The 230686-nt window shown below is 60.9% G+C and carries 205 protein-coding genes and 2 pseudogenes (1 of these 207 cut by a window edge); 89 read left to right on the top strand and 118 right to left on the bottom strand.

Translation table 11 applies throughout. The features are described from left to right. The 5 genes from ACZYR5_RS05180 to ACZYR5_RS05160 all read left to right on the top strand — a co-directional run. On the top strand, window positions 1–974 hold the 3' portion of the coding sequence (locus tag ACZYR5_RS05180; protein ID WP_489088874.1) for an aspartate ammonia-lyase. Its footprint begins 451 nt before the window's first position; only the last 974 of its 1425 coding nucleotides appear in the window; the start codon falls outside the window, past its left edge; the stop codon is at window positions 972–974. 406 nt (window positions 975–1380) lie between these two features. Then, a complete protein-coding gene (locus tag ACZYR5_RS05175) occupies window positions 1381–2826 on the top strand; it encodes an alanine/glycine:cation symporter family protein (protein ID WP_240871442.1) in 1446 nt (481 codons plus the stop codon). Between the two features lie 99 nt (window positions 2827–2925). Further along, entirely contained in the window at window positions 2926–3930 is a 1005-nt protein-coding gene (locus tag ACZYR5_RS05170; RefSeq protein WP_489088875.1) for an asparaginase, read from the top strand. A 134-nt stretch (window positions 3931–4064) separates the two neighbouring features. Next, window positions 4065–8702, top strand: coding sequence for a hypothetical protein (locus ACZYR5_RS05165; RefSeq protein ID WP_489088876.1), 4638 nt, complete (start codon window positions 4065–4067; stop codon window positions 8700–8702). A gap of 98 nt (window positions 8703–8800) precedes the next feature. Continuing rightward, window positions 8801–9799 (top strand): AraC family transcriptional regulator, encoded by a 999-nt coding sequence (locus ACZYR5_RS05160; protein ID WP_489088877.1) that lies wholly within the window; start codon window positions 8801–8803, stop codon window positions 9797–9799. A gap of 68 nt (window positions 9800–9867) precedes the next feature. On the opposite strand, the gene ACZYR5_RS05155 is transcribed toward ACZYR5_RS05160, so the two are convergent. From ACZYR5_RS05155 to ACZYR5_RS05095, 13 genes are all read right to left on the bottom strand, one after another. Continuing rightward, entirely contained in the window at window positions 9868–10689 is an 822-nt protein-coding gene (locus ACZYR5_RS05155; protein ID WP_489088878.1) for a MinD/ParA family protein, read from the bottom strand. 422 nt (window positions 10690–11111) lie between these two features. Then, on the bottom strand, window positions 11112–12569 hold the full coding sequence (locus ACZYR5_RS05150; protein ID WP_489088879.1) for a mannose-1-phosphate guanylyltransferase/mannose-6-phosphate isomerase: 1458 nt from the start codon (window positions 12567–12569) through the stop codon (window positions 11112–11114). A 92-nt stretch (window positions 12570–12661) separates the two neighbouring features. Next, complete coding sequence (locus tag ACZYR5_RS05145; RefSeq protein ID WP_489088880.1) at window positions 12662–13768, bottom strand: mannuronate-specific alginate lyase; 1107 nt, start codon at window positions 13766–13768, stop codon at window positions 12662–12664. A gap of 9 nt (window positions 13769–13777) precedes the next feature. Further along, a complete protein-coding gene (locus tag ACZYR5_RS05140; RefSeq protein WP_489088881.1) occupies window positions 13778–14425 on the bottom strand; it encodes an alginate O-acetyltransferase AlgF in 648 nt (215 codons plus the stop codon). A 10-nt stretch (window positions 14426–14435) separates the two neighbouring features. Then, on the bottom strand, window positions 14436–15605 hold the full coding sequence (locus ACZYR5_RS05135; protein ID WP_489088882.1) for an alginate O-acetyltransferase: 1170 nt from the start codon (window positions 15603–15605) through the stop codon (window positions 14436–14438). Between the two features lie 12 nt (window positions 15606–15617). Further along, on the bottom strand, window positions 15618–17102 hold the full coding sequence (locus tag ACZYR5_RS05130; protein ID WP_489088883.1) for an MBOAT family O-acyltransferase: 1485 nt from the start codon (window positions 17100–17102) through the stop codon (window positions 15618–15620). Window positions 17103–17175: 73 nt separating this feature from the next. Beyond that, window positions 17176–18588 carry an alginate O-acetyltransferase AlgX-related protein gene (locus ACZYR5_RS05125; protein ID WP_489088884.1) on the bottom strand — a complete coding sequence of 471 codons (1413 nt, stop codon included), beginning with the start codon at window positions 18586–18588 and terminating at the stop codon, window positions 17176–17178. An 11-nt stretch (window positions 18589–18599) separates the two neighbouring features. Continuing rightward, window positions 18600–20174 (bottom strand): mannuronan 5-epimerase AlgG, encoded by a 1575-nt coding sequence (gene algG / locus ACZYR5_RS05120; protein ID WP_489088885.1) that lies wholly within the window; start codon window positions 20172–20174, stop codon window positions 18600–18602. A gap of 21 nt (window positions 20175–20195) precedes the next feature. Further along, window positions 20196–21629: an alginate export family protein gene (locus ACZYR5_RS05115; RefSeq protein ID WP_489088886.1), complete on the bottom strand. Its 1434-nt coding sequence runs from the start codon at window positions 21627–21629 to the stop codon at window positions 20196–20198. Continuing rightward, complete coding sequence (locus ACZYR5_RS05110) at window positions 21626–23011, bottom strand: SEL1-like repeat protein (protein WP_489088887.1); 1386 nt, start codon at window positions 23009–23011, stop codon at window positions 21626–21628. Before ACZYR5_RS05110 ends, ACZYR5_RS05115 begins: the two co-directional genes overlap by 4 nt. After that, window positions 23008–24174 (bottom strand): PilZ domain-containing protein, encoded by a 1167-nt coding sequence (locus ACZYR5_RS05105; RefSeq protein ID WP_489088888.1) that lies wholly within the window; start codon window positions 24172–24174, stop codon window positions 23008–23010. The genes ACZYR5_RS05110 and ACZYR5_RS05105 overlap by 4 nt, the downstream gene beginning before the upstream one ends. Window positions 24175–24238: 64 nt before the next feature. After that, complete coding sequence (locus ACZYR5_RS05100) at window positions 24239–25720, bottom strand: glycosyltransferase family 2 protein (protein WP_489088889.1); 1482 nt, start codon at window positions 25718–25720, stop codon at window positions 24239–24241. Window positions 25721–25809: 89 nt separating this feature from the next. Beyond that, complete coding sequence (locus ACZYR5_RS05095) at window positions 25810–27120, bottom strand: nucleotide sugar dehydrogenase (protein WP_489088890.1); 1311 nt, start codon at window positions 27118–27120, stop codon at window positions 25810–25812. A gap of 1022 nt (window positions 27121–28142) precedes the next feature. Here ACZYR5_RS05095 and ACZYR5_RS05090 point away from each other — a divergent pair. The 4 genes from ACZYR5_RS05090 to ACZYR5_RS05075 are packed head-to-tail and all read left to right on the top strand — an operon-like array spanning window position 28143 to window position 39589. Next, window positions 28143–29171, top strand: a complete 1029-nt coding sequence (locus ACZYR5_RS05090) for a histone deacetylase family protein (RefSeq protein ID WP_489088891.1) — start codon at window positions 28143–28145, stop codon at window positions 29169–29171. A gap of 15 nt (window positions 29172–29186) precedes the next feature. Then, window positions 29187–30287, top strand: coding sequence for a polyamine ABC transporter substrate-binding protein (locus tag ACZYR5_RS05085; RefSeq protein ID WP_489088892.1), 1101 nt, complete (start codon window positions 29187–29189; stop codon window positions 30285–30287). Between the two features lie 56 nt (window positions 30288–30343). Continuing rightward, window positions 30344–35020 carry a hypothetical protein gene (locus ACZYR5_RS05080; protein WP_489088893.1) on the top strand — a complete coding sequence of 1559 codons (4677 nt, stop codon included), beginning with the start codon at window positions 30344–30346 and terminating at the stop codon, window positions 35018–35020. A 27-nt stretch (window positions 35021–35047) separates the two neighbouring features. Then, window positions 35048–39589 carry a hypothetical protein gene (locus ACZYR5_RS05075; protein WP_489088894.1) on the top strand — a complete coding sequence of 1514 codons (4542 nt, stop codon included), beginning with the start codon at window positions 35048–35050 and terminating at the stop codon, window positions 39587–39589. Between the two features lie 17 nt (window positions 39590–39606). Here the strand turns inward: ACZYR5_RS05075 and pdxR are convergent, their stop codons facing one another. Further along, on the bottom strand, window positions 39607–41160 hold the full coding sequence (pdxR, locus tag ACZYR5_RS05070; RefSeq protein ID WP_489088895.1) for a MocR-like pyridoxine biosynthesis transcription factor PdxR: 1554 nt from the start codon (window positions 41158–41160) through the stop codon (window positions 39607–39609). Between the two features lie 90 nt (window positions 41161–41250). On the opposite strand from pdxR, the gene ACZYR5_RS05065 reads away from it, so the two are divergent. The 3 genes from ACZYR5_RS05065 to ACZYR5_RS05055 are packed head-to-tail and all read left to right on the top strand — an operon-like array spanning window position 41251 to window position 43018. Beyond that, window positions 41251–41880: an FMN-binding negative transcriptional regulator gene (locus ACZYR5_RS05065; protein WP_489088896.1), complete on the top strand. Its 630-nt coding sequence runs from the start codon at window positions 41251–41253 to the stop codon at window positions 41878–41880. A 2-nt stretch (window positions 41881–41882) separates the two neighbouring features. Beyond that, window positions 41883–42329 (top strand): GNAT family N-acetyltransferase, encoded by a 447-nt coding sequence (locus ACZYR5_RS05060; RefSeq protein ID WP_489088897.1) that lies wholly within the window; start codon window positions 41883–41885, stop codon window positions 42327–42329. A gap of 17 nt (window positions 42330–42346) precedes the next feature. After that, window positions 42347–43018, top strand: a complete 672-nt coding sequence (locus tag ACZYR5_RS05055; RefSeq protein ID WP_489088898.1) for a GNAT family N-acetyltransferase — start codon at window positions 42347–42349, stop codon at window positions 43016–43018. A 4-nt stretch (window positions 43019–43022) separates the two neighbouring features. On the opposite strand, the gene ACZYR5_RS05050 is transcribed toward ACZYR5_RS05055, so the two are convergent. From ACZYR5_RS05050 to ACZYR5_RS05035, 4 genes are all read right to left on the bottom strand, one after another. Then, complete coding sequence (locus tag ACZYR5_RS05050; RefSeq protein WP_489088899.1) at window positions 43023–43316, bottom strand: helix-turn-helix domain-containing protein; 294 nt, start codon at window positions 43314–43316, stop codon at window positions 43023–43025. Next, window positions 43313–44638: a type II toxin-antitoxin system HipA family toxin gene (locus ACZYR5_RS05045; protein WP_489088900.1), complete on the bottom strand. Its 1326-nt coding sequence runs from the start codon at window positions 44636–44638 to the stop codon at window positions 43313–43315. The genes ACZYR5_RS05050 and ACZYR5_RS05045 overlap by 4 nt, the downstream gene beginning before the upstream one ends. 238 nt (window positions 44639–44876) lie before the next feature. After that, on the bottom strand, window positions 44877–46682 hold the full coding sequence (oadA, locus tag ACZYR5_RS05040) for a sodium-extruding oxaloacetate decarboxylase subunit alpha (protein WP_489088901.1): 1806 nt from the start codon (window positions 46680–46682) through the stop codon (window positions 44877–44879). Window positions 46683–46693: 11 nt separating this feature from the next. Further along, complete coding sequence (locus ACZYR5_RS05035; RefSeq protein WP_489088902.1) at window positions 46694–48109, bottom strand: acetyl-CoA carboxylase biotin carboxylase subunit; 1416 nt, start codon at window positions 48107–48109, stop codon at window positions 46694–46696. Between the two features lie 192 nt (window positions 48110–48301). On the opposite strand from ACZYR5_RS05035, the gene ACZYR5_RS05030 reads away from it, so the two are divergent. Then, on the top strand, window positions 48302–49264 hold the full coding sequence (locus ACZYR5_RS05030) for a LysR family transcriptional regulator (protein ID WP_489088903.1): 963 nt from the start codon (window positions 48302–48304) through the stop codon (window positions 49262–49264). Here the strand turns inward: ACZYR5_RS05030 and ACZYR5_RS05025 are convergent. Continuing rightward, window positions 49206–49418 carry a PA3496 family putative envelope integrity protein gene (locus ACZYR5_RS05025; RefSeq protein ID WP_489088904.1) on the bottom strand — a complete coding sequence of 71 codons (213 nt, stop codon included), beginning with the start codon at window positions 49416–49418 and terminating at the stop codon, window positions 49206–49208. The genes ACZYR5_RS05030 and ACZYR5_RS05025 overlap by 59 nt on opposite strands. A 98-nt stretch (window positions 49419–49516) precedes the next feature. Further along, the gene (gene hexR, locus ACZYR5_RS05020) at window positions 49517–50383 is read right to left on the bottom strand and encodes a transcriptional regulator HexR (protein WP_007896526.1); all 867 of its coding nucleotides are present in this window, start codon (window positions 50381–50383) and stop codon (window positions 49517–49519) included. A 295-nt stretch (window positions 50384–50678) separates the two neighbouring features. Here hexR and ACZYR5_RS05015 point away from each other — a divergent pair, with 295 nt between their 5' ends. Both ACZYR5_RS05015 and ACZYR5_RS05010 read left to right on the top strand, forming a co-directional pair. After that, complete coding sequence (locus ACZYR5_RS05015) at window positions 50679–50993, top strand: hypothetical protein (protein WP_489088905.1); 315 nt, start codon at window positions 50679–50681, stop codon at window positions 50991–50993. A gap of 124 nt (window positions 50994–51117) precedes the next feature. Then, complete coding sequence (locus tag ACZYR5_RS05010) at window positions 51118–51432, top strand: hypothetical protein (RefSeq protein WP_489088906.1); 315 nt, start codon at window positions 51118–51120, stop codon at window positions 51430–51432. 54 nt (window positions 51433–51486) lie between these two features. Here the strand turns inward: ACZYR5_RS05010 and ACZYR5_RS05005 are convergent, their stop codons facing one another. Then, window positions 51487–54354: a putative bifunctional diguanylate cyclase/phosphodiesterase gene (locus tag ACZYR5_RS05005; protein ID WP_489088907.1), complete on the bottom strand. Its 2868-nt coding sequence runs from the start codon at window positions 54352–54354 to the stop codon at window positions 51487–51489. Between the two features lie 262 nt (window positions 54355–54616). On the opposite strand from ACZYR5_RS05005, the gene uvrD reads away from it, so the two are divergent. From uvrD to ACZYR5_RS04985, 4 genes are all read left to right on the top strand, one after another. Further along, a complete protein-coding gene (uvrD, locus tag ACZYR5_RS05000) occupies window positions 54617–56797 on the top strand; it encodes a DNA helicase II (RefSeq protein WP_489088908.1) in 2181 nt (726 codons plus the stop codon). 34 nt (window positions 56798–56831) lie between these two features. Continuing rightward, a complete protein-coding gene (locus ACZYR5_RS04995; protein WP_489088909.1) occupies window positions 56832–57272 on the top strand; it encodes an EamA family transporter in 441 nt (146 codons plus the stop codon). 178 nt (window positions 57273–57450) lie between these two features. Next, window positions 57451–58326, top strand: a complete 876-nt coding sequence (locus ACZYR5_RS04990; RefSeq protein ID WP_489088910.1) for a Tim44 domain-containing protein — start codon at window positions 57451–57453, stop codon at window positions 58324–58326. Window positions 58327–58461: 135 nt separating this feature from the next. Next, complete coding sequence (locus tag ACZYR5_RS04985; protein ID WP_014720555.1) at window positions 58462–58869, top strand: SMI1/KNR4 family protein; 408 nt, start codon at window positions 58462–58464, stop codon at window positions 58867–58869. 20 nt (window positions 58870–58889) lie between these two features. Here the strand turns inward: ACZYR5_RS04985 and ACZYR5_RS04980 are convergent, their stop codons facing one another. Next, window positions 58890–60653: a cation:proton antiporter gene (locus ACZYR5_RS04980; RefSeq protein ID WP_489088911.1), complete on the bottom strand. Its 1764-nt coding sequence runs from the start codon at window positions 60651–60653 to the stop codon at window positions 58890–58892. Between the two features lie 253 nt (window positions 60654–60906). On the opposite strand from ACZYR5_RS04980, the gene ACZYR5_RS04975 reads away from it, so the two are divergent. After that, window positions 60907–61389 carry an acyl-CoA thioesterase gene (locus ACZYR5_RS04975; protein ID WP_027616753.1) on the top strand — a complete coding sequence of 161 codons (483 nt, stop codon included), beginning with the start codon at window positions 60907–60909 and terminating at the stop codon, window positions 61387–61389. 10 nt (window positions 61390–61399) lie between these two features. Here the strand turns inward: ACZYR5_RS04975 and pdxY are convergent, their stop codons facing one another. After that, on the bottom strand, window positions 61400–62272 hold the full coding sequence (pdxY, locus tag ACZYR5_RS04970) for a pyridoxal kinase PdxY (protein WP_489088912.1): 873 nt from the start codon (window positions 62270–62272) through the stop codon (window positions 61400–61402). Between the two features lie 115 nt (window positions 62273–62387). Between pdxY and ACZYR5_RS04965 the strand changes: the two genes are divergently transcribed. Further along, window positions 62388–62786: a DUF3301 domain-containing protein gene (locus ACZYR5_RS04965; protein WP_489088913.1), complete on the top strand. Its 399-nt coding sequence runs from the start codon at window positions 62388–62390 to the stop codon at window positions 62784–62786. Here ACZYR5_RS04965 and ACZYR5_RS04960 read toward each other — a convergent pair. The 3 genes from ACZYR5_RS04960 to zigA all read right to left on the bottom strand — a co-directional run bounded on the left by ACZYR5_RS04960 (window position 62780) and on the right by zigA (window position 65650). Then, on the bottom strand, window positions 62780–63751 hold the full coding sequence (locus ACZYR5_RS04960; RefSeq protein WP_489088914.1) for a CobW family GTP-binding protein: 972 nt from the start codon (window positions 63749–63751) through the stop codon (window positions 62780–62782). The two genes, ACZYR5_RS04965 and ACZYR5_RS04960, sit on opposite strands and share 7 nt — an antisense overlap. A 73-nt stretch (window positions 63752–63824) precedes the next feature. Next, complete coding sequence (locus tag ACZYR5_RS04955) at window positions 63825–64442, bottom strand: DUF1826 domain-containing protein (protein WP_489088915.1); 618 nt, start codon at window positions 64440–64442, stop codon at window positions 63825–63827. Further along, window positions 64442–65650, bottom strand: a complete 1209-nt coding sequence (gene zigA, locus ACZYR5_RS04950; protein WP_489088916.1) for a zinc metallochaperone GTPase ZigA — start codon at window positions 65648–65650, stop codon at window positions 64442–64444. Before zigA ends, ACZYR5_RS04955 begins: the two co-directional genes overlap by 1 nt. Window positions 65651–65784: 134 nt before the next feature. On the opposite strand from zigA, the gene ACZYR5_RS04945 reads away from it, so the two are divergent. From ACZYR5_RS04945 to ACZYR5_RS04925, 5 genes and pseudogenes are all read left to right on the top strand, one after another. Then, window positions 65785–66162: a glutamine synthetase gene (locus ACZYR5_RS04945; RefSeq protein WP_489088917.1), complete on the top strand. Its 378-nt coding sequence runs from the start codon at window positions 65785–65787 to the stop codon at window positions 66160–66162. 88 nt (window positions 66163–66250) lie between these two features. After that, window positions 66251–67150 (top strand): GTP cyclohydrolase FolE2, encoded by a 900-nt coding sequence (gene folE2, locus ACZYR5_RS04940; protein WP_489088918.1) that lies wholly within the window; start codon window positions 66251–66253, stop codon window positions 67148–67150. Next, entirely contained in the window at window positions 67147–67707 is a 561-nt protein-coding gene (locus ACZYR5_RS04935; protein WP_489088919.1) for a gamma carbonic anhydrase family protein, read from the top strand. The genes folE2 and ACZYR5_RS04935 overlap by 4 nt, the downstream gene beginning before the upstream one ends. Before the next feature lie 2 nt (window positions 67708–67709). Next, a pseudogene (locus tag ACZYR5_RS04930) lies at window positions 67710–69045 on the top strand (dihydroorotase). Window positions 69046–69068: 23 nt separating this feature from the next. Next, window positions 69069–69956 carry a His/Gly/Thr/Pro-type tRNA ligase C-terminal domain-containing protein gene (locus tag ACZYR5_RS04925; protein WP_489088920.1) on the top strand — a complete coding sequence of 296 codons (888 nt, stop codon included), beginning with the start codon at window positions 69069–69071 and terminating at the stop codon, window positions 69954–69956. Window positions 69957–69965: 9 nt separating this feature from the next. Here the strand turns inward: ACZYR5_RS04925 and ACZYR5_RS04920 are convergent, their stop codons facing one another. Continuing rightward, on the bottom strand, window positions 69966–70487 hold the full coding sequence (locus ACZYR5_RS04920; protein WP_489088921.1) for a DUF3617 domain-containing protein: 522 nt from the start codon (window positions 70485–70487) through the stop codon (window positions 69966–69968). A 131-nt stretch (window positions 70488–70618) separates the two neighbouring features. Here ACZYR5_RS04920 and cls point away from each other — a divergent pair, with 131 nt between their 5' ends. Next, window positions 70619–72058 (top strand): cardiolipin synthase, encoded by a 1440-nt coding sequence (gene cls / locus ACZYR5_RS04915; RefSeq protein WP_489088922.1) that lies wholly within the window; start codon window positions 70619–70621, stop codon window positions 72056–72058. On the opposite strand, the gene cfaB is transcribed toward cls, so the two are convergent. After that, entirely contained in the window at window positions 72055–73242 is a 1188-nt protein-coding gene (cfaB, locus tag ACZYR5_RS04910; protein WP_489088923.1) for a C17 cyclopropane fatty acid synthase CfaB, read from the bottom strand. The genes cls and cfaB overlap by 4 nt on opposite strands. A 268-nt stretch (window positions 73243–73510) precedes the next feature. Here cfaB and lpdA point away from each other — a divergent pair, with 268 nt between their 5' ends. Beyond that, a complete protein-coding gene (gene lpdA, locus ACZYR5_RS04905; protein WP_489088924.1) occupies window positions 73511–74911 on the top strand; it encodes a dihydrolipoyl dehydrogenase in 1401 nt (466 codons plus the stop codon). A gap of 10 nt (window positions 74912–74921) precedes the next feature. Here lpdA and ACZYR5_RS04900 read toward each other — a convergent pair whose 3' ends face one another. From ACZYR5_RS04900 to ACZYR5_RS04870, 7 genes are all read right to left on the bottom strand, one after another. Further along, window positions 74922–77060 carry a hypothetical protein gene (locus tag ACZYR5_RS04900; RefSeq protein WP_489088925.1) on the bottom strand — a complete coding sequence of 713 codons (2139 nt, stop codon included), beginning with the start codon at window positions 77058–77060 and terminating at the stop codon, window positions 74922–74924. Then, entirely contained in the window at window positions 77047–78246 is a 1200-nt protein-coding gene (locus tag ACZYR5_RS04895; protein ID WP_489088926.1) for a DUF3142 domain-containing protein, read from the bottom strand. Before ACZYR5_RS04895 ends, ACZYR5_RS04900 begins: the two co-directional genes overlap by 14 nt. A 161-nt stretch (window positions 78247–78407) precedes the next feature. Then, window positions 78408–79256: a class I SAM-dependent methyltransferase gene (locus ACZYR5_RS04890; protein ID WP_489088927.1), complete on the bottom strand. Its 849-nt coding sequence runs from the start codon at window positions 79254–79256 to the stop codon at window positions 78408–78410. Continuing rightward, window positions 79250–80404: an acyltransferase family protein gene (locus ACZYR5_RS04885; RefSeq protein WP_489088928.1), complete on the bottom strand. Its 1155-nt coding sequence runs from the start codon at window positions 80402–80404 to the stop codon at window positions 79250–79252. The genes ACZYR5_RS04890 and ACZYR5_RS04885 overlap by 7 nt, the downstream gene beginning before the upstream one ends. Further along, window positions 80401–81267, bottom strand: coding sequence for a class I SAM-dependent methyltransferase (locus ACZYR5_RS04880; protein ID WP_489088929.1), 867 nt, complete (start codon window positions 81265–81267; stop codon window positions 80401–80403). Before ACZYR5_RS04880 ends, ACZYR5_RS04885 begins: the two co-directional genes overlap by 4 nt. Continuing rightward, a complete protein-coding gene (locus ACZYR5_RS04875; RefSeq protein ID WP_489088930.1) occupies window positions 81264–82547 on the bottom strand; it encodes a glycosyltransferase in 1284 nt (427 codons plus the stop codon). Before ACZYR5_RS04875 ends, ACZYR5_RS04880 begins: the two co-directional genes overlap by 4 nt. After that, on the bottom strand, window positions 82541–84151 hold the full coding sequence (locus ACZYR5_RS04870) for a glycosyltransferase (protein ID WP_489088931.1): 1611 nt from the start codon (window positions 84149–84151) through the stop codon (window positions 82541–82543). Before ACZYR5_RS04870 ends, ACZYR5_RS04875 begins: the two co-directional genes overlap by 7 nt. A 426-nt stretch (window positions 84152–84577) precedes the next feature. On the opposite strand from ACZYR5_RS04870, the gene ACZYR5_RS04865 reads away from it, so the two are divergent. The 8 genes from ACZYR5_RS04865 to ACZYR5_RS04830 are packed head-to-tail and all read left to right on the top strand — an operon-like array spanning window position 84578 to window position 93578. Further along, complete coding sequence (locus tag ACZYR5_RS04865; protein WP_489089058.1) at window positions 84578–85492, top strand: GDP-mannose 4,6-dehydratase; 915 nt, start codon at window positions 84578–84580, stop codon at window positions 85490–85492. After that, entirely contained in the window at window positions 85489–86460 is a 972-nt protein-coding gene (gene gmd / locus ACZYR5_RS04860) for a GDP-mannose 4,6-dehydratase (protein ID WP_027616730.1), read from the top strand. The genes ACZYR5_RS04865 and gmd overlap by 4 nt, the downstream gene beginning before the upstream one ends. A gap of 3 nt (window positions 86461–86463) precedes the next feature. Next, window positions 86464–87906 (top strand): mannose-1-phosphate guanylyltransferase/mannose-6-phosphate isomerase, encoded by a 1443-nt coding sequence (locus tag ACZYR5_RS04855; RefSeq protein WP_489088932.1) that lies wholly within the window; start codon window positions 86464–86466, stop codon window positions 87904–87906. Further along, a complete protein-coding gene (locus ACZYR5_RS04850; protein ID WP_489088933.1) occupies window positions 87907–88704 on the top strand; it encodes an ABC transporter permease in 798 nt (265 codons plus the stop codon). Then, on the top strand, window positions 88704–89960 hold the full coding sequence (locus ACZYR5_RS04845; RefSeq protein ID WP_489088934.1) for an ABC transporter ATP-binding protein: 1257 nt from the start codon (window positions 88704–88706) through the stop codon (window positions 89958–89960). Before ACZYR5_RS04850 ends, ACZYR5_RS04845 begins: the two co-directional genes overlap by 1 nt. Further along, complete coding sequence (locus tag ACZYR5_RS04840) at window positions 89957–91333, top strand: glycosyltransferase family 4 protein (protein ID WP_489088935.1); 1377 nt, start codon at window positions 89957–89959, stop codon at window positions 91331–91333. Before ACZYR5_RS04845 ends, ACZYR5_RS04840 begins: the two co-directional genes overlap by 4 nt. Then, complete coding sequence (locus ACZYR5_RS04835) at window positions 91317–92447, top strand: glycosyltransferase family 4 protein (protein ID WP_489088936.1); 1131 nt, start codon at window positions 91317–91319, stop codon at window positions 92445–92447. Before ACZYR5_RS04840 ends, ACZYR5_RS04835 begins: the two co-directional genes overlap by 17 nt. Further along, the gene (locus tag ACZYR5_RS04830) at window positions 92448–93578 is read left to right on the top strand and encodes a glycosyltransferase family 4 protein (protein WP_489088937.1); all 1131 of its coding nucleotides are present in this window, start codon (window positions 92448–92450) and stop codon (window positions 93576–93578) included. Between the two features lie 9 nt (window positions 93579–93587). Here ACZYR5_RS04830 and ACZYR5_RS04825 read toward each other — a convergent pair whose 3' ends face one another. From ACZYR5_RS04825 to ACZYR5_RS04810, 4 genes are all read right to left on the bottom strand, one after another. After that, on the bottom strand, window positions 93588–95618 hold the full coding sequence (locus tag ACZYR5_RS04825) for a 2Fe-2S iron-sulfur cluster-binding protein (protein WP_489088938.1): 2031 nt from the start codon (window positions 95616–95618) through the stop codon (window positions 93588–93590). 31 nt (window positions 95619–95649) lie between these two features. Next, window positions 95650–96273, bottom strand: a complete 624-nt coding sequence (locus ACZYR5_RS04820) for a glutathione S-transferase family protein (protein WP_489088939.1) — start codon at window positions 96271–96273, stop codon at window positions 95650–95652. A 132-nt stretch (window positions 96274–96405) separates the two neighbouring features. Continuing rightward, window positions 96406–97308 carry a LysR family transcriptional regulator gene (locus tag ACZYR5_RS04815; RefSeq protein WP_489088940.1) on the bottom strand — a complete coding sequence of 301 codons (903 nt, stop codon included), beginning with the start codon at window positions 97306–97308 and terminating at the stop codon, window positions 96406–96408. 28 nt (window positions 97309–97336) lie between these two features. Further along, entirely contained in the window at window positions 97337–98248 is a 912-nt protein-coding gene (locus tag ACZYR5_RS04810) for a LysR family transcriptional regulator (protein ID WP_489088941.1), read from the bottom strand. Window positions 98249–98438: 190 nt separating this feature from the next. Here ACZYR5_RS04810 and ACZYR5_RS04805 point away from each other — a divergent pair, with 190 nt between their 5' ends. From ACZYR5_RS04805 to ACZYR5_RS04790, 4 genes are all read left to right on the top strand, one after another. Next, window positions 98439–99767 carry a dicarboxylate/amino acid:cation symporter gene (locus tag ACZYR5_RS04805; protein WP_489088942.1) on the top strand — a complete coding sequence of 443 codons (1329 nt, stop codon included), beginning with the start codon at window positions 98439–98441 and terminating at the stop codon, window positions 99765–99767. 19 nt (window positions 99768–99786) lie between these two features. Further along, complete coding sequence (gene ttdA / locus ACZYR5_RS04800; protein WP_489088943.1) at window positions 99787–100686, top strand: L(+)-tartrate dehydratase subunit alpha; 900 nt, start codon at window positions 99787–99789, stop codon at window positions 100684–100686. Continuing rightward, on the top strand, window positions 100683–101291 hold the full coding sequence (gene ttdB / locus ACZYR5_RS04795; protein WP_489088944.1) for a L(+)-tartrate dehydratase subunit beta: 609 nt from the start codon (window positions 100683–100685) through the stop codon (window positions 101289–101291). Before ttdA ends, ttdB begins: the two co-directional genes overlap by 4 nt. A 138-nt stretch (window positions 101292–101429) precedes the next feature. Then, a complete protein-coding gene (locus tag ACZYR5_RS04790; RefSeq protein WP_489088945.1) occupies window positions 101430–102296 on the top strand; it encodes an isocitrate lyase/PEP mutase family protein in 867 nt (288 codons plus the stop codon). Between the two features lie 81 nt (window positions 102297–102377). Here ACZYR5_RS04790 and glmS read toward each other — a convergent pair whose 3' ends face one another. From glmS to rpmH, 21 genes are all read right to left on the bottom strand, one after another. Next, window positions 102378–104210: a glutamine--fructose-6-phosphate transaminase (isomerizing) gene (glmS, locus tag ACZYR5_RS04785; RefSeq protein ID WP_489088946.1), complete on the bottom strand. Its 1833-nt coding sequence runs from the start codon at window positions 104208–104210 to the stop codon at window positions 102378–102380. 1 nt (window position 104211) lies between these two features. Then, window positions 104212–104988, bottom strand: a complete 777-nt coding sequence (locus ACZYR5_RS04780) for a DeoR/GlpR family DNA-binding transcription regulator (protein ID WP_489088947.1) — start codon at window positions 104986–104988, stop codon at window positions 104212–104214. Between the two features lie 179 nt (window positions 104989–105167). Further along, the gene (gene glmU, locus ACZYR5_RS04775) at window positions 105168–106535 is read right to left on the bottom strand and encodes a bifunctional UDP-N-acetylglucosamine diphosphorylase/glucosamine-1-phosphate N-acetyltransferase GlmU (protein WP_489088948.1); all 1368 of its coding nucleotides are present in this window, start codon (window positions 106533–106535) and stop codon (window positions 105168–105170) included. Between the two features lie 125 nt (window positions 106536–106660). Next, on the bottom strand, window positions 106661–107071 hold the full coding sequence (locus tag ACZYR5_RS04770; protein ID WP_489089059.1) for a F0F1 ATP synthase subunit epsilon: 411 nt from the start codon (window positions 107069–107071) through the stop codon (window positions 106661–106663). A 53-nt stretch (window positions 107072–107124) separates the two neighbouring features. Continuing rightward, window positions 107125–108501 (bottom strand): F0F1 ATP synthase subunit beta, encoded by a 1377-nt coding sequence (atpD, locus tag ACZYR5_RS04765; protein WP_489088949.1) that lies wholly within the window; start codon window positions 108499–108501, stop codon window positions 107125–107127. Between the two features lie 27 nt (window positions 108502–108528). Then, the gene (atpG, locus tag ACZYR5_RS04760; RefSeq protein WP_489088950.1) at window positions 108529–109389 is read right to left on the bottom strand and encodes a F0F1 ATP synthase subunit gamma; all 861 of its coding nucleotides are present in this window, start codon (window positions 109387–109389) and stop codon (window positions 108529–108531) included. Window positions 109390–109439: 50 nt separating this feature from the next. After that, on the bottom strand, window positions 109440–110984 hold the full coding sequence (atpA, locus tag ACZYR5_RS04755) for a F0F1 ATP synthase subunit alpha (protein ID WP_489088951.1): 1545 nt from the start codon (window positions 110982–110984) through the stop codon (window positions 109440–109442). A gap of 21 nt (window positions 110985–111005) precedes the next feature. Further along, window positions 111006–111542: a F0F1 ATP synthase subunit delta gene (locus ACZYR5_RS04750; protein ID WP_027616705.1), complete on the bottom strand. Its 537-nt coding sequence runs from the start codon at window positions 111540–111542 to the stop codon at window positions 111006–111008. Window positions 111543–111554: 12 nt separating this feature from the next. Next, window positions 111555–112025 (bottom strand): F0F1 ATP synthase subunit B, encoded by a 471-nt coding sequence (locus tag ACZYR5_RS04745; protein WP_489088952.1) that lies wholly within the window; start codon window positions 112023–112025, stop codon window positions 111555–111557. A 58-nt stretch (window positions 112026–112083) separates the two neighbouring features. Then, entirely contained in the window at window positions 112084–112341 is a 258-nt protein-coding gene (gene atpE, locus ACZYR5_RS04740) for a F0F1 ATP synthase subunit C (RefSeq protein WP_003097235.1), read from the bottom strand. Window positions 112342–112475: 134 nt separating this feature from the next. Continuing rightward, the gene (gene atpB / locus ACZYR5_RS04735; RefSeq protein ID WP_489088953.1) at window positions 112476–113345 is read right to left on the bottom strand and encodes a F0F1 ATP synthase subunit A; all 870 of its coding nucleotides are present in this window, start codon (window positions 113343–113345) and stop codon (window positions 112476–112478) included. A gap of 16 nt (window positions 113346–113361) precedes the next feature. Beyond that, window positions 113362–113769 (bottom strand): F0F1 ATP synthase subunit I, encoded by a 408-nt coding sequence (locus tag ACZYR5_RS04730; RefSeq protein ID WP_347902911.1) that lies wholly within the window; start codon window positions 113767–113769, stop codon window positions 113362–113364. 148 nt (window positions 113770–113917) lie between these two features. Then, window positions 113918–114790: a ParB/RepB/Spo0J family partition protein gene (locus ACZYR5_RS04725; RefSeq protein ID WP_489088954.1), complete on the bottom strand. Its 873-nt coding sequence runs from the start codon at window positions 114788–114790 to the stop codon at window positions 113918–113920. A gap of 9 nt (window positions 114791–114799) precedes the next feature. Then, window positions 114800–115597: a ParA family protein gene (locus tag ACZYR5_RS04720; RefSeq protein WP_489088955.1), complete on the bottom strand. Its 798-nt coding sequence runs from the start codon at window positions 115595–115597 to the stop codon at window positions 114800–114802. An 18-nt stretch (window positions 115598–115615) separates the two neighbouring features. Then, on the bottom strand, window positions 115616–116260 hold the full coding sequence (gene rsmG / locus ACZYR5_RS04715) for a 16S rRNA (guanine(527)-N(7))-methyltransferase RsmG (RefSeq protein ID WP_489088956.1): 645 nt from the start codon (window positions 116258–116260) through the stop codon (window positions 115616–115618). Beyond that, a complete protein-coding gene (gene mnmG, locus ACZYR5_RS04710; RefSeq protein WP_489088957.1) occupies window positions 116257–118149 on the bottom strand; it encodes a tRNA uridine-5-carboxymethylaminomethyl(34) synthesis enzyme MnmG in 1893 nt (630 codons plus the stop codon). The genes rsmG and mnmG overlap by 4 nt, the downstream gene beginning before the upstream one ends. A gap of 594 nt (window positions 118150–118743) precedes the next feature. Next, window positions 118744–120114, bottom strand: coding sequence for a tRNA uridine-5-carboxymethylaminomethyl(34) synthesis GTPase MnmE (gene mnmE, locus ACZYR5_RS04705; RefSeq protein ID WP_489088958.1), 1371 nt, complete (start codon window positions 120112–120114; stop codon window positions 118744–118746). 79 nt (window positions 120115–120193) lie between these two features. After that, the gene (gene yidC / locus ACZYR5_RS04700; protein WP_489088959.1) at window positions 120194–121876 is read right to left on the bottom strand and encodes a membrane protein insertase YidC; all 1683 of its coding nucleotides are present in this window, start codon (window positions 121874–121876) and stop codon (window positions 120194–120196) included. Between the two features lie 2 nt (window positions 121877–121878). Then, window positions 121879–122124, bottom strand: a complete 246-nt coding sequence (gene yidD, locus ACZYR5_RS04695; RefSeq protein WP_010465488.1) for a membrane protein insertion efficiency factor YidD — start codon at window positions 122122–122124, stop codon at window positions 121879–121881. Then, entirely contained in the window at window positions 122117–122518 is a 402-nt protein-coding gene (gene rnpA / locus ACZYR5_RS04690; protein ID WP_489089060.1) for a ribonuclease P protein component, read from the bottom strand. Before rnpA ends, yidD begins: the two co-directional genes overlap by 8 nt. A 16-nt stretch (window positions 122519–122534) precedes the next feature. Next, a complete protein-coding gene (gene rpmH / locus ACZYR5_RS04685) occupies window positions 122535–122669 on the bottom strand; it encodes a 50S ribosomal protein L34 (protein ID WP_003213577.1) in 135 nt (44 codons plus the stop codon). Window positions 122670–123234: 565 nt separating this feature from the next. On the opposite strand from rpmH, the gene dnaA reads away from it, so the two are divergent. From dnaA to gyrB, 4 genes are read left to right on the top strand one after another with little or no spacing between them, the layout of a single operon-like run. Next, window positions 123235–124755, top strand: coding sequence for a chromosomal replication initiator protein DnaA (gene dnaA, locus ACZYR5_RS04680; protein WP_489088960.1), 1521 nt, complete (start codon window positions 123235–123237; stop codon window positions 124753–124755). Between the two features lie 39 nt (window positions 124756–124794). Beyond that, window positions 124795–125898: a DNA polymerase III subunit beta gene (dnaN, locus tag ACZYR5_RS04675; protein WP_044460382.1), complete on the top strand. Its 1104-nt coding sequence runs from the start codon at window positions 124795–124797 to the stop codon at window positions 125896–125898. Between the two features lie 20 nt (window positions 125899–125918). Beyond that, a complete protein-coding gene (gene recF / locus ACZYR5_RS04670; protein ID WP_489088961.1) occupies window positions 125919–127022 on the top strand; it encodes a DNA replication/repair protein RecF in 1104 nt (367 codons plus the stop codon). A gap of 4 nt (window positions 127023–127026) precedes the next feature. Then, window positions 127027–129444 (top strand): DNA topoisomerase (ATP-hydrolyzing) subunit B, encoded by a 2418-nt coding sequence (gene gyrB / locus ACZYR5_RS04665; RefSeq protein ID WP_489088962.1) that lies wholly within the window; start codon window positions 127027–127029, stop codon window positions 129442–129444. A 242-nt stretch (window positions 129445–129686) separates the two neighbouring features. On the opposite strand, the gene ACZYR5_RS04660 is transcribed toward gyrB, so the two are convergent. The 4 genes from ACZYR5_RS04660 to glyQ all read right to left on the bottom strand — a co-directional run bounded on the left by ACZYR5_RS04660 (window position 129687) and on the right by glyQ (window position 134084). Beyond that, complete coding sequence (locus ACZYR5_RS04660) at window positions 129687–130457, bottom strand: lysophospholipid acyltransferase family protein (protein WP_489088963.1); 771 nt, start codon at window positions 130455–130457, stop codon at window positions 129687–129689. An 82-nt stretch (window positions 130458–130539) separates the two neighbouring features. After that, the gene (gmhB, locus tag ACZYR5_RS04655; RefSeq protein WP_489088964.1) at window positions 130540–131073 is read right to left on the bottom strand and encodes a D-glycero-beta-D-manno-heptose 1,7-bisphosphate 7-phosphatase; all 534 of its coding nucleotides are present in this window, start codon (window positions 131071–131073) and stop codon (window positions 130540–130542) included. Between the two features lie 6 nt (window positions 131074–131079). After that, window positions 131080–133134, bottom strand: a complete 2055-nt coding sequence (gene glyS / locus ACZYR5_RS04650) for a glycine--tRNA ligase subunit beta (protein WP_489088965.1) — start codon at window positions 133132–133134, stop codon at window positions 131080–131082. After that, window positions 133131–134084 (bottom strand): glycine--tRNA ligase subunit alpha, encoded by a 954-nt coding sequence (gene glyQ, locus ACZYR5_RS04645; protein WP_008155694.1) that lies wholly within the window; start codon window positions 134082–134084, stop codon window positions 133131–133133. The genes glyS and glyQ overlap by 4 nt, the downstream gene beginning before the upstream one ends. Window positions 134085–134165: 81 nt before the next feature. On the opposite strand from glyQ, the gene tag reads away from it, so the two are divergent. Then, entirely contained in the window at window positions 134166–134723 is a 558-nt protein-coding gene (gene tag / locus ACZYR5_RS04640; RefSeq protein WP_489088966.1) for a DNA-3-methyladenine glycosylase I, read from the top strand. A 42-nt stretch (window positions 134724–134765) separates the two neighbouring features. Next, window positions 134766–135653 (top strand): lysophospholipid acyltransferase, encoded by an 888-nt coding sequence (locus ACZYR5_RS04635; RefSeq protein WP_027616661.1) that lies wholly within the window; start codon window positions 134766–134768, stop codon window positions 135651–135653. Window positions 135654–135662: 9 nt separating this feature from the next. Here the strand turns inward: ACZYR5_RS04635 and ACZYR5_RS04630 are convergent, their stop codons facing one another. The 5 genes from ACZYR5_RS04630 to def are packed head-to-tail and all read right to left on the bottom strand — an operon-like array spanning window position 135663 to window position 140209. Further along, window positions 135663–135974: a hypothetical protein gene (locus ACZYR5_RS04630; RefSeq protein ID WP_489088967.1), complete on the bottom strand. Its 312-nt coding sequence runs from the start codon at window positions 135972–135974 to the stop codon at window positions 135663–135665. A gap of 21 nt (window positions 135975–135995) precedes the next feature. Then, window positions 135996–137369 (bottom strand): Trk system potassium transporter TrkA, encoded by a 1374-nt coding sequence (trkA, locus tag ACZYR5_RS04625; RefSeq protein ID WP_027616659.1) that lies wholly within the window; start codon window positions 137367–137369, stop codon window positions 135996–135998. 22 nt (window positions 137370–137391) lie between these two features. Then, window positions 137392–138702: a 16S rRNA (cytosine(967)-C(5))-methyltransferase RsmB gene (gene rsmB / locus ACZYR5_RS04620; protein WP_489088968.1), complete on the bottom strand. Its 1311-nt coding sequence runs from the start codon at window positions 138700–138702 to the stop codon at window positions 137392–137394. Beyond that, entirely contained in the window at window positions 138699–139646 is a 948-nt protein-coding gene (gene fmt / locus ACZYR5_RS04615; RefSeq protein ID WP_489088969.1) for a methionyl-tRNA formyltransferase, read from the bottom strand. Before fmt ends, rsmB begins: the two co-directional genes overlap by 4 nt. 56 nt (window positions 139647–139702) lie before the next feature. Continuing rightward, window positions 139703–140209, bottom strand: coding sequence for a peptide deformylase (gene def / locus ACZYR5_RS04610; RefSeq protein WP_489088970.1), 507 nt, complete (start codon window positions 140207–140209; stop codon window positions 139703–139705). A gap of 265 nt (window positions 140210–140474) precedes the next feature. Between def and dprA the strand changes: the two genes are divergently transcribed. Both dprA and tsaC read left to right on the top strand, forming a co-directional pair. After that, on the top strand, window positions 140475–141578 hold the full coding sequence (gene dprA, locus ACZYR5_RS04605) for a DNA-processing protein DprA (RefSeq protein ID WP_489088971.1): 1104 nt from the start codon (window positions 140475–140477) through the stop codon (window positions 141576–141578). Window positions 141579–141645: 67 nt separating this feature from the next. Continuing rightward, entirely contained in the window at window positions 141646–142203 is a 558-nt protein-coding gene (gene tsaC / locus ACZYR5_RS04600) for an L-threonylcarbamoyladenylate synthase type 1 TsaC (protein ID WP_027616654.1), read from the top strand. A 52-nt stretch (window positions 142204–142255) separates the two neighbouring features. On the opposite strand, the gene ACZYR5_RS04595 is transcribed toward tsaC, so the two are convergent. After that, entirely contained in the window at window positions 142256–143233 is a 978-nt protein-coding gene (locus tag ACZYR5_RS04595; RefSeq protein ID WP_489088972.1) for an NADPH:quinone reductase, read from the bottom strand. A gap of 165 nt (window positions 143234–143398) precedes the next feature. Here ACZYR5_RS04595 and hemF point away from each other — a divergent pair, with 165 nt between their 5' ends. Together hemF and aroE are read left to right on the top strand one after the other, a co-directional pair. Continuing rightward, on the top strand, window positions 143399–144316 hold the full coding sequence (gene hemF, locus ACZYR5_RS04590; RefSeq protein WP_489088973.1) for an oxygen-dependent coproporphyrinogen oxidase: 918 nt from the start codon (window positions 143399–143401) through the stop codon (window positions 144314–144316). A gap of 36 nt (window positions 144317–144352) precedes the next feature. Further along, window positions 144353–145168 carry a shikimate dehydrogenase gene (aroE, locus tag ACZYR5_RS04585; protein WP_489088974.1) on the top strand — a complete coding sequence of 272 codons (816 nt, stop codon included), beginning with the start codon at window positions 144353–144355 and terminating at the stop codon, window positions 145166–145168. Here the strand turns inward: aroE and ACZYR5_RS04580 are convergent. The 3 genes from ACZYR5_RS04580 to betC all read right to left on the bottom strand — a co-directional run bounded on the left by ACZYR5_RS04580 (window position 145165) and on the right by betC (window position 149280). Then, window positions 145165–146733, bottom strand: coding sequence for a SulP family inorganic anion transporter (locus ACZYR5_RS04580; RefSeq protein WP_489088975.1), 1569 nt, complete (start codon window positions 146731–146733; stop codon window positions 145165–145167). The genes aroE and ACZYR5_RS04580 overlap by 4 nt on opposite strands. Window positions 146734–146826: 93 nt before the next feature. Beyond that, window positions 146827–147747, bottom strand: a complete 921-nt coding sequence (gene choX / locus ACZYR5_RS04575) for a choline ABC transporter substrate-binding protein (protein ID WP_489088976.1) — start codon at window positions 147745–147747, stop codon at window positions 146827–146829. An 18-nt stretch (window positions 147748–147765) separates the two neighbouring features. Continuing rightward, window positions 147766–149280 (bottom strand): choline-sulfatase, encoded by a 1515-nt coding sequence (gene betC, locus ACZYR5_RS04570; protein ID WP_489088977.1) that lies wholly within the window; start codon window positions 149278–149280, stop codon window positions 147766–147768. 114 nt (window positions 149281–149394) lie between these two features. On the opposite strand from betC, the gene ACZYR5_RS04565 reads away from it, so the two are divergent. After that, complete coding sequence (locus ACZYR5_RS04565; protein WP_489088978.1) at window positions 149395–150345, top strand: choline sulfate utilization transcriptional regulator; 951 nt, start codon at window positions 149395–149397, stop codon at window positions 150343–150345. Between the two features lie 27 nt (window positions 150346–150372). Then, a complete protein-coding gene (locus ACZYR5_RS04560; RefSeq protein ID WP_489088979.1) occupies window positions 150373–150699 on the top strand; it encodes a DOPA 4,5-dioxygenase family protein in 327 nt (108 codons plus the stop codon). Between the two features lie 61 nt (window positions 150700–150760). Here ACZYR5_RS04560 and trpA read toward each other — a convergent pair whose 3' ends face one another. Next, window positions 150761–151573: a tryptophan synthase subunit alpha gene (trpA, locus tag ACZYR5_RS04555; protein ID WP_489088980.1), complete on the bottom strand. Its 813-nt coding sequence runs from the start codon at window positions 151571–151573 to the stop codon at window positions 150761–150763. Beyond that, the gene (gene trpB, locus ACZYR5_RS04550; protein ID WP_489088981.1) at window positions 151573–152793 is read right to left on the bottom strand and encodes a tryptophan synthase subunit beta; all 1221 of its coding nucleotides are present in this window, start codon (window positions 152791–152793) and stop codon (window positions 151573–151575) included. The genes trpA and trpB overlap by 1 nt, the downstream gene beginning before the upstream one ends. A gap of 111 nt (window positions 152794–152904) precedes the next feature. Here trpB and ACZYR5_RS04545 point away from each other — a divergent pair, with 111 nt between their 5' ends. Next, complete coding sequence (locus tag ACZYR5_RS04545; RefSeq protein WP_489088982.1) at window positions 152905–153798, top strand: LysR family transcriptional regulator; 894 nt, start codon at window positions 152905–152907, stop codon at window positions 153796–153798. On the opposite strand, the gene ACZYR5_RS04540 is transcribed toward ACZYR5_RS04545, so the two are convergent. Continuing rightward, window positions 153795–154121, bottom strand: a complete 327-nt coding sequence (locus ACZYR5_RS04540; protein ID WP_489088983.1) for an ElaB/YgaM/YqjD family protein — start codon at window positions 154119–154121, stop codon at window positions 153795–153797. The genes ACZYR5_RS04545 and ACZYR5_RS04540 overlap by 4 nt on opposite strands. 154 nt (window positions 154122–154275) lie before the next feature. Between ACZYR5_RS04540 and ACZYR5_RS04535 the strand changes: the two genes are divergently transcribed. Both ACZYR5_RS04535 and ACZYR5_RS04530 read left to right on the top strand, forming a co-directional pair. Next, window positions 154276–154491, top strand: a complete 216-nt coding sequence (locus ACZYR5_RS04535; RefSeq protein WP_027616641.1) for a dodecin — start codon at window positions 154276–154278, stop codon at window positions 154489–154491. Window positions 154492–154605: 114 nt separating this feature from the next. Further along, the gene (locus tag ACZYR5_RS04530; RefSeq protein WP_489088984.1) at window positions 154606–154827 is read left to right on the top strand and encodes a DUF1161 domain-containing protein; all 222 of its coding nucleotides are present in this window, start codon (window positions 154606–154608) and stop codon (window positions 154825–154827) included. Window positions 154828–154890: 63 nt separating this feature from the next. On the opposite strand, the gene ACZYR5_RS04525 is transcribed toward ACZYR5_RS04530, so the two are convergent. Further along, window positions 154891–155892 carry an LLM class flavin-dependent oxidoreductase gene (locus tag ACZYR5_RS04525; RefSeq protein WP_489088985.1) on the bottom strand — a complete coding sequence of 334 codons (1002 nt, stop codon included), beginning with the start codon at window positions 155890–155892 and terminating at the stop codon, window positions 154891–154893. A gap of 244 nt (window positions 155893–156136) precedes the next feature. Here ACZYR5_RS04525 and ACZYR5_RS04520 point away from each other — a divergent pair, with 244 nt between their 5' ends. Next, window positions 156137–156568 carry an OsmC family protein gene (locus ACZYR5_RS04520; RefSeq protein ID WP_489089061.1) on the top strand — a complete coding sequence of 144 codons (432 nt, stop codon included), beginning with the start codon at window positions 156137–156139 and terminating at the stop codon, window positions 156566–156568. 122 nt (window positions 156569–156690) lie between these two features. Beyond that, window positions 156691–156924, top strand: a complete 234-nt coding sequence (locus tag ACZYR5_RS04515) for a DUF1161 domain-containing protein (RefSeq protein WP_027616637.1) — start codon at window positions 156691–156693, stop codon at window positions 156922–156924. Window positions 156925–156930: 6 nt separating this feature from the next. On the opposite strand, the gene ACZYR5_RS04510 is transcribed toward ACZYR5_RS04515, so the two are convergent. After that, window positions 156931–157356: a PA0061/PA0062 family lipoprotein gene (locus tag ACZYR5_RS04510; RefSeq protein WP_489088986.1), complete on the bottom strand. Its 426-nt coding sequence runs from the start codon at window positions 157354–157356 to the stop codon at window positions 156931–156933. 40 nt (window positions 157357–157396) lie between these two features. After that, window positions 157397–157813, bottom strand: a complete 417-nt coding sequence (locus tag ACZYR5_RS04505; protein ID WP_489088987.1) for a PA0061/PA0062 family lipoprotein — start codon at window positions 157811–157813, stop codon at window positions 157397–157399. Window positions 157814–157872: 59 nt separating this feature from the next. On the opposite strand from ACZYR5_RS04505, the gene ACZYR5_RS04500 reads away from it, so the two are divergent. Then, the gene (locus tag ACZYR5_RS04500) at window positions 157873–158946 is read left to right on the top strand and encodes an aminopeptidase (protein WP_489088988.1); all 1074 of its coding nucleotides are present in this window, start codon (window positions 157873–157875) and stop codon (window positions 158944–158946) included. A 6-nt stretch (window positions 158947–158952) separates the two neighbouring features. Here the strand turns inward: ACZYR5_RS04500 and ACZYR5_RS04495 are convergent, their stop codons facing one another. Next, entirely contained in the window at window positions 158953–159603 is a 651-nt protein-coding gene (locus tag ACZYR5_RS04495; protein WP_489088989.1) for an HAD family hydrolase, read from the bottom strand. Between the two features lie 19 nt (window positions 159604–159622). Further along, window positions 159623–160168 carry a gamma carbonic anhydrase family protein gene (locus ACZYR5_RS04490; RefSeq protein WP_489088990.1) on the bottom strand — a complete coding sequence of 182 codons (546 nt, stop codon included), beginning with the start codon at window positions 160166–160168 and terminating at the stop codon, window positions 159623–159625. 89 nt (window positions 160169–160257) lie between these two features. Here ACZYR5_RS04490 and prlC point away from each other — a divergent pair, with 89 nt between their 5' ends. Both prlC and ACZYR5_RS04480 read left to right on the top strand, forming a co-directional pair. After that, a complete protein-coding gene (gene prlC, locus ACZYR5_RS04485) occupies window positions 160258–162309 on the top strand; it encodes an oligopeptidase A (RefSeq protein WP_489095156.1) in 2052 nt (683 codons plus the stop codon). Further along, on the top strand, window positions 162306–162593 hold the full coding sequence (locus ACZYR5_RS04480; protein ID WP_027616630.1) for a YheV family putative zinc ribbon protein: 288 nt from the start codon (window positions 162306–162308) through the stop codon (window positions 162591–162593). The genes prlC and ACZYR5_RS04480 overlap by 4 nt, the downstream gene beginning before the upstream one ends. Before the next feature lie 43 nt (window positions 162594–162636). On the opposite strand, the gene ACZYR5_RS04475 is transcribed toward ACZYR5_RS04480, so the two are convergent. The 3 genes from ACZYR5_RS04475 to ACZYR5_RS04465 all read right to left on the bottom strand — a co-directional run bounded on the left by ACZYR5_RS04475 (window position 162637) and on the right by ACZYR5_RS04465 (window position 164257). Continuing rightward, a complete protein-coding gene (locus ACZYR5_RS04475) occupies window positions 162637–163293 on the bottom strand; it encodes a phosphatase domain-containing protein (RefSeq protein WP_489088992.1) in 657 nt (218 codons plus the stop codon). A 120-nt stretch (window positions 163294–163413) separates the two neighbouring features. Further along, the gene (locus ACZYR5_RS04470) at window positions 163414–163938 is read right to left on the bottom strand and encodes a hypothetical protein (RefSeq protein ID WP_489088993.1); all 525 of its coding nucleotides are present in this window, start codon (window positions 163936–163938) and stop codon (window positions 163414–163416) included. A 16-nt stretch (window positions 163939–163954) separates the two neighbouring features. Continuing rightward, window positions 163955–164257: a hypothetical protein gene (locus ACZYR5_RS04465; protein ID WP_489088994.1), complete on the bottom strand. Its 303-nt coding sequence runs from the start codon at window positions 164255–164257 to the stop codon at window positions 163955–163957. A 237-nt stretch (window positions 164258–164494) separates the two neighbouring features. On the opposite strand from ACZYR5_RS04465, the gene ACZYR5_RS04460 reads away from it, so the two are divergent. The 3 genes from ACZYR5_RS04460 to ACZYR5_RS04450 all read left to right on the top strand — a co-directional run bounded on the left by ACZYR5_RS04460 (window position 164495) and on the right by ACZYR5_RS04450 (window position 168125). After that, window positions 164495–165553, top strand: coding sequence for a PA0069 family radical SAM protein (locus tag ACZYR5_RS04460; protein ID WP_489088995.1), 1059 nt, complete (start codon window positions 164495–164497; stop codon window positions 165551–165553). Window positions 165554–165784: 231 nt separating this feature from the next. Then, on the top strand, window positions 165785–166516 hold the full coding sequence (locus tag ACZYR5_RS04455; protein ID WP_489088996.1) for a carbonic anhydrase: 732 nt from the start codon (window positions 165785–165787) through the stop codon (window positions 166514–166516). Window positions 166517–166604: 88 nt separating this feature from the next. Further along, window positions 166605–168125, top strand: coding sequence for a SulP family inorganic anion transporter (locus tag ACZYR5_RS04450; RefSeq protein ID WP_489088997.1), 1521 nt, complete (start codon window positions 166605–166607; stop codon window positions 168123–168125). A 49-nt stretch (window positions 168126–168174) separates the two neighbouring features. Here the strand turns inward: ACZYR5_RS04450 and ACZYR5_RS04445 are convergent, their stop codons facing one another. Further along, window positions 168175–168825, bottom strand: coding sequence for a hypothetical protein (locus ACZYR5_RS04445; protein WP_489088998.1), 651 nt, complete (start codon window positions 168823–168825; stop codon window positions 168175–168177). Between the two features lie 373 nt (window positions 168826–169198). Here ACZYR5_RS04445 and coxB point away from each other — a divergent pair, with 373 nt between their 5' ends. The 4 genes from coxB (at window position 169199) to ACZYR5_RS04425 (ending at window position 173501) form a co-directional block, all read left to right on the top strand. Then, complete coding sequence (gene coxB, locus ACZYR5_RS04440; protein ID WP_489088999.1) at window positions 169199–170326, top strand: cytochrome c oxidase subunit II; 1128 nt, start codon at window positions 169199–169201, stop codon at window positions 170324–170326. An 82-nt stretch (window positions 170327–170408) separates the two neighbouring features. Next, window positions 170409–172001, top strand: coding sequence for a cytochrome c oxidase subunit I (gene ctaD / locus ACZYR5_RS04435; RefSeq protein WP_489089000.1), 1593 nt, complete (start codon window positions 170409–170411; stop codon window positions 171999–172001). A gap of 21 nt (window positions 172002–172022) precedes the next feature. Continuing rightward, window positions 172023–172580, top strand: a complete 558-nt coding sequence (locus tag ACZYR5_RS04430; RefSeq protein WP_027616621.1) for a cytochrome c oxidase assembly protein — start codon at window positions 172023–172025, stop codon at window positions 172578–172580. 33 nt (window positions 172581–172613) lie between these two features. After that, the gene (locus tag ACZYR5_RS04425) at window positions 172614–173501 is read left to right on the top strand and encodes a cytochrome c oxidase subunit 3 (protein ID WP_489089001.1); all 888 of its coding nucleotides are present in this window, start codon (window positions 172614–172616) and stop codon (window positions 173499–173501) included. 6 nt (window positions 173502–173507) lie between these two features. Here ACZYR5_RS04425 and ACZYR5_RS04420 read toward each other — a convergent pair whose 3' ends face one another. Next, window positions 173508–173711 (bottom strand): twin transmembrane helix small protein, encoded by a 204-nt coding sequence (locus ACZYR5_RS04420; RefSeq protein WP_027616619.1) that lies wholly within the window; start codon window positions 173709–173711, stop codon window positions 173508–173510. A gap of 72 nt (window positions 173712–173783) precedes the next feature. Here ACZYR5_RS04420 and ACZYR5_RS04415 point away from each other — a divergent pair, with 72 nt between their 5' ends. The 5 genes from ACZYR5_RS04415 to ACZYR5_RS04395 are packed head-to-tail and all read left to right on the top strand — an operon-like array spanning window position 173784 to window position 177689. Beyond that, window positions 173784–174524 (top strand): SURF1 family protein, encoded by a 741-nt coding sequence (locus tag ACZYR5_RS04415; protein WP_489089002.1) that lies wholly within the window; start codon window positions 173784–173786, stop codon window positions 174522–174524. Beyond that, window positions 174490–175080 carry a hypothetical protein gene (locus ACZYR5_RS04410; protein WP_489089003.1) on the top strand — a complete coding sequence of 197 codons (591 nt, stop codon included), beginning with the start codon at window positions 174490–174492 and terminating at the stop codon, window positions 175078–175080. The genes ACZYR5_RS04415 and ACZYR5_RS04410 overlap by 35 nt, the downstream gene beginning before the upstream one ends. A gap of 10 nt (window positions 175081–175090) precedes the next feature. Beyond that, window positions 175091–176170, top strand: a complete 1080-nt coding sequence (locus tag ACZYR5_RS04405) for a COX15/CtaA family protein (protein WP_489089004.1) — start codon at window positions 175091–175093, stop codon at window positions 176168–176170. Beyond that, entirely contained in the window at window positions 176158–177057 is a 900-nt protein-coding gene (gene cyoE / locus ACZYR5_RS04400) for a heme o synthase (protein WP_489089005.1), read from the top strand. The genes ACZYR5_RS04405 and cyoE overlap by 13 nt, the downstream gene beginning before the upstream one ends. Then, on the top strand, window positions 177054–177689 hold the full coding sequence (locus ACZYR5_RS04395) for an SCO family protein (RefSeq protein WP_489089006.1): 636 nt from the start codon (window positions 177054–177056) through the stop codon (window positions 177687–177689). Before cyoE ends, ACZYR5_RS04395 begins: the two co-directional genes overlap by 4 nt. Window positions 177690–177758: 69 nt before the next feature. On the opposite strand, the gene ACZYR5_RS04390 is transcribed toward ACZYR5_RS04395, so the two are convergent. The 3 genes from ACZYR5_RS04390 to ACZYR5_RS04380 all read right to left on the bottom strand — a co-directional run bounded on the left by ACZYR5_RS04390 (window position 177759) and on the right by ACZYR5_RS04380 (window position 180276). Beyond that, window positions 177759–178532, bottom strand: a complete 774-nt coding sequence (locus ACZYR5_RS04390) for a MetQ/NlpA family ABC transporter substrate-binding protein (protein WP_489089007.1) — start codon at window positions 178530–178532, stop codon at window positions 177759–177761. 62 nt (window positions 178533–178594) lie between these two features. Continuing rightward, window positions 178595–179269 (bottom strand): methionine ABC transporter permease, encoded by a 675-nt coding sequence (locus ACZYR5_RS04385; RefSeq protein WP_027616612.1) that lies wholly within the window; start codon window positions 179267–179269, stop codon window positions 178595–178597. Continuing rightward, the gene (locus ACZYR5_RS04380; RefSeq protein ID WP_489089008.1) at window positions 179269–180276 is read right to left on the bottom strand and encodes a methionine ABC transporter ATP-binding protein; all 1008 of its coding nucleotides are present in this window, start codon (window positions 180274–180276) and stop codon (window positions 179269–179271) included. The genes ACZYR5_RS04385 and ACZYR5_RS04380 overlap by 1 nt, the downstream gene beginning before the upstream one ends. 171 nt (window positions 180277–180447) lie before the next feature. Here ACZYR5_RS04380 and katE point away from each other — a divergent pair. Continuing rightward, window positions 180448–182646: pseudogene (katE, locus tag ACZYR5_RS04375) on the top strand (catalase HPII); the annotation flags it as partial. A 27-nt stretch (window positions 182647–182673) separates the two neighbouring features. Here katE and ACZYR5_RS04370 read toward each other — a convergent pair. The 4 genes from ACZYR5_RS04370 to zur are packed head-to-tail and all read right to left on the bottom strand — an operon-like array spanning window position 182674 to window position 185470. Continuing rightward, window positions 182674–183384: a PA5502 family lipoprotein gene (locus ACZYR5_RS04370; protein WP_489089009.1), complete on the bottom strand. Its 711-nt coding sequence runs from the start codon at window positions 183382–183384 to the stop codon at window positions 182674–182676. A 37-nt stretch (window positions 183385–183421) separates the two neighbouring features. Further along, complete coding sequence (znuB, locus tag ACZYR5_RS04365; protein WP_489089010.1) at window positions 183422–184210, bottom strand: zinc ABC transporter permease subunit ZnuB; 789 nt, start codon at window positions 184208–184210, stop codon at window positions 183422–183424. Then, complete coding sequence (gene znuC / locus ACZYR5_RS04360; RefSeq protein ID WP_489089011.1) at window positions 184203–184988, bottom strand: zinc ABC transporter ATP-binding protein ZnuC; 786 nt, start codon at window positions 184986–184988, stop codon at window positions 184203–184205. Before znuC ends, znuB begins: the two co-directional genes overlap by 8 nt. Further along, on the bottom strand, window positions 184988–185470 hold the full coding sequence (gene zur / locus ACZYR5_RS04355; RefSeq protein ID WP_489089012.1) for a zinc uptake transcriptional repressor Zur: 483 nt from the start codon (window positions 185468–185470) through the stop codon (window positions 184988–184990). Before zur ends, znuC begins: the two co-directional genes overlap by 1 nt. A gap of 57 nt (window positions 185471–185527) precedes the next feature. Between zur and znuA the strand changes: the two genes are divergently transcribed. Next, window positions 185528–186457, top strand: coding sequence for a zinc ABC transporter substrate-binding protein ZnuA (gene znuA / locus ACZYR5_RS04350; protein WP_489089013.1), 930 nt, complete (start codon window positions 185528–185530; stop codon window positions 186455–186457). Between the two features lie 194 nt (window positions 186458–186651). Here znuA and ACZYR5_RS04345 read toward each other — a convergent pair whose 3' ends face one another. Beyond that, entirely contained in the window at window positions 186652–187602 is a 951-nt protein-coding gene (locus ACZYR5_RS04345) for a homoserine kinase (RefSeq protein WP_489089014.1), read from the bottom strand. A 60-nt stretch (window positions 187603–187662) separates the two neighbouring features. Further along, complete coding sequence (locus ACZYR5_RS04340; RefSeq protein WP_489089015.1) at window positions 187663–187953, bottom strand: DUF2782 domain-containing protein; 291 nt, start codon at window positions 187951–187953, stop codon at window positions 187663–187665. 74 nt (window positions 187954–188027) lie between these two features. On the opposite strand from ACZYR5_RS04340, the gene polA reads away from it, so the two are divergent. Continuing rightward, window positions 188028–190829, top strand: a complete 2802-nt coding sequence (gene polA / locus ACZYR5_RS04335; protein WP_489089016.1) for a DNA polymerase I — start codon at window positions 188028–188030, stop codon at window positions 190827–190829. A 347-nt stretch (window positions 190830–191176) separates the two neighbouring features. Here polA and yihA read toward each other — a convergent pair whose 3' ends face one another. After that, complete coding sequence (gene yihA, locus ACZYR5_RS04330; protein ID WP_489089017.1) at window positions 191177–191809, bottom strand: ribosome biogenesis GTP-binding protein YihA/YsxC; 633 nt, start codon at window positions 191807–191809, stop codon at window positions 191177–191179. Between the two features lie 191 nt (window positions 191810–192000). Here yihA and ACZYR5_RS04325 point away from each other — a divergent pair, with 191 nt between their 5' ends. The 7 genes from ACZYR5_RS04325 (at window position 192001) to ACZYR5_RS04295 (ending at window position 199132) form a co-directional block, all read left to right on the top strand. Then, on the top strand, window positions 192001–192291 hold the full coding sequence (locus tag ACZYR5_RS04325) for a c-type cytochrome (protein WP_027616600.1): 291 nt from the start codon (window positions 192001–192003) through the stop codon (window positions 192289–192291). Window positions 192292–192337: 46 nt separating this feature from the next. Further along, window positions 192338–192943: a c-type cytochrome gene (locus ACZYR5_RS04320; protein WP_489089018.1), complete on the top strand. Its 606-nt coding sequence runs from the start codon at window positions 192338–192340 to the stop codon at window positions 192941–192943. Between the two features lie 199 nt (window positions 192944–193142). Next, window positions 193143–193796, top strand: a complete 654-nt coding sequence (locus ACZYR5_RS04315; RefSeq protein WP_489089019.1) for a thiol:disulfide interchange protein DsbA/DsbL — start codon at window positions 193143–193145, stop codon at window positions 193794–193796. A 12-nt stretch (window positions 193797–193808) separates the two neighbouring features. Next, window positions 193809–194687 carry an endonuclease/exonuclease/phosphatase family protein gene (locus tag ACZYR5_RS04310; RefSeq protein ID WP_489089020.1) on the top strand — a complete coding sequence of 293 codons (879 nt, stop codon included), beginning with the start codon at window positions 193809–193811 and terminating at the stop codon, window positions 194685–194687. Continuing rightward, on the top strand, window positions 194684–196561 hold the full coding sequence (locus tag ACZYR5_RS04305; protein ID WP_489089021.1) for a diguanylate cyclase: 1878 nt from the start codon (window positions 194684–194686) through the stop codon (window positions 196559–196561). The genes ACZYR5_RS04310 and ACZYR5_RS04305 overlap by 4 nt, the downstream gene beginning before the upstream one ends. 101 nt (window positions 196562–196662) lie before the next feature. Beyond that, a complete protein-coding gene (locus ACZYR5_RS04300; protein ID WP_489089022.1) occupies window positions 196663–197442 on the top strand; it encodes an N-acetylmuramoyl-L-alanine amidase in 780 nt (259 codons plus the stop codon). A gap of 76 nt (window positions 197443–197518) precedes the next feature. Continuing rightward, a complete protein-coding gene (locus tag ACZYR5_RS04295; protein ID WP_489089023.1) occupies window positions 197519–199132 on the top strand; it encodes an EAL domain-containing protein in 1614 nt (537 codons plus the stop codon). A 7-nt stretch (window positions 199133–199139) separates the two neighbouring features. Here ACZYR5_RS04295 and ACZYR5_RS04290 read toward each other — a convergent pair whose 3' ends face one another. After that, complete coding sequence (locus tag ACZYR5_RS04290) at window positions 199140–200930, bottom strand: ATP-binding protein (protein WP_489089024.1); 1791 nt, start codon at window positions 200928–200930, stop codon at window positions 199140–199142. 10 nt (window positions 200931–200940) lie between these two features. Then, window positions 200941–202287 (bottom strand): sigma-54-dependent response regulator transcription factor AlgB, encoded by a 1347-nt coding sequence (algB, locus tag ACZYR5_RS04285; protein WP_489089025.1) that lies wholly within the window; start codon window positions 202285–202287, stop codon window positions 200941–200943. 441 nt (window positions 202288–202728) lie between these two features. Between algB and ACZYR5_RS04280 the strand changes: the two genes are divergently transcribed. From ACZYR5_RS04280 to ACZYR5_RS04265, 4 genes are all read left to right on the top strand, one after another. Further along, the gene (locus tag ACZYR5_RS04280; RefSeq protein WP_489089026.1) at window positions 202729–203016 is read left to right on the top strand and encodes a hypothetical protein; all 288 of its coding nucleotides are present in this window, start codon (window positions 202729–202731) and stop codon (window positions 203014–203016) included. Between the two features lie 82 nt (window positions 203017–203098). Continuing rightward, the gene (locus ACZYR5_RS04275; RefSeq protein WP_002555679.1) at window positions 203099–203263 is read left to right on the top strand and encodes a DUF1328 domain-containing protein; all 165 of its coding nucleotides are present in this window, start codon (window positions 203099–203101) and stop codon (window positions 203261–203263) included. A 786-nt stretch (window positions 203264–204049) separates the two neighbouring features. Continuing rightward, window positions 204050–205381 (top strand): glutamate/aspartate:proton symporter GltP, encoded by a 1332-nt coding sequence (gltP, locus tag ACZYR5_RS04270; RefSeq protein ID WP_489089027.1) that lies wholly within the window; start codon window positions 204050–204052, stop codon window positions 205379–205381. 98 nt (window positions 205382–205479) lie between these two features. Continuing rightward, a complete protein-coding gene (locus tag ACZYR5_RS04265) occupies window positions 205480–206709 on the top strand; it encodes a nucleoside recognition domain-containing protein (RefSeq protein WP_027616589.1) in 1230 nt (409 codons plus the stop codon). A 35-nt stretch (window positions 206710–206744) separates the two neighbouring features. Here the strand turns inward: ACZYR5_RS04265 and ACZYR5_RS04260 are convergent, their stop codons facing one another. From ACZYR5_RS04260 to ACZYR5_RS04220, 9 genes are all read right to left on the bottom strand, one after another. Beyond that, window positions 206745–207383, bottom strand: coding sequence for an ABC-type transport auxiliary lipoprotein family protein (locus ACZYR5_RS04260; RefSeq protein ID WP_489089028.1), 639 nt, complete (start codon window positions 207381–207383; stop codon window positions 206745–206747). Next, window positions 207380–208318 carry an MlaD family protein gene (locus tag ACZYR5_RS04255; RefSeq protein WP_489089029.1) on the bottom strand — a complete coding sequence of 313 codons (939 nt, stop codon included), beginning with the start codon at window positions 208316–208318 and terminating at the stop codon, window positions 207380–207382. Before ACZYR5_RS04255 ends, ACZYR5_RS04260 begins: the two co-directional genes overlap by 4 nt. 1 nt (window position 208319) lies before the next feature. Beyond that, the gene (locus ACZYR5_RS04250; RefSeq protein ID WP_489089030.1) at window positions 208320–209123 is read right to left on the bottom strand and encodes an ABC transporter ATP-binding protein; all 804 of its coding nucleotides are present in this window, start codon (window positions 209121–209123) and stop codon (window positions 208320–208322) included. Then, window positions 209120–210265 carry an ABC transporter permease gene (locus tag ACZYR5_RS04245; protein WP_489089031.1) on the bottom strand — a complete coding sequence of 382 codons (1146 nt, stop codon included), beginning with the start codon at window positions 210263–210265 and terminating at the stop codon, window positions 209120–209122. The genes ACZYR5_RS04250 and ACZYR5_RS04245 overlap by 4 nt, the downstream gene beginning before the upstream one ends. Window positions 210266–210319: 54 nt before the next feature. Continuing rightward, window positions 210320–211363, bottom strand: a complete 1044-nt coding sequence (locus ACZYR5_RS04240; RefSeq protein ID WP_489089032.1) for a DUF5924 family protein — start codon at window positions 211361–211363, stop codon at window positions 210320–210322. Between the two features lie 76 nt (window positions 211364–211439). Further along, window positions 211440–212819 (bottom strand): M16 family metallopeptidase, encoded by a 1380-nt coding sequence (locus ACZYR5_RS04235; protein WP_489089033.1) that lies wholly within the window; start codon window positions 212817–212819, stop codon window positions 211440–211442. 76 nt (window positions 212820–212895) lie between these two features. Next, window positions 212896–214554 (bottom strand): Na/Pi cotransporter family protein, encoded by a 1659-nt coding sequence (locus ACZYR5_RS04230; RefSeq protein ID WP_489089034.1) that lies wholly within the window; start codon window positions 214552–214554, stop codon window positions 212896–212898. A 214-nt stretch (window positions 214555–214768) separates the two neighbouring features. Continuing rightward, window positions 214769–215536, bottom strand: coding sequence for a TerC family protein (locus ACZYR5_RS04225; protein ID WP_489089035.1), 768 nt, complete (start codon window positions 215534–215536; stop codon window positions 214769–214771). Window positions 215537–215622: 86 nt separating this feature from the next. Continuing rightward, on the bottom strand, window positions 215623–216930 hold the full coding sequence (locus tag ACZYR5_RS04220) for a CitMHS family transporter (protein WP_489089036.1): 1308 nt from the start codon (window positions 216928–216930) through the stop codon (window positions 215623–215625). A gap of 322 nt (window positions 216931–217252) precedes the next feature. Between ACZYR5_RS04220 and ACZYR5_RS04215 the strand changes: the two genes are divergently transcribed. Further along, entirely contained in the window at window positions 217253–217654 is a 402-nt protein-coding gene (locus ACZYR5_RS04215; protein WP_489089037.1) for a GFA family protein, read from the top strand. A gap of 9 nt (window positions 217655–217663) precedes the next feature. On the opposite strand, the gene ACZYR5_RS04210 is transcribed toward ACZYR5_RS04215, so the two are convergent. From ACZYR5_RS04210 to ACZYR5_RS04160, 11 genes are all read right to left on the bottom strand, one after another. Further along, window positions 217664–219625, bottom strand: coding sequence for a DUF7844 domain-containing protein (locus ACZYR5_RS04210; RefSeq protein ID WP_489089038.1), 1962 nt, complete (start codon window positions 219623–219625; stop codon window positions 217664–217666). Then, window positions 219622–219942, bottom strand: a complete 321-nt coding sequence (locus tag ACZYR5_RS04205) for a DUF2388 domain-containing protein (RefSeq protein WP_027616577.1) — start codon at window positions 219940–219942, stop codon at window positions 219622–219624. Before ACZYR5_RS04205 ends, ACZYR5_RS04210 begins: the two co-directional genes overlap by 4 nt. Window positions 219943–219970: 28 nt before the next feature. Next, window positions 219971–220279, bottom strand: a complete 309-nt coding sequence (locus ACZYR5_RS04200; RefSeq protein WP_489089039.1) for a DUF2388 domain-containing protein — start codon at window positions 220277–220279, stop codon at window positions 219971–219973. 77 nt (window positions 220280–220356) lie between these two features. After that, on the bottom strand, window positions 220357–220674 hold the full coding sequence (locus ACZYR5_RS04195) for a DUF2388 domain-containing protein (RefSeq protein ID WP_489089040.1): 318 nt from the start codon (window positions 220672–220674) through the stop codon (window positions 220357–220359). Between the two features lie 175 nt (window positions 220675–220849). Beyond that, entirely contained in the window at window positions 220850–221059 is a 210-nt protein-coding gene (locus tag ACZYR5_RS04190) for a DUF1127 domain-containing protein (RefSeq protein ID WP_489089041.1), read from the bottom strand. 270 nt (window positions 221060–221329) lie between these two features. After that, window positions 221330–221545: a DUF1127 domain-containing protein gene (locus ACZYR5_RS04185; protein ID WP_489089042.1), complete on the bottom strand. Its 216-nt coding sequence runs from the start codon at window positions 221543–221545 to the stop codon at window positions 221330–221332. A 319-nt stretch (window positions 221546–221864) separates the two neighbouring features. Further along, entirely contained in the window at window positions 221865–223358 is a 1494-nt protein-coding gene (gene scpC, locus ACZYR5_RS04180; protein ID WP_027616572.1) for a succinyl-CoA:acetate CoA-transferase ScpC, read from the bottom strand. A 179-nt stretch (window positions 223359–223537) separates the two neighbouring features. Further along, on the bottom strand, window positions 223538–224974 hold the full coding sequence (locus tag ACZYR5_RS04175; protein ID WP_489089043.1) for an NAD(P)(+) transhydrogenase (Re/Si-specific) subunit beta: 1437 nt from the start codon (window positions 224972–224974) through the stop codon (window positions 223538–223540). Further along, window positions 224974–225297 (bottom strand): NAD(P) transhydrogenase subunit alpha part 2, encoded by a 324-nt coding sequence (locus ACZYR5_RS04170; RefSeq protein ID WP_003187010.1) that lies wholly within the window; start codon window positions 225295–225297, stop codon window positions 224974–224976. The genes ACZYR5_RS04175 and ACZYR5_RS04170 overlap by 1 nt, the downstream gene beginning before the upstream one ends. Window positions 225298–225312: 15 nt before the next feature. Continuing rightward, window positions 225313–226434 (bottom strand): Re/Si-specific NAD(P)(+) transhydrogenase subunit alpha, encoded by a 1122-nt coding sequence (locus ACZYR5_RS04165; protein WP_489089044.1) that lies wholly within the window; start codon window positions 226432–226434, stop codon window positions 225313–225315. A gap of 392 nt (window positions 226435–226826) precedes the next feature. Continuing rightward, window positions 226827–227783, bottom strand: coding sequence for a LysR family transcriptional regulator (locus ACZYR5_RS04160; protein ID WP_489089045.1), 957 nt, complete (start codon window positions 227781–227783; stop codon window positions 226827–226829). A 157-nt stretch (window positions 227784–227940) separates the two neighbouring features. On the opposite strand from ACZYR5_RS04160, the gene ACZYR5_RS04155 reads away from it, so the two are divergent. Together ACZYR5_RS04155 and ACZYR5_RS04150 are read left to right on the top strand one after the other, a co-directional pair. Then, window positions 227941–229122, top strand: coding sequence for an acyl-CoA dehydrogenase (locus tag ACZYR5_RS04155; RefSeq protein ID WP_105753487.1), 1182 nt, complete (start codon window positions 227941–227943; stop codon window positions 229120–229122). 14 nt (window positions 229123–229136) lie between these two features. Beyond that, window positions 229137–230357: a CaiB/BaiF CoA transferase family protein gene (locus tag ACZYR5_RS04150; RefSeq protein ID WP_489089046.1), complete on the top strand. Its 1221-nt coding sequence runs from the start codon at window positions 229137–229139 to the stop codon at window positions 230355–230357. The last annotated feature ends 329 nt before the right edge of the window (window positions 230358–230686 follow it).

Raw genomic sequence — 230686 nt, 5'->3', positions numbered from 1 at the left:
CGGCCATCCGCCTGGGTCTGCTGTTGGGTCACGACGCCCTGCTCGCCAGCCTCGACAGCCTGATTCAGGCATTCGCGGCCAAGGGTGAAGAATTCAACCACGTCCTGAAGATGGGTCGTACCCAGCTGCAAGACGCCGTACCGATGACCCTCGGTCAGGAATTCCGTGCGTTCGCCACCACCATGGGCGAAGACCTGGCCCGTCTGAAGACGCTGGCCCCGGAAGTCTTGACTGAAGTGAACCTGGGCGGCACCGCGATCGGCACCGGCATCAACGCCGACCCACGCTACCAGGCCCTGGCCGTAGAGCGTCTGGCGCTGATCAGTGGTCAACCGCTGGTTCCGGCTGCCGACCTGATCGAAGCCACTTCCGACATGGGCGCCTTCGTGCTGTTCTCCGGCATGCTCAAGCGCACCGCGGTCAAGCTGTCGAAGATCTGCAACGACCTGCGCCTGCTGTCCAGCGGCCCGCGTACCGGCATCAACGAAATCAACCTGCCAGCCCGTCAGCCAGGCAGCTCGATCATGCCCGGCAAGGTCAACCCGGTAATCCCGGAAGCCGTGAACCAGGTGGCATTCCAGGTCATCGGTAACGACCTGGCCCTGACCATGGCGGCCGAAGGTGGCCAGCTGCAACTGAACGTGATGGAGCCGCTGATCGCCTTCAAGATCCTCGACTCGATCCGCCTGCTGCAACGCGCCATGGACATGCTGCGCGAGCACTGCATCGTCGGCATCACCGCCAACGAAGCCCGCTGCCGCGAACTGGTCGAGCACTCGATCGGCCTGGTCACCGCGCTGAACCCGTACATCGGCTACAAAAACGCCACCCGCATCGCCGCCATGGCCCTTGAAACTGGCCGCGGCGTGCTGGAACTGGTACGCGAAGAAGGCCTGCTCGACGATGCCATGCTCGCCGACATCCTGCGTCCGGAAAACATGATTGCCCCGCGTCTGGTGCCTCTGAAGGCCTGATGCTGTAACACCGCTCACCAGGTCGAGGGACTAGACACCTCTCACCTTTTGAGGGCCTGGAGATGATTCTCCAGGCCCTTTTTTTAACCGCAGCAAATGTAGAACCTGTGGGAGCGAGCCTGCTCGCGAAAGCGTCCGGTCAGTCGCCACCTGCATTGAAAGTTCTACCGTAATCGAGAGCAGACTCGCTCCCACAGCAAAGCATGGGTATAGTGCCGCCCCTCTTCGCATGAGCGGTCGTCGGTAGCGAGGCCTCAACCCATGCGAAACCCGAACTAATAACAAACCCGCGATAAGAACCCGGGACGAACATCGAACCGCCTGTTGCGCCGTGCGCCGACAGACGTAACAAGATGTGTCCGAGAGGTCTGCATCTGCCTACACAAAAAACAGCGAGGATAAATCCATGCTCGAAGTCATCAACGACTTCCTCTCAGGGAAAGTACTGATCGTGCTCATTGTCGGGCTCGGTAGCTACTTCACGATTCGCTCGCGTTTCGTTCAATTGCGCCACTTTTTCCACATGTTCGCGGTGTTCCGCGACAGCCTCAAAGGCAGCGCCGGGCAACTCAGCTCGTTCCAGGCCCTGATGCTCAGCCTCGCCGGCCGCGTCGGTGCCGGCAACATCGCCGGGGTCGGCATCGCCGTGACCCTGGGTGGCCCGGGTGCGGTGTTCTGGATGTGGGTGACCGCACTGGTCGGCATGTCCAGCAGTTTCTTCGAATGTACGCTGGCCCAGGTCTACAAGCGCGCCGATGGCGACGGCCTGTACCGTGGCGGCCCGGCCTACTACATCCAGCACGGCCTGAAGCTCAAAGGCATGGCGGTGGTGTTCTCGATCCTGCTGCTGGTCACCTACGGCTTCGCGTTCATCGGCCTGCAGTCATACACCGTGACCCACTCGCTGCAGAACGCCTTTGCCTTCGACCCGCAACACACCGGTATCGTCCTGGCGGTGCTGCTGGCCATCACTTTCATCGGTGGCATCAAGCGTATTGCTTCGGTGTCCGACCTGCTGGTACCGATCAAGACCCTGGCCTACATCGGCGTGACCCTGTACGTGATCGGCACCCAGATCGAACACGTGCCAGCCATGCTGGAAACCATCTTCAAGAGCGCCTTCGGTCTCGACCCGGCTTTCGGCGGCCTGCTCGGCAGCGCGATCGTGATGGGCGTGAAGCGTGGCGTGTTCGCCAACGAAGCGGGCCTGGGCAGTGCGCCGAACGTGGCAGCCGTGGCCGCCGTCAAGCACCCGGGCGCTCAAGGCGTGGTTCAGGCGTTCAGCGTGTTCCTCGACACCTTCGTGATCTGCACCTGCACCGCGCTGCTGATTCTGCTGTCGGGCTTCTACACTCCGGGCTTCGAAGGTGACGGCATCGTCCTGACCCAGAACTCGCTGGCCGCCGTGGTGGGTGACTGGGGCCGCATGTTCGTCAGCGTCGCGCTGTCGCTGTTCGTCTTCACTTGCATCCTCTACAACTACTACCTGGGCGAAAACAGCCTGCAGTTCCTCACCCGCAACCGTGCTGCGCTGATGACGTTCCGCGGCCTGGTGCTGGCGCTGGTGGTCTGGGGTTCGATGCAGGACCTGTCGACCGTATTCGCCTTCGCCGACATCACCATGACCTGCCTGGCCTTCGTCAACCTGGTGGCCCTGGCCATGCTGTTCAAGGTCGGCATGCGCGTGATGCGCGACTACGATGCGCAGCGCCGCGCCGGCGTCGACCAGCCGGTGTTCGACTCCAGCAAATTCAGCGACCTGGATCTGGACCTGAAAGCCTGGCCTGCCAATCCATCGGCCGACACCCAGGCCAACGCTCAGCCGCAAGGCATCCCCGCAGCGCAACGCTGATCGGGTAAAAACCGGGCGCAGTTCCAGCGCCCGGCGTGACACAAGCAGCGGTCGGCGTCATGCTCGACCGCCTGCTGTCCTCGTTCAGGAGAACTCCCCATGAATTCCTCGACCTACCCTGCCGCCCAGCACATCATGGTGCTCTACACCGGCGGCACCATCGGCATGCAAGCCAGCGCCAATGGCCTGGCACCGGCCTCCGGTTTCGAAGCGCGGATGCGCGACTACCTGCACAGCCAGCCTGAAATGATCGTGCCGCAGTGGCGCTTTCGCGAGATGACCCCGCTGATCGACAGCGCCAACATGACGCCCGACTACTGGCAGCGTCTGCGTGAGGCGGTGGTCGAGGCGGTCGACGTGGATGGCTGCGACAGCGTGTTGATCCTGCATGGCACCGACACCCTGGCCTACAGCGCCGCAGCAATGAGCTTTCAGCTGCTGGGCCTGCATGCCCGCGTGGTGTTTACCGGTTCGATGCTGCCCGCCGGCGTCACCGACAGCGATGCCTGGGAGAACCTCGGCGGTGCGCTGGTTGCCCTCGGCCAGGGGCTGGCCCCCGGGGTTCAGCTGTACTTCCACGGCGAGCTGCTGGACCCGACCCGATGCGCGAAAATCCGCAGCTTCGGTCGTCATCCCTTTGCCCGCCTGCAACGCCAGGGTGGCGGCGTGAAAGCGGCATCGATCCCGCACGCCTTGCAGTATCAGCAGCCCAGGCAACTGGCCCGGGTCGGCGTGCTGCCGCTGTTCCCCGGCATCGGCGCCGAACAACTGGACGGCATGCTCGCCAGCGGTATCCAGGGCCTGGTGCTGGAGTGTTTCGGCAGCGGCACCGGACCGAGTGACAACCCTGGTTTCCTGGCCAGCCTTGCCCGCGCGCAGGCCATGGGCATCGTGGTGGTAGCGATCACCCAGTGCCACGAAGGCGGGGTCGAGCTGGATGTCTACGAGGCCGGCAGCCGCCTGCGTGGCGTTGGCGTGCTGTCCGGTGGCGGCATGACCCGTGAGGCGGCCTTCGGCAAGTTGCACGCCTTGCTCGGTGCCGGATTGGCAATCGATGAGGTTCGGCGCCTGGTTGAGCTGGACCTGTGTGGCGAACTGAGCTGAGTCCGCCCATCCCATGAGCGCCTCACTACTGGCAAATACATAGCTACTACCCCCCCTGGCGGGTCAATTCCTAGCATGGACGCTGCTGCCTGAACCCCGGCAGCTTCCATTTCTTTGAATTGCAGGGACGCATGATGAATTCACCCGCCTTGGCTGCAACTCAGCCCTCTCTCCTCCAACCCAACCTCCTCGATGCGCTGATCACCCAGATGATCGTCGGACCCGACCTGCGCGAGGTGGCGGCAGTCCTGTTGCGTCAGAATCTGCAGGCGCTGTACCCGACACTGGACCTGGACCCGAGCATCACCATGGTCGGCTCGCCGTCCTGGGAGCTCGTCGATGAGCAGCTTATTAATACCGGTTTCACCTACCACGCATTGACCGACATCCTCGCCAACCAAGTGGTGCATGGCGTTCCCGCGATGTACATCGAGGGCGAGCACTTTCTCGCCCAGCAACCGATTACCGAACCCGAAGTGCACCTGCCGGTGCGCATCGACGAGATCGCCAGGCTGCTGAACCAACTGGCACCGGTCATGCTCACCGCTTACCAGGAGCAACAGCTGGCCTATTGGAATGCCAGCGAGCGCGATGCGGGCCCGCGCTGGCACGCGCTGTCGAAAACCCTGCGAGATTTCTGGAACGTCGAGCAGGCTGAAGGCTGGAGCAGCGAGGATTGCGCGATGGCCCGCACCTTGTACCTTGCCCCGGATCTTGCCAGCCGCAAGAACAACGACCCCTACGACAGCCATGCCTACCTGATTGCAATCGACCTGGTCGAGGGTCAGGAGGTGCAGCACATCAATGAAGTGTCGATGATCGTCATGGTCGGTAAGCAGCAGGGCCGCACGGTCATCCTCGCCCAATCAGTGGTCAACGGCTATCAACGCTTCGACACGCTGGAGCAATTGGGTGCCAGTCTGCCCAAACACTTGAAAGCCGGTTTCAACTACCAGAACCTGCAGTGGCGACTGCTCGAGCCCCTCGGCAACCTATTCGATTACCAGGCCTGCATTCTGGTGGATGCTCAAATCGAGTTGATTGGTGCATTCGACTTCTCCACGCCAGCACCGACCACCGCGAACACGGCGTCCTCCACGGTGCCGATCAAGATAGACACACCGCCAGACAACAAGGCACCCGACCTGAAATGGCTCGAGAACGCCCTGCCCGATTGGCTGGCCGACGCAACCGACTCAGACCTGAACAACTACTCGCGGCACCTCAAGGACCTCGCGGTGCTGCACAGTCAGAACGCCGGCAAGTCCTACCTGGATGGAATCGCGCCCATCCAGGAGTACACCCTGAGCCAATTGAACGCGTTGCACGGCGCCAAACTGCTGGAGCATGCCGGTGCATTGCGCGATCAGCCAACACTGGAGACGGCGCTCAACTTCATCGAGCTGAGGGTCAGGAGCACAGTGGTCTGGGGAACGTTCGTGGTTCCGGGCAAAGTCGAACGATTGAGTTTCAGCATCGTCGAACTTGCACTGCAGAACCTGATCGCGCTGCCCCTCGGCGACAAGACCCTGCACTCCACCCGCGGCAAGACCCTGCCCGACTGGCTGACCGTCGACTACATCGAGGGACTGGTGCGCCAGGCTGATATTGGCAAAAGCTACCCGGCGCTGATCAAAAGCAAGCTGCTCGGTGCTTCGCCGCAGGTCAGGACTCGACAGCAACAGTTCAGCCAGCACCTGCGGATCCAGCTACCGCTGCTGGCGTTGCAAGGCAAGATTCGCCAACAGGCCGGACTCGATGCCCGAGGCTATCGCTACGTGACCGCCGTGATGGCGCCTGAGCCCAGGGACCGGGTCGTCGAGGGGCAAACGATTGTCATGCGTCCCCTGGCTTTCGTTCCCCAGCGCCGTGACAGCGGGGCCGCAGACGAAGTGGTCAATATGTTCGTGATCGGCCCCGAAGACCCGACAGCCGGCCCCTGCCTGCTGTATCGCCCCATGCTCGACAACCCATTGAGCCAGTACCCTTCGACCAGCAACCTGCTGTATGCCATCCAGCAATCGAGCAGTCTGCGCGAGTCGGTACTGGCCTGGTTGCCGGATGAGGTACGCAGCGACTACGCCAACTTCGTGTTCCCGGGAACCCTGCCGTCGCCGTGGGCGGTGACCACATTCCTGGTGGAAACCGACACCCTCACCACAATGACCGGGCCGATGAGCCTTGGGCAAAAAACGCTGGAGGGTGACCTGCTGGTCAGCCTGTTCAAGGCCAACGCCGAGGCGCTGATACAACTGGCTGACCGCCAATCGGTGTCGAACGCCGAAAGTCGCTGGGCGAGTTTCAAGCACATCGGCTGGAGCCTGTTCAATGCAGTCCTGCCGTTTCTCGGACGCACGGTTGGCATTGCCGCCTGGATCTGGCAAATCCTCGATCAACTCGAAGAGCTGCAGCAAGCCGAGGAGCACGCCGACAAGCCCGAGCAATGGGCGGCCTTTGCCGATCTGCTGCTCAACCTGGGCATGGCAATCACTCTGCACATTGCTGCCCGCAGCAGGCCCGGCCGACGCACTGCGGCAGAAACACCGGCCATCGAGGTTGTGCCCAAGCCAGAACAACCGGCGGCGAATATCGTGATCAAGCAACTCACCAGTGAAGCCGCTCATGAAGCAACCAATGCACAGCAAACACTCAACTTCAGCGCCGCGGTGAATCAGACCCGGGAAAGCCTCGCTACCGTACTGGAGCGGTTCAGGATTGCTCGGCCAGCCGGGCTCGGCGCCGCCACTGCCGAGGAAGGCATCCACCAGCATCTTTATGCCCACCAGCAGAGGTGGTATGCACCGGTAGGCGAGCACTGGTACGAAGTGGCGGTCGATGACAATGGCGGCGTCATGATCATCGACCCTGTGCAACCTGCCCGGACCGGTCCGGCCCTGGTCCATACCGTACGCAATGAGTGGGTTGTCGATGTGCGCCTGCGCTTGCGCGGGGGTGGATCGAAGAGCCTGACCAGCAAGGCCGAGGCCAAGGCCGAGCGCAAAGCCACTGAACTGCGTGGCGAGCTGGCCGCATTCGAGAACCGCAAGGCCGCCGCACAGCGCGAGCTGCAACAGGCCCGACAGGCCATGAGCAGCGCTACCCCCGACACCGCACAGGCCAAACGCAAGGCCTACCTGCAACAACTGGAATCACAGCGAGCCGACTATGCAGCGGCGCTGGACAAGCTCCAGTCCCTGCATGTCTTTTCACCCACGGCAGACTACAAGCAGAAGTCCCTCGGCTACCTCAAGGCCCAATTGGAACTGATCCACGCCGGCATCCAGGAAACACTCATTACCTACACGCCAAAACTGCGCTCGACGCTCAATCAAATCGAGCAACAGGCCGAGGTCCGGCAGGATCGCCATATCCCCCAGGCGCGGGCCATGGTCGAGATGAACAACGACATGATTGGCCGCCTGGAACAGGTCGAGGCGCGTTTTCGCGAACTCAAGCTCCTCGAAAAAGATGGCCTGCGCCTGATCCAGAACACTCGAAAAACACTCCCCGCCTATTCAGTGGATAACCTCAAGGCCTTGCAAGTGACGCTCTCGCGCAACCTGTGCCTGCCTGAACATTCCGTCGCCACGGCGGCCGAGGCCTGGTCGAACATCGACCAGATCGTCGACTCTGCCGACATGCTGGTGCAAACCCTGCAGGACACCCTCCAGGAGCGCAGTTCGAACCGGCTCGACGAACGCATCGACAGCCTCAATGACCTGACTGAGCAATTCAGTGTGGTGGATGAGCGTCTTCTGGATTTCAAGACTCGGTTTTCCGAGCAGGTGATTGAAACCTCCGTTGCAGACCTGCGCCAACAGCTCAAGGCATTGCGCCTGCAAGCGGAGCACAATCTGGTGCAGTTGCTCGATCTGCGCGACATCGCCAGAGCGCGGCCTGCGCTACCAGTGCCATCGCCGCGGGCAAAGAAGCAGTTCATCAGGACCCGCTACAACGGTGTGCTGATCGGTGAACCGCGCCTGACGGCACAGGGCCTGGAAACCGACCTGGTCGATATCAAGTCACCGCTCACCGACAAGATCATCGCGACCTTCCACCAGAAGGCCGAAGGACTGTGGGTCAGGCGCCTCAGTACGCCGACCGCGCCAGGTGCACCGCCGAACCTGGAAACCAGCCTCAACGCCGGCCAGGACCTGGTCGATGCACTGGCCGCCTTCAACCGCCGCATGGACGAGTACATCAAGCAGCCAGGCCGGTCACCAGGCGGCATTGAATACCTGTTTCACCAGCATGTCCTGCAATTGGAGAACGCCAGCAACGCGATCGAACAAGCCTTGACCGATAGCAATGCCACCGAAAGCACAACCCGCTCGGCCGCTGTCGTCAACAAAGCGCTGACCGATGCGATAGCGCAACTCAACCAGAAAGCCAGCGACAATCGGCTAGCGATGAGCCTGCAACTGCCGCCCACCACGTCGAACCTCGAATGGCTCGAACGCAACAAGGCCATCACTGTCATCAAAACCGTCAACCGGCGTCGCCTCAAGGCCGCCAAGCATCAGTACCTGGACGAGTTCACCGTAACCCGGCGCACCACCGGGCAAGTGCTGTGGTATGCGCACTTTCTGTACAGCACCTCGTGGGTGTCGGAAAAGTCGTTCGTTTATGGGCGCCTGAAAACTCCGGCCGAGCAGCGTCTGGGCATAGCCGCAGACTCCGCCCAAGGCTTGAATGACACGGAGCGGCTCGCGTACTACCGCAGCATGATTGGCCTTGAGCAAGCCAAGCGGCTATTTTTCAAGACGGGTTGAAGCATCGCGTTGCCTCTCGATCCCCTCGCCCTGGCGAGGGGGTTGGTTGACGGCACGCTCCTTGCTCCTTCCCGCCCACACCTCGACGGGAATCGCCCATGCTCCACTCCCACCTGACCACGCTCAATGCCGTCTCACTGGTACTCGACGCCTTCCGGGCCGAAGGTCTTTCCAGCGACGCCCTGTTGGCCGGCAGCGGCATCAGCCCAGCGGATCTGCAGCGTGCCGACACGCGCATCACCACCAACCAGGAAATGCAGGTCTGCGCCAATGCCGTCGCGCTCAAGCATGACATCGGCCTGGAGTTGGGGCGGCGCATGCACGTTTCCTGCTACGGCATGCTCGGTTACGCCCTGCTCACCTGTGCCACCTTCGGTGACGCCTTGCGCCTGGCCATACGCTACCCGGCGCTGTTGGGAACCCTGTTCGAGCTGAGCCTGGAAGATGACGGTGAGCGTGTCTGGCTAGTGGCCGCCGATTACCGCGAGAGCCCGGCGATGGCGGTGTTCAACGCCGAGTTCTGCCTGGTGTCGTTGCGTGTGACCTGCGACGACCTGCTCGGGCATCCACTGCCCTTGCTCGGCGCCCGCTTCGAACATGCCGCGCCCGACTACCAGGCCACCTACGCCCAACATTTCGATTGCCCACTGCACTTCGCGGCGCGCAACAATGCCTTCGCCTTCGACAGGCGCTGGCTCGATCAATCCTTGCCGCTGGCCGACGTGATTACCCACCAGGCCATGGCCGAACGCTGTCGCAAGCAGAACGTCGAGTTCACCGGACGCCAGGCATGGCTGGGACGCATCCGCCAGTTGCTCAGCGCCCAGCTGAACGCGGCACCCGGACTCGAAGGCCTGGCCGAACAAATGAACTGTTCGGCGCGCACCCTGCGCCGGCACCTCAAGGACCTGGGCTGCAGCTATCAGGAACTGCTCGACGAGTTGCGCTTCGAACAAGCCAAGCAAATGCTCTGCGAGGATCAACTGCCGATCTATCAGATTGCCGAAGCCCTGGGCTTCAGCGAAACCGCGAGCTTTCGCCATGCGTTTGTGCGCTGGAGCGGCGTCGCACCCAGTCAGTTTCGACCGCTGGGTTGAACAATGTGCGAGGACCATCAGGAAGGCTCAAGAGAACGTCCGATTGATCACACGCCTGAGCAGGAAAGTTACCTTTTTGAGGTCCTGACCAGACGCTCGACAAAAAACTCTACATGCCCTCTTGGTCCGCCCAGCAATGGCCAAGCGTCAGCCATGCGCGCAACTTCCCGAAAGGCGCTGCTGCACTTGCTTCGCGGATGTCTCTCATAAACTGCCCGCCGTGTTTGCGCGGCATGCCGAATATATTCATCGAAGGGAATAGCGCCCGCATACTGCAGGGAAACATCCAGGAAGTGGTCAGTCAGTTTGGCAAGTTTGGAAAACAAACTCTGACCTTCGGAAACCTTACTCTCCATGTTGACCAACACCCTGAAGCACTTTATCCCGTGCTCATGATTAAGTAGCTTGATCAACGCATAAGCACCGGAGATGGAAGTCGGCTCATCGCATACAACAATCAGGACTTCATGGGCGGCTCGAATGAAACTGACGACCGGTTCGCCAATACCCGTGGCGGTGTCGATCACCAGCACGTCCAAACTGTCTGCTATCTCGCTGAAAGCCTGTATCAGGCCTGAATGCTGGGCCGGCGACAGGCGCACCATACTCGGAACACCCGGACCCGATGCGACGATGCGCACGCCTCCCGGTCCGTTCATCAGGGTATCGGCCATTTCACAGCGACCCTCGATCAGGTCGACCAGCGTATACCGAGGCACAAGCCCCAATTGGACGTCGACATTCGGGAACTCGAGATTTGAATCCAGTAAAACGACTCGGCGCCCAAGGTCTGCCAGCGCCAATGCCAGATTTACAGCCACGGTCGTTTTGCCGACACCGCCCTTACCGCTGGCGATGGCGATAACTTGTACAGCATGCACGGTGTCCATACTGAATTTTCAACTCCATATATAACGCTGACCAGCAATTCAAACCCATGAGGCATCAAGCTCCAAGTCTTCCAGGACACACTTCAACGACTGCTCGGCGACAACCACCGTACATAAGTTCGCGCTCGCCAATCAGACTTCCTGATCGGCGAATGCGCGGCTAATATCCAGAAATAAACAGGCTGAAAAAGTTGAACACTGTAAAGATTGACGCACCGGCCAGAATCAAGGCGGAGATTAATTTCTTTTTCATCAACGGCAAACTTCCTTGTCATCGATATAAAAACTGAAACGGGGTCGGTACACCCGACCATGCCCTGATTATGCGCAGGGTGATGGCACTGTGCCAAGAGGCGCCAAATGGCGTTCAGACGCTGCATTGAGCAGCGCCTGACGTGCATCGGCTGTTCGGGTGTCCTGACTCAACCGCCGGCGACCAGCTTGGGTGCCGGCAGCGCCTCGGCGGTCCGCCCGTAGACATCCTCCAGGCGTTCGATGTCATCCTCACCCAGGTAGCTGCCGGACTGCACCTCAATGATCTCCAGCGGGATCTTGCCCGGGTTGGCCAGGCGGTGCACCGAGGCGATCGGGATGTAGGTCGACTGGTTTTCGGAAAGCAGGAACACCTTGTCGTCACACGTCACCTGGGCGATGCCGGATACCACGATCCAGTGCTCGGCACGGTGATGGTGCATCTGCAGCGACAACTGCGCGCCGGGCTTCACCGTGATGCGCTTGACCTGATGGCGAATACCGTTGTCCACCGAGTCGTAGCTGCCCCAGGGACGATAGACCGCACAATGGCTCTGGGTTTCCGAGCGACCTTCCAGATTCAGGTTGTTGACCAGTGCCTTGACGTCCTGAACCGAATTCTTGTGGGCGATCATCACCGCATCCTTGGTTTCCACGACCACCAGATCGTCCACACCGACCAGGGCCACCAGCTTGCTGCTGCTGTGGACGAAGCTGTTGCGGCTGTTGTGGGTCATCACATCGCCCTTGAGCACGTTGCCAGCCGGGTCCTTCTCATGCACGTCCCAGAGCGAGGACCAGTTGCCCACGTCGTTCCAGCCGGCGGCGAGCGGCACCACGCAGGCGCGGGTGGTCTTCTCCATCACCGCGTAGTCGATGGAGTCGTCCGGGCAGCTCTCGAAGGTGCCGGTATCGATGGTCGTGACATTGCCGAAGCGGTGGCTGCGCTCCATGGCCAGCGCACAGGCGTCATAGATGCCCGGCGCATGCTTGAGCAACTCGTCCAGGTAACGGCTGGCACGGAACAGGAACATGCCGCTGTTCCAGTAATAGCCGCCCGTGCGGACGAGCTCGCGGGCCAGTTCTGCATTGGGCTTCTCGACGAAGTGGCTGACCCGGTAGACGCCGGGATGCATGCTGGCGGCGTCACCTGCGCGGGTCGCCTTGATGTAGCCAAAGCCAGTCTCGGGACGCTCGACCGGGACGCCGAACAACACCATCTCGCCTTCCTCGGCCACCACGCGCGCCACCTCCAGTGCCTCGCGCAGCGCCTGCTCGTCCTCGATCACGTGGTCAGCCGGCAGTACCAGCATCAGTTCGTCGCGACCGTCGGCCAGCAGTTGCAGGGCGGCCATGGCTACCGCCGGCGCGGTATTGCGGCCAAAGGGTTCGAGCAGTGTCGAGTGCCCCTGGACGCCGATCCGCTCCAGTTGCTCATTGACGATAAAGCGGTGCTCGAGGTTGCACACGATCAGCGGGCTCTGCATACCTTCGAAGGCCAGGCGTTGCAGGGTCTGCTGGAACAGCGAAAGCTCGCCGGTCAGGGCGAGGAACTGCTTGGGGTATTGCTTGCGCGAAAGGGGCCACAAGCGCGATCCATTACCACCAGAAAGGATTACCGGAATCATGGGAGAAGCCTCATTAAAGTTCCATTTCATTAATACTTGTCCCCGCCGAGGCCCTGCCTCGGACTACCGGGAGAGTGAATGCGTCGATGCGATCAAGGATTGAACAACTGAGTGAGATCCCCTCCTAGCCGATAGGTCTCCAGGGGCTCCAGGGAGCGCCGCCAGGCGTCGGTCTCGGCCGAGCAGCGGTAAAGCGCACAGTAGGGCTCCAGCCAGGCGAACTTGCCGTCCTCCTGCATATCCTCAAGCTCCTGCGGGTAGCCGGTCCGGGCCTCGAACAGGCGCGGGTTGTGCACGCCTTTTTCGACCCGCTGGGCAAGCCGCTGCAGGGCGCCGCCGTTGTCGCCACGCAGATCCAGCCCATTGGCCTCGGCGAATGCCGCGATCATCATCAGCGGCCCCAGGCTGTAGTTGTGGTAGGCCAGCGCCCGGGTGTGACGAGACAGCTCCCGCGGCAGGTAGCCCTCGGCGTCGACCTGCCCCACACCCTGGCGGTACTGCTCGACCGCCCAGTCGAACAGGTCCTGGCGGTCGAGCACCACGGCACTTGCCATCACCGCCCAGGCCGCCCAGTACTGGTGGTTGTTGCGGCGCTCAAGCGGTTGCTCGTTCCAGTCATGCACCACCTGGTCGGCGAGCCGGGCGAACCACTGCTCGATGGCGCGAGCCTCGGCCTCATGCCCACGCAAGGGTTCGGAGCCGGCGAACTGCAGCCGCAGATAGGCACCCGCCAGGCTGCCCAGCGCCCATTTGCGCACCGACTTGCCGGTGTGGTTGTAGGTCTGGCTGAGCAGTGCGTCGGCTTCGGCCCAGGTGTTCAACCAGTTCAGGGCGCAGTCGGCGTATTCCTGACGACCGTCCTCGAGGTACTTGCCGACCAGTTTGCTCACGCCGCTTTCCAGCGTGCGCACATCGCCGGTCAACCGCTTGTAGCGCGCGGCGGCCTGCGGGTTGAGCTTGTCCCTGGCCGAGTCCGAACCTTCGTACTTGCTCGGAAACAGCAAGTCACCCGAATAAGGCGCGGGGGCCTCGGGACACGCCGGCACATTGTCCTTGGGGGACGGGGCGGCCAGGTAGAAGCCGCTGGGCGGCACCAGGCTGGCGCCGGCGCTGCGTTCCAGGGGCTTGCTGCAGCCGGCGGCCAGCACCAGGGCCAGGCCGGTTAGCGCCATCCGCGAACAGATCAGCCAGGGTTTCATAGCCATTCCTCAGTTGACCGCGACCGGACGCTTGACCCAGGCCGGCGACAGGTTGTCGGCGGAACCGGTGACGAACAGGCTGACCACTTCCCCGCGCTCCAGCACCAGTGGGTCGAGGTCACGGATCTTGCGGTCACCGGCGAACAGCGTCAGGCGCACCTTGACCGGGTTGATCTCGCGGTCGCCACGGGCGTTCGCCGACACCGCACTGATGACCTCGGTACGACCGTCGGCGGTTTTGATCGACAAGGCGGTGTTGGACAGATTCTGCAGGCGCAGCAGGGACTTCTGGCGATTCTTGAACGGCGGTTCCTCCACCAGTTCCAGCGCCCCATCCGGCATCTGCACCAGTGTGTAGTAGCGCTCGGCATCGAGCTTCACCGGCAGGTTCTTGCCCTCTGCGCTGGCGGTGTATTGGCCGGCCGGCAGGAAGGCAAAATCGCTGCTGCCCTTGGCGCCCAGATCATTGATACGGACAGGGCCGAGGTTGGCGTCGAAACTGCTGTTTGCGGCGTTGTAGCCGCGCACGAAGGCCGAGCCGTACGGTGCCGCCGGGCCATAGAGCGCTGCTTCATCAGCCATTGCGTACGGGGCGAAAAGGCCAATCAGCAGGCTACCCAGGCCCAGGGTGCGGGACATCGCGGAAAAAAGTGACATACAGGTGCTCCTAGAATTGCAGGATGGGCTCAATGGAGGTGGCGGTGTGCAGCGCGCGGATTGCCGGTTCCTTGCCGTTGTGCAGCCGGGCGAGCCAGGCCGCGTCGAATCCGGAAAGATCGCTGGGTAGCATCAGATAGCGCTCGGGGAACTCCCAGATCACCAGGCGCACTCCGGCGAGCTCTTTATCCCCCTGCTGCAGCAGGTTCAGCATGGGCACCAGTGGGCCTTTGCCCTCTTGCGCGTAATTGAGCAGGTCGCTGCCCAGCGCCTGTTTCAGGGCACCGGCGAAGTTCCAGTTCGGGTTGGCGCTGTAGCTGGTCCCGACCAGCGCGATCGTCGGCTGGGCGTCGGCGAACAGCGCATCCTCGGCGTTCTGCGCCTGTGCCTCGGCGGCCCGGGTCAGACGCGGGTGCAGGGGCTCGGCCGGTGGTTGCAGGTCGGCGAAGTACGGTTCCAGGGGCAGGAAGCTCTGCAGGTCGCCTTTGTGCTCGCGGCTGGCGACAGCCTCGGTGACGAAGGTCTGCTCGCCACGCTGCCAGATACCCTGCCGCGCCAGATGCTCCGCCAGACTCCTGGCCACGACCTCTGCACCGAAGGGGGTCCAGTGGCTATCGGTACGCAGGAACACCGGCTCCTGCGCCTTCGCCTGTTGCAGGGCAGGCAACAGATCCGGCCCGTTCAACCCGGCCTGGCGCATCATGTCGAGGGCCTTCGGGTACAGGCTCTGCTGAGCCAGCGCGGGTCGCTCGTCATCCAGATACTCCGGATAGAGTCGAGCCTTGGCTGGCAGGAGCGCCAGCACCAGCGTCACCCCACGACGCTCGAATTCCGCCCGTACCGCGTTCACCAACCGCCAGTTGTCCTGCAACTGATCGGGCTTGCTCGCCGGCTTGAACTCCTCGTCCGAGAAGAGCCAGTCGTCCTGGCCGATGACCACGCCCTGGCGGCCTTCACCAAAAAGCGTGTAGCCCGCCATTGCCCACAGGTTGGTGCCCAGTTGCTTGACCGGGAACTCGGCGTCGTAGTGCTTCTCGAAGGCCAGCGCCAGTTTGCCGTCCAGCACGCTGGTTTCACTGGCTGCGGAGAAGCCGAATACCGCGCGCAGGGACCACAGGCAGAGCACCAGCAGCAGGCCGCAGAAGAGCAGGCTGTAGAGCAGGTTCAACGTTCTGTTCATAGTCGGTTCCCCTCAGAACTGGAAGTACAGGAAGGGCGAGAAGCTCTGCGCCGAGAGCTTGAGCACCGAGACGGTGAACAGCAGGAGTACGCCTGCGTGAAAGGCCACGGCGCCGATTCGCAGGCGCGCCACGGCGGCGCTGCCGCTGGCGTCGAGCATGATCCCGTCGTCCTCGGAGGCGCGGGCCTTGGGAGCGCCGGCCAGCGGCTGGGTGTAGAACTGGCGGAGGCCGAAGAGGGCCAGCACGACATAGGCCAGCACCAGGGCAGCGATCTGCAGGCTGGTGAGCTGAGCGCGGTTGAGTTCGGAGAGCTGCCAGTCGGCGAAGCTGAACATGGCCGCGTACATGCGCCAGGCCACGTCGAGGTTTTCGGCGCGGAAGATCACCCAGCCGATCACCACCAGCAGGAAGGTGAAGGCCCACTTCAGCGGGTTGAGCACCCGAGGCGCAGCGTTCACCCCCATGGCGCGCTCAATGGCCAGCCAGGCGCCATGCCAGGCGCCCCAGAGGATGTAGGTGAAGTTGGCGCCATGCCACAGACCGCCCAACAGCATGGTCAGGAACAGGTTGCGGTAAGTCTGGAAGGTGCTGCCGCGGTTGCCGCCCAGGCTGATGTACAGGTAGTCGCGCAGCCAGGTGGAGAGGCTGATGTGCCAGCGCCGCCAGAACTCGGTAATGGACTGGCTGATGTACGGCTGCTTGAAGTTTTCCATGAAGCGAAAGCCCATCATCAGGCCCAGGCCGATGGCCATGTCGCTGTAGCCGGAAAAGTCGAAGTACAGTTGTGCGGTATAGGCCAGTGCGCCAAGCCAGGCGTCGCCCGTGGTGGGGTCGGAAAGCGCGAAGCAATGGTCGGCAATGGGCGCGATGCTGTCGGCGATGAAGACTTTCTTGATGAAGCCTTGCATGAAGCGCGTGCAGCCCTCGGCGAACTTGTCCACAGTGTGGGTACGGTGGTTGAACTGGTCCACCAGGTCGCGAAAACGCAGGACCGGGCCGGCAATCAGGTGCGGAAAGATCGCCACAAAGGCGGCGAAGTCCACCAGGTTGTGGGTGGCCGGGGTGTCGCCGCGGTAGACGTCGATGATGTAGCTGATGGACTCGAAAATGTAGAAAGAGATCCCGATCGGCAGCAGGATGTGCGTGAGCACGAAGGGCTCCATGCCGAACGAGGTAATGATGGCGTTGAGGCTGTCGACGCCGAAATTGGCGTACTTGAAGTAGCCGAGGACACCGAGGTCCACCGCCACGCCAAGGAGCAGCCATTTCTGCGCCGTTTTCGTGCGCACGCCGGCCGTCCCGATGCGCAGGCCGATCCAGTAGTTGAACACGGTTACCACAGCGAACAGCGCCAGGAAGTCGATGCGCCACCAGGCATAAAAGATGTAGCTGGCGACCAGCAACAGCAGGTTTCGATGGCGCGTTCCGACCAGGTAATACAAGCCGAGGAAAATCGGCAGGAACAGGAACAGGAACACGTTGGAAGAAAAAACCACGCCCTCAATCTCCTTTTGAATGATCATCGTTGCCCTGAGGAGCCCACGCGCCAGGCGCATGGGCCCCATCAGGTCAATCGGCCTTGGCTTGCATCGCGCTCGCCGGTTTGTCCGCCCGGCGACAGATCTTCGCCTCGACCTGCAGCCCCGGGGGCATGTCTGCCGGCATCTCGATATCCAGGGAGAGCAGCGTCTGTCCCGCCCACTCGGCGTCCTCGCGCAAGCGGAAAACAAAGCGGCCATTCGACTCGACTTCCCGCGACCGGCTGATCAACAGGTTTTCCCTGGAGCCGCTCATGTACCAGACGGTACTGCGCAAATCGCTGATCTCGGGCTTGCTGAACTGGAGCTCGACGACGGAGTCCTCACTGCGGATCGGCTTGACCCCGATGTTGACCAGCACCTCGTTCTTGCCTGGCCGCAGGGTCACTTTCTGGTCCAGATCCGCCGTGACTTCCTGGCAACCGTTATCCAGCAGAGGCATGGCCTGGCGATAGAAAGTCGCCATGGCCAGGTCGTAATAGCTGTTGACCTCCCAGACCAGCATCTTCGGTGGTCTGTCCTGGAAGTCCTGGGTGCCGAGGTACTGCAGCATGGCACTGTGGAAGCCACCGCCGGTCACCGAGCGGTTATCCACGTCGATGTTGGCGTACTGCTTGAGGAAGCCATCGAAGTTGTACTGTGCGGAACTGAAACTGGTGCCGACCAGCACCACGTCGGGCCGCTCGGTATCGCCAAACAGCTCGTTGCTCTCTTCTTTGGGCTCGGTCACTGCGCGGGTGAAATACTCATTGGCGTAACCGCTGCCACAGATTTTGCCGAATGCCTGGTTGAGCGAGCCGACCTTGTACAGGTTGCCCTCCGTGCGCGTGGCAAATTCCTTGCGTGCAATCCCCTTGAAGACCTTCGCCTTGCTGAGTTCGGCGGCCAGCAATTGCGCAGTCAGCTCAGCGCCTTGCGGCGTCCAGTGGTTATCGCGCTTGAAGAAGAATTTGCGCCGCACGTCGGCCGGCAGGTCCAGCAGTGCGGTGAGATCCGGCACGCGTATGCCCAGGCTGCGCAGGCGCTCGATGGTCGCCAGGTAATTGCGGCGCGACAGTTCGGCATTGAAGCTGCTGCGCTCCTGCGGGTTGAGCATTTCAGTGACGAGCAGGCCACGCGGTGGCAGGTAGACCATCACCAGTTCCACGCCCCTGGCTTTGAGCCCATCACGCAGGTCCTGCAGCAGCTTGAAACCTTCGGGCGTGGTGCCGATGTTGGTCATGAGGTCGATCTTGCTGCGGAACAGCCAATCCTCCTGCCCCTGCACCAATCGGCTGAAATCACCCAGATCACCGGTGTAGCTGCTGTCCTGCAGCGCCTGCGGGCAGATCTGGCAGCAGCGCTCGATCACGTATTCAGGCGCCTCGGCGGCCAGGCTCGGGGAACTGGTGAAAAGCGTCGCAACCGAGGCGCACGCCAGCCACCCTTGGACAAGGCGGCCCATTGAACTCCGTTTCATTGTTTGTCACTCACTTGAAGTTGCGCCAACTTGTCGAGCGGCAGGACCAGCACGGCCTGCTTCTGTCGCACCAGCAGGTCGATGATTCGGCTCTGCTCCTTGGCCAGCGCACCGAATATGCCGATGCCGCTGGGCTGGGTCGGCATCAGCATTTCCACCCCGTAGAGCTTCACGCTTTGCGGCGACACGACGGAGATGGCGCCCGACTCGTTGCCGATCAGGCGACCGCCCACCACGGTCAGGGAGAGGTTCATGTCGAAGGGGTCGAGTGCCAGGTCGCGGGGCGTGCCGTTGAGGTCCTTGACGTGCCCGTAGATACCGAGCAGTCCGTTGGCCACCGCGAGGTTTTCATGGAGCCCGACATTGGCGCTGTTGCGCACACGAATGCCGTGCCGCGCGTTGTTGAACGCCCGGTTGCCCCACAACAGGTTGTCGCCGCTCTCGTAGATGGTGATGCCATCGGAGCCGTTGCGATAAACCTCATTGTTGGCCAGCACGTTATTGACGCTGGTACGGTCGACCACAATCCCGGAGAGGGTGTTCTCGTAGGAGCGGTTGTTGAAGATCCAGCTGTCGTTGACCTCTCGGGAAACGATGATGCCGTGCTTCTGGCGGGTGCCATAGGCGGTGTTCTCGGCGATGATCAGGCGCCGCGAGCGGTCATGCGGGTCGATACCGTAGACCAGGTTGTTGCGGTAGGTATTGCCCTTGAGCACCACGTCATAGGCTTCGTAGCAGTAGAAGCCGTACCACATGTCGTCGAACATCGAGCCAATCAGCCAGCCGCTGGGATGGTCGCGTTGCATGGTCGGATGCATCGCCGGGCTGTACTGGGAAATGGAGACGCCATAGGACTTGCTCGCGGTGTAGCCAAGGCTCGAGACCACCGAGTTGACGATGTAGGTCTCGGTACCGCCCCACGCGTTGAGGAAGGGACGGAACTTGCCCTTCTTCTTGAACCAGTCCTGCTGGTTTTCCGTCTCGCTCCAGGCGGTAAGGCGGGTGTACATGATGAACAGCTTGCCGTCGTTGATCAGGAACGCGCCGCGCTCACTGGACAGGCGGAAGTCGCGGGTTTCGGCGCCGACGTGCAGGGTCGCGCCCTGGCTGACGACGATCGGCAGGCGAGCGATGTAGATGCCCGGCTCGGTCTCCTCGAAATACTTCTTCGGCAGGCTGCGGGCGAGATCCTTGAGCGTGACATAGCCACCCTCGATGAAAATCGCCTGGGGCATTTCACCCTGGCGCTTCACCCACTCACGCAAGCGCTCGTCGCCACCGGTGAACTCCACCAATTGATTCGGGCCGATCATGCGCTTGAGCACCACGTTACCGGTGGGCTTGCGCACGATCCGGGCACTCACCGCCTCGGCGGTATAGGGCGACAGATCGGGCAACTTCGGCGGCTCGATCAGTACCGACTCGGCGGGAATGCTCGACACCTGATAAGCAGGTGCGGGGGTTTCCCCGGCCGGTGCCACGACCGCCCACGCGAGGCTAGCCGCGAGGACCGCGGCGGCGGCCCAGCGATGCCTGTTTGTTGTGTGTGAATACATAGCGTCCAACTCCATGGTCAGCTCGGCAGGCGGCCTTCAGTAACGCCAGACAAAATCAACGAATGCGCGGTGCATGCTCGAGTCCGTGCCTTTGCCGAAGGCATCGCCCGGCAAGAACAGCCCGCCTCGAAAGCGGATCAGCGCGGAGGATGCTTTCAGCCACTCCATCCCGGCCGGGATCTGCCCGCGGTTCAGGTAGCGCGTCACCACCAGGTCGACTTCCTGCCCGATATCCTTCTCGCCCGGCACCAACTGGGCCTTCAGGCCGCTGCTGCTGTCGGCCTGGTCATCCACCCGCCAGAAGCGGTGGTAGACCAGGCTGGCGTCGTAGTCCTCGTCCAACCGCCAGCCGCTGAACACGCTGGCCGCCTGCAGGTTGTTCATCTCCCCGCGATAGGCTTCGCCGAAGCGGTTGATGGCACTGCCGGTGCCGGTGAATTTTGCGCGGTTGCTCTCCAGCCCGGTCTGTTGGAACTGCTCGGAGTCGTCGCCGTCGGAGCCGCCGCTGGCACGCATGTAGGTGGTACCGACGCGCCAGTTCTGGTCGATGTTCCAGCGCAGGCCGAGGTCGAGCGCCCAGGCATCGACATCCTGGCTGACCTTGCCGTTGGCCTGGCGCCGGCCGTTGACGGTGTTGGTGCGCAAGGTGTCGACATTACCGGTCAGCCACGTGGCGGCGGCCCAGTAGTTGAGCGGCAGGTTGCTGCGCTCGTTGTAGAAATCGCCATTGAGTTCAGCCCCCAGCCAGGTGAGGTCGCCGGTCGTGGTCTTGCTCATCTGGTCCACAGAATCACCTACCCCCGGCAGGTTGCCGCCATCATCGCTGTGATGGAGCTTCACCCCGGCCCAGTGACCCGGCTGCCACTGCCAGGACAGGTCGGCGAGCAGGTGCAGGCGATCCTTGTCGTCGGGTGCCAGTTCATCCAGGTCAGTGCGGTAGTCACTGAAACGTTCGGCGATGCCAACGTGGGCGCTGAGCAGGGTGGTCTCGAAGTTCCAGCGCAAGGCTTCGATATTGCTGTCCCACCACAGGCCGTCGGCACTGCGGATCTTCTGTCGACCGAAGCGCAGGGACTCTCCCGGATACGCGCTCAGGCCGCCATAGTCGACCCAGAACTCGTGCATGGCGAGGAACTGGTCCTCGCGATCACGGGCGTCATTGGGGTCGAAGGTGTCGGATTCGCTGGTGTCCGACTCGATGGTGTCGGTGGCCAGGAACGCCTCGCCGAGCGCGAAGGCGCTCCAGTCGCCCTGACGGTTGTAGACCCAGGGTCGCACGCTGAGGCCGAGGCCATTGAAGTCGCCACCGTCGCGAGTACCCAGATCGAGGTCATCGATCGACTGCGCGGTTAACTTGAGATTGGCGCCATAAGACAACCCGGGTTGCGGCTGTGCCCCCAGTGCGACGGAGCTGGCCAGCAATCCGGCCATGCAGGCCAGCGTGGTGACTGGACGGTATTTCGAAGTCATAGCACTTCCTGCGCTTGATCAGCTTGATTCCTGGCGGTGACCTGCTGGCCACCGCGAGCTTCGATTTCACGAGCCAGCAGGCTCTCCACCTGCTGGTAGTCCTGCGCCTTCAGCCTGGGCGCCATGCGCTCCATCAGGACCTGCCCCTGGGCCATGCCCTGACGCGAGGCGAGCTTGGCGAAGGTGTAGCTGTAGACGGCGTTGATCCGCACCCCCTTGCCCTCGCCAAACAGCTGGGCCAGCGCGATGTTGGCGCTCGGATCGCCGGCACGTGCCGCAATCAGCAGATGCTCCAGGGCCTTTTGCGGCTCGATGTCGCCCAGCGCACCCTCGCGGTACAGCCGGCCCAGAAGCAGGTGCGCCTTGAGGTGGCCGGGCGCGGCCTGGAGCAGGTACTGTTCTGCCGCCCGAGGATCGGCCGGTACGACCTGGCCCTTGAGGTACAGTTGCCCGAGCATCAGCGCGGCGCGGCTGGAGCCGGCCTCGACCCCCTTGTTCAGGTAGCCGGTAAGTACCGCCGCATCCCCCAGGTCAGGGAAACGCAGGACCAGCTCGGCCAACCCGCACCAGGCATCCGGATAGGCCGGCGCAATACGCGTGTAGAGCGCCTGGGCAGCCTTTGGATCCGCTTCGCCCAGGCTGCTGTCGGCCAATACCTTGGCAACGCCCATCACACGATCAGGCGACACCCGACCGGCCTGGTAGGCGGAATCCAGACGCGCCAGCAACCGCTGCTGGCTGTCTTGGTCGCCACGCCGCTGGTAGACCTCGGCCAGTTCGAGATAGCACTCGCTGGCCTGGTCCAGCCAGCCCTCACAGATGGCTGCGATTTCATCCAGCTTCTGTTCGTAGTTACCGCGCGCACGGTAGAGCAGCACCTTGCCGAGCCGGGCTTCGGCGATGCCTTGCGCCTGCCATTGCTCCAGCTCGCGCTCAAGCTCGCCGCTGGCAAGCCTTTGCGGATCCTGCAGCTGCAGTTGCACCAGTGGCAGCAGTGCGCTGTTGTCGCCGGCCGCCAGGCTCTGGCGCAGCAGCCGCTCGGCTTCCAGGCGCTCGGCAGGACTCGCCTGCGGCTTGCTCGCCAGCCATTTACCCAGCCGTGCGGGCGCCGCCGGAGAGCGATCGAGGGCCTGGCGATACAGCGTCTCGCCCTGCATCCGCTGCTCGATCGTAGGGCTGCGCACCAGCAGGTCGCCGAGGCCGACCTGAGCCTCGACGTAACCCTGGCTGGCGAGGACGCGGTAGTTCTGCTCCGCGGTCGCGAGGTCACCCGTGCCCTTGGCCTCCTTGGCCAGTTGCAGGTCGGGCAACGCCACGCAACCAGCCAGCAGACCGAGGCTGAGCGAGCCCAGCAGCCCGCATGCTAGTCCGGTGCTGTTCATTTTTCGGACGCCAGGCCGTTGATGGCGAAGAAGCCGTTCAATGGGCGAATGCGCACGTCAACCGGGCGCTTGGCCAGATCGCTGGCAAGTGGCTCGTCAGGCTGGATGTTCACGCGGATGTCCGAAGCCAGGCCGCCGTCCTGCAGGGCAATGCTGGTGATCCGGCCGCTGCGTTCGGCGGTTTCGCCACCCACCAGGAAGGTCAACGGGGTGCCGGGTTGCAGCTTGTTGAACGCGCGGTACGGGAAACGGGCTTCGACGGTGGCGACGCTGTCCACTGGCGCCAGCATGAATACCGCAGTGCCCTTGGCTGCCACCTGGCCGTCACCCACCAGTTGGCTGACCACTTTGCAGTCGCAAGGGCTGGTCAGGGTGCCCTGGAAGCGTTTGTTGAACAGGCGCTCCAGATTGTCCGGGGTCATCTCCGACTCCGGCAGCGCGCCCTTCAGGGCATCCAGCATGTTCGCCGAAAAGGTCGCCACCGGCGCACCCTTGCTGACCGTGCTGCCCACGGCGACCAGGCTTTGCACCGTGCCTTCGCGCGGCATCGCGACCTGCGCGCCGGCCACGCTGACCTGCGCCGAGTCAGCGTGGGTGACAAAGTAGATGTCGTAGAACTGATACAGCACGTAGGCGAAGGCGGCCAGGCCGGCGACCAGGATCACCAACGTCAGACCCATGGCGCGCAGGCGGCCGAGCACGCTGAGCTTTTCATTGCCCTTGCCGCCACGGGCCTTGGTGAAGTTCTCGCGCTGGAGGATGCTGATCAGGCCACCTACATTTACCAGTTCGCCACTGATGAGCGAGCTGATGATGTAGCGCAGCGCCGACATCTCGCGCGGACGCAGGTTGTGAAATTCACAGCCAGCGCGCTTGCCGTCGATGATCGAGCGCACCTGGAACTGGACATCCATGGCAAAGCCGATGCCTTCCACTTCGAACATCAGCTTGCCGCGATAGAGCTTGCCCTCGACCACCGACTGGCTGCCCTGCTCGAAGCTGAAACCGCCTGCGGACAGGTCTATCAGCTGGACTTCCTGGACGCCCCCCTCCTGGCCCTTGAACCGGACCTTTGCCGGCAGCTTCAGGCGCGCATGCTGACGCTGCGCCTCGGACTCATGCACCACATTGGCGTTGCCCGCCGGGCTGATCACTGCACTCATAATTTTTCCCTTTCAAATTAGTAAGTTGAACCTGGCTTCAAGGTTTCTGGGTCCTTTTCGCCGATCACACCACGAACATCAGCAAGGCAAGAAAGACGCTGCCCGCGGAGAAGGTCATGGCGCGTGAAGACCAGGTGTTGAACCAGCGCGAAAAGCTGGCCAGGTCGCGATTAAGCTTGGTGTTCTGGCGGGTCCAGGACTGCCGGTCGAGGCGGAAGAAGACATACACCTTCACCAGCGCGCCCATGATCTGGTTGTAATAGAGGATCAGCGGATAAGCCGGCCCCACCTTGTGCCCGGAGGCCAGCAGCAGCAACGTCAACGCCAGTCGGGTGAGACCGATCCACAGCAGGTACACCATCAGGAAGGCGAAGCCGTACTTGAGGCTGGCAATGATCGCCACGGTGGGCCCCAGCAAGCTGGTCCACATCGATACGCGCTGGTCGGCCAGTACCAGGCAGGTGAACCAGCCCAGACGATTCGGGCCTAGGCCCAGGGCGCGGGAGTTCTGCCGCAGGTTGTTGCCGTACCAGCGGAACATCAGCTTGCGGCTGGCCTTGATGAAGCTCTTTTCCGGCGGGTGCTCAACGGTGTTGATGGAGGCGTCCGGCACATAGAAAGTGTCGTAGCCCAGGCGCATCAGGCTGTACCAACTGGACTTGTCGTCGCCCGTGAGGAAGCGGAAGCGTCCGAGGCGCCAGTGTTCCAGATGGTCGCTCTCGACGTCGGCGATGAAGCCGGGATTGGTCACCACGCTAGCGCGGAATACCGACATGCGCCCGGTCATGGTCAGCACACGCTTGGAGAGCGCCATGGAGCACATGTTGAGGTGGCGCTGGGCGAAGCGCAGCTTGTGCCACTCGCTCATGATGTAGCTGCCGCGCACCTCGCAGAATTCGTTGGTGGTCAGGCCACCGACATTGGGGAACAGCTTGAACCAGGGCACGGTCTTCTTGATGACGCCCTGCTCCAGTACAGTATCGCCATCGATCACCGCCACCACCGAATCGTCGTCGGGCAGGTGCCGGGAAACGGCGCGGAAGCCGTGAGCCAGGCCATCGCGCTTGCCGGTTCCGGCGATGCGCACGAAGTCCAGCCGAACCCGCGCCGGTGGGTTCATCTGCCGCCACAGGCTCTCGATCAGCAGCTCGTCCGAACGTTCGACGATGGAGCACACCACCGTAGTCGGGTAGCCGCAGGCGATGGCCTCGCGGATCACCGATTGGTAGACCTGGGCGGTCGTCAGTGCCTCGATGCGGAAGCTGGTGACCAGCAGGAACACGTGGGACGGGTCCGCTGCCGCACCCAGTTGGCGCATTTTGCGCCGATACCAGGGGAACACCAGATAGAGGAAGATCATCCCTCGTACAAAATGCACGGCGCCCATGGAATAGCGCCAGATGCCAATGACACCCAGCAGCAGAATGAAATCGACAGACTCAGGGTCGAAAGTGCTGCGCGGCAGCAGCAATGCCATCCCCATGAGCGTGGTTACCAGCAGTAACCACCCTGCGGCTGAGCGCAGGCGACTCTGAAAAACATCCATGTTTCGGACCTGTATGACTGATCGACAATACGGCAACTGGGGCGCCGCGCCTGTTGCCAGGGCGCCCCACGAACATCACTGCACCGGCTCTACCAGCAGATACCCTCTAGACCGGGACCGCTGGACTTGCGCATGAACCCCACCAGGTCGAACACCTGTTTGTCGGCGGGAGCCCGCTCTACCAGGTGCGCGAAGGCTTCATCGCCGTTGCCCAGGATGATCACGTCGGCATTGGCGACGACTTGGTCGAAGTCGGAGCGCAGCAACGACGAAACATGGGGGATTTTCGACTCGATATAGTCACGGTTGGCGCCGTGGACACGGGCATATTCGACGTTGCTGTCGTAGATGCTGAGGTCGAAGCCCTTGCCGATGAGCATCTCGGCCAGCTCCACCAGCGGGCTTTCACGCAGGTCGTCGGTACCGGCCTTGAAGGACAGTCCCATCAACGCAACCTTGCGCTTGTCGTAACTGGCGATGATGTCGAACGCTTTGCGCACCTGCGCGGCGTTGCTGCGCATCAGCGACTCGATCAGCGGCGACTCGACGTCCAGCTGGCCGGCGCGGTAGCTCAGCGCGCGTACATCCTTGGGCAGGCAGGAGCCGCCGAAGGCGAAGCCCGGACGCATGTAGTAGCTGGACAGGTTGAGCTTGCGATCCTCGCAGATCACCTCCATCACCTCGCGACCGTCGACGCCGACCGCCTTGGCGATGTTGCCGATCTCGTTGGCGAAGGTGACCTTGGCCGCGTGCCAGACGTTGCAGGTGTACTTGATCATCTCCGCGACTTCGATGGTCTTGCGGATGACTGGCGCATCCAGCTCGCTGTAGATCTCTTCCAGCAGGTCGCCAGAAGTGCTGTCCAGCTCGCCGATCACCGTCATCGCCGGGAAGTCGTAGTCCTTGATCGCGGTGCTCTCGCGCAGGAACTCGGGGTTCACCGCCACGCCGAAGTCCACGCCGGCCTTGAGCCCGGAATACTGTTCCAAGGTCGGAATCACCACCTCGCGCAGAGTGCCCGGCAGCACCGTGCTGCGTACCACGACCGTGTGACGGGTGGTCTTTTGCGGTAGAACCTGGCCGATCTGCCGGCACACTTCTTCGATGTAGGACACATCGAGATCACCATTGCGCTTGCTTGGCGTCGGCGGTGCGAGGAAGGAAATATCGGTTTCGAGGACAGCCTCGCGGACATCCAGAGTGCCGCGCAGCTTGCCGCTGGCAACCCCTTGCTGCAGCAACTCGCCCAGACCCGGCTCGACAATGGGCGATTTGCCACTGTTGATCATGTCGATCTTGAGAGCCTGGACATCGACCCCGATGATCTGATGCCCACGTGCCGACAAGCATCCGGCACATACCGCACCGACGTAACCCAGACCAAATATGCTGATTCGCATGCTACGAACGCTCCTTGCAACTTGAGGCCATGGAATGTCCCTATAACATTCCCCTATCCATTTACAGGCGACTTGAATTCATAACCAGTAAACAGCAGGACTGCGCTACATACGCCGCCCGGTATAAATAAACTTGAGTAACTTGAACATATTTTGCGAGCACCCACACGGGCGCCACTACCGCATAACAAACAACGTTACCGGCAAGCACATGACAAACAAAAGATCGAGTTAGCGCACCACTACCCAAGCTACGAATTCTTCGTCAGCAGCGCCAGGTCGGGGCACATGGTGAGCACTTAAACAACGCAAAGCAATAGAGCCATTCAAAATAAACAACAAATAACCAAATTAAGCCAATGACGCCAAAACACTGGCAGCGCAGGTGTTTAACAGTCAGATAAAACTAGTTGTCAGCTTTATGACGACAATATATTTACGGCCGACGCGCCATATTTCCACGTTATCGCGCTCGCCATATTAATGACGACTGATATATGACAGACGATGCTGTTTTAATGGCGCTGTATTTTTGTCGACGCTCCGACACCCTGTTCTTGGGACGCACAGTTTCGTTCTTTCTCTGGAAAGGCGCTTTGTGCTGGAGGGAAACGCACTCATATCCCACGTGAAAACTTCTGTGTCAGCGCCTTACTACTTTAGTACTAGCGATGTATTCATCAGAAGCCACCTGACGACTTGCAGCCATTCAGGTGAATAGCCGAATGGGTAACGTGCTCAATGACTTGCACGCCAGTATATTGATTAAGTACTTTTATCAGAATAGCGATAACGGCTGGAGTCTTTCGCACGCAACGAGACCGTTTCAATCGATCAATTGAGGTTCTTGCCGTTTAATCTCACCCGGGTTGCGCTGAACGCCATGCCCCGGCAAAAAGGGGCGAATTTCGGACAGTTTTTTTGGCCGTATTTATCCCCTTTTGGCCTTTCCTGCCGTTCACTCAAACAGCGCACGCCGCAAGACTGTGTTCAACCGAACCAGCCCTGCGGAGAACAACAATATGCTGACCATCTACTCGGACGATCACCACCTGCACCACGGTCGCTGTGAATTGATCGACGGACAGCTCAAGCCCTGTTTCGAAATGCCATCGCGTGCCGACCATGTGCTGGAGCGCGTGCAACAGCAGAACCTAGGCCCGGTCGAGGCGCCAAAGGATTTCGGCCTGGAGCCGATCGCGCGCATCCACAGCCACGACTACCTGGAATTCTTCAAGGGCGCCTGGGCACGCTGGACCGAGTTCAATACCGACGGCGACCTGCTGCCCTACACCTGGCCGGCGCGCACCTTGCGTCAGGTCAAGCCGACCAGCCTGCACGGCCAACTCGGCTACTACAGCTTCGACGGCGGCGCGCCCATTACTGCCGGCACCTGGCAAGCCGCCTACAGCGCCGCACAAGTGGCCCTCACCGCGCAGGCCGAGATCCAGCGCGGCGCCCGCAGTGCCTTCGCCCTGTGCCGACCACCGGGACACCACGCGGCCGGCGACTTGATGGGCGGCTACTGCTACCTCAACAACGCCGCCATCGCCGCCCAGGCGTTCCTCGACCAGGGTCACAAAAAGGTCGCGATCCTCGACGTCGACTATCACCACGGCAACGGCACCCAATCGATTTTCTACGCGCGCAACGATGTGCTGTTCACCTCGATCCATGGCCACCCGGAAGCCGAATTTCCGTTCTTCCTCGGTTACGATGACGAACTCGGCGAAGGCGCCGGCGAAGGCTTCAACTTCAACTATCCACTGCCGGCCGGCAGTGGCTGGGATGCCTGGAGCGCAGCGCTGGAACAGGCCTGCCAGGAAATCGAGCGCTATGGCGCCGACGTCATAGTCGTGTCCCTGGGTGTCGACACCTTCAAGGACGACCCGATCTCGCAATTCAAACTCGACAGCCCGGATTACCTGGCCATGGGCAAGCGCATCGCCGGCCTCGGCAAGCCGACCCTGTTCGTCATGGAAGGCGGTTATGCGGTGGAAGAAATCGGCATCAACGCCGTCAACGTACTCCAGGGCTTTGAAAGCGCTTAACGAGGATTGACCTGCATGAACAGTCTCAAGCGTTTCATCGTCCCGGCCCTGTGCGCATCGCTGCTGAGCGTCGCCGCCCACGCCGAAGAGCGCACCTTGCGCGTCTACAACTGGTTCGACTACATCACCCCCAAGGCCCTGGACGACTTCAAGGCGCAGAACAGCCAGACCAAGCTGATCTATGACATCTTCGACACCAACGAAGCCCTGGAAGCCAAATTGCTGACCGGTAACTCCGGCTACGACGTGGTGGTGCCATCCAACGTGTTCCTGGCCAAGCAGATCGACGCCGGGGTTTTCCAGCCACTGGATCGCAGCAAACTGCCGAACTGGAACCACCTCGATCCCAAGCTGATGAAGCTGATCGAGGCCAACGACCCGGGTAATCAGTTCGCCGTGCCGTACATGTACGGCACTATCCTGATCGGCTTCAACCCGGCCAAGATCAAGGCCGCCCTGGGCGACAACGCCCCCGTCGACAGCTGGGACCTGATCTTCAAGGAAGAGAACATCAGCAAGCTCAAGCAATGCGGCGTGGCGCTGCTCGACTCGCCGTCGGAGATTCTGCCGCTGGCCCTGCAGCACCTGGGCCTGGACCCCAACAGCAAGAAGCCTGCGGACTACGCCCAGGCCGAAGCGCTGCTGATGAAGATCCGCCCGTACGTCACCTACTTCCACTCCTCCAAGTACATGGCCGATATCGCCAACGGTGACATCTGCGTTGCGGTCGGTTATTCCGGCAGCTTTTCCCAGGCGGCCAATCGCGCCAAGGAAGCGAAGAACGGCGTGGTCGTCGACATGCGCCTGCCCAAGGAAGGCGCGCCGATCTGGTTCGACATGCTGGCGATCCCGAAGGGCGCGAAGAACCCCGAGGACGCCTACACCTTCATCAACTACCTGCTGCAACCCCAGGTGATTGCGCCGGTCAGTGACTTCGTCGGTTACCCGAACCCGAACAAGGACGCCACGCAGTTGGTCGACCCGGCGATCCGCAACAACCCCAACCTGTACCCCACCGAAGCCGCCATGGGCACGCTGTACACCCTGCAGCCCTTGCCGCGTGACGCCGAACGGGCGCGCACCCGGGCCTGGACCAAGATCAAGTCGGGCACCTGAAGCCCCGCCCCTCCCGCCTGTGATCAAGACCTGCCGCCGTGCAGGTCTTTTTTTCCGTGAATTATTTGTTTACCGCCTGCGCAATGCTGGCCATCACTACCTTGCAACGGGTCCGCGCGCTCAACGGCGCCGGCTCCACAGAGGATGTGACCATGCCAGACGCTACCCACCCTGCCCCACCGACCCTTGCCGCCGATCAGGAGGCCTTGCTCACCCAACTGGTGGCTGGCCCCTCCATCAGAGAAGTCGCCACCCGTGCCCTGCGACCCGCCCTGGACGCGCTGTACCCGCAGCTTGCCATCGACCCACGCCTGGCCATGGTGGTGACACCGACCTGGACCGTTCATGCCCAGCAACTCATCCCCGGTCCTCGTCATTTCGAATCCCTGACCGATGCCCTGGTGCGCCATGGCGTAGCAGGCACCTCGGTGGTCTATCTGGATGGCGAGCACTACCTCACGCTCCATCCCGGACTGCCGACGCCGATGCAATTGCCTGTGCGCCTCGCTGCCATCGCGCGGGCGATCAACGCCTTGGCCCCCCTGCTGTTTGTTGCCTTCAAGGATCAACAGCTCGACTACTGGAATCAGTTCGGCCGATCCTCCACTGCGCGTTGGCAAGAATTGTCCCGATCGCTGCGCGGCTTCTGGAATGTGCAGGCCCACCCGGACTGGAGCGACGAACAGCTGGCCATGGCCCGCAGCCTGTTCCAGCACCCGGACAAAAGCACCCGCGCCGCGCTCGACACCTACGGCTCACGCGCCTGCCTGATTGACCTGGACAGGGTGAGCGCCGGCGTCTCGACCCACCTCAATATGCTCGACCTGGCCGTGCTGATCGGCACCCATGGCAACCGCACCTTGGTCATGACCCATTCCATTACCCAGGGTTTCCAGACCTACGATTCGCTGCAGGCGCTGGGTGAGTCCTTGCGCTCGTACAAGGGTGAAGAATCTTCCGCAGATGCGTTGCACTGGCGGCTCATCGAGCCGGAAGGCAATTACTTCGATCACCTGGCGTGCAATCTGATTGCCCTGCAAGCCGATGCGATCGGTGCCCTGGGTGACGACCCCGCCACCCCGAAGCCCGACCTGGCGCCACACATCAGCCGCGCGCAGAACGCACTCGACCCGACGGACAAACAGACGCCTTCGCGATTCAATCGGATCGAGCACGCACTGCCGGACTGGATGACCAACGCCTCGCCCATCGATCTCACCGCTTACAGCCGGCATCTGATCGACCTGGCAACCGTGCAGCAACAGAATGCCGGCCAATCCTTTCAGGACGGAATCAAACCGATTCGCGAGTTCGCCGTCGACGCGCTGCGTGCGGCGATGCTGCAACAACATGCCGATGCCGCCACGCTGGAGCTTGCCGACCTCGAAATCGTCGTCGACAGCGTTGTGGTCTGGGGCAGTTTTACTCCGCTGGTGGAGCCCGAACGCACCCGCCTGAGCCTCGTCGACCTGGCCCTGCAAAACCTCATCGCCCTGCCCCTTGGCAACACAACCGTGCGCAGTAAAAGCGCCGCAACGCTCCCACAATGGCTAACGGTCAGCTATCTGCAAGCCTTGATCGTCAGCGTCGACATCGGCCAGAGCTACCCGGCGCTGATCCGGCGCACCCTGCAGGACGATCCTCTGCAGAGCCTGCAGCGGCAGAACCTGTTCACCAGCCACTTGCGCATCGAATTGCCGCTGCTGGCCTTGCAGCACAAGATTCGCCACCAGGCCGGTATCGATGAGTTGGGCTACCGCTACGTCGCGGCCGTGGTCCAGCCACTTGAAAGCAAGCGCTGGGTGGATGGCCAGGAGATAGTCATTCGCCCCCTGGCCTTCAAGCCCGGCTGGCGCGTGGGCAGTTCAACCGACGAGGTCGCCAACATGTTCGTGATCGGCCCCCGGCAGATGGACCAGGGGCCGTGCCTGCTGTACCGGCCCCTGCTCGACCATGCCTTGAGCCAGTTCCCCTCGCCGGCCAACCTGATCTACGCCATCCAGCATTCCCCGGCGTTGCGTCAATCAGTGCTCGCCTGGTTGCCGGATGGGGTCCGCGCCGATTACACCAATTACGCGCTCACCGGCGACCGGCCCACCGTGTGGTCGCTTTCGCAACTGCTGGCCGATCCCCTGACCTCATTGCAAATGAGCGGCCCACTGACCCTCGGCTCCCAGGTCGTCAATGGCGACTACCTGACCCATTTGTTCAAGTCCAACGTCAATGCCCTGGTGGAACTGGCGCAGCGACAATCGGTGTCCAACGCGCAGAGCCGCTGGGAAAGCTTCAAGCATGGCGCCTGGATGATCCTCAACGCCGCGCTGCCGTTTCTCGGTCAAACCGTCGGCACCGCCGCGTGGATCTGGCAGGTGCTCGATGACCTGCAACAAACCTTCGACGCCGTTGAGACGAGCGACACCGAGCGGCAGAAAACCGCGATGACCGACCTGTTGCTGACCCTGGCCATGGTCCTCGCCCATCGCGCCAGCAGTCGCAAGCCGACAGCGCGTGTCCAGCAGGAAAAGGCCCCGGTAACCGAAGCGATAAAAGCCCCGGAAAAACCGCCCGCGTCGTCCGTGGTCGTGGTGCGCAAACCCGATATCATCGGCGAACAGCCAGCCCAACACCGCACCTCCGTGGCGACCGACGTTGTGCTGGACCTGCGCAGAACCCTGGATCGCTTTGCGATCAGCCCACCCGAGCCACTCACCCGGCCCACCCGCACAACCGGGGCCTATCGCTACCTGCAGCAACACGCACAGCGCTATTACACCGCCGTCGGTGAACGCTGGTTCGAGGTGGAAGTCGAGGAGGCAAGTGACGTCAGGATCATCGACTCGCGCCAGCAACCCGCGCTGCGTGGACCGGCGCTGATCCACGACAGGAACGGTGCGTGGTTTGTCGACACGCGCCTGCGCCTGCGCGGCGGCGGGCTGCCCAGCCGACTCAAGGCAATGCAGCTGGAAAACCAGAAGCGCATCGCCACGCTCAAACAACAATTGGCTGAATTCGACCAGCAACGCGCACTGGCCCGCACGGAACTGACAGCCGCGCACAATGCCCTGAAAAACGCCGTCGGCGACGAAGCATTGCAGGCGGCGCGAACCCGGTTTCTTGAGAAGCTCGAGCAGCGTACCCAGGAGTACGCCGCCCCCCTTGAACAGCTGAAGTCGCTGAACTCGCTCGAAACGGTCGCCAACTACCGCACCGCCATGGTCGAAATGCTCGGCACCCAGTTGTTTTTCAATCAGACCTGGCTCGACCAGCGCAATGCCACCTTCAAGCAGACCCTGCGCACAACCCTGACCCTGCTTGAGGCCCCGCAAAGGGTCGATAACGCCAGCACCCGGGCGACGTACCGGGCAATGGTCGACCTGTGCGAAGAGATGATCGGCAAGATCGAGTTTGCTCACTCACGCCTCCAGGAGCTCAGCCGACTCGGCAGAAGTGCGGCCGAGATGGCCAGCACCTATCGCGACAAATTACCCACGTTCAAGCCAGATGATCTCAGGGCCCTGCAAGTCTCCCTCGCGGTTGAAGTGTGCCTGAGCGAAGCCGAGGGCAGCGTAGCGGACGAAACCCGTCTCACCTTCGAGCGGCTGCTGGAGTCCACCGACCTGGCAATCCAGACCTCGCGGGAACTCAGGGAAGAAGAAGGCGCCTGGGTGCTGGACGAACGTATCGAGGGCCTCAGCGGACTGCTGGAGCAATTCAGCGCCATTGACCAATCGTTCGACGACTTTGCCTCCAGCCATGCGGGTGCGCTGCTGGAGCAGCCATTCAAAGCGTTACGCAAACGGGTCAGTGGATTCCAGCAGGACGCAGAGAGCCATCTGGGTCACCTGTTGCGCGAGCAACTTCCGCAAGCGCCCCGGCCTGGCCCCTCGAAGCCGGCAGCGTCGGCCCACAAGCGGGTGATCAAGACACGCTTCAGGGGCACGGTCGTGGGTGAAATTCGCCCGGCGGCGCCCGGCCAGCCTATTTTACTCGACGTGAAAGCGCCGATGACCGGCAACGTGATTGCCACGTTCCACGAAAAGACCCCGGGCGTCTGGCTGGAACGTGTGACGTCGAGGCGCCGCCCAGCCAGCGCACAAATAGCCAGTTTCGAGACTCAACTCACCCAGGGGCGAACGCTGCTGGAGGGTGTGGATCACTTCATTCGGCAAACCGAAGCCAATGCCAAAAAGCCGGGGCGGATCCCGGTGGAGATCGACGAACAGTTCCAGTACAAGGCCGATCAGCTCGACAGCGCCGCCAAGGCCCTGGAGCAGGCGCAAACCCGCAGCAACGCCACCGACCAGCCCGAGCCGTTGATCGCGGCGCTCAACCAGGCGCGCAATCGGCTGAATCAGGAGGGTTACCGGATACGGGTCGAGATGCTCAAACGCCAGCCACCCACCGCCGCGCGGGTGGAATGGTTGCTGGGCAAGAATGAAATCGACATTGTCTCGGCAGGTGATCGACGTCGGCTCAAAGGCTCGCGCAAGGACTACTTGAAGGAGTACGAGGTCCGCGAACGGCGCACCGGCAACGTCCTGTGGTATGCCCACTTCCACTACGCCAGCGCTGACGCTGCGAACGACGCCTTCACCGCGGCTCACCTCAAGCTGCCGGAGCAGCGGTTGCTGGCTGGAGCATTTGACGCACACGCGGCCAGCAGCACCCAGATGATCGCCATTTACCGCAGCGCGATCAGTCCGCAACTGGCGCGCTCGCTGTTCTTTGCGTAAGCCCCACCGTCAACAAGGAAAATGACGATGACCGCACAAACGATCAATATCGACACCCCGGCCTTGCTGAAAAAAAGCCAGGTCGTGCAGCAAATCAGCCTGGGGCCCACGCTCAATGAAGTCGCCACCGAGCTGCTGCGCCAAGCCTTGGATACGCAATACCCCGGGCGCGATATCGACCCGGACCAGACCCTGATCGGCACGCCGCAATGGCGCTGGCTCGACGGCACGCTGGTCGCCATGCCTGCACGCTTCGAGTCGCTGACCCGGGCGCTGATACGCCAGTTCGCCACCTCGGCCACTGCCAATTACCTGGAAGGCGAACACTTCCTCACGGTGAATCCGTCGACCACACCTGTGGTGCACCTGGACATTGCCGTCGAAGCCATTGCGCGGTTGCTCAACGACTACGCACCGCTGCTTTTCGTCGCCTTTGGCGAGCAGCAACTGGCCTACTGGAACCGCAAGGGCCAGCATGCGCCGCACTGGCAGGAGCTGTCCGCATCCTTGCGCAAGACCCTGGATGTGCAAAACGTCAACGGCTGGGACGAAACACAGTGTCGAGTGGCGAGGGCCGTCGCCCTGAATCCGGACAAGCAGCTACGGCAAAGCCACGACCCGACCCTGGCCGGCATCCGGGTCAGCCTGATCGACATCGACAGCGTCGACAGCCAGGGCAACAGCCGACATCGGGTGCTGGGCGGGGCCGCGGTGATTACCGGGCGTCATGAGCAGCGCGAGCTGGTGATGATGTACTCCACGGAGAACGGTTATGAAACCTTCGATTCCCTGGATCAGTTGGGTGCTTCGCTGCCCGAGCGCATCGACCCGCTCCCCCCGGGACACAACCTGAAGTGGCAGCTGTTCGAGCCTGAAGGCAATTTTTTTGATCACATGGCCTGGGCCCTGATCACCACGCAGCTCGATGCGATTCGGTCCGTCACCGATGACGGTTTCGCCGCGCAAGCCCCAGACACCATCAGTACCGTGGCCGTGCAAGAGAGCACCAGCGCCCGGGACAAACTTGCCCTGCTTGGGCTGGTCGATGCGATACCCGACTGGCTATTTGGCGCGTCGGCCAGCGATCTGGATCACTACAGCCAATCCATCAACGCACTGGGCAAGCTGTACAAACAGACGGACAAAAAACTGCTGCGCATTCCCGCCATCGACACCTTTGCCCAGCAGCGCATGCGCGAGGAAATCATTGCCGACAAACCCGCCGCCGCTGCATTGGCCCTGGATAACCTGGCGATCACCATCATCAACAGTTTCGAGGCCGACGGCCTGACGCTGCCCAACCCGCTGGACACCCAGACCGAAACCCTGGGCGAGTATGCCTTGCAGAACAGCGCGCCCTATCAAGCCACCGTTCGCTTCGACCCGCCACAGCCTGTTCCTGCCTGGTTGGATGAAGCCTATCTGACGACGATGGCCAGCCACGTCGATATCGGCCAGGCGTATCCCGGGCTGATCCGCGAAAACCTGATCGACAGCCCGGCACAGGCCGCGTTGCAACAGGACTTCTACATCAGTCAGTTGCGCGCGCAACTGCCGATGATTGCGCTGGAGTGCAAGCTGCGCGGCATCGGTGGGATCGACGAGCTGGGTTGCCGCTACATTCGCGAGTGGCTCAAGCCGACACCCGATCCCCTGCACCCGATACTCATCCGCCCGCTGGCTTTCGTCCACGGCGCGAACGTCGATGGCGACACCGTTACCGATATGTACATCATCGCCCCGCGCGAGCCGGCTGCCGGTCCTTGCCTGCTCTATCGGCCGTTGCTCGAGCTACCACTGCTGCAATTCCCCTCGGCGCAAAACCTGCTGTACGCCTTGCACCAGCCGGGCGAACTGCGGGACTCGGTGCTGGCGTGGTTGCCCGACTCGGACAGCAGTTTCAAATACGCCCAGTACACCTTCCCGATTGGCCTGCCCAGCCCATGGCTGAGCGCGCAGTTGCTGGCCGAACCCTGGACATCCACCGACTGGGCCGGCCCCGTCGAACTTGCCTCGAAAGCGCTCGAGGGTGATGTCTTTGGCGCCCTGTTCAAGACCCATGCCCAGGCCATGGCCGAGCTCGCCGATCGTCAATCGCTGTCCAATGCACAGCGGCGCTGGGATCTGCTTCGAGACAGTGGCTGGGCGCTGTTCAGCATCGCCGCGAACTTTCTCAGCGGTCCGGCCGGGGCGGCGGTGTGGGTCTGGCAAAGCCTCAGTGAAATCGAACAAGTCGCGCAGGCCCACCAACGCGGTGACGCCGCCGCCCAGTGGAGTGCGGTCGGTGAAATGCTGCTGAACCTGGGGATGATCCTCGCCCATCACGCCGCCTCACGCCGCAAGACCGGCCTGCCCAGGGCGCCCAAGGGCGACCATGACCGGCCGCTCAGCACCCGTATTGCAGCGCCCGTCGTTGCTGGCAAACCCACGGTGACCCTGGTCGCCACGCCGCTCACCGGCGAGCTTCCACCCAGCCATCTTTCCTCCCTGGAACCCGGTGGCTCGGTACCCACGCGCACGCCCGGCGCATTGGCCCTTTATCTGGATCGCATGACCGTGCCAGCCCTTGATCTCGCGGCGCCTGGGCTGGAAACCCTGCCACGCGCATCGGCCACCCTGTATCGCAAGCAGGAAAAATCCTATGCAAAGGTTGGCGAGCGCTGGTTCTGCGTGGTGGAAGACGAGGATCACCAGGTGCAAATCGTTGACCCGTTGTCACCGTCGAAAACCGGCCCCTTGTTGATCCACAATCAACAAGGACAGTGGTTCATCGATACCCGCTTGCGCTTGCGTGGTGGGGGCCGCAACAGCCTGAAAAGTCAGCTCAGGGCACAACGCAAGGTCAAGGAACAGCAGAAGCAGGAACTGGGCGCGAAGCTGGATGCCTTCAAACGCCAGGAAGCGAGCAGCAACGCGGAACTGAAAGTAGCTCAGCTGGAACTGATGGGCACCAGCGGTCAAGTACGCGAACAGGCGACGCAGCGTTACCTCGGCCTCGTGGACAAGCTGATCAAGGACTACGACCAGGCACTGAAGCATCTCGAGCAATGGCGCCTGAAAGGGGGAACCGACGGTTATTTCAATGATTTGCAGCGCCTGACCATCGAGCTGCAAAAGAACCTCGCCCTCTGGTTCGCCCTCAAGCGCACCGCCTATACCGCACTCACCGAAAAACTCGCGCAGGATCAGTACATCGATACAGAAACCTCCGCGCAGGCCCATATCCAGGGCGTGCGCAAGGCGCTGGCATTGAGTCACGAACTGGTCGCTCGGCTGCACACTTCCCAGGCCGCCCTCGAGGCACTGGATGCAACAGGCAGCGCCGGTATGAGGACCACGCAAGGCCTGCGCGAGTTGCTGCCCCAGTTCAACCAGTGGGATCTGAAGGCCAACGAGATTGGCATGTCCCACGAGGTGTGCCTGCGCGACGGCGCCAGCCACGGCGATGACTCGGCACGCACTGCGACAGGCCTGGTGATAATCGAGGCGGCGACGGCCACTCATAAACATGCCGCCCTGATCAGGAAGCCACCGGGTACGCCGCCTGATGCCGGGCGCATCGAGAGCTTGAGCCGGCTGATCGATGTCTACGCCGATACCACGCAACGCCTGGCTGACCTTCCCGGCGAACATCCCGACAAGTTGCAGGTGCCTGAACTGCAACGCTTGAGCGCCTTGATCGGTGAGTTCAAGCAACTGGCTCAGGAGCAACTGAACACCCTGTTGCCCACCAGCGGCGAAAGCACGCCCCCTGCTCTGCCGCCCTCTGCCGTTGCTGGCCCCTCGCGTCCGGTCGGCAAGGTCAGTAAAACCCGTCCCCGTAATCCAGCGCCCGCCAGGACCCCACCCGTCGCCGAACTGTCTCTGGAGCAAGTACTTCCACCCAAGCCGAAATCCACGCCGCTCCCGGACCTGGATGACACCGACATCGTCGACAATGCCCTGACCCTGAATGAGGGCGTCGAGGCTTTCATTGACCGCACGCGCAAGGATGCCAAGCGGCCCAATCGCATTCCGGCGGATATGCAGGATCTTTTCGATCTGCAGGCGCAACGCCTTGAGCAGTCGGCGAGCGATGTCGCCAAGGCGCTGGAGCGCTTGCGCGTGTCGAGTGGCACGCGACTGCCGGTCGGCGACCTGAGCGGCAACCTCACTGCTGCTGCCCTGCGGTTACGTGCACAAGGCATCAGCGTGCGCGCCAACCTGCTGAAAAATCGCCAGCCGCGACAAGCCTATCTGCAGTGGCTGCTGGACAACCAGCAGGTGCGCATCGTCAGAAATGCCCAGGGGCGAATCAGGACCCAACAGCGCCGCGACTACTTTCAGGAGTACCGGATTCTCGACACCACCCACAACGACCAACCGCTGTGGGTGGCGCACTTCCACTACGACGGGCTCGAGACTCCCGCCGATCAGTTCAGCGCTGCCCACCTGAAAATCGCCGAGCCTTATCTGCAGCAGTTCACCCCGGAGCAGCGCCAGGCGCTCACCACGCTGGCACCGATCGACTATGTGCTGCGGCGCATCAGCCATCCGTCACTGTTCCTCACCCTCGAACCGAACAGCTGAGGTCTGATCCGCACTCCTCACACCACCCGCCACACCTTGCGCAACTTCTCGAGTGCCGCCGCTATCGCTTTTTCCGGTACGGCGGCAAACCCCAGCACCAGGCCGGCGCGTTGATCCCCGGGGGTCAGCGAGTCGGCCAGCCAGTAACTGCTCAGGGCATTGATCTCGACATCGACGCTGCGCGCCAACTCGATCAACTCGGCCTCACGTGCCAGGCTGTCGACCGCGACCGTCAGGTGCAACCCGGCGGCCACGCCCGGCAGTTTGCCAACGCCAGCAACCTGCTCAGGCCAACCGCTCAACAGCGCATTGCGCCGGCTCAGCGCGGCCCGCCGCATGCGCCGGATATGCCGCTGAAAATGCCCGGCGGCCATGAACTCGGCCATCACCGCTTGAGTGCTGACTTCGGAATGGCGCACATCCACCGCCCGGCGCTGGGCGAACGCGTCCACCAGCCCCTGGGGCAGCACCAGATACCCCAGGCGCAACGCCGGGAACGCGACCTTGCCGAACGTACCGACGTAGAGCACGCGGCCCTGTCGATCCAGAGCCGCCAGCGGCGCCAGCGGGGCGCCGCTGTAGCGGTACTCGCCGTCGTAGTCGTCCTCGATGATCCAGCCGTTGCTGCGCTCGGCCCAGGCCAGCAGTTCCAGGCGCCGGGCCAGGCTCATGATGACCCCGGTGGGGTATTGGTGAGAGGGCGTGACATAGGCCAGACGGCAATCGGGCAAGCGGTTCAGCTCGGCGCAACTGATGCCCTCGTGGTCCACCGATACGCCGTGCAACCGCGCGCCGGCCACCGCAAAGGCATGACCTGCCGCGCGATAGCCGGGGTTTTCCACAGCCACCCCGTCCCCCGGCGCCACCAACAGCTGTGCACAAAGGCTGATTCCCTGCTGCGCGCCACTGGTGATCACAATTTGTTCAGCACTGCACTGCATACCCCGCGAGCTGCGCAGATAGGCGGCAATCATCCCCCGCAGGCGCGCATCGCCTTCCGGGGCGCCGTAGCACAACTGCTGCAAATCCGGTTTGCGCCAGAAAGCCGCGTTGAGCTTGGCCCAGACCTCGAATGGGAACAGATCGAAAGCCGGTACGCCGACCCGAAATGCCCGTGGCGGACCACTGGGCGGGCGGGGCAAATGGTGCTTTTCGACCCGCGCCAAGGCGTCGCTGTGGATAACTTTGCTGGATAAATTCACAGGTAAATCCAGCCAATTTGTGGATAAGGCTGTGGGTAAGCCTGTCGATAACCCTGTGGATACTTTTGTGGATAGTTTTCCGGGCGTGAGTGCATTCGCTGGCAATTGCGCCACATAGGTGCCATCGCCTACTCGCCCCTCAATGAACCCTTCGGCATACAGCTGATCGTAGGCACGCACCACGCTGTTGCGTGATATCGCCAGGGCCGCGGCCAGATCCCGACTTGCTGGCAGCCGGGTACCGCTGGCCAGGCGTCCATCAAGTACACGCATCCGCAACGCCTGGTACAGCTGACGGCTCAGCCCCTGACGGCGGTCTAGGGTGATACCCGCCGGATTGAAGGACAGGGAAAGCGGCGCATCGGTCATGGCAATGGACCTATGAAATTGGTCGTTAATGGCTCTTACAACAGACCATTAGCCTGCCTAGGATGCAGGCATTCGCCAAGGACATTCTCCATGTACACGCCTAGAAACTTCGCCATCGACGATTTAACGGAACTGCAGCAGCACATGCTCGACACGCGCCTGGCGATTCTCGTCACCCAGGACGAACAGGGCCTGCAAGCCAGTCACCTGCCGCTGCTGCTGGATACCGCACAAGGCCCGAATGGCACCCTCTACGGGCATTTCGCCAAGGCCAATGCGCAATGGAAGGCCCTGCAGAACGGCGCCGAGGCACTGGTGATTTTTGCCGGTGCCGACGCCTACGTCAGCCCCGGGTTTTATCCGTCCAAGGCCGAGCACGGCAAAGTCGTACCGACCTGGAACTACGTCGCCGTGCACGCCTATGGCAGCGCCGAGGTGTTTACCGACGCCGAGCGCCTGCTCACGCTGGTCAGCGCGCTGACCGACCGCCATGAAGCCGGCCGCGTCCAGCCCTGGAAAGTCGCCGATGCCCCGGCCGACTACATCGACGGCATGCTCAAGGCCATCGTCGGCTTTGCCCTGCCGATCCAGCGTCTGGAAGGCAAGCGCAAGCTCAGTCAAAACCGCAATAGCGCAGACATTGCCGGCGTACGCGCAGGGCTGGCCGCCAGCCCCGACCTGCACGACCAGGCCCTCGCCCACTTGATGCCCAAGGAATGAACATGAGTCAGATCGAGATTCGCCGCGTCACCGCCGCCGACCACGCCGCCTGGCTGCCGCTGTGGCAAGCCTACCTGCGCTTCTACAACAGCGAACTGCCGGACGCGGTCAGCGACAGCACCTGGCAACGCCTGCTCGACCCCAGCGAACCGACCCACGCGGCGCTCGCCTGGGCCAACGACAAAGCCGTCGGCATGGTGCATTTCATCTACCATCGCTCGAACTGGAGCATCGAAAACTCCTGCTACCTGCAAGACCTGCTGGTCGTGCCCGAAACGCGCGGCACCGGCGTCGGCCGCCAATTGATCGAGTTCGTCTACAGTACCGCCAAGGCCGACGGTTGCTGCAAAGTGCACTGGCTGACCCACGAAACCAACGCGACCGCGATCCAGCTCTACGAGCGCATTGCAGAACGCCCCGGTTTCATCCAATTTCGCAAAACCCTTTGAGAGGCCAGGAGAAACACATGACGATTTCACTCGCAGACTGGAAAGGCGTCCCGCCGCCGTCGGTGCAATTGATCGAAGGACGCTTCATTCGCCTCGAAAAACTCGACCCGGCGCGCCATGCCGAAGGCCTTTTCAACGCATTTCAGGGCCCCGGCGCCGACCCGAAACTCTGGGATTACCTGCCCTACGGCCCCTTCACCGAGCGCAGCGTTTTCAATGACTGGCTGAACAACCACGCCGCCCACAGCGACCCGTATTTCTTCACCGTGATCGACCGTGCCAGTGGCGATATACAGGGCATCCTCAGCCTGATGTCGATCGTCCCGGCCCAGGGCCGCATCGAAATCGGCCACGTCACCTTCGGCGCGCCGATGCAGCGTTCGCCGAAAAGCACCGAGGCGGTTTACTTGCTGGCCAAACACTCCTTCGAGCTCGGCTACCGTCGCCTGGAATGGAAGTGCAACAACGGCAACGCCCGCTCCAAATACGCGGCCGAGCGCCTGGGCTTCAGCTTCGAAGGCGTGTTCCGCCAGCACATGGTGGTCAAGGGGCAGAACCGCGATACCGCCTGGTATTCGATCCTCGATGGAGAATGGCCAACGATCGGCGCGGGATTCGAGCGGTGGTTGGCAGATGACAATCAGACCGCGACCGGCCAGGTGAAGACACTGGCAGAGTGCCGCGGCTGATGGATCAGACGGGTGACGCCTGATTGATCGTCCGGCGAATCTTCACCACGCCCATTTGCATGCCAAATGGGCGCAACACCGCGTTAAGCGACTTCAGCGTCTGATTGCCTTCCCCGTGCTCGATGTGGACCAGGGTGCGCACCGAAATTTTGCACATCCTGGCGAACTGACTCTGGTGCAGCCCGGTAACCTCGACCCGCAGGCGGCGCACGGCATCACCGAGGGTCAAGCTGTCCTCGGCCAGGCCTTGCTGAATACTTTCAATCAGCAGCGTCCGCTCTGCCACGCTCATGCTCATTGCAAACCCCACTCGTTTAAACGTTGCTCAAGATGCCGAAGCGCAATGCGCGGATGATTCATCGTCACTTCCGGCAAACCGCTATCGACCAATAGGTCCGGGAGCGCCCGCAAACGTCCTGCCTCCTCGCGCAACCGCTCAAAGATCACTGACGAATCGACGATCCCCGCCAGTGCATCGCACACGCCACGCCAATCCACATCCCCTGCTATCTCCAGCTCCCGTGACCACTTGGTGGTGCGGGTGATGCCTTCATCGTCCATCACCATGGGTGCCAGATCGTAGATGGGTGCCAGTTCAAATGAATCGGTATGGCGAATGATTGCAGTGTTGCGGCCGTGGTTATCGGAATTGCCGAGTATCTTGTTGAGCAGGTCACGACGCAGGTAATCCAGCACCAGATCCTCGACTTGCGCCGTTTGGCCGGCGGACTGCCAAAGACCGGCCAGCAGCCGGATCACGTCGAGGTGATTCATCGCACTCCCGGGCGTCGTGACACCGGCCAGCGAATAGATCGACTCAACCGCCAGGCGCTCGATCCCCTGCGGCGTCACTCGTCGATCAAAGCGCTGCATCCAGAGACTGGGTTTCGTCGCTTCCTCCAACGCCAACCCTGCCGTCGCCACGCTATCGATACCCAGCGCTTGCAGGGCCTTGTAGTAGTGAAACTCGCTTCTGAGGATGTCTTTATCGGATTGGTTACCCTGGTTGCGGGCGAACTTGACGAACCAGTGCTGCGTCACTGCGCAGTCATCCAGTACCGCATCCGGATACAGCAGGCCTTCGCGGTTTTCGGTCAACAGCAACTTCGGCGCTTCACCGCCCGCGCCCGTCGCGCCACCAATGGCGGCGCCTTGTTCGTAGGCGTACTCGAGAAAGCGATTGTCCCGCGCAATGACTTCGGCTCGCTGAAAGCCTATAGCCGGACGGTTGCCCAGCGTCTCCAGTGATTCCCTGATGCGCAGGTTACCCACCGGGGCCGGTGTGCTTCGCGCCAACAGAAAAAGATCGGCACTGATCCCTTCCGGCTTGTCGCGCCCCATGCGGCTCATGAGAAATCGTTTGGCCGCCCCCGCGGGCGCAATGTCGTGCAAAAAAGCTGGAGCCGCCGCGGTGCGCTGTCCCTCCCAGGCAATCGGAGCGGTGGCGCTCACGGCACCTGCGAAGGGGCTGGAGATGTCTTCAATGCGCTCGACCAGATAACCGGTTTCGTAACCGAAGCTGCAATGGCTATCGAAGCCTCGTTCTGGTTCATCGAACGTCACGGTCATGGCGTCCTGCCATTTTCCGGCGTTATAAATCTGCAGCGTCAATGTCAGCATCGTTTGCTCCTGCACTTTAATGCACTTCTAACCATCAAAAAGCCGCTAATGATGCAATATAGTGCATCTAACAGGGATAAGCAGTACTGCAACCCGCATTAAAATGCAGATAACAGGCCATCCTGACTGGCGGAATGCATCAAAATGCATTTGGCTAAACGAGTCCTGACAAACCGCAGACAAAAAAAGGGGAGCATGTGCTCCCCCGAGGTAAAACGTTGCAGATGAAGGCGTTTGATCAGCCTTCGATCTCGATCAGGATTTCGCCCGGATTGACGCGGTCGCCCTTGGCCACGTGAATCGCGGCGACCTTGCCGGCGATGGCCGATTGCACTTCGGTTTCCATCTTCATCGCTTCGGTGATCAGTACGGCCTGGCCGGCTTTGACCGTGTCGCCTTCCTTGACCAGCACGTCGACGATGTTGCCCGGCATGGTGGTGCTGACGTGACCCGGTGCAGTGGCCTGCTTGCGCTTGCTGCTGCCGCCGCCGACGAATTCGTTGAGCGGTTCGAACACCACTTCTTCCGGCATGCCGTCGATGGACAGGTAGAAGTGACGCTTGCCTTCGGCCTTGACGCCCACACCGGTGATGTCGACGCGGTAGGTTTCGCCGTGCACGTCGATGACGAACTCGGTCGGCACGCCTTCGCCGCCGGCCGAAGCCACGCGACCTGCTTCAGGAATCGGCAGCAGCACTTCCGGAACCAGGGTGCCGGCTTCGCGCTCTTCGAGGAACTTGCGCCCGATGTCCGGGAACATCGCGTAGGTCAGCACGTCTTCTTCGGACTTGGCCAGCGCGCCGATGTCGTTACGCAGCTTGGTCATCTCCGGCTTCAGCAGGTCGGCTGGACGCACGTCGATCACTTCTTCGTTGCCGATGGCCTGGCGACGCAGGTTTTCGTCGACCTGGCCCGGCGCCTTGCCGTAACCGCCTTGCAGGTACAGCTTCACTTCGTTGGTGATGGTCTTGTAGCGCTCGCCTGCCAGCACGTTGAAGAACGCCTGGGTGCCGACGATCTGCGAAGTCGGGGTCACCAGCGGTGGGTAGCCGAGGTCGTGACGCACCCGCGGAATCTCCGCCAGCACTTCGCTCATGCGGTTCAAGGCGCCCTGCTCTTTCAACTGGTTGGCCAGGTTGGAAATCATCCCGCCCGGTACCTGGTTGACTTGCACGCGGGTGTCGACGGCGGTGAATTCGCTTTCGAACTGGTGGTACTTCTTGCGCACGGCGTAGAAGTACAAACCGATCTCTTGCAGCAATTCCAGGTCGAGGCCGGTGTCGAACTCACTGCCTTTAAGGGCGGCGACCATCGATTCGGTGCCCGGGTGGCTCGTGCCCGAGGCGAAGCTGGAGATCGCGGTGTCGATGTGATCGGCACCGTTTTCGATTGCCTTGAGTTGGCACATCGCGGCCAGGCCGGCGGTGTCGTGGGAGTGGATGAACACCGGCAGCGATTGCTCGCTCTTCAGTGCCTTGACCAGCTCGCCCGTGGCGTACGGGGTCAGCAGGCCGGCCATGTCCTTGATCGCCACCGAGTCGCAACCCATGGCTTCCATCTGCTTGGCCTGGTTCACGAACGCCTCGATGGTGTGCACCGGGCTGGTGGTGTAGGCAATGGTGCCCTGGGCATGCTTGCCAGCGGCTTTCACGGCTTCGATGGCCACACGCAGGTTACGCACGTCGTTCATCGCGTCGAAGATGCGGAACACGTCGATACCGTTGACCGCCGCCTTGGCCACGAACGCCTTGACCACGTCGTCGCTGTAGTGACGGTAGCCCAGCAGGTTCTGGCCACGCAGGAGCATTTGCAGGCGGGTGTTGGGCAGTGCCGCGCGCAGTTTGCGCAGACGCTCCCACGGGTCTTCCTTGAGGAAGCGCACGCAGGCGTCGAAGGTCGCGCCGCCCCAGCATTCCAGCGACCAGTAGCCGACTTTGTCGAGCTTGTCGCAGATCGGCAGCATGTCTTCGGTGCGCATGCGGGTGGCGAGCAGCGACTGGTGGGCGTCGCGCAGGATGGTGTCGGTAACGTGGATCTTGGACATTGTTATATTCCTCACAGGCCTGCGTGGGCGGCGATGGCGGCGGCGATGGCCAGGGCCAGCTCTTCGGGTTTGCGCTTGATCGAGTAGTTGGTCAGTTCAGGGTGGCTTTCGACGAAGCTGGTATTGAACTGGCCGCTACGGAATTCCGGGTTACGCAGGATTTCCTGGTAGTACGCGGCGGTGGTCTTGACCCCTTGCAGGCGCATGTCATCCAGCGCGCGCAGGCCACGGTCCATCGCTTCTTCCCAGGTCAACGCCCAGACCACCAGTTTCAGACACATCGAGTCGTAGAACGGTGGAATGGTGTAGCCGGTGTAGATCGCTGTGTCGGTACGTACGCCGGGACCGCCGGGTGCGTAGTAACGGGTGATCTTGCCGAAGCTGGGCAGGAAGTTGTTTTTCGGGTCTTCGGCGTTGATCCGGAACTGCAGGGCGAAACCGCGGTGCTGGATGTCTTCCTGTTTCACCGACAGTGGCAGGCCGGACGCAATGCGAATCTGCTCACGGACGATGTCGATCCCGGTGATTTCCTCGGTGATGGTGTGTTCCACCTGCACCCGAGTGTTCATCTCCATGAAGTACACCTCGCCCTCGGCGAGCAGGAACTCCACGGTACCGGCGTTCTCGTATCCCACGGCCTTGGCCGCACGTACCGACAGGTCGCCGATGTAGGCGCGCTGCTCAGGCGTCAGTTGCGGGCTCGGAGCGATCTCGATGAGCTTCTGGTTGCGGCGCTGGATCGAGCAGTCACGCTCGAACAGGTGCACCACGTTGCCAAAGCTGTCGCCGAGGATCTGCGCTTCGATGTGCTTGGGATTGACGATGCACTTTTCCAGGAACACTTCCGCCGAACCGAAGGCCTTGGTGGCCTCGGAAATGACCCGCGGGAAGTTCTGTTCGAGTTCTTCACGGCTGTTGCAGCGACGGATACCGCGGCCGCCACCACCGGAAGTGGCCTTGAGCATCACCGGGTAACCGATGCGATCGCCCTCGGCCAACGCTTCCTCGATGCCCGAGACGTTGCCTTCGGTGCCCGGGGTCACTGGCACGCCGGCCTTGATCATGCTGCGGCGCGCTTCGGTCTTGTCGCCCATGCGGCGAATGACTTCCGCCGCCGGGCCGATGAATTTGATGCCACGCTCGGCGCAGATATCCGCCAGTTCGGCGTTCTCCGACAGGAAGCCGTAGCCAGGGTGCAGCGCATCACAACCGGTTTCCACCGCCAGGTTCACCAGCTTGCGCGGGTTCAGGTAACCGGCCAGGGGCTCGGCACCAATGCTGTGGGCCTCGTCGGCACGCTTGACGTGCAAGGCATGGCGATCGGCATCGGAATAGATCGCGACCGAGCGAATGCCCATCTCGGCGCAGGCACGTACGATTCGTACGGCAATCTCACCACGGTTGGCGATCAGGATCTTTGTTATCACTTGGAGTTTCCCTTGAGCCGGTTGCTACCCACGACCCGCTAGACTGGGGTCGGCGCGTGACTAAATGTTTCAAATCAGTCGCAGGGCCACACTATCTCGCTCAAGGAATTAACAAAAATCAATAATAATTGGGTTAGCCATAAGTAAAGACTTATAGTTAAACCATCGACTACCGGCCGGAGCCTCTATCAGATGCGTAAGTCATTGATGCGTATGACATTACGTCAGCTTCAGATCTTTAACGAGGTCTGCGATTTGCGTTCCTACAGTCGCGCAGCTGAAGAAATGTCTCTCACTCAGCCGGCCGTCAGCCTACAAATTCGTCAGCTTGAAGAGCTGATTGGTCAACCTTTGTTCGATTATGTCGGCAAAAAGCTCTACATGACCGAGGCCGCTGAAGCGTTACAGCGAGCCAGTCGAGACATTTTCGGCCGCCTGGAAAACCTCGATATGCAGCTGTCCGACATGCAAGGATCGCTGCAGGGACAACTGAAACTGGCGGTGGAATCCAGCGCCAAATACTTCGTCCCCCACCTGTTCGCCGCCTTCAAGCGCCAGCACCCGGAAGTCAATCTGCAACTGACGGTGGTCAACCGTGGACAGGTGATCCGCCGCCTTTCCGATAACCGCGATGACCTGGTGATCATGTCCATGGTGCCCCAGGACATGGGCCTGGAGTTCCTGCCCTTCCTCAATAACCCGATTGTCGCCGTAGCCCCACCGGATCACCCGCTGTGCCACATGGGGCCATTGCGTCTGCAGGATCTGGAGCCTTATACCTTGCTGCTGCGCGAGCCCGGTTCGGGCACGCGGCTGGCCTGCGAAGAGTATTTCAAGGAAAAGCGCGTGCACTTCAACCAGACCCAGGAGGTCTCGTCGGCCGAAGCGCAGCGTGAATGCGTGGCGGCGGGTCTGGGCGTGGCGCTGTTGACGCGGCACGCCCTGAACCTGGAGTTGGCGACTGGCGGACTCAAAGAGCTGCCCGTCGAAGAGCTGCCATTGTTTCGCAGTTGGTGCCTGGTGCAGGCCAAGGCCAAACGGCTGTCACCGGTAGCGCATGCGTTTCTGGGCTTTATCCGCAGCGAACGGGTGCAGATCAGCGCGCTGGTTGAGCGCTTCGCCGGGAAGTTGCCGATGCCGCCTGCCAGTAGTTGAGTTCAAGACTGTCGGGAAAATCACCGATTTCAGCGAGAAGTTGCCGCTGTTCGCAACGATCTTCAATCGCCCGGCGAAAGGCCATGCGGCGCTGGTCTTCCTGCTGACGGCGGGTTTTGACAGCGCTGTTGCGTTCTTCGTAGGGCTGAACCATTTCGAGTCTCCCAAGGCGAGTACGGGAGTTTCACGATAGGGCTCGAGGATGACGGTTTGGCGGCGCGGTGGTTACAGACAGATGAATGTTAACCGGGCTCAATCATCCAGTGCTTTCACCGATTTGGGCGACAAGCGCAGGCTGCGAAGGCTGCGTTTGACGCTCTTGAGGTGGTTGACCAGGCTCGGGCCGCGGGCCATGGCTACGCCCATTGCCAGCACATCGATCACCACCAGGTGGGCGATCCGCGAGGTCAAGGGGGTGTAGATTTCAGTGTCTTCATGCACATCGATTGCCAGATTGACCGTCGACAGCTCAGCCAAGGGTGTTTGGCTCGGACACAGAGTGATCAGGGACGCGCCGCTTTCACGCACCAGGTTGGCGGTGATCAGCAAGTCCTTGGAGCGACCCGACTGGGAGATACAGATCGCCACGTCGCTGGGCTTGAGCGTCACCGCCGACATCGCCTGCATATGCGGGTCGGAATAGGCTGCGGCCGTCAGCAGCAAACGGAAGAATTTATGCTGGGCATCCGCCGCCACGGCGCCAGAGGCACCAAAACCGTAGAACTCGACACGCTGGGCCTGGGACATCAGGGATACAGCCCGCTGCAGCTCCACCGGATCGAGCTTCTCGCGAACCTCCATCAGCGTGTGCAGGGTGGTGTCGAAAATTTTCAGGCTGTAATCGGCGACCGAGTCGTCTTCATGAATGGCGAACTGCCCGAAGCTCGCGCCGGCGGCCAGGCTCTGGGCCAGCTTCAACTTCAAGTCCTGGAAACCGGAACAACCGATGGCGCGACAGAAGCGCACGATAGTCGGTTCGCTGATGCCAACGCTGTGGGCAAGATCGGCCATGGAACTGTGCATCACGGCCGCGGGGTCAAGCAGCACGTGATCGGCAACCTTGAGCTCCGATTTGCGTAACAGGTGGCGAGACTGGGCGATATGTTGCAACAGGTTCAAAGGGCAGGACTCGTCGGTAGGGGCTGGCGCCGGGGAGGTAGTACGCTTGTAGTTATACTACAAGAATCGGCTTTTTGCCTGCTCAATGCGTAACTGGATCCCTCGATTTCAGGTGCGATCAACCCATGTAGCACGGTTGGCCGGGTCACCGCGCCGTCAGCGGGCGGCTCACTGCCCCCGACGTTGGAAACCCGGCGTCCTGCATCAGCGATAAGTAAATACCGCAAACACCCGGCCATCCCGGATAACTTCAGGAAGCAGGAAGCAATTACACCTACTTCAAGGAGTTCTACCCATGACGATTCAAAGCAAAAACTGGACCGCACAAATTGACCGCATGCCCGGTACGGGTCCGACATTTCGCGTGTACGGCACGGTCACCGTTGCCCATCCCGGCATCACCCCCAAGCTGGTGCCGAGCCAGGTCCAAGACACCCCTTTTCTGCCGCTGGAACTGGTGCTGGAAGACAACAACGGGATTAACGTGCAAGTTTTAACCGATAAGTTCGTTGAGTATAAAGTGACGGGGGACTACCCCGTCAGTAACGTTGGCATTTTCTACAACGGCCAATTATTGCAATATATCGATGAAGTTTTAATTACCCAATAACCATCTGAATATATCCCAGCGCCCCTATTTCGGGCGTTGGCGCTTTAGCAACATCACAACCCAACGGTCCAGATGATATTCATCAAGCAGGACGCAATAACTAATACCCAAGGAGTATCACAAGATGAATTTTACAACCAAAGACTGGGTAGCCAGTATTGAAGGCATGCCCGTCGCCCCCTCAACGTTCAGCGTCAGCGGCGTTATCGTCTTTCCGGACTCTGGCTACATCCCAAGACTGATTCTAAGCGTTCATCAAGATCGCTCCCCCAACATTAGGCTCGATCTTACTGTAGAGCTCAGTGCGGGAGGCGCATTGACAGTTGTCACTGAAAAGCCCGTCCAATATAACGCCCAAGGCATCAATGCCTCCAGTGTAGATATCTACTATGAAGGCAAACTTCTGCACCGCGTCGAAAATATAATTAAAGTCTGCTGAGTTCGCGGACACTTGGCGGCTATCGGCAATAGCAGTCAAGTGTCCTTCACATGATCAATCATTAGCCTGAGCTCGCAGTAAAGCCGCCAAGTGCTGAGCATTTACTGGTCGACTGATCAGATAACCCTGCACCTCGTCGCAACGGCAACCTTCCAGGAACTCAAGTTGTTCCTGACGTTCAACACCTTCGGCCACCACTTTCAGCGACAATCCATGGGCCATTGCGATGATAGCCCGGGTAATTGCCGCATCTTCGCTGCTTTCCCCCAGGCCGCGAATAAACGCCTGGTCAATCTTCACGTAGTCCACCGGGATGCGCTTGAGGTAGCTCAGCGACGAGTAACCGGTACCAAAATCGTCGATAGCCAACTTCACCCCCAGATCTCGCAATTGGCGGAAAGTGGTGATGATGTGTTCAACGCTGTCGAGCAACTGACTCTCGGTCAGCTCCAACTCCAGATAGTGTGGGGCCAGGCCGGTTTCCTCGAGGACCTGACGCACCAGACTGACCAACTTGCCCTGTCGCAGTTGATGCACCGACAGATTGACCGACACCCGGATCGGCTCCAGCCCCTGGCGCTGCCACTCACAGGCTTGTCGGCAAGCCTGGCGCAGCACGAATTCGCCAATCGCGCCGATCAGCCCGGTTTCCTCCGCCAGGCCAATGAACTCCCCCGGCGGCACTCGTCCCATCGTTGGGTGATCCCAGCGCACCAGCGCCTCCGCGGCATTCAAGCGACCTGTCGCCAGGCACAGCTTGGGCTGGTAGTAGACGTTGAGTTGCTGTTCCTCGATCGCCTTGCGCAGTTGGTTCTCCAACTGCAACCGCTCTAGGGTACTGGCCTGGAGGCTGTCGGTGTAAAACTGGAAGTTGTTGCCGCCCAGATGTTTGGCGTGCTGCATGGCCATGTTCGACTGGCTGACCAGCGTCGAAATCTGCCGCGCGTTATCCGGCAGCATGCTGATGCCCATCGACGCGCTCACCACCAGCTCATGGCCTTCAATGGTCAAGGGTACACGCAGCTTGTTCGCCAACCGCGTCGCCACCCGCGCCAGACTCGACAAACTGCCGTAGGCATCGAACAGCACCGCGAATTCATCGCTGGACAGGCGAGCAATGGTGTCGGCTTCCGGCAGCGCATTGACCAGGCGCCGGGCGATTTTTTGCAGCAGTTGGTCGGCGACGTCATGGCCGAGGCTGTCGTTGAGTAATTTGAAGCGGTCGAGATTGATATGCAGCAATGCCAGGCTACGTCCCCCCGACTGCACGCGCTGATGGGCCTCGTGCAGACGCTCGCGGAACAAGGAGCGATTGGCCAGGCCCGTCAGGTCGTCATAGTGCGTCAGGTAGCGCATGCGCTCTTCGGCTGCGCGACGGGCGGAAAGATCGGCGAAGAAGCCCACGATATGACTGACATTTCCCCGAGTATCGCGCACCACACTCAGCTGCAGCCATTGCGGATACAGCTCGCCGTTCTTGCGCGCCTCAACCAGTTCACCCTGCCAGTGGCCGGAGTGCTCGAGGGCCTTCTGGATCGACGGGTAGTGCCGACGTGCGTCACGACTGCAAGGTAGCTCGACCACATCACGCCCCAGCAACTCCTGCGCCTGATAACCGGTGACCCGGCTGAACGCCTGGTTGACGGCAATCAGCCGGTAATCCGGGTCGAGAATCACGATGCCTTCGCTGGCCGCTTCAAACACCGTCGCCGCCAGCTGGCGCTGTTCTTCAAGATCCTTGCTGGCGCTGATGTCGCGACGTGTGCCGACCATGCGCAGCACCCGCCCTGCCGGGCTGCGTTGCACCGCGCGCCCGCGGTCCTCGATCCACACCCAATGCCCATCGCCATGGCGCACCCGGTATTCGATCTGGTAATCCTCGCTGCGCCCTTTCAAATGCTCCACCAACGCCCGGCGCAGTGGCGGCAAGTCTTCGGGGTGCAGGCGCGGGCGCAGATGGCTGGGCATCCCGGTGACCAGCGCCGGCTCGATGCCCAGCAGCTCCTTTAACTGGGTGTGATGCACTTCGTCGGTTTGCAGGTTCCAGTCCCACAGGCCCAGCTCACTGGCCTTGAGCGCCAGGGCCAGGCGCGCTTCACTTTTGCTCAAGGCCTGGTTGGCCGCGTCCAGTTCGAGGCTGCGCTGGGCCACGCGATGTTGCAGCTCCACCTGTGCCGCACGCAGTTGCTCTTCGGCCTGCCGGCGTTGCTCGACTTCCCGTGCCAGTGCCTGATTGAGCTGGTCGCTGTCACTTTGCGCCTGCTGCAAATGCTCGATCAGTGCCTGATTCTGAAAGCGCCGCAGCAAGCGCCCATGGATCAGGCGATTGACCTGCCAGGCCACCACACTCAAGGATCCCAACAGGATCAGCCCGAGCCAGCCCCAACCCTGCTGGTGCCCGTCACCCCCCCAGAACAGGTAGCCGATGGCCGGCAGCAGACAGGGCAAGGTGAACGACAGGAAGGCTGGCAAACTCACCGCATAGGCGACGCTGGCCGAAAGCGTGGCGGCGCCGATCAACCCGAACACCCAGGCCTGCTGCAGGAAACTGTCGGTGGGCGCAAGGGCAATGCCGGCCGCCGCCAGGGTCAAGCCACTGATGGCCGAGCCCAGCAGAAACATGCGCCGCCAGATCGGTTGGGCCTGACGGCTGGGAATCGCCGAATCGAAGGCTGCGACCTGGATCACGCGCAATGCCACCAGCAACAGCAGCCATACCAGCCAGGCGCTGACCAACCAATAACGTGGCGGGCTCCAGAGCAGGCCGGCGCAGACCAGGCCGTTGAGCAACATGAACAGGGTCGGCAGCAGCGACCCCTGGTAAAGCAGACGCGTGCGCTCGACGGCCATCTCCATGGCGTATTGCTTGCGGATAACCTGCGGTTCCACAAAGGAGCCCGACAGGCCGGAGCTGAGGGTCATAGGCAAGGTTCTTGTTCTTATAAGAGGTGGGCTCGCTGGCCCGAAATATCATCGGAGCATACACAAGCAATTGCCCTGACCAAACTGTTGTAGCGCATAAAAATCCCGCTACCCGATGGGCTGCAGAACCCACTGAAAACCGCAGGGGCACAGCCTGTCAGGGCTGGCGACAAATGACTGGCCGGTCGCCCAGGGCAATTCTTTCATCGGTTTATGCAAAGCTCGGTTTGCCCGGTTTGACGCGGCACCCTAGAATGCCCCGATGCGCGATGATCTCTCCCTTTTGCTGAACTCCCTCAACGATGCTCAACGGCAGGCCGTAGCGGCCTCCGTCGGTCGTCAGTTGGTCCTGGCCGGTGCTGGCTCCGGTAAAACCCGAGTGCTGGTGCACCGTATCGCCTGGTTGATCCAGGTCGAAAACGCCTCGCCCCACTCCATCCTGTCGGTGACCTTCACCAACAAGGCCGCTGCCGAGATGCGTCATCGCATCGAGCAGTTGATGGGTATCAACCCGGCCGGCATGTGGGTGGGCACCTTCCACGGCCTGGCGCACCGCCTGTTGCGGGCACACTGGCAGGAAGCCGGCCTGAGCCAGACCTTCCAGATTCTCGACAGCGACGACCAGCAACGCCTGGTCAAGCGGGTGATCCGCGAGCTGGGCCTGGACGAACAGCGCTGGCCCGCTCGCCAGGCCCAGTGGTTCATCAATGGCCAGAAAGACGAAGGCCTGCGTCCGCAGCACATCCAGGCCAGCGGCGACCTGTTCCTGGGCACCATGCGCAGCATCTACGAAGCCTATGAGGCCGCGTGCCTGCGCGCCGGCGTCATCGACTTCTCCGAACTGCTGTTGCGCGCACTCGATCTGTGGCGCGACCACCCGGGCCTGCTGGCGCACTACCAGAAACGCTTCCGCCATGTGCTGGTGGACGAGTTCCAGGACACCAACGCCGTGCAGTACGCCTGGTTGCGCCTGTTGGCCAAGGGCGGCGACAGCCTGATGGTGGTGGGTGATGACGACCAGTCGATCTACGGCTGGCGCGGCGCAAAAATCGAAAACATCCATCAGTATTCCGCCGACTTCCCCGACGCCGAAGTGATTCGCCTGGAACAGAACTACCGTTCCACCGCCGGGATCCTCAAGGCGGCGAACGCCTTGATCGCCAACAACACCGGGCGCCTGGGCAAAGAGCTGTGGACCGACGGTGGTGACGGCGAAGCCATCAACCTTTACGCGGCGTTCAACGAACACGATGAAGCGCGTTATGTGGTTGAAACCATCGAAAGTGCGCTGAAAACCGGCATGGCTCGCAGCGATATCGCGATTCTGTACCGCTCCAACGCCCAATCGCGGGTATTGGAAGAAGCCCTGCTGCGCGAGCGCATTCCGTATCGCATCTATGGCGGTCAGCGCTTCTTCGAACGTGCTGAAATCAAGAACGCCATGGCCTACCTGCGCTTGCTTGAAGGTCGCGGCAATGACGCGGCACTCGAGCGGGTGATCAACGTGCCAGCTCGCGGCATTGGCGAAAAAACCGTCGAGGCAATTCGCGACCACGCCCGCCACAGTGATGTGTCGATGTGGGAAGCCATGCGCCAACTGGTCGCCAATAAAGGCCTGACAGGTCGTGCCGCCGGTGCCCTGGGCGCGTTCATCGAGTTGATCGAGAACCTGGCGGCAAAAACCGCCGAGATGCCCCTTCACCTGATGACCCAGACGGTCATCGAGCAGTCCGGCCTGATCGCCTACCACGAGGCGGAAAAAGGCGAAAAAGGCCAGGCACGGGTAGAAAACCTTGAAGAGCTGGTCAGCGCCGCGCGCAACTTCGAAAACAGCGAAGAAGACGAGGACCTGACGCCGCTGGCCGCATTTCTCGGCCATGCCTCCCTGGAAGCCGGTGACACCCAGGCCGACGAGCACGAAGACAGCATCCAACTGATGACCTTGCACAGCGCCAAGGGCCTGGAATTCCCCTACGTGTTCCTGGTGGGCATGGAAGAAGGCCTGTTTCCGCACAAGATGAGCCTGGAAGAGCCCGGCCGCCTTGAAGAGGAACGTCGCCTGGCGTATGTCGGCATCACCCGCGCCATGCAGAACCTGGTGATGACCTATGCTGAAACTCGACGCCTGTACGGCAGCGAAACCTACAACAAGGTGTCGCGTTTCGTTCGCGAGGTGCCGAAGGGCCTGATCCAGGAAGTGCGTCTGTCCAACAGTGTCAGTCGACCTTTCGGCGGCCAGAAGCAGAGCACCAGCAGCATGTTCGCCGGCGCGGAAATCCCGGAAACCGCTTTCAGCCTGGGCCAGCAAGTGCAACATGCCGTCTTCGGCGAAGGGGTGATCCTCAACTTCGAAGGCTCCGGTGCACAGGCGCGCGTACAAGTGAACTTCAGCGAAGGCAGCAAGTGGCTGATGCTCGGCTACGCCAAGCTTGAGGCCATCTAAACCAGCACTTGAACGGACCACGGACATCATCGACATGGGCTCGGGTTTCTTTTCCTCCTGGACATTCTGGGCCCTGATGTCAGCGGTGTTCGCCGCCCTGACGGCGATTTTCGCCAAGGTCGGCATCGAAAACGTCAACTCCGACTTCGCGACGCTGCTGCGCACGGTCGTGGTCCTGGTGAGCCTGGCCTTGATTTTGTACGCAACAGGCCAATATCAATCCCTGGGGTCGATCTCCGGCAAAAGCTACCTGTTCCTGCTGCTGTCGGGGCTGGCGACCGGCGCCTCGTGGATATGCTACTTCCGCGCACTCAAACTCGGCCCGGCTTCACTGGTCGCACCGGTGGACAAGCTCAGCGTGGTGCTGGTGGCAGTGCTCGGCGTAATCCTGCTGGGGGAGAAACTCGACCTGCGGCAATGGGGCGGAATCGGCCTGATCACGGCAGGCGTGGTGGTGTTGGCACTGCGACGCTAGGCGACTTTCCCACTGAACCAATCGGCGCGTCCTACAGACAAAAGTACATAGCCTTACACGAACCAACTGAGCTGAACGCAGCCTGTCAGGCAAAAGCCCGAAACACTCTGTTGCTAGCCAGTAACACTTCACCTGTGCAACATGGCGCGCGTGCCATCCACAAATGGGAATTCCCTTTATGAAACGTTTTCTTAGCATCGCCATGGCGTTGTGCATCGGCCTGACGATGAGCCTGGACGCCAACGCCAAGCGCTTTGGTGGCGGCAAAAGCTCCGGCGCTGCGCCGTCGCACCAGACCAGCCAAATGGCTCCTTCCTCTCCAGGCATGGGCGGCGCCGCTGCGACCGCCGGTGCTGCCGGTGCCGCTGGCGCTGCCGCCAAGGCCGGCGGTGCTTCGCGCTGGCTCGGCCCTCTGGCCGGTATTGCTGCCGGTGGCCTGCTGGCCTCCATGTTCATGGGCGACGGCTTCCAGGGCATGCAGATCTTCGACATGCTGATCATGGCGGTCATCGCCTTCGTGATCTTCCGCTTCATCGCTTCGCGTCGCCGCAAGCAACAGGAGCAACTGGCACCGGCCGGTCACGCACCCATGCAGCGTGAGGCCTTCGAGCCGAAGCCTGCCATGGGCTCGATCTTCGGTGGCTCGGCTGCACCGGCTGCCGCTCGTCCGGTAATCAACGCGCCGGCCTGGTTCAATGAGCAACGTTTCATCGAAGCCGCGCGCAACCACTTCCAGTCCCTGCAACAGCACTGGGACGCCAACGAAATGGACAAGATCGCCGAGTTCGTGACCCCACAACTGCTGGAGTTCCTCAAGCGCGAACGTGCCGACCTGGGTGACGGCTTCCAGTCGACCTACATCGACAACCTGACCGTGCAACTGGACGGCGTGGACGATCGCGCAGACAAGACCATCGCCACCCTGACCTTCAGCGGCGTGTCGAAGACCTCGCGTTTCGACCAGGGCGAAGTGTTCAGCGAAAGCTGGAACATGGAACGTCCGCAAGGCGAGAACCAGCCTTGGCTGGTCGCCGGTATCCGCCAGAACGGCTGATACCTCGCGGTTTCGCATGCAGTAAAAAAAACCCCAGCCTCGGCTGGGGTTTTCTATTTCGCGGTTGCATCTATAGCAAGCTACTGTATAAACCGCCCCAACCAAACCGCGCCATTGAGCAAGAGGATCCCGGACGTGGAAGAAATCATCGAACAACTGCGAGAAGCCAACGAACCGGTACCGGTGCCCTTGGAGCTGCCTGACGAAGACCTGCTGGTGGAAATCGAAGAACAACTGTTCATCGACATCCCGTTTGTCTTCAGGGAATTCCTGCTGACCGTCAGCGATGTGGTCTACGGCAGCCTGGAGCCGGTGACCGTCACCGACCCACAATCCCACACCTACCTGCCGGACGTGGCCGCCAACGCCTGGGATGCCGGCGTGGACCGCAGCCTGATCCCGATCTGCCAGGACGGTGACGATTACTACTGCGTCGAGGAAGACGGCACCGTGGTGCTGTGGTCGGCCGAAGAAGAGCTGGTCACCGAGGAAACCTGGGAATCGGTCTGGCACTGGGCGCGGGACGTCTGGCTGGAAAGCTGACGGACGCGCCCTCGGCTGGATCAGTGCCCGGATGGCTCCTTGTGGTTATCCAGGGTTTCCAGCAGGGCCACCTGCATCCGCGTATGTACGCGGATGAACCAGCGCCAGAGCAGTGCCGCCACGCCGGCAGTGACCACGGCAATCAGCAGCAGCAACTTGTTGGTCGGCAGAATACTGGCCGACAAGGCTGCCAGCAGCAGGAAAATCACCAGCAGCGAGAGGATCGGGATCACTTCGGCGATCACCCGGCGCACGCGCTGCGTGTGACGACCAGCCATCTCCGGCTTGACGCCCATCTCTGCCAGCAGCATCGACAGCGCCTTGAGCTTGCGATAAGCGGCAATCAGGAACGGCAGCGACACCAGCAACGCCCCACCCCAGATCAACGCTTTCTGCCAGCTCGGATCACTGATCCAGTCTTGCAGGTAGGCAGACATACGCTCGGCAAAGAACGCTCCCGAGAAGAAGATCGCCACCACCAGCGCCAGGTTGACCCCGACCTGCAGCAGAATCCGTCGAATCATCGAGGCCAGCATCGCGCCTTCACCCTGCGGCTGAATACTGCGCAGCCATTCGCCGTACATGCCCAAGACACGGCCCAGTCGGGTCGGAATTACCTTGGCGAGCTTGAGTGACAGCGGGTCGGCGGCGCGGATCAGGTACGGGGTCAGCAACGTGGTGATCACCGAGACCGCCACGGCCACCGGGTAGAGGAAGTTGCTGGTGACCTGCAGGGTCATGCCCAGTGCCGCGATGATGAAGGAGAATTCGCCAATCTGTGACAGCCCCATGCCGACTCGCAGCGAGGTGCGCCCATCGTTGCCGGCAATGAATGCCCCCAGGCCGCACGAGAGCATTTTCCCCAGCACCACTGCCACAGTGATCACGGCAATCGGCCAGGCGTACTGCAACAGAATCATCGGGTCGAGCATCAGGCCGATGGCAACGAAGAAGATCGCACTGAACAGGTCGCGAACCGGTTCGATCAAGCGCTCGATTTTCAGCAATTGCCGGGATTCGGCCATGATTGCGCCAATCAGGAATGCCCCCAACACCATGCTGTACTCCAGCTTGACCACCAGCAGGCAGAAACCGAAACACAGGCCCAGCACGGTGATCAGCAGCATTTCATTGCTTTCGAATTTGGCCACGTAGGCCAACAGGCGGGGCACCAGCAGGATACCCACCACCAGGGCGACGATCATGAACAGCGACAGCTTGCCGACGGTGGAGAACACTTCGCCGGAACTCACGGTGCCACTGACGGCGATGCTCGACAGCAAGGCAATGATGCCGATCCCCAGAATGTCTTCGACGATCAGCACGCCAAAAATCAGCTGGGCGAAGCGCTCGTTCTTCATTTTCAGGTCATTCAGGGCCTTGACGATGATGGTGGTCGAGGAGATCGCCAGGATCGCCCCGAGGAACAGCGAGTCCATGGTGTTCCAATCGAACCAGCGGCCGATTTCGTAGCCGATCCAGATCATCAGCACGATTTCCAGGAACGCCGCGATAAAGGCCGTGGCGCCGACCTTGAACAGCTTGCGCAGGCTGAACTCCAGGCCGAGGCAGAACATCAGGAAAATCACCCCCAGTTCGGCCAGGGTCTTGATCGTCTCTTCGTCGTGAATCAGCCCGAACGGAGGAGTGTGCGGGCCGATGATGAAGCCGGCGACGATATAGCCGAGGACCACCGGTTGCTTGAAACGATGAAACAACACCGTCACCACCCCGGCCACCAACATGATCACTGCCAAATCCTGAATGAAACTGATGGCATGCATGGCGAAGGCTCCTTGAGGTGGGGGGTACGGGTGGCGGCATCCGATCAACGGGCACCAGAAAGGGCCGGGCGAAGGGGCTTTTGCAGGGTAACACCGCGACTTCCGGCAGAAACGCGGTGCAATATATGGAAACAGATGGATACAAGCGTGACGACCGCGCCGGGCGCGGCGTCCCGTAAAGGATGGTTTGAAAAACTGATCAAGTGCCCGCAGAGGCGCTCCCTGAATTGCTGCCTACCACCGTGAGTGAGCTATGGAACCCGGAAACGCCCAGCTGTCGATGACCGTCCTGATGACCCCCGACATGGCCAACTTCTCTGGCAATGTTCACGGCGGCACCCTGCTCAAATACCTCGACGAAGTGGCCTATGCCTGCGCCAGCCGTTATGCCGGCCGCTACGTGGTGACCCTGTCGGTGGATCAGGTGATTTTCCGTGAGCCGATTCATGTCGGCGAACTGGTGACGTTCCTGGCGTCGGTCAACTACACCGGCAACACGTCGATGGAAGTCGGCATCAAGGTGGTCACCGAAAACATCCGCGAGCGCTCGGTGCGTCACACCAACAGCTGCTTCTTCACCATGGTCTCGCTCGACGATGAGCGCAAACCGGCCCCCGTCCCGCCACTGCAGCCGCAGAACAGCGAGGACCGCCGCCGCTTCATCCAGGGCAAGCAGCGCCGGCAGATCCGCCAGGAAATGGAAAAACGCTACCAGGAACTCAAGGCCGACGTCTGAGGCGCGAGCGTCAGAGGCTGATTGCCGTCGCCTCGAATTTCACCCGCGGGTGAGCGATGCGATCCTGGGCCCGCACCAGTTGCAGTTCGTAACTGGCGCAGGCCTGGGTTTCCAGCAGCACTTCGTGCACTGCCGCGGCGGCGAATTCGAAGGCCGCCACCAGACTGTCGCCCAACAGTACGCGGGCGAGGAACAGGCCTGACGTCAGGTCACCAACGCCCACCGGCTGCCGCGGGAAGGCCAGCAACGGCCGACGCAGGTGCCAGCTGCCTTCGGCGGTCACCAGCAGCATCTCGAAACCATCCGGCAACTTGCCGGGATAGTCCAGGTGTTTGACCAGCACCGCCTTCGGGCCACGGGCCAGCAGCGCCCGGGCCATGGCCAGGCAATCGAACAACGACTGCGGCTTGCGCCCGGAAAAACTGTCCAGCTCCAATTGATTCGGGCACATGAAATCGGCCACCGACGCTGCTTCGTTGAGCAGGAAGTCGCTGACTTCAGGCGGCACGATGCAGCCTTTTTCCGCATGCCCCATCACCGGATCGCAAAGGTACAGGGCATGCGGATTGACCGCCTTGATCCGTGCCACGCCACTGAGGATCGCCCGCCCCTGGGCGGCACTGCCCAGGTAACCCGACAGCACCGCGTCGCAGTTGCCCAGTTCGCCAATCGCCGCAATGCCCTCGACCAACGCGGGAATCTGCTGCGGCGCCAGCACTTCGCCTGCCCATTGGCCGTACTGGGTGTGGTTGGAAAACTGCACCGTGTTCAACGGCCAGACGTTCACCCCGACCCGCTGCATCGGGAAAACCGCGGCGCTGTTGCCGGCATGACCGAAAACCACGTGGGACTGGATGGCGAGCAGATGAGGTGTACGTTTCATGCGGGATTTCCGTAAAACGATTGAAATTCGAGCCGCGCAGTATGCGACTAAACGTAGCCTGTACGACAGGCCAATGTCGCAGTTAAGCTGCGGCTAATTAGTTGGAGTGTCGTTGATGCTGACCCTGGGAAACATCTTTGTCCTGATGCTGCTGGCCACCGGCGCGGCGTGGCTGTGGCACAACCACGGCTTGCGTGAGCGGGCGCTGGAGCGGGTCAAGCGGCACTGCGCGAAACTCGATATCGAATTGCTCGACGGTAACGTCGCGCTGAAGAAAATCGGGATTGTCCGGGATGCCAGCGGGCGCCGGCGCCTGGCGCGGATCTACAACTTCGAGTTCACTGTGACCGGCGAAACTCGGCATGCGGGGACCATCACCCAATTCGGCGCCCACAGCGCGCAGATCGAATTGGCACCCTACCCGATTCCCCATGAAGAGAAACCCGAGGTGCACAGCGCCGAGGTCATCGAGTTGAGCCAATGGCGCCAGGATCACAGCAAGTGGCGTCAGTGACGGCAGCGCGCAAACTGCTCCTGTAGTCGATCGATCGGCTGTGGCGCCGCGAAAATCAATTCCAGGCGTGAATCCTGACGCCATTCACTGGGCTGCCACTGCACGTCGGCGTTATCCAGCGCATTGACCGAAACCCAACCTTCCGGGCTGTGGATAACTGCTTTGGCCCGGCGCCAGTCCAGCGATTGCAGCCAGGCCTGCAGCCGCTGCCGATCAAACACCTGGCTCGGATGCCAGCGCCAACCGATGCTCCAGCTACCTTCCTGCGCCTGACTCAGGCAGATCGGCAACCGCGGATCGGTCCAGACCCTGGGCATCTGCGCAGCGGCCGTCGGCAGGTTATCCACAGGCGCGGCAAGTTGCTGCTCAATCCCCGGCAGCTCGCTCAATGACAACTGTCCATGCTCGGTCCATACCAGCGGTTTAGCTGGCAACCGGGCGATGATCCGTTGTCGATCCTGCTCATCGAGGCCCGGCGCCTTGTTCAATAGCAACAACCCCGCATCCAGCAGTGCCTCTTGCTGAGCGCTCGGCAAAGGTCTATCGGCAGCCAGGGCCTGCGCATCGAGCACCAGCACACTCGGCTGGATCGCCAGCACCCCTTGCCAGGGCGCCGCGTTCAGTTGCTTGAGTAATTGCGCGGGATGGCCAAGACCCGAGGGTTCGATGAACAGGCGATCGGGCCGGGACTTGCGCAGCAGCCGACCGAGGCCGATCTGAAAGGGCGCACCGTTGACGCAACACAGGCAGCCGCCGGCGACTTCCCCCAGGGCAATGCCATCGGCGGCGCAGGTCAGCAGTGCGGCGTCGATGCCAATCTGCCCAAACTCGTTGATCAATACGGCCCAGCGCTCATGGGCGGGTCGTTGCGCAAGCAGATGTTTGATCAAGCTGGTCTTGCCAGCCCCGAGGGGGCCAGCGATCAGATGGGTGGGAATGTTGTGCAGCGGACTGGGCGATTTCACGGCGGATCAACGGGTCATGGACAGAGGCGATCAATATGCCTGAGCCACGGCGCATGCACTATCACCACCGGGCTCAGGCCAGCCAGTCGAGGGTCAGGATCAAACGGCGTGCACCGGGTGCCAGTTGCGGGGAACGATGGATCAAGCCCGATCCTTCGTTACCCCGCCACTTCTCACCCTTGAGCATCGCCACCTCGCCACCGAGCATTTGTTGATAGCCCTCGGGCTCGACGTGCGCCTGACCCAGTTGCTCACGCCCCATGGCGTCCTCGTGCAGCCACTGGCTGCCGACCCCGGCGTAGGTAGTAATCAGCCGGACGGGGACGTGGTCGACGTGAAAGCGTGGACACATGGCCTTGTCCAGCGTGCGCACCCGCACCCCAATGCGCCGCGCCCCCAGCAGACAAGCAAAGGCGCTGATCAGCCAGGACACATCGGCAATGAAGCCTTCATACCCCTCAAGATCACTGAAGTTGGCCGCCAACCCACCAAGATTCACCGGCGCTTCATCGTTCGCCAACTCCACCACCAGCGATTCCGCCAACGGCTGCTGCAACGACAGCAACAGCGCCGCGAAATCAGCGATATGCAGCGGTAACTGGCGCTGCCAGAGGGTCAGGTTGATGTCGTCTTCGAGTATCCGGGCGAACACCTCGGGAGTTGAGCCGAGTACTTGCCGGGGCGCTCGCATCAGGCGGCCTCCTCGTCGAACCAGGGGCCAAAAGGATCGGCCAGCAAGCGCCAACCCTCGATGCCCAGCGCCATCTCGTCGTCGCTCAGCAGGCAGGCCTCTAGCTCGCAGGTGAGCAAGGCAAAGTCGATGTTCTGGCCGATAAACACCAGTTCCTGGCGGCAATCTCCGGTGTCTGCCGTCCAGTGCTGCATGATCGCCGCAGTACTTTCCTGATCATCAGGCCACTGATTCTTCGGCACAAACCGCCACCAGCGCCCGGCAAAGCCATGACGCATCAAGCCGCCGGCCTGCGACCAGCTACCGGCATCCTGGTGCTTGCTGGCCAGCCAGAAAAACCCTTTGGAGCGCAGCAGCTTGCCGTTGACCCAGGGACGATTGATGAAGTCGAAGAAGCGCTGCGGATGAAACGGCCGACGGGCTCGGTACGCACTCGACGCAATGCCGTACTCAGTGGTTTCCGGTACATGCTCGCCGCGCAGTTCCTGCAGCCAGCCCGGCGCCTGTGCGGCTTTTTCGAAATCGAAGCGACCGGTGTTGAGGATCTGCTTGAGCGGCACAGCGCCCATGACTATGGGAAGGATCTGCGCCTCGGCGTTCAAGACCCGGAGGATCGCCATCAACTCCTCGCGTTCGGCGCTGCTGATCAAATCGATCTTGCTGATCAGCAGTACATCGGCGAATTCGATCTGCTCGATCAGCAAATCCGTGATCGAACGCTCGTCATCCTCACCCAGGGTTTCACCGCGAGACGCGAGGCTTTGCGCCGCCTGGTAATCGAGCAGGAAATTCAAGCCGTCGACCACCGTGACCATGGTGTCGAGCCGTGCGATGTCCGCCAGGCTCTGGCCCGTTTCGTCGCGAAAGGTGAACGTCTCCGCCACCGGCAGTGGCTCGGAAATGCCGGTGGACTCGATCAGCAGATAATCGAAGCGGCCGTCACGGGCCAGTGCGCTGACCTCCTCCAGCAAATCCTCGCGCAGGGTGCAGCAAATGCAGCCGTTGCTCATTTCCACGAGCTTTTCCTGGGCGCGGTTGAGGGTGACATCGCGCTGCACCTCGCCGCCGTCGATGTTGATTTCACTCATGTCGTTGACGATCACCGCCACTCGCAGGTTCTCGCGGTTACGCAGGACATGGTTGAGCAGCGTGCTTTTGCCAGCGCCGAGAAAACCGGACAGCACAGTAACGGGGAGACGATTGGGCATCAGGTGTTCCTCAACGGGGTGACAATCGGCGGAATCGTAAATGTTATAGTATAACAATACAAATAAACCAGCCCCCCTCTTGCCGCCCACGACGAAGAACGTAATCCTGCGTGAGTCCCTACTGTGAGAATTCCATGCGCATCGCCTTGAAATGCACGCTTCTCGGACTGTCGTTGATGGTCATGACTGACGCCTGGGCTCAACTGCCAAGCCTGGCGACCTGCACCCGCAGCGCCACGCTGCTGGCCTGTGTCGACCCCGAAGGCAATGCCTATAGCGTGGCCACGGCCGGCAGCACCACCTACATGCGCGGCTACGAACAGCTCGGCAAACGCTACTGGGCGCAGACCAGCAGTCGCTACGGCCAACTGACCTTCTTCACCGGCCTGGCCTCCGACGGCGAAGCCTGGGTCGGCTACAGCCGGCGCGTTGGCTGGACCACCCTCAATCGTTTCTCCAGCTCGGGAGGCTCGAGCGCCAAATTCACCTGCAATCGCTTGACCGGCTGCTGAGGCAAATTTCATAAGTGTCGGAAAAAGCTGTCGCTGAAACAATTGTTATTATATAACATCTCATCAAATTCAAATAACGGACCTGTTCATGAATGCGCTGACTCTGCCGGACATCGCAGCCCAGGCTTCACGCCAATCCTTGCCTCTCGAATGGGTGGGTATGTGTGGGATTGCGGTCCCGGTGCTATTTGACGGCCAGCGCCTGAGTGCCACCGCTGACGCGGGTGTCAGCCTGGATAATGGCGAAGCCCGTGGCATCCACATGTCGCGGCTGTACCTGGCGCTGGAAATGTTCGAGTACGAACCGCTGAGTCCCGCGCTGCTACGCCGGGTACTGCAGCGATTCCTGGATAGTCATGAAGACTTATCCACCACCGCACATTTGCGAATTCACAGCGCCTTGTTGCTCAAACGTCCGGCCTTGGTCAGTCCGTTGGCGGGATGGAAAAGTTATCCACTGACCCTGGAAGCGCGTCTGCAAGGTTCAGTGTTCCACGTGGAACTGAAATTCGACGTCACTTACTCGTCCACCTGCCCATGCTCAGCCGCACTGGCCCGGCAATTGATTCAAGAGCAATTTGTCGATGACTTCGGCAACCAGTCCTCCCTGCACCCCGCAGACGTACTCGCATGGTTGGGTTCGGCCAATGGCATCAGCGCCACACCTCATAGTCAGCGCAGCACTGCCCACCTGAGCTTGCGTCTGGACGACACCCTGGATGAGCTGCCGTTGATTGCCGCCATCAATGCCGCAGAAGCCGCGCTGGGTACCGCTGTGCAAACCGCCGTCAAACGCGCAGATGAACAGGCCTTTGCCTTGGCCAATGGGCAGAACCTGATGTTCTGCGAAGATGCGGCTCGACGCCTGCACCTGGCGCTAAAACGCTTTCCCGGACTCTGCGGGTTTGACCTGCGGGTAGTCCACGCTGAAAGCCTGCACGCCCATGACGCCGTGGCCGAAAGTCGTTGGACGAGGGATGCCGCATGATCCGCAAGAATCCTTCCGGCGATTTGCCAGTCATTGCCGAATCCGCCTACGTCGATAAAACCGCCATCATTTGCGGCAAGGTGGTGATCGGCGAAAACGTATTTGTCGGCCCCTATGCGGTGATCCGCGCCGATGAAGTCGATACGTCGGGCAGCATGCAGCCGATCATCATTGGCGCCAACTCGAACATTCAGGACGGCGTGGTCATCCACTCCAAATCCGGTGCTGCGGTGACCATTGGCGAGTTCAGTTCGATCGCGCATCGCTCCATCGTTCACGGCCCCTGCACGGTCGGCAATCGGGTGTTCATCGGCTTCAACAGCGTGCTGTTCAACTGCGTCGTGAGCGACGGCTGTGTGGTCCGGCATAACTCGGTAGTCGACGGCCGGGATCTGCCGCCGGCCTTTTACGTGCCCTCCACCACGCGGATCGGGCCGGCTACCGATTTATCCCAATTCCCGCCGGTCAGCGTCAGTGCCTCGGAGTTCTCCGAAGATGTGGCACGGACCAACGTCGATCTGGTTCGCGGCTATAAAGCCCTGCAGAACGAGTTCTGAGCATGAACAGTGTGCTGATTCGCAACGCGCGGCTGGTCAACGAGGGACAGCAATTCGACGCGGATCTGCTGGTGGATCATGGCCGGATCGTAAAGATCGCCAGCAGCATCCACGGCGAAAATGCGGCGGTGGAAATCGACGCGAATGGACAATGGCTGCTGCCAGGGATGATCGATGACCAGGTGCACTTTCGTGAGCCGGGCGCGCCAGAAAAAGGCAGTTTCTACACGGAATCGCGGGCGGCCGTGGTGGGTGGCATCACCAGTTTCATGGACATGCCCAACACCCTGCCCGCAACCTTGACGCTGGCCGCATTGGCCGACAAAAAACACCGCGCGGCACTCAATTCGGTAGCCAACTATGGCTTCCACTTCGGGGTCAGCAACGACAACCTGGATACCGTCGCGGCGCTCAACCCGAGTGCCGTGGCCGGTGTCAAAGTGTTCATGGGCGCCTCCACCGGGAACATGCTGGTGGATGATCCGAGGGTACTGGAGCGTCTATTTGCCGAAGTGCCAACCCTGCTCCTGGCGCATTGCGAGCACACACCGAGCATTCAGGCTAACCAGCGGCGTTTCGCCGAACGCTATGGCGACAACATTCCAGCCAGCGCGCACCCCCTGATTCGCGATGCGAAGGCATGCTTTCGCTCCTCATCGCTGGCAGTGGAATTGGCCAAGCGCTTTGGCACCCGCTTGCACGTCCTGCACCTGACCACCGCGCAGGAGCTGAGCCTGTTCGAAGACAAACCCCTGGCCCAGAAACACATTACGGCCGAGGTGCCTCCATCATCTGTTGTTCGATGATCGTGACTATCAGCACCTGGGCAACCTGATCAAATGCAATCCGGCGATCAAGACCCAGGTCGATCGTGATGCCCTGCGACGGGCACTGCTGAGCAATCGCCTGGACGTTATCGGCACTGATCATGCCCCGCATACCTGGGTCGAGAAGCAGCGCCCCTACCCGCAGGCTCCCGCTGGTCTACCCTTGGTACAACATGCCCTGCCCGCGTTACTGGAACTGGTGGCCGACGACTTGCTGCCATTGACCACGCTGGTCGCCAAGACCAGCCATCGCGTCGCCGACCTGTTCGCCATTCCCGATCGCGGATATCTGCGCGAAGGCTACTGGGCCGACCTGGTGTTGATTCGCCCAGAGCCCGACGGCCGGGCGGTATCCCGCCAGCCGATTCTGGCGCAATGTGGCTGGACGCCCTTTGCCGAGCGGCGGTTTCGCCATAGCGTAGTGACCACTTTAGTATCGGGTCAGATCGCCTGGCACGCCGAAAGTCTTAATGACAGTTGCAAGGGTTTGCCTTTACGGTTCAACCGTTGAGTCCGGTTCACCGGGGGATCGCTATGCTCCAGATCACACTGCCAGACGGCACGCTGCGTGAGTTCGACCAACCCCTCTCGGTTTCCGAGCTGGCGTCGAGTATTGGCCTGGGCCTGGCCAGGGCCGCGGTGGCAGGGCGGGTCAATGGCAGCCTGGTGGATTGCGCCTTCGTCATCCGCCACAACGCCCGCGTCGGGATTGTCACCGCGCGCGAACCCGAAGGCCTGGAGATCCTGCGACGCTCCTGCGCCCTCCTGCTGGCCATGGCGATCAAGCAACTGCACGCGCGCGCCAGCATCCTCGCCGGCTCAGTGGTCGGCGACGGTTTTTACTGCGAGTTCTCCCACACCCGCGCCTTGCACCCTGATGATCTGCGCCTGATCGAAGCGCGGATGTATGCCCTGGCGTTGGCCAATCACTCCATCCGCCACGTCCTGGCGTTGTATCAGCTGGCGCAATGCGCCACGGTCGGCCTCGGTCCCCATGCCCCCTCCACCAGTGTGCTGCGCGCCTTCAGCCTGGCGCATGTGAATGGCAGTGCACGGCAAAGGATCTACGGGGTGTGCTGGACCGATCAGCAAGAGCTCGACGCATGGCGAGCACCGCAGCAGGCGATGGTGGTCAGCGTCGATGAACGCCAGATCGAATACACCCAGTCAGTCACCGACGCCCTGCGCCGAGCCGGGGTGCGGGCCAATTCCGATGTACGCAACGAGAAAATTGCCGACAAGATCCGTCAGCACCGCTCACAGGCGGTGCCGTATCTATTGGTGGTGGGCGAACGGGAAGCGGCCGGCGACTTCGTCAGTCTGCGCAGCGGCGAGGGTGAGGATTTGGGCCAGATGAACATCGCCGCAGCCTGCGAGCGATTGCGTGAAAACACGCTCGCTCGCGAGGGCGCAGCCCCCTGAGTGCGGACGTCAGGCGCGCGGCTTGACCGTGCCGCAATCCTGCCCCAGCCATACGGCACGGGTGTCCATACTGCCCGCTTGCTGGATACCGGTGGCATTGAAGGTGCCATTGACCGAGGCATTGAATTCTCGGTCGCTGAGGAAGGTGGCGACGCCCGTGCCCTGGGCTTTCGGGCAACTGAAGCGGAACTTCCACTGGTTGCCGGTGCGGTCGGTGATCTCTTGCTTGCAGCCCGATTGCGGGTCTTGCAGCGGGATGTCGTCAGTCTTCACCTGCTCGGGGGTCAGGCACACCCGAATGCCCTTGCCGCCCATGTTGATGCCCTGCTTCTCCAGCGCGGCTTTCTGCGCCGGCGTGATCTGATTGCCCAATTGGCTGAGGATCAATTGCAGGTCAGGCAGGTTCTGGTTGTCGACCTTCATGTTGCTTGAGGTCAATTCCCACAACCCCGGTTGCAGCATCTGCGCCTGCGCCGCCACAGGAACCGACAAGCCAACAGCCATGAGCCAACCCAGCAGACGTACGTTCATCAAAAAACTCCCAGTCAGTAATGGCCGTTAGACGTCGCCAATCTACTTCGGTTGCATGGCGAATTAAATAGCGACATTGCGCCTGGAACATGGTCTGTTAAGCATTGAATTCTCCGGAGCAAGGTTGCCCCATGGATTTTTTCGGACCCCACCTTTTCGCCTACCTGATCGCGCTCATTCATTCCCTGGGCTCGATTGCGGCCATCCATGCCGTCCTGACCGTGCGAACCGCCCAAGGCTCGATCGCCTGGGCATTGTCGCTGGTGTTTATTCCCTACCTGACCCTGATCCCGTACCTGGTGTTTGGCCGCAGCACCTTCGATGCTTACATCAAGGCGCGGCGCCAGGCCAACGAGCAAATGCGCAAGGCCATCGCCGACCTGAACTGGCGGCCCTGGGTCGAAGAAGCCCTGACCGCCCGCGCCTCCGCCGCCTACGCCTCGCTACGGGCCATGCCCAGGTTGGGACGCATGCCTTGCCTGGCGAACAATCAGGTGCGGCTGTTGATCAACGGCCACGCCACCTTTGACGCCATCTTCAAGGCCATCGAGCAGGCGCGCGAAGCCGTACTGATTCAGTTCTTCATTGTCCATGACGACCAACTCGGCCGCCGCCTGCAAAGCCTGCTGCTGGAAAAAGCTGCGCAAGGCGTTGCGGTGTATCTGCTCTACGACCGTATTGGCAGCCACTCCCTGCCCCACAGCTACGTGCAGACCCTGCGCGACGCCGGGGTGCAGGTCAAAGCCTTCGCCACTCGCAGTGGCTGGCTCAACCGTTTCCAGGTCAACTTTCGCAACCATCGCAAGATAGTGGTGGTCGACGGCCTGCAGGGTTTTGTCGGCGGGCATAACGTCGGCGACGAGTACATGGGCGCCAAGGCCCCGTTGTCGCCATGGCGCGATACCCACGTGGCGGTCAGCGGGCCGGTGGTGGCGTGCATGCAGGAGTCGTTCGCCGAAGACTGGTTCTGGGCCGCACGGGCGTTGCCTCCACTGATCCTGCCGCAGAGCTATCCCGATGACGGCGTGCTCTGCCAACTGCTGGCCAGCGGCCCGGCCGATCCCTATGAAACCTGCTCGCTGTTTTTCGTCGAGGCCATCCACGCGGCGACCGACCGCGTCTGGATTACCAGCCCCTACTTCGTCCCCGACGAAGCGGTGTTCGCCGCCCTGCGCCTGGCCGTGCTGCGCGGCGTCGATGTGCGCCTGTTGCTGCCGTCGCGCCCGGATCACCGCATCGTCTACGCGGCCTCCAGCCTCTACGCCTTCGAAGCGGTGCGCGCCGGCGTGCGGGTATTCCGTTATCAGCCGGGCTTCCTGCACCAGAAGGTGGTGTTGATCGACAACGAGATCAGCGCCATTGGCAGCGCCAACCTCGACAACCGTTCCTTCCGGCTCAACTTCGAAGTGATGCTGCTGACCGTGGACAGCGACTTCGCCGGCGAAGTGGCACAGATGCTGGAACAGGACTTTGCCCTGTCGCAGGAATTGAACAAAGACGCGGGCCGGGAAACCCACCGCCTGCAACAACTCGGCATGCGGGTGGCCCGGCTGATCTCGCCGATTCTCTAAGGGTGATAGATGTCGTCGCGGGTCCAGGGCAGCTCATGGCTACCATCGGCATGAGCCTTGACCGCAAGGATCTGGTGCAGATTGATCCAGCCCCGCGCAAAGGCGTAGGCGCAGCCCGCCAGGTACAAGCGCCAGATGCGCAGCGCTTGCTGCGGCACCTCTTTGGCCGCGGCGTCGAGGTTGTCCTCGAGGCGCTCGCTCCAATGATCCAGGGTGCGCGCGTAGTGCAGGCGCAGGCTTTCGACATCGACGATTTCCAGGCCCGCTTCACTGATCTCGGCGCAGATCATCGACAGATGAGGTAATTCGCCGTTGGGGAATACATAGCGCTCGATAAAATCACCGGCGCCGCGCCCCACCGGACGTCCGTCGATCGATTTGGCGGTAATCCCATGATTCATTACCAGCCCGCCTTCGCGTACCGCGCCGAACAGCGTCCGGCAGTATTCGGCGAGGTTGGCGTGGCCGACGTGCTCGAACATGCCGACACTCACCACCTTGTCGAAGCGGCCATCCTGCGGCAGGTCGCGATAATCGAGCAGCTGCAACTCGACCAGATCCTGCAACCCCTCCTCGTTCACCCGCTCCCGCGCCAGAGCCAGCTGTTCCTTGCTCAAGGTAATGCCGAACACCTTGACCCCAAACTCGCGCGCGGCATAGCGCGACAGCCCGCCCCAACCGCAGCCGACGTCCAGCAGGTACTCGCCCGGTTGCAGACGCAACTTGCGGCACAGGTGACGGAATTTGGCCTGCTGCGCCTGCTCGAGGGTTTCGCTGCCGGTCTCGAAATAGGCACAGGAATAGGCCATGTCGCTGTCGAGCCATAGCTGATAGAAGGCATTGGACAGGTCGTAGTGATAGGAGATCGCCGCCGCGTCGGTGGCTTTGTCGTGGGCGATGCGTACCGGCTGCTGGTCATCGTCTTCATTGAGCAGCGCCTGGCTCCACTCGTCACACACCCGGATCACATCACTGATCGAACCTTCCAGCTCCAGCTTGCCTTCGACAAAGGCAGCGCCGAGCAGGTCGAGGCTGGGGTGGGTGAACTGCGAGACCATCTGCGGATCCTTGACCACGATGGTGACGCTGGGCGAAGGGCCCAGGTTGAACTCGTGGCCATCCCAGAGCCGCAAGCGCAGCGGTAGATGCAGGTTCTGCAAAGCCGGTGGAAGTTGAGCGAGCATGAAAACCCCCTGTTCCAGACGTCTGTCATGAGGGTAGACCATAGTAGAAAATTAGCAGGCTATCGAAATAATCGCCTTTTCCCATCGGTCATAGCGCCCACAACGCCTGCTCAGGCACGCCCTCACTGCGGTTGACTGTCAATTTTCGGCGCAGTTCGAATTATCACGACGGCTTGACTTTGAATCGGCGCAGTGCACATATTACGAGCATAATATTATCTGATCGCTACGTTTAATCTCCATCGCACACCGACACAGGAGTAATGCCATGAGCACCTACGACATCGTGATTCTGGGAGGCGGCCCCGGCGGCTACAACGCGGCGATCCGCGCCGGCCAATTGGGGCTCAAGGCTGCCTGTGTCGAAGGGCGCGCAACACTGGGGGGCACCTGCCTGAATGTGGGTTGCATGCCATCCAAGGCATTGCTGCACGCTTCCGAACTCTACGAAGCGGCCGCGGGGACCGAGTTCGCTCACCTGGGGATCGAGGTCAAGCCGACGCTCAATCTCGCGCAGATGATGAAGCAGAAAGCCGAAAGCGTTGCCGGCCTGACCAAGGGCATCGAATTCCTGTTTCGCAAGAACAAGGTCGAGTGGATCAAGGGCTGGGGGCATATCGACGGGCCGGGCAAGGTCAGCGTGACTGACGCCCAAGGCAACAAGAGCGAACTGCTGGCCAGGGACATCATCATCGCCACCGGCTCCGAACCGACGCCGCTGCCTGGCGTGACCATCGACAACCAGCGCATTCTCGACTCCACCGGCGCCCTCTCGCTCAGCGAAGTGCCCAAGCATCTGGTGGTGATCGGTGCCGGGGTCATCGGCCTGGAGCTCGGTTCGGTCTGGCGGCGCCTGGGGGCGCAGGTCACGGTGGTTGAATACCTCGACCGCATCTGCCCGGGCACTGACCTTGAGGCGGGCAAAACCCTGCAACGCGCCCTCGGCAAACAGGGCATCAATTTCAAGCTGGGCACCAAAGTGACGGCTGCCACCCCCTCCCCCACAGGCGTGCAACTGAACCTGGAAGCGGCAGCAGGTGGCAGCGCCGAATCCCTTGAAGCGGATTACGTGTTGGTGGCCATCGGGCGCCGACCGTTCACCCAAGGCCTGGGTCTGGAGAATGTCGGGCTGACGACTGATTCACGGGGCATGCTCGCCAATCGCGGACACCGCACTGAGGCCGCCGGGGTCTGGGTGATTGGCGATGTCACCTCGGGGCCGATGCTCGCCCACAAGGCCGAAGACGAAGCCATGGCCTGCGTCGAGCAGATCGTCGGCAAGGCGGGTGAGGTCAATTACGCACTGATCCCCAGCGTGATCTATACCCGGCCGGAGCTGGCCAGTGTCGGCAAGACCGAAGAGCAACTCAAGGCTGAGGGACGCGCCTACAAGGTCGGCAAGTTTCCGTTCAGCGCCAACAGCCGCGCCAAGATCAATCACGAAACCGAAGGCTTCGCCAAGGTCCTCGCCGATGAGCGCACCGACGAGGTATTGGGCGTGCATCTGGTAGGGCCGAGTGTCAGCGAGATGATCGGCGAGTACTGCGTGGCCATGGAGTTCTCGGCCTCGGCCGAAGACATCGCGCTGACGTGCCATCCCCATCCGACACGCTCCGAGGCCTTGCGTCAGGCCGCGATGAATGTCGAGGGGATGGCGACCCAGATGTGACCGGACTGGCCTAGCGTGCCCGACGCCGGCGCAGCATCAGCAAGCCGGCGCCGACCACCAGGATGATCGCACTGACCTGCAGCGTGCGTTTGTAGGGACGCAGGGTCGAGCGCAGACTGTCCAGCGCCTGGGTCACGTAGCGCTTGTTGGCTGCATTGAAGTCGGGCTGCTGGCACTGCTGGCCAAAGTTCTCCGCCCACGGCACGTACGGCCCTTGTTCGACATAGCGCCGGTACAGCGCACTCTGCTCGGCCAGGCTGGTGCCCCAACCGGAGGCCTGGCAGAGCACAGCGGCAAATGCCTGGCTGGTCTGGGGCAACAGGTCGGCGGCCTGGCTCGCCAACGCAGTGGCGACGTAACGGTAATGGAAGCGCAGATCCGGCTGAGCGGCACTGGCCTGCTGGCGCTCGACCTCGCCACTGGAGATCAGCGGTCCGGGCTTGATCGGCGGGATGTCCAGGCTGAAGTTGCCGTCAAGGGTGGCGTAATCCGGCGCCATCTCGTAGCCGAGCAATTCCAGGCCGTGTTCACGGGCCAGACGACCGGCGTCGTAGAACGCCTGGGCACGCTTGGTCGGCCACCAGCTGGACTGCGCCTGCTTGCGCAAGTCGGCGTATTCCTTGGCCAGCGCCTGCAGCCCCGGGTTGTCGAAATAAGCCGGCGCTTGCTCGAAGCGCTCTTCACGCAACAAGCGGCGCCCGAGCAGATCGCGCAAACGCGCGGCCACCGGGATCGGCTCGTAGTGATCGCGTTGCTCCTGGGTCAAGGGGGCGGGAGCCGGCACCTGTTGATCGACGAACTGCTTGAGTTCATCCACCGTCAGCACCCGCTCGGCCACCTGCGCCGCATCCTGCCAATAAATATCCTGGCTGCGATAAAGCTGCTCGAACGCTTGCAGGTAGTCGCCGCGGTCCAACGCCAGCAAGGCGCTTTCACCCTCGACCCGGCAACCCGGCTTGAGGGTTTCGAAATCGCCACTGGCCGTGTCGCGATAGCCCCAGTCCTCGTCCTGCGGGAAGGCTTTCGCTGCTTTCGCGTAGGCGCTCACGGCCTGGGCCTTGTCGCCGTCACGCAGGGCGATTTTCGCCCGCAGCCACCAGGCCAGGCCGCCGTCGCCGGCATGCTCCAGCAGGGTTTTGCTGGTGGCGTAGTCACCCACTTGATAATTCAGCGCCGCCAGGCGGTCGGCATTGTCGAGGCTGCCGGCGGTGTTGTGCAGCAGCGCCTTGATCATTTTTTGCTCAGTTGGCGGTTGTTCACCAAACGACCAGCCGACATGGCTGATCAGCGCTGCGGTGACCAACTGCTGCACCGCCTTGCCCTCAAGCAAGCGGTTGAGCTGCGGCTCAGGCAGTGCGTTGAGCTCCTGCACCAACTGCTTGAGCGAGCTGTAGCCCACCGGCGAGCCCAGCGAACTCTGGCTGGCATACAGCTCGACCGCACGGTTCCAGTCCCCGGTCTGACGCACCACTCGTGCTTCTTCGCCGAGGCTGGCAATACCCAGGTCCAGTGGGTCGCTGAAGCCATCGATGCTCAGTTGCCGCGCCTGGGCAAAGGCCTCGCGCGCCTGTTGCAAAAGGTCGTGGCGCCCGGCGTCATCCAGCTCGCTGGCCTGCTGACTCAGTGCAACCAGCGCCCGGCCCAGCGAGTACGCCGCCCAGGTGCTGCGCAATCCGCGCTGATCGGCTGGCAGCGCCAGGACCTGGCGGAAATACTCCGCCGCCAGCGCTGCATCGCCGGAACTGAAAGCGACTGCTCCAGCCGTATAGAGGCTCAGCTCGGCGGCCAGGCCGGCGCTCTCGGCTTGCACCCGCTGTGCATTGCCCAGGGTTCGCAGCTGCGCCACCAACGTGCGTTGAGCCTCGGTCAAGCCCACTTGCTCCGCCGCGGTCCGCGCCTTCAGGTAGGGATCTTCGTCACTGCCGTAGTCATAACGGGGGACCGTCGCCGAGGCGGGCTTGAGTCCGGCAATTGCCTTGCCCAGTCGATTGACCTCGAACTGGAAGCTGCCTTCCGGCAACTCGCCGAGAGTCTGCGCCCGATCGCCCAGCAGGCGCAGTGGAAAATCCGGTCCGCAGGCCAGCGCCGTGCCCAGCGGCACGCTCAGGCTGATGGCCAACAACAGCCGCGAGCCGTTACGGGAAAACATGTGAACCTCCTTGATCAATGGTTGTGCAGCGTGCCCAGCCCACCGTGCGCTGGGCACCGGCAGGCAGGCGGCCGTCCTTGAGACGGTTGAATTCGAGTTGTCCGGGCGTCTGGCGCACGACGTAGCCGTTGAGTCCGTCGGCCGCCTCACACTGGGTCGCTGCCAGCGTCAGCCGTGCCGGCAAGGCGCTGTCGAGATTGCCGGTGTTGCTCAGGACGATGTCGTAGAGACCGTCCTGACGGGAAAGGTTCAGTGCCAGACCGCTACGCAGCGGATCGCCCTGGGCCACGGCGCGCAAAGTGGCCAGGCTCCAGGCTCGTCGATCACCCGCCAGCGGCAGGCGAAACCAGATCAAGCCGGCGAGATGGGCTGGCGGCTCACGGCGCAATTGAGCAGCCAGGGTCGATAGTTGTTGTGGGTCGGCCATCAACTCACGGCGCTGGCCGCCTCGCTCGATCGGCACCTCGCTTTCCACCAGCGGCGCCCCACCCTCACCCGGTAGCACGGCGATGCCGTAGGCCGGCAGCGCCAGGTAGAACGGTTTGTCGGTCGCTCGACTCCAGCGCTCGGCCCACTGTCTGGCCTGCACCGGATCGAACAGGCCACGCTGCGGATCGCTGACGGCATGGACTTGCAGCACGCTGCTGTCGACTTGCGCCAGCAGCCCGGGCAACTGCGGGCTGTCGAGCCACGCTGGCAATGCAGTGATGCTCAGTTTCAAAGAGCTCGGCAGCGCAGCACGCAGCGCCTGGAGAAACTGGCGATAGGCGGGCAGCTTCGCGGTGCCGGCATCGTGGTCGATTTCCACGCCCGCCAGCACCAGGCCTTGAGCTTGCCAATCAGCGGCTACCTGAAGGATTTGCTGGATGGAATCGCTCGGGTCCAGCTGCTTGAGCTGGCCGTCGAGTCGCACCACCGCAATCAATGGCCGCGCGTCGGTTTTCAACAGCTCGGCATCGATCTGTGCCCGACGCCAGCCAGCCTGTGGATGATTTTGCAGGGCCAGTACCCGCAAGGTGGAAAAGCCGCCTCGCGATTGCGCCAGAGCCTCGGCATGGGCTGGAGTCCATTGCCGTTGCCAGATGTAGAGTTGTTGATCGAGAGGCGGTGCACTTGATTGCCCGCAACCGCCGAGCAGCGCGAGGCTGATCAGCAGTGCGCAACGCAGGAAATGAATCGTCGACATAACTGGCCTGTGGCGGCGACGGCCCTGCCTTTGTAGGCGCGAGCTTGCTCGCGAAGAACCTGAGACCGCCGTGGGGTGTCAGGATATCAACGTCATCGTTGAAGACCTTCGCGAGCAAGCTCGCTCCTACAGGGGATTTTGGCCGCACAAATCGTCGCAGCCTACGCAGCCTCCGGCTTGCGGGCAATGATCACCTGACTTTTCGCCACCACGCCATCCAGCGCTTGCTTGATCTGCGCACCACGCGGCGATTCCAGCACCGCATTCCAGGTCTCGGCCCAGTGATTGAGCATCGGGTGATCGGGGTTGCTGAACTCGACCTTGGCTTCCCAGAACAGCATCATCCACAGCGACCAGTAAAAGCCGTACTGGCTATGACTGATCACTTCCAGCCCGGCATCGCCGACCATCTGCTTGAACTGCGCTTCGCTGATGATGCGGATGTGGTTGGGCTTCTGGAAATACTCCGGCGCCGCGATGTCTTTTTGCAGGTCTTCGGAGCTGGGGTGCGGCACGCTCAGCAGGTACAACGCACCGGGCTTGCCGACGCGCACCAGCTCGGCGAGAAACTGCGCCGGGTCATCGACGTGTTCGATGACTTCGGTGGACACCACCCGCGTCGCCGTTGCGTCGGCAATCGGTAGCGGCGCGCAATCGGTGACATGACATTCGACGCTGCGCGCAATGGTGTCGCCCAGGCGCTGGCGGGTCGCCTCGACCTTGGCCGCGTCGATATCAGCAATGATGATGCGCGCGCCACGGTTGGCGCAGAAATGCACATTGCCGCCGTCGCCGCAGCCGACATCCAGTAACGTGTCGTCAGCGGTCACCGGGAAACCGGTAAACAGCTCGCCGGTCTGCTGGTTGAACCAGCCACTGAGCGCCGCATCGCGCAAGCCCAGCATGTAGGGGTCGACCCTGCTCACAGGTGGGGCCACCGACGCCGGCTCTGATGGCACAGGTGCAGGGGCAGCAGCGCCCGCGGTCAGCTTCTTCAGCAGGCTCAGCATGAGGTGACTCCAGAGGATGGCAAGGGTTTGCGTGACGCACTCAAGCGCTTCACCAGCGCCGCGCCGCGATGACGCATGGGCATTTCGATCAAGCGATAGTTCAGCTCGCTCAGCAGCACGATCAGCCCGAACGCCAGCACCAGTGTGATGACCGGATGCCCGGCCGGGCTCGGCAGCGAGGCCGCCTGCAAACGAAACGTCAGCTCCCGCACCAGCGAGTAGGCCGGGATATGGATCAGGTAGATGCCGTAGGAACGGCTGCCGATCCAGGTCATGAGATTCTTGAACATGCCCGCCGGCATCAGGTAGTCGCGGTTGTAGGACGCCAGCCAGACCAACACCGCACTGAGCACGGCGATGGCGCCGATGCGGTAATTGGTGAAGGTGAAACGGTCGGTCGCCAGGAAGCTCATGAGCAACGCGATCGCCAGCAACAGCGATACGCCCGCCCAAGGGCGACGCAGAAAAGTCGGCTGCCAACGCCGGTAACTCGGCTGCGCACTCCATATCGCCAGCAACACACCGAGCGCCAGGGCATCGGTGCGAATCACCATCAGGATCGGCGTGCGCAAGGTCAATAGTTGCACCGCCACCAGCGCCAGCAATGCCCACACCAGGTACTTGCGGCACAGCAGGATCAGCAGCGGGAAAAGCAGATAGAACTGCTCCTCCAGCGACAGGCTCCAGTACACGAAACTGGTGCCGTACTCGTAGTGGAAGAAACTGTCGGCGAAACGGAAGTTGGCGTATTGCAACAGCCCGGCCAGCGTCGCCTGCAGGTTGGCGCTCACGCTGCCAAAGGCGCCGGACCGGTTGAGAAACAGGCAGGCCAGGAGCATCAGCGCCAGCCACAGCCAGGCTGACGGCAACAGGCGAAAGGCGCGGCGCAGCCAGAAATTGCGGGTCTGCTGCCAATACTCCTGACGCGTGGTGCAGCTTTGCAACGCCGGTATCAAGCTGCGGGCAATGACAAAACCGGAGATCGCGAAGAACAGATCGACGCCCCACCAGGGTTGCCCCAACGCGTTGATCGCGTGCAACAACGGCACCGGCGCGGCGAACAGGCTGTCTTGCAGGTGATGAAACAGCACCCCGAGCACGGCGATCCCGCGCAGCAGTTCGATGTCCATGATCCGCGCGTTGCTCATGCCTGGCCCTCGGTGCTCGGTTTGCGGGCGATGATCACCTGGCTCTTGGGCATGAATTGATCCAGCACCTGCTTGATCGCCAATCCGTCGGGTTGCATCAGCAGGTCACGCCAGGTGCGCGCCCAGCCTTCCATCAGCGGCGGGTACGGCGCCTGGATCCGGTCGCGTACCGCGCCGCCCATGTCCTTGCCGGCCGCGCGTTCGCTGGCCCAGAAGAAAATCATGCCCATGACCCAGAAAAACCCGGTGGCCTGGCGATGTTCGATGATCAGCCCAGCGTCTTCGACCAAGGCGCCGAAACGCTCATGGGAGAAAATCTGCACATGGTTCGGCGCCTGGAAATAACCGGCCGGGGCGATGCCCTGCTGCAGGTGCTCGCCCACCGGCGCCGGCACGCTGAGCAGATACTGGGCGCCAGGGCGACCCATGCGCACCAGCTCGGCGATGAATTGCTCGGGCGCGTCGACGTGCTCGAGCACCTCCATGCACACCACTTTGCTCGCACAACCATCCGCCAGCGGCAGCGGCAGGCTGTTGCTGACCAGCCCGAGGGACGGCGCCTGGCTCTGCGCCTCGACCAAGCGGGCGAGGTCGCGAACCTTATCCTGTTCGCTGTCGGTAAAAATCACCGACGCGCCCTGGCGCACGGCAAACAGGGTCGCCGCCCCTTCGCCGCAGCCGACATCCAGCAACGTATCGTCGGCGCTGATGGCAAAACCCTTGAGCAACTCGCCGCTGGCGCCGAGAAACCAGCCGTCGAGCACCGCATCAGTGAAGCCGCAATCGCGCGGCGACACTGCCGCTTCAGGTTCCACCACCGGTGCAGGCGCAGGGCGCAGCCAATCGAGCAGGCGCCCCATCATGCCGGTTTCGCCTGCGCCACCACGTCCGCAAGGAACGTGCGCAGCCGCTGTTCGGCGACCGCCTGGCTGCAGAACCCCTGCAGTCGGCTGACCGCATGGGCGGCCATGCGCGCATAACGCGCCGGGTCGTGCCTGGCCACGGTGTAGCTGGCCTGAAAGGCCGAGCACAACGAGTCCCAGTTGGTCACGTAACGCAGGGTGCGGTAAGCCGCGCGTGGGTCGTGGGGCCAGGCGGTGAGTTCGTCGGTGGAGTCGACAATGAAGGCGTTGTCAGCGTCGATGTAGTCCGCCATCGCCGTGTTGCACGGAGCAACGGCCGGCTTGCCGCAGGACATGAATTCCATCAGCGGCAGGCACTGGCCCTCGCCGAACGAACTGTTGACCACAAAGCAGGTGGCCTGCACCAGGCGCTCATAATCCAGGTCGGCCAGAAAGCCGTGGATCAGTACCACGCGGCAGCGGAACGATTGATTTTTGTACAGGTGATGGAGCATGTCGTTCAGCGCATCGGCGATGTCATGGTGGGTCAGCTTCAACACCAGCGTGGCGTCGCTCACATCGCGGAAGGTAGTACAGAAGGCACTGAGCATGTCCTGCCAGTTCTTGCGGCCATCGTAGGGATTGAACACCGAGGTGTAGATCACCCCGTCCAGTGCCACCTGGCAATCAGCCACCGGCCGGTCGAACGACACCGGCTCGCCTTCGCGCAGTGCCGGCGGACCATAGGGGCGCAAGTCGAGGGTACGGCTGTCGAGCAGCAGGCCGCGCAGGTTGAGCGTCACCTGTTGCGTCAGCGCCGATGCCCCCTGGATTTGCCCGCTCTGGGCAAAGCGGTCCCAGACCGGCGCCGCAATGGCGCTGACGGGATAGTCCACACCCATGGCATCGCGCACCGCCTGCACGGTAAAACTTGAGTGAGTGATGGCAGCACCGGCGGCCTCCAGCACCACGCGCCAGTCGTGGCGGGGTTCGCCGTGCCAGGTATCCGTGGGAATGGTGCTGAACTCCCAGGCGAACACCGGAATGGTCGGGCAGGCGTAATGGATCGGCGTGCGATGGGGCGGCGAGAACGACAGGAACACACAGTCCTCGCCGCGGCTCTGGCAGTCGAAATACAGGCGATCGACCAACTCGTCCGGGTTGCTCACCTCGATCACCTGGCCGATGCGCTCCAGCACCGGGCGGAACTCCTTGAGCACAAAGTAGTAGCTGTATTCGGGCCGGCCGAGGTTCTGCTCGATGTTACTTTTGTTGGTTTCCGAATGAATGATGATCAGCATGAGGCGGCCCCCGTGACAGCAACCTGCGCCTGCGGCACATCGTCGAGAAAGTCGCCGAGGCGCTGCTGTACCCCGGCGAAATTGCAGTACTCACGCATGCGTTCGTTGGCTGCCGACGCCATTGCCAGGTAGCACTCGGGTTGCTCCTTGGCCATCTGGTAGCTGGCCAGGTAGGCATTTTTCAATGAGCCCCAATCCGGGCGATGGGAAACCGTGCGGTACAGGATCCGCGAGTCTTGCGGCCATATCGCAGGCTGCTGACTGGAGTCGACGATAAAGGCCACGCTGTCATCGATGTAATCGCGCATCGCCGTGTGCCGGGGGGCGATCACCGGTTTGGCGCACGCCATGAACTCCATCAACGGCAGGCACAGGCCTTCGCAGCGCGAGGCGTTGACGTAGAAACTGGCGGCGCCATACAGCCGGGCAAACTGTTGATCGTCCAGGTAGCCATGCATGACCACCACGCGACAGCTGAAGGGAGAGAGTTGCGACAGCAGCGTAAGCATGTGCACGTAGTAGGTGGAAAGGTCCTTCTGGGTCATTTTCAACACCAGGGTCGCGTCCTCGACATCGCGCATCGCCCAGCAGAACGCGGTGATCAGCTGATGCCAGTTCTTGCGCCCGTCATCGGGGTTGAACACGCTGACGTAGACCACGCCATCGACCTGGGTTTCGACCAGGCCATCGGTGGCGGGGAACTGCGCTTGCGGGTGCCCATTCTCGGCGGGCGCCACGACAATCACTTCATCCACCAACGGCTCCGCTACTGCTTCGGGTGGGCGATTGCCGCGAAGGCGTGCCCGCAGGCTGTCTGGCAGCAGGTCGCGAAAGCCTTCGCCGTAGGTCTGGTGCAGGTAATGGCGGATCACAAACAACTGGCGGCGCAGCGGCTGGCCGGCGGCCTCGCGCAGGCACTGGCGCAGGTAATGCTTGGCGATGAACAGCCGGCGACGCCAGGTCAGTGGCGGCGCCTCGACGACAACAGGTGGTTCGGGTTCGGCAATCGGCTCAGCTTCTGGCTCCGGGATAATCGGCGCGATCAGACCATCAGCTGACAACCCCAGGCCCCGGCTGTCGATGATGCAACCCTGGATCTGCAGGGTGGCGCCCGGGTTGACCGGGGTACTCGGGAACTGCTCGCGGATCTCGGCAAATCGCTCCCACAGCGGCGTCGGCAGCACCAGCACCGGAAAGTCCTCGCCCAACGCCCGGCGCACGGCTTGCGCAGTATGCGTCGATAGGGTGATCACGCGGCCATGGCGCGCCAGGGTGCGGCTCCAGTCTTGCCGGGGGTCGTTGTCCCAGTGTTCGGTGGGGATCGAGTCGAACTCCCAGGCCACCACGCAGAGCGTCGGGCAACTCAGATCACTGGGGGTCTTGTGGGGCGGCGCGAATGACACGAACAGGCTGTCTTCACCCTCGGCGGCGAGGCGGTGAAACAGCGGGTCGACCTCGCTGAGCGAGTCCACCACATGCACCCGGCCAAGGCTCTCAAGCACCGGACGATAGGCCTTGAGCACGAAGTAATAGCTGTATTCGGGACGGCCGAGGCTCTGGCTGATGGAGCGGTCGTTCACATCCGAGTAAAGAATGAAATTCATGGCATCCCACGATGAAGCGGCCCTTCAGGCAACCTCATGCTGATGACGGCACAGCCACGGTTCGACCCGCCCTTGCGGAGTTCGCCAGCGCCTGCATGCCCGTCTACGTTCTTGTTTTTTTGCTCAGTTCCAGGTGTCGAAAGACCCCCGCTCTGATCGCTGGGCTATCGTGCTAAGGGGCATTCTAAACACATCCGCGGGGGGTTCGTGAACACCGCAGGCGAATTAATACGATCGTCCCAACGAGAACTCATCAGTCACGATGAGACCTGTTGAAATTACCGCGCAATTGGCACAGATTGACGGGCAAACAACTACAACAACAACTTTGCTTACCAGAAATTTCCAATGGATTTGTAAGGCTATTCGCAATAGCAACCAGGAATTCTGACGATGACAAAGTTGACCGACCAAGGGGACCGCTGCGTGAAAAAGCGTCTGTTCGTTACGGGCCTGAATGGATTTGTCGGCCGACATCTCCGGGCACGCCTGAACGCTGCCGACTCGCCATGGGAGTTGCTGCCGCCTGCCGCGAGCTACGACCTGCGCCAACCCGAAAGTCTCGAAGGCCTGTGGCCGCAACTACCCGACGCGGTGATTCATCTTGCCGGCCAGACCTTTGTACCCGAAGCTTTCCGCGATCCGGCCAACACCTTCCAGGTCAATCTGCTGGGCACCCTGAATCTGCTGCAGGCGCTCAAGGCGCGCGGCTTCCAGGGCCAATTCCTGTATGTCAGTTCCGGCGACGTCTATGGCCAGGTCGGCGAAAACGCCCTGCCTATCCATGAGCAACAAGCGCCCTGCCCGCGCAATCCCTACGCCGTGAGCAAACTCTCCGCCGAACTGCTGAGCCTGCAATGGGGCATGACCGAAGGTTGGCCGGTGCTGGTCGCTCGCCCGTTCAACCACATCGGCACCGGTCAGGCCGACAGCTTCGTCGTCGCCAGCGCCGCCCGGCAGATCTGCCGTATCCGCCTGGGCCTGCAAGCGCCCGAGTTGCAGGTGGGCGATATCGACGTGACCCGGGATTTTCTCGATGTCGGTGATGTGGTCTCGGCCTACCTGGCCCTGCTCGCCAAGGGTGAACCGGGGCAGGTCTACAACATTTGCTCCGGCGTCGAGCAGAGCGTGCGCGGACTGATCGAGCAACTGGCCGACCTCGCCCAAGTCGAGGTTCAACTGATTCAGGACCCTGCACGCATGCGCCGTGCAGAGCAGCGTCGCGTCTGCGGCAGCCATGCCAGGCTGCACCAGGCCACAGGATGGACGCCAGAACGGACAACACAACAATCCCTGCGGGCGATCCTGTCCGACTGGGAGTCACGGGTAAGACAAGAATGACTAAAAGTGCACTGATCACGGGGATCACCGGCCAGGACGGCGCGTATTTGGCAAAACTGCTGCTCGACAAGGGTTACGAGGTCTACGGCCTGGTTGCGCGTCGCAGCAGCGATTCGCGCTGGCGCCTGCGGGAGATGGGCGTCGAAAGTGCCATTCACTACCTTGACGGCGACATGGCCGACGCCTGTTCGGTGCAGCGCGCGGTGATCAAGGCCGCGCCCGACGAGGTCTATAACCTGGCGGCGCAAAGCTTTGTCGCGGCGTCCTGGGATCAACCGGTGACCACCGGCATCGTCGACGGCCTGGGCGTGACTCATCTGCTCGAAGCGATTCGCCAGTTCAGCCCGCACACCCGTTTCTACCAGGCCTCGACCAGCGAAATGTTCGGCCTGATCCAGGCCGCGCAACAGGACGAGAACACCCCGTTCTACCCGCGCAGTCCGTACGGCGTGGCCAAGCTTTATGGTCACTGGATCACCGTCAACTACCGCGAAAGTTTCAACCTGCACGCCAGCAGCGGCATCCTCTTCAACCACGAATCACCGCTGCGCGGCATCGAGTTCGTGACCCGCAAGGTCACCGACGCCGCCGCCCGGATCAAACAGGGCAAACAGCAGGAGCTGCGCCTGGGCAACATCGACGCCAAGCGCGACTGGGGCTTTGCCGGTGACTACGTCGAAGCCATGTGGCTGATGCTGCAACAGGACAAGGCCGACGATTTCGTGGTCGCCACCGGCGTCACCACCACGGTGCGCGAGATGTGCCAGATCGCCTTCGACCATGTCGGCCTCGACTACCGTGATTACGTGAAGATCGACCCGGCGTTCTTCCGCCCCGCCGAAGTCGACGTACTGCTGGGCAATCCGGCCAAGGCCCAGCGGCTGCTGGGCTGGAAACCGAAAACCGATCTGCAGACCCTGATCCGCATGATGATGGATGCGGACATGAAACGTGTCGCCAAGGAGTAGGCCATGCTGATTCCTGTGATTCTTTCCGGCGGTGCCGGTACACGGCTGTGGCCGGTGTCGCGTGAAGGTCATCCCAAGCCGTTCATGATGCTGCCCGATGGCGAGACGTTGCTGGGCAAGACCTACCGGCGGGCTGCCTCGCTGCTGGGCAGTCACGGCGATATCGTCACCGTGACCAACCGCGACTACTACTTCCAGAGCAAGGATCACTACCAGCAGGCTCACCTTGGACATCATCGCGGGCACTTCATCCTCGAGCCGAACGGCCGCAACACCGCGCCAGCGATCGCCGCTGCCGCCCTGTCGCTGCAGGCGCTGCACGGCGACGAAGCGATAATGGTGGTGATGCCCGCCGATCATCTGATCCGCAACGAAGAGGCGTTCCGCGCAGCGGTCAAACATGCAGTGAAACTGGCCGAGGCCGGACACCTGGTGACCTTCGGCATCATCCCCACCGCACCGGAGACCGGCTTCGGCTACATCGAGCGTGGCGAGCAACTGGATGAGCAAGGTGCCTCCCGGGTTGCACGCTTTGTCGAGAAACCCGACCTGCAAACCGCAACCCACTACGTCGAAAGCCAGGCCTTCCTGTGGAACTCGGGGATGTTCTGCTTCGCCGTCGGCACCCTGCTGGCTGAGCTGAAAATTCACGCCCCGGAGCTGCTGGAGCAGGCCGATGGCTGCCTGGGCGCCAGCGCCGTGGTGGAAACCGGGGGCTGCCTGCAACAGGAACTGTCAGCCGCGCACTTCGCGCAAATGACCGACATTTCCATCGACTACGCCTTGATGGAGCGCTCGGAAAAAGTCGTGGTGATTCCGGCCGGATTCGACTGGAGCGACATCGGTTCCTGGGGTGCGGTCAGCGCCCTGCTGCCAGCCGACGCACAGAACAACCGCGCCAGCGGCGAAGCCCTGTTTATCGACAGTCGCGACAACTACGTGCAAAGCGACGGGCGCATGGTGGCGACCGTGGGTGTGGATAACCTGATCGTCATCGACACCGCCGACGCCGTACTGGTCGCCCACGCCGATCGCGCGCAAGACGTGCGCAAAGTGGTCAAGCAGCTCAAGGAAAGCGACCACGAAAGCTATCGCCTGCACCGCACCGTCAGCCGCCCGTGGGGCACCTACACCGTGCTCGAGGAAGGCCCACGCTTCAAGATCAAACGCATCGTGGTCAAGCCCGGCGCCAAGCTGTCCCTGCAAATGCATCACCATCGCAACGAACACTGGGTGGTGGTCGAGGGCATGGCCAAGGTCACCAATAACGGCGCCGGCTCGCATCTGGTGGCCAAGAACGAATCAACCTTCATTGCCGCCGGGCACAAGCATCGTCTGGAAAACCCGGGGGTGATCGACCTGGTCATCATTGAAGTGCAAAGCGGTGAGTATCTGGGAGAGGACGATATTGTCCGCTTCGAAGATCAGTACGGCAGGATGGTCTGAATGCTGCTTAACCTGTATCGCTCGTTACGCAGTTACCGTGGTTTCATCCTCGGCAGCGTCAAGCGAGAGTTTCAAGCGCGGTATCGCAATTCGTTGTTCGGCGCGCTGTGGACCGTGCTCAACCCGCTGTCGATGATCGTGGTCTACACGGTGATTTTCTCGCAGATCATGCGCGCCCGCCTGCCGGGCGTGGATGACGGGCTGGCCTATAGCGTGTACCTGTGCGCGGGGCTGCTGACCTGGGGCCTGTTCTCGGAGATCACTCTGCGCAGCCAGAACATGTTCCTGGAAAACGCCAACCTGCTGAAGAAGATCAGCTTCCCGCGCATCTGCCTGCCGGTGATCGTGCTCCTCAACGCCGGGATCAACTTCGCAATCATTCTCGCGCTGTTCATCGGCTTCCTGCTGATCAGTGGCCGCCTGCCGGGCATGGCGTTGCTGGCGCTGGTGCCGCTGCTGGCGTTGCAGGTGATGTTCGCGGCGGGGCTGGGGATGATTCTCGGCGTGCTCAATGTGTTTTTCCGCGACGTCGGGCAGTTTTTCGGGATCCTCCTGCAGTTCTGGTTCTGGCTGACGCCGATTGTGTATCCGATGTCGATCCTGCCCGAAGGCATCCAGCGCGTGCTTGCACTCAATCCGCTGACCGCCTTGATGCACAGCTACCAGAACGTGTTTCTCTACAACCAGTGGCCGGACTGGAGTTCGCTGACTCCGCTGCTGGTGATCGGCCTGTTGTTCTGCTTGATGGGGCTGCGGCTTTTCCGCCAGCGCGTCGGTGAAATGGTGGATGAGCTCTGATGGGACACATACGCGTCAGTGGCCTGGGCAAGGCCTACAAGCAATACCCCAATCGCTGGAGCCGCCTGCTGGAATGGCTGGTGCCGTTCTCCCGGGTTCGTCACCAACAGCACTGGGTGCTGCAGGGCGTCGACTTTGAAATCCCCGCCGGAGAAGCGGTGGGGATTGTCGGGGTCAACGGCGCCGGCAAAAGCACCTTGCTGAAAATGATCACCGGCACCACCCAACCCACCTGCGGGCAAATTCACCTGCAAGGGCGAGTCGCTGCGCTGCTGGAACTGGGCATGGGCTTTCACCCGGATTTCACCGGTCGCCAGAACGTGTTCATGGCCGGCCAGTTGCTGGGCATGCAGGTCGAGGAAATCGACGCGCTGATGCCCGAGATCGAAGGCTTTGCCGAGATCGGCGCAGCCATCGATCATCCGGTGCGCACCTACTCCAGCGGCATGCAGATGCGCCTGGCATTCAGTGTCGCCACCGCGCGCCGGCCAGACATCCTGATCGTCGACGAAGCGCTGTCGGTGGGCGATGCCTACTTCCAGCACAAGAGTTTCGAGCGCATCCGCAGCTTCCGCCGTGACGGCACCACCCTGCTGATCGTGTCCCATGATCGCTCGGCCATTCAGTCGATCTGCGACACCGCGATTCTCCTGGAAAAAGGCCGCATGGCCATGCACGGCAAGCCCGAAGAAGTGATGGATTACTACAACGCCATGCTCGCCGAACGCGAAGGCCAGATCGTGCGCCAGGAAATGCTCGCCAACGGCCAGGTGCAAACCATTTCCGGCACCGGCGAGGCGACCATCCACAGCGTGCGTCTGCTGGATCAGCGCCAGCGCTCGGTGGAAGTGGCCGAAGTCGGCCAGCCGATGGTGCTGGAGGTGCAGGTCGATGTGCGCCAGGACATCGAACGCCTGGTCCTCGGTTTCATGATCAAGGACCGCCTCGGCCAGGCCATGTACGGAATCAACACCCATCGCCTGGACCAGGCCTTGACCGACCTGCACGCGGGCGAACGGGTGACCTACCGCTTCGCCTTCCCCATGCGCCTGGGCAAGGGCAACTACTCGGTGGCCTTGAGCCTGTCACGCCTGGATTCGCACCTGGACCGCAATTTCGAATGGCGCGACTACGGCCTGGTGTTCCACGTCATCAACAACCGCCAGGAAGACTTCGTCGGCTGTTCCTGGCTGGAAGCCCAGACCAGCATCAGCCGCTCATCCGTTGCACCGGTCAATCCGGAGACCACCTCATGACGCGCCTGCTGGTTGAATGCACCTATGTGTTCGAGCACCCGGAGGCCAATTCGGGCATCCAGCGCGTGGTGCGCAATGTCATCAGCGAGCTGCCGAACAACGACCCGGCGCTGCAGTGCATACCCGTGGTGATGCTCAACGGCGCGCTGTATGAAGTCACCCGCCTCGCCCCGATATCGGTGCCCAAGCTAGACCTGATGGGTCTACGCATACGTTTGGAGCAAGTCGCCAACACGTTCTGGCTGATGCACCGCACCCTGGAGCGACGCCGCCCGTTTGCTCAATCACTGCTCGCCCGACGGGTGCTGTACGTGGGCTGTCGGCTCGCCGCGTTTGCGGCCTTGAGTCTGCCAATTCGCCTGCTGAATTTTTGCCTCAAACGCCAGGAAATCCCCACTCGCTGCAAACCCTTGCAGCATCAGGCGGGCGATCAACTGGTGTTGCTGGACTCGTCCTGGCACGCTGATTTTTTTCCGCTGGCCGAACAACTCAAGCGCGATGGCGTAGGCATCGTCTCGGTCATCTATGACTTGATCCCGCTGACCCACCCACAGTTTTGCGATGCCGGACTGGTGCGCGTGTTCAATGACTGGTTCGACTGGATAGCGAAAACCGCCGACGGTTATGTCGCAATCTCCGCGACCATTCGTGACCAGGTCCGCGACGAAATGCTGCGCAGGGTCGGCCCGGCGCAGGTGGCGCAACGCTGGTTCGACTACTTTCACCTGGGCAGCGAACTGGACCTGTGCGACGACTCAACACCGGTGGAGCCGGCGCTCACGCAGATGTTCAAAAGCAAGGACCCGGTGTTCCTGATGGTCAGCACCATCGAGCCGCGCAAGAACCACAGCTACCTGCTCGATGCCTTCGAGATCGCCTGGGCCAATGGCTCGCGGGCCCGGCTGTGCATTGCCGGAAGGATCGGCTGGAAATGCGAGGCGTTGATCGAGCGCATCCGCAAACACCCCGAACTCAACAAACGCCTGTTCATGTTCAACGACCTCAGCGACCGCAGCCTGGAGCACGCCTACTCCAACGCCACGTCGCTGGTGTTTCCTTCCTACGTCGAAGGTTTCGGCCTGCCGCTGGTAGAGGCCATGCAACGCGGACTGCCGGCGATGGGTAGCGATATTCCGGTGTTCCGCGAGATCGGCGGGCCGTTCATGGCGTATTTCGATCTGGACGATCCGCAAAACCTGGTGGAGTTGATCAAGCAGATCGAGACCACTGGCCACTTCCCGGCAGAGCGCACCGTCAGCGAATGGCGCTGGCTCGGTTGGCGCGAGGCCAGTGCGCAGTTGATCGAGCGGGTCATGCGCCATGTGCACAAGCCGGCGGCGAGCATCGAGAAGCAGCATGCAGATTGCCCTTAACGCACGCGTTCTCCAGGCCCCGCGTACGGGTATCGGCCATTACCTGGCGGAGTTGGTCGGCGCCCTGGGCCGGGAACCGGATGTCGAGCTGTCGCTGTTCCACGGCTGGGGCTGGAGCCCGGTGCTGCCGGCGGCCGCGTTGCCCGGCTATTCGCGGCTCACCCCGGTGCTGCGGCAGATTCCCGGCGCCTATCAGGCCCGGCGCTGGTTGGAACAACGACGCTTCGACAAGGGCCGGCCACCGACGGTCGACCTGTACCACGAACCGAGCCTGTGGCCTCTGGCGTTCAAGGGCCCGACGATCGTCACCCTGCACGACCTGACCCACGTGCACTACCCCTCGACCCAACCGGCGGCGCGCCTGAAGGAAATCGAGCGGCGCCTGGAACAGGGCGTGCAGCAGGCCAGCCTGATTCTCACCGACTCACAGTTCATTGCCGACGAAGCGCAGGCCTATTTCGGTCTGGGCCCGGAGCGCTTCGTGGTCGCGCCGCTGGGCGCTGCGCCACGCTTCCAGCCGCGTACCGACGATGAGTTGCACAGCGTACTGCTCGGCCATGGCGTCGAACCCCGCGGATATTTCCTCTGTGTCGGCACCCTGGAGCCGCGCAAGAATCTGCTGCAAGCCCTGCGCGCCCACGCCCTCCTGCCAGAGTCGATGCGCCAACAGTTTCCCCTGCTGATTGTCGGCATGGCCGGCTGGAAGAGCGGGCAACTGAATGAAGAACTGCGCAAGGGCATGCTCGAGGGCACGGTGTGCTTGCTCGGCTATCTATCCGACGAGCATGTCGCCCAATTGATCGCCGGTGCCAAGGCGCTGGTGTTTCCCTCACTGTACGAGGGCTTTGGCCTGCCGGTGCTGGAAGCCATGGCCAGCGGCACGCCGGTGATTGTCACTCGGCGTTCGGCGATGCCGGAAGTCGCGGGTGCTGCCGGCAACTATATTGAACCCCATGACCTGCACGGCTTGCGCGATGCCCTGAGCCAGCTGGTCGACGATCAAACGCATTGGCAGGCATGCCGAGAAGCCGGTCTGCAACAGTCACGGCTTTTTTCCTGGGATCGTTGTGCGACGCTCACCGCGCGCGCTTATCGCCAGGCTTTGGGAGGTTGAATGCGCGTCCTACACTTTTACAAAACCTATCTGTCCGAAACCGTCGGCGGCACCGAGCACGTGATGTTCGAATTGTGCGAAAGCGGCGTTGCGCACGGTATTGAAAGCCAGGTCCTGACCCTGAGTGCCAACCCTGTGCCGGCGGTAATTCCGTTCGGCCAACATCAGGTGCATCGCGCCAAACTGGATGTGCAGATCGCCTCCACCGGCTTTTCCTACAGCGTGCTCAAACAATTCCGTGAGTTGGCGGCCGAGGCAGATGTAGTCAACTACCACTTTCCATGGCCGTTCATGGACCTGGTACATTTTCTCAGCGGCATGAACAAACCCAGCGTGGTCACCTACCACTCGGACATCATCCGCCAGAAACATCTGCTGACCCTCTATCGGCCGCTGATGACGCGCTTCCTCGCCAGCGCTGACCGGATCGTCGCGGCATCACCGAACTACCTGCAAACCAGTGAAGTCCTCAAGCAGTTCCCGGAGAAAACCCGGGTCATTCCCTACGGCCTGAACAAGGCGGCGTATCCCAAATCCGACCCAGAGCGCATGGCACGCTGGCGTGAGTGCCTGGGCGAGCGGTTCTTCCTGTTCGTTGGTGTGATGCGCTACTACAAGGGCCTGCACATCCTCATCGAGGCGCTCAAGGGCGTCGACTACCCGGTGGTGATCGTCGGCGCCGGCCCGCTGGAAAACGAATTGCAGGCCCAGGCTGCGGCCCTGGGTCTGCGCAACATCAAGTTCGTCGGGCGCCTGGACGATGCCGATAAAGCCGCCGTGCTGGAGTTGAGCTACGCCATGGTCTTTCCCTCGCACCTGCGTTCGGAAGCTTTTGGCATCTCGCTGCTGGAAGGCGCGATGTACGGCAAACCGATGATCTCCAGTGAAATCGGCACCGGCACCAGCTTCATCAACAACCACGGCGAAACCGGCCTGGTGGTGCCCCCGAGCAATCCGCAGGCTTTTCGCGAAGCCATGCGCACGCTCTGGGACAACCCAGTGCAGGCTGCCGCCATGGGCATCAAGGCCGAAGCCCGCTACCGGCAGCTGTTCACCGCCGAGGAAATGGGCCGCCAGTGGGCCCGGTTGTATGAGGAACTGCTGGCGGAAAAAACCCTGTCGTTTGCCTGAGGCGCCGTCCTACAAATCCAGCACCAGCGGCTGCTCGCCCTTGGCCGGAATCGCACAGCAGATCAGCACTTCCCCGGCCCCCGGCATCTCCGCCGGGGGCTGTGGATAATTCACCTGGCCGCTGAGCAGACGGGTCCGGCAAGTGCCACAAGAGCCTCCGCGACAACTGAACTCCGGACGCAATCCCTGGCTCTCCGCCAACTCCAGTAAAGTGCCGGCCGCGGGCTGCCACTGTGCGTTGATCTGCGCACTGCGGAAGATCACCGTCACCGCTTCGGTGGCGGCGGCCGGTTGCTCGATGACTGGCGCCAGCGGATCCGCTCTGCGGCGCAGCGTCGAGGGACCGAAGGTCTCGGCGTGAATCCGTTGATCCGCCACATCCAGGTCGCGCAGTTCGTCGTACAGCGCCTGGGTAAAACTGCCGGGACCACAAAGGACAAAATCCGCTTGATCGTAGTCCTCGATCTGCAGCACCTCTTGCACCAGGGCGAGGTCGATCCGTCCACGCAGGTCGAAGTCCACGCCCTCCAGGGCTTCGGGCTCCGGCTGACTGAGCACGCGCACCACTCGCACCGCGTCGTCGCTATTCTCCAGCAGGCGATCCAGTTCAGCGCGAAACGGCTGGTCGCCAAGGCTGCGCGAACTCTGCAGCAACCAGCTCGGCCGGGTGTAGCGGGTGCGCTGTCCCTGATAAACCACTTCACGCAACATCGACAACAACGGCGTAATGCCCACCCCCGCAGCCAGCAGCACCAAGGGCCGACGTTCATCAGCGGCGACAGTGAAATGCCCTTGGGGCGCGCGCGCCTCGATCAGGTCACCGACCTTGATCCGTTCATGCAAGTGCGATGACACCCGCCCCTCACGCTTGACGCTGATGCGCAAAAAATCATCGGACGGCGCGCTCGACAGGCTGTAGGTGCGGATGTGCACCTGCTCATCAAGGGTAAAACGCACCGGCAAATGCTGCCCCGCCTGGAACAGCGGCAAGCCCGCTCCGTCCGCCGCTTCGAGGTAGATCGAACGAATATTCTGACTCTCGCGCTCTATCCGGCTGACCCGCAATGGCCGCCAACGATCGCCCAATGCCCGCGCCTGCAAGCGCGCCGCCGCCTGTTCCCAGGTCCCGGTCAACAGACTGTTGGGTGACACTCCATCAAAGCGCCAGCGCAATGCCAACGCGGCAGGCCGCCGGACTACCTGCTCGACATGCAGTTTCCACAGCCGCTCGGCGCCCTGAAAAGCCTCCACCATTGGCCCCTCGAGGATGATCTCGGTGCGGCCGCTGAGTTGCAGCAGGTCGCCAGTCGTGAAATCGATGAACAGCAGGCCGGCACGCGGGTTCAGCAACAGATTGCCCAGGGTATTGAAGTGCAGGTTGCCGGCAAAATCAGGGATCGTCAGGCAATTACCATCGATCTTGACGAACCCTGCCTGGCCACCGCGATGGGACACATCCACCGAACGAGAGTTATCCACATCCACGTAGCTAGCGACAAAAAACGTGTCGGCCACCTGAATCATCGCCCGGGCAGCGTCATCCAGCGCATCCAGGTGCTGTGCCGGGCGCGTCGCCGGATCGGCCAACGGCACCCTCTCGAACTGGCGCAGCTGGATGTACTGCGGGCAATTGCCGAAAGCCTGATCGACCGCGACGCTCAAGCCCTGGCCATCGAGTGCGCTAACACGACCATTGAGGCGGTTGCGGCGCCGGGTGTGCAGTTCGATGCCGAGCATGCCGATCGCCACCCCGGCTTGCAGTTGCGCCGGGTCATCCGCTGCCGGCAGGCTGTCGAGCCGCAACAGCGCCGGCTCAGGGGAATGAGCAAAGCCGACCTCACCTTCGAGGACGCCGGCCCACGGATTACCCTGGGCATCGACCGCGCCGAACAGCATAAACGGCAGCTGGCTGTAGAACTGCCGGTGTTGATCCGGCATTTCCTTGCGGATGACCTTGCGCCCAAACGCCTCCATGCGCTCGGCGACTCCAACGCGAGCCTGCAACTGTTGCTCGCCGGCATGCCACGGTGAAAGCTCCATCACCTCACTCCCCTGCGCACACGGCGCAATCTCAGGCGGTTTGCAGGCCAGCCACGGTGCGCGGCATGGGCACGAAGCCGGGCAAGGCTTCGATCCGCGCCAACCAGGCACGCACATTGGCGTAGTCTGCCAACGAGACGTTGCCTTCCGGGGCGTGGGCGATATAGCTGTAGGCCGCGATATCGGCGATGGTCGGCGTGTTATCGACGAGGAATGTCGAGCTGGCTAATTCCTGATCCATCACCTTGAGCAAGGCATGGGCTCGGGCGATCACTTCCTCAGCATTGAACGATGCGCCAAACACCGTGATGAGCCGTGCCGCGGCCGGACCGAAGGCAATCGGCCCTGCGGCCACCGACAACCAGCGCTGCACCCGCGCCGCGCCGATGGGGTCAGTGGGCAACCAACGGCCATCGCCATACTTTTGCGCCAGGTACACCAGGATCGCGTTGGAATCGGCCAGCACCACGCCCTGATCGTCGATGGCCGGGACCTGGCCAAAGGCGTTTATTTTCAGGAAATCAGGCTGTTTGTGCTCGCCCTTCGCCAGATCGACGAAGATCAGCTCCGTCGGCAGTTCAAGTAACGACAGCATCAGCTCCACGCGGTGGGCGTGGCCGGAACGGGGGAAGTTGTAGAGTTTGATGGCCTGCATGATCGGCTCCGCGGCTTTTATTGGCGCAGATCCGGGCTGGATCGCGCTGTCGAAAGCCATCTTGCGCCGCACTTGAAAACAACAGAATCACCAGAAAAAGCAATCTATTATTTCATCAGCTGCAATAACCCATCAGCGACGCAAAGAAGGATGTTCGCGCAGGGCCTGCACCGCATAGTCGACAAAACCACGAACCCGCGCCGGCGCCTTGCGCCCGCCCTGATAAACCACATGAATCGGCATGGGCGGGAGTTCGAAGTCCTCAAGGACGACTTCCAGCTCACCCGCCGCCACCTGATCCGCGACCTGGTACGACAGGACCCGTGTCAGTCCCAGCCCAAGCGCCGCGGCACTGATCGCTGCCTGGTTGGCGGTCGTCACCAAACGCGGCTCGAGGCGCACATTCAGGGTTTCGCCGGCGACCATGAACGGCCAACTGCGTTGCTGGCCAATGGCAGAGGTCGCGACGATCCGCGCCCGTTGCAGATCCTCGGGATGGGTCGGCCGGCCATACCGCTGCAGGTAATCCGCCGATCCGCAGACCACCCGCCGCACCTGCCCCACCAGCACCGCATGTTGGCTGCTGTCCGGCAGATCACCAATGCGCACCGCGACATCAACGCCCTCCTCGACCATGCTCACCACCCGGTCGACCAGCAAGGCATTGATGCTGACCTCCGGGTATTGCTCGAGGAACCCCACCATGACCGGGGTCACGTACAGGTTGCCGAACAGCACCGGCGCGGTGACCGTCAGTTGCCCACGCGGCTGCGCGTGACTGCCCGCCGCCGACGCTTCAGCTTCCTGAATGTCCGCCAGAATCCGCCGACAGTCTTCCAGGTATCGCTGCCCGGCCTCGGTCAGGTGCACATTGCGCGTGGTACGAATCAGCAACTGCGTGCCAATACGCACCTCCAGCGCCGCCACCGCCCGGGTCACGCTGGCCGCCGATAATCCCAGCCGCCGCGCCGCCGCCGAGAAGCCTTGCTCCTGGGCAACGGTGGTGAAGACTTGCATTTCTTGCAGGCGGTCCATGGGGGCTTCCTCGGGAGAGCGGATGAGTTCACGCCCACGACGGCCCGTCGGCGTTGCGTCGAAAGAAGTCGCGCAGGTGCTCGATAAAGAATGACACCTTCGCGGACAGATTGAGGCGCTCAAGGTAAACCGCATAGATATCCGCCGCAGGTGTCTCGTAATCGCCCAGCACCTCCACCAGCCGACCGGAACGCAAGTGTGCTGCGAGATTCCATTCGGCACGCATCAGAATACCGTGACCATCAAGCGCCCAATTCAATGCCACTTCACCATCGTTGGTGGTCAGGCTTCCATGGACTTTGACTGACTCGGTCTGCTTGCCACGACTGAATCGCCAACTGCCGAACGCCGCGTCGTTCTGGCGCAGGACGATGCAACTGTGCTGCGACAGATCCTTGGGAACCTGCGGATGGCCGAAAGCTTCGAGGTACGCCGGTGCGGCGCACAGTCGGCGACGGTTCGAGGCAATTTTGCGCGCAATCAGCCGAGAATCAGGCAGATCGCCAAAACGGATCGCAACATCGATGGCGTCATCCGGCAAGTTGATCGGCCGGTCGGTCAGGTGCAATTGCACCTCGACTTCAGGGTATCGCCTGGCAAACGAAGAGATCGCCGGCCCGACATGAGTGCGTCCAAACCCCAGGGGGGCATTCACCCTCAGCAGGCCCTTCGGTTCCGCCCGGCTACTGGACACCTGGCGCTCCATTTCCTCGATCTCCCCGAGGATCCGCTGGGCGTTGATCAGATAGAGCTCACCTTCGGCAGTCAGGCTGATGCTGCGCGTCGTCCGGTTGAGCAAACGTACGCCGAGACGGCGCTCCAGAAGCGCCAGGCGTTTCGAGACCGCCGGTGGCGTCAGATTCATCTCGCGGGCTGCCGCCGCCAGGCTTCCGACTCTGATCAACAGGGTGAAAAAGGCCAGCTCGGAGATCGGACTCATCATTAACCTCAAAGACACAATGAAGTGAATTTCATTGTATTACTGATTTTTATGAAAACCATTAATTTAACAGGGTGATTACCCAAGACCCACCTGCGCTCTCATGTGCGCTTTGGCCGCTACCGGCCAGGCGTACGGAGTCCGCGACCGCCAACAAAAAATCCGACTCACAAAAATAATGCGGAGATAAATGGCTATGCGATACCTAGGCAAGCTCTACGTCCAGGTTTTGATCGGCGTCACCGCCGGCATCCTGCTCGGTGTTTTCTGGCCTCAGATCGGCATCGACCTCAAGCCTTTGGGCGACGCCTTCATCAAACTGATCAAGATGGTCTTCGCACCGATCATCTTCGCCACAGTGGTGCTGGGCATCGCCAAGATGGAGAACATGAAGGAATTGGGGCGAGTCGGCGTGCGAGCGCTGATCTATTTCGAGGTCCTCTCGACCTTTGCGCTGGTGCTGGGGCTGATCGTGGTCAACCTCGTGGAACCCGGCAAGGGCATGAACGTCGATGCTGCGACGCTCGATATCGCGAGCATTTCTACCTACACCTCGGCCGCAACCAACTCCGGCGGCTTCATCGACTTCCTGATGAATGTGATCCCGGCGAGCATCGTCGACGCCTTTGCCAAAAATCAGATTCTGCCGATCCTGCTGTTCTCGACACTGTTCGGTATCGCCCTATCGCATCTGGGCCCTCGGGGCAAACCCGTGGTCGATGTGCTCGAAGCCTTCTCACATGGCATGTTTCACATCGTCGGTATGGTCATGCGCGTTGCTCCGCTGGCGGCCTGTGGTGCGATGGCCTTCACCGTCGGCAAGTACGGGCTGGGTTCGATCGTTTCACTCGGCAAGCTGATGGCAACCATGTACATCACCTGCTTCCTGTTCGTGGTGCTCATTCTTGGCTTCATCTCGCGCCTGTCGGGCTTCAGCCTGTGGAAGTTCCTCAAGTACATCAAGGAAGAACTGTTCACCGTGCTGGGCACCAGTTCTTCCGAGTCCGTGGTGCCACAGCTGATGACCAAGCTGGAGAAGGTCGGTGTGTCCAAGCCCGTAGTAGGCCTGGTGATCCCGTCCGGCTTGACCTTCAACCCGGATGGCCAGTGCATCTACTACACCATGGCGGCCATTTTCATTGCCCAGGCCACCAATACCCCGCTGACCCTGATGGATCAGTTGATCGTTCTGGGGGTGTTGTTGCTGACCTCCAAGGGCTCGGCAGGCGTAACGGGTTCAGGCTTCATCACCCTCGCCGCGACGCTGGCGACGATGGACAACATTCCGGTGGCCGGCATGGTCTTGCTGCTCGGTGTCGACCGCTTCATGTCCGAAGCACGGGCCATTACCAACACCATCGGCAACGCAGTCGGGACCATGGCAATCGCCAACTGGGTCGGCGCCCTCGACAAGAAAACCATGGATCAAGTGCTGGACGGCGAACCTGAGCGGGCACACAACCAGCACCAGGAAACAACGCCGCGCCACAGCCCGAGTCCAGTCAAATCAGCCTTGTGATGCAGTAAGGAGAACAACCGTGGATAAAGAAATAGCCGTTGATTCGCTAACCGACGTAATGGCCAAGTTCACCGCTTACATCGGCAAGCGCCTGCCTAAGGATGTCAAAGAGAAGACCGCGAAATTGCGTGCTGCGGAGACCAATCCGCTGGCCATCGCTGTCTACGACTCAATGGCCGACAACCAGGAGTACGCCGACAAGCTGAACCGCCCGAGCTGCCAGGACACCGGGGTCATTCAGTACTTCATTTCTGCCGGTGCGCGTTTCCCGCTCCTCGGCGAGCTGGAAGGCATCCTGGAAAACGCGACAAAAGAGGCAACGATCAAGGGCCCGCTGCGCCACAACGCCGTGGAGACCTTTATCGAAAAAAACACCGGGACCAATACCGGCTCGAAAATTCCATGGCTGGACTGGGAAATCATCCCTGACGCCGACCACGCGATCATCGACGTCTACATGGCAGGCGGCGGCTGCACCTTGCCAGGCTCGGCCAAGGTGTTGATGCCCGGCCAAGGCTACGAAGGGGTGACCGAATTCGTCTTCGACGTAATCACCTCGCGCGGTATCAATGCCTGTCCGCCGCTGCTGGTCGGCGTGGGTGTCTCCACGTCGGTGGAAACCGCGGCACGTCTGTCCAAGCGAGCGATTCTGCGAGAGGTCGACTCCAGCCATCCGAACGAAAGCGCCGCGATGATGGAAAAACTCCTGGAAGACGGTCTCAACGAGATCGGTATCGGTCCACAGGGCTTGACCGGCAACAGCAGCGTGATGGGCGTGAACATCGAGTCATCGGCGCGGCACCCGTCGACCATCGGCGTGGCGGTATCTACCGGCTGCTGGGCTCACCGGCGAGGCAAGATCCGCATCAATGCCGACCTCTCCTACGACATCCTCTCCCATGAAGGAGTAGTACTGTGAAAAAGATCCTCAGCACCCCGATCAAGGACGAGGACCTCGCCAGCCTTAACGTCGGCGACGTGGTCTACCTGACCGGCCAGTTGGTGACGTGCCGCGATGTGGCGCACCGCCGCCTGATCGAGCTCAAACGCGAGCTGCCCGTGGACCTGCGTGGCGGAGCAATCTTCCACGCCGGCCCGATCGTCCGGAAAAAGGACGACGGCAGTTTCGAGATGGTCTCCATCGGCCCGACGACCAGCATGCGCATGGAAAAGTTCGAGAAGGAGTTCATCGAGCAAACCGGCGTCAAACTGATCGTCGGCAAGGGCGGCATGGGACCCGAGACCACCACCGGCTGTCTTGAAAACAAAGCCGTGCATGCGGTGTTCCCTGGCGGCTGCGCGGTGCTCGCGGCGACCCAGGTCGAGGAAATCGAGCGTGCCGAATGGCAGGATCTGGGCATGCCGGAAACCCTCTGGGTGAACCGGGTGCGAGAATTTGGCCCACTGATCATCTCCATCGATACCAAGGGCAACAACTTGTTCGAACAGAACAAACTGCGCTTCAACGAACGCAAAGGCGCGGTGATCGAGAAGATCAACAGCCAGGTGCGCTTCATCAAGTAAAACCTGTACCCGGCCATGACACTCACGCCATGGCCGGGTACTCGTCGTGCAGTCGGCAGCGCCGTCAACCAGCGGCGAACGCATCGCCCCTCTCAGTCTCTGCACGGCGCCATCCAATGCAAACGCTCAGAGATCGCCATGCACAAAGCCAGTCACCACGAACTGCGCAAGACCTTCCGGGCCCTGTTGGCCGGCCAGCAGTCATTTGGCACTGCGTCCGTATTCGATCCATTGTCCGCCAGAATCGCCGCCGATCTGGGTTTCGAGGTCGGTATCCTGGGTGGCTCAGTCGCCTCCCTGCACATTCTGGGTGCCCCCGATATCGCCCTGATCACACTCAGCGAATTTGTCGAGCAGGCCACACGCATAGGGCGAGTTGCTCAACTCCCGATAATCGCCGACGCCGACCATGGCTATGGCAACGCCCTGAATGTCATGCGCACGGTGACTGAACTGGAGCGAGCTGGCGTGGCGGCATTGACCTTGGAGGACACGCAACTGCCGAGCGCTTATGGCGGTCCAGCGTTCTCCCTGATCAGCATCGAGGAAGGCGTCGGCAAGCTGCGCGCAGCGCAACGAGCGCGCGAAGACGCAGAGCTGGTGTTGTTCGCCCGCACCCATGCCAGCGCTCAAACGCTCGACGAAGTCATCCAGCGCACACGTGCCTATCAGGATGCGGGAGCCGATGGCATCTGTCTGGTCGGTGTACAGGACTTCACCCATCTCGAAGCCATCGCCGATAGCCTGCAAGTACCCTTGATGCTGGTGACCTACGGCAACACGGCACTGCGTGATCCGCAACGCTTGAGCCAGTTGGGCGTACGTATTGTGGTAGATGGTCATGCCGCCTGTTTCGCCGCGATCAAAGCGACATACGACAGCTTGCGCGAACAGCGGGGCATGGCCGCGGACAGCAGAACCACTGCCTCACAGCTGACTCACCGCTATACCGCGCCAGACGACTACGAAACCTGGGCAAAAGCGTTCATGAGTCTGACGGACTAAACATCAGTTGTGATAATCGCCGGGGTTAAAAAAATCGCAGCCAAGGCTGCGATTTTTTCAAAACTCGACACTGTGGATAACTTATTCCACCGTCACCGACTTCGCCAGGTTGCGCGGCTGGTCGACGTCGGTGCCCTTGAGCACGGCGACGTAGTACGAGAGCAGTTGCAGCGGAATGGTGTAGAGAATCGGCGACAGGATGTCGTGGATATGCGGCATGTTCACCACGTGGGTGCCTTCACCGTTGCTCATGCCGGCTTTTTCGTCAGCGAAGACGATCAGCTGGCCGCCACGGGCACGGACTTCCTGCAGGTTGGATTTGAGCTTTTCCAGCAGTTCGTTGTTCGGGGCAACGGTGACGACCGGCATGTCGTTGTCGACCAGCGCCAGTGGGCCGTGTTTCAGCTCGCCCGCCGGGTAGGCTTCAGCGTGGATGTAGGAGATTTCCTTGAGCTTGAGCGCCCCTTCCATCGCTACCGGGAATTGCGCGCCACGGCCGAGGAACAGGGTGTGGTGTTTCTCGGCAAACAGCTCGGCGACTTTCTCTACGGTGCTGTCCATCGCCAGGGCTTCGCCCAGGCGCGCTGGCAAGCGACGCAGTTCTTCGACCAATTTGGCTTCCACACCTTCCCCCAGGGTGCCGCGCACCTGGCCCAGGGACAGGGTCAGCAGGAGCAGGCCGACCAATTGGGTGGTGAAGGCTTTGGTCGAGGCCACGCCGATTTCACGACCGGCCTGGGTCAGCAGGGTCAGGTCGGATTCGCGCACCAGCGAGCTGATGCCGACGTTGCAGATCGCCAGGCTGGCGAGGAAGCCCAGCTCCTTGGCATTGCGCAGCGCGGCCAGGGTGTCGGCGGTTTCGCCGGACTGGGAAATGGTCACAAACAGCGAGTCCGGTTGCACCACCACCTTGCGGTAGCGGAACTCACTGGCCACTTCGACCTGGCACGGAATACCGGCCAGCTCTTCGAGCCAGTAACGAGCAACCATCCCGGCGTGATAGCTGGTACCGCAGGCGACGATCTGCACATTGCGGACCTTGGCGAACAGCTCGGCCGCTTGTGGGCCAAAGGCCTGCACCAGTACCTGGCCCTGGCTCAGGCGACCTTCCAGGGTGCGTTGCACCACAGCCGGTTGTTCGTGGATTTCCTTGAGCATGAAGTGGCGGTACTCGCCCTTCTCGGCCGATTCGGCGCTGTCGCGGTACTGCACGGTTTCACGCTCGACGGCCTTGCCGTCGATGTCCCAGATTTGCACGCTGTCGCGGCGAATCTCGGCGATATCGCCTTCTTCCAGGTACATGAAACGGTCGGTCACCTGACGCAGGGCCAACTGGTCGGAGGCGAGGAAGTTCTCGCCCAGGCCCAGGCCGATCACCAACGGGCTGCCACTGCGAGCGGCCACCAGGCGGTCCGGCTGCTTGGCGTTGATCACCGCCAGACCGTAGGCGCCGTGCAGTTCCTTGACGGTGGCCTTGAGGGCTATGGTCAGGTCCGGCTGGTCCTTGAGTTTGTGGTTGAGCAGGTGGGCGATGACTTCGGTGTCGGTGTCCGAAGTGAACTCATACCCCAGCGCCTTGAGCTGTGCGCGCAGGACTTCATGGTTTTCGATGATGCCGTTGTGCACCACCGCCAGATCGCCGGAGAAATGCGGGTGGGCGTTACGCTCGCACGGGGCACCGTGGGTGGCCCAGCGGGTGTGGGCGATGCCGAGGCGGCCAACCAGTGGTGCAGCTTCCAGGGCCAGTTCCAGTTCGCTGACCTTGCCCGGCCGACGCATGCGCTGCAGCGAATTGTCGTTGGTGTACACCGCCACACCGGCGCTGTCATAGCCACGGTATTCAAGGCGCTTGAGGCCTTCGAGCAAAATCGCGGTGATGTTACGTTCGGCGACTGCGCCAACAATTCCACACATGTTATTTCTCCTGGCTGACGCCCGCGCAAATCAAATGAATGCCACGGGCCCGAATCTGATCGCGCGCGTCATCAGGCAGGCGATCGTCGGTAATGAGGGTATGGACGCTGCTCCAGGGCAGTTCCAGGTTGGGGATTTTGCGGCCGATCTTGTCGGATTCGACCATCACGATCACTTCACGGGCCACTTCGGCCATGACCCGGCTGAGGCCGAGCAATTCATTGAAAGTCGTGGTGCCACGGACCAGGTCGATGCCATCGGCACCAATGAACAACTGGTCGAAATCGTAAGAGCGTAGTACCTGCTCGGCCACTTGCCCCTGGAAGGATTCCGAATGCGGGTCCCAGGTGCCGCCGGTCATCAACAGCACGGGCTCATGCTCAAGCTCGCTCAAGGCGTTGGCGACGTGCAGGGAATTGGTCATGACCACCAGCCCTGGCTGCAGGCCAAGCTGGGGAATCATCGCGGCGGTGGTGCTGCCACTGTCGATGATGATTCGAGCGTGCTCGCGAATCCGCGTGACGGCGGCGCGGGCGATGGCTTGTTTGTACTGGGAGACGGGTTGACCTGGCTCACTGACCAGTTCCTGCGGCATGGTGATCGCGCCACCATAACGACGCAGCAACAAACCATGGCTTTCCAGCGCGGCCAGGTCCTTGCGAATCGTCACTTCCGAGGTCTCGAAGCGCTTGGCCAATTCGTCCACACTGACTTCACCCTGCTCGGTGAGCAAGGCAAGGATGTTATGGCGACGTTGAGGGGTATTACGCTTCGACATGCTGACAAGTTTCGTTTCGAAAGATAACGAAAGCAATCAAAACCGATCAGCGGAAATTCGTCAAGCAGGCAAGAGAAAAAATCCTTGTGGATAGAAAGCACTGTGGGCAAGTCCGTCGAGTCCAGACTTGCCCACAATCAAGTGCATTCAGCATGTGCATAACTGCACATGTGGATAACTCAAGACTTTTTGACTTTCTCCGGACGCTTCCAGCCATCGATGTTCTTCTGCCGAGCACGGCCCACCGCCAGCTGAGACTTATCCACATCGGAAGTGATGGTCGAGCCGGCGGCAGTGGTCGCACCACTGGCGATATCCACAGGTGCGACCAAGGAGTTGTTCGACCCGATGAACACGTCCTCACCCAAGGTGGTCTTCCACTTGTTCACCCCATCGTAGTTGCAGGTGATGGTGCCGGCGCCGATATTGGTCCGCGCGCCAATTTCGGCGTCGCCCAGGTACGTCAGGTGACCGGCCTTGGCGCCTTCGCCCAGATGCGCATTCTTCAGTTCGACAAAGTTACCCACATGAGCCCGGGCTTCCAGCACTGTGCCTGGGCGCAAACGGGCGAATGGGCCGGCGTCGCTGCCCTCACCCATCACGGCGCCTTCGATGTGGCTGTTGGCCTTGATCACCACACCTTTGCGCAGGGTGCTGTCCTTGATCACGCAGTTCGGGCCGATCACCACGTCGTCCTCGATCACCACCCGGCCTTCAAGAATGACGTTGATATCGATGAGCACATCGCGACCTACGGTCACTTCACCACGCACATCAAAACGGGCAGGATCGCGCAGGGTCACCCCTTGGGCCATCAAACGTCGGCTGGCACGCAGTTGGTAATGACGCTCCAGTTCGGCGAGTTGCTTGCGGTCGTTGGCGCCCTGCACTTCCATGGCGTCATGGGGTTGCTCGGTGGCCACCACGAGGCCATCGCTGACCGCCATGGCGATCACGTCGGTGAGGTAGTACTCGCCCTGGGCATTGTTGTTCGACAGCCGGCCCATCCACTCGCCCAACCGCGCGGAAGGCAGCGCGAGGATACCGGTGTTGCCCTCGGTGATTGCCCGCTGGGCTTCGTTGGCGTCTTTCTGCTCGACAATGGCCGCGACCTTGCCCGCGGCATCGCGCACGATCCGACCATAACCGGTCGGGTCGTCCAGTTCGACGGTCAGCAAGCCCAGTTGTTGCGGCGCGACGTGAGTGAGCAGGCGTTGCAGGGTCTCGACTTCGATCAGCGGCACGTCGCCGTAGAGAATCAGCACGGTATCGGCGGTGATGAAGGGTACCGCCTGGGCCACTGCATGGCCGGTGCCCAGTTGTTTGTCCTGCAGGACGAAATTCAGGTCATCGGCCGCCAGGCGCTCGCGAACGGCATCAGCACCGTGCCCGATCACCACGTGAATGCGCTGTGGCTGAAGCTGACGGGCGCTGTGGATAACATGGCCCAGCATCGAATTGCCCGCGACCGGGTGGAGTACTTTCGGCAGGGCCGAACGCATGCGGGTGCCCTGACCTGCGGCGAGGATAACGATTTCTAGCGACATGACTGGCTACCAATCCTGGGTGGTCAGCGGCTGCGACCAAGAGATGAATATCTGAAAAAGAAAAAGGGTAGCCGAGGCTACCCTTTTTAATCAATCACGCAGTCGTTGCAACGGCTGATGCCGTCTTACTTCCTGCGGATCTGCTGGAGAGTACGCAGCTGAGCTGCGGCCTCGGCCAGGCGTGCTGCAGCGGCACCGTAATCGAACTCGGCGCCTTGTTCATGCAGGGCCTTCTCGGCAGCCTTGACGGCTTCCTGAGCGGAGGCTTCATCCAGGTCGGCAGCACGTTGCACGGTGTCGGCAAGAACCTTGACCATGTTCGGCTGAACCTCGAGGAAACCACCCGAGACGTAGAACACCTCGGTTTCCCCACCCTGCTTGATCAGGCGGATCGGACCCGGTTTCAGATTAGTGATCAGCGGCGCGTGACCCAGGGCGATACCAAGATCACCCAGTGCACCGTGCGCAATCACCATCTCGACCAGACCGGAAAAGATTTCCCCTTCCGCGCTGACGATGTCGCAATGGACTGTCATATTAGCCATCTGATTGCCTCAACCTGATTAGCGCCCGTTTCCGGGCGCCGGAATTACAGTTTCTTGGCTTTCTCGATCGCTTCTTCGATGCCGCCAACCATGTAGAACGCTTGTTCTGGCAGATGGTCGTAGTCACCGTTGAGGATGCCTTTGAAGCCAGCAATAGTGTCTTTCAGGGAAACGTATTTACCCGAAGCACCGGTGAAGACTTCAGCCACGAAGAACGGCTGCGACAAGAAACGCTGGATCTTACGAGCACGGTTTACCAACTGCTTGTCGGCTTCCGACAGCTCGTCCATACCCAGGATCGCAATGATGTCCTTCAGTTCTTTGTAACGCTGCAGCACGTACTGAACACCGCGAGCGGTATCGTAGTGGTCGTTGCCGATCACGTTCGGATCCAGCTGACGCGAAGTCGAGTCCAGTGGGTCTACCGCTGGGTAGATACCCAGGGAAGCGATGTCACGGGACAGAACGACGGTGGCGTCCAAGTGGGCGAAGGTGGTCGCTGGCGACGGGTCGGTCAAGTCGTCCGCTGGTACGTATACCGCCTGGATCGAAGTAATCGAACCTTGCTTGGTCGAAGTGATACGCTCTTGCAGAACGCCCATCTCTTCAGCCAGGGTCGGCTGGTAACCTACTGCCGAAGGCATACGGCCCAGCAGTGCGGATACTTCAGTACCGGCCAGGGTGTAACGATAGATGTTGTCGACGAACAGCAGAACGTCGTTACCTTCGTCACGGAACTTCTCAGCCATGGTCAGGCCAGTCAGCGCTACGCGCAGACGGTTTCCTGGTGGCTCGTTCATTTGGCCGTATACCAGAGCAACCTTGTCCAGTACGTTGGAATCCTTCATCTCGTGGTAGAAGTCGTTACCCTCACGAGTACGCTCACCCACACCGGCGAACACGGAATAACCGCTGTGCTCGATGGCGATGTTACGGATCAGTTCCATCATGTTTACGGTTTTGCCTACACCGGCACCACCGAACAGACCAACCTTACCACCCTTGGCGAACGGGCAAACCAGGTCGATTACCTTGATGCCGGTTTCCAGCAGGTCGTTGCCGCCTGCCTGCTCTGCGAACGTAGGCGCAGCGCGGTGGATACCCCAACGCTCGTCGGTGTCGATCGGACCCGCTTCGTCGATCGGGTTGCCCAGAACGTCCATGATCCGGCCCAGGGTCGCTTTACCGACTGGTACGGAGATGGCTGCGCCAGTGTTGTTGACGTCCAGACCGCGCTTCAAGCCTTCGGTGGAGCCCATCGCAATGGTACGCACCACGCCGTCGCCCAGCTGCTGCTGAACTTCCAGAGTGGTTTCGGCGCCTTGAACTTTCAAGGCGTCGTAGATGCTCGGTACGCTGTCGCGTGGGAATTCCACGTCGATAACGGCGCCGATGATTTGAACGATACGTCCGCTACTCATAGCTGGATCCTCTGAATATTTGAACCGTTAAACCGCGGCAGCGCCGCCGACGATTTCCGAGATCTCTTGGGTGATCGCAGCCTGACGCGCCTTGTTGTAGACCAGCTGCAATTCGCTGATCAAATCACCGGCGTTGTCGGTAGCGTTCTTCATCGCGATCATCCGCGCCGCTTGTTCAGCTGCGTTGTTCTCGACCACCGCCTGGTAGACCTGCGACTCGACGTAACGGACCATCAAGCCGTCGAGCAGCTCCTTGGCATCCGGTTCGTAGAGATAGTCCCAGTGGTGCTTGAGTTCCTGATCCGGGGTTGCCACCAGTGGAATCAACTGCTCCACGGTAGGCGTTTGCGTCATGGTGTTGATGAACTTGTTGGAGACTACGGACAGGCGGTCAATACGGCCGTCCAGGTAGGCATCCAGCATCACCTTGACGCTGCCGATCAGATCATTGATCGACGGCTCTTCACCCAGGTGGCTGATAGCTGCGACGACGTTACCGCCGAAGTTGCGGAAGAAAGCCGCACCCTTGCTACCAACAACACACAGATCGATCTCGACGCCGTTTTCACGGTTTACCGCCATGTCCTTGACCAGGGCCTTGAACAGGTTGGTGTTCAAGCCACCACACAGACCACGGTCACTGCTCACCACGACATAACCAACGCGCTTTACTTCACGGTCGATCATGAATGGGTGGCGATATTCCGGGTTGGCGTTGGCCAGATGACCAATAACCTGGCGGATGCGCTCCGCATAAGGACGGCTAGCAGCCATGCGCAGTTGTGCCTTGCGCATTTTGCTGACCGCCACTTTTTCCATGGCGCTGGTAATTTTTTGCGTGCTTTTGATGCTCGCAATCTTACTGCGAATCTCTTTTGCGCCTGCCATGTAACACCTATCAGGTTAGCAAGCGGGAGCCTCGCGGCCCCCGCTGCGGCTTACCAGGTTTGGGTGGCCTTGAACTTCTCGATACCGGCTTTCAGGCCAGCGTCGATTTCGTCATTGAAGTCACCCTTCACGTTGATCTTCGCCATCAAGGCGGCGTGATCGCGGTTGAAGTAAGCAATCAGCGCTTGTTCGAAGCTGCCGACTTTGGCGTTTTCAATGTCAGTCAGGAACCCACGCTCAGCGGCATACAGCGACAGCGACATGTCGGCGATCGACATTGGCGCGTATTGCTTCTGCTTCATCAGCTCGGTTACGCGCTGACCATGCTCAAGTTGCTTACGGGTCGCTTCGTCCAGGTCAGAAGCGAACTGGGCGAATGCCGCCAGTTCACGGTACTGAGCCAGAGCGGTACGGATACCACCGGACAGCTTCTTGATGATCTTGGTCTGAGCGGCACCACCCACACGGGATACCGAAACACCGGCGTTCACTGCAGGGCGGATGCCCGAGTTGAACATGGCCGATTCCAGGAAGATCTGACCGTCGGTGATGGAAATCACGTTGGTCGGAACGAACGCGGAAACGTCGCCAGCCTGGGTTTCGATGATCGGCAGTGCGGTCAGGGAACCGGTTTTGCCGGTCACTGCGCCGTTGGTGAACTTCTCTACGTACTCTTCCGAAACGCGGGATGCGCGCTCCAGCAGACGGGAGTGGAGATAGAACACGTCGCCTGGGTAAGCTTCACGGCCTGGTGGACGGCGCAGCAGCAGGGAAATCTGGCGGTAAGCCACTGCTTGCTTGGACAGATCGTCATAAACGATCAGCGCGTCTTCACCGCGGTCGCGGAAGTATTCGCCCATGGTGCAACCGGAGTACGGTGCCAGGTATTGCAGTGCAGGAGATTCCGAAGCACTGGCAGCCACGATGATCGTGTTGGCCAGAGCGCCGTTTTCTTCCAGCTTGCGCACAACGTTGGCGATGGTCGATTGTTTCTGACCGATTGCTACGTATACGCAGAAAATGCCGCTGTCTTTCTGGTTGATGATCGCGTCGATCGCCAGAGCGGTTTTACCGATCTGACGGTCACCGATGATCAGCTCACGCTGGCCACGGCCGACAGGGATCATGGCATCGACAGCCTTGTAGCCAGTCTGTACAGGCTGGTCTACCGACTTACGCCAGATCACGCCTGGAGCAACTTTCTCGACCGCGTCGGTCTCGGTGTTGTTCAGCGGACCTTTGCCGTCAACTGGGTTACCCAGTGCGTCGACTACGCGACCCAGCAGTTCCTTACCAACTGGAACTTCGAGGATGCGGCCAGTGCACTTGGCGCTCATGCCTTCGGCAAGAGACTGGTAAGCGCCCAATACAACGGCACCTACGGAGTCTTGCTCCAGGTTGAGGGCCATACCGTAGACGCCGCCCGGAAACTCGATCATCTCGCCGTACATTACGTCGGCCAGACCGTGAATCCGCACGATGCCGTCAGATACGCTGACGACAGTGCCTTCGTTACGGGCTTGGGAGGTCACATCGAGCTTGTCGATGCGGCCCTTGATAATTTCACTTATTTCGGAAGGATTGAGTTGCTGCATTGCTCTGCTGCCCCTTCAAACTCAAGATTTCAATGCTTCGGCAAGTTTCGCGATTTTGCCGCGAATCGAGCCATCGATAACCAGGTCGCCGGCGCGGATGACAACACCACCAATAAGGGAGCTGTCTTCCTCGACTTGCAGGCGCACTTCCCGGTTGAGTCGTGCACTGAGAACCTTGGCGAGTTTGTCTTGCTGTTCTTGGTTCAATGCAAAAGCACTGGTCACTTCCACGTCTACCGACTTCTCTTGTTCGGCCTTGTACAGGTCGAACAGAGCGGCGATCTCCGGCAACAGCGGGAGACGGTCGTTTTCGGCAACGACGTGGATGAAGTTCTGTACCTTCACATCAAACTTGTCGCCGCACACGTCAATGAACGTGGCGGCCTTTTCTGCGCTCGTCAGTCGCGGGGCCTTGAGCACGCGCAGCATGGTGTCGTCTTGCGACACCGCTGCTGCCAGGCCGAGCATGGCTGACCAATTGGCCAGTTGCTGGTGGGCCTGAGCGTGCTCGAAGGCCGCCTTAGCGTAAGGTCGGGCCAACGTGGTCAGTTCTGCCATGATCGCCCTCGCTTAGATTTCAGCAGCCAGTTGGTTAACCAGCTCTGCGTGCGCGTTTTGATCGATTGTGGCACCCAGGATCTTCGCAGCACCACCAACGGCCAGGCTACCCACTTGGGCGCGCAGCGCGTCTTTGACACTGTTGATTTCCTGTTCGATCTCGGCCTGAGCCTGAGCCTTCACACGGTCAGCTTCGACGCGAGCCTGTTCACGGGCTTCGTCGACAATCTGAGAACCGCGCTTCTTGGCTTGCTCGATGATTTCAGCTGCCTGAGCTTTCGCTTCGCGCAGTTGCTGACCCACTTTCTCGTGGGCCAACTCCAGGTCGCGAGCTGCTCGGCTGGCAGCGTCCAGTCCATCCGCGATCTTCTTTTGACGTTCACGCAGCGCCGTAATGACCGGAGGCCATACGAACTTCATGCAGAACAGTACAAAAATCAGGAACGCAACGGACTGGCCAATCAGGGTCGCATTAATGTTCACGCCAACACCTCGCAGTTACGTTGTCCATCACATCAAATTACTCGGAAGATCCGAGTAATTAGCCAGCGATCTGACCAACGAACGGGTTCGCAAAGGTGAAGAACAGAGCGATACCAACACCGATCATGGTTACGGCGTCGAGCAGACCGGCAACGATGAACATTTTAACTTGCAGCATTGGAACCATTTCTGGTTGACGCGCAGCGCCTTCCAGGAACTTGCCGCCCAACAGGCCGAAACCAATTGCGGTACCCAGTGCGCCCAGGCCGATCAACAGTGCAACAGCGATAGCGGTTAGACCAACTACAGTTTCCATCTTTCCTCCCGACTTTTACGTCGTATGGTTTAGGTTTTTTTAATTTAAAGCGGTAAAACAAATCGTTTCATCAAGCCCGTGATGGGCCCCCTCCCGCCGAGACGAGAGGGACATCAGACTAGCCGAAGCCAGCCTTAATGGTTCTCTTCGTGTGCCATCGACAGGTAGACGATGGTCAGCATCATGAAGATAAACGCCTGCAGGGTGATGATCAGGATGTGGAACACAGCCCACGCCCACTGCAGAACAATGCCCAGGCCGCTAAGCCAGAGCAGACCACTGCCGAACATCACAGCGATCAGAATAAACACCAGTTCGCCGGCATACATGTTGCCGAACAGACGCAGTGCCAGCGAGATTGGCTTGGCGATCAGCGTCACGAACTCCAGCAGGAAGTTCACCGGGATCAGCAGGGCTTGAACGAAAATGTTCTTGCTGCCGAACGGGTGCAGGGTCAGTTCGCCGATGAAGCCGCCGATGCCCTTGACCTTGATGCTGTAGAAAATGATCAGCGCGAATACCGAGAACGCCATGCCCAGAGTTGCGTTCGGGTCAGTGGTCGATACAGCGCGGAATGGGATGTGCGGATCGCCGCTGATGGCCATGGCCAGTTGCGGAATCCAGTCGACCGGAACCAGGTCGACGGCGTTCATCAGGAACACCCAGACGAAGATGGTCAGTGCCAGCGGTGCAATCACCGGGCTACGGCCATGGAAGCTGTCTTTCACGCTGCCATCGACGAATTCGACCAATACTTCAACGAAGTTCTGCAAGGCACCCGGTTGACCGGAAGTTGCTTTCTTCGCCGCCATGCGGAAAAGAAGAACGAAGATCAGACCCAATGCGACCGACCAGCCGAGGGTATCGACGTGGAAAGCCCAGAAGCCCATTTCCTTGGCTTCTGCTGCGGTGTGGGCAAAGCCCCAGCCGCCGGTAGGATGCTGACCGAAAGTCAGGTTCTGCAAGTGGTGCTGGATATAGCCCGAAGCGGTTGTCTCTGCCATGGTTGCCTCAAACGCCCTAAGGTCTCGAAAGTCTTGTTCTCATCAGCAGGGGAGCGAACCAGCTGACCAGTTGGGTCAACACAAAGACACCGAAGACTGCTAACGGCGCCAATGGCTTCACACCTGCGAACGTCAGTGCAAACAGCACTGCCGTTAAAATCAGTTTGCCCGCCTCGCCGGCATAAAATGACCGGACGATGGCTTGAGCTGCTCGGGCGCCGGAAAACCGAAATGCCCTGTGAGCGAAATAAACATTGGGAAGCAAAGCTATCAGGCCTCCGCAGAGTCCCGAGTATCCGGCTACGACTCCATGCCATTGCCAGAGCGCCAAAGCGGCTACCAGCACAACGACAAACTGAGCCAGCAACACCGGAAAAACCGCCAAGCGATGGAACGGCAAGCGGTTTGGCGTGCGTGTTTCCATCACTCTTGCTCCTCAAAGGTCGGCTGCCAGAACGCAATGACTTGGCATAATTTGTGCCGACAAAATGCGCGCAGAGTATAGGGGCGGTTCAGCCCCTATTCAACTGTCAGGTAGTGATTTCCGACTGCACGCTACATGAGGAAATGTTTCAGCGGATGTGTGCAAGGACACCTTGAAGCTCATCCAGTGAATTATAGCCAATCACCAACTGGCCTTTTCCCTTCTTCCCGTGGCGGATCTGCACCGCAGAGCCTAGGCGCTCGGCCAGACGCTGTTCCAGACGGGCGATATCCGGATCCGGTTTGACCGGTTCCACCGCCTCCGGTTTGCCACTCAACCACTGGCGAACCAGGGCTTCAGTCTGGCGCACGGTAAGGCCCCGTGCGACAACGTGTCGCGCCCCTTCAACCTGTTGATTTTCCGGCAAACCCAGCAAAGCACGGGCATGACCCATTTCCAGATCGCCATGGGACAACATGGTCTTGATGACTTCCGGCAAGGCGATCAGGCGCAACAGGTTGGCCACAGTCACCCGGGATTTGCCCACGGCATCGGCGACTTGCTGCTGCGTCAGCTGGAATTCCTGCTGCAGGCGCTGCAACGCAACGGCTTCCTCGATTGGATTGAGGTCTTCGCGCTGGATGTTCTCGATCAGCGCCATGGCGACGGCAGTTTCATCCGAGACTTCACGGACCATCGCCGGGATAGTTTCCTGGCCGGCCTGTTGGCTCGCACGCCAGCGACGCTCACCGGCGATGATTTCAAAGCGACCGCCACCAATGGGGCGCACCACGATGGGTTGCATCACGCCCTGGGCCTTGATCGATTGCGCCAGCTCTTCCAGTGCCTGCGGATCCATGTCGCGACGCGGCTGGTATTTACCACGCTGCAGCAGGTCCAGGGGCAGGTGTTGCAGCTCACGCTGTTCCGCCTGCACCGCCTGTTCTTCCAGCGCGCTGACAGTCGGACCACTCAGCAGTGCATCCAGTCCACGTCCGAGACCTCGTTTCTTGACGGCCATGGGGATTCCTTAAGTTGCCTGAGCAGCGGTGGCACGTGAGTGTTTGCGTTGGCGGCGAACCATCTCGCCAGCCAATGCCAGGTAGGCAATGGCGCCACGCGATGATTTGTCATAGGCCAACGCCGGCATGCCATAGCTCGGCGCTTCGGCCAGGCGGATGTTGCGCGGGATAACCGTGTCGTACAACTGTTCGCCGAAGTGCTCCTTGAGCTGGGCCGACACATCGTTCATCAGGCTCAGGCGCGGGTCGTACATGGTCCGCAGCAGGCCTTCGACCTTCAGGTTCGGGTTCAACAGTTCAGCGATACGCTTGATGTTATCCACAAGGTCGCTCAAACCCTCGAGGGCAAAGTATTCGCACTGCATGGGGATAATTACCCCATCGGCGGCAACCAGCGCATTCAGCGTGAGCATCGACAGCGACGGCGGGCAGTCGATCAGAATGTAGTCGTAACTCTCGCGAATCGGCGCCAGGGCGCTGCGCAGACGACTTTCCTTCATCTGCATTTCCAGCAGCACCACTTCGGCTGCCGTCAGGTCGCGGTTGGCTGGAAGCAACTGGTAGCCACCGTGTTCGGAGTAATGCATGGCCTGGGCCAGGTCGCATTCGCCGATCAACAGGTCGTAGACCGAGTTTTCCAGGCCGTGTTTATCCACACCGCTACCCATGGTGGCGTTGCCCTGTGGATCAAGATCGATCAGCAGCACCCGGCGCTTGGTGGCGACCAGGGATGCTGCGAGGTTGATGCAGGTGGTGGTCTTGCCCACACCACCTTTCTGGTTCGCAATCGCGAATACCTTAGCCATTCTTGCTTGTGTTCCCAATCATGCCGTGCGGCGCAGTATCAGCAGATGGCGTTGGCCTTGGCAACCAGGTACGGCCAAGGCGTGTTCGCTATCGAGGTGGAAGTCTGCCGGCAATGCTACCAGCTCATCCGCGGGATGAACGCCCTTCATTGCCAGCCAACGTGTGTCGCGGTCGCCGAGGTGGCGTGTCCAGTTGCTGAAGTTCTCCATGCTGCTGAACGCCCGGGAGATGATCCCGTTGAAAGGCAGTGGCGGCTGGAAAGCTTCGACGCGACTGTGGATAACTTGCAGGTTATCCAGCTTGAGTTCGAGTTTGACCTGGGTCAGGAAGCGGGTTTTCTTGCCATTGCTGTCCAGGCAGGTGACCTGCGACTCCGGAAACAGGATGGCCAGCGGAATACCCGGCATGCCGCCGCCGCTGCCAACATCCAGCCAGCGACCGTTTTCGATAAACGACATGACGCTGAGGCTGTCGAGCAAATGCCGCGAAACCATTTCGTCCGGATCACGCACGGCCGTCAGGTTGTAGGCCTTGTTCCATTTGATCAACAGGGCCAGGTAACCCAGCAGTTGCTCGTGCTGGCTGGCGCTCAGGTTGACGCCCAACTGGCGGGCGCCTGTGGATAATTCTTCGGCGTGTTGCGCGGTGACCAACGAACTCAAGCGCTTTGCTCCAACTGACGGCCTGCGCCGCGTTTTTTCAAATGAATCATCAACAGCGAAATCGCCGCCGGGGTCACACCCGGGATTCGCGAAGCCTGGCCCAGGGTCTCCGGGCGCGTCGCACCGAGCTTGCTCTGGATCTCTTTGGAAAGACCGGAAATGCCCGTGTAATCGATATCCACAGGCAGTTTGGTGTCTTCGCTGGCACGCAGGCGGGCGATTTCGTCCTGTTGACGGTCGATGTAGCCAGCGTACTTGGTCTTGATTTCTACCTGTTCGGCGACCTGTGGGTCCTCGGCGCCTTCACCGGTGACCGAGATCAGCCCAGCGTAGTCGATTTCCGGACGGGTCAGCAGGCTCAGCAGGTTGTACTCGTGAGTTAGCGGCGTGCCGAATTTTTCCGCGATGGCATCGCCTTGCGCAGTGCCGGGACGAACCCAGGTGCTTTTCAGGCGCTGTTCTTCAAGCTCGATGGCTTCACGCTTGTTGCAGAATGCGGCCCAACGCACGTCATCGACCAGGCCCAACTCACGGCCTTTTTCGGTCAAACGCAGGTCGGCGTTGTCTTCACGCAGGATCAATCGGTATTCCGCCCGGGAAGTAAACATCCGGTACGGTTCCTGAGTCCCGAGGGTGATCAGGTCGTCGACCAGTACCCCGATGTACGCTTCATCGCGACGCGGGCACCAACTGTCCCTGCCCTGCGCACGCAGTGCGGCGTTGGTCCCGGCCAGCAAACCCTGGGCGCCGGCCTCTTCGTAACCGGTGGTGCCGTTGATCTGGCCGGCAAAGAACAGGCCGCCAATGACTTTGGTTTCCAGGCTGTACTTCAGGTCGCGCGGATCGAAGTAGTCGTACTCAATGGCATAGCCTGGGCGAACGATGTGGGCGTTTTCCATGCCGCGAATCGATTGCACGATCTGCAACTGGACGTCGAACGGCAGGGATGTGGATATCCCGTTCGGGTACAGCTCGTGAGTGGTCAAACCTTCTGGCTCGATGAAGACCTGGTGGCTTTCCTTATCGGCAAAGCGATGGATCTTGTCTTCGATCGACGGGCAGTAGCGTGGGCCAATACCTTCGATCACGCCTGAGTACATCGGCGAACGGTCGAGGTTCGAGGCGATGATCTCGTGAGTGCGGGCGTTGGTGTGGGTAATCCAGCAGCTGACCTGCTGTGGATGTTGCTCCTTGGAACCGAGGAACGACATCACCGGGATCGGGGTATCCCCCGGTTGCTCGGTCATCACCGAGAAATCCACAGAACGGCCATCGATACGCGGCGGCGTACCGGTTTTCAGGCGGCCGACGCGCAAGGGCAGTTCACGCAGACGGTTGGCCAGGGCGATCGACGGTGGATCGCCGGCACGGCCGCCGGAAAAATTCTGCATGCCGATGTGGATAAGTCCACCGAGGAAGGTACCGGTGGTCAACACCACCGAATCCGCGAAGAAACGCAGACCCATTTGAGTAACAACACCGCGTACCTGGTCCTGCTCGACGATCAGGTCATCGGCCGCCTGTTGAAATATCCACAGGTTGGGCTGGTTTTCGAGAATCTCGCGCACCGCGGCCTTGTACAGAACGCGGTCGGCCTGGGCGCGGGTGGCGCGCACGGCTGGGCCTTTGCGGCTGTTCAAGACGCGAAACTGAATACCACCTTTGTCAGTGGCCATGGCCATCGCGCCGCCAAGGGCGTCGATTTCCTTGACCAGGTGGCTTTTGCCGATCCCGCCAATCGCGGGATTGCAGCTCATTGCTCCGAGGGTTTCCACGTTATGCGTCAGCAACAGGGTCTTTACCCCCATACGTGCTGATGCAAGTGCTGCCTCGGTACCGGCATGACCGCCGCCGATGACGATCACTTCAAAACGGGAAGGGAAATCCACCACGCACCTCGTGCCTGCTGCAGTTAGGTAATCAGAAAGAGTTTGGGCTCAGGTTTTCGGACCTGGTCGACAAGTATAGGGACTTCGCCCTTCCTAAAGAACCCTTTGCACAAAAATTAACCAGCTGTGGGTAAGTCGCGAACAATAGAAATTAAAAAGAAAGAAATTTATAAAAGCTTTCTTTTTATGTTTATTTCTATGCGCCTACATTTCTGTGGATAACGTGCTGTACCCCTTTATATTCAATGTGTACAGCGATTCAAAAGTCTGTGGTCATCTAGGCCGGAGGCCATGGGATAAGCGGAATAAGCCTGTGGATGAATGAGGTGATTATCCACAGGGGCGGTTTTCCTCAGTTTTGGTGGCCTGTTATCAACTGAGCTTAAAGGCAGTTATTCACAGGGCTTAATCCACAGAGGAAGACACTTTGGGCTGGATGTCGGGCACGGGAAAACGACCCGACGCGACGAAAAGCCGCTCGGGATCTGAAAAAGGTTGGGAATGTTGGAAGCGTGACAGGTAATGAGGGGTCAGCGATGGAGCGAAACTGCTGCCTGGCTCGGCGTTTCGCCCTTCATTCGAGCGTGCAGAAGGCTATTTGCCGATGCAGAAACTGGAAAAAATCCTGCCCAACAGGTCATCCGAACTGAACTCGCCGGTAATTTCTCCGAGCGATTGTTGTGCCTGACGCAGATCTTCAGCCAGGAGTTCGCCGGCACCGGCCAGCGTCAGTTGTGCATGACCGTGTTCGAGTGAAGCGCTGGCATGGCGCAGGGCCTCCAGGTGACGACGACGGGCGCTGAAGCTGCTCTCTGACGTCTGCTCATAGCCCATGCAGGCCTTGAGATGATCGCGCAATAGCTCCAGGCCCTCTCCTGCCGCCTTGGCGCTCAGGCTGATGGTGACATGGCCATCATCGCAAACCTGTAGCTCAATCGCTTCCCCGGTCAGGTCCGCCTTGTTGCGGATCAGCGTCACTTTGCCCGGGTCAGGGCGCTGCTCGAGGAATTCCGGCCACAAGGCGAACGGGTCCAGGGCCTCAGGCGCTGTCGCGTCGACAACCAGCAACACTCGATCGGCCTCGGAGATGGCCTTCAATGCGCGCTCCACACCAATTTTTTCGACCTGGTCATCGGTATCTCGCAGGCCTGCGGTGTCGACGACGTGCAACGGCATACCGTCGATGTGGATATGTTCGCGCAGGATATCCCGGGTCGTGCCTGCGATTTCGGTGACGATTGCCGCTTCGCGACCCGCCAGGGCATTGAGCAGACTGGATTTACCGGCATTGGGCCGGCCGGCAATCACTACAGTCATCCCGTCACGCAGCAATGCGCCCTGCCCGGCTTCACTTAGCACCGTGGATAACTCGTCGCGAACGGCATCGAGCAGGCTCAGGACGTGGCCATCAGCGAGAAAATCAATTTCTTCTTCCGGGAAGTCGATTGCCGCCTCGACGTAGATGCGCAATGCAATCAGTTGCTCGGTCAGCTTATGCACACGTTGCGAAAACGCGCCCTGCAGGGAGCGCAACGCATTGCGCGCGGCTTGCGCGGAGCTGGCTTCAATCAGGTCGGCAATCGCTTCGGCTTGCGCCAGGTCGAGCTTGTCGTTGAGAAACGCACGCTCGCTGAACTCACCCGGCCGCGCCAGGCGGCAGCCCAATTGCAGACAGCGCTGCAGCAACATGTCCAGAACGATTGGGCCACCGTGCCCCTGCAGTTCCAACACATCCTCACCGGTGAATGAGTTGGGTCCTGGGAAGTACAAGGCGATGCCTTCGTCCAACACGTCCTGCTCGGCACTGAAGAACGGGCCGTAATGGGCGTAGCGTGGCTTGAGTTCGCGACCACTGATGGCCTTCGCCGAAGCGCTGGCCAAAGGCCCGGAAATACGCACGATACCGACGCCCCCACGGCCCTGGGCGGTGGCGACGGCGGCGATGGTTTCACGAGGAACGCTCATAAACCGATATCCCGAGAAAAATGACAGAAAGCAAAACGCCCCACGAGGGGGCGTTTTGAATGGTTACACACTGACCGGATTAAGCCTCGGCTTTTTTCGTCGCGGCTTCGATCTTGCGAGTGATGTACCACTGTTGCGCGATCGACAGGCAGTTGTTGACTACCCAGTACAGCACCAGACCAGCTGGGAACCACAGGAAGAAGAAGGTGAAGATGATCGGCATCAGCTTCATCACCTTCGCCTGCATCGGATCCGGTGGAGTCGGGTTCAACTGCTGCTGGATGAACATGGTTGCACCCATGATGATCGGCAGAATGAAGAACGGATCCTTGATCGACAGGTCAGTAATCCACAGCATGAATGGAGCCTGGCGCATTTCGACGCTTTCCAGGAGTACCCAGTACAACGACAGGAATACCGGCATCTGCACGAGGATTGGCAAGCAACCACCCAGCGGATTGATCTTCTCTTTCTTGTACAGCTCCATCATGGCTTGCGACATTTTCTGCCGGTCGTCGCCATGTTGCTCTTTCAGTGCAGCCAGTTTCGGTGCCACTGCACGCATGCGTGCCATCGACTTGTAGCTGGCCGCCGACAGCGGGAAGAAGATCCCTTTGATCAGCATGGTCAGGAAGATGATCGACCAGCCCCAGTTACCCACAATCGCGTGGATATGTTGCAGCAGCCAGAAGATCGGCTGGGCGATGAACCACAGGATGCCGTAGTCGACGGTCAGTTCCAGGCCTGGGGATAACTCTTTGAGTACCGCCTGGCTTTTCGGACCTGCGTACAGGGTAGCGCTGGTTTCAGCCTTGGCACCTGGCGCAACGGTCAACGCCGGGCCAGTGAAACCGATGATGTAGTTGCCTTGGCTGTCCTTGCGGGTCTGCACCACGTTGCTGTCGTTCTTGGCTGGAATCCAGGCAGTCACGAAGTAGTGTTGCAGCCAGGCGACCCAGCCACCGTTGACGGTTTCTTTCAGCGCGCCCTTGTCGATATCTTTCATCGACACTTTTTTGTACGGCTCGGCACTTGTCCACAGGGCGGCGCCCAGGTAAGTGGCGGTACCGGTAGCAGTGGTGGACGATGGATCGGCACTGGCATCACGCTTGAGCTGGGCAAACAGGTTGCCGGTCCAGGCCTTGTCGCTGGTGTTGTCGATCAGATAAGTGACTTTCAGATCGTACAAACCGCGAGTGAAGGTGAAGCGCTTGATGTAGTTGACCCCAGCGTCGCTGAATTTCAGGTCAACGTTCAGCTGGTTCTGACCAGCTGCCAGTTGATAAGTCTTCTTTTCGGTCGAGTAAACCGGACGACCGGTAGGTCGTGCGTCCGGACCGTTGGTACCGGTCAGGCCACTTTGAGCCAGATAAGTACGTTCGCTGCCGTTATCGAACAGCTGGAACGGAATTTCCGGATGGTCCTGGCGACGTGGATACAGCGGCAGCATCAGCTGGGCAATATCACCACCTTGAGGATCGATTGCCAGATCGAGCACATCCGTTTTGACGTGGATGAGGTCTTTGTTGGCAATTACCGGAGTTTCGGTAGGGGTGCTGGTATCGGCATTCGCGCTGGGTACATCGGCACTGGCGGAAGCATTGTTACCAAGCGGGACGTCCGGAATAGCCGGTGCATTCTGATTGGCAGCAACATTCTGAGTCGGCAGGGCAGCCTGACCATAATCCTGGTTCCATTTAAGAACCATGACGTAGGACACGATTGCCAGGGCGACGATCAGGATCGTGCGTTTAATATCCATGATTACTCGGCCATCGAAGAAGAACGGGAGGTAGGGATAGGTGGAACCGGGTCATAACCACCGGGATTCCACGGATGACAGCGACCTAAACGACGAAAGGTCAGCCAGCCACCGCGCAGAAGGCCATGATTTTCGATGGCTTCATACGCGTAGCAGGAACAACTGGGGTAGAAACGACAGTGACTGGCCATCAGGGGACTAATGGCGTAGCGATAAAACTGGATCGGAACGAGTGCCAGTTTACGCATCGGTGCTGTCTACCCCTACAGTTTCGGTTTTCGCTGCTGGTACTGGCGAGTTGCGTGCCAGACGCTTCCAGAGCTTGCCGAAATGCTGAATCAATTCGGGGTTTTCTACGTCACCCAAACCTTTGCGCGCGACGATAACGATATCCCACCCGACCAGAGTTTCCTGGTGGAGGCGAAACGATTCGCGCATCAGACGTTTGAGGCGATTGCGCTGAACGGAGAGCTTTACGCTCTTTTTCCCGATAACCAGCCCTAGACGGGGGTGATCAAGATCGTTGGCGCGTGCAAGGAGCAGGAGATTTTTCCCCGGAACCTTGCCGGTAGGGGAGTCAAAGACTGCCTTGAAATGCCGGGGGGTCAGCAAACGCTTTTCCCGACTGAAGTCCTGACTCACCTCCAGTACCGGATTATCAAACTGCCAGACGCGCACGACCTTTGGCGCGACGACGCGACAGGACTGCGCGGCCGTTCTTGGTAGCCATGCGAGCACGGAAACCGTGGGTACGAGCGCGTTTGATAGTGCTTGGTTGGAAAGTACGTTTCATGTCGTGTTACCTGGTTCGTCCACAACGGGCCGGAATGGCCCCCGTTTTAAGAGACCGGGGATTCTAGAGAAAGCAAGCCTCTAGGTCAATTTCCAACCAGCGTTTCCTTTAAATGGTCATTCAGGTGCTTCGTCCTTGAAAGGTCACCGGTCAAAGATAAAAATAAAGAAGGAAAGTATTTAAAGCTTTTCTGTAAAACTTATAAAAGCTAGTGCCGGCTTCATCTGTGGATAACTGGCTTCAGGCCTTCTATCTCAAGCTGTACAGAGAATGACAACTACCGTGGAAAACGGTGATGAGCCTGTGCTGCAGCGGCGGATAACCTGTGTGTGGAACGGGTGGTTATCCACAGGCTGGTTATCCACCGAGTTTTGCTCACACTTGTGCAAAGACCTCAGACGGGTTTATCCACAGGGCTTATTCACAGACCGCTGGTCGTGTTTTTCGTCGATAAAACCCTGTTTCTTCTGCACCTGTGAGCAACCTACGTGTGGATAAGTCTGCGTCCGCTCGCTACAATGGCCGCTTGTTTTTGCCTCACCGGCTTTCAACTTAGGGGATATCCGTGTCAGTGGAACTTTGGCAGCAGTGCGTGGAGCTTTTGCGCGATGAGCTGCCTGCCCAACAATTCAACACTTGGATCCGTCCACTACAGGTCGAAGCCGAAGGCGACGAGTTGCGTGTCTACGCACCGAATCGCTTTGTTCTCGACTGGGTCAATGAAAAGTACCTGGGCCGCGTGCTCGAACTGCTCGATGAGCACGGCAACGGCATGGCGCCCGCGCTGTCCTTATTAATAGGTAGCAAGCGCAGCTCGGCTCCGCGGGCGGCACCGAATGCGCCACTCGCCGCTGCGGCCTCGCAAGCCCAGGCTGCCGCCGCCGCGCCAGCACCGGTCAGCGCGCCAGCCCCTGCTGCACCGAGCAAACGCTCAACGCAGAAAGTGGTCGAGGAGACGCAAGAGCCATCACGCGACAGCTTCGACCCCATGGCTGGCGCCAGCTCTCAGCAAGCCCCGGTACGTGCGGAACAACGCACCGTGCAGGTTGAAGGCGCGCTCAAGCACACCAGCTACCTGAACCGCACCTTTACCTTCGAGAATTTCGTCGAAGGCAAGTCCAACCAATTGGCCCGTGCGGCAGCCTGGCAAGTGGCGGACAACCCCAAGCATGGCTACAACCCGCTGTTTCTGTATGGCGGTGTGGGCCTGGGTAAAACCCACTTGATGCACGCTGTGGGTAACCATCTATTAAAGAAGAATCCGAATGCCAAGGTGGTGTACCTGCATTCCGAGCGCTTCGTCGCGGACATGGTCAAGGCGCTGCAGTTGAACGCTATCAACGAGTTCAAGCGCTTCTACCGTTCGGTCGATGCCTTGCTCATCGATGACATTCAATTCTTCGCCCGTAAGGAACGTTCCCAGGAAGAGTTTTTCCATACCTTCAACGCCCTCCTTGAAGGCGGCCAGCAGGTCATTCTCACCAGTGACCGCTACCCGAAGGAAATCGAAGGTCTGGAGGAGCGCCTGAAGTCGCGTTTCGGCTGGGGGCTGACGGTGGCCGTCGAGCCGCCGGAACTTGAGACCCGTGTCGCGATTCTGATGAAGAAGGCCGACCAGGCTAAAGTTGACCTGCCGCACGATGCGGCGTTCTTCATTGCCCAGCGCATTCGTTCCAACGTCCGTGAGCTCGAGGGTGCACTCAAGCGGGTCATCGCTCACTCGCACTTCATGGGCCGTGATATCACCATCGAGTTGATTCGCGAATCCCTGAAGGACTTGCTGGCGTTGCAGGACAAACTGGTCTCTGTGGATAACATTCAGCGCACCGTCGCCGAATACTACAAGATCAAGATTTCGGATCTGCTGTCCAAGCGCCGTTCGCGTTCGGTAGCCCGTCCGCGGCAAGTGGCCATGGCCTTGTCCAAGGAATTGACCAACCACAGCCTGCCGGAAATCGGCGATGTGTTTGGCGGTCGTGACCACACCACGGTTTTGCACGCCTGCCGCAAGATCAACGAACTTAAGGAATCCGACGCGGATATTCGCGAGGACTACAAGAACCTGCTGCGTACATTGACCACTTGATGAACACCAGCGCAGCTTATTAAGGCAAGGGACTAGACCATGCATTTCACCATTCAACGCGAAGCCCTGTTGAAACCCCTGCAACTGGTCGCAGGCGTCGTCGAGCGCCGACAGACCTTGCCAGTGCTTTCCAACGTGCTGTTGGTTGTCGAAGGCCAGCAGTTGTCGCTGACCGGTACTGACCTTGAAGTCGAACTGGTCGGTCGTGTACAGCTTGAAGAACCAGCCGAGCCCGGCGAAATCACCGTTCCGGCGCGCAAGCTGATGGACATCTGCAAGAGCCTGCCGAACGATGCGCTGATCGACATCAAGGTCGATGAGCAAAAGCTGGTGGTTAAGGCCGGCCGTAGCCGTTTCACCCTGTCGACGCTGCCAGCCAATGACTTCCCGACGGTAGAAGAAGGCCCTGGCTCGCTCACCTGCAGCCTGGAACAAAGCAAACTGCGTCGTTTGATCGAGCGCACCAGCTTCGCCATGGCCCAGCAGGATGTGCGCTATTACCTCAACGGTATGCTCCTCGAAGTCTCGGCCGGGATCATTCGTGCCGTAGCGACCGACGGCCATCGCCTGGCCATGTGCTCGATGCAGGCCGACATCGGCCAACCGGATCGTCACCAGGTCATCGTTCCACGCAAAGGCATCCTGGAGCTTGCGCGCTTGCTCACCGAGCCGGATGGCAACGTCAGTATCGTCCTGGGTCAGCATCACATTCGCGCCACCACCGGCGAGTTCACCTTCACCTCGAAGCTGGTCGACGGCAAGTTCCCGGATTACGAGCGTGTGCTGCCTAAAGGTGGTGACAAGCTGGTGCTGGGCGATCGTCAGGCACTGCGTGAAGCCTTCAGCCGTACGGCGATCCTGTCCAACGAAAAGTACCGCGGCATTCGCCTGCAATTGGCCAATGGCCAGTTGAAGATCCAGGCCAATAACCCGGAACAGGAAGAGGCTGAAGAAGAAGTTGGCGTTGAATACAACGGCGGCTCGCTGGAAATCGGCTTCAACGTCAGCTATCTGCTGGACGTGCTGGGCGTGATGACCACCGAGCAGGTGCGTCTGATCCTGTCGGACTCCAACAGCAGTGCGCTGGTGCAAGAGTCCGACAACGACGATTCGGCTTACGTTGTCATGCCGATGCGTCTGTAAACATGTCCTGTAGCCGCTAGATGTCTCTCAGTCGCGTCTCGGTCACCGCGGTGCGCAATCTGCACCCGGTGACCTTCTCCCCCTCTCCCCGCATCAATATCTTGTACGGCGCCAACGGCAGCGGTAAAACCAGTGTGCTGGAAGCCGTCCATCTACTCGGTCTTGCCCGTTCGTTCCGTAGCACCCGCTTGTTGCCGGTTATCCAGTACGAGCAGTTGGCCTGCACCGTCTTCGGTCAGGTCGAGTTGGCGGAAGGTGGCCACAGCGCGCTCGGTATATCGAGGGATCGCCAGGGAGAGTTTCAAATTCGCATCGACGGGCAAAACGCTCGTAGTGCCGCGCAGCTGGCAGAAATCCTGCCACTGCAGCTGATCAACCCTGACAGTTTTCGCTTGTTGGAAGGTGCACCGAAGATCCGCCGGCAGTTTCTTGATTGGGGCGTGTTTCACGTGGAACCGCGTTTCATGTCGACCTGGCAGCGTCTGCAGAAGGCCCTGCGCCAGAGAAACTCTTGGCTGCGGCATGGTACACTTGACGCCGTTTCGCAAGCGGTTTGGGACAGAGAATTGTGCCAGGCCAGCGCTGAAATTGATGAATACCGTCGCGCTTATATCAAAGCCTTGAAACCAGTCTTTGAACAAACCTTGAGCGAGCTCGTCGAACTCGAAGGTTTGACGCTGAGCTATTACCGGGGGTGGGACAAGGAGCGTGAGCTGAGTGCCGTGCTCGCTGCGTCCGTCCACCGGGATCAGCAAATGGGGCATACCCAGGCCGGGCCACAACGCGCTGATTTGCGTCTTAGATTGGGCGCCCACAATGCTGCGGACATTCTGTCTCGCGGACAGCAAAAGCTGGTGGTTTGCGCGTTGCGAATTGCCCAAGGGCATCTGGTGAGCCAGGCCCGGCGCGGCCAATGTATTTATCTGGTGGATGATTTGCCGTCCGAGCTGGATGAGCAACACCGCCGTGCGCTTTGCCGTTTGCTGGAAGACTTACGCTGCCAGGTGTTTATCACCTGTGTAGATCACGAATTATTGAGGGAAGGCTGGCAGACGGAAACGCCAGTCGCCCTGTTCCACGTGGAACAGGGCCGTATCACCCAGACCCACGACCATCGGGAGTGAAGGCATGAGCGAAGAAAATACGTACGACTCAACGAGCATTAAAGTGCTGAAAGGCCTGGATGCCGTACGCAAACGTCCCGGTATGTACATTGGTGACACAGACGATGGCAGCGGTCTGCACCACATGGTGTTCGAGGTGGTCGATAACTCGATCGACGAAGCCCTGGCTGGCTACTGCGACGACATCAGCATCATCATCCACCCGGATGAGTCCATCACCGTTCGCGACAACGGCCGTGGCATCCCGGTAGACGTGCACAAAGAGGAAGGCGTTTCCGCCGCCGAGGTCATCATGACCGTCCTCCACGCTGGCGGTAAGTTCGACGACAACTCCTATAAAGTATCCGGCGGTCTGCACGGTGTAGGTGTGTCAGTAGTGAACGCCCTCTCCGAAGAGCTGGTCCTGACGGTGCGCCGCAGTGGCAAGATCTGGGAACAGACTTATGTTCACGGTGTTCCACAAGCTCCAATGGCTATCGTTGGCGACAGCGAAACCACCGGCACCCAGATCCACTTCAAGGCCTCCAGTGAGACCTTCAAGAACATCCATTTCAGCTGGGACATCCTGGCCAAGCGGATTCGTGAACTGTCCTTCCTCAACTCCGGTGTCGGCATCGTCCTCAAAGACGAGCGCAGCGGCAAGGAAGAGCTGTTCAAATACGAAGGTGGCTTGCGTGCGTTCGTTGAATACCTGAACACCAACAAGACTGCGGTCAACCAGGTGTTCCATTTCAACATCCAGCGTGAAGACGGCATTGGCGTGGAAATCGCCCTGCAGTGGAACGACAGCTTCAACGAGAACCTGTTGTGCTTCACCAACAACATTCCTCAGCGCGATGGCGGTACTCACCTGGTGGGTTTCCGTTCCGCACTGACCCGTAACCTGAACACCTACATCGAAGCCGAAGGCCTGGCGAAGAAGCACAAAGTTGCCACCACTGGTGACGATGCTCGTGAAGGTCTGACTGCGATTATTTCGGTGAAAGTTCCGGATCCGAAGTTCAGCTCCCAGACCAAGGACAAGCTGGTGTCTTCCGAAGTGAAGACCGCTGTCGAACAGGAAATGGGCAAGTACTTCTCCGACTTCCTGCTGGAAAACCCGAACGAAGCCAAGCTGGTTGTCGGCAAGATGATCGACGCCGCTCGTGCCCGTGAAGCGGCGCGTAAAGCCCGTGAGATGACCCGCCGTAAAGGCGCGCTGGACATCGCCGGCCTGCCGGGCAAGCTGGCTGACTGCCAGGAAAAAGACCCTGCCCTCTCCGAACTGTACCTCGTGGAAGGTGACTCTGCTGGCGGCTCCGCCAAGCAGGGACGCAACCGTCGTACCCAAGCCATCCTGCCGTTGAAGGGCAAGATCCTCAACGTCGAGAAGGCACGCTTCGACAAGATGATCTCTTCCCAGGAAGTGGGCACCTTGATCACGGCGCTGGGCTGCGGTATCGGTCGTGAGGAATACAACATCGACAAACTGCGTTACCACAACATCATCATCATGACCGATGCTGACGTCGACGGTTCGCACATCCGTACCCTGCTGCTGACCTTCTTCTTCCGTCAGTTGCCGGAGCTAATCGAGCGTGGCTACATCTACATCGCCCAGCCGCCGTTGTACAAAGTGAAGAAAGGCAAGCAAGAGCAATACATCAAAGACGACGACGCCATGGAAGAGTACATGACGCAGTCGGCCCTGGAAGATGCGAGCCTGCACCTGAACGAAGACGCACCGGGCATCTCCGGCGGCGCGCTGGAACGCCTGGTGAATGATTTCCGCCTGGTGATGAAGACCCTCAAGCGTCTTTCGCGCCTGTACCCACAGGAGCTGACCGAGCACTTCATCTACCTGCCGCCGGTGAGCATGGAGCAGCTGTCCGATCATGCAGCGATGCAGGATTGGCTGGCCCAGTACGAAGTGCGTCTGCGCACTGTCGAGAAGTCGGGCCTGGTCTACAAAGCCAGCCTGCGTGAAGACCGGGAGCGTAACGTGTGGCTGCCGGAAGTCGAGCTGATCTCCCACGGCCTGTCGAACTACGTCACCTTCAACCGTGATTTCTTCAGCAGTAACGACTACAAGACCGTTGTGTCCCTGGGCGCTCAGCTGAGCACCTTGCTCGACGACGGTGCTTACATCCAGCGCGGCGAGCGCAAGAAGCCAGTCACCGAGTTCAAGGAAGCCCTTGAGTGGTTGATGGCTGAAAGCACCAAGCGTCACACCATCCAGCGCTACAAAGGTCTGGGTGAAATGAACCCGGATCAGCTGTGGGAAACCACCATGGACCCAAGCCAACGTCGGATGCTCAAAGTGACCATCGAAGACGCCATTGGCGCGGATCAGATCTTCAACACCCTGATGGGTGATGCGGTCGAACCACGTCGTGACTTCATTGAAAGCAACGCCCTGGCAGTGTCGAACCTGGATTTCTGATCCACCGTTCACGCAGCGAGTACGAAAAAGGCCAACGCTTTGCGTTGGCCTTTTTTATGGGCGTGGCTCAAGTTTCAGGTATAAAAAAACCGGCTTGAATAGCCGGTTTTTTGGGGCACTGAAAAAACTTATGCACGTTTTTCCGAGTTTAATCAGCTTAAGAAATATGTAATTAAATCATAGGCTTAAGTAGCAGCTGAAACGATAATCGGGAAAACCGTACACAGCTTATCCACAGAAACTCAAATAGCCTGAGTCTCTGCCGCAGACGTGAGTGGCGGCAGGGAGCCCATGTCCCGCTGGGTCTGCTCATTCCAGGCGGCCGCGCGGTCGTTCAGTTCTGCGATAGCTCGAGGACCTGTGCCTTCGGCATACATCGGGGCACCAATGACGACGGTGATCACCCCAGGCTTTTTCGCCCAGCCGGTTTTTGGCCAGAACTTGCCGGCGTTGTGCGCAATCGGCAGGACCGGTAGCTCCGCGTTGACCGCAAGCGCCGTGCCACCGCGGGAGAACTTGCCGACGGTACCGAACGGGACGCGGGTACCTTCTGGAAAGATCAGCACCCAGACGTTGTCCTTGAGCAGTTCATCGCCCTTCTTCGCCACGTGCTTGAGAGCGGCCTTCGGGTTGTCGCGGTCGATCGCAATCGGTCGCAGCATCGCCATCGCCCAGCCAAAGAACGGCACGAACAGCAGTTCGCGCTTGAGTACCTGACTCAAGGGCTGGAAGTACGCCGAGAGGAAGAATGTCTCCCAAGTGCTCTGGTGGTTCGACAGGATCACGCAAGGTCGCTGTGGGACGTTTTCCGCGCCTTTGATTTCATAGCGGATGCCCAGGAACACTTTGCTCAGCCAAAGGGCACAGCGGCACCAGTAGACGTTGATAAAGCGATAACGCGCCTTGAACGGCAGGAACGGCGCGATGAAAAAGCTCAGGCTGCACCACAGCAGCGAACTGGTGCCCAGCAGCAGGTAAAAAAGAAAGGTTCTGATTGCCTGCAAGATCGACATGGTCGCGTTTACCGTTGCGGGTCAGTGCCCGCCTTCCAAAAGCGCGCTCTGAACAGTCCCACGACAGGCTGCCAGAATCGCTCTAGTTGTTAATAAGTTCTGCGGCAATTGCCGCCAGATCGTCAAAAATCAGCGTACCTGCCGGCAGGGTCTTGGCCAGCGTCTTCTCGCCCTTCCCGGTTTTCACCAGAACAGGCTGAGAATCGACGGCTTTTGCGGCCTCCAGGTCACCGAGACTGTCGCCGACGAACCACAGGTGGGTCAGCGACACGTCGTAATGAGCGGCAATGGTTTTCAACATGCCGGGTTTTGGCTTGCGACAGTCACAGCCTTCGTCTGGCCCGTGGGGGCAATAGACGATCAGGCCGAGTTCACCGCCCTGCTCGGCCACCAACTCGCGCAAACGCGCGTGCATGGCCTCCAGGGTGGCGATGTCGTAATAGCCACGAGCAATGCCCGACTGGTTGGTAGCCACGGCTACCGTCCAGCCGGCCTTGCTCAACTGCGCGATCGCCTCGATCGAGCCCGGCAGCGGAATCCACTCCGCCACCGATTTGATGTAAGCGTCGGAGTCGTAATTGATGACCCCATCCCGATCGAGAATCAGCAGTTTCAAACGGTCTTACCCCAGCAACGAAATGTCGGCGACGCCCAGGAACAGGCCACGCAGACGCGCCAGCAGCGCGTAGCGGTTGGCGCGCACGTTGGCGTCCTCGGCATTCACCATCACGGCTTCGAAGAACGCATCCACCGGCTCGCGCAAGGCAGCCAGGCGCGCCAACGACTCGCGATATTGACGAGCTGCGGCCATCGGTTGTACCGCCTGGTCGGCTTGTTGAATAGCCGAATACAGCGAGAACTCGTTGGCGTTGTCGAAGTACTTGGCTTCGACGGTGGTCGGCACGCTGCCTTCGAGCTTGCTCAGCAGGTTCGACACGCGCTTGTTCACGGCAGCCAGGGCCGCGGCTTCCGGCAATTGGCGGAATGCCTGCACGGCTTGCACGCGCTGGTCGAAATCCAGGGCCGAACCCGGGTTCAGGGCACGGACCGACAGGTAGGTGGCAACATCCACGCCTTCGTCTTCGTAGCGCGCACGCAGACGGTCGAAGATGAATTCCAGCACCGCGTCAGCCAGGCCGGCAGCCTTGACCTTCGGACCGAACGCCGCAACGGCGAAGGCCACCGCGTCGGTCAGGTCGAGGTCGAGCTTCTTGTCGATCAGGATGCGCAATACGCCCAGGGCCGCACGACGCAGGGCGTACGGGTCCTTGCTACCTGTTGGCAACATGCCGATGCCGAAGATCCCGACCAGGGTGTCGAGCTTGTCGGCAATCGCCACGGCTGCACCGGTCAGGGTGCTTGGCAGTTCAGCGCCGGCACCGCGCGGCATGTACTGCTCGTTCAGTGCCAGGGCAACGTCTTCTGGTTCGCCATCATTGAGGGCGTAGTAGTAACCGGCGACGCCTTGCATCTCCGGGAACTCGCCGACCATTTCGGTCGCCAGGTCGCACTTGGACAGCAGGCCCGCACGCGCCGCCCATTGGGCGTTGCCGCCGATGTGTGGGGCGATGAACGCGGCCAGCTTGGAAACGCGCTCGGCCTTGTCGTAGACGCTGCCGAGTTTTTCCTGGAACACCACGTTCTGCAGGCGCAGGTTGAAGTCTTCGAGTTTCTGCTTCTTGTCTTGCTTGAAGAAGAATTCGGCGTCGGTCAGGCGTGGACGAACCACTTTCTCGTTGCCGTCGATGATCTGCTGCGGGTCTTTGCTTTCGATGTTGGCCACGGTGATGAAACGTGGCAGCAACTTGCCGTCGGCATCCAGCAGGCAGAAGTACTTCTGGTTGTCCTGCATGGTGGTGATCAGGGCTTCTTGCGGCACATCGAGGAAGCGTTCCTCGAACGAGCACACCAGCGGCACTGGCCACTCGACCAGGGCAGTCACTTCGTCCAGCAGGTTGGCGGGAACGATCGCCGTGCCTTCCTGACGGGTCGCCAGTTCTTCGGTGCGCTTGCTGATGATTTCGCGACGCTCGTTGGCGTCGGCCAGCACGTATGCGGCGCGCAGGTCGGCCAGATAGCTGGACGGCGAACCGATGCGCACGTTTTGCGGGTGATGGAAGCGGTGGCCGCGGGAATCGCGACCGGCTTTCTGTGCCAGGATGGTGCAGTCGATGACCTGGTCACCCAGCAGCATCACCAGCCATTGCGTTGGACGAACGAATTCTTCCTTGCGCGCGCCCCAACGCATGCGTTTCGGGATCGGCAGGTCATTCAGGGAATCTTCGACGATGGTCGGCAACAGACTGGCGGTCGGCTTGCCGGCGATGTTCTGGCTGTAGCGCAGCTTTGGACCGCTCTGATCGATTTCGCTCAGGTCGACGCCGCACTTCTTGGCAAAGCCCAAAGCCGCTTGGGTCGGGTTGCCTTCGGCGTCGAATGCGGCCTGGCGTGGCGGGCCGTCGAGGTTGATGCTGCGATCCGGTTGCTGGGTCGCCAGCGCGGTGATCAGCACGGCAAGGCGGCGCGGTGCGGCATACACGCTCTTGGCTTCAAAGCCCAGGCCGGCGGCCAGCAGGCCTTTTTCGATACCGGCCAGGAAGGCCTCGGCCAGGGTATTCAGGGCCTTGGGTGGCAGCTCTTCGGTGCCCAGTTCAACCAGGAAATCTTGCGCACTCATTGTGCAGCCTCCAGCTTGGCCAGTACTTCGTCACGCAGGTCCGGGGTCGCCATCGGGAAGCCCAGCTTGGCGCGGGCCAGCAGGTAGGCTTGCGCAACGGAACGCGCCAGGGTGCGCACACGCAGGATGTATTGCTGACGCGCGGTCACCGAGATCGCCCGGCGCGCATCCAGCAGGTTGAAGGTATGCGAAGCCTTCAGCACCATTTCGTAGCTTGGCAGCGGCAGCGGCTGATCCAGTTCGATCAGGCGCTTGGCTTCGCTTTCGTAGAAATCGAACAGCTCGAACAGTTTCTCGACGTTGGCGTGCTCGAAGTTGTAGGTCGACTGCTCCACTTCATTCTGGTGGAACACGTCGCCGTACGTAACCTTGCCCATCGGGCCGTCAGCCCAGACCAGGTCGTAGACCGAATCGACGCCCTGCAGGTACATGGCCAGGCGTTCCAGGCCGTAGGTAATTTCGCCGGTCACCGGGTAGCACTCGATGCCGCCCGCTTGCTGGAAGTAAGTGAATTGGGTCACTTCCATGCCGTTGAGCCAGACTTCCCAGCCCAGGCCCCAGGCGCCCAGGGTCGGCGATTCCCAGTTGTCCTCGACGAAACGGATATCGTGCACCAGCGGGTCGAGGCCCACGTGCTTGAGGGAGCCCAGGTACAGCTCCTGGAAGTTGTCCGGGTTCGGCTTCAGGACTACCTGGAACTGGTAGTAATGCTGCAGGCGATTCGGGTTTTCGCCATAGCGGCCGTCAGTCGGGCGACGACTGGGCTGCACATAAGCGGCGTTCCAGGTTTCCGGGCCAATGGCGCGCAGGAATGTGGCGGTATGGAAAGTGCCGGCGCCTACTTCCATATCGTAGGGCTGAAGTACCACACAACCTTGCTCGGCCCAGTATTGCTGGAGGGCGAGGATCAAGTCTTGGAAGGTACGCACGGCTGGCGTAGGCTGGCTCACGAAATTCACCTGTTTCTTGGGCTGCGATTTAAAGAGCGGGAGTATACCCGATTCGTTCGTGCGCACGCCCCCTGGAGCCTTATGCCACGCTGCTTTTGGTGTTCCGAAGATCCGCTGTACATGGCTTATCACGATCAGGAGTGGGGCGTGCCGCTACGCGACGCGCAGCGCTTGTTCGAGTTGCTTTTGCTCGAAGGGTTCCAGGCCGGTCTGTCCTGGATCACCGTGCTGAAGAAGCGCGAGCGCTATCGGGAAGTGTTGTACGGCTTCGATGTGCAGCGCGTGGCGCAGATGAGCGATGCTGAAATCGACGACTTGATGCTCGACCCCGGGATCATCCGCAACCGCCTGAAGCTCAAGGCCGCGCGTCGCAACGCCCAGGCCTGGTTGGCGCTGGAGGATCCGGTGGCGTTTCTCTGGTCGTTTGTCGGCGGCGTGCCAACGGTCAATCATTTCCAGGACCGCACCCAGGTACCGGCCGTCACGCCCGCGGCCGTGGAAATGAGTCGTGGGCTGAAAAAGGCCGGCTTCACGTTCGTCGGCCCGACCATCTGTTATGCCCTGATGCAGGCCTCGGGCATGGTCATGGACCACACGCTCGATTGTGATCGTTACGCCGAGTTGGCGGCGGGCGGTTAGAATAGCCGGCTCGCAACAGGATTCAGACAACAGGAGTGACCTGTGGATAAGTTTAAAGGCGCCTTGCTGGTAGGCGCTCTGCGGTTGTTTGCCCTGCTCCCGTGGCGGGCCGTGCAGGCGGTCGGTTCGGCGATTGGCTGGGTAATGTGGAAAACCCCCAACCGTTCCCGCGACGTGGTGCGCATCAACCTCGCCAAGTGCTTTCCCGAGATGGACCCCGCCGAGCGCGAGCGTCTGGTAGGGCAAAGCCTCAAGGACATCGGCAAGTCCCTGACCGAAAGTGCCTGCGCGTGGATCTGGCCGGCCCAGCGCTCCATCGATCTGGTGCGTGAAGTCGAAGGCCTGGACGTGCTCAAGGACGCCCTGGCGTCGGGCAAGGGCGTGGTCGGCATCACCAGTCACCTGGGCAACTGGGAAGTGCTCAATCACTTCTATTGCAGCCAGTGCAAACCGATCATTTTCTACCGTCCGCCCAAGCTCAAGGCGGTGGATGAACTGCTGCGCAAGCAGCGGGTGCAGTTGGGCAATCGGGTGGCAGCTTCCACCAAGGAAGGCATCCTCAGCGTGATCAAGGAAGTGCGCAAAGGTGGCGCCGTGGGTATTCCGGCTGATCCGGAGCCGGCTGAATCCGCCGGGATCTTCGTGCCCTTCTTCGCCACCCAGGCCCTGACCAGCAAGTTCGTGCCGAACATGCTGGCCGGCGGCAAGGCGGTCGGAGTGTTCCTGCATGCCCTGCGCCTGCCCGACGGCTCAGGCTACAAAGTGATCCTCGAAGCGGCCCCCGAAGACATGTACAGCACCGATACCGAGACGTCCTGTGCGGCGATGAGCAAGGTGGTCGAGCGTTATGTGCGGGCCTATCCGAGCCAGTACATGTGGAGCATGAAGCGCTTCAAGAAGCGTCCACCGGGTGAAGAACGCTGGTACTGAGACCAGCGCCTACAGGTGGCGGTCGAGTTTCTTGAGGAACACCGCCATCTCTTTCTCTGCCTGCTTGTCACCATGGGCTTGCGCCGCGCTGATCCCCTGCTCCCAGGCCCAGCGCGCCGCCGCATGATCTTCCAAGCCCAGCAGCGCCTTGCCCAGCAGCTTCCACGCCGCCGAATACTTCGGATCGAACTCGACGCATTTGCGCAGATGTTCGGCAGCCTTGGCGTTGTCCTTCAAGTCCAGATAACCCTTGCCCAGGCCAAAGCGCAGCAATGAGTTATCCACACCCTTGGCGAGCATCTTTTCCAGCGACTCCAGCATCTGAAAACCTCCTGGTGAGTGTCAGAAAAAGCTCAAGCCCACGTGGAACAGCTTCTCCACGTCGCGGATGTGCTTTTTATCCACAAGGAACAGAATCACGTGGTCACCGGCTTCGATCACTGTGTCGTCGTGGGCGATCAGCACTTCTTCGTCGCGGATGATTGCGCCAATGGTGGCGCCGGGCGGCAATGCAATGTTTTCGATGGCCTTGCCGATGACCTTGCTCGACTTCGCGTCGCCGTGGGCAATTGCCTCGATCGCCTCAGCCGCGCCGCGGCGCAGTGAGTGCACGCTGACGATGTCGCCGCGGCGTACGTGCGCCAGCAGGGTACCGATGGTCGCCAGTTGCGGGCTGATGGCAATATCGATGTCGCCGCCCTGGATCAGGTCGACGTAGGCGGGGTTGTTGATGATGGTCATCACCTTCTTCGCGCCCAGGCGCTTGGCCAGCAGCGACGACATGATGTTGGCTTCATCGTCGTTGGTCAGCGCGAGGAAGATATCGGCGTCGGCAATGTTTTCTTCCAGCAGCAAATCCCGGTCCGAGGCACTGCCCTGCAAGACCACGGTGCTGTCGAGGGTGTCCGACAGGTAACGGCAGCGGGCCGGGCTCATCTCGATGATCTTCACCTGGTAGCGGCTCTCGATGGCCTCGGCCAGGCGTTCGCCAATCTGCCCACCGCCGGCAATCACGATGCGTTTGTAGCTCTCGTCGAGCCGGCGCATTTCGCTCATCACTGCGCGAATATTCGCTTTGGCGGCAATGAAGAATACTTCGTCGTCCGCTTCGATCACCGTATCGCCTTGCGGCAGGATCGGCCGGTCGCGACGAAAAATCGCCGCCACTCGGGTATCGACATTCGGCATGTGTTCGCGCAACTGTCGCAGTTGCTGCCCCACCAGCGGCCCGCCGTAATAGGCCTTGACCGCTACCAACTGCGCCTTGCCCTCGGCGAAGTCGATGACTTGCAGGGCGCCGGGGTGCTGGATCAAGCGCTTGATGTAGTTGGTCACCACTTGTTCCGGACTGATCAGCACGTCCACTGGAATCGCGTCGTTGTCGAACAGGTCGGCGCGGGTCAGGTAGGACGCTTCGCGGACCCGGGCGATCTTGGTGGGGGTGTGGAACAGGGTGTGGGCCACCTGGCAGGCGACCATGTTGGTTTCGTCGCTGTTGGTCACCGCCACCAGCATGTCGGCGTCGTCGGCACCGGCCGAGCGCAATACGGTCGGCAGCGAGCCGCGCCCTTGCACGGTGCGAATGTCGAGGCGATCGCCAAGGTCGCGCAGGCGTTCGCCGTCGGTGTCGACCACGGTAATGTCATTGGCTTCGCTGGCCAGGTGCTCTGCCAGCGATCCACCCACCTGCCCTGCGCCGAGGATGATGATTTTCATCCAGTCACTCCCTTGGAATCGTTTAACCGCGCGCGGCGGCGATCTTGATCAGCTTGGCGTAATAGAACCCGTCGTGGCCACCCTCTTGTGCCAGCAACTGGCGACCATGGGGCTGCTTGATCCCGGCCTGGCTGGCGATATCCAGCTCGCGGGCACCTGGCGTGCGAGCGAGAAACGCCTCGATCACTTCGGTGTTCTCGGTGGGCAGCGTCGAGCAGGTGGCGTACAGCAGAATGCCGCCGACCTCGAGGGTCTTCCACATGGCGTCGAGCAATTCGCCCTGCAGGGTGGCCAGCGCGACGATGTCGTCGGGTTGGCGAGTCAGCTTGATGTCCGGGTGACGGCGAATCACCCCGGTGGCCGAACATGGCGCATCGAGCAGGATCCGCTGGAACGGCGTGCCGTCCCACCAGGCCTGGGTGTCGCGGCCATCGGCGGCAATCAGTTCGGCATTCAGGCCGAGGCGGTCGAGGTTTTCCCGTACCCGCACCAGGCGCTTGGCTTCGAGGTCGACCGCCACCACGCCGGCCAGGGCCGGTTCCACTTCAAGGATATGGCAGGTCTTGCCGCCCGGGGCGCAGCAGGCGTCCAGTACGCGCTGGCCGGGTGCCAGGTCGAGCAAATCGGCCGCCAGTTGCGCGGCTTCGTCCTGCACGCTGATCCAGCCTTCGCTGAAGCCCGGCAGGCTACGCACGTCGCCCGGCGCGTCGAGGACGATGCCGTCCTGGCTGAACACGCAGGGGTGTGCGGCCACGCCAGCCTGATTCAACAGCGCGAGGTAAGCATCACGTGAGTGATGGCGACGATTGACCCGCAAGATCATCGGCGGGTGCGCATTGTTGGCCGCGCAAATGGCTTCCCACTGCTGTGGCCAGAAGGCCTTGAGCGACTTCTGCAGCCAACGCGGGTGGGCGGTGCGCACCACCGGATCGTGCTCCAGTTCCGCCAGCAGCGCTTCACTCTCACGCTGGGCGCGGCGCAGGACGGCGTTGATCAGGGCTTTTGCCCACGGTTTTTTCAGCTTGTCGGCGCAGCCAACCGTTTCGCCGATGGCGGCATGGGCAGGAACCCGGGTGTAGAGCAACTGGTACAGGCCGACCAGCAGCAGCGCCTCGACATCGGTATCAGCGGCCTTGAAGGGCTTTTGCAGCAGCTTGGCTGCCAGCGCCGACAAGCGTGGCTGCCAGCGCGCGGTGCCGAAAGCCAGGTCCTGGGTGAAACCGCGATCACGGTCTTCGACCTTGTCCAGCTGGGTCGGCAGCGAGCTGTTGAGCGAGGCTTTGCCGTTGAGCACGGCGGTCAATGCCTTGGCGGCGGCCAGACGTGGGTTCATTGCGCGTCCACCGCTTGGCCAAGGACGGTGCCGACAGCAAACTTCTCGCGCCGGCTGTTGAACAGGTCGCTGAAGTTCAGGGCCTTGCCACCGGGCAATTGCAGGCGAGTCAGGCACAGTGCCTGTTCGCCGCAGGCAACCAGCAGGCCATCCTTGCTGGCGCCGATGATTTCGCCGGGTGCACCTTTGCCATCAGCCAAGGTGGCGGCGAGTACTTTCAGCGCTTCGCCACTGAGCGTGCTGTGGCAGATCGGCCATGGATTGAAAGCCCGGACCAGGCGCTCCAACTCGACGGCCGGACGGCTCCAGTCGATGCGCGCTTCGTCCTTGTTCAATTTGTGGGCGTAGGTGGCCAGGCTATCGTCCTGCACTTCACCTTGCAGGGTGCCGGCAGCCAGCCCGGCAATCGCCTGGAGCACTGCGGGTGGGCCCATTTCGGCGAGGCGGTCGTGCAAGCTGCCGCCAGTGTCCTGGGCAGTGATCGGGGTGCTGACCTTGAGCAGCATCGGCCCGGTGTCCAGGCCGGCTTCCATGCGCATCACGGTGACGCCACTTTCGGCATCACCGGCTTCGACGGCGCGTTGGATCGGCGCCGCACCGCGCCAGCGCGGCAGCAGCGAGGCGTGGCTGTTGATGCAGCCCAGGCGCGGAATATCCAGCACCACTTGCGGCAGGATCAGGCCGTAGGCCACCACCACCATCAAGTCGGGCTTGAGCGCAGCCAGTTCGGCCTGGGCATCGGCGTTGCGCAGGGTCGGCGGCTGCAGCACCGGAATGTTGTTTTCCAGCGCCAGTTGCTTGACCGGGCTTGGCATCAGTTTTTGCCCGCGGCCCGCCGGGCGATCCGGCTGGGTGTAGACCGCGACGATTTCGTACGGGCTGTCGAGAAGGGCCTTGAGGTGTTCGGCGGCGAATTCGGGGGTGCCGGCAAAAACGATGCGCATCGGGGGATCTCACAAAAGAAAAAGGCTTGCCGCAGCAAGCCTTTGGAAGAAAGGAATCAAGCGTTCTGGCGGTGGAGCTTTTCCAGCTTCTTCTTGATCCGGTCGCGTTTGAGCGTGGACAGGTAGTCGACGAACAACTTGCCGTTGAGGTGGTCGCATTCATGCTGGATGCACACCGCGAGCAGGCCTTCGGCAATCAGCTCATAAGGCTTGCCATCGCGATCCAGGGCCTTGATCTTGACCTTTTGCGGACGGTCGACGTTTTCGTAGAAGCCCGGTACCGAAAGGCAACCTTCCTGGTACTGCTCCATCTCGTCGGTCAGGGTTTCGAACTCGGGGTTGATGAACACCATCGGTTCGCTGCGATCTTCGGACAGGTCCATGACCACGATGCGCTTGTGCACGTTGACCTGGGTCGCCGCGAGGCCGATGCCCGGAGCTTCATACATTGTTTCAAACATGTCATCGACCAACTGCCGCACTTCATCGTCCACTACGGCCACCGGTTTGGCGATCGTGCGCAGGCGCGGGTCGGGAAATTCGAGGATGTTCAAAATGGCCATAAGCGTAATAGCTGCACGTGTGAAGTAGGTTCTGGGCCGAGGCCTGCGGTGTAAAACGTTGCTCCCGACAGGAGCGGGCCCCGCGGGCCTTGGCGTTTTATGCGAACGCACATGATAAAGGGATTCACTGCATGAGTGAATCATTAGTCGCCCTGCGGCTTTGTACCTGACGGCATTCACGGGAAAACCCTCAACAAGTTACCAACAGAGTTATCCACAGCTTGTTCCTGCTCAAGCGGGAGCACTTTCGATCAAGGATGATCCTATGCCCTGCCCCGCCAATCCGCCGATCTCCCCGGCTGAACTCGAAGCGCGTCTGCGTCTGCATTGCTTGCCGGAACTGGGCCAGCGACGTTTTTTGAAACTATTTGAAGCCTTCGGTTCGGCAGCCAAAGCCATCAGCGCGCCGGCCAGTGCCTGGCGATCCCTGGGTCTGCCCGCGTGTTGCGCGCAGGCTCGGCGCAGTCCGCCGGTGCGTGACCGCGCGCAGCATGCCCTGGCCTGGCTAGAGCGCGAAGGCCAGCATTTGCTGATGTTCGACCAGCCCGGCTACCCCGCATTGCTGGCCGAGATCAGCGATCCGCCGCCGCTGTTGTTTGTTGCCGGCGATCCGAAAATCCTGGAAAAACCACAACTGGCGATGGTCGGCAGTCGCCGCGCGTCGAGGCCAGGCATGGATACCGCTGCGGCGTTTTCCCGCAGCCTGGCGGGTGCCGGTTTTGTCATCACCAGCGGCTTGGCCCTGGGTATCGATGCAGCAGCGCATCAGGCTGCGCTGGATGTCGGTGGCCAAACGATCGGGGTGTTGGGCACCGGCCTGGAAAAATTTTATCCACAGCGCAATCGGGGCCTGGCCGAGAGAATGATCGCCCAGGGCAGTGCAGTGGTTTCCGAATTCCCGCTAGACGCTGGGCCCCATGCCGGCAACTTCCCTCGGCGCAACCGAATCATCAGTGGTTTGTCCCTCGGGGTATTGGTGGTTGAGGCCAGTGTCGCCAGTGGTTCGTTGATTACTGCACGGCTTGCTGCTGAACAGGGACGCGAGGTCTACGCCATTCCGGGCTCGATCCATCACCCGGTTGCCCGAGGCTGTCACCAGTTGATTCGTGATGGCGCGGTGCTGGTGGAAACCATCGAGCACATTCTCGAAGGGCTGCGTGGCTGGCAAAATCTGGCGGTGCCTGCGCAACCGGCCGTGGCGCTCGATCATCCCCTGCTCCGTTTGCTGATTGCCGCGCCGCATACCGGCGAAGCCTTGGCTGACGCCTGCGGCTGGACACTGCCGAAAGTGCTGGCGGCCCTGACCGAGCTTGAGATGGATGGGCGCGCCGTGTGTGAAGGCGGACGCTGGTTTGCCCGCCTAAGCTAGGTTCAGACACTGGGTTTTACAGGGAAGATGGGTAAACTGCGCACAGCCTTAATTTGGAGAGTCGATCATGGTCAACAGGTGGCGTGTGCAGCAAGCCGCACGAGGAATTCGCGCAGGGGCGGTGATTGCCTATCCAACGGAAGCTGTCTGGGGGCTGGGTTGCGACCCCTGGGACGAAGAGGCGGTCTATCGCCTGCTGGCGATCAAGGGGCGCTCGGTGGAAAAGGGCCTGATCCTGGTGGCCGATAATATCCGCCAGTTCGATTTCCTGTTCGAGGATTTCCCTGAGCTGTGGATGGATCGCATGGCCAGCACCTGGCCGGGCCCCAACACCTGGTTGGTGCCGCATCAGAACATGCTGCCGCAATGGATCACGGGTGTGCACGAAACGGTCGCCTTGCGCGTCAGCGATCACCCGCAGGTGCGCGACCTGTGTTCGCTGGTCGGGCCGCTGGTCTCGACGTCCGCCAACCCGCAGGGCCGTCCGGCGGCGCGCACGCGTCTGCGGGTCGAGCAGTATTTCCGTGGCGAAGTCGATCTGGTGCTGGGCGGCAGCCTCGGTGGGCGCAAGAATCCGAGTGTGATTCGCGACCTGGCCACCGGGCACGTCGTGCGTCCGGATTGATATCGCTTGCCGCTGTTCGCTGGCGGGTGAGTGCCAGCGAAAGCGGTTTTTTTCAGGGCAGGAGAATCGTCGAGCCGGTCGTGCGCCGCGCCGACAGCTCTGCCTGCGCCTTGGCCGCGTCGGCCAGCGAGTAGCGCTGGCTGATATCCACCTTCAGCTGGCCACTGATGATCATCTCGAACAGCTCATCGGCCATGCGCTGCAGGTTGTCGGCGTTGTTGGCGTAGGTCGCCAGGGTCGGGCGAGTGACGTACAGCGAGCCCTTGGCCGCCAGAATCCCCAGGTTGACGCCGTCCACGGCACCGGAAGCATTGCCGAAGCTCACCAGCAGGCCACGGGGCGCAGTGCTGTCGAGGGAGGTCAGCCAGGTGTCTTTGCCGACCCCGTCATAGACCACCGGGCATTTCTGCCCATCGGTCAATTCCAGTACCCGTTGCGCGACGTTTTCGTGGCTGTAGTCGATGGTCGCCCAAGCGCCGTTGGCCTTGGCTAGCGCGGCCTTTTCCGGCGAGCTGACGGTGCCGATCAGTTTCACCCCGAGCGCCTTGGCCCATTGGCAGGCCAGCGAGCCCACGCCCCCGGCTGCGGCGTGGAACAGGATGGTTTCGCCGCCCTTGAGTTCATAAGTCTGACGCAACAGGTACTGCACGGTCAGGCCCTTGAGCATCACCCCGGCGGCTTGCTCGAAACTGATCGCGTCCGGCAGATGCACCAGGTTGGCTTCGGGAAGAACGTGGACATCGCTGTAGGCGCCCAGTGGGCCACTGCCGTAGGCCACACGATCACCAACCTTGAACCGGGTGACTGCACTGCCTACCGCCTGGACCACGCCGGCCCCTTCTGCTCCGAGGCCCGATGGCAAGGCAGGCGGCGCATACAGCCCGCTGCGGAAATAGGTGTCGATGAAGTTCAGGCCAATGGCCTTGTTACTCACCCGGACCTGCTGCGGGCCCGGCTCGGCGGGCTGATAATCCACGTACTCAAGTACTTCGGGGCCGCCATGGGCGCTGAACTGGATACGTTTGGCCATCTGCACTCTCCTTGGGTGGTTTTGCGTAGGGGGTCTATCGGACTCCTAAGCTTGACCTTCGTCAACTGCGGCAGGTGCGGGTGCAGTGGTATGCTACGCGCCCATTTGCGTTGGTCGCCGCTCCGTGCGGGCGCCACGTAGCTTTGCCCGATTCAAGGTGATGCCATGACTACCCGCACCGAGGCCGTTAAAGCCTACCTGCTCGACCTGCAAGACCGCATTTGTGCCGCGCTGGAAGCCGAAGACGGCGGCACTCGTTTTGTCGAAGATGCCTGGACCCGGCCTGCCGGTGGTGGCGGTCGCACGCGGGTGATCGAAAATGGCGCGCTCATCGAAAAAGGCGGGGTCAACTTTTCCCACGTCTTCGGCAGCGGTCTGCCCCCTTCCGCCAGCGCGCATCGGCCAGAACTGGCCGGACGCGGCTTCGAAGCCCTCGGCGTGTCCCTGGTGATCCATCCGCACAATCCCCATGTGCCGACTTCCCATGCCAACGTGCGGTTTTTCATCGCTGAAAAAGAAGGTGAAGAGCCGGTTTGGTGGTTTGGCGGCGGCTTCGACCTGACCCCCTACTACGGCAATGAAGAAGATTGCGTGCATTGGCACCGTGTCGCCGCCCAGGCCTGCGCGCCGTTCGGGGCGGACGTCTATAGCCGCTACAAGGACTGGTGCGACAGCTATTTCCACATCAAGCATCGCAACGAGCCACGCGGCATCGGCGGCCTGTTCTTCGATGACCTGAACGAGTGGGACTTCGACACCAGCTTTGCCTTCATGCGCGCCATTGGCGATGCCTACATCGACGCTTACCTGCCGATCGTGCAGCGGCGCAAGGCCCAGGCCTTCACCGCGCAACAACGTGAATTCCAGGAATTCCGTCGCGGGCGTTATGTCGAGTTCAACCTGGTCTACGACCGTGGCACCTTGTTCGGCCTGCAATCGGGCGGGCGCACCGAGTCGATCCTCATGTCACTGCCGCCGCAAGTGCGCTGGGGCTATGACTGGAAAGCCGAGCCCGGCAGTGAAGAGGCGCGCCTGACCGAGTACTTCCTGCAGGACCGAGACTGGTTGGCAGGCACTGTTTAATAGCAAACCTGTAGGCGCTTACCCAGAGGTTGTGAGATGGATCAGTACGTTGTTTTCGGTAACCCGATCGGCCACAGCAAGTCGCCCTTGATCCATCGCCTGTTTGCCGAGCAGACCGCCCAGCAACTCGATTACCAGACTTTGCTGGCGCCGCTGGATGATTTTTCCGGCTGTGCCCGGGCGTTTTTCCGCGAAGGGCGCGGCGCCAACGTGACGGTGCCATTCAAGGAAGAAGCCTATCGCCTGGCCGATCAACTGACCCCTCGCGCGCAGCGAGCGGGTGCGGTGAATACCTTGAGCAAGCAAGCGGACGGCAGCCTGTTGGGCGACAACACCGATGGCGCCGGACTGGTCCGTGATCTGACGGTCAACGCCGGATTCAGCCTGCGCGGCAAACGCATCCTGTTGCTGGGAGCTGGCGGTGCGGTGCGGGGTGCGCTGGAGCCACTGTTGGCCGAACAACCGGCGTCGGTGATCATCGCCAACCGCACGGTGGAAAAAGCCGAATTGCTGTGTGAATTGTTCACTGATCTGGGGCCGGTGTCGGCCAGCGGTTTCAGTTGGCTGCGAGAGCCGGTGGACTTGATCATCAACGCCACGTCGGCCAGTCTGTCGGGCGATGTACCGCCGATTGCCGGCAGCCTGATCGAACCGGGCAAGACCCTGTGCTACGACATGATGTATGGCAAGGAGCCGACTTCGTTCTGTCGCTGGGCGGCCGATCAGGGCGGCGTGACCATGGACGGCCTGGGCATGCTCGCCGAGCAGGCTGGCGAAGCGTTCTTCCTGTGGCGCGGCGTGCGTCCGGACACCGCGCCAGTGCTGGCTGAACTACGCCGGCTGCTGGCCTAGTCTTCGAAGCGAATCGGGCACTTCTCCAGCCCTTCGAGTTTGCGCAATTCCTCGATCACATGACCCCGCGCCCGCCGCAGGGTCAGGCTGCGGTCCTGCCTGAGCAGGCGGCGTGCTTCCTGGTGCAGCATCTCCACACCTGAATAGTCGATGAAGTTGATGTACTGCGCCTCGATCACCACCTTCAGACCCTGGGTGCGTTGCAGGCGCACCTGCAGGTAATGGCTGGCGCCGAAAAAGATCGAGCCGCCGACCCGCAGGATTTCCTCGTCTCCTTCGCGCCACTGCTGTACTCGCGGCTGCGAGGTGCGTTTCAGATAAAAGAACAACGAGGCCAGCACACCGGCGTAGATCGCGGTCTGCAACTCCAGCAGCAAGGTGGCGACACAGGTCAGCGCCATCACCACGAATTCGGCGCGGCTGACGCGGAACAGCGCGCGAACCCCGCGATGGTCCACAAGGCCCCAGCAAATCAGGAGGATGCTGCCGGCCATGGCCGGAATCGGAATGTGCGCGATCAGCGCCGCGCCGCTCACCGCGAACAGCGCCACCCAGAGTGCCGAGAACACTCCGGCCAGCGGCGAACAGGCGCCCGCTTCGTAGCTCAATCCGGAACGGGTAAACGAGCCGGCCGACAGCGAGCCGGAGAAAAAACTGCCGACAATGTTCGACAGGCCCTGGGCGCGGACTTCCTGATTGGCATCGAGTAACTGCTGCGAGCGCGCCGACAACGAGCGGGCAATCGACAGGCTGGTGACCAGGCCGAGCATGCCGACGGCCACCGCACTCGGCAGCAGGCGCAGCACCAGTTCAAGGTCCAACGGCAGCGGGCTGAACGGTGGCAGGCGTCCAACAAATGCACTGACCAGCGCCACATGACCGAACATCGATGGCCATAGCCACACCAGCAGGCTGCCGGCGATCAGGCTGATCAACAGGCTGGGCCAACGTGGTCGCCACAGCTTGATGAGAATGCCCAGCGCCAGGGTGCCTAGGCCCAGCGCCAATGACGGTTTATCCACAGCGTCGAGATGGCTGACCAGTGATAGCAGACTATTGAGCGCGGTGGCCTGACTCGGCAGGTCCAGCCCCAGCAGGTTCGGCAACTGTCCGAGGGCGATGACCACGGCGGCGCCGAGGGTGAACCCGAGTACCACCGAGTGCGAGACGAAATTCACCAGGGCGCCGAAGCGCAGAAGGCCCAAGAGCCATTGGAAAACCCCGGCGAGAAAGGTCAGCAACAGGATCAGGGTGATGTAGTCCTGCGACGCCGGGACGGCCAGAGGGCTGACACTGGCATAGAGGACAATGGAGATAGCCGCGGTAGGACCGCAGATCAAATGCCAGGAAGAGCCCCACAGGCAGGCGATCAGTACCGGGATGATGGCAGCATACAAGCCATATTCCGGTGGCAGGCCGGCGATCAATGCGTAGGCGATGGATTGCGGTAGCGCCAGAATGGCTCCGCTCAGGCCCACCAACAGGTCGCGGCCGACGCTGGCGCGGGTTTGCCGGGGCAGCCATCTGAGAAAGGGAAAGAGCGAATGGCGACTGGGGATTGCCATGAATCCTCGCGATTGGGGTGTTTGCCAAAGAGTATCAGGGCCCGGGCGAATGTTCCCGCGCCGCTGGCAGGAACAGGCCCGGGTCGAGCGGATTCAGAGCTTGGCTTGCACCGCTGGCAGTGCGTCTTTGCCATCCGCGGTCTTGACCCCGTCCAGCCACTTCTCCAACACCGCCGGGTTGGCCTTGATCCAGGCTTTCGCCGCATCGGCATTGCTGACCTTCTTGTTCACCACCTCGGCCATGATGCTGTTCTCCATGTCCTGGGTGAAGCTCAGGTTGGTCAGCAGCTTGCCGACATTCGGGCAGGCCTGTGCATAACCTTTGCGAGTCAGGGTGTACACGCTGCCGGTGTCGCCGAAATACTTCTCGCCGCCCTTCAAGTAATGCATTTTCAGTTGCACGTTCATCGGGTGCGGCGTCCACCCAAGGAAGGTCACGAACTTCTGCTTTTTCACCGCCCGCGAGACTTCGGCGAGCATGGCCTGCTCACTGGACTCCACCAGTTTCCATTGCCCCATGTCGAAGTCGTTCTTCTTGATGATTTCCTGCAGCGAGATGTTGGCCGGCGCGCCGGAGCCGATGCCGTAGATTTTGCGGTCGAACTTGTCGGCGAACTTGTTCAGGTCGGCAAAATTCCGCACGCCGGCGTCCCACACATAGTCCGGTACAGCCAGGGTGAACTCGGTGCCATCGAGGTTCTTGGCCAACTGGGTGACATCGCCGCTCGCGACGAACTTGTCATAGAAGCCTTGCTGCGCGGGCATCCAGTTGCCGAGGAAGACATCGACCTGGCCGTCCTTGAGTCCGCCAAAGGTGATGGGTACGGCGAGGGTGTCGACCTTGGCCTTGTAGCCCATGCCGTCGAGCAGGAAGCCGGTGATCGCATTGGTCGCGGCAATGTCGCTCCAGCCGGGGTCGGCCATCTTCACGGTGGCGCAGCTGCTGTCGTCGGCCCAGGTCGGAGCGCTGATCACCAGCAGGCCCGCGGTCAGTACGGTGGATAACCTTTGCATGCTCTTCTTCCCCTTACGTTATTGGTTTTGGCAGGGTTGTGGATAACGAGCCTTGCGCTCCAGATCATCGAGGTCGATGTGGTTGCGCATGTACTGCTGGCTGGCGTCAACCAGTGGCTGGTGGTCCCAGCTCTTGAGCTTGCCCAGGGTCAGCGCGTCGGCGACGAAGCGGCGGCGGCGCTGGCTGGCAAGGACCTGGTTGTGAATGGTTGGAATGTCCCACCTGGCGCGTGCTTCGGCGAGGAACGCGGCAAACAGTTCGCGATGCTCCACTGACTGACTGAGCTCTTCGCGCTCATGCGGGTCGTTGCTCACGTCGTACAGCAGGCAGGGATCGCTTTCACTGTAGATAAACTTGTACGGCCCGCGGCGGATCATCATCAATGGGCTGATGGTGCCTTCGGCCATGTATTCGCCGAATACTTCGTCATGCCCGCCCTGCCCTTGCAGGTGCGGCAACAACGAGCGGCCGTCCAGCGGCAGGCCTGGCTCCAGTTCGCCGCCGGCGAGCGCGACGAAAGTCGGCAGCAGGTCGGCGGTGGAGACGGCGGAACTCACCCTTCCTGCCGCGAACTGTCCCGGTGCGCTGATCAGCAGTGGTACCCGGGCCGCCATTTCGAACCAATGCATTTTGTACCAGAGGCCGCGCTCGCCGAGCATGTCCCCGTGGTCGCCGGAGAAGACCACGATGGTGTCGTCGATCAGGCCGGTCTCTTCGAGTGTTTGCATGAGCTTGCCGACATTGGCATCGATGTAGCTGCAGGCACCGAAGTAGGCGCGGCGTGCATCGCGGATCTTCTCCACCGGCAATGGCTTGTCCCACAGGTCGTAGACCTTGAGCAGGCGCTTGGAATGTGGATCGAGATCGGACTGATCCGGGGTTTTCGGCAGCGGGATGTCCTGGTCGTCGTACAGGTCCCAGAATGCCTTGGGAATGGTGTACGGATCGTGAGGATGGGTCATCGAGACCGTCAGGCAAAACGGTTGATCGCCATCTTCGCGAATGTGATCGAACAGATACTGCTGAGCCTTGAACACCACCTCTTCATCGAAATCCAGCTGGTTGGTGCGCACACACGGCCCGGCTTGCAGCACCGACGACATGTTGTGATACCAGCTTGGGCGCACGTCTGGCTCATCCCAATTCACGGCCCAGCCATAGTCCGCCGGGTAGATGTCGCTGGTCAGGCGTTCTTCATAACCGTGCAATTGGTCTGGCCCGCAGAAGTGCATTTTCCCTGAGAGCGCGGTGCGATAGCCGAGGCGGCGCAGGTAGTGGGCATAGGTCGGCACGTCGGCGGGAAAGTCCGCCGCGTTGTCATAGGCACCGATTTTGCTCGGCAACTGACCACTGACGAGGGTGAAGCGTGACGGCGCGCACAACGGGCTGTTGCAGTAGGCGGCGTCGAACACCACGCCTTGGGCAGCCAGACGGCTCAGGTTGGGCAGCTTGATCGGTGATGAACCGTAGAACGGCAACAGTGGCGCGGCCATTTGATCGGCCATGATGAAAAGAATGTTCTTGCGCTTCATGTGATCGCGGCATTCCATAGTGAGCAGTTATGCGAAAGTGCTGCGATCGAGAATGGAGTCCGCTCACTTCGTGGTAAAGCCCATGGCCGGCAATGACTAGGATAACGACAGCTTATGTATGACGCCCTTGGTGAGTTATCGCTGGATCTGCTGCGTACCTTTGAGGCGGCGGCGCGCCATCGCAGCTTCACTGCCGCGGCGGTCGAACTGGGAACCACCCAGCCGGCGGTCAGCCAGCAGCTGAAACGGTTGGAGGAGCAACTCGACACACGCTTGTTCGACCGCATCTATCGGGGCATCGAATTGACCGAGGCCGGGACTATTCTGTTCGAGCACGTGCAGGCCGGTTTGCAGGGCATCGACGATGGCCTGAATGCGATCAACGCCCAGCATCAGCACGAGGTGTTGCAGGTGGCCACTGACTTCGCCTTTGCCGCCTACTGGCTGATGCCACGCCTGCATCGCTTTCATCAGGCCAATCCCCAGGTGGACGTGAGTCTGGTCACCAGTGAGCGCAGTCACAACATGCTGCGTACCGACATTGATGTTGCGGTGTTGTTTGGCGATGGGCGTTTCAAGCAGGGCGAGAGTCACTGGCTGTTCAGCGAAGAGGTGTTTCCGGTGTGCAGTCCGCTGCTGCTCAAGGACCAACCTCCTCCCCTGCCCGCCCAAGCGCTGATGGAGTTGCCGTTGCTCCATCTGCGAGGCGAGAACAGCAGTCATTGGTTCGATTGGAGTGGCGTGTTCCGCAGTCTGGGGATCGGCACCTCACCCGCGCCGGGGCAACTGCGCTTTGATAACTACACGCTGTTGATCCAGGCGGCGATTGGCGGTCAGGGTGTGGCCATCGGTTGGCGTCATCTGGTGGATAACCTGCTCGCGCAGGGTTTGTTGGTACGGCCGATCAACGAGACGGCGCTGTCGAGCTTTGGCTATTACGTGGTGCTGCCCCAGCGTAAACGGCGGCGCGCGTTGATCCAGCAGTTCGTTGATTGGCTGATGAGTGAGCAAGCCAGTAGTGCCGAATCGCTGACAGGCTTGGCCCTGCCGTCGATTGCGGTGTAGGTTGATCATTTGCGCCACGAGAAAGCTATGCAACGGATCAAGGGCTATCACGCCCACGTCTATTTTGATGCCACCACTATCGACCAGGCGCGGGCTTTGTGTGAGCAGGCCGCGCAGCTCTTCAAACTGAGGATGGGCCGGGTTCACGAGCGCCCGGTCGGCCCCCATCCCGACTGGAGTTGTCAGCTGGCGTTCGAGCCGGAGCTGATTGGCGTCGTGTTGCCATGGCTGGCGCTTAACCGAAACGGCTTGGTGGTGTTCCTGCACCCGGAAACCGGCAATGACCTGTTGGACCACACCGATCACGCAATCTGGATGGGCGCTATGCGGCCGCTGGATCTTTCAAATTTCTAGATGCGCATAAAAAAGGCCCAGGGCAGCGAGCGCCCTGAGCCTTGGTTACAGCTTTTAATGCTTACGCGGTACGCGCGTTACGCACACCTTGCGACAGGGCGGAGCACAGGCTCAACACGCCATCGATGGCTTGCTCGGATGTCGTCGCGTTGGCGATGTGATCGATCAGGGCCGAACCCACCACCACGCCGTCCGCAAGACGAGCAATGGCAGCCGCCTGCTCGGGGGTACGGATACCGAAGCCGATGCTGATCGGCAGATCGGTATGACGACGCAGACGAGCGACGGCTTCCTCGACATGTTCCAGGGTGGCCGCACCGGCACCGGTCACCCCAGCGACCGACACGTAATAGACGAAACCGGAGCTGCCGTTGAGTACGGTCGGCAGGCGAGCGTCATCCGTGGTCGGGGTGGTCAGTCGGATAAAGTCCAAGCCTGCCGCTTGTGCCGGATCGCACAGCTCGCCGTTATGTTCAGGCGGCATGTCGACCACGATCAGCCCATCGACACCGGCTTCCTTGGCATCAGCGATGAAGCGTGGAACACCGTAGTAGTGAATCGGGTTGAAGTAACCCATCAGCACCAGCGGGGTGTCGTTGTTCTCGGCACGGAACTCGCGAACCATCTGCAAAGTTTTCGCCAGATTCTGTTTGGCGCCCAGCGCGCGGATGTTAGCCAGCTGGATCGCTGGGCCATCAGCCATCGGGTCGGTAAAAGGCATACCGAGTTCGATCACGTCAGCCCCTGCCGCTGGCAAGCCTTTGAGGATCGCCAGGGAGGTGTCGTAGTTCGGGTCGCCAGCGGTAACAAAGGTCACCAACGCCGCGCGATTCTGCTCTTTGAGTTCAGTGAAACGGGTCTGCAGGCGGCTCATCAGTGTTTCTCCTGCTTGGATTGTTCCATGTGGAACATCACAGTTTGCATGTCTTTATCACCACGGCCGGACAGGTTGACCACCATCAGGTGATCCTTCGGCAGGGTCGGTGCACGTTTAAACACTTCTGCCAGAGCGTGGGCGCTTTCCAGCGCAGGGATGATCCCTTCCAGGCGGCAGCACTTGTGGAACGCGTCGAGAGCTTCGTCGTCGGTTACCGAGGTGTATTGCACGCGGCCAATGTCATGCAACCAGGCGTGTTCCGGGCCGATACCCGGATAGTCGAGGCCGGCAGAAATCGAGTGGGCGTCGATAATCTGGCCATCTTCGTCCTGCAGCAGGAAGGTGCGGTTGCCGTGTAACACGCCCGGTACACCACCGTTCAGACTCGCTGCGTGCTTACCCGTTTCAATGCCGTGCCCCGCCGCTTCGACGCCGATGATCTCAACGCCCTTGTCATCAAGGAACGGGTGAAACAGGCCCATGGCATTGGAGCCACCGCCGATGCAGGCCACCAGACTGTCGGGCAGACGGCCTTCCTGGGCCTGCAGTTGGTCGCGAGTTTCTTTGCCGATCACCGCCTGGAAATCACGGACCATTGCCGGGTAAGGGTGTGGACCGGCCACGGTGCCGATCAGGTAGAAGGTGCTGTCGACGTTGGTCACCCAGTCACGCAGGGCTTCGTTCATCGCGTCTTTCAGGGTGCCGGTACCGGCAACCACCGGGATCACTTCAGCGCCCAGCAGCTTCATGCGGAACACGTTGGCCTGTTGCCGCTCGATGTCGGTGGTGCCCATGTAGATCACACACTCCAGGCCAAAGCGCGCGGCGACGGTGGCTGTGGCCACGCCGTGCATGCCAGCGCCGGTCTCGGCGATGATGCGTTTCTTGCCCATGCGTCGAGCCAGCAGGATCTGACCGATGCAGTTGTTGATCTTGTGCGCGCCGGTGTGGTTCAGCTCTTCGCGCTTGAGATAGATTTTTGCGCCGCCACAGAACTCGGTCAGGCGCTCGGCGAAGTACAACGGGCTTGGACGACCGACGTAGTCGCGCTGGAAATAGGCCAGCTCTTCCTTGAAGGCTGGATCGTTCTTGGCAGCTTCGTATTCACGGGCCAGGTCGAGGATCAACGGCATCAGGGTTTCGGCAACGTAACGGCCGCCGAACGCGCCGAACAGGCCGCTGGCGTCAGGGCCGTTGCGCAGATTAGTCTGGGTCATGGGGCGCTCCAGTTGAATGCGTGAAGAGACAATGGCGTTCACTCTACCCCTGACGCTCCCCGGTGAAAACCGATAAGATCGCCACAACCTGTCAGGAAAACTCACCTATCCATGAGCCACGACCTGCCCCCTCTCAACGCCCTGCGCGCCTTCGAAGCCACTGCTCGCCTGAACAGCGTCAGTCAGGCGGCGGAGCAATTACATGTGACTCATGGGGCCGTGAGCCGGCAACTGAAAATCCTCGAGGAACACTTGGGCATCAGCCTGTTCGTCAAGGATGGGCGTGGCCTTAAACTCACAGATGCCGGGGTACGTCTGCGCGATGCCAGTGCCGATGCTTTTGAGCGACTACGCGGCGTTTGCGCTGAACTGACCCAGGGGCACGCGGATGCGCCCTTTGTGCTCGGTTGCTCCGGCAGTTTGCTGGCGCGCTGGTTCATTCCGCGCCTGGGACGCTTGAATGCCGATCTGCCGGATCTGCGTTTGCATCTATCGGCGGGCGAAGGTGATCTCGATCCGCGGCGCCCTGGACTGGATGCCCTGCTGGTCTTCGCCGAGCCGCCGTGGCCGGCGGATATGCACGTCTACGAGCTGGCCAGCGAATGCATCGGCCCGGTGCTCAGCCCACGTTGCGCTGCATACGAAACATTGCGTGAGGCGCCGGCCAGCGCCCTGCTCGATCAAGCCCTGCTGCACACCACCTCACGTCCGCAAGCCTGGCCCAGCTGGGCACAGCACAATCACCTCGACCCGCGCGCCTTGAAATTCGGCCAGGGTTTCGAGCATTTGTATTACTTGCTGGAGGCGGCGGTCGCCGGCTTGGGGGTGGCTATCGCTCCGCAGCCACTGGTGGCCGAGGATTTGAAGGCGGGTCGCCTGGTTGCGCCGTGGGGCTTTTCGCAAACCCCGGCGCAACTGGCGTTGTGGTTACCCAAGCGCGCCGCGGACGGGCGCGCTCGGCAACTGGCGCAGTGGCTGAAAAACGAACTGCGCCAGGCGGATTAGTCGCCGCGTTTGCACAACAGATACGCCGCCAACAGCCCCAGGGCACCGACCGCGACACCCGCTGTAGTCCACGGGTGTTCCTGTGCGTAGTCGCGGGTCGCGATCCCGGTCTCGCGGGTTTTCACTTTGACTTCTTCATAGGCGTCACTGAGCAGGTTGCGCGAGTGTCTGAGCGCGCTCTCGGCATTGCCTTTCAAGGTTTTCAGGGTTTTCAGCGACTCGTCAGAGGCATCGCTTTTCAAGCTTTCCAATGACTTGAGCAGACTCTCGATCTCGGCTTCCATGCTTTGCAATGACGCTTTGCGCAACGAGGTGTTGGCCATGGTGACTCTCCTGCATTGATTGAGTGGCATGTGTTGGTTCCGACTCCGGCGGTTCGCGAAAGTGCCGAAAAATCTGAACCTTCTCTGAGGAAGTGCGCACAGAAGAAATACGAAAAATCACTGCTAGTCTGTATTAACACTTTAGGAGATCACCATGACTGACCATCACACCTACAAGAAAGTTGAACTGGTGGGCTCTTCGCCGACCAGTATCGAAGATGCGATCAACAATGCGCTGGCCGAAGCCAGTAAGAGCATCAAGCACCTGGAGTGGTTCGAGGTGGTCGATACCCGCGGGCATATCAAGGACGGCAAGGCGGCGCATTTTCAGGTGACGCTCAAGGTGGGCTTTCGGATCGCCAACAGCTGACTGTAGGTTCCTGACCTTGCGAGCTGGCTGATTGCTTCAGGTCGTCACCTGGGCGCGGCCACAGAAGTCGGGACTTCGTTTATATCCTTTTGATCTGACCAAGGAATGTGACCGATGAAGAAGTTGATACTGGCTGTGGGTTTGCTGAGCATTGCGGGAACCGCGCTGGCAGCAGGCAAACCCTGTGAGGAACTGAAAGCGGAAATTGCGGCGAAGCTCGACGGCAAGGGCGTCTCAGGTTACACGCTGGAAATCGTCGACAAAGGCGCTGCGGCGGGCGGCAAGGTCGTGGGTACCTGCGAAGGCGGCTCCAAGGAAATCGTCTACAAGAAGTAATCCATTCCACACAAAAAAGCCGACGCTCAGGCGTCGGCTTTTTCATGGGGGCTCACGGGATATTCAACCCTTCATGACCTGCGCCAGCAGCTCGTAGGAGTGCAGGCGGTCAGCGTGCTCATACAGGTCGCAGGTGAAGATCAGCTCATCGGCCTGGGTCTGTTCGATCAGCACCTCGAGCTTGCCGCGGATCTTCGCCGGGCTGCCAACCATGGCCAGCCCGAGGAAGTCCCCCACCGCCTGTTTCTCGTGTGGCAGCCACAAACCGTCCATGGATTTCACCGGTGGGCGCTGAACCAGGCTCTGGCCCCGCATCAACGCCAGAATCCTTTGATAGACCGAGGTTGCCAGGTAGTCGGCCTGTTCATCGGTGTCGGCGGCGACCAGTGGTACGCCCAGCATCACGTAGGGTTTATCCAGCACGGCTGAAGGCTTGAAGTGGTTGCGGTAGACGCGAATCGCTTCGTGCATGTAGCGCGGTGCGAAATGTGAGGCAAAGGCGTAGGGCAAGCCCCGCTCGCCCGCGAGCTGTGCGCTGAACAGGCTGGAGCCCAGTAGCCAGATCGGCACGTTGGTCCCGGTGCCGGGCATGGCAATGATGCGCTGGTCCGGCGTACGCGGGCCGAGGTAGCGCGCCAGTTCGGCGACGTCTTCCGGGAAGTCGTCGGCACTGCCCGAGCGTTCGCGGCGCAAGGCGCGGGCGGTCAGTTGATCGGAGCCAGGGGCGCGGCCCAGGCCCAGGTCGATCCGTCCCGGATACAGGCTTTCGAGGGTGCCGAATTGTTCGGCAATCACCAGCGGCGCATGGTTGGGCAACATCACCCCACCCGAGCCCACGCGAATATTCGACGTGCCGCCGGCCAGATAGCCCAGCAATACCGAGGTGGCGGAACTGGCGATGCCGTCCATGTTGTGGTGTTCGGCCACCCAGAAGCGGTTGTAGCCCCATTTTTCGACGTGTTGTGCCAAATCCAGTGAGTTGCGCAGTGATTGCGCGGGGCTACCGTTCTCCCGGACGGGCACCAGGTCCAGGGTCGAGAATTTGATATCGGACAGCTGTTTCATAAGCCTGCTTCTCCAAAGGGGGCGGTGCAGGCTTTTCTCACGAACGAAAACCTGCCGAATGTATAAGCCTGTTCTATGCAATGTGGGCATATACCCGAGATTCAATAGCTGGCGTGAAATTGCCTACCTGATAAGCGGTCCTTTCCGACAAGGTGAACTTTGCCCTGCGATCTATCCTCAGAACCCTTGGGAAGCGAAAACCATCAAGGCGCGAACCCTCGCGCCGGATTCTGAGGAGGCACAGATGAGCATCATCAAGAAAGCATCGGCGCATTGGGCAGGTGATCTGAAAACCGGTATTGGCTCGATATCCACGGAAACCGGCGTGCTGCGCGAGGCGCCGTACGGCTTCAAGGCGCGCTTCGAAGGCGGCAAGGGTACCAACCCCGAAGAGCTGATCGGTGCCGCGCATGCGGGTTGTTTCTCCATGGCCTTTTCCATGATTCTCGGCGAGGCCGGGCTCAAGGCTGACAGCATTGATACCGAGGCCGAGGTGACGCTGGATCAGGTGGATGGCGGTTTCGCGATTACCGCGGTACACCTGATTCTCAAGGCGAAAATTCCCGGCGCCAGCCAACAGCAATTTGAAGAGCTGAGTAAAAAGGCCAAGGAAGGGTGCCCGGTGTCGAAAGTATTGAACGCGAAAATCAGCCTGGACGGCCAGCTCATCACCTGAGCCCCTGCCCTGCGGGTGATGGCGGCAGCGCAACGCAGAACTGGTCTGGCACAATGATGGTCGAATCAACGACAGCAGCTTCAGTGCACGCCCGTGCGCGCTGCTTAGAGGGAGCTTCAACCATGAAACGTTTTGCCTTGGCGGTAATCTGCGCTGCGTTGACCACATCGGCCCTGGCGGCGCCCAAGCCGTGTGAAGAGCTCAAGGCCGAGATCGAAGCCAAGATCCAGGCCAACAACGTCTCTTCCTACACCCTGGAAATTGTCAGCAACGATGAAGTGCACGACCAGAACATGGTGGTCGGCAGTTGCGAAAATGGCAGCAAGAAAATCATCTACCAGAAGAACGATCGATAAGTCGCCTCAGGGCACGCAATTGATCTGCCGTTCTTCGGCGACGATCTGGCGCTTGGCGTCGTACAGCCGGGCGCTGGGCGTGAAGGCCAGCGAGCGGGCTTCAAGGCGATAGCGCTGGCCCGCCTCGAAATGGTCGTACGGGATGGTCATGTAGCACAACCGCTCCTGCGGATCGGTGTTCATGCCGCCCATGCCGCCGCCGAAGACTTCGAAATCAAAGCGCACCATCAGCTCGTGGTGACCGGGGGTGACCTGGAAATAACGTCCGTCTGTCAGGCGTTGATTATCCAGGCGCTCGGCCATCAAGACTTTGCCGCCCGGCGATGGCATGGCGAAGTCGACCCAGGCCATGTTCGGGTCGACCGGGGGCAAGGGCGAAGTGGCGCACGCCGAGAGCGTGCCGAGAGCTAAAAACAGCAGGTACCTGTGCATGATTCATTTCCGTGCGGTCAGGTATCCAGCATAGCGCCGATCAGGTGCCCTGACAGCCTGTCGGACGGGCCTGACCGACGACTTTGCGCTGCTCATCGTAGAGTTTCACCCAGGGCCGAAAACCGATGTTCCCCGCCTGCAGTTGATAACGACCGCCGGCGTTGAAATCATTGTATTTCACGCTCAATTGGCAATCGCGCCACAGGGTTTGCGCGTCGGGGCCGATGTTGCTCGGCTCGACGGCAAACTGATAACGCACCGTCAGTTCATGGCTGCCGGGGGGCACTTCGAAGTAACGTTTATCGGGGGTGGCCTTGTCATCGACTTCCAGCGCCTGCAGCGCGGTGTCCTTGGCATGGGGAGTCAAGTCGATCCAGGCTTGTGTCGGGTCGGGTTGCGGCAGTCCAGCACAGCCGGCCAGCGTCAGCAGGCCTCCACTCAGTAGTAACGCGCGCATGGCGAAGCTCCAGTCAGGCGAGATAGTCTTGCGGGCAGACTCCCCAAGGATGATTCGATGTGATCAGGCTGCTTGCGAGCCATCGGTTACTTGATCGCGTTTTGCGCGTTTTGTTTCCGAGTGTGATGTTTTTGCTGCTGAACGGTTGTGCCAGCGTCAGTTACTACAGCCAGCTGGCCAGTGGTCAATGGCAGTTGTTAAACGCTCGTGTTCCGGTCAGCCAGGTCATTGCCGACCCGACCAGTGACGCGAAACTGCGCGCACACCTGGAGCAATCGCAACGGGCCCGGGACTTCGCCAGCCAGCACCTGCACCTGCCGGATAACCAGAGTTATCGCCTCTACGCAGACATCGGCCGACCCTACGTGGTGTGGAATGTCTTCGTCACTCCGGAATTTTCCCTCAGTCCGCAGAACTATTGCTTCCCGATTGCCGGCTGTGTGGCCTACCGCGGTTATTACCAGCAGGGTGCCGCCCGCGGTGAGGCGGCTCTCCAGCGCCAGCAGGGGATGGATGTGGCGATTGGCGGCGTAGAGGCCTATTCAACCCTGGGCTGGTTCGATGATCCGATCATGAACTCAATGCTGGGTTGGGGCGACGAGCGGCTGGCGACCCTGATCTTTCATGAGCTGGCGCACCAACGCCTCTATGTGAAAGACGACACTGAGTTCAACGAGTCCTTCGCCAGCTTTGTCGAGCAGGAAGGCACGCGCCAGTGGCGCGCGGCGCGCAACCTGCCTGCGCTGAGTGACGCGCAGGAGCGACAGCGCGACCAGTTCATTCGCTTGTTGCTGGACACCCGTGCGCGGTTGGAAAAACTGTATGCCCTGCCCCTGGCGAGCGACGAAATGCGTCGGCGCAAGGCCGCTGAATTCACGCGCTTGCGCGCTGACTACCAGACCCTGCGCGACAGCCAATGGGCCGGTAGCCGGCGATTTGATGCGTGGATCGACGCGCCGATGAACAACGCCCGACTGCTGCCGTTCGGCCTGTATGACCAATGGGTGCCAGCATTCGCCGAGCTGTTCAGGCAGGCGGGTGGCGACTGGCAGAAGTTTTACTTGGCGGCGCAGCGACTGGGCGCGCTGGCGCCTGCGCAACGCAAACAGGCGCTGATGTCTTTGGCTGACTGAAACGGATTACTGGCGCAAAAAGGCCTGATGCAGGTCCGCCAGGGTCTCAAAATGATAGGCCGGTTGTTCCGCGCTCAACTCTTCGTGGCTGCCAAAGCCGTAGCCCACGGCGGCGGCATCCAGTCCATTGCGACGGGCGCCGATCAGGTCGTGCTTGCGGTCGCCGATCATCAGGGTGGTCTCGGGGTCGAGGCTTTCTGCGCTGATCAAATGGGCAATCAGCTCGACCTTATCGGTGCGAGTGCCGTCGAGCTCGCTGCCGTAAATCACCTTGAAGTGCCGGTCGAAATCGAAGTGGCGGGCAATTTCCCGGGCAAACACCCAGGGCTTGGATGTTGCGATATACAACTGCCGCCCCTGCCCGCTCAGGGTTTCCAGTAACGGCGTGACGCCATCAAACACGCGGTTCTCATACAGACCGGTGACCTTGAAGCGTTCGCGATAGAAATTCACCGCTTGCCAGGCCTTGGCTTCGTCGAAGCCGTAGAACTGCATGAAAGCCTGCAGCAACGGCGGACCGATGAAGTGTTCCAGTTTGCCCAGGTCCGGTTCGTCGATGCCCAGGTTGCTCAAGGCATATTGGATCGAGCGGGTAATGCCTTCGCGCGGGTCTGTCAGGGTGCCATCGAGGTCGAACAAAACAGTTTGGTAATGCATGAAATGTCCCGAATGAGAGTCAGAGCTGGTCGTAGCCTTCGGCCAGATGCAAGTCTTTGAGCTTGACGTAGTTGCCGGCGCTGTAGGTAAAAAATGCGCGTTCCTTGTCGGTCAACGGACGAACCTGCTTCACCGGACTGCCCACATACAGGTAGCCACTTTCCAGGCGCTTGCCCGGTGGTACCAGGCTGCCGGCGCCGATGATGACCTCGTCCTCAACGCTGGCGCCGTCCATCACGATGCTGCCCATGCCAATCAGGACCCGGTTGCCGATGCTGCAGCCATGCAGCATGACCTTGTGGGCGATGGTCACGTCATCACCGATCAGCAGCGGGAAGCCGTCGGGGTTGAACGGTCCCGCGTGGGTGATGTGCAGGACGCAGCCGTCCTGCACGCTGGTGCGCTGGCCAATGCGGATGCGGTGCATGTCACCACGGATCACGGTCAGCGGCCAGACCGAGCTGTCGGCACCGATCTCGACGTCGCCGATGACCACCGCCGAGCCATCGACGAACGCGCCGTTGCCGAGTACGGGGGTGTGGTTCTGGTACTTGCGAAGGGACACGATAGGCTCTCTCTCTTTTGCTGATAGCTGCGGTGAGCGTCGATTGTAATTAAGATGGCCCCATGTTTCTTCCAGCCAAGGTGCCAACCGTGAGCGTGAACAACCCTCTTTTGCAGCCCTATGACCTGCCGCCGTTCTCGGCGATCCGCGCCGAACACGTGCAGCCGGCCATCGAACAGATCCTTGCCGACAACCGCGCCGCCATTGCCGAGATCCTCAAGACCCAGGGCCAACAACCGACCTGGGCCGGCCTGGTGCTGGCGATGGACGAGCTCAACGACCGCCTGGGCGCCGCCTGGAGCCCGGTCAGCCACCTCAATGCCGTGTGCAACAGCGCCGAACTGCGCGAGGCCTATGAGTCCTGCCTGCCGGCCCTGAGTGCCTACTCCACTGAGCTGGGGCAGAACCGCGAACTGTTCCAGGCCTTCGAGGCCCTGGCCAACAGCCCTGAAGCCAGCGGCTTCGACGTTGCGCAAAAAACCATCATCGAGCACTCGCTGCGCGACTTCCGTCTGTCGGGTATCGACCTGCCAGAGGCTGAGCAGCAGCGCTACGCCGAAGTGCAGAGCAAGTTGTCTGAACTGGGCAGCCGCTTCTCCAACCAGTTGCTCGATGCCACCCAGGCCTGGACCAAGCACGTCAGCGATGAAGCGGCGCTGGCCGGCCTGACCGATTCGGCCAAGGCACAGATGGCCGCGGCGGCACAGGCCAAGGGCCTCGATGGCTGGCTGATCAGCCTGGAGTTTCCGAGCTACTACGCGGTGATGACCTACGCCCACGACCGTGCTTTGCGTGAAGAAGTCTACGCCGCTTACTGCACCCGTGCGTCGGACCAAGGCCCGAACGCCGGTCAGAACGATAACGGCCCGGTGATGGAAGAGATCCTCGACCTGCGTCAGGAATTGGCCAAATTGTTGGGTTTCTCGAGTTTTTCGGAACTGAGCCTGGCGACCAAGATGGCCGAGTCCAGTGACCAGGTGCTGAGTTTCCTGCGCGATCTGGCCAAGCGCAGCAAGCCGTTTGCTGCCCAGGACCTGCAGCAGCTCAAGGCCTACGCCGCCGAGCAGGGTTGCGCAGACCTGCAAAGCTGGGACAGCGGGTTCTATGGCGAAAAACTCCGTGAGCAGCGCTACAGCGTCTCCCAGGAAGCGTTGCGCGCCTACTTCCCGATCGACAAAGTGCTGGGCGGCCTGTTCGCGATTGTCCAGCGCCTGTACGGCATCGAGATCGTCGAGCAGAAAGGCTTCGATACCTGGTATCCCGATGTGCGCCTGTTCGAAATCAGTGAAAACGGCCAGCACGTCGGGCGTTTCTTCTTCGATCTGTACGCACGCGCCAACAAGCGTGGCGGTGCGTGGATGGACGGTGCCCGTGACCGTCGCCGCACCGCCGAGGGCGCGTTGCAGAGCCCGGTGGCCAATCTGGTGTGCAACTTCACCCCGGCCGACAGTGGCAAGCCCGCCCTGCTGACCCACGATGAAGTGACCACCCTGTTCCACGAATTCGGTCACGGCCTGCACCATCTGCTGACCCGCGTCGATCACGCTGGTGTCTCCGGGATCAACGGCGTGGCCTGGGATGCGGTCGAGTTGCCGAGCCAGTTCATGGAAAACTGGTGCTGGGAGCCCGAAGGCCTGGCGCTGATTTCCGGTCACTATGAAAGTGGCGAACCACTGCCGCAGGACCTGCTGCAGAAAATGCTCGCGGCGAAGAATTTCCAGTCCGGGCTGATGATGGTGCGCCAGCTGGAGTTCTCGTTGTTCGACTTCGAATTGCACGCCACCCACGGTGATGGCCGCAGCGTTGCGCAGGTGCTCGAGGGTGTGCGCGACGAGGTGTCGGTCATGCGTCCTCCGGCCTACAATCGCTTCCCCAACAGCTTTGCGCACATCTTTGCCGGTGGTTATGCGGCCGGTTATTACAGCTACAAGTGGGCGGAAGTGCTGTCGGCCGATGCCTTCTCGAAGTTTGAGGAGGAAGGTGTGCTGAACGCGGCAACAGGTCGCGCCTTCCGTGAGGCGATCCTGGCGCGTGGCGGTTCCCAGGAGCCGATGGTGCTGTTCGTCGACTTCCGCGGACGGGCACCGTCGATTGACGCACTCTTGCGTCACAGCGGCCTGGATGAGGCCGCAGCAGCATGAGTGATGGGCCTGTGAGTAAAACCAAGAAACGCTTTATCGCCGGTGCCGTGTGCCCGGCGTGCAGCGAGCCGGACAAGTTGATGATGTGGAGCGAGGACGATGTTCCGCATCGCGAGTGCGTGGCCTGCGGCTATAGCGATACCCTCAATGAACAAGGTCTGTCGGTACCCAAGGAACTGGGTACGCGGGTCAACACCAGTGCGGTGAAGGTTGCGGACGCCAAGGTCCAGACCGTGCAATTCTTCGTCAATCCAAAGCTGAAGAAAAAAACCGACGACGCCTGATTGCGCGGCCGGCTCCCCTCCCCCGGGAGCCGGCCGGCAGGTGTTACAGCGCTGGCTTGGCCTCGACGGCCGATTTGAACCAACTCTTCATCGAGCACGTGGCAAATACGCTGGTGCTGCATTCCCCATTCGCCAGCGCCTGGCGCAGCTTATCGATGTCTGCATGCATCATGTAGCGAATGCCGTCCTTGAAATGGTGGCTGTCGCCGAATCCGCCTTCGGTCATTTCCTGCAACGCATCCTCTTTGCTCCAGCCCTGCACCACGACCCGATACATCGCCGCAATCAGTCCTGTGCGGTCCGAGCCGTGCTTGCAATGCATCAACACCGGGCCTTTGCTCTGGCCGGTTTCAATCGCGCGCAAGGCACTCAATACCAGACTGTCATCGACATGGTTGGTCCTGTACGGAATCTGTACTTGATTGATCCCGGGGGCGGACAACCATGGCGCATCGGACTGCGGCAGGAAGGTGATGACCGTGCGCACCTTGAGTTTGTCGAGCAGCGGCAGGACGCCGTCATCCGGCAGCGCGCTGCGGTAAAGCGTTGGCGACATCTGAAAGAGGTTGTACTGCGCTTCGATGGGCTGTGCCCATTCGCTGGGACGCAGGAATTGCGACGGGGCGGCCTGAGCCGGGTGAATCGAAAAAAACGCCATGAGCGACAGGCACAGAGCGAACAGCAAGCGTTGTTTCGACATGGGGTCGGTAAACCGTGACGGATGACAGCATTCAATTTTCAGCGATGGGCGGTCAAAGGTCCGTGAGGGGCTTGTCAAAGATTTGTTCAATGACCAAGCCCCCCAGCGAACGGCTGTAACCTACACTTTCATCTTGATAAATGCCTGGAGCATGGGCGTCAGGTCGGAATCTTCCTGCAGTTGGCTGCCGCCATGCGGTGTCACCCTGTAGAGACTGAAGTTGACACCGTTATCGACCGACGTCGCCGTATAAGAGTGATCGTGGGCAACCCACTCATCGGCATCTTCTTCCATTTCGAACAAATCGATCTTTACGCGCACCGCACCCGGAAGGTTATCGAGCGCAGTAAGAGAAACTGCAAGTTCGGGATCGATGGTCGTTTGCCGATAGAAAGCGACAGCGAGATCAGTAAGGGCCTCAATGTCTTTTTCATCAATGCTGCCGTCAGGAATTACATTGATATCGGACCAGGGATCGAAGTCGAGCGTTGCGTTGTAGCCTTGCTTGTCGATATGCAGGGTCAATCGAGTGGGAGCGCAAACAGCAGAATCCAGGTTGCTCCTGGACAGTTCAATCAGGATCCTGTCCTTGTCGGCGCCATCGATCCTTTGCAGGGATACGCCATGGGTGTTGGTTGGAGACATGCAACACCTCCCGTGATCAGGGATTGACGATGCTGACGTAGGCTTTGGCCAGCGCTTTCAGTTTGGCCTCGTCGGCGGCATCGAGGTTGCCGTCGCCGTCCACATCTTTTTTCGGACCGCTGAGAGTGAAAGTGTCTCCGCCATCGCTGGATATTGCGGTGACAAAAATGGAGTCAACCAATGTTTCTGTTTGAACTTCGTTTTCCACATCCCAACCCAGTTCCTTTCGGGCAAGTTGCATCGACACCCAGGTATTGGGTTCCGATGGGCCGGGTTGCATGAGTTGCAGGAAGATACCGCGCTGATTGAAGTAAGACATGACTTGATCCTTTAGTTTGATGTCTGGGGTGTGTTTGTTTTGCGCAGTGGATAGTACGGGTGGCCAATCAGGGTGAGCCCCTAAGTATGTAGTTCATGAGTTACTGAATATTGATCAAATGCTCGAGTCGATATAAGTCATTGGTTTCACCCCCCTCTTGAGCGAAGAGCCGAACGGTACTGGTCGGAGCTGGTTCGCTGGAGTACTGTATAAATATACAGATAGAGGGCGCATTCGATGATCAATTCCCTGCCACCTCGCGGGCGAGGTACTGCGGCCAACCCGCATAATCGCTTTGCGCCGAGCCGTTCGGTGGCCGAGGACGACGGCTGGTATCAGGAGGTGCCGCTGACCCAGGGCACCGAGGTACGCATCGAGACGGCGAGAACCATCATCACCCGCAACAACTCGCCGGACCTGCCGTTCGATCGCTCGATCAACCCCTACCGAGGCTGCGAGCATGGCTGCATCTACTGCTACGCCAGGCCCAGCCATGCCTACTGGGACCTCTCCCCCGGCCTCGACTTCGAGACCCGCCTGATCGCCAAAACCAATGCTGCCGATGTGCTTGAGCAGCAGCTCGGCAAGCGTGGTTATCAATGTGCCCCGATCAATCTGGGCTCCAACACCGACCCCTACCAGCCCATCGAGCGCGAACAGAAAATCACCCGGCGAATTCTGCAGGTGCTCCTACGCTATCGGCATCCGGTGACTATCATCACTAAGGGTTCGCTGATCCTGCGTGACCTGGATCTGTTGAGTGAATTGGCCGAGCAGCGGCTGGTGGCGGTGATGATCAGCCTGACCAGCCTGGATGACGAACTCAAACGCATACTCGAGCCACGCACGGCTGCCCCGAAAGCGCGGCTGCGAGCGATCCGGGTGATGCGCGAGGCGGGAATCCCGGTAGGCGTGCTGTGTTCGCCGATGATTCCGATGATCAACGACAGCGAACTGGAAAGCCTGCTCGCGGCAGCCCATGCCGCCGGGGCGCAAAGTGCGGCGTACATGATGCTCAGGTTGCCGCTGGAAGTCGCTCCGCTGTTTGAAGAGTGGCTGGCAGCCCACTATCCGCAACGTGCCGCCCACGTGTTGAGCCTGATTCGCCAGAGTCGCGGCGGTGAGCTGTACGACAGTCGATTTGGCGTGCGCATGCGTGGCGAAGGGCCATTTGCCGACCTGTTGGCACAGCGATTTAGCAAGGCGATCAAGCGCCTGGGGCTGAATCAGCGTGAGGGGTTCAACCTCGATTGCAGTGCTTTTTGCCCTCCAGGTGCGCAGATGTCGTTGTTGTAGCCCATGAATTGTGGGTATTTTAGTGCTATGTAATACGTACCACGGTATGAAATATCTGCAGTAATCCTTGAAATGTGCGGTTTAGAGCCACTGATTCAGTTTGAGTTAAGTTTCGCTGGTTACGGTGCTCATCGAGTGACCGGCTGGTCACAGATTGGTTTTTTGGCCAGCCGTTGGCTCTGTCCCAAGTAACACGGGAAGATTTGCTAACTCGTCAAATGAGGATGATCCATGAGTGACCAGGACAAACAGCCGCTGGCTGAATCGGCTTCGGCCCCTCCCGAGGCGGAAAGCGCAGATGCAGCGCTGCAACATATCGTCGACGGCTTTCTGCATTTTCATCACGAAGTCTTCCCGCAGCAGGAAGAGCTGTTCAAGAAGCTCGCCACGGCGCAACGGCCGCGAGCCATGTTCATTGCATGTGCCGACTCACGCATCGTTCCGGAATTGATTACCCAAAGTGCCCCAGGCGATCTGTTCGTTACCCGTAACGTCGGCAACGTCGTACCGCCTTATGGGCAAATGAATGGTGGCGTTTCCACGGCTATCGAATACGCCGTGCTGGCCCTGGGTGTGCAGCACATCATTGTGTGTGGGCATTCCGATTGTGGCGCCATGCGTGCGGTGCTCAATCCGCAAAGCCTGGAGAAAATGCCCACGGTCAAGGCCTGGTTGCGCCATGCCGAAGTGGCGAAAACCATGGTCCAGGAAAACTGCCAGTGCGCTGACGAACACGAAAGCATGCAGGTTCTGACCGAAGAAAACGTCATCGCGCAACTGCAACATTTACGGACCCACCCTTCCGTGGCATCGCGCATGGCCAACGGTCAACTGTTTATCCATGGCTGGGTCTACAGCATCGATACCAGCGAAATCAAAGCCTATGACGCGGACAAGGGCTGCTTCCTGCCACTGGATGGTCAGCATCCGATTCCCATGGCGACGCCCAAGGCGCGCTTCTAGAACCTCCTAAACACCTTGTCTGGCCTGGTCGTGGCTGCTGAAACAGCAGTCAGGCCACGTCACGCCTGTAGAAAATCGGGAGACCGCTATGCGTGCTGCGCAATTGAGAGCTGTTTTGCCACGGGAGCTGATGGCTTCGGTGGTGGTATTTCTGGTCGCCCTGCCGTTGTGCATGGGCATTGCCATCGCGTCCGGGATGCCTGCGGCCAAAGGTCTTGTCACGGGAATCATTGGCGGGTTGGTGGTGGGTTGGCTCGCCGGTGCGCCGCTGCAAGTCAGCGGGCCGGCGGCGGGGTTGGCGGTATTGGTGTTCGAGTTGGTTCGCCAGCATGGGGTGGCGATGCTCGGGCCGATCCTGCTGCTGGCCGGCTTGTTGCAATTGGTCGCGGGCCGACTGCGGCTTGGCTGCTGGTTTCGGGTGACGGCACCGGCGGTGGTCAACGGGATGTTGGCGGGCATTGGCGTACTGATCGTCCTGTCGCAAGTGCATGTGCTGTTTGACGGAGTACCCAAACCTTCGGGCCTGGAAAACCTGATCGGTTTCCCGGCGACAGTGTCCCAGGCGCTCGACGGTGGAATCGGCTGGCAGGCCGGCTTACTCGGGCTTTCCACCATTGCCGTGATGGCGCTGTGGGAGAAAATACGCCCGCCGGCGCTGCGTTTCATTCCCGGAGCACTGCTCGGCGTCGCTCTGGCGACCCTCGCCAGCCTGCTGCTGGCATTGGACGTCAAGCGTGTCGAGGTGCCTGCCAATCTGGCCGAGGCCATCGACTGGTTGAAACCGGCGGACTTGCTCAACCTGGCCGACCCCAATCTGCTGATTGCCGCCTTTGCGGTGGCGTTTATTGCCAGCGCGGAAACCCTGTTGTCGGCGGCTGCGGTGGATCGAATGCACAGTGGCGCGCGGGCGGATTTCGACCGTGAATTGTCTGCCCAGGGCGTGGGCAACATGCTCTGCGGTCTGTTGGGCGCCCTGCCCATGACCGGGGTGATCGTGCGCAGTTCGGCCAACGTCCAGGCGGGGGCCAAAACCCGTCTGTCGGCCATTTTGCATGGCGTCTGGTTGCTGGCTTTCGTGCTGCTGCTGTCCAGTGTGCTGCAAAGCATCCCGGTGGCCAGCCTTGCCGGGGTGTTGGTGTACACCGGGATCAAACTGGTGGACCTCAAGGCTTATCGCAGCCTGCGGCGCTACGGCCGGATGCCGATGCTGACCTACGCGGTGACTGCGCTGGCGATCATCTTCAGTGACCTGCTGACGGGGGTGCTGGTCGGTTTTGGCTTGACCCTGGCGAAACTGGCCTGGAAGGCGTCCCGCCTGAAAATCAGCCTGATTGATCGGGTGCCGCAAGGAGAGATGGAACTGCGTCTGTCAGGTGCGGCGACCTTTCTCAAGGTGCCAGCGTTGTCGCGGGCATTGCAGGCCATTCCGGCGGGTGCAACGGTGCATGTGCCCCTGAACAACCTCAGTTACATCGACCATGCCTGCCTGGAATTGCTGGAGGAATGGGATCGGGCCAATCAGAGCAAGGGATCGCGGTTGGTGATCGAAGCGCGGGGATTGAAGCGCCGGCTGGAGGGGCGATTGCGCACTACAGTGGGGCTTGGGTAAAGCGAAAGATCGCAGCCAGCATGGCTTGCTGCGATCTCTCAAAAAGGGGTCAAGCTGCCGGCTGGTCCAGTTCCAGACCAACGCCCAACTGGCGGGACAGGCACGGCCAGCGCTTCCAGGCGGCACCGGTGTCCGGGCTGTTGAGTTGTTCCCGGTAGGCTTCGACCGATTCCAGGGCGAAGCTGTCTTCGTCGAGCATTTCGTCGACGGCATGATGAACTGCCTCATCCAGTTGATTGGCGAAATCTTCGCCGATCAGTTGGTGGGCAATCAGGTTGGCGACAGTCATGTCCAAGGGGATCAGTGGCTGGCCAAAATGCTTGATGTACAGGTCATTCACTTCTTCTACCAGGCGATGTGCCAGGTAGGCTTCGTCCAGCAGGCAGTCGAGGCCGACATGGCCCTGCATGATTTCCGGCGGCTGGATGAAGAACTGTTCGGCGATTTTCAGCACCGGTTCGATCTGCGATTCGATACCGGCCTCGCGCGCGACTTCATTGGCCGCGTCCAGCAGGTCGGGTACCTGGTCGATATACGCGGTGACGAAACGGGTCATCACGCCTTTGGCATCGACCTCTGGCAGTTGGATAGCGGCATGCAGGTGAGGCAGTTGGACTTCCAGCTGACGGGTCAGCTGACCGGTTTCGGACTCATGTTGTTGTGCACGTTTGATCTGCTCGCGCAATGCGGCGGTGTTCATGAAAACTCCAGGAAACGAAGGCAGGAAAATAGGGGAAGACATAAGTTAGCTTGCTTATGAAAACCCTTAAGACGTATTTGTCATAATTGTTTCACCTTTGATGCGTATAGGTTATATCCATTTGCCATCATCCACCCCACATCCTTCTCCATCCGTGGTCCATGGCGCAAGTCCAGGGTGTTTCAGCTGATTTACGCCGTCGCGTTGCGAGGTCGTACTCCCTGTCTATACTCGGTTTTGTATGAAGTTAGCTGATGACGCCCGACTGCATGTGCAGCAAGGCTTGGCGGTTTAAGTTCGTAGTCTAGGTAGCCGCTCCCTTGGACGCAGGTGAAAGCCGGCGGGATAACAAGAACGATAAGGGGAACCCGCAATGATGCGACATCCACAAGTCTGGATGGGCCTCCTGTTGTGGTCGGTTTTCAGTCAGGCGCAAGCCGCCTGGACTGTGAATATGGCGCCTGGGGCTACTGAAATCAGTCACGCAGTGTTCGACCTGCACATGACCATCTTCTGGATCTGTGTGGTGATCGGCATCATCGTCTTCGGAGCGATGTTCTGGTCGATGATCATGCATCGGCGCTCCACCGGACAGGAAGCCGCCAAATTTCATGAAAGCACGACGGTCGAGATCCTCTGGACCATAGTGCCTTTCATCATCCTGGTCGCCATGGCTGTTCCGGCGACCGCCACCCTGATCAAGATGTACGACAGCAGTGAGCCGGATATCGATATCCAGGTCACCGGCTATCAGTGGAAGTGGCACTACAAATACCTGGGCCAGGACGTCGAGTTCTTCAGCAACCTGGCCACGCCTCAAGAACAGATCCACAACAAGAGCGCCAAGAGTGAGCACTACTTGCTCGAGGTCGACCAGCCACTGGTGCTGCCGGTGGGGGCCAAGGTGCGCTTCCTGGTGACCTCGGCCGACGTCATCCACTCGTGGTGGGTGCCGGCATTCGCAGTCAAGCGTGATGCCATTCCCGGGTTCGTCAACGAGGCCTGGACTCGCGTCGACAAACCCGGCCTCTACCGTGGGCAGTGCGCCGAGTTGTGCGGCAAGGACCACGGGTTCATGCCGATCGTGGTCGACGTCAAAACCAGGGCCGACTACGACACCTGGCTCGCCGAACGCAAGGCCGAAGCCGCCAAGCTCAAGGAGCTGACCAGCAAGGAATGGACGCTGGATGAGCTCAAGGAGCGCGGCGACAAGATCTACCACACCACCTGCGTGGCCTGTCACCAGGCCGAAGGCCAGGGCCTGCCGCCGATGTTCCCGGCACTCAAGGGTTCGAAAATCGCCACGGGTCCGAAGGACGCGCACCTGAGCATCGTCTTCCACGGTAAGCCGGGAACCGCCATGGCGGCGTTCGGCAAGCAGCTGTCGGAAGTCGATATCGCCGCCGTCGTGACCTACGAGCGTAACGCCTGGGGTAACAACAAAGGCGACATGGTCACGCCGAAAGACGTGCTGGCCCTGAAGCAGGCGGAAAGCAAATGAGCCGCTCGATTGCATGTTCCCGTGAACGCCTGGGGCTCAACGCCCCGGGCTGCCCAGCCCATTGGTTTGCAGGAGAAAGGACATGAGCGCAGTGATCGATGACCATGGTCATGCCGGCCATGACCACGCCCATGGTCCCGCCAAGGGCTTGATGCGCTGGGTGCTGACCACCAACCACAAGGACATTGGCACCCTGTACCTGTGGTTCAGTTTCATGATGTTCCTGCTCGGCGGCTCGTTCGCCATGGTGATCCGCGCCGAACTGTTCCAGCCCGGGCTGCAGATCGTCGAGCCGGCCTTCTTCAACCAGATGACCACCATGCATGGCCTGGTGATGGTCTTCGGTGCGGTGATGCCGGCGTTTGTCGGCCTGGCCAACTGGATGATCCCGCTGATGATTGGCGCGCCGGACATGGCCCTGCCGCGGATGAACAACTTCAGTTTCTGGTTGTTGCCGGCGGCCTTCCTGCTGCTCGTCTCGACGCTGTTCATGCCCGGCGGCGGTCCCAACTTCGGCTGGACCTTCTACGCACCGCTGTCCACGACCTATGCACCCGAGAGCGTGACCTTCTTCATCTTCGCCATACACCTGATGGGTATCAGTTCGATCATGGGCGCAATCAACGTGATCGCGACCATCCTCAACCTGCGTGCCCCGGGCATGACCTTGATGAAGATGCCGCTGTTCGTCTGGACCTGGCTGATTACCGCCTTCCTGCTGATCGCGGTGATGCCGGTACTGGCCGGTTGCGTGACGATGATGCTGATGGACATCCACTTCGGCACCAGCTTCTTCAGTGCCGCCGGTGGCGGTGACCCGGTGTTGTTCCAGCACGTGTTCTGGTTCTTCGGTCACCCCGAGGTGTACATCATGATCCTGCCGGCGTTCGGCGCCGTCAGCTCGATCATCCCGACCTTTTCACGCAAGCCGCTGTTCGGCTACACCTCGATGGTCTACGCGACGGCGAGCATCGCCTTCCTGTCGTTCATCGTCTGGGCGCACCACATGTTCGTGGTGGGCATCCCGTTGGTGGGTGAGCTGTTCTTCATGTACGCCACGTTGCTGATTGCCGTGCCCACCGGGGTCAAGGTGTTCAACTGGGCCAGTACCATGTGGCAGGGATCGCTGACGTTCGAGACGCCCATGCTGTTCGCCGTGGCCTTCGTGATCCTGTTCTCGATCGGCGGTTTCTCCGGGCTGATGCTGGCCATCGCCCCGGCTGACTTCCAGTACCAGGACACCTACTTCGTGGTGGCGCACTTCCACTACGTGCTGGTGCCGGGCGCGATCTTCGGGATCTTCGCCTCGGCCTACTACTGGATGCCGAAGTGGACCGGCCACATGTATGACGAGACCCTCGGCAAGCTGCACTTCTGGCTGTCCTTCATCGGTATGAACATGGCGTTCTTCCCGATGCACTTCGTCGGGCTGGCGGGCATGCCGCGACGGATCCCGGACTACAACCTGCAGTTCGCCGACTTCAACATGGTCTCCTCGATTGGTGCGTTCATGTTCGGTGCCACGCAGATTTTCTTCCTGTTCATCGTGATCAAGACCATTCGTGGCGGCCCGCCAGCGCCAGCGAAACCCTGGGATGGTGCCGAAGGCCTGGAGTGGGAAATTCCCTCGCCAGCGCCGTATCACACCTTCACTACACCGCCAGATGTGAAGTGAACGGCGCGGAGGATCGACACCATGGCTGACTCGATCTCGATGAAAAAACTGGTCACCCGGCTGTTGCTGGTGGTGGTGGCGATGTTTGTCTTCGGCTTTGCCCTGGTCCCGATTTACGACGTGATGTGCAAGGCGCTGGGCATCAATGGCAAGACCGGTGGCCAGTACACGGGTGAGCAGCAGGTGGATGCATCGCGCCAGGTGCGGGTGCAGTTCCTGTCGACCAATGCCATCGACATGGTCTGGGATTTCTATCCCAAGTCCGATGACATCGTGGTCCACCCGGGGGCGGTGAACGAGATGATCTTCATCGCCCGCAACCCCAGTGACCACCCCATGAGCGCCCAGGCGGTGCCGAGCATTTCGCCCAGCGCTGCGGCGATGTACTTCCACAAGACCGAATGCTTCTGCTTTACCCAGCAAGTGCTGCAGCCCGGTCAGCAGATCGAGATGCCGGTACGTTTCATCGTTGACCGCGATATGCCCAAGGATGTGAAGCACCTGACGCTGGCTTACACGCTGTTCGATATCACCGCACGTCATCCGCCCGTGGCCGTCGCCGAGAAGACCGGTGGCTAGACGTTCAAGCGTGCCCGATAAGGAGAACAATAAATGGCAACTCATGAGCACTATTACGTACCCGCCCAGAGCAAATGGCCGATCATCGCCACCATCGGCATGTTCGTCACGGTGTTTGGCCTGGGCACCTGGTTCAACGACCTCAAGGCGGCGCGCCCGGAGTCCCACGGGCCGCTGATCTTTTTCGTCGGCGGTCTGCTGCTGGCCTACATGCTGTTTGGCTGGTTCGGCGCGGTGATCAAGGAAAGTCGCGCGGGGTTGTACAGTGCGCAACTCGATCGCTCATTCCGTTGGGGCATGAGCTGGTTCATCTTCTCCGAAGTGATGTTCTTCATCGCCTTCTTCGGCGCGCTGTTCTACGTGCGCCATGTCTCGGGGCCGGCGCTGGGCGGCGAAGGCACCAAAGGCATCGCCCACATGCTCTGGCCGAACTTCCAGTTCGTCTGGCCGCTGCTGGAAAACCCGGACTCCAAGCTGTTCCCGCCACCCAAGGAAGTCATCAGCCCCTGGGGCTTGCCGCTGCTCAACACCGTCATTCTGGTGACATCCAGTATCACCGTGACCATCGCCCACCATGCCTTGAAAAAGGGCCATCGCGGCGCGCTGAAAATCTGGTTGGCGTTGACCGTATTGCTGGGCTGCGCGTTCCTGGGCTTCCAGGCCGAGGAATACATCCACGCCTATAAAGAGCTGGGGCTGACCCTCGGTTCGGGCATCTATGGCGCGACGTTCTTCATGCTCACCGGGTTTCACGGTGCCCACGTGACCATCGGCACCCTGATTCTGTTCGTGATGCTGATGCGGGTCCTGCGCGGGCACTTCGATGCCGAGCACCAGTTCGGCTTCGAGGCCGCGAGCTGGTACTGGCACTTTGTGGATGTGGTGTGGATCGGTTTGTTTGTCTTCGTCTACGTGCTTTGAGACCGCTTACCAGGGGGCATGAGAGACCAATTGGCCGCTGAAGAAGCCCCAGGCGATCAGGCCGACGGTGACGGCGGCCAGGCCAACGCGAACGCTCAGGGCGATCACCAGGCGATGTGAGCTGCTGTCGTCCTTGACCAGAAAAAACAGGCCGCTGAACAGGCTGACAACCGTGGCAATCAGCATCAGGACGATGGCTGCTTTGAGCATGGGGACACTCCGGGGGGAAACGCGTATGCAGTTGAGTATAGCCAGCTCACCCGCTGACTTTCTGGCACGGCCATGAAGCATTTCCGCCCGGGACTGGTGCCGAGCCTGGTGGTGGCGCTGTTGCTGCCGCTGCTGGTCGCGCTTGGCTTCTGGCAACTGGCCCGTGGCGAGCAAAAAAAGCTGCTCATGGACAGTTACGCCGAACGCCGGGCGGGCGAGCCAGTGGCCGTCGCCGAGTTGCTGCACAGCGCCGATCCGGCTTTCAGGCGAGTCAGCCTGCACGGCCATTTCGACGCCGAGCACAGCGTGTTCTTGGACAACCGGCAGCGCGACGGCAAGGTTGGCGTCGAGTTGCTGCAGCCGTTTCTCGACCAGGCCAGTGGCCAATGGCTTTTGGTCAATCGTGGCTGGTTGCCGTGGCCGGACCGGCGTACGCCACCGGCATTCAGCACCCCCGAGCAAGCCTTGAGCCTGACCGCGTGGGTGTATGTCGCTCCCGGTGCCACCTTTCAACTGCATGCCGATCCGCTTCAGGCCAATTGGCCGCGGCTGGTGACGGCCGTGGCCCCAGAAAAGCTGTGGGGCGAATTGGGTCGTAGCGGTTTTGCCTACGAAATTCGCTCAGAAGCCGGGCCTGCGGCCTACCAGGCCGACTGGCCGGTGGTGTCCATGGGCCCGGAAAAACACCTCGGTTATGCCGTGCAGTGGTTCGCCATGGCGCTCGCACTGCTTGGCCTCTATCTCTACCTCGGATGGCACAACGCAAGGGAGAAAAACCATGGGAGCGGCCATGAATCCACCCAACATGTCTGATGCACGGACGCCACAACGGCGGCGCGGTCGCTGGCAGCTGATCCTGATTGTGCTGATGGTGATCGGCCCGATGATCCTCGCTACCGGCATGTACAAACTGCAGTTCTGGGTGCCGGACGGGCGTAGTTATCACGGCGAACTGATCGGCAATGGCCAGGGGCGCGCCGACCTGGGGGTGCAGGCGGACGAGCAACGCTGGCAGATGCTGGTGACCGCGCCGCAGGAATGCTCGGTCGATTGCCAGCAACTGGTGTACCTCGCTAGGCAGATTCAGGTCGGCCTGAACCGTGATGCCGCCCGCGCCAGTCACGCTCTGGCGGTCGCCCAGCCGTTGAGCGCCGACTACGACGCCAAGCTCAAGCGCGAATACCCACAGCTGCAGCGTTATCCGCTGGATCTTGGAACCTACAACAAAACCGTGGAAGGCAAAGGCGCGGCGCAACTGTGGATCATCGATCCCCACGGCAACCTGGTCCTGCGTTACGGCCCCACCGTCAAAGGCAAGGACCTGCTCAACGACCTGCGCCACCTGCTGAAACTGTCGAATATCGGATAAGGGCATCGTCATGGCCAAACCTGGATTTCGCCTCGCGCTGTTTGCCACCTTGCTGGCACTGATTGTCGTATTGCTGGGGGCCTACACCCGGTTGACCCATGCCGGCCTTGGCTGTCCAGATTGGCCGGGGTGCTACGGGTTCATCAGCGTGCCGAAAAGCGAAGCCCAACTGGCCCATGCCGAATTGCACTTTCCCGATACCCCGGTCGAAGCCCACAAGGGATGGAACGAGATGATCCACCGCTACTTCGCCGGGACGCTGGGCTTGCTGATCGTGCTGCTGGCGGCGCGCGCCTGGACCCATCGCAAGCACCCCGACCAACCGCTGAAACTGCCGTTGTTCCTGATGGCGGTGGTGTTCGCCCAGGCGGCGTTTGGCATGTGGACCGTGACCCTCAAGCTGTGGCCGCAGGTGGTGACCGGACACCTGCTTGGTGGATTTGCCACCCTGAGCCTGTTGTTCCTGCTGACCCTGAGGCTGTCCGGCGTGTTGCCGGCGCTGATCGTGCCGCGGCGTTTGCAGTACTGGGCAACCGCCGGCCTGTTGCTGGTGATCGGTCAGATCGCCCTCGGTGGCTGGGTCAGTTCCAATTATGCGGCGGTGGCCTGCATCGATTTCCCGACCTGCCACGGTCAGTGGCTGCCACCGGCGGACTTCGCCAACGGCTTTCACCTGACCCAGCACATCGGCCCCAATTACCTCGGCGGACAGCTCGACAGTGACGCGCGCACGGCCATCCACCTGACCCATCGCATCGGCGCCTTGCTGGTGACCCTGGTATTGCTGGGCCTGGCCTGGCAGCTGAAAGTGGTCGGCATGACCCGCCTGGCCGGCCTGGTGCTGCTGGCGCTGGCGGCGCAGATCACTCTCGGCATCAGCAACGTGCTGTTCCACCTGCCGCTGCCGGTGGCCGTGGCGCACAACGCCGGAGGCGCGGCGCTGTTGCTGACCCTGGTGCTGGTCAATTACCACGCCCGCACCAGCCTGGTCCGGGTCAAGCAGCATGCACCCGGACGCTGGCGCTTCAGCCCGCGTAAACACGCGGCTGGGCCGATAACCATTAAAGGAGAAATGCCATGGCGACTCTGATCGGCGAACGGCCCCGGCAGGCGATCTGGCGTGACTACCTGGAGCTGACCAAGCCCCGGGTGGTGGTGCTGATGCTGATCACCTCGCTGGTCGGCATGTTCCTCGCGACCCGGGCCGGCGTGCCGTGGACGGTGTTGATATTCGGCAACCTGGGCATCGCCTTGTGTGCCGGTGGTGCGGCGGCGGTCAACCATGTGGTGGACCGGCGGATCGACGCGGTCATGGCGCGCACCCACAAGCGACCATTGGCTGAAGGCCGGGTGTCACCGCTCGCGGCCTTGACCTTTGCCCTGGTGCTGGCGCTGAGCGGGCAGGCCCTGCTGCTGGCCTTCACCAATCCGCTGACGGCCTGGCTGACCCTGGCCTCGCTGCTGGGCTACGCGGTGATCTACACCGGCTTCCTCAAGCGCGCGACGCCGCAGAACATCGTGATCGGCGGGCTCGCCGGTGCTGCCCCGCCCTTGCTGGGCTGGGTCGCCGTCACTGGGCACCTCAGCGCCGAACCGCTGTTGCTGGTGCTGATCATTTTCGCCTGGACGCCGCCGCATTTCTGGGCGCTGGCGATCCATCGCAAGGAGGAATACGCCAAGGCCGATATCCCCATGCTGCCGGTGACCCACGGCGAGCACTACACCAAGGTGCACATCCTGCTCTATACCTGCGCCTTGCTGGCGGTGAGCCTAATGCCCTATGTGATCCACATGAGCGGCCTGCTGTACCTGGCGTGTGCGCTGGGTCTGGGTGCGAGGTTTCTGCAATGGGCCGTGGTGCTGTACCGTGGCACTCGGCCGCACGCGGCGATCAACACCTTCAAGTACTCTATCTACTACTTGTTCCTGCTGTTTATCGCCCTGCTCGTAGACCACTACCTGATGTTGAACCTATGACCCGAACCCAGAAAACTGTCTTCATCCTGGTTGCCCTGATTGCCCTCGTCCTCGGGCTGACCATCAACAAGGTCCTGTCTGGCAAGGGCCAGGGGGATCCGACCGCACTGATCGACGCCGGGATCATCCTGCTGCCGCAAAGCCGCAACCTGCCGGATGTGCAGATGACCAACCAGGACGGCCAGCCGGTCACCATCAACGAGCTGAAAGGCAAGTGGAGCCTGCTGTTCTTCGGCTACACCTTCTGTCCGGACATCTGCCCGACCACCCTGGCACAACTGCGCCAGATCAAGAGCGAGCTGCCGGCGGATGCGAGCGACAAGCTGCAGATCATCCTGGTCAGCGTCGACCCTCATCGCGACACGCCACAGCAGCTCAAGCAATACCTGGGCTACTTCGATCCACAGTTCATCGGGCTCGCACCCAAGTCGGTCGAAGAACTGCAGACCGTGGCCAACGCGCTGAGCATCCCGTTCATTCCGGCGGACACCAGCAAGCCGAACTACACCGTCGACCACAGCGGTAATCTGGCCGTGATCGGCCCGGACGGCACTCAGCGCGGGTTCATCCGTGCTCCCTTGAACAACGTGAAGTTGGTGGCGCAGTTGCCAGTGATGGTCAAGCGTCAGTAAGCGAGACGTTTTCCCGGCACAAAAAAAGGGGCGCATTCAATGCGCCCCTTTTTCGTTGCGTCGCTCAGATCAGAACGCCGGCACCACTGCGCCTTTGTACTTCTCCAGGATGAAAGCTTTGACTTCCGGGCTGTGCAGGGCCGCCACCAGTTTTTTCATGGCGTCGCTGTCCTTGTCGTCCGGACGGGCAACCAGGATATTCACGTAAGGCGAGTCCTTGCCTTCGATGACCAGTGCGTCCTTGGATGGATCCAGCTTGGCTTCCAGCGCGTAGTTGGTGTTGATCAGCGCCAGGTCGACCTGGGTCAGGACGCGCGGGATGGTCGCAGCTTCCAACTCGCGGAATTTCAGGCCCTTGGAGTTCTCGGCGATGTCCTTGACGGTCGCCAGGATGTTCTTCGAGTCCTTCAACTTGATCACGCCGGCGTGGTCCAGCAACAGCAGGGCACGGCCGCCGTTGGTGGCGTCGTTCGGAATGACCACGGTGGCGCCGCCTGGCAGCTCGGCCAGCGACTTGTACTTGCTGGAGTAGGCACCCAGGGGCTCGATGTGCACGCCGGCCACGCTCACCAGATTGGTGTTCTTGGCCTTGTTGAATTCATCGAGGTACGGCTGGTGCTGGAAGAAGTTGGCATCCAGGCGCTTTTCCGCGACCTGTACGTTTGGCTGCACGTAGTCGGTGAAGACCTTGACCTTGAGGTCCACGCCCTCTTTGGCCAGGGCCGGTTTCACGAACTCGAGGATTTCTGCGTGCGGCACCGGGGTGGCGGCAACGGTCAGGGTTTCTGCAGCCTGGGCGGAGAACGCAGCAACGGCTGCGAACGCGACGAGTAGTTTTTTCATCCAGCAAACTCCTTGTGAAGCGCCCTTGCGGGCGCCTGCCGGCGTAATGCCGACGATTGCATTTATTTTCGGGAAAAGTGCACCACCAGCTTATCGCCGACGGTTTGCAGTACCTGGACCAACACCAGCAACAACACCACGGTCACCACCATGACGTCGGTCTGGAAGCGCTGATAGCCGAAACGGATGGCCAGGTCGCCCAGGCCTCCGGCACCGACCACACCGGCCATGGCCGTGTAGGACACCAACGTGATGGCCGTCACCGTAATTGCCGCGAAGATGCCCGGACGGGCTTCCGGCAACAGGGCATTGGTAATGATCTGGCGGGTCGTGGCGCCCATTGCCTGGGTCGCCTCGATGATGCCACGATCGACTTCGCGCAGCGCGGTTTCCACCAGGCGTGCGAAGAACGGCGTAGCACCGACCACCAGTGGCGGAATCGCCCCGCCGACGCCCAGCGAAGTGCCGGTGATCAGGACGGTGAACGGAATCATCACGATCAGCAAAATGATGAACGGCAGCGAGCGCAGGATGTTCACGATCAGCGACAGCAGCGCGTAGACGCCCTTGGCTTCGAGCAGTTGGCGTGGGCTGCAGAGGAACAGCAGCACGCCCAACGGCAGTCCGAGCAATACGGTGAACAACAGCGAGCCGCCGAGCATCAGCAAGGTGTCGCCGGTGGCGAGCCAGATTTCGTACCAGTCGATATTGGCGAAGAAACTTGTCAGCAGTTCCATTAGCGCAGCACCTCCATATGGACTTCGGCCGCAGTGAAGAGGTCGAACGCCGCTTGCATGTCACCGCCGGTGATGGCCAGGGTCAGTTGCCCGTAAGGGACGTCTTTGATGCGGTCGATGCGACCGGCGAGGATGCTGTAATCAACACCGGTTTCGCGAGCGACGGTGCCCAGCAGCGGCGCATAGGTGGCATCGCCCTGGAAGGTCAGGCGCACGATACGCCCCGGCACGTGCGCGAAATCGTCGCGCTGCTCGCCTTCGTCGACCTGCTCGTCTTCCTGGACGAAGCGCTTGGTCGTCGCATGCTTGGGGTGCAGGAACACTTCGGCCACCGGGCCCTGTTCGACGATCCGGCCGGCGTCCATCACCGCAACCTGGTCGCAGACCCGGCGAATCACGTCCATTTCATGGGTGATCAGCACGATGGTCAGTTTCAACTCGCGATTGATCTCGGCCAGCAGTTGCAGGACCGATGCAGTGGTTTGCGGGTCGAGGGCGCTGGTGGCTTCGTCGCACAGCAGGATTTTCGGTTTGGTCGCCAGGGCGCGGGCGATGCCAACGCGCTGCTTTTGCCCGCCGGACAGTTGCGCCGGGTATTTTTTGGCGTGGTCGGACAGGCCCACCCGCGCCAGCAACTCGGCCACGCGGCGGTCGATATCGCTGCGCGACAGTTCGCCGGCCAGGGTCAGCGGCAATGCAACGTTGTCGGCCACGGTCTTGGAGGCCAGCAGGTTGAAGTGCTGGAAAATCATCCCGACCTGCTGGCGGAAGCGGCGCAGGGCCGTGGCGTCGAGCGCGGTGATTTCCTCGCCGTCGACGGTGATCTTGCCGCCGCTGGAGTCTTCCAGGCGGTTGATCAGGCGCAGCAGGGTGCTTTTCCCGGCTCCGGAGTGGCCGATCAGGCCAAACACCTGACCGTTCTCAATCGTCAGACTGGTCGGATGCAGGGCGGGGATATCCTTACCGGCGACGCGGTAGGTTTTATGGACGTTTTGAAACTCGATCACGTAGCGAACCTTGTGGGGCGCGTTGGAAAAGGATCAGCGGTTAGCCGGGGGCGCATTTTAGCCTGTCCGTATAGAGGTTCTTAGCATTTATTTCGTAAACAACCTTTCATTTGGCGATAACGCGATCAAAGGTCATAAAAAAGGAACGGTGCCGAAGCCCGTCAGTCACTACTTCAGCAACTGAAAAACGCCCGCTCTCGACGGGCATCCCACTTGAGGAGTTCAGGACTGATGAGTCACAAAAAAACGGGTGCCGACCAAAGCCAGCTGGCGGGCACCGATACCCCAGACCGCGCCAACAGCAATGCCAAGCTGCAAAGCCTGGAAATCTTTCGCTCCGATGCCACCGAGCAGGCCCTGCGCACCAATCAGGGGGTCAAGGTCGCCGATAACCAGAATAGCCTGAAGGCCGGTGCACGCGGGCCGTCGTTGCTCGAAGACTTCATCATGCGTGAGAAAATCACCCATTTTGACCATGAGCGAATCCCCGAACGCATCGTGCATGCCCGTGGCACAGGCGCCCACGGCGTCTTTCAGTGCTACGAAAACCACGCCGAGCTGACCAAGGCCGGCTTCCTGCAGGACCCAGGGCAAAAGACCCCGGTGTTCGTGCGTTTTTCCACGGTGCAGGGGCCGCGCGGGTCCGGTGATACGGTGCGCGATGTGCGGGGTTTTGCGGTGAAGTTCTTCACCGAGCAGGGTAACTTCGACCTGGTCGGCAACAACATGCCGGTATTTTTCATCCAGGACGCGATCAAGTTTCCTGACTTCGTCCATGCGGTAAAACCCGAGCCGCACAACGAAATTCCTACGGGGGGCTCGGCTCACGATACCTTTTGGGATTTCGTGTCGTTGCAGCCGGAGTCGGCGCACATGGTGATCTGGGCCATGTCCGATCGGGCCATTCCGAAAAGCCTGCGCAGCATGCAGGGCTTTGGCGTGCACACCTTTCGCCTGATCAATGCCGAGGGCAAGGCGCGTTTCGTCAAGTTCCACTGGCGGCCCACGGCGGGCACCTGCTCGCTGGTCTGGGACGAAGCACAGAAGCTCGCCGGCAAGGACACGGACTACCACCGCCGCGATCTCTGGGAAGCCATCGAAATGGGCGATTATCCCGAGTGGGAGCTGGGGGTGCAGGTCATTGAAGAAGAAAACGAGCACGCCTTCGATTTCGATATTCTCGACCCGACCAAGCTGATTCCCGAAGAGCTGGTGCCGATCACGCCGCTGGGCAAAATGGTGCTCAACCGCAACCCGGACAATTTTTTTGCCGAAGTCGAGCAGGTCGCGTTCTGCCCGGGCCACATCGTGCCCGGCATCGATTTCTCCAATGACCCATTGCTGCAAGGTCGGCTGTTTTCCTACACCGATACGCAAATCAGCCGACTTGGTGGGCCGAATTTTCATGAAATCCCGATCAATCGGCCAATCACGCCTGTGCATAACGGACAGCGTGATGCCATGCATCGCACCACCATCGACAAGGGCCGTGCCTCCTACGAGCCGAATTCGATTGATGGCGGCTGGCCGAAAGAAACCCCGGCGGCTGCGGTCGACGGCGGTTTCGAGAGCTATGCCGAACGGATCGATGCGAACAAGATCCGTCAGCGCAGCGAATCATTCGGCGACCATTTTTCTCAGGCCCGGCTGTTTTTCAACAGCATGAGCGAGCCTGAAAAAGAGCACATCATTGCCGCCTACAGCTTTGAGCTGGGCAAGGTCGAACGCGAATTCATTCGGGCACGGCAAGTCAATGAGATCCTGGCCAATATCGATCTGGAACTGGCCGCGCGCGTGGCGCAGAACCTCGGGTTACCGGCGCCGAAAACCGGGACTGTCGAGGTGCCTGTCACCTCATTGGACCGCTCGCCTGCACTGAGTCAGGCCAACCTGTTGCCGGAAACCATCAAGACGCGAAAAGTCGCGATTTTAGCGGCGAATGGCGTCGATGCGGCAGCAATTAGCGCCATGAAGAAGGCGCTGGAGGCTGAAGGGGCGCACGCCAAGCTGTTGGGGCCGACCTCGGCGCCGGTGACGTCGGCCGATGGCAAGTCGCTGGCGGTGGATGCGTCGATGGAAGGCATGCCGTCGGTGGCGTTCGATGCGGTGTTCGTGCCGGGTGGTGCGGCGTCGATCAAGGCGCTGAGCACCAACGGCGTAGCGCTGCACTACGTATTGGAGGCGTACAAGCACCTGAAGGCCATCGCCTTGCATGGGGAGGCCAAGCAGCTATTGGATGTATTGAAGCTGGAGGTCGATGCCGGGCTCATCGTGGGCGCGGATGCCAAGCTGACCAAGGCGTTTTTTGCCGCCATTGGCCAGCATCGGGTCTGGGACCGCGAGGAGAAGGCCAAGGCGGTGCCGGCTTGAGTCAACGGGAGCGCTGACCCTCAGAGATCAATCCTTGCGCGGTGTCAGCACCATCTGCGCAGGGATGTGGCGCAGGATCTGCCGCTGGATCTTCAGGTCGAAGTCGGGGTCGAGTTTTTTCACCCGCTTGGTCAGCAGGGTCGCGAGCCAGGGGTAATCTTCGGTACGCGGTGCCTGGATGCTGACGGCGCACTGATAATTCACCACATCGGCGGCGATCGCATCCAGTTGTCGCCGAAGTTTTGGGCTATCGGTGATGTTCAGCGCAACGGTGGTGCTTTCGGCCGTCGGGTCGATCACCTTGGCTTTCGGCTTGGCAGCTGCCGCTTCAAGGGCAGCTTCGGCCTTCTCCAGCTCGGCCTTGCGCGCCTCGGTGATGGCGCCATTGACGCCGCCGGTCAGCGCGGGCGCCTTGGGCATCAGGGCGCGGGCGCGACTCAGGGCCGTGGCAGCAGCATTCACATCGCCTTTTTGCAGGACGATCTGGCTGCGCTGCAGATAGGCTTCGGCCAGTTGCCGTTGGTATTGCTCCAGCGCTGGATCATCCGGCGTCTGGGCTTGCAGGGTCGCCAGTTGATCCTCGGCCGTTGCCAATTCGCTGCTGGCCAGGCTCTGTTGCAACTGGGCAATCGCCGTCGCCCGAGCGTCCGGGACCTCGGGGGCGGGAGGAGTGCTCTGGCAGGCGCCCAGCAGCACGAAGGCAACAAGGAGCAGATAACGGGAGGCGAACGGCTTCATTCCTGCGACTCTCTGATTGCGCAAAAAACGAGCAAGTCTACACCCCTCGACGGGGCAGGACAAAACTCAGCAGAAACAGCGCGGCGGCAGCGACCACAATCGACGGGCCGGCCGGCGTGTCCTTGAACCACGATAACGCCAGGCCACCGCAGACCGCGAGTATACCCAGCACGCTGGCGCCGAGGGCCATTTGCTCCGGCGAGCGAGCGTGGCGTTGTGCCGCAGCGGCCGGAATGATCAACAAGGAGGTGATCAGCAGTACCCCGACGATTTTCATTGCCACCGCGATCACCACGGCGATCAGCAGCATCAAGGTCAGGCGCAAGGCCGGTACGGGCAGGCCTTCGACCGTTGCCAGCTCTTCGTGCACGGTGATCGCCAGCAGCGGTCGCCACAGCGCCGCCAGCAATATCAGCACCGCTGCGCTGCCGCCGAGGATCCACGCCAGGTCGCTCGGGCTGATCGCCAGCAGGTCGCCGAACAGATAGGCCATCAGGTCGATCCGCACTTCATGCATGAAGCTTAGTACCACCAGGCCGAGGGAGAGCGTGCTCGGCGCAAGAATCCCCAGCAAAGTGTCGGAGGCCAGCGGTTGGCGCTGCTGCAGGGTCACCAGCAGCACCGCCAGCAGCAGGCAGCCGACGGTCACCGCGATGGTCGGGCTGACATCCAGCAGGAAGCCCAGCGCTACGCCCAGCAAGGCGGCGTGGGACAGGGTGTCGCCGAAATAGGCCATGCGTCGCCAGACCACGAACGATCCCAGCGGGCCAGCGACCACAGCGAGGGCCAGGCCTGCGAGCAGGGCATACAACAGAAAATCAGCCATGCTTGCAGCCATCTCCATGAACGTGGGTATGAGCGGCGGACGCCGCGCTGACGACCGAACCGTGCAGGTCATGGGCGTGGTCGTGATGGTGGTGGTAGATCGCCAGGCTTGGCGCATTCTTGCCGAACAGCTCGACGAATGCCGGGTCGCCGCTGACCTGTTCCGGATGCCCGGAGCAGCACACGTGACGGTTGAGGCAGACCACCTGGTCGGTGGTGCTCATCACCAGGTGCAGGTCGTGGGACACCATCAACACGCCGCAACCATGGCGGTCGCGCAGGCGGGTGATCAGGCTGTACAGCTCGGCCTGGCCGGCGACATCGACCCCTTGCACCGGCTCATCCAGTACCAGCAACTCCGGTTCGCGCAACAGCGCACGGGCCAGCAGTACGCGCTGCATTTCGCCGCCGGAAATGCTCTGCACCGGGCTGTCGATCACCTGTTCGGCACCGACTTCGCCGAGTGCCGCCAGGGCGCGCGCGCGGTCGACACCGGGGACCAGGCGCAGAAAACGCAGGACCGACAACGGCAGGGTCGGATCGACATGGAGCTTTTGTGGCATATAGCCCACCCGCAGCTTCGGCTTGCGCCATACGCTGCCGCTGTCGGGCTTGAGCAGGCCAAGTACGGCGCGCACCAGGGTGGTCTTGCCGGCGCCATTGGGGCCGATCAGGGTGACGATCTGCCGCGGCTCGACACTCAGCTCGATATTGTCCAGTACGTTTTGCCCGGCGAAGGTCACTGCAACCTGGTTCAGGCGAATCAATGCAGTGCTCATCAGGCCCCCTGGCAACCCGCGCAGAGACCGACGACTTCGACGGTCTGGCCTTCGACGACGAAACCGACATCGCTGGCGCTGTGGATGATCGCGTCGCTGATGGATTTCTGCTCCAGCTCGATGGCCGCGTGGCACTCGCGGCAAATCAGGAACTGGCCCTGATGGGCGTGGCCCGGATGGTTGCAGCCGACAAAGGCGTTGAGCGACGCGATGCGATGCACCAGGCCGTTGTCCAGCAGGAAATCCAGGGCGCGGTACACGGTGGGCGGCGCGGCGCGGCGGCCGTCCTGCTCGCTCAATACGGCGAGGATGTCGTAGGCGCCCAGCGGTTTGTGGCTCTGCCAGACCAGTTCCAGCACGCGCCGGCGCAAGGCGGTCAGGCGCAGTCCCTGGCGTGCACAAATGGCATCGGCCTCGGACAGCGCGGTGTGCACGCAGTGCGAATGGTCATGGGGGCGGCTGGCGAGCGGTGTTTTAGGCATGAGCGGCGACGAGTTTTGTGAGAGACGTTATTATGTTACCCGTTCTCGCCTCTTTGAGTGGTCATCGTGTCCAGACTTTTTGCCATCCTTGTCACATTTACTGCCAGTTTCCTCGCGATCGGTGCCGCACAGGCCGAGGTCAAGGTGCTGACCAGTATCAAGCCGGTACAGCTGATTGCCGCAGCGATGCAGGATGGCGTCGCGGTGCCGGAAGTCCTGCTGCCACCCGGTGCATCGCCGCATAACTATGCCCTGCGACCTTCCGACGTACGGCGCGTGCAGTCGGCTGACCTGCTGTACTGGATCGGCCCGGACATGGAAGGTTTCCTGCCCCGCGTGCTCAAGGGCCGCAATCTGCCATCGGTTGCGCTGCAGGACCTGCCGGGTCTGAAATTGCGCCGGTTTGCCGAAGACAGTCATTCCCATGCCGAAGAAGCCGATGACCACGATCATGACCATCGTCCGGGCAGTCTCGATGCCCACCTGTGGTTATCGCCGGTCAATGCGCGGGTAATTGCCGGGAAAATCGCCAGTGACCTGAGTGCTGTAGATCCGGCCAATGCCGCGCGCTATCAGAGCAACCTCAAGGCCTTCGACGAGCGCCTCGATGCGCTGGACCTGCGGTTGAAGGCGCGTCTGGCTGCCGTTGAAGGCAAACCGTACTTCGTCTTCCATGAAGCCTTCGATTATTTCGAAGAGGCCTACGGACTCAAGCATGCCGGTGTGTTCAGCGTGGCCGCCGAGGTGCAACCGGGCGCCCAACATGTGGCGGCGATGCGTGCGCGCCTGCAGGAAGTCGGCAAGACCTGCGTGTTCAGCGAACCGCCATTGCGCCCACGCCTGGCCGAAACCCTGGTGGCGGGCTTGCCGGTGAAATTGGCTGAGCTGGATGCGCTGGGTGGCTATACGCCGGCGACTGCCCAAGGGTATGAGCAGGTGCTGGAGAAGTTGGGGAATGATCTGGCGGGGTGTCTGGAGTCGCTTTGACGCTGGATTCGGCGTCGCTGCAATCGCCAGCAGGCTGGCTCCCACAGGATCGGGTAGGCTCATAACATCCAGAGATACCCGGAAACTGTGGGAGCTAGCCTGCTAGCGATGAAGTTAATGCGGTGTGGCTGATGGCTCCATCGCCAGCAGCGGAACGCCGCCCGGGCTGCTCCCACAGAGGCGGAGCAATGCTTTTAGAGGGCAAGCGGCAACGGCGTACTGACCTGCTGACGCTGAACCAAACGCTGTTCAAATTCCATCGGATCATGGATCAGCACATCCTGACCGGCAAAAGATTCGGCGGCGATCAGGCGCGACAGCCAGAAGCGCACGCAGGCGACGCGCAGCATGGTCGGCCATAGCTCGGCTTCGCTTGCAGTGAATGGCCGCAACGCCGCATAAGCCCCCAACAAGGCCCGCGCCCGTGGGCCATCAATCTGACCGTCTTCGTCGGAACACCAGTCATTCAGGGCGATGGCCACGTCATACAGCATCGGCCCGGAGCAGGCGTTGTAGAAGTCGATCAGCCCGGTCAGGTGCGTGCCTTCGAACATCGCATTGTCGCGGAACAGGTCGGCATGGATGTTGGCGCGAGGCAGTGCGAGGATTTTGCTCTTCTGCTCGCTGATTTCGTCCAGCGCCCGTTGCAGCAATTGCCGCGACTCATCACTCAGGTGCGAGAGCAACTGCGTGCCTTCTTGCTGCATCCAGTCCAGGCCGCGGTCGGTCTTGCGCTTGATCATCTTGTCCTGGGTGGCCAGGTGCAGGTGCGCGAGCAACTCGCCGACCTGGGCGCAATGCTGGGCATTGGCAACCTTGATGTGTTTACCCGCCAGGCGCGGCTGCAACAGCGCAGGTTTGCCTGCCAGTGTGCGCAAGGCAACGCCGTCAGTGGTGCGCAGGGCATAGGGAACGGGCAGGTTGGCGTCGTGCAGGACATCCAGCAGTTCGATGAAAAACGGCATCTCCTGCACCGGTCCGCGCTCGACCAGGGTCAGGACGAACTCGCCCTGCTCCAGGCTGATGAAGAAATTGGTGTTTTCACTACCAGCGGCAATCCCCTGGAAATCGAGCAAGCGGCCGAGGCCGTACGGGGCAAGAAAGGTTTCCAGCTCGGGCCGAGCCAGGGGGGTGAACACAGACATGGTTAAAAACTGCTCAGTTCGGGCGCGGCGATCAAGCCAGCGCCGATTAAAATTAAGAAACTACTTCCACTCAAAGATCTTCCACGCCGGAATCAGCATATCTGGCTGATCCGAGCGAATGAAGTTCGCATCCGTCCCGTCCGAGCGCACCAGGAAGTACGGCTTGCCGCCCTTCGGAGTGACCTTGATCGCGTACAGGAAGCCGTTCTGGCGGTACTCCTGGATGGTCTTGTCGCCTTCGGTACGAATGGTCACTTCCGGATCCGGCGTCGGTGCATCGTCCGCCGCCAGGGCGGCCAATGGAATACAACCAAACAAACCAGCCAGCAACAGGCGATTGAGTGTGCGCATGATAACCTTGTCCCTTTGTCGTCAACGGTCCCGCTATTCTAGCGCCGGACCCGCCGAAAAGGTTGATCCTGCTCATGAGCCAAGCGCCCCTCGTCCTGGTGGACGGTTCTTCTTACCTGTACCGCGCCTTTCACGCGCTACCACCGCTGACCACGTCCAAAGGCCTGCCGACCGGCGCGGTCAAGGGCGTGCTGAATATGCTCAAGAGTCTGCGCAAGCAGTACCCGGACAGTCCGTTCGCCGTCGTGTTCGACGCCAAGGGTGGGACCTTTCGCGATGACATGTACGCCGAATACAAGGCCAACCGCCCCAGCATGCCAGACGATATGCGCGTGCAGATCGAACCCCTGCACGCCAGCGTCATCGCCATGGGCTTCCCGCTGCTGTGCGTCGAAGGCGTTGAAGCCGATGACGTGATCGGCACGCTGGCCCGCAGCAGCGCAGCCGCTCAGCGTCCGGTGGTGATCTCCACCGGCGACAAGGATATGGCGCAGTTGGTCGACGGCCACATTACCTTGGTCAATACCATGACCGGTAGCGCCATGGACGTGGCTGGCGTGAAGGAGAAATTCGGCGTCGCTCCCGAGCAGATCATCGACTATCTGGCCTTGATGGGCGATTCCTCCGACAACATCCCCGGCGTTCCTGGCATCGGCCCGAAGACTGCGTCGGGCCTGCTGGTGGGGGTCAATGGTGGCCTGGTCGAGCTGTACGAACAGCTCGATATCGTCCCGACCCTGCCGATCCGCGGTGCGAAAACCCTGCCGGCCAAGCTCCTGGAGCATCGGGAAATGGCGTTTCTCTCTTACCAATTGGCGACGATCAAGGTCGATGTGCCGCTTGAGGTTGGCCTGGATGACCTGCACCTGCGCGAGCCGGATCGGGAAAAGCTCGCCGAACTCTACGCCCTGCTCGAGTTCAAGAGCTGGCTCGACGAGTTGCAGCGCGATGCCAAGCGGGTCGAGCTCAAGGCTGCCGCCGAGCCGGCGCCAGTGGCAGACCTGTTGAGCGCGGTCGAGCCTGAAGCGGCGGTCCCTGCCCAGGCGCAGTACGAGACGATCCTCGATCAGGCGCGTTTCGACGTCTGGCTGGAGAAGTTGCGTAACGCCCCGCTGTTTGCCTTCGACACCGAAACCACCGGGATCGATGCCCAGCAGGCGCAATTGGTCGGTCTGTCGTTTGCGGTGCGGGCCAATGAAGCGGCCTACATCCCGTTGACCCATTCCTACATCGGTGTGCCTGAACAACTGGACCGCGACACCGTCCTGCGCGCGCTCAAGCCGCTGCTGGAGGATCCGCAAAAGCTCAAGGTCGGCCAGCACGCCAAGTTCGACATGAACATCCTGGCCAACTGCGCCATCGGTGGCGATCAGACTTGTGGCATCACGGTGCGCGGCGTGGCGTTCGACACCATGCTCGAATCCTACGTGCTCAATTCCACCGCGACCCGGCACGACATGGACAGCCTGGCGCAGAAGTACCTGGACCACACCACGGTGAGTTTCCAGGACATCGCCGGCAAGGGCGCCAAACAGCTGACCTTCGACCAGATCGCCCTGGAACAGGCCGGCCCGTACGCCGCTGAAGACGCTGACGTGACCCTGCGCCTGCATCAGGCGTTGCACGAAAAACTGACGGCGATCCCGAGCCTGGCCAGCGTGCTCAGCGACATCGAAATGCCTCTGGTGCCGGTACTGGCGCGGATCGAGCGTCAAGGCGCTCTGGTGGACGACAAATTGCTGGGCGAGCAAAGTGTCGAGCTGGGCGACAAGATGGTCGCCCTGGAGCGTGAAGCCTTTGAAATCGCCGGTGAACCCTTCAACCTCGGTTCGCCCAAGCAACTGGGGGTGATTCTCTACGAGAAACTCGGCTACCCAGTGCTGAAGAAAACCGCCAAGGGCCAGCCGTCCACGGCGGAAGAGGTGTTGGCCAAGCTGGCGGAAGAAGACTACCAGCTGCCGAAAGTGCTGATGCAGTACCGCTCCATGAGCAAACTCAAAAGTACTTACACCGACCGTCTGCCGGAGCAGATCAACCCGCGTACCGGGCGGATCCACACCTCTTACCACCAGGCGGTAGCTTCCACCGGGCGCCTGTCCTCCAGCGATCCGAACCTGCAGAACATCCCGGTACGCACTGCCGAGGGCCGGCGCATTCGCCAGGCCTTCGTCGCGCCAGCGGGCTACAAACTGCTGGCCGCGGACTATTCGCAGATCGAGCTGCGGATCATGGCGCACCTGTCCCGTGACGAAGGGCTGCTCAATGCCTTCCGCAATAATCTCGACGTGCACACCGCCACTGCCGCCGAAGTCTTTCGGGTCGAGCTCGATCAGGTCAGTACCGAGCAGCGGCGCAGCGCCAAGGCCATCAACTTCGGCTTGATCTACGGCATGGGCGCGCAAAAGTTGGGCAAGGACATCGGCGTCGACACCAAGCAGGCCAAGGCCTACATCGATACCTACTTCGCCCGCTATCCGGGTGTGCGTGAATACATGGATCGCACCCGTGCCCAGGCGGCGGACCAGGGCTATGTAGAAACGATTTTCGGACGTCGCCTCTATCTGCCGGAAATCAACTCGAACAAGCCGCAGGAACGTGCGGCGGCTGAGCGCACCGCGATCAACGCGCCGATGCAGGGCACGGCAGCCGATATCATCAAAAAGGCCATGGTGGCTGTGGATAACTGGCTGACCAGTTCCGGCCTGGATGCCAAAGTCATTTTGCAGGTACACGATGAATTGGTGCTGGAAGTGCGCGAGGACTTGGTCGATCAGGTTCGCGCGGAAATTCGCGGGCACATGGGCGGCGCGGCGACCCTGGATGTGCCACTTCTGGTGGAAGTGGGTGTCGGAAATAACTGGGATGAGGCCCATTAAGGGCGTTTTTCTGCGATTTTTTGCCCTGATTGCCGCGGCATAGTGTCGCGGTATTCCGGGGTGAAGGGGCTTAGTCCGAAAAATTATCGGGTCTATTCCCAATCGATTTTGCAAATAGTTTGAACTAAACCTGTGAATCACCACTCAGAGTTACTGAATGGGTGGTGAAGCCCTTCGATGCTCCTATGTTGTGTTAAGTGTTGGCAGATATCTGGACCCCGCCCTAGCGGTCCGGAGTACTTAAACCCCGAACTCTCCCTCCCCATATGAGTTTCGGGGTTTTTTTTGCCTGGAATTCGACCCGCTCTCTGTGGGAGCGAGCCTGCTCGCTCCCACAGTTGTAGGTGTTATTCCGCGTCCTTGTCAGCCAATTCCATCCAGTCCGCCAATACAGTGTAGGCCTCTTCCAGGCCCAGGCGTTTCGGCGCGGAAAACAACTGGATGGTCACGGTTTCGCCCCAGCCTTTGCGGATCTCGGCCTGGACCTTGAGCAGGGTGTTCTTGGCTGCGCCGTAGGTCAGCTTGTCGGCCTTGGTCAACAGGATGTGCATCGGCATGCCGCTGGCCACGGCCCAGTCGAGCATCAGCAGGTCGAAGTCGGTCATTGGATGACGGATGTCCATCATCAGAATCAACCCCTTCAAACTCTCGCGGCTGCCCAGATAGGCTTCCAGGTGACGCTGCCAGTGCTGTTTCAGCGGGATAGGGACTTTTGCGTAGCCATAGCCCGGAAGGTCGACCAGACGCCGTTCTTCGTCTAGCTTGAAGAAATTCAACAGCTGCGTGCGCCCAGGGGTTTTCGAGGTGCGTGCCAGGCTGGCGTGGGTGAGGGTGTTCAGCGCGCTGGATTTGCCAGCGTTGGAGCGTCCGGCGAAGGCGACTTCGAAGCCGTCGTCGTCAGGGCATTGATCGACTTTGGCGGCGCTGAGCATGAAAGTGGACTGTTGGCACAGGCCGAGGATGGGATTCTTGAGTTGCATGGGATTTCCGATGTGGGCGGTGCCGAGAATGGTCGCAAAGAGCAGCGTCGTTTCCGTTTCAGTAACGCCAGTATATAATGCCGCAGATTTTGTGTGCGCTTTGTCCCAGCGTAGGATGAAGTTCACGAGAGCGACAGACCTTGATTGCGCATTAGAACGCAGCACGCTCTCAACCCTGAAAAGGTCGTTTTATGACGAAATGGCTGCTGGCTATCGGTGTCTTGATGCCGCTTTGTAGCGCGCAGGCTACACAGGATCCGGAAGCCGTGTACAACCGTGTTTGTGGGGCCTGTCATTCCGGCCAACTCCCAACGGCGCCTCGCAAGGGCGATCAGGAAGCTTGGGCGCCGAGACTGGCGCAAGGTATGGAGACGCTGGTGCAACACGTGACCCAGGGTTTCAAGGCGATGCCGCCGCGTGGTTTGTGCATGGACTGCAGTGCCGAGGATTACCGAGCCATCATCCACTGGATGAGCGAGTGATCCCGGTCCATAACTCTTTAACCCTTAGCCGTAGTTGGATTAGCTGATGAACAAATTGATCGTGAGTCTGCTGTTGACCGTGGGGATCTCCGGCATTGCCCATGCTGCAGGTGATGCGAAAGCTGGTCAGGCGAAGGCCGCAGTGTGCGGCGCCTGCCATGGCCCGGATGGCAACAGCATGGCGCCTAACTTTCCAAAACTGGCGGGTCAGGGTGAGCGTTACCTCGACAAGCAACTGCACGACATCAAGTCGGGCAAGCGCACTGTTCTGGAAATGACCGGCCTGCTGACCAACCTGAGTGATCAGGACCTGGCGGATATTGCGGCGTACTTCGCCAGCCAGAAAGGCAGCGTGGGCGCGGCGGATCCGAAAGTCGTGGCTCGCGGTGAAGAATTGTTCCGCGGCGGTAATCTGGAAAAAGGCATGCCATCGTGCACCGGTTGCCACTCGCCGAATGGCGCAGGTAACGCTGCAGCGGGCTTCCCACACCTGGGCGGTCAGCATGCTCAATACGTAGCCAAGCAATTGACCGATTTCCGTGAAGGCAACCGTACCAACGACGGTGATGCGAAAATCATGCAAAGTATTTCGGCCAAGCTGAGCAACAAGGACATCGAAGCAGTGTCCAGCTACATCCAGGGCCTGCACTGAGGCTACTTGAGCGAGCGCGGTGCGTGAGGTTCTACCCGCACCACGTTAACGCTCGATTAATCCTGCGATGCAAGCATAAAAAGGGTGGCCTTGGCCGCCCTTTTTTGTGGCCGCTGCCGTTACACTAGAGAACTCAAACCCGCCATGACCTGCCCTGCTGCAGGCCGCGCGAGGTACTCAAATTGTCCAGGAGTAAAGCATGCGTAAACTGATTCTCAGCGCCGCACTGGTTGCTGCCAGCTTGTTCGGCGTGACCGCCCAGGCGGCTGAAGCGCTTGAAGCCGGTAAGCAATACGTCGAACTGAGCAGTGCTGTTCCGGTGGCTGTGCCGGGCAAGATCGAAGTCGTCGAGCTGTTCTGGTACGGCTGCCCGCATTGCTATGCGTTTGAGCCGACCATCAACCCATGGGCGGAAAAACTGCCAGCCGATGTGAACTTCGTGCGTATTCCGGCCATGTTCGGTGGTATCTGGAACGTCCACGGCCAGCTGTTCATCACCTTGGAGGTCATGGGCGTCGAGCAGGATGTCCACAAGGCAGTGTTCGAAGCCATCCACGGTGGCAAGAAACTCGCTGACAAGGAAGAAATGGCTGATTTCCTCGCCGGTCTTGACATCCTCAAGGACAAATTCGAGGGCAAGTTCAAGGAAAAATTCCTGAGCACCTACGATTCGTTCGCCGTCAAAGGCAAGGTCGAGGACGCCAAGAAGAAGGCCCAGGCTTATCAGATCTCCGGCGTACCGACCATGGTCGTCAACGGCAAGTACCGCTTTGACCTGGGCACTGCCGGTGGTCCGGAAGGCGCGTTGAACGTCGCCGATCAACTGATTGCCAAGGAGCGCGCCGCTCAGTAAGCGGCGCACGCCATGCGTCGCTGGGGTACTGAACGCGTCGTTGGCCTGCATGATCCGCGGGTCAACGAGCACCATCTGGAGTCTTCGGGCTTGCCCGCGGACAGTCGTCTGCGCTTGCTCAGCTTCAACATCCAGGTGGGCATCAGTACCGAGCGCTATCGGCACTACCTGACCCGGGGCTGGCAGCACCTGCTGCCGCACACCGGGCGTGCCGACAACCTGCAAAAAATCGGCAGCCTGTTGAACGACTATGACCTGGTCGCGTTGCAGGAAGCCGACGGCGGCAGCCTCCGTTCAGGCTACGTCAATCAAGTCGAACACCTGGCCCAGCTCGGCGCCTTCCCCTACTGGTATCAACAACTCAATCGCAACCTCGGCCGCCTCGGCCAGCACAGCAATGGCGTGCTTAGTCGACTGCGCCCATGGGCGATCGAAGATCATCCGCTGCCGGGTCCGAAAGGCCGTGGGGCGATTCTGGTGCGTTTCGGCGAAGGCCCCGAGGCGTTGGTGGTGGTGATGATGCACCTGGCCCTCGGCGCCCGGGTGCGCACGATGCAGCTGGCGTACATTCGCGAGTTGATCGGCAACTACAAGCACCAGGTGCTGATGGGCGACATGAACACCCACGCCAGCGACTTGCTGCAAAGCTCGCCGCTGCGCGATCTCGGCCTGCTGGCGCCACAAGTCGAGGCGACATTCCCCAGTTGGCGCCCGCAACGCTGCCTGGACCACATCCTGCTCAGCCCGACCCTGGCCCTCGAGCGGGTCGAAGTGCTGGCGCAGCCTATTTCCGATCACCTGCCGGTCGCGGTAGAGATTCGTCTGCCGGGTTCGCTCACGGTTGATGCATTGCCCGCGTTGAGTACTGCCCCTCGCGGAACCCCTGAATGAGCGACGAAGCCAACCGCTGGAAAGAGAAGTACCTCAAAAGTATCGAACAGCAGGAAAAACTCGAGCGTCGCTGGGATGCGCGCCTCGACCTGCTGCGTCGCGGGCTGGTGCGCAGCACGCTGGCGGCGGAGGGCACGGATCGCGCGGTTGACCAGTGCATGAAGGAAATGCGCGAGGTGATCCGCACCGACGACATGGACGCCGGGCTGGCCGCCTTGCTGCCGCGCCTGGAGAAAGCCGTTCTGGATTCCGAGCAGCGCCGCGAGACCCGTGTCGACCAGATCGGCACCGCGTTGGCCGAGTTGGTCAAACAGCTGCAGAGCCTGCCGCTGCCACGGGAAGTCAGCCGCCCACTGAAAAGCTTTGCCAAGCAACTGGATGGCCGCGTCGGTCAGGCGCGGGAGATTCCCCTGCTGCTGGGAGAGTTGAGCGGTCTGCAGGGGCAGGCGCTGAGCCTGTTGGAGCAACCTGCTGAAACGACCCGTCCAGGCTTGTTGCAGCGCCTGTTTGGTGGGCGTGAGCTGGAGGTGGATGCGCAGGATGATGTCCTGGCGAATCCGCCGTTGATCGCACACGCGGCATCCGAACCCATGCACCCGGCACAGCAAGCGTTTGCCGAGGTCACGGTGGACAACGAGGTAGCACTGCTGGAGGAGCCCCCGGCGCAAGTGCCCTCGACTGCACCGCTCATGGCCGAATCTGCCACCGAGCCGGTTCAGGAACCGCAGAGTGTGCGGACGCCGGCTATGGCCGAGATTGTGGCCGAGCTCGACCCTCAACGCTCCGAGCATGAGGCGCTCTACGCCCTGCCGGATTCGCCCGAGCCGTCCTACAGCTCGGTGGCCAAGCATATCGAAAGCACCCTGCTGGGTTTGCTCGATGACCTGTCGTTGCCCGAGCGCCATCGTCCACAGGCCGAGGGCATGCGTGAGCGTCTGAAAAACGGCTTGAACTGGTACGAGTTGCTGCCGATCCTCGACGATCTGGCGGTGCTGATGCTGGCGATCACCGACAGCGGTCAGCACGAGTTCGAGGTCTACCTCAAGCAGCTCAACGAGCGCCTGGAGTCGTTCCAGAGCAACCTGCAGGCCGCCAGTGAAGGCCATGCCGACAACCGCTCGGCGGCGCAGGAGCTCGACTCACAGATCCGCGAGCAGGTCGATGGATTGCAGAGCAGCATGCATCAGGCGGCGGATCTGGAGGGGCTCAAGCAAGTCCTGGAGAACCACCTCGAAGGTCTGCTCGGCACAATGGACGAGCACCGCAAGCAGCGCGATCAACGCGAGCAGGAAGTTGCCGCGCGCCTGCAAGGGCTGGCGGATCGAGTGGCGAGCATGGAGCACGAGGCCCAGGGCTATCGCGAACACCTTGAAGAGCAGCGCCAGAAAGCCTTGGTCGATCCGCTGACCGGATTGCCCAATCGGGCGGCCTGGAGCGAGCGCCTGGAACATGAAGTCGGCCAATGGCAGCAACATGGCAATACCCTGCTGCTGGCCATGCTCGATCTCGACCATTTCAAACGGATCAACGATAACTACGGCCACCTGGCCGGTGACAAGGTGCTGAAGATCATCGCCACGGTGCTGCGCAAACGCCTGCGGGGCACAGATTTCATTGCCCGATTTGGTGGCGAGGAGTTTGTCCTGCTGCTACCCGATACTCCGCAGGCGGCAGGGATGAAACTGTTGGAGTCGCTTCGCGCAGCCGTCGAGGCATGCCCGTTTCACTTCAAGGGTGACCCGGTGACCATTACCGCCTCAATCGGTATTTCCGCGTTCCGCGCCGGAGAACATAGCGATCAGGTGCTTAAAAGAGCCGATCAGGCGTTGTATCGGGCGAAAGATGCCGGACGTAACCGGGTTGAGCCGGGCTGAGGCACTTGTTCCATTTTGTTTAATCCACCGGCATTTGCCGGTGGGCAGCCGGGCAGTACGTTACACTGTTGCATTACTGCCATCAGCGTACTGTCTTCGTCATGAAATTTATCATCCTGCTCGTCTCCCTTCTTGTCCTGGCCGGCTGCGCCAGCGGTCCGCGTATCGACACCACTCATCCCTCGGTCAATCACGACAGCCGCGTGCAGTTCGTGGTGGTTCACTACACCTCCGCTTCCCTGGAGCGCTCCTTGGCATTGTTGACCCATGGCGAAGTCAGCAGTCACTACCTGGTGGGCGATGACAAGAACGCCACCATCTTCAAGCTGGTGGACGAGAATCTGCGCGCCTGGCACGCCGGGGACAGTGAGTGGCAGGGCCGCACCTGGCTCAACTCCAGTTCCATCGGCATCGAGATCGTCAATCCGGGGTTCCGCGATACGCCGGCGGGGCGGGTCTGGTACCCCTACAGCGAGGCGCAGGTGCAATCTCTGATCTTCCTGCTCAAGGACATCAAGCAGCGCTACGGGCTCAAGCCGAGCCAGATCATTGGCCACAGTGACATCGCGCCGCTGCGCAAGCTCGATCCGGGCCCATTGTTCCCATGGAAGCGCCTCGCGGATGCCGGCGTGGCCCTGTGGCCAAATGAGCAGGCGGTGGCGCGGCAACAGGCGGTATTCATGACCCAACTGCCGAGCATCAGCTGGTTCCAGGAGCAGTTGTCCCACCTGGGCTACACCACACCGCAGACCGGCGAGCTGGATGTCGCCACGCGGCACGTGCTGGCGGCCTTCCAGATGCGCTTTCGGCCATCCCGCTTCGATGGCACGCCGGACGCGCAGACTGCCGCGATTCTGCAGGTGTTGAACCAGACAAAATAATGACGCCCGCTCGACGGTCCGGGCGAAATTTCCATCAGTAGCTATAACTCATTGGTAATCCTTTGGATGTCCAATGATGGCGACCGCCCGAGAGAGCCTGCGCAGTTGGTTTTATCGCCCCTGGACGTTGGCGATACTGGCGGCTGTCCTCAGCGCGGTGTTGCTGCTGGCCGGCAGCCTGGGCGTGGCCCTGCGCCAGGTACAGCAGCGCGAGAGCGAGCAGATGAACAGCCAGGGCGAGCGTTTTCTCGAGCGCCTTGAGCAATTGTTCGGGCAACTGCGCGAAGGCCTCGACGACCTTGAGGCCCAGCCATTGCGTGGCTGCGACATGAAAATGTTCAGCACCCTGCAGCAGGTCAGCTTCAGTTATCGCTTCGTCTACGAAGCAGCCTACATCGACAAGACTCAATTCTGTTCCAATCGCCCCCACCAGGAGGCCCTCTCGGCCATCCGTCCGCCTGACATCAAGGGCCCGACCTACAGCTATTGGCTGAACACCTCCACCGAGCCCGATGAAAACCGCGCTGCACTGATGCTGGGGCGGGGTAATTTTCGCGTGGCGACCTCGCGCGGGCATTTGACCGACATGGTCGACCTGACGCCCGGCAGCAGCCTGTTGGTGATTCTCGACCACGGCACGCGGGCGATCCCGGTGTTGGGCGCCCCGCAAGCCTGGCCGCCTTCCGAGCCGTGGTCGCCGTTCAGCAGCGAGCCGTTGCAGATCACCCAGAACCGGCTGATCTACCGCATGCCGACCAACAATCCCGAATACCAGTTGGTGCTGATTTCCCCGCGCACCGCCATGCACCTGCCCACATTGTGGTGGTGGCTGGTGCCGGCGAGCCTGGTCCTGGGGCTGAGCGTGGGGGCACTGGTGTTTCTCCTGGCACGCCAGCGCCAGTCGATCGGCGGTGAGTTGCAGGGCGCGCTCAAGCGCGGCGAATTGCAGGTCTTGTATCAACCGATCTTCGATCTGCGTAGCCGTGAATGCGTCGGCGCCGAAGCCCTGCTGCGCTGGCGCCGGCCGGACGGCACGCTGACCAGTCCCGACCTGTTTATCCCGATGGCCGAGGACAGCGGGCAGATCCGCCAGATCACCGACTTCGTCCTGCAACGCTTGCTGGAGCAGTTGGGCCAGTTGCTGCGCGCCAACCCGCACCTGTATGTCTCGGTCAACCTGGCGGCCTGCGATGTGATGGTGCCGAGGATCGGCGAGGTCATGGCGCGTCTGCTGGAACTGCATCGGGTCGAGGCCCGGCAGATTGCCTTCGAGGTCACCGAGCGCGGCCTGATCGATGTGGTGGTGGCCCGGGAGAATCTGCAAGCGCTGCGCGACGCCGGGCATCAGGTGCTGATCGATGACTTCGGCACCGGCTACTGCAGCCTGGCCTACCTGCAGACCCTACCGGTGGACTGCCTGAAAATCGACAAGGCGTTTATCGATGCGCTGGGCCATGACGCGGCCAGCAGTGGAGTTGCGCCACACATCATCCGTATGGCCCATGCCCTGGACCTCAAGGTCATCGCCGAAGGCATCGAATACGAAGCCCAGGCCATGTACCTGAGCAGTGAAGGCGTCAACTATGGCCAGGGCTGGCTGTTTGCCCATGCATTGAGTGCGATGCAATTGATCGAGCTGGTGACCCGGGGGCGCCGCAAGGCGCCCCGACGCGTCGATGACGAGGCATGAGCAGTGGTTACAGCGGCAGTGCCATGTAGAACTGGGTGCCCTGCCCCGGACGCGAGTAAACGCCCATGCGGCCACCGTGCAACTGAACGATCTCCTTGCACAGTGCCAGGCCGAGGCCGGCGCCGCCCTTCTTGCGTCCTACCTGAACAAAGGGCTCGAAAATCCGCCCCTGTTGGCCATAGGCGATGCCTTCACCGTTGTCCTCGACGCTGACAATCACCCGCTCGCCATGCCGACGTGCCTGCAGGCGAATCTGTCCTGCCTGGCCGGTGTGACGCAGGGCGTTGTCGATCAGGTTGTCCAGCACCCTATCCAACTGGGCCTGGTCGGCCTGCAACCGCGGCAGCGGCGCCTGCACCTCCAGCAGTAACTCGATGTTCTGCTCGCTCGCCCGTGCGGCGAAACGCCCACGTGCCTGCTCCAGTAGATCATCGATATTGCAGGGCGCGAGGGTGAGCTTTTGCAGGCCATTCTGGTAGCGCGAGAAATTCAGCAGGTCGTTGATCAACTGCATCAAGCGCTGCATCTCCTCTTGCACGGTATCGAGCAGGTCGGTTTCCCGCGAGTCTGCGGCAAAACGTGCGCGTTCGCGGAACAGGCCGAAAGCCATGTGCATGCCGGTCACTGGTGTTCGCAGTTCGTGGGAGGCGCGCAGGACGAACTCACTGCGTACCCGTTCGAACGCGCGCTGTTCAGTCACGTCGTGCAGCACCATCACCGCCCCGAGTATCTGTCCCTCGGCGGGACTGACGGGGGTCAGGCTGTAGGTCAGCAGCCGCGATTCACCGTCGACTTCGATATTCAGGTCATCGGGCGCGCGCTCCAGGGAGCCGCCGCGCAATACCAGGCGCAGTTGCTCGTCCAGCTCCGGCCGTTGCAAGGCCGTGCCCAGGCCGACACCGAGAAGGCTGTCGTCCCACCCCAGTTGACGCTGGGCGACCGGGTTCATGTGCTCCAACTGACCCTGGCGATCGATCATCAGCAGGCCGTCGTCAATGCTGTCGAGCACCGCTTGCAGGCGTTGCTGGCCGGCCAGCAGTTCGTCGACGTTGGTTGCCTGATGCTCGCGCAGGGCCTGGGCCATGATCCCGAAGCGCCGGGTCAACTGGTTCATTTCCACCGATTGGGAGATCGGCAGGGTGACATCGAAGTTGCCCTGGCCGATGTGGTCCGCTGCTTTGGCCAGCGCTTCGATCGGCCCGCCGAAGCGCCGGGCGATGCCCTGGGCGGTAATGAACCCGATGATCAACACCGCCAGGCCGACCAGCCCCAGCGAGCCGGCGACCAGTAACGCGCGCTCCCGCGCTTCGCGTTGGGTGTTGGTGATGTTTTCCAGCGCGATCTTGTGTTCGTTGATCAGGCCGTTGCGCAGGATGTCGAATTTTCCCGTCAGCTCGTCGTTGCCACTCAGGCTCGCAGACGGGCGTTGTGCATCATTGAAGGCCTTGAGGAAACTCAGGTAATCATCGCGGGCCTGCTGGAAGCCATGGTGGCCGTTGTCGAGGATGTTTTCATGGGCGATGCCTTGGTCCAGCAATTCGAAGTAGTGCCGCTCGACCTTTTCCAGGGCCTCCAGGTCCGGCTTGTCGTCGAGCATGATCATCAACTGGTCGCCCAGGTTCTGGCGCAACTTGAGGCCCAGGTCGAGGGTGATGAAGTTGTCGCGGATCAGCACTTCCTGATTGCTTGCCATCTGCATCACGCTGACCAGGCCGAGCACCAGGCCCAGCAAGGCGACAGTCATCAGCGCCGAAATGCTGAGAAACAGCCGGGTGCGCAACTTCATCGCCAGCTTCATGAGGAGGCGCTCACAGGTTGTACTGTTTGCGTTTGCGATACAGCGTCGAGGCGTCGATTCCCAGGGTTTTCGCCGCTTGGTCGAGGGTCGCGGCGCTGGCGAGTACGGCACCGATGTGGGCTTTTTCCAGCTCGTCCAGGCTCAGGGCCGCGCCGATGCGCGGCGAATTGTTGGTCGGTTGCTCGGCCATGCCCAGGTGGCTGATTTCGACCCGCTCCTGCGGGCAAATGATGCTGGCACGCTCAACCACGTTGCGCAGCTCGCGGATGTTGCCGGGCCAGCGATAGCCCAGCAGGGCCTCTCGCGCTTCATCGCTGAAGCCGCGGGCGGGACGCGCGTATTCCTTGACGAACCGGGCGAGGAAGCGGTCGGCCAGGGTCAGGATGTCCTCGGCCCGTTCGCGCAATGGCGGCAGGTGCAGGGTAATGACGTTCAAGCGGTAGAGCAGGTCCTCGCGAAAGCGCCCGTCGCGCACCATGTCTTCGAGGTTGAGGTTGGTGGCGGCGAGAATCCGTACGTCGGCGCGGCGGGTCACTGGGTCGCCGACACGTTCGTATTCCTTGTCTTGAATGAAACGCAGCAACTTGGGTTGCAGGGTCAGCGGGAAATCGCCGATCTCATCGAGGAACAGCGTCCCGCCATCGGCCTGGTTGACCCGGCCGAGGGTGCTTTCGCTGGCGCCGGTAAAGGCTCCGCGACTGTGGCCGAACAGTTCGCTTTCCATCAGTTCGGCGGTCAACGACGGGCAGTTGATGGTCACGCAGGACTTCTTCGCCCGTTTGCTCCAGCCGTGAATGGCTCGCGCCAGTTCGCCCTTACCGGTGCCGGACTCACCCAGAATCAGGATATTGGCGTCGGTGCTGGCCACCTGGCGGGCGGTTTCCAGCACCACTTTCATCGCCGGGCTGTGGGAGTCGAGACCGTCGCTGGGCTTGCGCATTTCGCCTTCGAGCGCCTCCAGGCGTGCCGAGAGCTGACGTACTTCCAGTTGTTTGGCAGTGGCCAGGCGCAATTGGTCCGGGCTGCAGGGTTTGACCAGGTAGTCGGCGGCGCCAGCCTGAATGGCGTCGACGGCGGTATCTACCGCGGAGTGGGCGGTGACGATGACCACGCGCATCCAGGGCGCCTGGATCCGCATCTGCGCCAGTACGTCGAGGCCATTGTCCTCGCCCAGGCGCAAATCGAGGAAGCACAGGTCGAACACCTGGCGCTGCAACAGCAGGTCGGCCTGTGCGGCGCTGTTGGCCGTGGCGACGCTGTAGCCTTCGTCTTCGAGGCAGTAACGAAAGGTACGCAGGATGGCGGACTCGTCGTCCACCAGCAGAATGCGGCCTTGATGCTCGTTGGCTGATTCCATTTTTCCTACGCTCCTTAAATGAATGATCTTAGTTAGTCCCGCGCAAATCGGGCAAGTTGCATGGTCGATTCTCGGTGCATCTGCGTCTGGTCCGCTAGCAATCGATCCAAATAGCGGTTAACCATCTGTTTTTTATGATTTTTTAGATGGTGAGGCTTCGTCTGACGTGATTCTGCCTATTTTTGTGACATCTGCGTGCCTTCATCCATTCCAAAAATTTTTCGGTTTCAAACCATTTCATCGGGCAAATCGCACGACCCGCTACCGTGCATCGTGCAGGATGCGTTCGACTGAAATTTTTATCTGTTCATAAGTTACTGATTTTATTGAGTTTTTATCGATTAAAAAATCTGGCATGCAGGCTGCAATGTATTGATTCATCCAGGGCGATCAGCACGCTGCCCTCAAACCGTTTACCACCAGTGTGGGAGGAGTTTCAGGATGATTCGCCAACGTGCCGCCCAATTGCGTTACTCGCCACTGTATCTCCAGCAAGGGCTGTTCACCGTGCTCGCGCTGGTGATCACTCTGATTGGCGGCCAGCAATTCATGCTCTGGCAACACAGCCAGCAGCCTGATGCGGCCATTCCTGCGACTCACCACTTCACTCAGACGCACTTCAGCGCAGTCAGCAGCCGGTCTATGGAGGCTGGCGCCGTACGGATGCTCGACGTCGATCAGGCACAAAGCGAATTCGACGTGCCTCGTCAGGAGCGCTGGGTGTTCTGAGTGATTTTTCGAGTAACACGCCCGGTGCTGGCTTCAGGCAGCGGGAACAGCAAGACCTCTAAAAAGCGTAAGGAGAATCATCATGTTGAGCTGGGCAATTACATTCCTGATCATTGCCATTGTCGCTGCCGTCCTGGGCTTCGGTGGTATCGCGGGCACCGCCACGGGTATCGCCAAGATTCTCTTTGTCGTGTTCCTGGTGATGTTTGTTGTCTCGTTCTTCTTCGGCCGTCGTGGTCGAGGCTGACTTGAGGCCTTGAATGCAAGGCGCTGGCCGCCACCCCTCGGGGTGGCAGTGCCAGGGCAAGCGGCATGGAAGCTGTGCAGCAGCAAAGAATTGAAAACCGAAGGAGTCGAACGCCGATTTCTTCCTTTACGCCCACCCGAGGAGGGTGCGTGTATGACCAGGGGGCCGGGACGTTCTGATTGCTACAGGATCGGAGTGACCTACGGGTACAGGGAGTGCCTGCGAAGAGGGCCGGGTCAGGCAAGCAGCGCCGTCTATTCACCTATCGTTTACGAAGGAGCGGATAGACGGCGTACTTATGTGTGCGGATTATTGATCCAAAACATTTTCCGCTCCTCCAAACGGCACTATCGTCGCCGCCAAGCGTTTCACAGTGTTTCCTGGTGACCGTATATCGAGAAATTTACGCCTAATTTCTGATCATTTTTCGACGCATTACGTCAGGAAATTCTCTTTTTTTTGTACATAATTGACTGATCAATTAATCACCAGTCTCCTCTACGATGACCGGTACACGGCACTTATGCCTGCCGAAATGTCGTATTCGAACCGGTTGGGACGGTCGTTTTGTTTGAAAAAACTCATGCCGATTCGGCATAGGGTAGGCGTTTACGGCATTAGACGCGGTGTCCTTGCATCGGAATAGTTGCGCCTTTTTTCGCCTGCCGAAGAGCCGTAACACGCGCCTCGGGCGACCTTATACGGGGGCCGATGCACGAACTTCCACACCCTGGGGTGTTGCAGTTCTGGCATCGGTCCGAGATAAACAAAAGTAAGGGTAATGATATGAAGAAGGCAAAGCTTAGCCTCGCCTGGCAGATCCTCATCGGTCTGGTCCTGGGTATAGCAATCGGCGCACTGCTCAACCATTTCAGTGCTGAAAAAGCCTGGTGGGTCAGTAACGTCCTGCAACCAGCGGGCGATATCTTTATCCGTTTGATCAAGATGATCGTGATCCCGATCGTGATTTCCTCGCTGATCGTCGGCATTGCTGGCGTGGGTGACGCGAAGAAGCTCGGGCGCATCGGTCTGAAGACCATCATTTATTTCGAAATCGTCACCACCATCGCCATTCTGGTGGGTCTGGTGCTGGCCAACGTGTTCCACCCGGGCGCCGGCATCGACATGAGCACCCTGGGTACGGTGGATATTTCCAAGTACCAGGCGACGGCGGCGGAAGTTCAGCATGAGCATGCGTTCATCGAAACCATCCTCAACCTGATCCCGTCGAACATCTTTGCCGCCATGGCGCGTGGCGAGATGCTGCCGATCATCTTCTTCTCGGTGCTGTTCGGTCTTGGTCTGTCGAGCCTGCAGTCCGACCTGCGCGAGCCGCTGGTGAAGATGTTCCAGGGCGTATCGGAAAGCATGTTCAAGGTCACTCACATGATCATGAATTACGCCCCGATCGGCGTGTTCGCACTGATCGCCGTGACCGTGGCCAACTTCGGCTTCGCGTCCCTGCTGCCGCTGGCCAAACTGGTGATCCTGGTTTACTTCGCCATCGCTTTCTTCGCCTTCGTGATCCTCGGCCTGATCGCTCGCCTGTTCGGCTTCTCGGTGATCAAGCTGATGCGCATCTTCAAGGATGAGCTGGTGCTGGCTTACTCCACCGCCAGCTCCGAGACCGTGCTGCCGCGTGTGATCGAGAAGATGGAAGCCTACGGCGCGCCGAAGGCCATCTGCAGCTTCGTGGTGCCGACCGGTTACTCGTTCAACCTTGACGGTTCGACCCTGTACCAGAGCATCGCGGCGATCTTCATCGCCCAGCTGTACGGCATCGACCTGTCGATCAGCCAGCAGTTGCTGCTGGTCCTGACCCTGATGGTGACCTCCAAGGGTATTGCCGGTGTGCCGGGTGTGTCCTTCGTGGTACTGCTGGCGACCCTGGGCAGCGTGGGCATTCCGCTCGAAGGCCTGGCGTTCATTGCCGGTGTCGACCGTGTCATGGACATGGCCCGTACCGCGCTCAACGTGATCGGCAACGCCCTGGCGGTATTGGTTATCGCGCGTTGGGAAGGCATGTACGACGATGCCAAGGGCCAGCGCTACTGGAACTCCCTGCCGCACTGGCGCAGCAAAGACAAACTGCCTGCGGGCGAGGTGTCGAAGAACTGATCAGCGTTCGATGATCATGCAAACCCCGGAGAAATCCGGGGTTTGTCGTTTCTGCGCACCCCGCTATCATTCGCCGCATCTTCTGGGGGATATGACTGATGCTCAATGGCCTGTGGCTCGGCTTTTTCATCGTGGCGGCCATTTCGGCCATGGCGCAGTGGCTGGTCGGCGGTAATGCCGGAATCTTTGCCGCCATGGTCGAAAGCATCTTCGCCATGGCCAAGCTGTCGGTTGAGGTCATGGTGCTGCTGTTTGGCACCCTGACCCTGTGGCTGGGCTTTTTGCGGATCGCCGAGAAGGCCGGCATCGTCGAGTGGCTGGCCAAGGCACTCGGGCCGCTGTTCCTGCGCCTGATGCCGGAAGTACCGCCGGGCCATCCGGCCATCGGCCTGATCACCCTGAACTTTGCCGCCAATGGCCTGGGCCTGGACAACGCGGCCACGCCTATTGGCCTCAAGGCGATGAAAGCCCTGCAGGAGCTCAACCCCAGCGCCACAGTGGCCAGCAATGCGCAAATCCTGTTTCTGGTGCTCAACGCTTCGTCGCTGACCCTATTGCCAGTCACCATCTTTATGTACCGCGCCCAACAAGGCGCGCCGGACCCGACGCTGGTGTTCCTGCCGATTCTGCTGGCGACCAGTTGCTCGACCCTGGTGGGGCTGCTGTCAGTGGCCTTCATGCAGCGCCTGCGGCTGTGGGACCCGGTGGTGCTCGCCTACCTGATTCCCGGTGCCCTGGCCCTCGGCGGCTTCATGGCGCTGCTGGCAACGCTCTCGGCTACCGCCCTGGCGGGTCTTTCCTCAATCCTCGGCAACCTGACGCTGTTCGGCCTGATCATGCTGTTCCTGGTGATCGGCGCGCTGCGCAAGGTCAAGGTCTACGAGGCCTTCGTCGAGGGCGCCAAGGAAGGTTTCGACGTCGCCAAGAACCTGCTGCCGTACCTGGTCGCCATGCTCTGCGCAGTGGGCGTATTGCGCGCTTCCGGGGCCCTGGATTTTGGCCTCGACGGCATTCGCCACCTGGTCGAGTGGGCGGGCTGGGACACGCGTTTTGTCGACGCCTTGCCGACCGCGATGGTCAAGCCGTTCTCTGGCAGCGCCGCGCGGGCGATGCTGATCGAGACCATGAAGACCTCGGGCGTGGACAGCTTCCCGGCGCTGGTGGCCGCAACCATCCAGGGCAGCACCGAAACCACCTTCTACGTGCTGGCGGTGTACTTCGGCGCGGTGGGTATCCAGCGCGCGCGGCATGCCGTGGGCTGTGCGCTGCTGGCGGAGCTGGCCGGGGTGCTGGCGGCGATCGGGGTGTGCTACTGGTTCTTCGGCTGAACCCCTGACCTGCAGGCCTCCTGCAGGTCAGGCATTCAAGGCTTGGCGGGCACGTTCTTCCGGCCCTGCTCCACGGTCCAGGCAACCACCTGGCGGGTCAGGTCATCCCCGGCCCGGCCGAATCCGCTGACCACGCCAGGTACCTGCACATCAGCCACCGGCTGGCGGACTTCGAAACGCTTGCTGGCGAGGATTCGCTGGTCACTGCCGCGCACCAGCAGCGCATCCAGGCGGATCACCACTTGCACGCCATTACCCTGATATTCGGCCTGGAACGCCTGCAGGTTGCCGGCCAGCTCCAGGTCGGTCTGCAGGTTGGCGTCGTCAGTGCTCAGTAGTTGCACCCGGCCATCCTCGGCGAAACCGTCGAGCAGGCGGTTGCGCAACAGCATCGGTGCCCGGTCGGTCCAGCGCGAGGCCTTGTAGCTGCTGATCAGATCGCCCTGGGGAATCACCGCGATGCGTGAGCTGTTGAGCACATCGCTGGCTTGCGGCTTGGACACTCGTAGCGACCAGCTGACGGCGGGCGCCCGTGTCGCCGACTCGGGGCTGTGGGCCGCCGGCAGGCGATAGACGTCCTGCGGATCGGCCTTGGGCAGGATCGAACAGGCGCTGGCCAGGGCCAGGCTGGCCAGCAGCGTCCCGTGGGCCAGGGTGCGGTAGACGCGCTTCATGGGGTGAACTCCTTGTCGGTGTCATGGCCGAGCAGGTAACCGCTGGGGTTGGATTCCAGGCGCCGGGAGATGGCCCGCAACGAGCCCAGGGTGTCGCGCAGTTCGCGTATGGCCGGGGCCAGGCCGTTGAGCCCTTGCATGCCGTTGCCCAGGGCTTCCTGATTATTGGTCAGCAGGGTATTGATGGTGGCCGTGCTCTGCTCCAGCGATTTCATCGCCTGCTCGGCACTGCCGAACATCTGCTTGCCGTTGTTGTTGAGCAAGCCGTTGGCATTGCGCATCAGCAAGGTGGTTTGCTCCAGGGCAGCGCTGGCCTGCTTGCCGATCGACGCCAGTTGGCGCATGGCCTGCTGGATATCCCCGCGCTGGTCGTTGATGGTGCCGGTGGTTTGCTCAAGGTTTGCCAGGGTCTTGCTCAAGCGCTCGACGTTTTCCGGCGACAGCACCTGGTTGGCGTTGTACAGCAGTTGGTTGACGCTGCTCATCACATCGTCGCTGTTGTTGAGCAACCGTGAGATGGGTGATGGCGAGGCGACGATCACCGGCAGCTTGCCGTTCTTGCCGCGCAACTCCGGACTTTGCGGGGTGCCGCCGCTGAGCTGGATCAGCGACGTGCCGGTGATGCCGGTCAGTGCCAGTTTGGCCTGGGTGTCTTCCTTGATTGGCGTCTCGCCGCCCAGGCGGATGCGTGCCAGTACTCGGCGCGGGTCCTTGGGGTCGAGGCGCAGACTGACCACGTCGCCGACCTTGATCCCGCTGTACTGCACCGCGCTGCCCTTGGACAGGCCGCTGACCGCTTCATTGAAGACCACCTCGTAGTCCTTGAACTCGGTATCGACGCTGGACTTGGCCAGCCACAGACCGAACAGCAAGGCGCCGGCCACGATCAGGACGGTGAACAGGCCGATCAATACATGATGGGCTCGGGTTTCCATGTCATACCTCGTTGGACTGTGAAGCGGCCGTCAACGCCGCGCGGCCACGGGGGCCATGAAAGTATTCGTGAATCCAGGCGTCATCGGTTTCCGAGACGACGTCGATGGCATCCGCCACCAGCACTTTCTTCTGCGCCAGCACCGCCACCCGGTCGGTGATGGTGTAGAGCGTGTCGAGGTCGTGGGTCACCAGGAACACGCTCAGGCCCAGCGCGTCGCGCAGGGTCAGGATCAACTGGTCGAATGCGGCCGCGCCAATCGGGTCGAGGCCGGCGGTGGGCTCGTCGAGAAACAGGATGTCCGGGTCCAGCGCCAGGGCCCGGGCCAGCGCCGCGCGCTTGATCATGCCGCCGGACAGCGAGGCCGGGTATTTGTCGGCGGCCGACAGCGGCAGTCCGGCCAGGGCCAGTTTGACCGCCGCCAGGTGCTCGGCGTCGGCGCGACTGAGGCCGGCGTGCTCGATCAACGGCAGCGCGACGTTTTCGGTCACGGTCAGCGACGAGAACAAGGCGCCCTTCTGGAACAGCACGCCGAAGCGTCGTTCAATCAGCGAGCGCTCGTGTTCCGGCAGGCTCGGCAGGTTCTTGCCGAACACCTTCACGCTGCCCTCGCTGGGCTGGCGCAAGCCGATGATGCTGCGCAGCAGCACCGATTTACCGCTGCCGGAACCGCCGACCACGGCAAGAATCTCGCCCTTGTACAAATCCAGGTCGAGGTTCTCGTGCACGCTTTGTTTTCCGAAGCGATTGCACAGCCCACGCACTTCGATCACCGCCTCGCTGGGCGCACGGTCCAAGCCACTCACCAGCCCATCTCCATGAAGAACAGGGCGGCGATCGCATCCAGCACGATCACCACGAAAATCGACTGCACCACGCTTGAAGTGGTGTGGGCGCCAACGGATTCGGCGCTGCCGCTGACCTTGAAGCCTTCCAGGCAGCCAACCGCGGCAATCAGGAAGGCAAAAATCGGCGCCTTGACCATGCCGACGAGGAAGTGCTGCACGCCAATGTCCGACTGCAGCAGCGCGAGGAACATCGCTGGCGAAATGCCCAGGGAAATCGCGCACACCACGCCGCCGCCGATGATCCCTGAAAGCATCGCCATAAAGGTCAGCATCGGCAGCGCGACCAGCAACGCGAGGACTCGTGGCACCACCAGCAACTCCATGGGATCGAGGCCCAGGGTGCGGATGGCATCGATTTCTTCGTTGGCCTTCATCGAGCCGATTTGAGCGGTGAAGGCACTGGCGGTGCGGCCGGCCATGAGGATCGCGGTGAGCAGCACGGCAAATTCCCGCAGGAAGGAGAACGCCACAAGGTCGACGGTGAAAATCGTCGCGCCGAAATTGGCCAGCACCGTGGCGCCGAGGAACGCCACCACGGCGCCCACCAGGAAGGTCAGCAGGGCGACGATAGGCGCGGCGTCGAGCCCGGTCTGTTCAATGTGCGCCACCACCGGGGTGATGCGCCAGCGCGAGGGGCGAAACAGGCCGCGGGCGATGGTTTCGAGGATCAGGCCGACGAATCCGAGCAGTTGCAGGGTGTCCTTCCAGACGGTGTCCACTGCCCTGCCGATGCGCGTCAGTAATTGAACGCCGACGCTGATCTCCGGCTCCTTGACCGGAATACAGAAGTCGCTCATCGAGCAATAGACCGTCTGCAGCAGCGCACGGTCGGCGCTGGAGAGGCTGCAATCGGGATGTTCGGTGGATTTGCCCAGGCGCTCGGCGCCCAACAGTTCGACCAGCAACGAGGCGCCGGCAGTGTCGAGCGCGCCGAGGCCATTGAGGTCAATGTGGGTGCGCTCGTCGTACTGGCCCTTGAGGGATTCGCTCAGGTGCTTGAGGGCTGTGTAATGGGCGAGCGTCCAGTCGCCGCTGACCCTGAGCTGGGTTGGGCTTTGCGAGGTGTCGAGTTGAGCATTGCCGGCGATCGTATTGCTCATAAGCTCCGTGCTTGTTCAGCTGATACGCAGTGCTACGTAATAGCACGATCCTTGTTACTTTGCCTGGTTCGCCGGTGGGTTGTCTTGACCTGCGTCGCTGACCACGAACCGCAGCACGCCAATCACCTGCCCGTCCTCGGTCAGGACCCGCACCTGCCATTTACCGGCCGGGCTGGGCGGGAAGTTCTTCTTGTGGGTCCAGGCGCGGTAGCCTTCCTTGCGACCGCCGTGAATATCCAGGGCAATGCGGTCGACTTCCTTCCCGTTGAAGGTCCACACGTGGTAAATCCGCTCGTCCAGACCACGCGGCGCGTTGATGGCGGTGTAGGCATACAGGCCATCGCCGCGCAGTTGGCTGGCGCTGACCTCATCCAGGCTGTCGCCGGGCGTGCGGTCCTGCAGTTGCGTGCTGATCGCCACTTCAGTCATCCACAGGGTGGCCGGTGGTACCCAGGAGCGCAGGAACCAGCCGGTGGCACCTATGGCGACGGTGATGCACAGCACGCTCAGGCCGCCGCGCAGGGTGCGAATCGGGAAAATCGAGGCCAGGCTGGGGAAGGACAGCAGCATGGCGATGCCAAGGGCCAGCTTGAAGCTTTGCGCGGTGGTCAGGTGGAGGATGATCGGCAGTGCAGTCAGCAACGCGGCGAACAGCGTCAGGGTGTGCATGGCCAGGAACAACCAGCGTCGCGGCGCCAGCCATTTGTAATAGAGCGGATCGGTAATGGAAATCAGCGCCGCAGCGCCCAGCAGCCCGGTAAACACCAGTTGGCCGCTGTTCCAGGTGGTGGTGATGAAAAAGAACGGCAGGACGAAAAACAGGCTTTCCTGATGGATCATCTGCGTTGCATAGCGCAGCAACGGCTGAGGGATTTCGCGCTTGAAGACCTTGGTGAATAGCTCGGTCAGGCTGTTTTCCAGCATCAGCCAGACCCAGCTGACCAGCATGATGATCGCAATCCAGGTCGCCAGGCCTTGCTGGCGGTCGACCAGGATGAAGCTGCCGACCCCCGAGATGAAGCCGCCGAGCGCAATGACTCCCGGGTAGCGCTTCATCAGTTCGAGGATGCGCTGGATGTAGAGGGTCAAATTCGGCATGGGGCGGTTCACGATGGTTGTAGGAAAACCCGCACAGGATACCGCCGGTATACCGATGTAGCGAGAAACCCGGGCGTTATCGATGCCTGCGATGAAGGTGCCAGCCCAGCAGGCCGAGGAGTAACAGCCCGATCGCCGCCCCGAGCAGCCATACCAGTTGGTCATAACTGAGCAATGGTTTTTCGATACGCAGGTAGCCGGGTTGCTCCAGCAATTGTTTCAAGGCCAGGTTGGCTTGCTTGAGCGTTACCGCGCGCAGGCGTCGGGCCGGGTCGGCAAAGCGCCCGTCCTCGTAGTCGCTCAGGGCACTCCAGTAATAGTCGGCCAGCGCACTGTTGCCCTGCACTGCCCAAGCCTGACGGGCAATGGCGGCCTGCTTGAGGCGCTCGAAGGCTACTGGATCAAGGCCGTTTTTCAGCAGGTCCGCCTTGAACGCTTCCAGCACCTGCTGCGCTTGCGCCAGCTTGTCGCGTTCTAGGTCGGCATTCAGGCTCATGAAACCCACGCCGCCAAACACCTCGCGCTCGGCCGACGGGCCATAGGACAGCCCGTGCGCCAAGCGCATTTGGCGGTACAGCGCCCAGTCCAGATAGTCCTTGAGCAGAGAAAAGGTTTCGTCGTATTGGTCGTCGAGGACCGGCTCGGGAAACAGCCAATGCAATTTGGCCGAATCGCCAAGCCAGCCATGGATCAGGTTGCGCTGGGCCTCGGCCGGTTGTTGCAGTTGTGGCAACTCTGGATGCTGGCTGGGTTCCACCGGTTTGAGCTGACCGTAGGTGCGCTCGAGGTAGGCCGGCAGCAGGCGGTCGAGATCACCGACGATAATCAGCGTCATGTTGTTGGGGGCGTACCATTGCTTGCGTACCTCCTCCACTTGCTCGCGGGTCAGCGGCTGGACGTCGGGCCGCTCCCGGCACTTGAGCCCCAGTTCAATCGCCAACTGATTGCTGGCGTTGTGGCTCAGGTCCTGACGATCGAGCCAGCGCTGTAAGTGCGAGGCATGGCCGCCGTCTTCAAGCTCAACCACCTGTTTCGCGGCCTGGACCGCATTGTCGTCGATCCGGGTCTGGGTCAGCAGGGCCAGCAGCAGGTCGAGCACCTTGCGCTGGTTTTTTGCCGGCGCCTCGATCACGAACGTGGTGTCGGCATTGCTGGTGTAGGCATTCCACTCGCCGCCCAGGCCCTGCATGCGTTCCTCGAGCCCGCCCTCGCCGCCGGCATCGATACCGCTGAACAGCACGTGCTCCAGCAAGTGCGGCAGCTCTTTCTCAGTACAGGAAAAATCATCCAGGCCGACGCCGACCACCAGGCGAATCGCCACATGCCCGCGCTCGCTGCCGGGCTTGAGCAGGATCTGCAGGCCGTTGCGCAACACATAGCCCTCGACCTGCAAGCGGTCCAGCGCCCATGTACAGCTGGAACCGAGCAACAGGCATGCAAACAACAGACAACGCATGACAACCTTCCTGGCGTGGGATGCGGGGGGGGATTTTCCTCAAGCTTTGCAAATGACTGCTGGCAGCGCCAGACGTTCAGGGCGAATGAGTGATGTCAGCCAAATCATCGACTGCCAGGGCTCCGGTTTCCGAGGTTTCCAGGACCACATAGGCACTGCTGCAGAACAGCGAGTTCAAGCGCTTCATGTCGGCGATCAGCTCCAGGTGCAGCGAGCTGGTTTCCAGGCTTTGCACGATCTTGCGTTGCAGGCGGCTGACGTGAGCATGGGCCAGACGTCTTTCCTGCGCGCGGAAGCGACGTTTCTCACGGAGCAATTGCCGAGCGCTTTCCTTGTCGGCACTGAGGAACACCGAAAGGCCCAGGCGCAGATTCGCGATCAACTGGTGATGCAGGCCGGCGAGTTCTTCCAGACCGACGTCGGAAAACGAGCGACGTTGCGCGGTCTTTTGCTGCTGGACCTTGCGCAGCATGCGTTCGATCAGGTCCGAGGCGAGCTTCAGGTTGATCGCCAGCTCGATGATTTCCGCCCAGCGCCGGCTATCCTGGTCGCTCAGGTCTTCGCGGGGCATCTGCGCAAGATACAGCTTGATCGCGCTGTACAGGCCTTCGACGTCATCGCTGAGGCGGCGCATTTCCTGGGTCACGGCGGTCTGCTTGCCGCGCAGCACGTCGAGCATGGCTTCCAGCATGTTGTCGAGCAGGTCGCCCATGCGCAGGGTTTCGCGCGCCGCGTTGGCCAGGGCCAGGCTGGGCGTCACCAGGGCCGTCGGGTCGAGGTGCCGGGGCTTGGCCAGGCCGTTGGCTTCCGGGCGCTCTGGCAACAGCCAGGCACAGAGTCGCGCCATCGGGCTGACGGTGGGCAACAGCACCAGGCAGCGCGCGGTGTTGTAAAGCAGATGGAAGCCGATTACCAGGCCTTGGGCGCTGTAGTCGAGGCTGTCCATCCAGTGCACCAGCGGGTCGAGCACCGGGATGATCAGCAGCAGGCCGATCAGCTTGTACAGCAGGCTGCCCAGCGCCACCTGGCGGCCGGCGGCGTTCTGCATGCTGGTGCTGAGAAACGCCAGCACCCCGCTGCCGATGTTGGCGCCGATCACCAGGCCGATGGCCACGGGCAGGCTGATCACGCCGGCACCGGCCAGGGTCGCGGTGAGCAGGACGGCGGCCAGGCTGGAGTAGGAAATCATCGCGAACAGCGCGCCGATCAGCGCATCGAGGAGGATATCGCCGGTCAGCGAGGCAAAGATCACTTTCACACCCTGGGCATGGGTGATGGGCGCCGCGGCTTCGACAATCAATTGCAGCGCGAGGATGATCAGCCCCAGGCCAATCGCCACCCGGCCCATCTGGCCGACCCGGGTTTGCTTGCGTGAAAGGAACAGGATCACGCCGACGAAAATCAGCAACGGCGACAGCCACGACAGGTCGAGGGTCAGCACCCGCGCCATCAGCGCGGTACCCACGTCGGCGCCGAGCATGGTCGCCAGGGCCGGGGTCAGTGCCATCAGGCCCTGGCCGACAAACGAGGTCACCAGCATCGCCGTGGCGTTGCTGCTCTGGACCATGGCGGTCACCAGGATCCCGGCGATAAACGCCAGCCAGCGCTTGGACATGTTGCGGCCAATGACATGGCGCAGGTTGGAGCCGTAGACCCGCAGGATGCCGGTTCGGACGATATGCGTGCCCCAGATCAGCAAGGCCACGGCGGATAACAAATTGAGCAGGGTCAGCATGACAGGCCCCCTGGTTGAATAGCGTCCCAAAGGGACAAGTCAGCAGTACCGCGCGTTTTTTCTACATTCTGTACTTAAGCTGTAGTTGGCTTACGGTCTGGACGCCAGCATCGCATAGCTAAACAGCGCTTTGAAACAAAACTGTCATGAAAACAGCTTCATGCAGGCGTGAAAAAGGGGCCCGAAGACCCCTTTCCATGACAACCGGCTGCAATTACTGGCCTGGGATGTCCTTGCGCAGTTTCACAGGGTCCTGCTGCTTCTTCTTTTTCGCGATGGCGGTGCGCAACTTGATGTTGATCGCTTCCACCGCCAGCGAGAAGGCCATGGCGAAGTACACGTAGCCTTTTGGAATGTGCACTTCGAACGATTCGGCGATCAGCACCGTACCGACGACCAGCAGGAACGACAGCGCGAGCATCTTCAGCGACGGGTGCTTGTCGATGAACTCGCTGATGGTGCCGGCTGCCAGCATCATCACCAGGACCGCCACGACGATCGCCGCGACCATCACAGGGACGTGAGAAACCATGCCCACCGCGGTAATCACCGAGTCCAGGGAGAACACGATGTCGATGATCGCGATCTGGATGATGGTGTAGAGGAAGTTACCGCCCTTGCCGCTCGGCTCGTCAGAGGTTTCGTCCTCGCCTTCCAGCGCGTGGTACATCTCCTGGGAGCTTTTCCACAGCAGGAACAGACCACCGAAGAACAGGATCAGGTCACGCCCGGAAATGCCCTGGCCGAACAGTTCGAACAGATCGGCGGTCAGTTGCATGACCCAGGTGATCGACAGCAGCAACAGGATACGGGTGACCATCGCCAGCGCCAGACCGAAGATCCGGGTGCGCGCCTGCATGTGCTTGGGCATGCGGCTGACCAGGATCGAGATCATGATGATGTTGTCGATACCCAGAACAATTTCCAGAGCCGTCAATGTGAAGAAGGCAACCCAGATTTCCGGGTTGGTCAGCCATTCCATGTGTATTCCTTTGTGGATGTGTTAAACCGCGACGCCAGCCGCTTCAAACCTCGAAGTCTAGCTGGCGGCGTGGTGAGTTGATGCTCTTATAGAGTGCTGAACAGCGGAAAAATCCCCATCAGCAACGCTGCGAACATTATGCACAGGCAAACCAGAACTGCCCACTTGAGGGTGAAGCGCTGGTGATCGCCGAACTCGATCCCGGCTAACGCCACCAGCAGGTAGGTCGATGGCACCAGCGGACTGAGCAGGTGAACGGGTTGGCCGACGATCGACGCACGGGCCATTTCCACGGCCGTGATGCCGTAGTGACTGGCGGCTTCGGCGAGAACCGGTAACACGCCGTAATAAAATGCGTCGTTGGACATGAAGAACGTGAACGGCATGCTCACCAGCGCGGTGATCACCGCCAGGTACGGCCCGAGGAAATCCGGGATGACCGCCAACAGGCTCTTGGACATGGCGTCGACCATGCCGGTGCCGGTCAGGATGCCGGTGAAGATACCGGCAGCGAAGATCAGCCCGACCACCGCCAACACGCTGCCGGCATGGGCCGCGACGCGGTCTTTCTGCTGCTGCAGGCACGGGTAGTTGACGATCATCGCGACACTGAACGCCACCATGAACAGCACCGGCAATGGCAACAGGCCAGCGATCAGGGCACACATCAGGCCCAGGGTCAGGGCACCGTTGAACCAGATCAGCTTCGGACGGCGGGCATCCGGGAACTGCGAGACGCTGATTTCGCTGTGGTCGATTTCATCGCCCACCAGGTGCAATTCACCCAGACGTGCCCGCTCACGTTTACCGTACATGTAGGCAATTGCCAGGATCGCCACCACGCCGGCCAACATCGCCGGGATCATCGGTACGAAGATGTCAGAAGGATCGACATGCAGTGCGCTGGCGGCTCGTGCTGTCGGGCCACCCCAGGGGGTCATGTTCATCACGCCGCCGGCGAGGATGATCAGGCCGGCCATGATCCGCGGGCTCATGCCGATGCGGCTGTACAGCGGCAGCATGGCGGCAACACAGATCATGTAGGTGGTGGCACCGTCACCGTCCAGGGAAACCACCAGGGCTAGCACGGCGGTACCCACCGACACCTTGAGCGGGTCACCCTTGACCAGCTTGAGGATCTTGCGCACGGCCGGGTCGAACAGGCCGGAGTCGATCATCAAGGCGAAATAGAGGATGGCGAACATCAGCATCACCCCGGTCGGGGCCAGCTTGGTGATGCCTTCGAGCATCATCGGGCCGATTTTCGGCGCGAAACCACCGAACAGGGCAAACAGGATCGGCACGATGATCAGGGCGATCAGCGCGGACAGGCGCTTGGTCATGATCAGGTACATGAACGTGATGACCATGGCAAAGCCAAGGAAAGTCAGCATGGGAATACTCCAGGCGTAGCGCGTCTAGGGAATGGCGGACCGGATCGGGTCAGCGCAGAACGGGAAGCACGAGGCGTACGAAGGGAGTCGGGGCGTACAGGCGGGTATGAGCAGACATCAGAATCACCATTGTTGTTGTTAATTGGGCCGGGCGAACCGTTGAAAAGTCGCGTTGGCCAACCGGTCTATTGCCGGCAGTGACGGCGATCCTAGTCGGCAAACCTTTCAACCAGCTTTCGCTTGGAGAAATGTCTGACGAGGTGTTCAGGTAAATCTTACGGGCCTAAAGTAGGACGAAGTCGATGGTCGAGGGAGAGCGGGAATGAACCCAGTGCATGAGGGTGGCTGCCATTGTGGCCGGCTGCGCTATGAAATCAGCGGGCCCTTGCGCGACATCGCCCATTGTCATTGCTCGATCTGCCGGCGGGTCAGCGGTGGCTTGGTGACCACCTGGATCACCCTGCCCCATTCAAGTTTCCGATGGCTGGCGGGGACCCCGGCGCGCTACGACTCTTCGCCCAGTTGTGCGCGTTATTTCTGCGCGAGTTGCGGGGCGCAACTGGCGCTGATCACCCACCTGAGCCCGGAGAGCATCGACGTGACCATCGCCACCCTCGATCACCCGGAACTGGCGCCCGCAGACCGGCATATCTGGACGGATAGCCGGCTGCCCTGGCTGCATCTGGACGAGCATCTGCCCGAGGAGCGGCAAGAAACCCTGTAATCGAGTGAGTCAGGGCAATTGCAATCCCCCGGCGGCCTTGTGCAGCGCACGCAGGTGTTCGCCCAATTGCTTGACGTTGGCTTCGTTGGCCGCGATCTCTGCTGCGCGTTCCGGTTCCAGCAGGGCCCGAGCCTCTTTGTCCAGTTCTCCGGTCAAGGCCAACAGGGTCTTCTGTCGACTGCTGCTTTCCGCCTCCAGGCGTTGCCACTCATTGGCCTGGGGCAAGCCATAGCCGCCGCGATCGAGCAATTCCGCCGGACGGCTGAGGAAGCCGCTGTTGAGCAGGATCTGCTGCAAGGTCTGGTTGGCGCGGTCCATGCCGCCGTTTTCCAGCTCACGGGCGTTCAGGTAGCGCTCTTTCACTTCGTTCTGGGCCAACAACAACTGTTGGCGAAAACTCGCCTGTTCCAGCAGCAGCAAGGCGGCGCTGGTGCGCAGGTCGGCCTGGTCAAACCACTTGCGCCGTTCGGCGGCGCTGCTGCTCAGCCAGTCCTCGACCTTGTCCTGTTTGATCGGCAGGTGCTTTTTCAATACTTCGAACATCGCCTGATAGCGGTCGCGGAACGAGTCGAAGCGATAGCCCAGGCGCAATGCCTCTTTCGGGTCATCGAGCACGCTGGTGTCCGCCAGTCCTCGGCCCTTGAGCACTTCGAGCAAACCGTTGGGCATGATGCTGTCGAGCCCGACCAACTGCGCATTGTTGCTGCCGCTGCGTAGCAGTTTGAGGTTCTCGACGGCGCAGTTGTTGGACAGAAAGAAGTAATTACCGTCGTAGCTCCAGTGCATTTCCGCCGCGTGCTCGACCGTTTCGTTGATTTCACTGCGTGACAGGTTCAGCGGCACCGATGCCAGGCTGCGCAGTTCGGTCTTGGTGTATTCGTCGATGACCTGGGACAGCGGCAGGATAAACAGGCGCGACGGGTACTTGCCCACCAGTCCGCCCCAGCTCGACAGCTGTACGTCACCGACGAAGGCGCGATAGGACAGTACCAGCGAGTATTCGAGGTCGAGTCGGCAATCCGGTCCGCGTGGGCGGCCGGGCGCACAGATCACCAGGCGCAGCATGCTGTGGCCCCAACGGCTGACCAGGTTCTGGTTGGCTTCGGCCAGCAGGTAATCGATGGCGTAGACCCGCTCCGGATCGACCTTGCCCAGGGGTTGTTTGGCAAAGTCATTGCCGGCGTTCAAGAAGGCGAACGAAGTGGCGCAGGTATTTTTTGCCGCCGGCGCCCAGCCAAAGTGCTCTTGGTAGTAGCGGTACAACGCCGGACGGCGGCAGGCGTAGCTCGGGTCGAGGAGGAAGTACTCCATGTTGACCGCGACAAACTCCTTGGGACTGCTGGTCTCGTAGAGGTCCGGGCTGCGGGCGATCTGCCGGTTGTGCTGTTCGCGTTCGCCACGGCGGCCGACGTACTGCTGCCAGCCGGCCAGGTCGAGCAGGCGCGGGTCATCGCTCAGGGTGAAACGACGGTCGTTCTGGCCGCGGCATTGATCGGGTAGGCCAACCAGGCCGGCGCTGTTGTTGCGTCGGGTGCAGCGCTGGATCAGCAGCTTCTCGGAATCGGACCACAGGCGCGCGCGGTCATAAATATGGGTGAGTTCGTGCAGGACGGTGGCGAGCAGTTCCTTGCGCACCGTGCCGTGGGGGCGATAGGTCTTTTTACTTGCGGCGCTGCCGTCGGTCAGGCTGGCCAGTAATTTGCGATTGAGGTCGAGCTCGGACACCAGGGATGCCTGACCGTAGGCATTGGCCGGCATCTTGTCGGTCCAGCCGACATCGATGCGCCGGTCCAGCTGCTCGATGAAGCGCGGCGGCAATGCCTGCAGCGCTTCATCCAGCAAGGCCTGGCTGGCCTGTTGTTCAGCGGGGCTCAGGCCCTCGCGCTTGAGCTGCAGTTGCAGGCCGGCGTGCGCCGTGGTGCCGAACAGCAGGACGAAGGTGGCCAGCAGCCAGGCGACGACCGGCCTCACAGTGCGAGGATGGCTTCGGCGAGTACCTGGTCACTGGCGTCGCGGGCTTCCGGCACACGAGTGCGCAAGGTTTCAAAGGCCGCTTCCAGGTGCGCACCACGGATATCGCCGTTGCTGGCGACAAAACTGGCGGCATCGTCCTGGGCGTCGCGCACGACTTTCGAATCACGGATGGACGTGGTGGTGTCCGAGGTGAAATCGAGGGTGCGCTGGGAGGCACGGATAATGATGTTACTGGTGGCTACCAGGGTGTGGGCCTGGGCCACGTCGGCCAACAACAGCAGGCCTAGGGTGGCAGCAATCAGCGGGCTACGCATGGAACGACTCCGGAATAACAGGGAATAACTATTGGACGAGAATTGCTTGCGCCAGTTCAAGGTCAGTTGCATGAAGTTTCGCTGGGGCATGCCGCAGGTAAACCAGCGCAGACTCCAGGCGCGCGCCGCGTAATCGGCCATTACTGGCGACAAACGCGGCGGCATCATCGTGCGCGGCGAGCAGCAGTTTATGGTCGAAGGGCGCGGCGGTCACCATGCTTGTGGCATAGGCGGTGACGACCAGGTTCTGCGTGGTCAGGTCCATGGCATGAGCCGGGTTGAACCAGCAGGCGAGCAGTGTGGCGGGGACGTAAAGTGCTTTTAAACGAAAATGCATGGGACTCGATAGTTGGAAGCGAGCCCCAAGGCTAGCGCAATGCCCGGGCCAGAGCCAGGCATTGCAAGGCGCGGAAATCAGATGGTCAGGATCGCCTGAGCCAGCTGCGCGTCAGTCGCGCTCAGCTGTGGAACCTGCTTGCGGATGTGCTCCAGGGCACTTTCCAGGCGCACACCACGGATCGCGCCTTCGCTGGCCACGAAGCTGGCTGCATCGTCACGGGCTGCACGGACGATTTTGTCGTCACGGAACGAGGACGTGACATCGGAAGTGGCGTCGGACGTGGCTTTCAGTGCGCCGACCACCGCGTCAGTGGTGACGATGAAGCTGGTAGCGTGGGCATTGGCAGCCACGGCCAGCAGGGCTGCAGCGCTGAGCAGACGAAGACGGGACATGGGGTAACTCCTGTTTATGAAAAAAATGCGACGCTGGGTACGCCGGGCGATCACCGCAACATGCGTAGCGCCTGAACATTCAGACGTCAGCTGTGCGGCGATCGCCACGTTATAGAGGGGATAGTAGGCCCTTGATGCAACTTTAGAACAGTCCAAAGGTGTTTAGTTGCGCCCTCTACTGCCAAAACGAGCGCTCCAGCTCAGCCATGCGTTCGCTGTGGCTGATGCCTATATCGGACAATTGTTGATCATCGAGTTGTGCCAACAACCGTCGTGTTCGCGCCCTCTCCAGGCTCCTGCTCCAGGCAGCGAACAGTGGGCTGATCAAGTGCCATGCGGCGAGCCATGGGCGGCGTGGCAGGGGCGTATCCAGTGAACGGTCCATGATCCGGTCCTCGCTATCAGGCTGGAAGAGCAGCCTTGGGAGATCATGGTGAGGGATTGGCGCTTCAGGTATCAGTGACACCGGCATTGAATTGTACTGGTTCAGTTTGCTATTTCAACGAACTGTACCTGTGTCGAGTAACCGCTTCTGTATCTGTGTTTTTCCTGACCCTGAAACGACAAAACCCGTCGCGATTTCCCGCGACGGGTTTTGTGTGTGCAATTCAAAGTGCTGGCGGTGGACCCTTGGGTCAGAGCCAGCGACGCTAACTTAGCGCCAGAACGGCTTGCTCAGCTCTTCGAAGCGTTGTGCTTCGCTAATCCCTGCGTCAGCCAGCAGACGCGAATCCAGGCGAGCCAGTTGATGGCGGCTGGAGATGCGGCGCTGCCACAGCATCAGGTTGGCGAGAACGCGAAGAGGCATGGAAGCCTGGGTTTTTGCAGCTTTGTCTTCGAAGAACAGCTCGGAACTGAGTGTACGTTCCATGGTTGACATCCTTCCGCTTGTGGCGGGATTAGGTAGTGGTTTAACTGGTGCCCATGATCCTCTCGTTTGGCCAGTCTCTGTAGATACAGTTCACCTGTATTGTGAGAGACCAGTTAACTGTTAAAGGGTGCTGTGCTGGTCGAAATTGAGGCAACTGTACCTATCCGCACTAACTTAGTGCGTTTTAGGCCATTTGTCGTCGGAAGGTAGGGAAATACGGTAGGAAAAGACCGGTACAGCAGTACAGTTTTTGTCAGGATTGAGCGAAGGGATGGCGGGCTGACGAAAAACTGTTTGCGTCAGCCGCCATCTGTATCAATCACACCGCCAGCATGCGCCCGGTTTCTTCCAGGTTCATGTGCCAACTCAGGGCATCACGCAGGATGTGTGGGGTGTGTCCGCCCAAGGCGCAGGCCTTTTCGAAGTAGTCGTTGAGTGCCTGGCGATAGTCCGGGTGCACACAGTTATCGATCACTGCTCGGGCACGCTCGCGTGGCGCCAGGCCACGCAGGTCGGCCAGGCCGATTTCGGTGACGAGGATGTCGACGTCATGCTCGGTGTGGTCGACGTGGCTGACCATCGGCACCACGCTGGATATCGCGCCGCCCTTGGCAATCGACTTGGTAACGAAGATTGCCAGGTGCGCGTTGCGGGCAAAGTCGCCCGAGCCGCCAATACCGTTCATCATTCGTGTGCCGCACACGTGCGTCGAGTTGACGTTGCCGTACAGGTCGAACTCCAGCGCGGTGTTGATGCCGATGATGCCCAGGCGACGCACCACTTCCGGGTGGTTGGAGATTTCCTGCGGGCGCAGCACCAGCTTGTCCTTGTAGCGCTCCAGGTTGCCGAATACGTCGGCGTTGCGGCGCTCCGACAAGGTGATCGAGCTGCCGGAAGCAAAGCTCAGTTTGCCGGCGTCGATCAGGTCGAAGGTCGAATCCTGCAGGACCTCGGAGTACATGGTCAGGTCGTGGAACGGCGAGTCGATCAAGCCGCACATCACTGAGTTGGCGATGCTGCCAATGCCGGCCTGCAGTGGGCCGAGTTTGTCGGTCATGCGCCCGGCGTCCACTTCCTGCTTGAAGAAGTCGATCAGGTGATCGGCAATGGCCTGGGTCTCGCTGTCCGGCGGCAGCACCGTGGATGGCGAGTCCGACTGGTTAGTGACGACGATCGCGACGATCTTGTCCGCCGGGATCGGGATCGCGGTGCTGCCAATGCGGTCGTCGACCTGGGTCAGCGGGATCGGCGTGCGGGTCGGCCGGTAGGTCGGGATATAGATGTCGTGCAGGCCTTCCAGGTTCGGGTTGTGCGCCAGGTTGATCTCGACGATCACCTGCTTGGCGAAAATCGCGAAGCTGGCGGAGTTGCCGACCGACGTGGTGGGCACGATGTGGCCTTGCTCGGTGATGGCTACCGCCTCGATCACCGCAATGTCCGGCAGCTTGAGCTGCTTGTTGCGCAGCTGTTCCACGGTTTCCGACAGGTGCTGGTCGATGAACATCACCTCGCCGGCATTGATTGCCTTGCGCAGGGTGCTGTCGACCTGGAACGGCATACGGCGAGCCAGCACGCCCGCTTCGGTCAGCTGTTTGTCGAGGTCGTTGCCCAGGCTGGCGCCGGTCATCAGGCTGATCTTCAGCGGCGTGACCTTGGCGCGCTCTGCCAGCGCATGGGGCACGGCCTTGGCCTCGCCGGCGCGGGTAAAGCCGCTCATGCCGACGGTCATGCCGTCCTCAATCAGAGCGGCGGCATCGGCGGCGCTCATCACCTTATCCAACAACGAAGGCAAGCGAATACGGTCACGGTACATGGTTGTTATCTCGGGCAACGGAAGCAAGATGCGCAGTCTAGAGATTTCGCAAAAATTCGTCCCGCTACCATGGTCGAATGCCGACCGCCGATTTAGAGCCTTTGGTCGGGTTTCATGGAGGAATAAAAAACCCCAGCCTATTGCAGGCCGGGGTTTTGGGTATTGCGCTGGAGCAATGTTTATTCGACAGCCTTGACCATGTCTTCGATGACTTTCTTCGCGTCGCCGAACACCATCATGGTTTTGTCGAGGTAGAACAATTCGTTGTCCAGACCGGCATAGCCACTGGCCATCGAGCGCTTGTTGACGATGATGGTCTTGGCCTTGAAGGCCTCGAGAATCGGCATGCCGGCGATCGGCGACTTCGGATCGTTCTTCGCCGCCGGGTTGACCACGTCGTTGGCGCCCAGTACCAGCACCACGTCGGCCTGGCCGAACTCGGAGTTGATGTCTTCCATCTCGAACACCTGGTCGTACGGCACTTCGGCCTCGGCCAGCAATACGTTCATGTGGCCAGGCATACGGCCGGCAACCGGGTGGATCGCATATTTCACGGTCACGCCGCGATGGGTCAGCTTCTCGGTCAGCTCTTTCAGTGCGTGCTGTGCCCGTGCTACCGCCAGGCCGTAGCCCGGAACGATGATCACGGTGTCGGCGTTGGTCAGCAGGAAGGTCGCGTCGTCAGCCGAACCGGATTTCACCGGACGAGCTTCTTGCGAACCGGCCGGGCCGCCAGCGTCGGCACTGTTGCCGAAGCCGCCGAGCAGGACGTTGAAGAACGAACGGTTCATCGCCTTGCACATGATGTACGAGAGGATCGCACCGGACGAACCGACCAGCGAACCGGCAATGATCAGCATCGAGTTGTTCAGCGAGAAACCGATACCGGCCGCCGCCCAGCCCGAGTAGCTGTTGAGCATCGACACCACCACCGGCATGTCGGCACCGCCAATCGGGATGATGATCAGCACGCCGAGCACGAAGGCCAATGCCAGCATCAGGGCGAAGGCGCCAAGGTTGCCGGTCAGCATGAACATGATGCCCAGGCCCAGCGTTGCCAGGCCCAGAATCAGGTTGACCTTGTGCTGGCCGCTGAACTGTACCGGTGCGCCCTGGAACAGGCGGAACTTGTACTTGCCCGACAGCTTGCCGAACGCGATCACCGAACCGGAGAAGGTAATTGCACCGATAGCGGCGCCGAGGAACAGTTCCAGGCGATTACCGGCCGGAATCGCGTCGCCGAGCTGCTTGACGATACCCAGGGACTGCGGCTCGACCACGGCGGCGATCGCAATGAACACCGCGGCCAGGCCGATCATGCTGTGCATGAAGGCGACCAGTTCCGGCATTTTGGTCATTTCAACGCGCTTGGCCATGATCGAACCGGCGCTGCCGCCGATCAGCAGGCCGACAATCACGTAGCCGATACCGGCGGTGGCAAGTTCCGCACCCAGTTTATAGATGAGGCCCACAGTGGTGAGGATCGCCAGCGCCATGCCGAGCATGCCGAACAGGTTCCCGCGTCGCGAGGTGGTGGGGTGCGACAGGCCTTTGAGGGCCTGGATGAAGCAGATCGACGCGATCAAGTAGAGCGTCGTTACGAGGTTCATGCTCATTACTTCGGCGCCTCTTCTTTTACGGCTTTCGGGGCTTTTTTCTTGAACATCTCAAGCATGCGTCGGGTGACCAGGAAGCCACCGAAGACGTTCACCGCCGCCAGTGCGACAGCCAGGGTGCCCATGGTTTTGCCCAGCGGGGTCACGGTCAGGGCGGCGGCCAACATGGCGCCGACAATCACAATCGCCGAAATGGCGTTGGTGACGGCCATCAACGGTGTGTGCAAGGCGGGTGTAACGTTCCAGACCACGTGATAACCGACATAAATCGCCAGCACGAAGATGATCAGGTTGTAGATACCGGGGGAGATAAGCTCTTCCATCGTCTGAATCCCTGCTTAGGCGTTTTTGCGGATGACTTGACCGTCGCGGCACATCAGGCACGCAGCGACGATGTCGTCTTCGAGGTTGATCTCGAACTGGCCTTCCTTGGTGAACACCAGTTTCAGGAAGTCCAGCAGGTTGCGCGCATACAGCGCCGAAGCGTCTGCACCGACCTGGGCAGCCAGGTTGGTCGGGCCGGCGATAGTGACGCCGTGGGCCACGATCACCTGATCGGCGACGGTCAGCGGGCAGTTGCCGCCTTGCGCAGCGGCCAGGTCGATGACCACCGAGCCAGGCTTCATTTGCGCAACGGTTTCCGCGCTCAGCAACACCGGTGCCTTGCGGCCGGGAATCAGTGCGGTGGTGATGACGATGTCGGCCTGCTTGGCGCGCTCGTGCACGGCCTGGGCCTGGCGCTGCATCCAACTGGCGGGCATTGGGCGTGCGTAACCGCCGACGCCGACCGCGCACTCACGCTCTTCATCGGTTTCATAGGGCACATCGACGAACTTGGCACCCAGGGATTCGATCTGTTCCTTCACCGCCGGACGCACGTCGGAGGCTTCGATCACCGCACCCAGGCGCTTGGCCGTGGCGATGGCCTGCAGACCCGCGACGCCGGCGCCGAGAATCAGCACGCGAGCCGCTTTTACGGTGCCCGCAGCGGTCATCAGCATCGGCATGAAGCGCGGATAGTGGTGAGCGGCCAGCAGTACCGCTTTATAGCCGGCAATGTTGGCTTGCGAGGAAAGCACATCAAGGCTTTGCGCACGGGAGGTGCGCGGCGCGGCTTCCAGGGAAAAGGCGGTGATACCGGCCTCGGCCAGCTTGGCAATGGTTTCATTGCTGAACGGGTTGAGCATGCCAACCAGCACGGCGCCGCTTTTGATCAGGCTCAGTTCGCTATCGCTGGGGGCGACAACCTTGAGGATCAGCTCTGCACCAAATGCATCGTTGGCGCTGCCAATCACTGCACCTGCCGCTTCATAAGCACTGTCGACAACGCTGGCATTGACGCCGGCGCCGCTTTGCACAGTGACTTTATGACCCTGGCCGATCAGCTTCTTGATGGTTTCCGGGGTTGCAGCAACCCGCGTTTCACCGGTCTGGGTCTCGAGAGGAACACCAATGTGCACGTCAAATCTCCTGCTTGATCTTATTGCTTTCGATCTTTCTTAGAAGGCCAGCGCACTGCGGAGGGTGCGACTGGGGCGGCCGATCAGCACGACCCCGCTGTATTCAAGGCGGGGCGCGGCATTTTGCAGGCGAACTAAGTGGCCTTCAAGGGATTATGACGGGTGACGGAAAATTAACTACAAGTCACCCCGTGACCGAATGTCGCAACCCACCCTTAAATTTCCGTCTAGCCCGTGGCTTCTGCGGAGTGTGGCGAAAAAACACGAATTGACGCATCGGCTATATGAATGATGCGCCATTGCTTCGCTTGGGCGTCTGAAAGCCGCGTGGTTAGCAGTCTGTGGGACGATTGTGCCGTTTCGAGTACAGTCTGTTGAAATGCGACATAAAGTTATATCTGTAGGGCTTGAATTTTATTGACTACGGGGTCAAGTTGCTGCAAAAGGCCCATTCTATCTATGTTGTAGCTGTGTGCCTGGTGGATCAACCAGTCCCGAAAGGCGCGTAAAGAGGCGGATTCAACCTTTCGGTCAGGAATCATCAGGTAATACGCCTTGATGCTCGACAGTGCCTGCGGGTTGGCAATCACCAGTCTTTGCTCGGCCAACTCGCGTTGAATCAGGAACGGCGGGATCAGTGCGATCCCCATGTCGTGCATGGCCGCCTGGGCGAGCATGGAGAATAGCTCGTAACGCGGGCCTGTCATGTCGCGGGGGACATTCAGCTGCTGGGCGTTGAACCATTGGCGCCAGGCGTAGGGGCGCGTGGTCTGTTGCAGCAGTGGCAGCTCGGCAATCCGCTCGGCGCTCAACTGTGGCTGGTTGCCCAGCAATGCCGGACTGCAGACCGGCATCGGATTCTCCCCCATCAGACGGTGGGATTCGGTGCCCGGCCAATCGGCATCACCGAAGTAGATCGCGGCGTCGAAGTCGGTGTCGGCGAACAGGAACGGGCGCGTGCGGTTGGTCAGGTTGACCGTCACTTCCGGGTGTTGCTGCTGGAAATCCTTGAGCCGGGGCAGCAGCCATTGGGTGCCAAAGGTCGGGACTACCGCCAGCTCAATGGCATTGGCGCCCTGCTGGCCCATGACTGACAAGGTATCCCGCTCGACTGCGTCGAGTTGGGTGGCGACGCGTCGGCTGTAGGAAAGACCGGCTTCGGTGAGTTTCACACCGCGTCGCGAGCGTCGGAACAGTTCGACGCTGAGGAACTCTTCAAGTCCGGCAATTTGTCGGCAGATGGCGCCTTGGGTGAGAGAAAGCTCCTGGGCGGCTTTGGTGAAGCTCTCGTGGCGTGCCGCCGCTTCGAAGCTGATCAGCGCGGCAGTGCTGGGAATTTTGCGGCGCATGTACGGCAACCTCACTAATTATCCGTAGGACCGGGGTTTGATGATGTTACGGAGTGAGAAATTAGCACAACAGCATGCAAAATCCTCGTTTGCTCAATCCCTGCACGGCGCCTAGGATCATTCCACGATATTTGACCACCTTCGCGAGGACAGGCTCATGGCCGGTAAAGCTAGCTTCAACTGGATCGATCCCCTGCTGCTGGATCAACAGCTCACTGAAGAAGAGCGCATGGTGCGCGACAGCGCTGCGCAGTTTGCCCAGGACAAGCTGGCACCGCGGATCCTTGAGGCGTTCCGTCATGAAAAGACCGACCCGGCGATTTTCCGTGAAATGGGTGAAATCGGCCTGCTGGGCGCGACCATCCCGGAACAATACGGCGGCAGCGGCCTGAACTATGTGTGCTACGGCCTGATCGCCCGTGAGGTTGAGCGTGTCGATTCTGGCTACCGGTCGATGATGAGCGTGCAATCCTCGCTGGTGATGGTGCCGATCAATGAATTCGGCACTGAAGCCCAGAAGCAGAAATACCTGCCGAAACTGGCATCCGGTGAGTGGATCGGTTGCTTCGGTCTGACCGAGCCGAACCATGGTTCCGACCCAGGTTCGATGATCACTCGTGCACGTAAGGTGGAAGGCGGCTACAGCCTGACGGGCAGCAAGATGTGGATTACCAACAGCCCGATCGCCGATGTGTTCGTGGTCTGGGGTAAAGACGATGCCGGCGATATCCGCGGCTTCGTGCTGGAGAAAGGCTGGAAAGGTCTGAGCGCTCCGGCGATTCACGGCAAGGTTGGCCTGCGTGCGTCGATCACCGGCGAGATCGTAATGGACAACGTGTTTGTTCCTGAAGAAAACATCTTCCCGGACGTCCGCGGCCTGAAAGGTCCATTCACCTGCCTGAATTCGGCGCGCTATGGCATTTCCTGGGGCGCACTGGGGGCCGCAGAGTTTTGCTGGCACACGGCTCGTCAATACACCCTGGATCGCCAGCAGTTCGGTCGCCCATTGGCGGCAACCCAGTTGATCCAGAAGAAGCTGGCAGACATGCAGACCGAGATCACCTTGGCGCTGCAGGGCTGCCTGCGTCTGGGTCGAATGAAAGATGAAGGCACCGCTGCGGTCGAAATCACCTCGATGATGAAGCGCAACTCCTGCGGCAAGTCCCTGGACATCGTACGCATGGCCCGCGACATGCTTGGCGGCAACGGTATCTCCGACGAGTTCGGTGTGGCCCGTCACCTGGTCAACCTGGAGGTGGTCAACACCTACGAAGGCACCCATGACGTTCACGCGCTGATCCTGGGTCGTGCGCAAACCGGTCTCCAGGCGTTCTATTAATAGGAGAGCGGACCATGGGTGCGTTATCGCATTTGCGGGTACTGGATTTATCGCGGGTACTGGCCGGGCCATGGGCCGGCCAGATCCTGGCGGACCTGGGGGCTGAGGTCATCAAGGTCGAGCGTCCGGGCAACGGTGATGACACGCGCGCCTGGGGTCCGCCCTTCCTTAAGGACGCTTACGGTGAAAACACCAGCGAGGCGGCGTACTACCTTTCGGCCAATCGCAATAAACAATCGGTGACCATCGACTTCACCCGAGCCGAAGGTCAGAAACTGGTGCGCGAGTTGGCGGCCAAGTCGGACATTCTGATCGAGAACTTCAAGGTCGGTGGCCTGGCGGCTTATGGGTTGGATTACGAGTCGCTGAAGGCGATCAATCCTGACTTGATCTACTGCTCGATCACCGGCTTCGGTCAGACCGGGCCCTACGCCAAGCGTGCGGGCTACGACTTCATGATCCAGGGCTTGGGCGGCTTGATGAGTCTGACTGGTCGCCCCGAGGGGGATGAAGGTGCCGGGCCGGTGAAGGTCGGCGTGGCGCTGACGGATATCCTGACCGGGCTGTATTCGACGGTGGCGATCCTGGCGGCGCTGGCGCATCGGGATCACGACGGTGGTGGTCAGCACATCGACATGGCATTGCTGGATGTGCAAGTTGCTTGCCTGGCCAACCAGGCCATGAACTACCTGACCACAGGCGTGGCTCCCAAACGCCTGGGCAACGCTCATCCTAATATAGTGCCGTACCAGGATTTCCCGACCGCGGATGGCGACTTCATCCTCACCGTGGGTAATGACGGGCAGTTTCGCAAGTTTGCCCAGGTGGCCGGCCAGCCGCAGTGGGCGGACGATCCGCGGTTCGCGACCAATACCCAGCGTGTGGCGAATCGTGCGGTGCTGATTCCGTTGATTCGTCAGGCGACGGTGTTCAAGACCACGGCGCAGTGGGTGTCCGAGTTGGAGCAAGCGGGCGTGCCTTGTGGGCCGATCAATGATCTTTCACAGGTGTTTGCCGATCCCCAGGTGCAGGCGCGTGGGTTGGCGATCGAGCTGCCCCATGCGTTGGCTGGAATGGTGCCGCAGGTAGCCAGCCCTATTCGACTGTCGCAGACGCCGGTGGAGTACCGTCATGCGCCTCCTCTTCTGGGAGAGCACACGCTGGAGATCTTGCAGCGGGTGTTGGGAATGAATGCGGACACCGTGGCGGCCTATAAAGAGTCCGGGGTGCTTTAAGTAGCCTTTCCATATAGAAGCGGTGCCCTTCCTTGCTTGGACAGAAGGAGGGGCATCGTTTTTTGGGCTCCGCGCAACTCATTGATCGAAAAGCAAAATTAGTGGTTGACGCGAGTTTTTATCTGTCTATAATTCGCCCCACTTCCGGCGCAGTCGAAACGGAAAACTCCTTGGTAAACAACGAGTTACGCAGTTTTCGGCGGTCAGTGTTTCAGGTCATCGAAGCACGAAGGAAGTTGAAAAAGAGGTGTTGACAGCAGCGTGTAACGCTGTAGAATTCGCCTCCCGCTGACGAGAGATCGAAAGCGCAAGTGGTTGAAGTTGTTAAG

It is taken from the genome of Pseudomonas sp. F007, from assembly GCF_057814275.1.
Note: the sequence above shows the minus strand (reverse complement) of the source record. Positions and strands in the feature narration are given on the sequence as shown.

Coding starts and splice junctions, on each gene's coding strand:
- ACZYR5_RS04260 (WP_489089028.1), bottom strand. CDS start 207,383: ATGAAGCGCGTCTACCGCACCCTGGCCCACGGGACGCTGCTGGCCAGC.
- ACZYR5_RS04595 (WP_489088972.1), bottom strand. CDS start 143,233: ATGGCCAAACGTATCCAGTTCAGCGCCCATGGCGGCCCCGAAGTACTT.
- pdxR (WP_489088895.1), bottom strand. CDS start 41,160: ATGACCGATGCGCCGCTTTCCCTGTCCTTCAATCCGGCGGGTATCACC.
- ACZYR5_RS04810 (WP_489088941.1), bottom strand. CDS start 98,248: ATGAGTCCGATCTCCGAGCTGGCCTTTTTCACCCTGTTGATCAGAGTC.
- ACZYR5_RS04275 (WP_002555679.1), top strand. CDS start 203,099: ATGTTGAGCTGGGCAATTACATTCCTGATCATTGCCATTGTCGCTGCC.
- ACZYR5_RS04780 (WP_489088947.1), bottom strand. CDS start 104,988: ATGTCGAAGCGTAATACCCCTCAACGTCGCCATAACATCCTTGCCTTG.
- ACZYR5_RS04885 (WP_489088928.1), bottom strand. CDS start 80,404: ATGAGCAACGCGCGGATCATGGACATCGAACTGCTGCGCGGGATCGCC.
- ACZYR5_RS04510 (WP_489088986.1), bottom strand. CDS start 157,356: ATGCACAGGTACCTGCTGTTTTTAGCTCTCGGCACGCTCTCGGCGTGC.
- ACZYR5_RS04340 (WP_489089015.1), bottom strand. CDS start 187,953: ATGCGCACACTCAATCGCCTGTTGCTGGCTGGTTTGTTTGGTTGTATT.
- ACZYR5_RS04560 (WP_489088979.1), top strand. CDS start 150,373: ATGCAACGGATCAAGGGCTATCACGCCCACGTCTATTTTGATGCCACC.
- ACZYR5_RS04200 (WP_489089039.1), bottom strand. CDS start 220,279: ATGCATTTTCGTTTAAAAGCACTTTACGTCCCCGCCACACTGCTCGCC.
- ACZYR5_RS04465 (WP_489088994.1), bottom strand. CDS start 164,257: ATGTCTTACTTCAATCAGCGCGGTATCTTCCTGCAACTCATGCAACCC.
- ACZYR5_RS04280 (WP_489089026.1), top strand. CDS start 202,729: ATGATTCGCCAACGTGCCGCCCAATTGCGTTACTCGCCACTGTATCTC.
- ACZYR5_RS04235 (WP_489089033.1), bottom strand. CDS start 212,819: ATGCGTTGTCTGTTGTTTGCATGCCTGTTGCTCGGTTCCAGCTGTACA.
- ACZYR5_RS04150 (WP_489089046.1), top strand. CDS start 229,137: ATGGGTGCGTTATCGCATTTGCGGGTACTGGATTTATCGCGGGTACTG.
- ACZYR5_RS04175 (WP_489089043.1), bottom strand. CDS start 224,974: ATGAGCATGAACCTCGTAACGACGCTCTACTTGATCGCGTCGATCTGC.
- ACZYR5_RS04720 (WP_489088955.1), bottom strand. CDS start 115,597: ATGGCTAAGGTATTCGCGATTGCGAACCAGAAAGGTGGTGTGGGCAAG.
- algB (WP_489089025.1), bottom strand. CDS start 202,287: ATGGAATCAGCCAACGAGCATCAAGGCCGCATTCTGCTGGTGGACGAC.
- ACZYR5_RS04980 (WP_489088911.1), bottom strand. CDS start 60,653: ATGCATGCCATCAGTTTCATTCAGGATTTGGCAGTGATCATGTTGGTG.
- ACZYR5_RS04580 (WP_489088975.1), bottom strand. CDS start 146,733: ATGGCAATCCCCAGTCGCCATTCGCTCTTTCCCTTTCTCAGATGGCTG.
- glmS (WP_489088946.1), bottom strand. CDS start 104,210: ATGTGTGGAATTGTTGGCGCAGTCGCCGAACGTAACATCACCGCGATT.
- ACZYR5_RS05115 (WP_489088886.1), bottom strand. CDS start 21,629: ATGACTTCGAAATACCGTCCAGTCACCACGCTGGCCTGCATGGCCGGA.
- ACZYR5_RS04660 (WP_489088963.1), bottom strand. CDS start 130,457: ATGTCGATCTTGCAGGCAATCAGAACCTTTCTTTTTTACCTGCTGCTG.
- ACZYR5_RS04805 (WP_489088942.1), top strand. CDS start 98,439: ATGGCTATGCGATACCTAGGCAAGCTCTACGTCCAGGTTTTGATCGGC.
- ACZYR5_RS04460 (WP_489088995.1), top strand. CDS start 164,495: ATGATCAATTCCCTGCCACCTCGCGGGCGAGGTACTGCGGCCAACCCG.
- ACZYR5_RS04900 (WP_489088925.1), bottom strand. CDS start 77,060: ATGTTTTCCCGTAACGGCTCGCGGCTGTTGTTGGCCATCAGCCTGAGC.
- ACZYR5_RS04385 (WP_027616612.1), bottom strand. CDS start 179,269: ATGGAACTGCTGACAAGTTTCTTCGCCAATATCGACTGGTACGAAATC.
- ACZYR5_RS04830 (WP_489088937.1), top strand. CDS start 92,448: ATGCGCGTCCTACACTTTTACAAAACCTATCTGTCCGAAACCGTCGGC.
- ACZYR5_RS05100 (WP_489088889.1), bottom strand. CDS start 25,720: ATGGATGTTTTTCAGAGTCGCCTGCGCTCAGCCGCAGGGTGGTTACTG.
- ACZYR5_RS04160 (WP_489089045.1), bottom strand. CDS start 227,783: ATGCGCCGCAAAATTCCCAGCACTGCCGCGCTGATCAGCTTCGAAGCG.
- betC (WP_489088977.1), bottom strand. CDS start 149,280: ATGAAGCGCAAGAACATTCTTTTCATCATGGCCGATCAAATGGCCGCG.
- ACZYR5_RS04920 (WP_489088921.1), bottom strand. CDS start 70,487: ATGAACGTACGTCTGCTGGGTTGGCTCATGGCTGTTGGCTTGTCGGTT.
- ACZYR5_RS04875 (WP_489088930.1), bottom strand. CDS start 82,547: ATGCTGATCATCATTCATTCGGAAACCAACAAAAGTAACATCGAGCAG.
- atpE (WP_003097235.1), bottom strand. CDS start 112,341: ATGGAAACTGTAGTTGGTCTAACCGCTATCGCTGTTGCACTGTTGATC.
- gmd (WP_027616730.1), top strand. CDS start 85,489: ATGACTAAAAGTGCACTGATCACGGGGATCACCGGCCAGGACGGCGCG.
- ACZYR5_RS04395 (WP_489089006.1), top strand. CDS start 177,054: ATGACCCGAACCCAGAAAACTGTCTTCATCCTGGTTGCCCTGATTGCC.
- ACZYR5_RS04295 (WP_489089023.1), top strand. CDS start 197,519: ATGGCGACCGCCCGAGAGAGCCTGCGCAGTTGGTTTTATCGCCCCTGG.
- pdxY (WP_489088912.1), bottom strand. CDS start 62,272: ATGAAACGTACACCTCATCTGCTCGCCATCCAGTCCCACGTGGTTTTC.
- ACZYR5_RS04525 (WP_489088985.1), bottom strand. CDS start 155,892: ATGAAACAGCTGTCCGATATCAAATTCTCGACCCTGGACCTGGTGCCC.
- ACZYR5_RS04480 (WP_027616630.1), top strand. CDS start 162,306: ATGAGTGATGGGCCTGTGAGTAAAACCAAGAAACGCTTTATCGCCGGT.
- mnmE (WP_489088958.1), bottom strand. CDS start 120,114: ATGAGCGTTCCTCGTGAAACCATCGCCGCCGTCGCCACCGCCCAGGGC.
- znuB (WP_489089010.1), bottom strand. CDS start 184,210: ATGGCTGATTTTCTGTTGTATGCCCTGCTCGCAGGCCTGGCCCTCGCT.
- ACZYR5_RS04790 (WP_489088945.1), top strand. CDS start 101,430: ATGCACAAAGCCAGTCACCACGAACTGCGCAAGACCTTCCGGGCCCTG.
- ACZYR5_RS04955 (WP_489088915.1), bottom strand. CDS start 64,442: ATGCGAGCGCCCCGGCAAGTACTCGGCTCAACTCCCGAGGTGTTCGCC.
- ACZYR5_RS05145 (WP_489088880.1), bottom strand. CDS start 13,768: ATGAAACCCTGGCTGATCTGTTCGCGGATGGCGCTAACCGGCCTGGCC.
- ACZYR5_RS04845 (WP_489088934.1), top strand. CDS start 88,704: ATGGGACACATACGCGTCAGTGGCCTGGGCAAGGCCTACAAGCAATAC.
- glmU (WP_489088948.1), bottom strand. CDS start 106,535: ATGTCGCTAGAAATCGTTATCCTCGCCGCAGGTCAGGGCACCCGCATG.
- scpC (WP_027616572.1), bottom strand. CDS start 223,358: ATGTACCGTGACCGTATTCGCTTGCCTTCGTTGTTGGATAAGGTGATG.
- ACZYR5_RS05110 (WP_489088887.1), bottom strand. CDS start 23,011: ATGAACAGCACCGGACTAGCATGCGGGCTGCTGGGCTCGCTCAGCCTC.
- ACZYR5_RS04530 (WP_489088984.1), top strand. CDS start 154,606: ATGAAGAAGTTGATACTGGCTGTGGGTTTGCTGAGCATTGCGGGAACC.
- ACZYR5_RS05170 (WP_489088875.1), top strand. CDS start 2,926: ATGAATTCCTCGACCTACCCTGCCGCCCAGCACATCATGGTGCTCTAC.
- ACZYR5_RS04820 (WP_489088939.1), bottom strand. CDS start 96,273: ATGCAGGCCATCAAACTCTACAACTTCCCCCGTTCCGGCCACGCCCAC.
- folE2 (WP_489088918.1), top strand. CDS start 66,251: ATGAATGCGCTGACTCTGCCGGACATCGCAGCCCAGGCTTCACGCCAA.
- ACZYR5_RS05075 (WP_489088894.1), top strand. CDS start 35,048: ATGACCGCACAAACGATCAATATCGACACCCCGGCCTTGCTGAAAAAA.
- ACZYR5_RS04190 (WP_489089041.1), bottom strand. CDS start 221,059: ATGGACCGTTCACTGGATACGCCCCTGCCACGCCGCCCATGGCTCGCC.
- ACZYR5_RS04455 (WP_489088996.1), top strand. CDS start 165,785: ATGAGTGACCAGGACAAACAGCCGCTGGCTGAATCGGCTTCGGCCCCT.
- ACZYR5_RS04155 (WP_105753487.1), top strand. CDS start 227,941: ATGGCCGGTAAAGCTAGCTTCAACTGGATCGATCCCCTGCTGCTGGAT.
- ACZYR5_RS04515 (WP_027616637.1), top strand. CDS start 156,691: ATGAAACGTTTTGCCTTGGCGGTAATCTGCGCTGCGTTGACCACATCG.
- yidC (WP_489088959.1), bottom strand. CDS start 121,876: ATGGATATTAAACGCACGATCCTGATCGTCGCCCTGGCAATCGTGTCC.
- gyrB (WP_489088962.1), top strand. CDS start 127,027: ATGAGCGAAGAAAATACGTACGACTCAACGAGCATTAAAGTGCTGAAA.
- ACZYR5_RS04245 (WP_489089031.1), bottom strand. CDS start 210,265: ATGAGCAATACGATCGCCGGCAATGCTCAACTCGACACCTCGCAAAGC.
- cls (WP_489088922.1), top strand. CDS start 70,619: ATGGATTTTTTCGGACCCCACCTTTTCGCCTACCTGATCGCGCTCATT.
- hemF (WP_489088973.1), top strand. CDS start 143,399: ATGACTACCCGCACCGAGGCCGTTAAAGCCTACCTGCTCGACCTGCAA.
- ACZYR5_RS05095 (WP_489088890.1), bottom strand. CDS start 27,120: ATGCGAATCAGCATATTTGGTCTGGGTTACGTCGGTGCGGTATGTGCC.
- ACZYR5_RS05065 (WP_489088896.1), top strand. CDS start 41,251: ATGTACACGCCTAGAAACTTCGCCATCGACGATTTAACGGAACTGCAG.
- ACZYR5_RS04310 (WP_489089020.1), top strand. CDS start 193,809: ATGCGTCGCTGGGGTACTGAACGCGTCGTTGGCCTGCATGATCCGCGG.
- def (WP_489088970.1), bottom strand. CDS start 140,209: ATGGCCATTTTGAACATCCTCGAATTTCCCGACCCGCGCCTGCGCACG.
- ACZYR5_RS04325 (WP_027616600.1), top strand. CDS start 192,001: ATGACGAAATGGCTGCTGGCTATCGGTGTCTTGATGCCGCTTTGTAGC.
- yihA (WP_489089017.1), bottom strand. CDS start 191,809: ATGCAACTCAAGAATCCCATCCTCGGCCTGTGCCAACAGTCCACTTTC.
- ACZYR5_RS05105 (WP_489088888.1), bottom strand. CDS start 24,174: ATGAGTGCAGTGATCAGCCCGGCGGGCAACGCCAATGTGGTGCATGAG.
- yidD (WP_010465488.1), bottom strand. CDS start 122,124: ATGCGTAAACTGGCACTCGTTCCGATCCAGTTTTATCGCTACGCCATT.
- rsmB (WP_489088968.1), bottom strand. CDS start 138,702: ATGAACCCACGTCTGGCCGCCGCCAAGGCATTGACCGCCGTGCTCAAC.
- ACZYR5_RS04420 (WP_027616619.1), bottom strand. CDS start 173,711: ATGCTCAAAGCAGCCATCGTCCTGATGCTGATTGCCACGGTTGTCAGC.
- zigA (WP_489088916.1), bottom strand. CDS start 65,650: ATGCCCAATCGTCTCCCCGTTACTGTGCTGTCCGGTTTTCTCGGCGCT.
- fmt (WP_489088969.1), bottom strand. CDS start 139,646: ATGCGCATCGTTTTTGCCGGCACCCCCGAATTCGCCGCCGAACACCTC.
- ACZYR5_RS04750 (WP_027616705.1), bottom strand. CDS start 111,542: ATGGCAGAACTGACCACGTTGGCCCGACCTTACGCTAAGGCGGCCTTC.
- ACZYR5_RS04770 (WP_489089059.1), bottom strand. CDS start 107,071: ATGACAGTCCATTGCGACATCGTCAGCGCGGAAGGGGAAATCTTTTCC.
- ACZYR5_RS04230 (WP_489089034.1), bottom strand. CDS start 214,554: ATGCTGACCCTGCTCAATTTGTTATCCGCCGTGGCCTTGCTGATCTGG.
- ACZYR5_RS04185 (WP_489089042.1), bottom strand. CDS start 221,545: ATGGAACGTACACTCAGTTCCGAGCTGTTCTTCGAAGACAAAGCTGCA.
- recF (WP_489088961.1), top strand. CDS start 125,919: ATGTCTCTCAGTCGCGTCTCGGTCACCGCGGTGCGCAATCTGCACCCG.
- ACZYR5_RS04425 (WP_489089001.1), top strand. CDS start 172,614: ATGGCAACTCATGAGCACTATTACGTACCCGCCCAGAGCAAATGGCCG.
- ACZYR5_RS04925 (WP_489088920.1), top strand. CDS start 69,069: ATGCTCCAGATCACACTGCCAGACGGCACGCTGCGTGAGTTCGACCAA.
- ACZYR5_RS04565 (WP_489088978.1), top strand. CDS start 149,395: ATGTATGACGCCCTTGGTGAGTTATCGCTGGATCTGCTGCGTACCTTT.
- coxB (WP_489088999.1), top strand. CDS start 169,199: ATGATGCGACATCCACAAGTCTGGATGGGCCTCCTGTTGTGGTCGGTT.
- ACZYR5_RS04505 (WP_489088987.1), bottom strand. CDS start 157,813: ATGCGCGCGTTACTACTGAGTGGAGGCCTGCTGACGCTGGCCGGCTGT.
- ACZYR5_RS04995 (WP_489088909.1), top strand. CDS start 56,832: ATGGGCTCGGGTTTCTTTTCCTCCTGGACATTCTGGGCCCTGATGTCA.
- atpB (WP_489088953.1), bottom strand. CDS start 113,345: ATGGCAGAGACAACCGCTTCGGGCTATATCCAGCACCACTTGCAGAAC.
- cyoE (WP_489089005.1), top strand. CDS start 176,158: ATGGCGACTCTGATCGGCGAACGGCCCCGGCAGGCGATCTGGCGTGAC.
- ACZYR5_RS04840 (WP_489088935.1), top strand. CDS start 89,957: ATGACGCGCCTGCTGGTTGAATGCACCTATGTGTTCGAGCACCCGGAG.
- ACZYR5_RS05125 (WP_489088884.1), bottom strand. CDS start 18,588: ATGGGCCGCCTTGTCCAAGGGTGGCTGGCGTGCGCCTCGGTTGCGACG.
- ACZYR5_RS04475 (WP_489088992.1), bottom strand. CDS start 163,293: ATGTCGAAACAACGCTTGCTGTTCGCTCTGTGCCTGTCGCTCATGGCG.
- ACZYR5_RS04255 (WP_489089029.1), bottom strand. CDS start 208,318: ATGGAAACCCGAGCCCATCATGTATTGATCGGCCTGTTCACCGTCCTG.
- oadA (WP_489088901.1), bottom strand. CDS start 46,682: ATGTCCAAGATCCACGTTACCGACACCATCCTGCGCGACGCCCACCAG.
- ACZYR5_RS04405 (WP_489089004.1), top strand. CDS start 175,091: ATGGCCAAACCTGGATTTCGCCTCGCGCTGTTTGCCACCTTGCTGGCA.
- ACZYR5_RS04520 (WP_489089061.1), top strand. CDS start 156,137: ATGAGCATCATCAAGAAAGCATCGGCGCATTGGGCAGGTGATCTGAAA.
- ACZYR5_RS04945 (WP_489088917.1), top strand. CDS start 65,785: ATGCGCATCGCCTTGAAATGCACGCTTCTCGGACTGTCGTTGATGGTC.
- ACZYR5_RS04195 (WP_489089040.1), bottom strand. CDS start 220,674: ATGTCCCGTCTTCGTCTGCTCAGCGCTGCAGCCCTGCTGGCCGTGGCT.
- ACZYR5_RS04170 (WP_003187010.1), bottom strand. CDS start 225,297: ATGGAAGAGCTTATCTCCCCCGGTATCTACAACCTGATCATCTTCGTG.
- ACZYR5_RS05025 (WP_489088904.1), bottom strand. CDS start 49,418: ATGGTTCAGCCCTACGAAGAACGCAACAGCGCTGTCAAAACCCGCCGT.
- ACZYR5_RS04305 (WP_489089021.1), top strand. CDS start 194,684: ATGAGCGACGAAGCCAACCGCTGGAAAGAGAAGTACCTCAAAAGTATC.
- polA (WP_489089016.1), top strand. CDS start 188,028: ATGAGCCAAGCGCCCCTCGTCCTGGTGGACGGTTCTTCTTACCTGTAC.
- trpA (WP_489088980.1), bottom strand. CDS start 151,573: ATGAGCCGCCTGCAGACCCGTTTCACTGAACTCAAAGAGCAGAATCGC.
- aroE (WP_489088974.1), top strand. CDS start 144,353: ATGGATCAGTACGTTGTTTTCGGTAACCCGATCGGCCACAGCAAGTCG.
- gltP (WP_489089027.1), top strand. CDS start 204,050: ATGAAGAAGGCAAAGCTTAGCCTCGCCTGGCAGATCCTCATCGGTCTG.
- ACZYR5_RS04315 (WP_489089019.1), top strand. CDS start 193,143: ATGCGTAAACTGATTCTCAGCGCCGCACTGGTTGCTGCCAGCTTGTTC.
- ACZYR5_RS05055 (WP_489088898.1), top strand. CDS start 42,347: ATGACGATTTCACTCGCAGACTGGAAAGGCGTCCCGCCGCCGTCGGTG.
- trkA (WP_027616659.1), bottom strand. CDS start 137,369: ATGAAAATCATCATCCTCGGCGCAGGGCAGGTGGGTGGATCGCTGGCA.
- trpB (WP_489088981.1), bottom strand. CDS start 152,793: ATGACCCAGACTAATCTGCGCAACGGCCCTGACGCCAGCGGCCTGTTC.
- ACZYR5_RS05165 (WP_489088876.1), top strand. CDS start 4,065: ATGAATTCACCCGCCTTGGCTGCAACTCAGCCCTCTCTCCTCCAACCC.
- ACZYR5_RS04730 (WP_347902911.1), bottom strand. CDS start 113,769: ATGGAAACACGCACGCCAAACCGCTTGCCGTTCCATCGCTTGGCGGTT.
- ACZYR5_RS04450 (WP_489088997.1), top strand. CDS start 166,605: ATGCGTGCTGCGCAATTGAGAGCTGTTTTGCCACGGGAGCTGATGGCT.
- lpdA (WP_489088924.1), top strand. CDS start 73,511: ATGAGCACCTACGACATCGTGATTCTGGGAGGCGGCCCCGGCGGCTAC.
- ACZYR5_RS04220 (WP_489089036.1), bottom strand. CDS start 216,930: ATGCTGACTTTCCTTGGCTTTGCCATGGTCATCACGTTCATGTACCTG.
- ACZYR5_RS05030 (WP_489088903.1), top strand. CDS start 48,302: ATGCGTAAGTCATTGATGCGTATGACATTACGTCAGCTTCAGATCTTT.
- atpD (WP_489088949.1), bottom strand. CDS start 108,501: ATGAGTAGCGGACGTATCGTTCAAATCATCGGCGCCGTTATCGACGTG.
- ACZYR5_RS04410 (WP_489089003.1), top strand. CDS start 174,490: ATGGGAGCGGCCATGAATCCACCCAACATGTCTGATGCACGGACGCCA.
- tag (WP_489088966.1), top strand. CDS start 134,166: ATGCCACGCTGCTTTTGGTGTTCCGAAGATCCGCTGTACATGGCTTAT.
- ACZYR5_RS05155 (WP_489088878.1), bottom strand. CDS start 10,689: ATGGACACCGTGCATGCTGTACAAGTTATCGCCATCGCCAGCGGTAAG.
- ACZYR5_RS04225 (WP_489089035.1), bottom strand. CDS start 215,536: ATGGAATGGCTGACCAACCCGGAAATCTGGGTTGCCTTCTTCACATTG.
- algG (WP_489088885.1), bottom strand. CDS start 20,174: ATGGAGTTGGACGCTATGTATTCACACACAACAAACAGGCATCGCTGG.
- ACZYR5_RS04870 (WP_489088931.1), bottom strand. CDS start 84,151: ATGAATTTCATTCTTTACTCGGATGTGAACGACCGCTCCATCAGCCAG.
- zur (WP_489089012.1), bottom strand. CDS start 185,470: ATGCCTAAAACACCGCTCGCCAGCCGCCCCCATGACCATTCGCACTGC.
- dprA (WP_489088971.1), top strand. CDS start 140,475: ATGCCCTGCCCCGCCAATCCGCCGATCTCCCCGGCTGAACTCGAAGCG.
- ACZYR5_RS04430 (WP_027616621.1), top strand. CDS start 172,023: ATGGCTGACTCGATCTCGATGAAAAAACTGGTCACCCGGCTGTTGCTG.
- ACZYR5_RS04895 (WP_489088926.1), bottom strand. CDS start 78,246: ATGTCGACGATTCATTTCCTGCGTTGCGCACTGCTGATCAGCCTCGCG.
- ACZYR5_RS04850 (WP_489088933.1), top strand. CDS start 87,907: ATGCTGCTTAACCTGTATCGCTCGTTACGCAGTTACCGTGGTTTCATC.
- ACZYR5_RS05150 (WP_489088879.1), bottom strand. CDS start 12,569: ATGATTCCGGTAATCCTTTCTGGTGGTAATGGATCGCGCTTGTGGCCC.
- ACZYR5_RS04445 (WP_489088998.1), bottom strand. CDS start 168,825: ATGAACACCGCCGCATTGCGCGAGCAGATCAAACGTGCACAACAACAT.
- ACZYR5_RS04265 (WP_027616589.1), top strand. CDS start 205,480: ATGCTCAATGGCCTGTGGCTCGGCTTTTTCATCGTGGCGGCCATTTCG.
- cfaB (WP_489088923.1), bottom strand. CDS start 73,242: ATGCTCGCTCAACTTCCACCGGCTTTGCAGAACCTGCATCTACCGCTG.
- ACZYR5_RS04240 (WP_489089032.1), bottom strand. CDS start 211,363: ATGCCGAATTTGACCCTCTACATCCAGCGCATCCTCGAACTGATGAAG.
- ACZYR5_RS05175 (WP_240871442.1), top strand. CDS start 1,381: ATGCTCGAAGTCATCAACGACTTCCTCTCAGGGAAAGTACTGATCGTG.
- ACZYR5_RS05090 (WP_489088891.1), top strand. CDS start 28,143: ATGCTGACCATCTACTCGGACGATCACCACCTGCACCACGGTCGCTGT.
- rpmH (WP_003213577.1), bottom strand. CDS start 122,669: ATGAAACGTACTTTCCAACCAAGCACTATCAAACGCGCTCGTACCCAC.
- ACZYR5_RS04370 (WP_489089009.1), bottom strand. CDS start 183,384: ATGAAGCCGTTCGCCTCCCGTTATCTGCTCCTTGTTGCCTTCGTGCTG.
- ACZYR5_RS04975 (WP_027616753.1), top strand. CDS start 60,907: ATGGAACCCGGAAACGCCCAGCTGTCGATGACCGTCCTGATGACCCCC.
- ACZYR5_RS05160 (WP_489088877.1), top strand. CDS start 8,801: ATGCTCCACTCCCACCTGACCACGCTCAATGCCGTCTCACTGGTACTC.
- ACZYR5_RS05140 (WP_489088881.1), bottom strand. CDS start 14,425: ATGTCACTTTTTTCCGCGATGTCCCGCACCCTGGGCCTGGGTAGCCTG.
- tsaC (WP_027616654.1), top strand. CDS start 141,646: ATGGTCAACAGGTGGCGTGTGCAGCAAGCCGCACGAGGAATTCGCGCA.
- ACZYR5_RS04725 (WP_489088954.1), bottom strand. CDS start 114,790: ATGGCCGTCAAGAAACGAGGTCTCGGACGTGGACTGGATGCACTGCTG.
- glyS (WP_489088965.1), bottom strand. CDS start 133,134: ATGAGTGCGCAAGATTTCCTGGTTGAACTGGGCACCGAAGAGCTGCCA.
- ACZYR5_RS05045 (WP_489088900.1), bottom strand. CDS start 44,638: ATGCTGACATTGACGCTGCAGATTTATAACGCCGGAAAATGGCAGGAC.
- choX (WP_489088976.1), bottom strand. CDS start 147,747: ATGCAAAGGTTATCCACCGTACTGACCGCGGGCCTGCTGGTGATCAGC.
- ACZYR5_RS04815 (WP_489088940.1), bottom strand. CDS start 97,308: ATGGACCGCCTGCAAGAAATGCAAGTCTTCACCACCGTTGCCCAGGAG.
- ACZYR5_RS04990 (WP_489088910.1), top strand. CDS start 57,451: ATGAAACGTTTTCTTAGCATCGCCATGGCGTTGTGCATCGGCCTGACG.
- ACZYR5_RS04215 (WP_489089037.1), top strand. CDS start 217,253: ATGAACCCAGTGCATGAGGGTGGCTGCCATTGTGGCCGGCTGCGCTAT.
- ACZYR5_RS04540 (WP_489088983.1), bottom strand. CDS start 154,121: ATGGCCAACACCTCGTTGCGCAAAGCGTCATTGCAAAGCATGGAAGCC.
- ACZYR5_RS05005 (WP_489088907.1), bottom strand. CDS start 54,354: ATGACCCTCAGCTCCGGCCTGTCGGGCTCCTTTGTGGAACCGCAGGTT.
- ACZYR5_RS04415 (WP_489089002.1), top strand. CDS start 173,784: ATGAAGCATTTCCGCCCGGGACTGGTGCCGAGCCTGGTGGTGGCGCTG.
- ACZYR5_RS05050 (WP_489088899.1), bottom strand. CDS start 43,316: ATGAGCATGAGCGTGGCAGAGCGGACGCTGCTGATTGAAAGTATTCAG.
- ACZYR5_RS04630 (WP_489088967.1), bottom strand. CDS start 135,974: ATGCTGGAGTCGCTGGAAAAGATGCTCGCCAAGGGTGTGGATAACTCA.
- ACZYR5_RS04495 (WP_489088989.1), bottom strand. CDS start 159,603: ATGCATTACCAAACTGTTTTGTTCGACCTCGATGGCACCCTGACAGAC.
- ACZYR5_RS04825 (WP_489088938.1), bottom strand. CDS start 95,618: ATGGAGCTTTCACCGTGGCATGCCGGCGAGCAACAGTTGCAGGCTCGC.
- ACZYR5_RS04835 (WP_489088936.1), top strand. CDS start 91,317: ATGCAGATTGCCCTTAACGCACGCGTTCTCCAGGCCCCGCGTACGGGT.
- atpG (WP_489088950.1), bottom strand. CDS start 109,389: ATGGCAGGCGCAAAAGAGATTCGCAGTAAGATTGCGAGCATCAAAAGC.
- ACZYR5_RS05135 (WP_489088882.1), bottom strand. CDS start 15,605: ATGAACAGAACGTTGAACCTGCTCTACAGCCTGCTCTTCTGCGGCCTG.
- ACZYR5_RS04545 (WP_489088982.1), top strand. CDS start 152,905: ATGAGCCACGACCTGCCCCCTCTCAACGCCCTGCGCGCCTTCGAAGCC.
- ACZYR5_RS04855 (WP_489088932.1), top strand. CDS start 86,464: ATGCTGATTCCTGTGATTCTTTCCGGCGGTGCCGGTACACGGCTGTGG.
- ACZYR5_RS05060 (WP_489088897.1), top strand. CDS start 41,883: ATGAGTCAGATCGAGATTCGCCGCGTCACCGCCGCCGACCACGCCGCC.
- ACZYR5_RS04890 (WP_489088927.1), bottom strand. CDS start 79,256: ATGCTGAGCCTGCTGAAGAAGCTGACCGCGGGCGCTGCTGCCCCTGCA.
- ACZYR5_RS05085 (WP_489088892.1), top strand. CDS start 29,187: ATGAACAGTCTCAAGCGTTTCATCGTCCCGGCCCTGTGCGCATCGCTG.
- ACZYR5_RS04390 (WP_489089007.1), bottom strand. CDS start 178,532: ATGAAAAAACTACTCGTCGCGTTCGCAGCCGTTGCTGCGTTCTCCGCC.
- ACZYR5_RS04880 (WP_489088929.1), bottom strand. CDS start 81,267: ATGATGGGGCGCCTGCTCGATTGGCTGCGCCCTGCGCCTGCACCGGTG.
- ACZYR5_RS04935 (WP_489088919.1), top strand. CDS start 67,147: ATGATCCGCAAGAATCCTTCCGGCGATTTGCCAGTCATTGCCGAATCC.
- dnaN (WP_044460382.1), top strand. CDS start 124,795: ATGCATTTCACCATTCAACGCGAAGCCCTGTTGAAACCCCTGCAACTG.
- atpA (WP_489088951.1), bottom strand. CDS start 110,984: ATGCAGCAACTCAATCCTTCCGAAATAAGTGAAATTATCAAGGGCCGC.
- ctaD (WP_489089000.1), top strand. CDS start 170,409: ATGAGCGCAGTGATCGATGACCATGGTCATGCCGGCCATGACCACGCC.
- ACZYR5_RS04535 (WP_027616641.1), top strand. CDS start 154,276: ATGACTGACCATCACACCTACAAGAAAGTTGAACTGGTGGGCTCTTCG.
- ACZYR5_RS04300 (WP_489089022.1), top strand. CDS start 196,663: ATGAAATTTATCATCCTGCTCGTCTCCCTTCTTGTCCTGGCCGGCTGC.
- uvrD (WP_489088908.1), top strand. CDS start 54,617: ATGCGCGATGATCTCTCCCTTTTGCTGAACTCCCTCAACGATGCTCAA.
- ACZYR5_RS05015 (WP_489088905.1), top strand. CDS start 50,679: ATGACGATTCAAAGCAAAAACTGGACCGCACAAATTGACCGCATGCCC.
- ACZYR5_RS04320 (WP_489089018.1), top strand. CDS start 192,338: ATGAACAAATTGATCGTGAGTCTGCTGTTGACCGTGGGGATCTCCGGC.
- ACZYR5_RS04205 (WP_027616577.1), bottom strand. CDS start 219,942: ATGCGTAGCCCGCTGATTGCTGCCACCCTAGGCCTGCTGTTGTTGGCC.
- ACZYR5_RS05010 (WP_489088906.1), top strand. CDS start 51,118: ATGAATTTTACAACCAAAGACTGGGTAGCCAGTATTGAAGGCATGCCC.
- ACZYR5_RS04345 (WP_489089014.1), bottom strand. CDS start 187,602: ATGTCTGTGTTCACCCCCCTGGCTCGGCCCGAGCTGGAAACCTTTCTT.
- ACZYR5_RS04965 (WP_489088913.1), top strand. CDS start 62,388: ATGCTGACCCTGGGAAACATCTTTGTCCTGATGCTGCTGGCCACCGGC.
- ACZYR5_RS04470 (WP_489088993.1), bottom strand. CDS start 163,938: ATGTCTCCAACCAACACCCATGGCGTATCCCTGCAAAGGATCGATGGC.
- znuC (WP_489089011.1), bottom strand. CDS start 184,988: ATGAGCACTGCATTGATTCGCCTGAACCAGGTTGCAGTGACCTTCGCC.
- ACZYR5_RS04290 (WP_489089024.1), bottom strand. CDS start 200,930: ATGAAGCTGGCGATGAAGTTGCGCACCCGGCTGTTTCTCAGCATTTCG.